Origin of the sequence: Pectobacterium carotovorum, assembly GCA_016415585.1 — a bacterium.
Classification (GTDB): domain Bacteria; phylum Pseudomonadota; class Gammaproteobacteria; order Enterobacterales; family Enterobacteriaceae; genus Pectobacterium; species Pectobacterium carotovorum_K.
Genome location: CP066552.1, coordinates 57,672 through 288,357, shown reverse-complemented (window position 1 = coordinate 288,357; position 230,686 = coordinate 57,672). Strand labels below are relative to the sequence as shown.

Annotated in this window: 203 protein-coding genes, 6 tRNA genes, 3 rRNA genes and 3 pseudogenes (2 of these 215 only partly in view); 94 read left to right on the top strand and 121 right to left on the bottom strand. The window is 50.6% G+C overall.

Going from position 1 to position 230,686, the window contains the following annotated elements; genetic code table 11:
* The 12 genes from rpoB to JFY74_01260 all read right to left on the bottom strand — a co-directional run.
* Window positions 1-817 carry the 5' portion of a DNA-directed RNA polymerase subunit beta gene (gene rpoB / locus JFY74_01315; protein ID QQG28740.1) on the bottom strand. It extends 3,212 nt beyond the left edge of the window, so 817 of the gene's 4,029 nt are visible here — the first part of the coding sequence; it begins with the start codon at window positions 815-817; the stop codon falls past the left edge of the window.
* Window positions 818-1,144: 327 nt separating this feature from the next.
* On the bottom strand, window positions 1,145-1,510 hold the full coding sequence (gene rplL, locus JFY74_01310) for a 50S ribosomal protein L7/L12 (GenBank protein QQG28739.1): 366 nt from the start codon (window positions 1,508-1,510) through the stop codon (window positions 1,145-1,147).
* Window positions 1,511-1,576: 66 nt separating this feature from the next.
* Complete coding sequence (rplJ, locus tag JFY74_01305) at window positions 1,577-2,074, bottom strand: 50S ribosomal protein L10 (protein QQG28738.1); 498 nt, start codon at window positions 2,072-2,074, stop codon at window positions 1,577-1,579.
* A 317-nt stretch (window positions 2,075-2,391) separates the two neighbouring features.
* Window positions 2,392-3,096 (bottom strand): 50S ribosomal protein L1, encoded by a 705-nt coding sequence (gene rplA, locus JFY74_01300; GenBank protein QQG28737.1) that lies wholly within the window; start codon window positions 3,094-3,096, stop codon window positions 2,392-2,394.
* Between the two features lie 3 nt (window positions 3,097-3,099).
* Window positions 3,100-3,528, bottom strand: a complete 429-nt coding sequence (rplK, locus tag JFY74_01295; protein QQG28736.1) for a 50S ribosomal protein L11 — start codon at window positions 3,526-3,528, stop codon at window positions 3,100-3,102.
* A gap of 162 nt (window positions 3,529-3,690) precedes the next feature.
* On the bottom strand, window positions 3,691-4,236 hold the full coding sequence (gene nusG / locus JFY74_01290) for a transcription termination/antitermination protein NusG (protein QQG28735.1): 546 nt from the start codon (window positions 4,234-4,236) through the stop codon (window positions 3,691-3,693).
* Between the two features lie 3 nt (window positions 4,237-4,239).
* Window positions 4,240-4,623: a preprotein translocase subunit SecE gene (gene secE, locus JFY74_01285; protein QQG28734.1), complete on the bottom strand. Its 384-nt coding sequence runs from the start codon at window positions 4,621-4,623 to the stop codon at window positions 4,240-4,242.
* 237 nt (window positions 4,624-4,860) lie between these two features.
* Complete coding sequence (gene tuf / locus JFY74_01280) at window positions 4,861-6,045, bottom strand: elongation factor Tu (GenBank protein ID QQG28733.1); 1,185 nt, start codon at window positions 6,043-6,045, stop codon at window positions 4,861-4,863.
* Window positions 6,046-6,152: 107 nt separating this feature from the next.
* Window positions 6,153-6,228: transfer RNA gene (locus JFY74_01275), tRNA-Thr, on the bottom strand.
* A 6-nt stretch (window positions 6,229-6,234) separates the two neighbouring features.
* Window positions 6,235-6,309 (bottom strand) — tRNA-Gly (locus tag JFY74_01270).
* 130 nt (window positions 6,310-6,439) lie between these two features.
* Window positions 6,440-6,524: transfer RNA gene (locus tag JFY74_01265), tRNA-Tyr, on the bottom strand.
* Window positions 6,525-6,539: 15 nt separating this feature from the next.
* Window positions 6,540-6,615: transfer RNA gene (locus JFY74_01260), tRNA-Thr, on the bottom strand.
* A 331-nt stretch (window positions 6,616-6,946) separates the two neighbouring features.
* On the opposite strand from JFY74_01260, the gene JFY74_01255 reads away from it, so the two are divergent.
* From JFY74_01255 to JFY74_01245, 3 genes and pseudogenes are all read left to right on the top strand, one after another.
* A complete protein-coding gene (locus tag JFY74_01255; GenBank protein ID QQG28732.1) occupies window positions 6,947-7,495 on the top strand; it encodes a GNAT family N-acetyltransferase in 549 nt (182 codons plus the stop codon).
* A gap of 211 nt (window positions 7,496-7,706) precedes the next feature.
* Entirely contained in the window at window positions 7,707-8,657 is a 951-nt protein-coding gene (coaA, locus tag JFY74_01250) for a type I pantothenate kinase (protein QQG28731.1), read from the top strand.
* Between the two features lie 103 nt (window positions 8,658-8,760).
* Window positions 8,761-9,779: pseudogene (locus tag JFY74_01245) on the top strand (transposase domain-containing protein).
* 24 nt (window positions 9,780-9,803) lie between these two features.
* Here JFY74_01245 and birA read toward each other — a convergent pair.
* The 11 genes from birA to pepQ all read right to left on the bottom strand — a co-directional run bounded on the left by birA (window position 9,804) and on the right by pepQ (window position 21,526).
* Entirely contained in the window at window positions 9,804-10,763 is a 960-nt protein-coding gene (gene birA, locus JFY74_01240; GenBank protein QQG28730.1) for a bifunctional biotin--[acetyl-CoA-carboxylase] ligase/biotin operon repressor BirA, read from the bottom strand.
* Complete coding sequence (murB, locus tag JFY74_01235) at window positions 10,760-11,797, bottom strand: UDP-N-acetylmuramate dehydrogenase (protein ID QQG28729.1); 1,038 nt, start codon at window positions 11,795-11,797, stop codon at window positions 10,760-10,762. Before murB ends, birA begins: the two co-directional genes overlap by 4 nt.
* A gap of 157 nt (window positions 11,798-11,954) precedes the next feature.
* Window positions 11,955-12,070, bottom strand: a 5S ribosomal RNA gene (rrf, locus tag JFY74_01230).
* A 125-nt stretch (window positions 12,071-12,195) separates the two neighbouring features.
* Window positions 12,196-15,102 (bottom strand): 23S ribosomal RNA (locus JFY74_01225).
* Between the two features lie 223 nt (window positions 15,103-15,325).
* A tRNA-Ala gene (locus tag JFY74_01220) sits at window positions 15,326-15,401 on the bottom strand.
* 42 nt (window positions 15,402-15,443) lie between these two features.
* A tRNA-Ile gene (locus tag JFY74_01215) sits at window positions 15,444-15,520 on the bottom strand.
* Window positions 15,521-15,593: 73 nt separating this feature from the next.
* Window positions 15,594-17,135: ribosomal RNA gene (locus JFY74_01210) — 16S ribosomal RNA — on the bottom strand.
* The 16S, 23S and 5S rRNA genes sit together here with 2 tRNA genes alongside, the layout of an rRNA operon.
* Window positions 17,136-17,527: 392 nt before the next feature.
* The gene (gene hemG / locus JFY74_01205) at window positions 17,528-18,067 is read right to left on the bottom strand and encodes a menaquinone-dependent protoporphyrinogen IX dehydrogenase (GenBank protein ID QQG28728.1); all 540 of its coding nucleotides are present in this window, start codon (window positions 18,065-18,067) and stop codon (window positions 17,528-17,530) included.
* Window positions 18,068-18,088: 21 nt separating this feature from the next.
* Window positions 18,089-19,540, bottom strand: a complete 1,452-nt coding sequence (gene trkH, locus JFY74_01200; GenBank protein ID QQG28727.1) for a Trk system potassium transporter TrkH — start codon at window positions 19,538-19,540, stop codon at window positions 18,089-18,091.
* A gap of 43 nt (window positions 19,541-19,583) precedes the next feature.
* Window positions 19,584-20,195 (bottom strand): IMPACT family protein, encoded by a 612-nt coding sequence (locus JFY74_01195; protein ID QQG28726.1) that lies wholly within the window; start codon window positions 20,193-20,195, stop codon window positions 19,584-19,586.
* The gene (gene pepQ / locus JFY74_01190; protein ID QQG28725.1) at window positions 20,195-21,526 is read right to left on the bottom strand and encodes a Xaa-Pro dipeptidase; all 1,332 of its coding nucleotides are present in this window, start codon (window positions 21,524-21,526) and stop codon (window positions 20,195-20,197) included. The genes JFY74_01195 and pepQ overlap by 1 nt, the downstream gene beginning before the upstream one ends.
* 185 nt (window positions 21,527-21,711) lie before the next feature.
* Between pepQ and fadB the strand changes: the two genes are divergently transcribed.
* Both fadB and fadA read left to right on the top strand, forming a co-directional pair.
* On the top strand, window positions 21,712-23,901 hold the full coding sequence (gene fadB / locus JFY74_01185; protein ID QQG28724.1) for a fatty acid oxidation complex subunit alpha FadB: 2,190 nt from the start codon (window positions 21,712-21,714) through the stop codon (window positions 23,899-23,901).
* Between the two features lie 11 nt (window positions 23,902-23,912).
* Window positions 23,913-25,076, top strand: coding sequence for an acetyl-CoA C-acyltransferase FadA (gene fadA / locus JFY74_01180; GenBank protein ID QQG28723.1), 1,164 nt, complete (start codon window positions 23,913-23,915; stop codon window positions 25,074-25,076).
* A gap of 90 nt (window positions 25,077-25,166) precedes the next feature.
* On the opposite strand, the gene fre is transcribed toward fadA, so the two are convergent.
* Both fre and ubiD read right to left on the bottom strand, forming a co-directional pair.
* Window positions 25,167-25,868 carry an NAD(P)H-flavin reductase gene (gene fre, locus JFY74_01175; protein QQG28722.1) on the bottom strand — a complete coding sequence of 234 codons (702 nt, stop codon included), beginning with the start codon at window positions 25,866-25,868 and terminating at the stop codon, window positions 25,167-25,169.
* A gap of 52 nt (window positions 25,869-25,920) precedes the next feature.
* The gene (gene ubiD, locus JFY74_01170) at window positions 25,921-27,417 is read right to left on the bottom strand and encodes a 4-hydroxy-3-polyprenylbenzoate decarboxylase (GenBank protein QQG28721.1); all 1,497 of its coding nucleotides are present in this window, start codon (window positions 27,415-27,417) and stop codon (window positions 25,921-25,923) included.
* A 200-nt stretch (window positions 27,418-27,617) separates the two neighbouring features.
* Between ubiD and rfaH the strand changes: the two genes are divergently transcribed.
* Complete coding sequence (rfaH, locus tag JFY74_01165; protein ID QQG28720.1) at window positions 27,618-28,106, top strand: transcription/translation regulatory transformer protein RfaH; 489 nt, start codon at window positions 27,618-27,620, stop codon at window positions 28,104-28,106.
* 95 nt (window positions 28,107-28,201) lie between these two features.
* Here rfaH and hemB read toward each other — a convergent pair whose 3' ends face one another.
* From hemB to argC, 12 genes are all read right to left on the bottom strand, one after another.
* Complete coding sequence (gene hemB, locus JFY74_01160; GenBank protein ID QQG28719.1) at window positions 28,202-29,224, bottom strand: porphobilinogen synthase; 1,023 nt, start codon at window positions 29,222-29,224, stop codon at window positions 28,202-28,204.
* Between the two features lie 17 nt (window positions 29,225-29,241).
* A complete protein-coding gene (tatD, locus tag JFY74_01155; GenBank protein ID QQG28718.1) occupies window positions 29,242-30,024 on the bottom strand; it encodes a 3'-5' ssDNA/RNA exonuclease TatD in 783 nt (260 codons plus the stop codon).
* A 78-nt stretch (window positions 30,025-30,102) separates the two neighbouring features.
* The gene (tatC, locus tag JFY74_01150; GenBank protein ID QQG28717.1) at window positions 30,103-30,855 is read right to left on the bottom strand and encodes a Sec-independent protein translocase subunit TatC; all 753 of its coding nucleotides are present in this window, start codon (window positions 30,853-30,855) and stop codon (window positions 30,103-30,105) included.
* A 3-nt stretch (window positions 30,856-30,858) separates the two neighbouring features.
* Complete coding sequence (gene tatB, locus JFY74_01145; GenBank protein QQG28716.1) at window positions 30,859-31,470, bottom strand: Sec-independent protein translocase subunit TatB; 612 nt, start codon at window positions 31,468-31,470, stop codon at window positions 30,859-30,861.
* Window positions 31,471-31,473: 3 nt separating this feature from the next.
* A complete protein-coding gene (gene tatA, locus JFY74_01140) occupies window positions 31,474-31,731 on the bottom strand; it encodes a twin-arginine translocase TatA/TatE family subunit (GenBank protein QQG28715.1) in 258 nt (85 codons plus the stop codon).
* A gap of 82 nt (window positions 31,732-31,813) precedes the next feature.
* Window positions 31,814-33,454: a ubiquinone biosynthesis regulatory protein kinase UbiB gene (gene ubiB / locus JFY74_01135; protein QQG28714.1), complete on the bottom strand. Its 1,641-nt coding sequence runs from the start codon at window positions 33,452-33,454 to the stop codon at window positions 31,814-31,816.
* The gene (locus tag JFY74_01130) at window positions 33,451-34,074 is read right to left on the bottom strand and encodes an SCP2 domain-containing protein (protein QQG28713.1); all 624 of its coding nucleotides are present in this window, start codon (window positions 34,072-34,074) and stop codon (window positions 33,451-33,453) included. The genes ubiB and JFY74_01130 overlap by 4 nt, the downstream gene beginning before the upstream one ends.
* 12 nt (window positions 34,075-34,086) lie before the next feature.
* On the bottom strand, window positions 34,087-34,842 hold the full coding sequence (gene ubiE / locus JFY74_01125; GenBank protein ID QQG28712.1) for a bifunctional demethylmenaquinone methyltransferase/2-methoxy-6-polyprenyl-1,4-benzoquinol methylase UbiE: 756 nt from the start codon (window positions 34,840-34,842) through the stop codon (window positions 34,087-34,089).
* 319 nt (window positions 34,843-35,161) lie between these two features.
* Entirely contained in the window at window positions 35,162-36,721 is a 1,560-nt protein-coding gene (rmuC, locus tag JFY74_01120) for a DNA recombination protein RmuC (protein ID QQG28711.1), read from the bottom strand.
* Window positions 36,722-36,941: 220 nt separating this feature from the next.
* Complete coding sequence (gene argH / locus JFY74_01115; protein QQG28710.1) at window positions 36,942-38,315, bottom strand: argininosuccinate lyase; 1,374 nt, start codon at window positions 38,313-38,315, stop codon at window positions 36,942-36,944.
* A 62-nt stretch (window positions 38,316-38,377) separates the two neighbouring features.
* Entirely contained in the window at window positions 38,378-39,154 is a 777-nt protein-coding gene (gene argB, locus JFY74_01110) for an acetylglutamate kinase (protein QQG30420.1), read from the bottom strand.
* A 34-nt stretch (window positions 39,155-39,188) separates the two neighbouring features.
* Window positions 39,189-40,193 carry an N-acetyl-gamma-glutamyl-phosphate reductase gene (gene argC, locus JFY74_01105; GenBank protein QQG28709.1) on the bottom strand — a complete coding sequence of 335 codons (1,005 nt, stop codon included), beginning with the start codon at window positions 40,191-40,193 and terminating at the stop codon, window positions 39,189-39,191.
* Window positions 40,194-40,395: 202 nt separating this feature from the next.
* On the opposite strand from argC, the gene argE reads away from it, so the two are divergent.
* The gene (gene argE / locus JFY74_01100) at window positions 40,396-41,547 is read left to right on the top strand and encodes an acetylornithine deacetylase (GenBank protein ID QQG28708.1); all 1,152 of its coding nucleotides are present in this window, start codon (window positions 40,396-40,398) and stop codon (window positions 41,545-41,547) included.
* Window positions 41,548-41,601: 54 nt separating this feature from the next.
* A complete protein-coding gene (locus JFY74_01095) occupies window positions 41,602-42,315 on the top strand; it encodes a GntR family transcriptional regulator (GenBank protein QQG28707.1) in 714 nt (237 codons plus the stop codon).
* Between the two features lie 8 nt (window positions 42,316-42,323).
* Here JFY74_01095 and JFY74_01090 read toward each other — a convergent pair whose 3' ends face one another.
* Entirely contained in the window at window positions 42,324-43,523 is a 1,200-nt protein-coding gene (locus tag JFY74_01090) for a starvation-sensing protein RspA (protein QQG28706.1), read from the bottom strand.
* A 321-nt stretch (window positions 43,524-43,844) separates the two neighbouring features.
* Here JFY74_01090 and JFY74_01085 point away from each other — a divergent pair, with 321 nt between their 5' ends.
* The 3 genes from JFY74_01085 (at window position 43,845) to JFY74_01075 (ending at window position 49,410) form a co-directional block, all read left to right on the top strand.
* Window positions 43,845-45,233: a PTS transporter subunit EIIC gene (locus JFY74_01085; GenBank protein ID QQG28705.1), complete on the top strand. Its 1,389-nt coding sequence runs from the start codon at window positions 43,845-43,847 to the stop codon at window positions 45,231-45,233.
* Between the two features lie 243 nt (window positions 45,234-45,476).
* Window positions 45,477-48,116 (top strand): phosphoenolpyruvate carboxylase, encoded by a 2,640-nt coding sequence (gene ppc, locus JFY74_01080; protein QQG28704.1) that lies wholly within the window; start codon window positions 45,477-45,479, stop codon window positions 48,114-48,116.
* 364 nt (window positions 48,117-48,480) lie between these two features.
* The gene (locus JFY74_01075; protein ID QQG28703.1) at window positions 48,481-49,410 is read left to right on the top strand and encodes a hypothetical protein; all 930 of its coding nucleotides are present in this window, start codon (window positions 48,481-48,483) and stop codon (window positions 49,408-49,410) included.
* Window positions 49,411-49,581: 171 nt separating this feature from the next.
* On the opposite strand, the gene JFY74_01070 is transcribed toward JFY74_01075, so the two are convergent.
* Window positions 49,582-50,364 (bottom strand): tyrosine-protein phosphatase, encoded by a 783-nt coding sequence (locus tag JFY74_01070; GenBank protein ID QQG28702.1) that lies wholly within the window; start codon window positions 50,362-50,364, stop codon window positions 49,582-49,584.
* A 149-nt stretch (window positions 50,365-50,513) separates the two neighbouring features.
* Entirely contained in the window at window positions 50,514-51,284 is a 771-nt protein-coding gene (gene udp, locus JFY74_01065; GenBank protein ID QQG28701.1) for a uridine phosphorylase, read from the bottom strand.
* Between the two features lie 330 nt (window positions 51,285-51,614).
* Here udp and JFY74_01060 point away from each other — a divergent pair, with 330 nt between their 5' ends.
* Window positions 51,615-52,442, top strand: coding sequence for a dienelactone hydrolase family protein (locus JFY74_01060; protein QQG28700.1), 828 nt, complete (start codon window positions 51,615-51,617; stop codon window positions 52,440-52,442).
* Window positions 52,443-53,314: 872 nt separating this feature from the next.
* Here the strand turns inward: JFY74_01060 and JFY74_01055 are convergent.
* The 3 genes from JFY74_01055 to metE all read right to left on the bottom strand — a co-directional run bounded on the left by JFY74_01055 (window position 53,315) and on the right by metE (window position 60,105).
* Window positions 53,315-54,976 carry an MCP four helix bundle domain-containing protein gene (locus tag JFY74_01055; GenBank protein ID QQG28699.1) on the bottom strand — a complete coding sequence of 554 codons (1,662 nt, stop codon included), beginning with the start codon at window positions 54,974-54,976 and terminating at the stop codon, window positions 53,315-53,317.
* 684 nt (window positions 54,977-55,660) lie between these two features.
* Window positions 55,661-57,295, bottom strand: a complete 1,635-nt coding sequence (locus JFY74_01050; protein ID QQG28698.1) for an MCP four helix bundle domain-containing protein — start codon at window positions 57,293-57,295, stop codon at window positions 55,661-55,663.
* Window positions 57,296-57,840: 545 nt separating this feature from the next.
* Window positions 57,841-60,105 (bottom strand): 5-methyltetrahydropteroyltriglutamate--homocysteine S-methyltransferase, encoded by a 2,265-nt coding sequence (gene metE / locus JFY74_01045; GenBank protein QQG28697.1) that lies wholly within the window; start codon window positions 60,103-60,105, stop codon window positions 57,841-57,843.
* A 104-nt stretch (window positions 60,106-60,209) separates the two neighbouring features.
* Between metE and metR the strand changes: the two genes are divergently transcribed.
* A complete protein-coding gene (metR, locus tag JFY74_01040) occupies window positions 60,210-61,145 on the top strand; it encodes an HTH-type transcriptional regulator MetR (GenBank protein QQG28696.1) in 936 nt (311 codons plus the stop codon).
* Here metR and JFY74_01035 read toward each other — a convergent pair.
* The 6 genes from JFY74_01035 to JFY74_01010 form a co-directional block, all read right to left on the bottom strand.
* Entirely contained in the window at window positions 61,051-61,950 is a 900-nt protein-coding gene (locus JFY74_01035) for a DMT family transporter (GenBank protein ID QQG28695.1), read from the bottom strand. The genes metR and JFY74_01035 overlap by 95 nt on opposite strands.
* 248 nt (window positions 61,951-62,198) lie before the next feature.
* Window positions 62,199-62,852 (bottom strand): lipid IV(A) palmitoyltransferase PagP, encoded by a 654-nt coding sequence (gene pagP / locus JFY74_01030; protein QQG28694.1) that lies wholly within the window; start codon window positions 62,850-62,852, stop codon window positions 62,199-62,201.
* A 303-nt stretch (window positions 62,853-63,155) separates the two neighbouring features.
* Complete coding sequence (cysE, locus tag JFY74_01025) at window positions 63,156-63,977, bottom strand: serine O-acetyltransferase (GenBank protein QQG28693.1); 822 nt, start codon at window positions 63,975-63,977, stop codon at window positions 63,156-63,158.
* 142 nt (window positions 63,978-64,119) lie between these two features.
* A complete protein-coding gene (gpsA, locus tag JFY74_01020) occupies window positions 64,120-65,139 on the bottom strand; it encodes an NAD(P)H-dependent glycerol-3-phosphate dehydrogenase (GenBank protein QQG28692.1) in 1,020 nt (339 codons plus the stop codon).
* A complete protein-coding gene (secB, locus tag JFY74_01015) occupies window positions 65,139-65,609 on the bottom strand; it encodes a protein-export chaperone SecB (GenBank protein QQG28691.1) in 471 nt (156 codons plus the stop codon). Before secB ends, gpsA begins: the two co-directional genes overlap by 1 nt.
* Before the next feature lie 222 nt (window positions 65,610-65,831).
* A complete protein-coding gene (locus JFY74_01010; GenBank protein ID QQG28690.1) occupies window positions 65,832-66,263 on the bottom strand; it encodes a rhodanese-like domain-containing protein in 432 nt (143 codons plus the stop codon).
* A gap of 296 nt (window positions 66,264-66,559) precedes the next feature.
* Between JFY74_01010 and envC the strand changes: the two genes are divergently transcribed.
* Window positions 66,560-67,861 carry a murein hydrolase activator EnvC gene (gene envC / locus JFY74_01005; protein ID QQG28689.1) on the top strand — a complete coding sequence of 434 codons (1,302 nt, stop codon included), beginning with the start codon at window positions 66,560-66,562 and terminating at the stop codon, window positions 67,859-67,861.
* A gap of 2 nt (window positions 67,862-67,863) precedes the next feature.
* Window positions 67,864-68,811: a divergent polysaccharide deacetylase family protein gene (locus JFY74_01000; protein QQG28688.1), complete on the top strand. Its 948-nt coding sequence runs from the start codon at window positions 67,864-67,866 to the stop codon at window positions 68,809-68,811.
* Window positions 68,812-68,855: 44 nt separating this feature from the next.
* Here the strand turns inward: JFY74_01000 and tdh are convergent, their stop codons facing one another.
* Entirely contained in the window at window positions 68,856-69,887 is a 1,032-nt protein-coding gene (gene tdh / locus JFY74_00995; GenBank protein ID QQG28687.1) for an L-threonine 3-dehydrogenase, read from the bottom strand.
* 10 nt (window positions 69,888-69,897) lie between these two features.
* A complete protein-coding gene (locus tag JFY74_00990) occupies window positions 69,898-71,094 on the bottom strand; it encodes a glycine C-acetyltransferase (GenBank protein QQG28686.1) in 1,197 nt (398 codons plus the stop codon).
* Window positions 71,095-71,336: 242 nt separating this feature from the next.
* Between JFY74_00990 and rfaD the strand changes: the two genes are divergently transcribed.
* The 4 genes from rfaD to JFY74_00970 all read left to right on the top strand — a co-directional run bounded on the left by rfaD (window position 71,337) and on the right by JFY74_00970 (window position 75,873).
* Window positions 71,337-72,269, top strand: coding sequence for an ADP-glyceromanno-heptose 6-epimerase (gene rfaD, locus JFY74_00985; GenBank protein QQG28685.1), 933 nt, complete (start codon window positions 71,337-71,339; stop codon window positions 72,267-72,269).
* Window positions 72,270-72,293: 24 nt separating this feature from the next.
* Window positions 72,294-73,415: an ADP-heptose--LPS heptosyltransferase RfaF gene (gene rfaF / locus JFY74_00980; GenBank protein ID QQG28684.1), complete on the top strand. Its 1,122-nt coding sequence runs from the start codon at window positions 72,294-72,296 to the stop codon at window positions 73,413-73,415.
* A complete protein-coding gene (gene rfaC / locus JFY74_00975) occupies window positions 73,412-74,383 on the top strand; it encodes a lipopolysaccharide heptosyltransferase RfaC (GenBank protein ID QQG28683.1) in 972 nt (323 codons plus the stop codon). Before rfaF ends, rfaC begins: the two co-directional genes overlap by 4 nt.
* Window positions 74,384-74,586: 203 nt before the next feature.
* Window positions 74,587-75,873: an O-antigen ligase domain-containing protein gene (locus JFY74_00970; protein QQG30419.1), complete on the top strand. Its 1,287-nt coding sequence runs from the start codon at window positions 74,587-74,589 to the stop codon at window positions 75,871-75,873.
* A gap of 2 nt (window positions 75,874-75,875) precedes the next feature.
* Here the strand turns inward: JFY74_00970 and JFY74_00965 are convergent, their stop codons facing one another.
* A complete protein-coding gene (locus JFY74_00965) occupies window positions 75,876-76,250 on the bottom strand; it encodes a type II toxin-antitoxin system death-on-curing family toxin (protein QQG28682.1) in 375 nt (124 codons plus the stop codon).
* Window positions 76,247-76,471 carry a type II toxin-antitoxin system prevent-host-death family antitoxin gene (locus tag JFY74_00960; GenBank protein QQG28681.1) on the bottom strand — a complete coding sequence of 75 codons (225 nt, stop codon included), beginning with the start codon at window positions 76,469-76,471 and terminating at the stop codon, window positions 76,247-76,249. Before JFY74_00960 ends, JFY74_00965 begins: the two co-directional genes overlap by 4 nt.
* 358 nt (window positions 76,472-76,829) lie before the next feature.
* Here JFY74_00960 and rfaQ point away from each other — a divergent pair, with 358 nt between their 5' ends.
* The 16 genes and pseudogenes from rfaQ (at window position 76,830) to coaD (ending at window position 92,821) form a co-directional block, all read left to right on the top strand.
* Entirely contained in the window at window positions 76,830-77,900 is a 1,071-nt protein-coding gene (gene rfaQ / locus JFY74_00955) for a lipopolysaccharide core heptosyltransferase RfaQ (GenBank protein QQG28680.1), read from the top strand.
* On the top strand, window positions 77,897-79,012 hold the full coding sequence (locus tag JFY74_00950; protein QQG28679.1) for a glycosyltransferase family 4 protein: 1,116 nt from the start codon (window positions 77,897-77,899) through the stop codon (window positions 79,010-79,012). The genes rfaQ and JFY74_00950 overlap by 4 nt, the downstream gene beginning before the upstream one ends.
* A 77-nt stretch (window positions 79,013-79,089) precedes the next feature.
* Window positions 79,090-80,109 (top strand): lipopolysaccharide 3-alpha-galactosyltransferase, encoded by a 1,020-nt coding sequence (waaO, locus tag JFY74_00945; GenBank protein ID QQG28678.1) that lies wholly within the window; start codon window positions 79,090-79,092, stop codon window positions 80,107-80,109.
* 2 nt (window positions 80,110-80,111) lie between these two features.
* On the top strand, window positions 80,112-80,906 hold the full coding sequence (locus JFY74_00940) for a glycosyltransferase family 25 protein (protein QQG28677.1): 795 nt from the start codon (window positions 80,112-80,114) through the stop codon (window positions 80,904-80,906).
* 112 nt (window positions 80,907-81,018) lie between these two features.
* The gene (locus JFY74_00935; protein QQG28676.1) at window positions 81,019-81,798 is read left to right on the top strand and encodes a glycosyltransferase family 2 protein; all 780 of its coding nucleotides are present in this window, start codon (window positions 81,019-81,021) and stop codon (window positions 81,796-81,798) included.
* Window positions 81,799-81,937: 139 nt separating this feature from the next.
* Window positions 81,938-82,714, top strand: coding sequence for a hypothetical protein (locus JFY74_00930; protein QQG28675.1), 777 nt, complete (start codon window positions 81,938-81,940; stop codon window positions 82,712-82,714).
* A 47-nt stretch (window positions 82,715-82,761) separates the two neighbouring features.
* Window positions 82,762-83,124 carry a GtrA family protein gene (locus tag JFY74_00925; protein QQG28674.1) on the top strand — a complete coding sequence of 121 codons (363 nt, stop codon included), beginning with the start codon at window positions 82,762-82,764 and terminating at the stop codon, window positions 83,122-83,124.
* Window positions 83,121-84,038, top strand: coding sequence for a glycosyltransferase family 2 protein (locus JFY74_00920; protein ID QQG28673.1), 918 nt, complete (start codon window positions 83,121-83,123; stop codon window positions 84,036-84,038). Before JFY74_00925 ends, JFY74_00920 begins: the two co-directional genes overlap by 4 nt.
* The gene (locus JFY74_00915; GenBank protein ID QQG28672.1) at window positions 84,038-85,513 is read left to right on the top strand and encodes a glucosyltransferase domain-containing protein; all 1,476 of its coding nucleotides are present in this window, start codon (window positions 84,038-84,040) and stop codon (window positions 85,511-85,513) included. The genes JFY74_00920 and JFY74_00915 overlap by 1 nt, the downstream gene beginning before the upstream one ends.
* 169 nt (window positions 85,514-85,682) lie before the next feature.
* On the top strand, window positions 85,683-87,170 hold the full coding sequence (locus tag JFY74_00910) for a hypothetical protein (GenBank protein QQG28671.1): 1,488 nt from the start codon (window positions 85,683-85,685) through the stop codon (window positions 87,168-87,170).
* 249 nt (window positions 87,171-87,419) lie between these two features.
* A complete protein-coding gene (locus JFY74_00905; GenBank protein QQG28670.1) occupies window positions 87,420-87,827 on the top strand; it encodes a WxcM-like domain-containing protein in 408 nt (135 codons plus the stop codon).
* Window positions 87,817-88,350: a GNAT family N-acetyltransferase gene (locus tag JFY74_00900; protein ID QQG28669.1), complete on the top strand. Its 534-nt coding sequence runs from the start codon at window positions 87,817-87,819 to the stop codon at window positions 88,348-88,350. The genes JFY74_00905 and JFY74_00900 overlap by 11 nt, the downstream gene beginning before the upstream one ends.
* Before the next feature lie 17 nt (window positions 88,351-88,367).
* The gene (locus JFY74_00895) at window positions 88,368-89,480 is read left to right on the top strand and encodes a DegT/DnrJ/EryC1/StrS family aminotransferase (GenBank protein QQG28668.1); all 1,113 of its coding nucleotides are present in this window, start codon (window positions 88,368-88,370) and stop codon (window positions 89,478-89,480) included.
* 457 nt (window positions 89,481-89,937) lie between these two features.
* Window positions 89,938-90,819 (top strand): annotated as a pseudogene (locus JFY74_00890) (glycosyl transferase).
* Between the two features lie 205 nt (window positions 90,820-91,024).
* Window positions 91,025-92,302, top strand: coding sequence for a lipid IV(A) 3-deoxy-D-manno-octulosonic acid transferase (gene waaA, locus JFY74_00885; protein ID QQG28667.1), 1,278 nt, complete (start codon window positions 91,025-91,027; stop codon window positions 92,300-92,302).
* A gap of 39 nt (window positions 92,303-92,341) precedes the next feature.
* Window positions 92,342-92,821 carry a pantetheine-phosphate adenylyltransferase gene (coaD, locus tag JFY74_00880; GenBank protein ID QQG30418.1) on the top strand — a complete coding sequence of 160 codons (480 nt, stop codon included), beginning with the start codon at window positions 92,342-92,344 and terminating at the stop codon, window positions 92,819-92,821.
* Window positions 92,822-92,829: 8 nt separating this feature from the next.
* Here the strand turns inward: coaD and JFY74_00875 are convergent, their stop codons facing one another.
* From JFY74_00875 to radC, 5 genes are all read right to left on the bottom strand, one after another.
* Window positions 92,830-93,804 (bottom strand): glycosyltransferase family 9 protein, encoded by a 975-nt coding sequence (locus JFY74_00875; protein ID QQG28666.1) that lies wholly within the window; start codon window positions 93,802-93,804, stop codon window positions 92,830-92,832.
* Window positions 93,805-93,869: 65 nt separating this feature from the next.
* The gene (gene mutM / locus JFY74_00870; GenBank protein QQG28665.1) at window positions 93,870-94,679 is read right to left on the bottom strand and encodes a bifunctional DNA-formamidopyrimidine glycosylase/DNA-(apurinic or apyrimidinic site) lyase; all 810 of its coding nucleotides are present in this window, start codon (window positions 94,677-94,679) and stop codon (window positions 93,870-93,872) included.
* A 219-nt stretch (window positions 94,680-94,898) separates the two neighbouring features.
* Entirely contained in the window at window positions 94,899-95,066 is a 168-nt protein-coding gene (gene rpmG, locus JFY74_00865; protein ID QQG28664.1) for a 50S ribosomal protein L33, read from the bottom strand.
* Window positions 95,067-95,077: 11 nt separating this feature from the next.
* Window positions 95,078-95,314, bottom strand: coding sequence for a 50S ribosomal protein L28 (gene rpmB, locus JFY74_00860; GenBank protein QQG28663.1), 237 nt, complete (start codon window positions 95,312-95,314; stop codon window positions 95,078-95,080).
* A 237-nt stretch (window positions 95,315-95,551) separates the two neighbouring features.
* Window positions 95,552-96,217 (bottom strand): DNA repair protein RadC, encoded by a 666-nt coding sequence (gene radC / locus JFY74_00855; protein ID QQG28662.1) that lies wholly within the window; start codon window positions 96,215-96,217, stop codon window positions 95,552-95,554.
* Window positions 96,218-96,403: 186 nt separating this feature from the next.
* Here radC and coaBC point away from each other — a divergent pair, with 186 nt between their 5' ends.
* From coaBC to slmA, 3 genes are all read left to right on the top strand, one after another.
* Window positions 96,404-97,648 (top strand): bifunctional phosphopantothenoylcysteine decarboxylase/phosphopantothenate--cysteine ligase CoaBC, encoded by a 1,245-nt coding sequence (gene coaBC, locus JFY74_00850; GenBank protein ID QQG30417.1) that lies wholly within the window; start codon window positions 96,404-96,406, stop codon window positions 97,646-97,648.
* A complete protein-coding gene (dut, locus tag JFY74_00845) occupies window positions 97,626-98,084 on the top strand; it encodes a dUTP diphosphatase (protein QQG28661.1) in 459 nt (152 codons plus the stop codon). The genes coaBC and dut overlap by 23 nt, the downstream gene beginning before the upstream one ends.
* A gap of 128 nt (window positions 98,085-98,212) precedes the next feature.
* The gene (gene slmA / locus JFY74_00840) at window positions 98,213-98,809 is read left to right on the top strand and encodes a nucleoid occlusion factor SlmA (GenBank protein ID QQG28660.1); all 597 of its coding nucleotides are present in this window, start codon (window positions 98,213-98,215) and stop codon (window positions 98,807-98,809) included.
* 64 nt (window positions 98,810-98,873) lie between these two features.
* On the opposite strand, the gene pyrE is transcribed toward slmA, so the two are convergent.
* Window positions 98,874-99,515, bottom strand: a complete 642-nt coding sequence (gene pyrE / locus JFY74_00835) for an orotate phosphoribosyltransferase (protein ID QQG28659.1) — start codon at window positions 99,513-99,515, stop codon at window positions 98,874-98,876.
* 293 nt (window positions 99,516-99,808) lie between these two features.
* Window positions 99,809-100,525 carry a ribonuclease PH gene (rph, locus tag JFY74_00830; protein ID QQG28658.1) on the bottom strand — a complete coding sequence of 239 codons (717 nt, stop codon included), beginning with the start codon at window positions 100,523-100,525 and terminating at the stop codon, window positions 99,809-99,811.
* 201 nt (window positions 100,526-100,726) lie between these two features.
* Between rph and ycjG the strand changes: the two genes are divergently transcribed.
* The 10 genes from ycjG to JFY74_00780 all read left to right on the top strand — a co-directional run bounded on the left by ycjG (window position 100,727) and on the right by JFY74_00780 (window position 112,131).
* Window positions 100,727-101,695: an L-Ala-D/L-Glu epimerase gene (gene ycjG / locus JFY74_00825; GenBank protein ID QQG28657.1), complete on the top strand. Its 969-nt coding sequence runs from the start codon at window positions 100,727-100,729 to the stop codon at window positions 101,693-101,695.
* Window positions 101,696-101,739: 44 nt separating this feature from the next.
* A complete protein-coding gene (locus JFY74_00820) occupies window positions 101,740-103,611 on the top strand; it encodes an ABC transporter ATP-binding protein (GenBank protein ID QQG30416.1) in 1,872 nt (623 codons plus the stop codon).
* 106 nt (window positions 103,612-103,717) lie between these two features.
* On the top strand, window positions 103,718-105,259 hold the full coding sequence (locus JFY74_00815; GenBank protein QQG28656.1) for a glutathione ABC transporter substrate-binding protein: 1,542 nt from the start codon (window positions 103,718-103,720) through the stop codon (window positions 105,257-105,259).
* Between the two features lie 18 nt (window positions 105,260-105,277).
* Window positions 105,278-106,198 carry an ABC transporter permease subunit gene (locus JFY74_00810; protein QQG28655.1) on the top strand — a complete coding sequence of 307 codons (921 nt, stop codon included), beginning with the start codon at window positions 105,278-105,280 and terminating at the stop codon, window positions 106,196-106,198.
* Window positions 106,199-106,206: 8 nt separating this feature from the next.
* Window positions 106,207-107,106 (top strand): ABC transporter permease subunit, encoded by a 900-nt coding sequence (locus JFY74_00805; protein ID QQG28654.1) that lies wholly within the window; start codon window positions 106,207-106,209, stop codon window positions 107,104-107,106.
* Window positions 107,107-107,132: 26 nt separating this feature from the next.
* Window positions 107,133-108,191: a P1 family peptidase gene (locus tag JFY74_00800; protein ID QQG30415.1), complete on the top strand. Its 1,059-nt coding sequence runs from the start codon at window positions 107,133-107,135 to the stop codon at window positions 108,189-108,191.
* Between the two features lie 26 nt (window positions 108,192-108,217).
* Window positions 108,218-109,039, top strand: coding sequence for a M55 family metallopeptidase (locus JFY74_00795; protein QQG28653.1), 822 nt, complete (start codon window positions 108,218-108,220; stop codon window positions 109,037-109,039).
* A 60-nt stretch (window positions 109,040-109,099) separates the two neighbouring features.
* A complete protein-coding gene (locus JFY74_00790) occupies window positions 109,100-110,047 on the top strand; it encodes an isoaspartyl peptidase/L-asparaginase (protein QQG28652.1) in 948 nt (315 codons plus the stop codon).
* Between the two features lie 213 nt (window positions 110,048-110,260).
* On the top strand, window positions 110,261-111,169 hold the full coding sequence (locus JFY74_00785; protein QQG28651.1) for a LysR family transcriptional regulator: 909 nt from the start codon (window positions 110,261-110,263) through the stop codon (window positions 111,167-111,169).
* Between the two features lie 98 nt (window positions 111,170-111,267).
* The gene (locus JFY74_00780) at window positions 111,268-112,131 is read left to right on the top strand and encodes a YicC family protein (protein QQG28650.1); all 864 of its coding nucleotides are present in this window, start codon (window positions 111,268-111,270) and stop codon (window positions 112,129-112,131) included.
* A 93-nt stretch (window positions 112,132-112,224) separates the two neighbouring features.
* On the opposite strand, the gene JFY74_00775 is transcribed toward JFY74_00780, so the two are convergent.
* The 6 genes from JFY74_00775 to JFY74_00750 form a co-directional block, all read right to left on the bottom strand.
* The gene (locus tag JFY74_00775; GenBank protein ID QQG28649.1) at window positions 112,225-113,112 is read right to left on the bottom strand and encodes a nucleotidyl transferase AbiEii/AbiGii toxin family protein; all 888 of its coding nucleotides are present in this window, start codon (window positions 113,110-113,112) and stop codon (window positions 112,225-112,227) included.
* Between the two features lie 28 nt (window positions 113,113-113,140).
* Window positions 113,141-113,665, bottom strand: a complete 525-nt coding sequence (locus JFY74_00770) for a hypothetical protein (GenBank protein ID QQG28648.1) — start codon at window positions 113,663-113,665, stop codon at window positions 113,141-113,143.
* A gap of 318 nt (window positions 113,666-113,983) precedes the next feature.
* Window positions 113,984-116,464: a restriction endonuclease-like protein gene (locus tag JFY74_00765; GenBank protein ID QQG28647.1), complete on the bottom strand. Its 2,481-nt coding sequence runs from the start codon at window positions 116,462-116,464 to the stop codon at window positions 113,984-113,986.
* Between the two features lie 18 nt (window positions 116,465-116,482).
* Window positions 116,483-118,375, bottom strand: coding sequence for a hypothetical protein (locus tag JFY74_00760; protein ID QQG28646.1), 1,893 nt, complete (start codon window positions 118,373-118,375; stop codon window positions 116,483-116,485).
* 11 nt (window positions 118,376-118,386) lie between these two features.
* Complete coding sequence (gene dcm, locus JFY74_00755; protein QQG28645.1) at window positions 118,387-119,637, bottom strand: DNA (cytosine-5-)-methyltransferase; 1,251 nt, start codon at window positions 119,635-119,637, stop codon at window positions 118,387-118,389.
* Window positions 119,627-119,986, bottom strand: a complete 360-nt coding sequence (locus tag JFY74_00750) for a helix-turn-helix domain-containing protein (protein QQG28644.1) — start codon at window positions 119,984-119,986, stop codon at window positions 119,627-119,629. The genes dcm and JFY74_00750 overlap by 11 nt, the downstream gene beginning before the upstream one ends.
* A 222-nt stretch (window positions 119,987-120,208) precedes the next feature.
* Here JFY74_00750 and JFY74_00745 point away from each other — a divergent pair, with 222 nt between their 5' ends.
* The 5 genes from JFY74_00745 (at window position 120,209) to JFY74_00725 (ending at window position 123,773) form a co-directional block, all read left to right on the top strand.
* Complete coding sequence (locus tag JFY74_00745; protein ID QQG28643.1) at window positions 120,209-120,535, top strand: hypothetical protein; 327 nt, start codon at window positions 120,209-120,211, stop codon at window positions 120,533-120,535.
* 137 nt (window positions 120,536-120,672) lie between these two features.
* Window positions 120,673-122,049, top strand: a complete 1,377-nt coding sequence (locus JFY74_00740) for a Fic family protein (protein ID QQG28642.1) — start codon at window positions 120,673-120,675, stop codon at window positions 122,047-122,049.
* 452 nt (window positions 122,050-122,501) lie between these two features.
* Window positions 122,502-122,741 carry a type II toxin-antitoxin system prevent-host-death family antitoxin gene (locus JFY74_00735; protein QQG28641.1) on the top strand — a complete coding sequence of 80 codons (240 nt, stop codon included), beginning with the start codon at window positions 122,502-122,504 and terminating at the stop codon, window positions 122,739-122,741.
* Window positions 122,742-122,743: 2 nt separating this feature from the next.
* On the top strand, window positions 122,744-123,181 hold the full coding sequence (locus JFY74_00730) for a type II toxin-antitoxin system VapC family toxin (GenBank protein QQG28640.1): 438 nt from the start codon (window positions 122,744-122,746) through the stop codon (window positions 123,179-123,181).
* A 34-nt stretch (window positions 123,182-123,215) separates the two neighbouring features.
* Window positions 123,216-123,773, top strand: a complete 558-nt coding sequence (locus JFY74_00725) for a hypothetical protein (GenBank protein QQG28639.1) — start codon at window positions 123,216-123,218, stop codon at window positions 123,771-123,773.
* A 47-nt stretch (window positions 123,774-123,820) separates the two neighbouring features.
* Here JFY74_00725 and JFY74_00720 read toward each other — a convergent pair whose 3' ends face one another.
* Window positions 123,821-124,366, bottom strand: coding sequence for a hypothetical protein (locus tag JFY74_00720; protein QQG28638.1), 546 nt, complete (start codon window positions 124,364-124,366; stop codon window positions 123,821-123,823).
* A 113-nt stretch (window positions 124,367-124,479) separates the two neighbouring features.
* Here JFY74_00720 and JFY74_00715 point away from each other — a divergent pair, with 113 nt between their 5' ends.
* Both JFY74_00715 and JFY74_00710 read left to right on the top strand, forming a co-directional pair.
* The gene (locus tag JFY74_00715) at window positions 124,480-124,866 is read left to right on the top strand and encodes a hypothetical protein (protein QQG28637.1); all 387 of its coding nucleotides are present in this window, start codon (window positions 124,480-124,482) and stop codon (window positions 124,864-124,866) included.
* Between the two features lie 42 nt (window positions 124,867-124,908).
* A complete protein-coding gene (locus JFY74_00710) occupies window positions 124,909-125,271 on the top strand; it encodes a DUF596 domain-containing protein (protein ID QQG28636.1) in 363 nt (120 codons plus the stop codon).
* Between the two features lie 10 nt (window positions 125,272-125,281).
* Here JFY74_00710 and JFY74_00705 read toward each other — a convergent pair whose 3' ends face one another.
* The 13 genes from JFY74_00705 to JFY74_00645 all read right to left on the bottom strand — a co-directional run bounded on the left by JFY74_00705 (window position 125,282) and on the right by JFY74_00645 (window position 139,422).
* The gene (locus JFY74_00705) at window positions 125,282-126,496 is read right to left on the bottom strand and encodes an AI-2E family transporter (GenBank protein ID QQG28635.1); all 1,215 of its coding nucleotides are present in this window, start codon (window positions 126,494-126,496) and stop codon (window positions 125,282-125,284) included.
* A gap of 93 nt (window positions 126,497-126,589) precedes the next feature.
* Window positions 126,590-127,090, bottom strand: a complete 501-nt coding sequence (locus JFY74_00700) for a GrpB family protein (GenBank protein ID QQG28634.1) — start codon at window positions 127,088-127,090, stop codon at window positions 126,590-126,592.
* 103 nt (window positions 127,091-127,193) lie between these two features.
* Complete coding sequence (lldD, locus tag JFY74_00695; GenBank protein QQG28633.1) at window positions 127,194-128,354, bottom strand: FMN-dependent L-lactate dehydrogenase LldD; 1,161 nt, start codon at window positions 128,352-128,354, stop codon at window positions 127,194-127,196.
* Window positions 128,355-128,581: 227 nt separating this feature from the next.
* Window positions 128,582-130,021: an aldehyde dehydrogenase gene (gene aldA, locus JFY74_00690; GenBank protein ID QQG28632.1), complete on the bottom strand. Its 1,440-nt coding sequence runs from the start codon at window positions 130,019-130,021 to the stop codon at window positions 128,582-128,584.
* Window positions 130,022-130,310: 289 nt separating this feature from the next.
* Window positions 130,311-131,240 (bottom strand): DUF1311 domain-containing protein, encoded by a 930-nt coding sequence (locus JFY74_00685; protein ID QQG28631.1) that lies wholly within the window; start codon window positions 131,238-131,240, stop codon window positions 130,311-130,313.
* 59 nt (window positions 131,241-131,299) lie between these two features.
* Entirely contained in the window at window positions 131,300-132,397 is a 1,098-nt protein-coding gene (locus JFY74_00680; protein ID QQG28630.1) for an acyl-CoA desaturase, read from the bottom strand.
* Window positions 132,397-133,524, bottom strand: a complete 1,128-nt coding sequence (locus JFY74_00675; protein QQG28629.1) for an acyl-CoA desaturase — start codon at window positions 133,522-133,524, stop codon at window positions 132,397-132,399. The genes JFY74_00680 and JFY74_00675 overlap by 1 nt, the downstream gene beginning before the upstream one ends.
* Complete coding sequence (locus JFY74_00670) at window positions 133,517-134,641, bottom strand: sterol desaturase family protein (protein QQG28628.1); 1,125 nt, start codon at window positions 134,639-134,641, stop codon at window positions 133,517-133,519. Before JFY74_00670 ends, JFY74_00675 begins: the two co-directional genes overlap by 8 nt.
* A gap of 4 nt (window positions 134,642-134,645) precedes the next feature.
* Window positions 134,646-135,299, bottom strand: a complete 654-nt coding sequence (locus JFY74_00665; GenBank protein ID QQG30414.1) for an inositol phosphorylceramide synthase — start codon at window positions 135,297-135,299, stop codon at window positions 134,646-134,648.
* Window positions 135,299-136,585: a CoF synthetase gene (locus tag JFY74_00660; protein ID QQG28627.1), complete on the bottom strand. Its 1,287-nt coding sequence runs from the start codon at window positions 136,583-136,585 to the stop codon at window positions 135,299-135,301. The genes JFY74_00665 and JFY74_00660 overlap by 1 nt, the downstream gene beginning before the upstream one ends.
* Window positions 136,582-137,388: an MBL fold metallo-hydrolase gene (locus tag JFY74_00655; protein ID QQG28626.1), complete on the bottom strand. Its 807-nt coding sequence runs from the start codon at window positions 137,386-137,388 to the stop codon at window positions 136,582-136,584. Before JFY74_00655 ends, JFY74_00660 begins: the two co-directional genes overlap by 4 nt.
* The gene (locus JFY74_00650; protein ID QQG28625.1) at window positions 137,381-138,409 is read right to left on the bottom strand and encodes an NAD(P)-dependent oxidoreductase; all 1,029 of its coding nucleotides are present in this window, start codon (window positions 138,407-138,409) and stop codon (window positions 137,381-137,383) included. The genes JFY74_00655 and JFY74_00650 overlap by 8 nt, the downstream gene beginning before the upstream one ends.
* Window positions 138,406-139,422, bottom strand: a complete 1,017-nt coding sequence (locus JFY74_00645; protein QQG28624.1) for a ketoacyl-ACP synthase III — start codon at window positions 139,420-139,422, stop codon at window positions 138,406-138,408. Before JFY74_00645 ends, JFY74_00650 begins: the two co-directional genes overlap by 4 nt.
* Before the next feature lie 331 nt (window positions 139,423-139,753).
* On the opposite strand from JFY74_00645, the gene JFY74_00640 reads away from it, so the two are divergent.
* The 3 genes from JFY74_00640 (at window position 139,754) to JFY74_00630 (ending at window position 142,396) form a co-directional block, all read left to right on the top strand.
* Window positions 139,754-140,095, top strand: a complete 342-nt coding sequence (locus JFY74_00640) for a GlpM family protein (protein QQG28623.1) — start codon at window positions 139,754-139,756, stop codon at window positions 140,093-140,095.
* Between the two features lie 21 nt (window positions 140,096-140,116).
* A complete protein-coding gene (locus JFY74_00635; protein QQG28622.1) occupies window positions 140,117-141,319 on the top strand; it encodes a putative acyl-CoA thioester hydrolase in 1,203 nt (400 codons plus the stop codon).
* Window positions 141,320-141,667: 348 nt separating this feature from the next.
* Entirely contained in the window at window positions 141,668-142,396 is a 729-nt protein-coding gene (locus tag JFY74_00630) for a LuxR family transcriptional regulator (protein ID QQG28621.1), read from the top strand.
* Here the strand turns inward: JFY74_00630 and JFY74_00625 are convergent.
* Window positions 142,380-143,030, bottom strand: coding sequence for an acyl-homoserine-lactone synthase (locus JFY74_00625; GenBank protein ID QQG28620.1), 651 nt, complete (start codon window positions 143,028-143,030; stop codon window positions 142,380-142,382). The genes JFY74_00630 and JFY74_00625 overlap by 17 nt on opposite strands.
* Before the next feature lie 272 nt (window positions 143,031-143,302).
* Window positions 143,303-144,649 (bottom strand): argininosuccinate synthase, encoded by a 1,347-nt coding sequence (gene argG, locus JFY74_00620; protein QQG28619.1) that lies wholly within the window; start codon window positions 144,647-144,649, stop codon window positions 143,303-143,305.
* Between the two features lie 412 nt (window positions 144,650-145,061).
* On the opposite strand from argG, the gene JFY74_00615 reads away from it, so the two are divergent.
* The gene (locus tag JFY74_00615; protein ID QQG28618.1) at window positions 145,062-145,637 is read left to right on the top strand and encodes a DJ-1/PfpI family protein; all 576 of its coding nucleotides are present in this window, start codon (window positions 145,062-145,064) and stop codon (window positions 145,635-145,637) included.
* Window positions 145,638-145,703: 66 nt separating this feature from the next.
* On the opposite strand, the gene JFY74_00610 is transcribed toward JFY74_00615, so the two are convergent.
* From JFY74_00610 to xylF, 4 genes are all read right to left on the bottom strand, one after another.
* The gene (locus JFY74_00610; GenBank protein ID QQG28617.1) at window positions 145,704-146,882 is read right to left on the bottom strand and encodes a XylR family transcriptional regulator; all 1,179 of its coding nucleotides are present in this window, start codon (window positions 146,880-146,882) and stop codon (window positions 145,704-145,706) included.
* 136 nt (window positions 146,883-147,018) lie between these two features.
* A complete protein-coding gene (locus tag JFY74_00605; protein ID QQG28616.1) occupies window positions 147,019-148,200 on the bottom strand; it encodes a sugar ABC transporter permease in 1,182 nt (393 codons plus the stop codon).
* A complete protein-coding gene (locus JFY74_00600) occupies window positions 148,178-149,719 on the bottom strand; it encodes a xylose ABC transporter ATP-binding protein (GenBank protein QQG28615.1) in 1,542 nt (513 codons plus the stop codon). Before JFY74_00600 ends, JFY74_00605 begins: the two co-directional genes overlap by 23 nt.
* Before the next feature lie 116 nt (window positions 149,720-149,835).
* Complete coding sequence (gene xylF / locus JFY74_00595; GenBank protein QQG30413.1) at window positions 149,836-150,831, bottom strand: D-xylose ABC transporter substrate-binding protein; 996 nt, start codon at window positions 150,829-150,831, stop codon at window positions 149,836-149,838.
* 474 nt (window positions 150,832-151,305) lie between these two features.
* Here xylF and xylA point away from each other — a divergent pair, with 474 nt between their 5' ends.
* Both xylA and xylB read left to right on the top strand, forming a co-directional pair.
* On the top strand, window positions 151,306-152,625 hold the full coding sequence (gene xylA, locus JFY74_00590; protein QQG28614.1) for a xylose isomerase: 1,320 nt from the start codon (window positions 151,306-151,308) through the stop codon (window positions 152,623-152,625).
* 72 nt (window positions 152,626-152,697) lie between these two features.
* Complete coding sequence (gene xylB / locus JFY74_00585; protein QQG28613.1) at window positions 152,698-154,155, top strand: xylulokinase; 1,458 nt, start codon at window positions 152,698-152,700, stop codon at window positions 154,153-154,155.
* Window positions 154,156-154,185: 30 nt separating this feature from the next.
* On the opposite strand, the gene JFY74_00580 is transcribed toward xylB, so the two are convergent.
* Window positions 154,186-155,178: an acyltransferase gene (locus JFY74_00580; protein ID QQG28612.1), complete on the bottom strand. Its 993-nt coding sequence runs from the start codon at window positions 155,176-155,178 to the stop codon at window positions 154,186-154,188.
* Window positions 155,179-155,390: 212 nt separating this feature from the next.
* Window positions 155,391-156,926: an aldehyde dehydrogenase gene (locus tag JFY74_00575; GenBank protein ID QQG28611.1), complete on the bottom strand. Its 1,536-nt coding sequence runs from the start codon at window positions 156,924-156,926 to the stop codon at window positions 155,391-155,393.
* Between the two features lie 220 nt (window positions 156,927-157,146).
* On the opposite strand from JFY74_00575, the gene fdhD reads away from it, so the two are divergent.
* From fdhD to JFY74_00560, 3 genes are all read left to right on the top strand, one after another.
* Window positions 157,147-157,980 carry a formate dehydrogenase accessory sulfurtransferase FdhD gene (fdhD, locus tag JFY74_00570; protein QQG28610.1) on the top strand — a complete coding sequence of 278 codons (834 nt, stop codon included), beginning with the start codon at window positions 157,147-157,149 and terminating at the stop codon, window positions 157,978-157,980.
* A 235-nt stretch (window positions 157,981-158,215) separates the two neighbouring features.
* On the top strand, window positions 158,216-158,842 hold the full coding sequence (gene sodA / locus JFY74_00565) for a superoxide dismutase [Mn] (GenBank protein QQG28609.1): 627 nt from the start codon (window positions 158,216-158,218) through the stop codon (window positions 158,840-158,842).
* 299 nt (window positions 158,843-159,141) lie between these two features.
* A complete protein-coding gene (locus tag JFY74_00560; protein QQG28608.1) occupies window positions 159,142-161,034 on the top strand; it encodes a methyl-accepting chemotaxis protein in 1,893 nt (630 codons plus the stop codon).
* 98 nt (window positions 161,035-161,132) lie between these two features.
* Here JFY74_00560 and JFY74_00555 read toward each other — a convergent pair whose 3' ends face one another.
* The 8 genes from JFY74_00555 to JFY74_00520 form a co-directional block, all read right to left on the bottom strand.
* Window positions 161,133-161,495, bottom strand: coding sequence for a YibL family ribosome-associated protein (locus tag JFY74_00555; protein QQG28607.1), 363 nt, complete (start codon window positions 161,493-161,495; stop codon window positions 161,133-161,135).
* Between the two features lie 213 nt (window positions 161,496-161,708).
* The gene (locus JFY74_00550; GenBank protein QQG30412.1) at window positions 161,709-162,293 is read right to left on the bottom strand and encodes an MltR family transcriptional regulator; all 585 of its coding nucleotides are present in this window, start codon (window positions 162,291-162,293) and stop codon (window positions 161,709-161,711) included.
* A gap of 99 nt (window positions 162,294-162,392) precedes the next feature.
* Window positions 162,393-163,541, bottom strand: coding sequence for a mannitol-1-phosphate 5-dehydrogenase (locus JFY74_00545; GenBank protein ID QQG28606.1), 1,149 nt, complete (start codon window positions 163,539-163,541; stop codon window positions 162,393-162,395).
* A gap of 61 nt (window positions 163,542-163,602) precedes the next feature.
* On the bottom strand, window positions 163,603-165,510 hold the full coding sequence (locus JFY74_00540) for a PTS mannitol transporter subunit IICBA (GenBank protein QQG28605.1): 1,908 nt from the start codon (window positions 165,508-165,510) through the stop codon (window positions 163,603-163,605).
* A gap of 436 nt (window positions 165,511-165,946) precedes the next feature.
* Complete coding sequence (locus JFY74_00535) at window positions 165,947-166,651, bottom strand: DUF3053 domain-containing protein (GenBank protein QQG28604.1); 705 nt, start codon at window positions 166,649-166,651, stop codon at window positions 165,947-165,949.
* Between the two features lie 294 nt (window positions 166,652-166,945).
* On the bottom strand, window positions 166,946-169,015 hold the full coding sequence (gene glyS, locus JFY74_00530; protein QQG28603.1) for a glycine--tRNA ligase subunit beta: 2,070 nt from the start codon (window positions 169,013-169,015) through the stop codon (window positions 166,946-166,948).
* 9 nt (window positions 169,016-169,024) lie between these two features.
* Window positions 169,025-169,954 (bottom strand): glycine--tRNA ligase subunit alpha, encoded by a 930-nt coding sequence (glyQ, locus tag JFY74_00525; GenBank protein ID QQG28602.1) that lies wholly within the window; start codon window positions 169,952-169,954, stop codon window positions 169,025-169,027.
* 127 nt (window positions 169,955-170,081) lie between these two features.
* Entirely contained in the window at window positions 170,082-170,888 is an 807-nt protein-coding gene (locus JFY74_00520; GenBank protein QQG28601.1) for a sulfite exporter TauE/SafE family protein, read from the bottom strand.
* 296 nt (window positions 170,889-171,184) lie between these two features.
* Between JFY74_00520 and JFY74_00515 the strand changes: the two genes are divergently transcribed.
* Window positions 171,185-171,748 carry a DNA-3-methyladenine glycosylase I gene (locus JFY74_00515; GenBank protein ID QQG28600.1) on the top strand — a complete coding sequence of 188 codons (564 nt, stop codon included), beginning with the start codon at window positions 171,185-171,187 and terminating at the stop codon, window positions 171,746-171,748.
* Entirely contained in the window at window positions 171,745-172,173 is a 429-nt protein-coding gene (locus tag JFY74_00510) for an N-acetyltransferase (GenBank protein QQG28599.1), read from the top strand. Before JFY74_00515 ends, JFY74_00510 begins: the two co-directional genes overlap by 4 nt.
* A gap of 71 nt (window positions 172,174-172,244) precedes the next feature.
* On the opposite strand, the gene JFY74_00505 is transcribed toward JFY74_00510, so the two are convergent.
* Complete coding sequence (locus tag JFY74_00505; GenBank protein ID QQG28598.1) at window positions 172,245-174,206, bottom strand: HAMP domain-containing protein; 1,962 nt, start codon at window positions 174,204-174,206, stop codon at window positions 172,245-172,247.
* 374 nt (window positions 174,207-174,580) lie between these two features.
* Here JFY74_00505 and ghrB point away from each other — a divergent pair, with 374 nt between their 5' ends.
* The 11 genes from ghrB to JFY74_00450 all read left to right on the top strand — a co-directional run bounded on the left by ghrB (window position 174,581) and on the right by JFY74_00450 (window position 185,716).
* A complete protein-coding gene (ghrB, locus tag JFY74_00500) occupies window positions 174,581-175,543 on the top strand; it encodes a glyoxylate/hydroxypyruvate reductase GhrB (protein QQG30411.1) in 963 nt (320 codons plus the stop codon).
* Between the two features lie 104 nt (window positions 175,544-175,647).
* On the top strand, window positions 175,648-176,007 hold the full coding sequence (locus tag JFY74_00495) for a hypothetical protein (GenBank protein ID QQG28597.1): 360 nt from the start codon (window positions 175,648-175,650) through the stop codon (window positions 176,005-176,007).
* Between the two features lie 527 nt (window positions 176,008-176,534).
* On the top strand, window positions 176,535-178,172 hold the full coding sequence (locus JFY74_00490) for a TIGR04028 family ABC transporter substrate-binding protein (GenBank protein QQG28596.1): 1,638 nt from the start codon (window positions 176,535-176,537) through the stop codon (window positions 178,170-178,172).
* A 27-nt stretch (window positions 178,173-178,199) separates the two neighbouring features.
* Window positions 178,200-179,144 carry an ABC transporter permease gene (locus tag JFY74_00485; GenBank protein ID QQG28595.1) on the top strand — a complete coding sequence of 315 codons (945 nt, stop codon included), beginning with the start codon at window positions 178,200-178,202 and terminating at the stop codon, window positions 179,142-179,144.
* The gene (locus JFY74_00480; protein ID QQG28594.1) at window positions 179,141-180,001 is read left to right on the top strand and encodes an ABC transporter permease; all 861 of its coding nucleotides are present in this window, start codon (window positions 179,141-179,143) and stop codon (window positions 179,999-180,001) included. Before JFY74_00485 ends, JFY74_00480 begins: the two co-directional genes overlap by 4 nt.
* Complete coding sequence (locus JFY74_00475; protein QQG28593.1) at window positions 179,998-181,701, top strand: ABC transporter ATP-binding protein; 1,704 nt, start codon at window positions 179,998-180,000, stop codon at window positions 181,699-181,701. The genes JFY74_00480 and JFY74_00475 overlap by 4 nt, the downstream gene beginning before the upstream one ends.
* 1 nt (window position 181,702) lies before the next feature.
* Window positions 181,703-182,737 (top strand): putative FMN-dependent luciferase-like monooxygenase, encoded by a 1,035-nt coding sequence (locus tag JFY74_00470; protein QQG28592.1) that lies wholly within the window; start codon window positions 181,703-181,705, stop codon window positions 182,735-182,737.
* Window positions 182,734-183,867, top strand: coding sequence for an alkylhydroperoxidase domain protein (locus JFY74_00465; GenBank protein ID QQG28591.1), 1,134 nt, complete (start codon window positions 182,734-182,736; stop codon window positions 183,865-183,867). The genes JFY74_00470 and JFY74_00465 overlap by 4 nt, the downstream gene beginning before the upstream one ends.
* Window positions 183,868-184,053: 186 nt before the next feature.
* The gene (locus JFY74_00460) at window positions 184,054-184,380 is read left to right on the top strand and encodes a helix-turn-helix domain-containing protein (GenBank protein QQG28590.1); all 327 of its coding nucleotides are present in this window, start codon (window positions 184,054-184,056) and stop codon (window positions 184,378-184,380) included.
* Window positions 184,365-184,679: a HipA N-terminal domain-containing protein gene (locus tag JFY74_00455; GenBank protein QQG28589.1), complete on the top strand. Its 315-nt coding sequence runs from the start codon at window positions 184,365-184,367 to the stop codon at window positions 184,677-184,679. The genes JFY74_00460 and JFY74_00455 overlap by 16 nt, the downstream gene beginning before the upstream one ends.
* On the top strand, window positions 184,676-185,716 hold the full coding sequence (locus JFY74_00450; GenBank protein ID QQG28588.1) for a HipA domain-containing protein: 1,041 nt from the start codon (window positions 184,676-184,678) through the stop codon (window positions 185,714-185,716). Before JFY74_00455 ends, JFY74_00450 begins: the two co-directional genes overlap by 4 nt.
* 60 nt (window positions 185,717-185,776) lie before the next feature.
* On the opposite strand, the gene JFY74_00445 is transcribed toward JFY74_00450, so the two are convergent.
* Window positions 185,777-186,094 (bottom strand): LysE family transporter, encoded by a 318-nt coding sequence (locus tag JFY74_00445; protein QQG30410.1) that lies wholly within the window; start codon window positions 186,092-186,094, stop codon window positions 185,777-185,779.
* A 124-nt stretch (window positions 186,095-186,218) separates the two neighbouring features.
* On the opposite strand from JFY74_00445, the gene dsbG reads away from it, so the two are divergent.
* Window positions 186,219-186,974 carry a thiol:disulfide interchange protein DsbG gene (gene dsbG, locus JFY74_00440; protein QQG28587.1) on the top strand — a complete coding sequence of 252 codons (756 nt, stop codon included), beginning with the start codon at window positions 186,219-186,221 and terminating at the stop codon, window positions 186,972-186,974.
* Between the two features lie 34 nt (window positions 186,975-187,008).
* Here dsbG and JFY74_00435 read toward each other — a convergent pair whose 3' ends face one another.
* The gene (locus JFY74_00435; protein QQG28586.1) at window positions 187,009-187,914 is read right to left on the bottom strand and encodes a siderophore-interacting protein; all 906 of its coding nucleotides are present in this window, start codon (window positions 187,912-187,914) and stop codon (window positions 187,009-187,011) included.
* A gap of 452 nt (window positions 187,915-188,366) precedes the next feature.
* Here JFY74_00435 and JFY74_00430 point away from each other — a divergent pair, with 452 nt between their 5' ends.
* Both JFY74_00430 and JFY74_00425 read left to right on the top strand, forming a co-directional pair.
* Complete coding sequence (locus tag JFY74_00430; GenBank protein ID QQG28585.1) at window positions 188,367-188,969, top strand: RhiA; 603 nt, start codon at window positions 188,367-188,369, stop codon at window positions 188,967-188,969.
* A 63-nt stretch (window positions 188,970-189,032) separates the two neighbouring features.
* The gene (locus tag JFY74_00425) at window positions 189,033-189,392 is read left to right on the top strand and encodes a hypothetical protein (protein QQG28584.1); all 360 of its coding nucleotides are present in this window, start codon (window positions 189,033-189,035) and stop codon (window positions 189,390-189,392) included.
* Between the two features lie 72 nt (window positions 189,393-189,464).
* Here JFY74_00425 and JFY74_00420 read toward each other — a convergent pair whose 3' ends face one another.
* From JFY74_00420 to JFY74_00410, 3 genes are all read right to left on the bottom strand, one after another.
* Window positions 189,465-189,854: a hypothetical protein gene (locus tag JFY74_00420; protein ID QQG28583.1), complete on the bottom strand. Its 390-nt coding sequence runs from the start codon at window positions 189,852-189,854 to the stop codon at window positions 189,465-189,467.
* 461 nt (window positions 189,855-190,315) lie between these two features.
* A complete protein-coding gene (gorA, locus tag JFY74_00415) occupies window positions 190,316-191,668 on the bottom strand; it encodes a glutathione-disulfide reductase (GenBank protein ID QQG28582.1) in 1,353 nt (450 codons plus the stop codon).
* Between the two features lie 128 nt (window positions 191,669-191,796).
* Window positions 191,797-192,639 carry a 23S rRNA (adenine(2030)-N(6))-methyltransferase RlmJ gene (locus JFY74_00410; GenBank protein QQG28581.1) on the bottom strand — a complete coding sequence of 281 codons (843 nt, stop codon included), beginning with the start codon at window positions 192,637-192,639 and terminating at the stop codon, window positions 191,797-191,799.
* A 218-nt stretch (window positions 192,640-192,857) separates the two neighbouring features.
* On the opposite strand from JFY74_00410, the gene JFY74_00405 reads away from it, so the two are divergent.
* Complete coding sequence (locus tag JFY74_00405; GenBank protein QQG28580.1) at window positions 192,858-193,586, top strand: DUF1266 domain-containing protein; 729 nt, start codon at window positions 192,858-192,860, stop codon at window positions 193,584-193,586.
* On the top strand, window positions 193,586-196,315 hold the full coding sequence (locus JFY74_00400; protein ID QQG28579.1) for a J domain-containing protein: 2,730 nt from the start codon (window positions 193,586-193,588) through the stop codon (window positions 196,313-196,315). The genes JFY74_00405 and JFY74_00400 overlap by 1 nt, the downstream gene beginning before the upstream one ends.
* A 44-nt stretch (window positions 196,316-196,359) precedes the next feature.
* On the opposite strand, the gene JFY74_00395 is transcribed toward JFY74_00400, so the two are convergent.
* Complete coding sequence (locus JFY74_00395; protein ID QQG28578.1) at window positions 196,360-198,051, bottom strand: molecular chaperone HscC; 1,692 nt, start codon at window positions 198,049-198,051, stop codon at window positions 196,360-196,362.
* A gap of 219 nt (window positions 198,052-198,270) precedes the next feature.
* On the opposite strand from JFY74_00395, the gene JFY74_00390 reads away from it, so the two are divergent.
* Window positions 198,271-198,564, top strand: coding sequence for a DUF2623 domain-containing protein (locus tag JFY74_00390; GenBank protein ID QQG28577.1), 294 nt, complete (start codon window positions 198,271-198,273; stop codon window positions 198,562-198,564).
* 10 nt (window positions 198,565-198,574) lie between these two features.
* Here JFY74_00390 and JFY74_00385 read toward each other — a convergent pair whose 3' ends face one another.
* The 4 genes from JFY74_00385 to JFY74_00370 form a co-directional block, all read right to left on the bottom strand.
* Window positions 198,575-199,396: an energy transducer TonB gene (locus tag JFY74_00385; protein ID QQG28576.1), complete on the bottom strand. Its 822-nt coding sequence runs from the start codon at window positions 199,394-199,396 to the stop codon at window positions 198,575-198,577.
* 203 nt (window positions 199,397-199,599) lie between these two features.
* The gene (locus JFY74_00380) at window positions 199,600-200,589 is read right to left on the bottom strand and encodes a FecR domain-containing protein (protein ID QQG28575.1); all 990 of its coding nucleotides are present in this window, start codon (window positions 200,587-200,589) and stop codon (window positions 199,600-199,602) included.
* On the bottom strand, window positions 200,586-201,098 hold the full coding sequence (locus JFY74_00375) for a sigma-70 family RNA polymerase sigma factor (protein QQG28574.1): 513 nt from the start codon (window positions 201,096-201,098) through the stop codon (window positions 200,586-200,588). Before JFY74_00375 ends, JFY74_00380 begins: the two co-directional genes overlap by 4 nt.
* Window positions 201,099-201,279: 181 nt before the next feature.
* A complete protein-coding gene (locus tag JFY74_00370; GenBank protein QQG28573.1) occupies window positions 201,280-203,829 on the bottom strand; it encodes a TonB-dependent hemoglobin/transferrin/lactoferrin family receptor in 2,550 nt (849 codons plus the stop codon).
* Window positions 203,830-204,151: 322 nt separating this feature from the next.
* Here JFY74_00370 and prlC point away from each other — a divergent pair, with 322 nt between their 5' ends.
* From prlC to JFY74_00355, 3 genes and pseudogenes are all read left to right on the top strand, one after another.
* Window positions 204,152-206,194, top strand: coding sequence for an oligopeptidase A (prlC, locus tag JFY74_00365; protein QQG28572.1), 2,043 nt, complete (start codon window positions 204,152-204,154; stop codon window positions 206,192-206,194).
* Window positions 206,191-206,937 (top strand): 16S rRNA (guanine(1516)-N(2))-methyltransferase RsmJ, encoded by a 747-nt coding sequence (rsmJ, locus tag JFY74_00360; GenBank protein ID QQG28571.1) that lies wholly within the window; start codon window positions 206,191-206,193, stop codon window positions 206,935-206,937. Before prlC ends, rsmJ begins: the two co-directional genes overlap by 4 nt.
* Window positions 206,927-207,166: pseudogene (locus JFY74_00355) on the top strand (transposase). The gene rsmJ and the pseudogene JFY74_00355 overlap by 11 nt, the downstream one beginning before the upstream one ends.
* Window positions 207,167-207,191: 25 nt before the next feature.
* Here the strand turns inward: JFY74_00355 and JFY74_00350 are convergent.
* From JFY74_00350 to uspA, 4 genes are all read right to left on the bottom strand, one after another.
* The gene (locus JFY74_00350; protein ID QQG28570.1) at window positions 207,192-208,568 is read right to left on the bottom strand and encodes a hypothetical protein; all 1,377 of its coding nucleotides are present in this window, start codon (window positions 208,566-208,568) and stop codon (window positions 207,192-207,194) included.
* Between the two features lie 878 nt (window positions 208,569-209,446).
* Window positions 209,447-210,760 (bottom strand): FAD-dependent oxidoreductase, encoded by a 1,314-nt coding sequence (locus tag JFY74_00345; GenBank protein ID QQG28569.1) that lies wholly within the window; start codon window positions 210,758-210,760, stop codon window positions 209,447-209,449.
* 190 nt (window positions 210,761-210,950) lie between these two features.
* Window positions 210,951-212,294, bottom strand: coding sequence for an NADP-specific glutamate dehydrogenase (gene gdhA, locus JFY74_00340; protein ID QQG28568.1), 1,344 nt, complete (start codon window positions 212,292-212,294; stop codon window positions 210,951-210,953).
* A 291-nt stretch (window positions 212,295-212,585) separates the two neighbouring features.
* Window positions 212,586-213,023, bottom strand: coding sequence for a universal stress protein UspA (uspA, locus tag JFY74_00335; protein ID QQG28567.1), 438 nt, complete (start codon window positions 213,021-213,023; stop codon window positions 212,586-212,588).
* Window positions 213,024-213,597: 574 nt separating this feature from the next.
* On the opposite strand from uspA, the gene uspB reads away from it, so the two are divergent.
* On the top strand, window positions 213,598-213,933 hold the full coding sequence (uspB, locus tag JFY74_00330; GenBank protein QQG28566.1) for a universal stress protein UspB: 336 nt from the start codon (window positions 213,598-213,600) through the stop codon (window positions 213,931-213,933).
* 217 nt (window positions 213,934-214,150) lie between these two features.
* Here the strand turns inward: uspB and pitA are convergent, their stop codons facing one another.
* Entirely contained in the window at window positions 214,151-215,656 is a 1,506-nt protein-coding gene (pitA, locus tag JFY74_00325) for an inorganic phosphate transporter PitA (GenBank protein ID QQG28565.1), read from the bottom strand.
* Between the two features lie 276 nt (window positions 215,657-215,932).
* Here pitA and JFY74_00320 point away from each other — a divergent pair, with 276 nt between their 5' ends.
* A complete protein-coding gene (locus tag JFY74_00320; protein ID QQG28564.1) occupies window positions 215,933-217,132 on the top strand; it encodes an NAD(P)/FAD-dependent oxidoreductase in 1,200 nt (399 codons plus the stop codon).
* A 91-nt stretch (window positions 217,133-217,223) separates the two neighbouring features.
* The gene (locus JFY74_00315; GenBank protein ID QQG28563.1) at window positions 217,224-218,825 is read left to right on the top strand and encodes an EAL domain-containing protein; all 1,602 of its coding nucleotides are present in this window, start codon (window positions 217,224-217,226) and stop codon (window positions 218,823-218,825) included.
* Window positions 218,826-219,390: 565 nt separating this feature from the next.
* Here JFY74_00315 and JFY74_00310 read toward each other — a convergent pair.
* The 7 genes from JFY74_00310 to JFY74_00280 form a co-directional block, all read right to left on the bottom strand.
* Window positions 219,391-220,509 carry an MBL fold metallo-hydrolase gene (locus JFY74_00310; GenBank protein QQG28562.1) on the bottom strand — a complete coding sequence of 373 codons (1,119 nt, stop codon included), beginning with the start codon at window positions 220,507-220,509 and terminating at the stop codon, window positions 219,391-219,393.
* A 16-nt stretch (window positions 220,510-220,525) separates the two neighbouring features.
* Entirely contained in the window at window positions 220,526-221,101 is a 576-nt protein-coding gene (locus tag JFY74_00305; GenBank protein ID QQG28561.1) for a YbhB/YbcL family Raf kinase inhibitor-like protein, read from the bottom strand.
* A gap of 29 nt (window positions 221,102-221,130) precedes the next feature.
* A complete protein-coding gene (locus JFY74_00300; GenBank protein QQG28560.1) occupies window positions 221,131-221,766 on the bottom strand; it encodes an NADPH-dependent F420 reductase in 636 nt (211 codons plus the stop codon).
* A gap of 91 nt (window positions 221,767-221,857) precedes the next feature.
* Window positions 221,858-222,913, bottom strand: coding sequence for an NAD(P)-dependent alcohol dehydrogenase (locus tag JFY74_00295; GenBank protein QQG28559.1), 1,056 nt, complete (start codon window positions 222,911-222,913; stop codon window positions 221,858-221,860).
* Window positions 222,914-222,973: 60 nt separating this feature from the next.
* The gene (locus JFY74_00290; GenBank protein QQG28558.1) at window positions 222,974-224,002 is read right to left on the bottom strand and encodes an alpha/beta hydrolase; all 1,029 of its coding nucleotides are present in this window, start codon (window positions 224,000-224,002) and stop codon (window positions 222,974-222,976) included.
* A gap of 113 nt (window positions 224,003-224,115) precedes the next feature.
* Window positions 224,116-224,556, bottom strand: coding sequence for a VOC family protein (locus JFY74_00285; protein ID QQG28557.1), 441 nt, complete (start codon window positions 224,554-224,556; stop codon window positions 224,116-224,118).
* A gap of 66 nt (window positions 224,557-224,622) precedes the next feature.
* Entirely contained in the window at window positions 224,623-225,390 is a 768-nt protein-coding gene (locus JFY74_00280; GenBank protein QQG28556.1) for a glucose 1-dehydrogenase, read from the bottom strand.
* 258 nt (window positions 225,391-225,648) lie between these two features.
* Between JFY74_00280 and JFY74_00275 the strand changes: the two genes are divergently transcribed.
* Window positions 225,649-226,587: an AraC family transcriptional regulator gene (locus tag JFY74_00275; protein QQG28555.1), complete on the top strand. Its 939-nt coding sequence runs from the start codon at window positions 225,649-225,651 to the stop codon at window positions 226,585-226,587.
* A 61-nt stretch (window positions 226,588-226,648) separates the two neighbouring features.
* Here the strand turns inward: JFY74_00275 and JFY74_00270 are convergent, their stop codons facing one another.
* Window positions 226,649-227,041: a helix-turn-helix transcriptional regulator gene (locus JFY74_00270; GenBank protein QQG28554.1), complete on the bottom strand. Its 393-nt coding sequence runs from the start codon at window positions 227,039-227,041 to the stop codon at window positions 226,649-226,651.
* A gap of 81 nt (window positions 227,042-227,122) precedes the next feature.
* Here JFY74_00270 and JFY74_00265 point away from each other — a divergent pair, with 81 nt between their 5' ends.
* From JFY74_00265 to JFY74_00255, 3 genes are read left to right on the top strand one after another with little or no spacing between them, the layout of a single operon-like run.
* The gene (locus JFY74_00265) at window positions 227,123-227,533 is read left to right on the top strand and encodes a DoxX family protein (GenBank protein ID QQG28553.1); all 411 of its coding nucleotides are present in this window, start codon (window positions 227,123-227,125) and stop codon (window positions 227,531-227,533) included.
* A 10-nt stretch (window positions 227,534-227,543) separates the two neighbouring features.
* Window positions 227,544-228,287 carry an SDR family oxidoreductase gene (locus tag JFY74_00260; protein QQG28552.1) on the top strand — a complete coding sequence of 248 codons (744 nt, stop codon included), beginning with the start codon at window positions 227,544-227,546 and terminating at the stop codon, window positions 228,285-228,287.
* A 47-nt stretch (window positions 228,288-228,334) separates the two neighbouring features.
* A complete protein-coding gene (locus JFY74_00255; GenBank protein QQG28551.1) occupies window positions 228,335-228,718 on the top strand; it encodes a VOC family protein in 384 nt (127 codons plus the stop codon).
* Between the two features lie 170 nt (window positions 228,719-228,888).
* On the opposite strand, the gene JFY74_00250 is transcribed toward JFY74_00255, so the two are convergent.
* On the bottom strand, window positions 228,889-229,467 hold the full coding sequence (locus tag JFY74_00250; protein ID QQG28550.1) for a recombinase family protein: 579 nt from the start codon (window positions 229,465-229,467) through the stop codon (window positions 228,889-228,891).
* A 160-nt stretch (window positions 229,468-229,627) separates the two neighbouring features.
* Between JFY74_00250 and JFY74_00245 the strand changes: the two genes are divergently transcribed.
* Window positions 229,628-230,686, top strand: partial view of a Tn3 family transposase gene (locus tag JFY74_00245; protein ID QQG28549.1) — the 5' portion only. It continues 1,926 nt past the right edge of the window; 1,059 of the gene's 2,985 nt are visible here — the first part of the coding sequence; the start codon lies at window positions 229,628-229,630; its stop codon lies off the right edge, out of view.

Genomic DNA, 230,686 nt, shown 5'->3' with positions numbered 1-230,686 from the left:
GACGCGCAGTGATGCGGCGACCTTTTTCGATATAAACTTTACCGTTCGCTTCAATATCAAACGATGCGGTTTCACCACGCAGACGCTCAGGAACCAGATCCATCTGCAATTTATTGCCATTGATTTCATAGACAATTTTATCGAAGAAAAGATCGAGAATCTGTTCGGTGGAATAACCCAGCGCGCGCAGGATAATGGTCGCAGGCAATTTGCGACGACGGTCGATACGGACAAACAGATTATCCTTCGGATCAAACTCGAAATCCAGCCAGGAACCACGGTAAGGAATAATACGTGCGTTATACAGCACCTTACCTGAAGAGTGGGTTTTACCTTTGTCGCTATCGAAGAACACACCTGGACTACGGTGCAACTGAGACACGATTACGCGCTCAGTACCGTTGATCACAAAGGTACCGTTATCGGTCATGAGCGGAATTTCGCCCATGTAAACTTCTTGTTCTTTGATGTCTTTAACGGTGCCTTCAGGCGCTTCGCGCTCGTAGATCACCAGGCGCAGTTTTACGCGTAGCGGCGCAGAGTACGTCACACCACGGATCTGACATTCTTTAACGTCAAATACTGGCTCGCCCAAGCGATAGCTAACGTATTGCAGCTCTGAATTACCGCTATAGCTTTTTATAGGGAAAACAGAACGGAATGCAGCTTCCAAACCGTACTGACCTTCCGGGTCTTGCTCGATAAACTTCTGGAACGAGTCAAGTTGGATAGAAAGGAGATAAGGTATGTCCAAAACCTGTGGACGTTTACCAAAATCCTTACGAATGCGTTTTTTCTCGGTATAGGAGTAAACCATAGGGTTCCTCAGCTAGCTGACAAGTCGAACCACTCTGTCTGCCCTAACAAGGACAGTTCATGCAACACTATTTATGTTGGTCGGAAAATAGAGAACTTTCCGTAATACGTCTTTCTATTACTCTTAAACCATTTCGTTGCTCTTGCTTAGGCATGGAGCCCATGCAGGAAAGCAGTATATTAAGTCGTCAATAGAAAAAAATATTGGGAGAAATCAATGGCTAAACAGTGTGAAATCCCATTGATGCCCTACAGCGCAAAAAGGCTGGTGACTAAAAAGTCACCAGCCATCAGCCTAATAAATCAGGCTGCAACCTGAAAGGTTGGCTTATTTAACTTCAACTTCTGCGCCAGCTTCTTCCAGTGATTTTTTCAGTGCTTCAGCGTCATCTTTGCTCACGCCTTCTTTCAGAACTGCAGGTGCAGATTCAACCAGATCTTTGGCTTCTTTCAGGCCCAGACCAGTTGCGCCGCGAACAGCTTTGATTACAGCAACTTTGTTAGCGCCGATAGCTTTCAGCACAACGTCGAACTCAGTTTTTTCTTCAGCAACTTCAGCTGGGCCAGCAGCAACAGCTACAGCAGCAGCAGCAGAAACACCGAATTTTTCTTCCATAGCAGAAACAAGCTCAACAACATCCATTACAGACATAGCTGCTACTGCTTCCAGAATTTGATCTTTAGTGATAGACATAACAATTGTTCCTAAGAATCAGAAATAGTTTATACGTTAGCAAGTACGTTAGAAAAGAAAGTGCTATTACGCAGCTTCTTTTGCATCGCGAACAGCAGCCAAAGTGCGGACCAGTTTGCCTGCAGCGGCTTCTTTCATGGTCGACATCAGACGTGCCAGTGCTTCTTCGTAAGTCGGCAGCGTTGCCAGACGGTCAATTTGAGCCGCCGGGATCAGCTCACCTTCAAAGGCTGCAGCTTTGACCTCGAATTTTGCATTCGCTTTCGCGAACTCTTTGAACAAACGAGCAGCAGCGCCCGGATGTTCCAGAGAATATGCAATCAGGGTCGGACCGACAAACGTGTCTTTCAGGCACTCAAATTGAGTACCTTCAACAACGCGGCGCAGCAAGGTGTTACGAACAACACGCATGTAAACGCCAGCTTCACGCGCTGCTTTACGCAGTTCGGTCATTTTATCAACGGTAACGCCACGGGAATCCGCAACAACCGCAGACAGCGCACCTTTGGCTACTTCGCTGACTTCAGCAACAATCGCTTGTTTGTCTTGAAGATTTAATGCCATTAGCTTTTGCTCCTGGATTTAGCCGGAGAAACTCTCCGGAACTCACTTCACTTATCGCCAAAATTAGAGATAAGCGTTGAAACACGGTGAGCAGAATCCAGTAAAAAATTATTCTTTATAAAAAAGAAAAACGTTATTTAGGCTCTGTCACCGTCTACGCAGGAGAATTAAGTTTCTTACGAAACACCTGCGGTCTTGGACGGAGGCCTGGATAGGCCAGGCTCCAACCGAAAAATTCTTGCGTCATTCCACTTGAGGAACAACGGGCGTAAGATTATAGGTAAATCTCACACCCGAGTAAAGCGGAACAAAAGCTATTAGTTAGCAGCAGCGTTCAGACCGCTTTGGTCGATGGCAACGCCAGCGCCCATAGTGGTAGACAAGCTAACTTTCTTGATGTACACGCCTTTCGCCTGAGATGGTTTTGCTTTTTTCAGCGCAATCAACAAAGACTCTAGGTTTTCTTTCAATTTGTTAGAATCGAAATCAACCTTACCGATAGTGGTATGAATGATACCGTTCTTGTCGTTACGGTAACGAACCTGACCAGCTTTAGCATTATTAACTGCTTCAACAACGTTAGGAGTTACAGTACCCACTTTCGGGTTTGGCATCAGGCCACGTGGACCCAGAACCTGGCCCAATTGGCCAACAACGCGCATTGCATCTGGAGATGCAATAACAACGTCAAAGCCCATTTCGCCTTTCTTGATCTGATCAGCCAGATCTTCCATGCCCACGAATTCAGCGCCAGCTGCTTTAGCAGCTTCAGCGTTTGCACCTTGGGTGAAGACAGCTACGCGAACAGAACGACCGGTGCCGTGAGGCAGAACGGTTGCGCCGCGAACGTTTTGGTCAGATTTACGTGCATCGATGCCGAGGTTAACAGCTACGTCTACACTTTCTACGAACTTAGCAGTGGCCAGCTCTTTGAGCAGAGCAACAGCTTCGTTGATGTCATACTGTTTAGTTACATCAACTTTGTCACGGATCACGCGCATGCGCTTGGTCAGCTTAGCCATTTATTAATCCTCCACTACCAGGCCCATGGAACGAGCGGTACCTGCGATAGAGCGCGCCATGGCGTCTACATCAGAACCAGTCATGTCCGCAGCTTTAGTTTCTGCGATTTCACGAACCTGAGCGCTCGTTACTTTACCTACTTTGTCTTTGTTCGGCTTGCCAGAACCAGACTTGATACCAGCCGCTTTCTTCAGCAGAACAGCTGCTGGAGGCGTTTTGGTAACGAAGGTGAAAGAACGGTCAGAATAAACGGTAATAACAACCGGAGTCGGCAGACCCTTCTCAAGGCTTTCAGTTTTAGCATTGAACGCCTTACAGAATTCCATGATGTTAACACCTTGCTGACCCAGAGCCGGACCTACCGGTGGGCTCGGGTTAGCCATACCAGCTGCAACTTGCAGCTTGACGTAGGCTTGTACTTTCTTGGCCATTTAACTTTCCTCGATTGGGTAATAGCGCCTAGTAAAAGGCTCCCCGTGGTTTGTATTACGTTTCAGACGCCGTTAAGGCCACTGAAAAACAAAAGGCGCGAAATTATAGGTTAATTTCGCGCCATAGGCAAGTCGCTATTTTCAGCAAGTCTTGTCAGGCAATTAGCCTTTTTCGACCTGAGCAAAGTCCAGTTCAACAGGTGTCGCACGACCAAATATAGAGACAGACACCTTCAGGCGGCTCTTCTCGTAGTCAACTTCTTCAACAACGCCGTTAAAGTCGGCAAATGGACCATCGTTGACGCGAACCATTTCACCCGGTTCAAACAACGTTTTCGGACGAGGCTTGTCACCAACCTGCTGGAGACGATTCATAATCGCATCCACTTCTTTATCACTGATTGGAGCAGGACGGTCAGATGTGCCGCCAATGAACCCCATAACACGAGGTACACTGCGCACAAGATGCCAACTCGCATCTTCCATAACCATCTGCACTAAAACATAACCAGGGAAAAATTTGCGTTCGCTCTTGCGACGTTGACCACCACGGATCTCAACGACTTCTTCAGTAGGAACCATGACTTCGCCAAACAGCTCTTCCATATTATGGAGTTTGATATGCTCGCGCAGAGACTGTGCTACGCGACCTTCAAAACCAGAAAACGCCTGAACGACGTACCAACGTTTTTTTGGAGCTTCAGACATCTTTTAGAACCTCAGTCCAGTGATAAACGATACCAGACGGACCAGAATACCATCCAGTCCCCACAAAATCAGTGACATCACGGCAGTAACCGCGGCAACGATTAACGTGGTGTGTAACGTTTCCTGACGAGTCGGCCAAATTACTTTGCGTACTTCAGTACGCGCTTCGCGAGCAAACGTTACGGTTGCTTTGCCTTTTGTGGTCAGCAGGGCCACACCACCGGCTGCGGCGATCAGAATAACAACAGCCAATGCGCGCAGAGGAAGACTAAATTCGCGGTAATAATAATTGCCAACAATCGCAACGACCAGCAAGGCACCTACTACTAGCCACTTAATCACTTCCAGGCTACGCCCACTATCCTGAGCTTCGGTATTCGCACTCATAAACCAACCTGTCACAATGATTCAGACAAATAACTTTGCCCCGTAACCACGGAGCAACCAAACCGAAAGATGTTCTGTAAAACGAATAATTCGGTATTTACGCAGTATCTACAGAGCCTATCTCACCAATGATTATATCTCACAATCGCTGATGAGATAGGTTCTACCATGACAGCGTAGAAAAAGGGCATCAAATGATGCCCTTTTATCGCGTGTCGCGTCAAACGTTATCAGCGATTAAGCGATAACTTTAGCAACAACACCCGCGCCTACTGTACGGCCGCCTTCACGGATTGCGAAACGCAAACCATCGTCCATCGCGATTGGGTGGATCAGGGTAACAACCATTTTGATGTTGTCGCCCGGCATGACCATCTCTACGCCTTCTGGCAGTTCGATGGTGCCCGTTACGTCAGTCGTACGGAAGTAGAACTGAGGACGGTAGCCTTTGAAGAACGGAGTATGACGGCCGCCTTCATCTTTGCTCAGGATATACACTTCTGATTCGAACTGAGTGTGTGGCTTGATTGAACCCGGCTTAGCCAGTACCTGACCACGCTCGATTTCTTCACGCTTGATACCACGCAGCAGAACACCAACGTTCTCGCCTGCACGACCTTCGTCCAGCAGTTTGCGGAACATTTCTACGCCAGTACAGGTAGATTTCGCAGTATCTTTGATACCTACGATTTCAACTTCTTCACCCACTTTAACGATACCGCGCTCTACACGACCGGTAACAACGGTACCACGACCGGAGATGGAGAATACGTCTTCGATTGGCAGCAGGAACGGCTTGTCAATCGCACGCTCTGGTTCTGGAATATAAGAATCCAGGTAGCCTGCCAGTTCGATGATTTTGGCTTCCCACTCAGCTTCGCCTTCCAGCGCTTTCAGAGCAGAACCACGAACCACTGGGGTGTCGTCGCCTGGGAAGTCGTACTGAGACAGCAGCTCACGCACTTCCATCTCAACCAGTTCCAGCAGCTCTTCATCATCAACCATGTCACATTTGTTCAGGAACACGATGATGAAAGGAACGCCAACCTGACGACCCAGCAGGATGTGCTCACGGGTCTGAGGCATTGGGCCGTCAGTCGCAGCAACAACCAGGATCGCGCCGTCCATCTGAGCAGCACCGGTGATCATGTTTTTCACATAGTCGGCGTGTCCTGGGCAGTCAACGTGCGCATAGTGGCGAGACGGGGTATCGTATTCAACGTGAGAGGTGTTGATGGTGATACCACGTGCTTTTTCTTCCGGTGCGTTATCGATCTGGTCGAATGCACGCGCGTTACCACCGTAGGTTTTAGCCAGAACGGTAGTGATTGCAGCGGTCAGAGTAGTTTTGCCATGGTCAACGTGGCCGATAGTACCGACGTTAACGTGCGGTTTTGTACGTTCAAATTTTTCTTTAGACATCGATTGTCCCTCTAAGACACGGATAAATCGGTGGTATCACCACATCAACCAAGCGATAGCTTGCTGAATTTATTCACAGAAAGAAAATCAGGAGGAGGAAAAGGAAGTGGTGCTGATAGGCAGATTCGAACTGCCGACCTCACCCTTACCAAGGGTGCGCTCTACCAACTGAGCTATATCAGCACATCTTGGAGCGGGCAGTGGGAATCGAACCCACATCATCAGCTTGGAAGGCTGAGGTAATAGCCATTATACGATGCCCGCATCCTGGAACTCGGCTACCTAATTTTTCTGTAGATTTTGAAATTGGGGAATAAAATTTTATAGACCCCGCCTTCGTCGATCCGGCTTACTCTTACTACCGTATCGAGTATCCTGTCGCCAGGATTGAATTTGGTGGTGGGGGAAGGATTCGAACCTTCGAAGTCTGTGACGGCAGATTTACAGTCTGCTCCCTTTGGCCGCTCGGGAACCCCACCTGATTGTGTACTTGATGGTGCCGGCTACCGGAATCGAACTGGTGACCTACTGATTACAAGTCAGTTGCTCTACCTACTGAGCTAAGCCGGCTTCAAGTGCTGCGCATTTTAGGTAGACAGAACGCTCGATGCAACAAAAAAATTGCGTAAAATGCGCTATCGCTTAGATTTTATCCAAATCCGGCTATAAATCCAGAGTAACAGTAAGAATTAGCGCAAAGAACCACCAATTCCATCCAGCAAAGTGGGGGTTTCGCCATCAAATTTCCGCCTATGCCTCTTGCACCTAAAATACGGTTTTGCTCTTTAGAAGAGCACACACTGCACTGACCGATGCTATTTTGCTCGCTTTTCTAAGGGAATGAACCTGGAATGAATTTTGCTTGGTTAGAAATAAATTTCTGTCGAAGAGGAAAAATACGATGAAAACCGTTCAACTCAATGCTGCAACCTTACCTGTCTATCGTGAGGAACTGGCTAGCCTACTGATAGATGCTGTAGAAAAAGGTGCTTCTGTTGGGTACCACTCGCCACTGTCCCACAAAGAAGCCACAGAATATTTTCATAGTTTGCAAACATCTGTCGCCAGCGGTGAACGCATGTTATGGGTAGCGCGCGATGAGGATGGCGTCGTCGGAAGCGTACAGCTTGAGTTATGTCAAAAGCCAAATGGGAAAAACAGAGCTGAAATTCAAAAATTATTGGTTCACAGTCGCACAAGAAGAGCAGGAATAGGCCGACTGCTCATTCAACTATTGGAACAGAGCGCGCTTTCACAACAGAGGGGATTACTCTACTTAGATACTCAAGCAGGTTCCCCCGCAGAAGCGTTCTACCGTGCATTGGGCTATCGCCATCTGGGAGAATTACCAGACTACGCTTGCACACCCGATGGCTATTATCACCCAACGGCCATTTATTATAAGCGCCTCTTTGCCGTGAATGGTTTAGGTAAAGCCATCGCTAGTTAGCAAGCGCCCGATGCGTAAACATAGAAGCATCGGGTACAGCACCGATTTTCTCTTCTTCTTTCTAGCAGCAAAGTGTTAACCTGCCCATTATCAAAAATTTATTACATAAGAGAAGGTGCCGCGATCATCGCGTTGGCTAAACTAATAGCCCGTTTTCTTCGCTGGGCTGAGAGTCCCTTTTCTTACCTGTGAAGCAGGCAGAACACGACTTATGAGCAATAGAGAGCAATCCTTGGCCACGCCATACCTACAATTTAACCGCAGCCAATGGGCCGCCTTGCGCGATTCCGTCCCGTTAACGCTGACAGAGGAAGAAATCGTTAAGCTCAAAGGGATTAACGAAGACCTTTCATTAGACGAAGTCGCGGAAATTTATCTGCCGCTATCTCGCCTGCTCAATTTCTATATCAGCTCTAATTTACGACGTCAGGCTGTGCTTGAGCAGTTCTTAGGAACTGATGGCCAAAAGATACCTTACATAATCGGTATTGCAGGCAGTGTCGCTGTAGGGAAAAGTACTACAGCTCGTGTGCTTCAGGCGTTATTAAGCCGCTGGCCGGAACACCGCAGTGTAGAACTTATTACAACCGATGGGTTTCTTCATCCAAATAAAGTGCTAAAAGAACGCGACTTGATGAAGAAAAAAGGCTTTCCGCAGTCATACGATATGCATAGTTTGGTGAAGTTTGTTTCTGATATAAAATCAGGGACACAAAAAGTCACTGCTCCAACGTATTCCCATCTGACATATGACATCGTCCCTAATAACAATAAAGTGCTGGAGCAACCTGACATTTTAATATTAGAAGGCTTGAATGTCTTACAAAGTGGAATGGATTATCCACATGATCCACATAGAGTTTTTGTTTCTGATTTTGTGGATTTCTCTATTTATGTGGATGCACCTGAAACACTGTTACAGACATGGTATATAAATAGATTTTTAAAATTCAGGCAAGGTGCATTCTCAAACCCAAATTCATATTTTCATAATTATGCAAAATTGACGGAAGAAGAAGCTGTCGGTATTGCATCTCAATTATGGAAGGAAATTAACGGACTTAATCTAAAAGAAAATATCCTCCCTACCCGAGAGAGAGCTAGTCTTATTATGACTAAAAGCGCTAACCATGCCGTTGAATGTGTTAGATTAAGAAAATGAATATGTAAAAGGGGGCATCCCCTAATGCCGATCGTTTAAGGATCAGTTAAACGATCCAGCCGTTGGTGTAAAAAAGGTTCATGACATTCATGGACCTTTTTTTATGCAACTTTCTCAGGCTCTTGGCATTATCAATCTTACTGCCCCGGAACAGACTCACACACTCGCGGCTCTCCTGCTCGTTAGCATGATTGAACAGGCATTAACGCTCACTGATACCGTCACTCTGCGCAAGCGAAAACTCCCACTTGAGTCCGTGGTGTGGCTGGTTATCGGCATGGCCGTATTCAATCAGCGTCCTCTCCCACATCGTTAATCTCATGGATATCGCTGATCGCTCCGGCACCCCGTTCATCGCCCCCAGTTCTGTCATACAGCGGCGACAGACGCTCGGTGAGGCTGCTGTCAGAGAACTGTTTGATATCACACAACGACACTGGAAAATGAGGCGGCCTTCGGCAAGGCCTCCAATCAGCACGGCGACAAGGGTTACCCGCAGGTAAGAATGGCCTGCCTGATGGAACTGAGCAGTCATCTCCGCCAGTGCGTTCGGCCGCTACAATGTCAACGAAATGCGACTGGCAGCAGAGCTGACCGAAAAAACACCAGACAACAGCATTACCCTGTTCGATAAAGGGTTTTACTCCGTAGGCTTATTACACCACTGGCAGAGTGTGGGAGAAAACCGGCACTGGTTGTTGCCCCTGAAGAAAAATACGCAATATGGAGTAATAGGCAAGCTGGGCAAGCAAGACAGACTGGTGCGGATTAAGACATCGCTGCAGGCGCGTAAACAATGGACGACGCTGCCGGAGAGCATCACAGCGCAGTTGTTAACGAAGACGATAGAGGGAAAAACGCGAGAGGTGCTTACGTCACTGACGGACCCAATGCGTTATCCGGCGGCGGAGGTGCTTCAGCGGTGCCCTGACGGAAATCTGGCGATTACTTATCGGTCTGCCGGGTTCATCGCCGGGTGCGATACCGGGACATCTGAAGCATTTTTATGAGCAGGCAATCTATCTGGTATTGCCGTTACGACGGGAGCGAAGTTCCCCCCGAGAAATCAGGGGAAGACGGGCGAAATATCCGTTAAAAAACAATGCCGGTCACCTTAAGTGATCGGCATTAGGGTACCCCCCTTTATTATGCACCGCGCAGAGAAATTTCCCCACCAATATACGGAGTTATCAGACCATCGTTTTCTAATAACAATGCACCCTGGCGATCTATTCCTCGGTCTATCCCATGTATTTCGCGATTACCGATAATCAAACGGACTGGGCGATTAAAATAGTTATCCAATTTTTCCCATCTGGAAATGAATGGTTCAAGACCTTGTAGTTCAAAGATAACCAAAGCACTTCTTAATTCAGAAATAAGAGTCGAAGCAAGAGTATTACGATTAATCTCTATACCTGCCTCTTGTAAATTTATCCAGCCTTGATTAATCGTATCTGGAGCAGGTTCTCTCATTTGTAAATTAATGCCTGCACCAATTACCAAATTAGCAGCATCTCCCGTTTTTCCGGTAAGTTCGACAAGAATGCCAGCCAACTTTCTATCCTTCAGATACAAATCATTCGGCCACTTAACTCGAACACCATCAGCACCAAGCTTATGTAGCACTTCGGCCATTACGATACCGATAACCAGACTCACCCCAACAGCTGCAGCTGGCCCCTGTTCTAGACGCCAATATAATGATAAATACAAATTTGCACCAAAGGGTGAAAACCATTGCCGCCCCCGACGACCACGCCCAGATTGCTGATACTCAGCAAGGCATACATCACCGGATGACAGCGTATCCAATCGTTCTAAAATGTACTGATTCGTAGAATCAACGACAGGTAAAACCGTCACGCCACCTTCTGGTAGGTGCTTAAGAATAACTTCTGCATCTAATAACTGCATAGGCGCTGGCAAAGAATAGCCTTTACCCGTTACAGTAAAAACATCAATTCCCCAATCACGTATAGTTTGAATATGTTTATTAATCGCAGCTCGGCTCATCCCCATCATTTCGCCAAGTAGCTCACCAGAGTAAAACTCACCATCAAAGAGGATTTTAATTAATTTAAGAGGAACCGTAATATCTTTCATGATAATACCTCGATGGCATTGACCTCTCCACACGCAGCAATAAAGCGAACTTCAGGCTCCAGCTGTATGGAGAATTTTTCAGCAACCTGATTGCGGACGTAACGAGCTAATTCAACAATATCTGAGCTTTTTGCATTATTCTTATTAATCAGAACTAATGCCTGTTTCTCGTGAACAGCGGCACCACCAAGCTGGAATCCTTTAAGCTTGCACTGATCAATTAACCATCCAGCGGCCAATTTAACGTTACCATCTGCTTGTAAATACTGGGGAGCATTCGGATACGCTCGTAAAATACGTTCGGCATGCTGTTGTGTAATTATTGGATTTTTGAAGAAGCTACCAGCATTACCTGTCACTACAGGATCTGGGAGTTTACTTCGACGCATATGACAGACAGAATCAAATACCTGCTGTGGCGTCACAGTTTCAGGATTCAGTTTTGCCAAATCGCCGTAGTTAAGTACTGGATGCCACTCTTTCTTTAAAAAAAGCCCTACAGCGGTAATCGCAAACCCAGAGCGGTATTGATGCTTAAATATGCTTTCACGGTAACCGAACTGGCATTCCTCAGTGCTAAGACGCATGACCTTACCTTCAGTCAGATCCAGCAATTCCACATAATCACAGACATTTTTTAATTCAATACCATACGCACCAATATTTTGTATCGGTGCAGACCCCACACATCCAGGAATTAACGCAAGATTTTCTAATCCAGTAATGCCGTATTTAAGCGTATATTCGACTAATTGATGCCAATTCTCACCTGCACCAATATGAAGATGCCAGCCATCGCTCTCTTCTCGAACATCTATACCTTTGAGCCGATTTAGCAGAATAGTACCTAAAAAATCTTCCAGAAAAAGGACATTACTTCCTTCTCCTAGCAATAAAACGGGCTCTTGTGATGCGCGGGCGACGCGCCATTCTTCGATCAATTTCTCTTGAGTATCCGCTACCGTAATGCGAGACGCAGACACAGATAATGAGAAGGAGTTATGAGACTTCAATGAAATAATGCTCGACACCATGCGGAAATACCTACTAATTCAGATATCACATAGTCTACCTGATCTACGCAAGATACCGACTGCCTTTTACCACTGGTAAGGTATAAACAACATACACCAAAAATTTCCCATAGCAAAAAGCCCCTGTCTTTCGACAGGGGCTTTCCACGTAGTTGATGCCTGGCAGTTCCCTACTCTCACATGGGGAAGCCCCACACTACCATCGGCGCTACGGCGTTTCACTTCTGAGTTCGGCATGGGGTCAGGTGGGACCACCGCGCTATCGCCGCCAGGCAAATTCTGTTTCATTCCAACCGCCATGCTTTGCTCTCGCTCTCGCATAACCATCAGAACCAATCCTAAAACAAGCTGATTATCAAAATCTCTTTGAGTCCATCTCAAAACACCTTCGGTGTTGTAAGGTTAAGCCTCTCGGGTCATTAGTACTGGTTAGCTCAACGTATCGCTACGCTTACACACCCAGCCTATCTACGTCGTCGTCTTCAACGGCCCTTCAGGGGCATCTAGTGCCCAGGGAAGACTCATCTCGAGGCAAGTTTCCCGCTTAGATGCTTTCAGCGGTTATCTCTTCCGCACTTAGCTACCGGGCAATGCAATTGGCATCACAACCCGTACACCAGTGGTGCGTTCACTCCGGTCCTCTCGTACTAGGAGCAACCCCTCTCAATCTTCCAACGCCCACGGCAGATAGGGACCGAACTGTCTCACGACGTTCTAAACCCAGCTCGCGTACCACTTTAAATGGCGAACAGCCATACCCTTGGGACCTACTTCAGCCCCAGGATGTGATGAGCCGACATCGAGGTGCCAAACACCGCCGTCGATATGAACTCTTGGGCGGTATCAGCCTGTTATCCCCGGAGTACCTTTTATCCGTTGAGCGATGGCCCTTCCATTCAGAACCACCGGATCACTAAGACCTGCTTTCGCACCTGCTCGAGCTGTCACTCTCGCAGTCAAGCTAGCTTATGCCTTTGCACTAACCTCCTGATGTCCGACCAGGATTAGCTAACCTTCGTGCTCCTCCGTTACGCTTTGGGAGGAGACCGCCCCAGTCAAACTACCCACCAGACACTGTCCGCAACCCGGATTACGGGTCTACGTTAGAACATCAAACATTAAAGGGTGGTATTTCAAGGTTGGCTCCACGCAGACTGGCGTCCACGCTTCAAAGCCTCCCACCTATCCTACACATCAAGGCTCAAGGTTCAGTGTCAAGCTATAGTAAAGGTTCACGGGGTCTTTCCGTCTTGCCGCGGGTACACTGCATCTTCACAGCGAGTTCAATTTCACTGAGTCTCGGGTGGAGACAGCCTGGCCATCATTACGCCATTCGTGCAGGTCGGAACTTACCCGACAAGGAATTTCGCTACCTTAGGACCGTTATAGTTACGGCCGCCGTTTACCGGGGCTTCGATCAAGAGCTTCGCCTTGCGGCTGACCCCATCAATTAACCTTCCGGCACCGGGCAGGCGTCACACCGTATACGTCCACTTTCGTGTTTGCACAGTGCTGTGTTTTTATTAAACAGTTGCAGCCAGCTGGTATCTTCGACTGATTTCAGCTCCATGAGCAAGTCACTTCACCTACCATCAGCGTGCCTTCTCCCGAAGTTACGGCACCATTTTGCCTAGTTCCTTCACCCGAGTTCTCTCAAGCGCCTGAGTATTCTCTACCTGACCACCTGTGTCGGTTTGGGGTACGATTTGATGTTACCTGGAGCTTAGAGGCTTTTCCTGGAAGCGTAGCATTGGTTACTTCATCACCGTAGTGACTCGTCATCACGCCTCAGTGTTAATAATGACCCGGATTTACCAAAGTCATCCACCTTCACGCTTAAACCGGGACAACCGTCGCCCGGATAACCTAGCTTTCTCCGTCCCCCCTTCGCAGTAACACCGAGTACAGGAATATTAACCTGTTTCCCATCGACTACGCTTTTCAGCCTCGCCTTAGGGGTCGACTCACCCTGCCCCGATTAACGTTGGACAGGAACCCTTGGTCTTCCGGCGTGCGGGTTTTTCACCCGCATTATCGTTACTTATGTCAGCATTCGCACTTCTGATACCTCCAGCAACCCTCACAGGCCACCTTCGACGGCTTACAGAACGCTCCCCTACCCAACAACACCTGAGTGTCGCTGCCGCAGCTTCGGTGCATGGTTTAGCCCCGTTACATCTTCCGCGCAGGCCGACTCGACCAGTGAGCTATTACGCTTTCTTTAAATGATGGCTGCTTCTAAGCCAACATCCTGGCTGTCTGTGCCTTCCCACATCGTTTCCCACTTAACCATGACTTTGGGACCTTAGCTGGCGGTCTGGGTTGTTTCCCTCTTCACGACGAACGTTAGCACCCGCCGTGTGTCTCCCGTGATAACATTCTTCGGTATTCGTAGTTTGCATCGGGTTGGTAAGTCGGGATGACCCCCTAGCCGAAACAGTGCTCTACCCCCGAAGATGAGTTCACGAGGCGCTACCTAAATAGCTTTCGGGGAGAACCAGCTATCTCCCGGTTTGATTGGCCTTTCACCCCCAGCCACAAGTCATCCGCTAATTTTTCAACATTAGTCGGTTCGGTCCTCCAGTTAGTGTTACCCAACCTTCAACCTGCCCATGGCTAGATCACCGGGTTTCGGGTCTATACCCTGCAACTTAACGCCCAGTTAAGACTCGGTTTCCCTGCGGCTCCCCTATTCGGTTAACCTTGCTACAGAATATAAGTCGCTGACCCATTATACAAAAGGTACGCAGTCACCTAACAAGTAGGCTCCCACTGCTTGTACGTACACGGTTTCAGGTTCTATTTCACTCCCCTCGCCGGGGTTCTTTTCGCCTTTCCCTCACGGTACTGGTTCACTATCGGTCAGTCAGGAGTATTTAGCCTTGGAGGATGGTCCCCCCATATTCAGACAGGATGTCACGTGTCCCGCCCTACTCATCGAACTCACAGCTTGTGCATTTTTGTGTACGGGACTATCACCCTTTACTGTGCGACTTTCCAGACGCTTCCACTAACACACAAACTGATTCAGGTTCTGGGCTCCTCCCCGTTCGCTCGCCGCTACTGGGGGAATCTCGGTTGATTTCTTTTCCTCGGGGTACTGAGATGTTTCAGTTCCCCCGGTTCGCCTCATGACACTATGTATTCATGTCATGATAGTGTGTCGAAACACACTGGGTTTCCCCATTCGGGTATCGTCGGGTATAACGCTTCATATCAGCTTACCGACGCTTATCGCAGATTAGCACGCCCTTCATCGCCTCTGACTGCCTAGGCATCCACCGTGTACGCTTAGTCGCTTAACCTCACAACCCGAAGGTGTCTTTAATAAATAAAGCCAACATCGCGCTGTGATTATTTGAGAGACTCATTGACAGACTGATGCATCACTCACACCACATTACTGTTGTGTCAGTATGTTCAGCTGTCATGTTTCAATTTTCAGCTTGTTCCAGATTGTTAAAGAGCAAAACGTCGCAGTGCACCCAAGCAGGTACACTCTGAAGTTTTCTATGCAGCGAGTAGTGATGGTGGAGCTATGCGGGATCGAACCGCAGACCTCCTGCGTGCAAGGCAGGCGCTCTCCCAGCTGAGCTATAACCCCATCGTTGCTTACAGATACCTTAGATACCACTCACGGAAGAGTTGGTAGGCCTGAGTGGACTTGAACCACCGACCTCACCCTTATCAGGGGTGCGCTCTAACCACCTGAGCTACAAGCCTATTAAGGTATTTCTGCTCGTTATTTTCATCAGACAATCTGTGTGAGCACTTCACTTAACACACATCTTCTTGGTAAGGAGGTGATCCAACCGCAGGTTCCCCTACGGTTACCTTGTTACGACTTCACCCCAGTCATGAATCACAAAGTGGTAAGCGCCCTCCCGAAGGTTAAGCTACCTACTTCTTTTGCAACCCACTCCCATGGTGTGACGGGCGGTGTGTACAAGGCCCGGGAACGTATTCACCGTAGCATTCTGATCTACGATTACTAGCGATTCCGACTTCATGGAGTCGAGTTGCAGACTCCAATCCGGACTACGACGTACTTTATGAGGTCCGCTTGCTCTCGCGAGGTCGCTTCTCTTTGTATACGCCATTGTAGCACGTGTGTAGCCCTACTCGTAAGGGCCATGATGACTTGACGTCATCCCCACCTTCCTCCGGTTTATCACCGGCAGTCTCCTTTGAGTTCCCGACCGAATCACTGGCAACAAAGGATAAGGGTTGCGCTCGTTGCGGGACTTAACCCAACATTTCACAACACGAGCTGACGACAGCCATGCAGCACCTGTCTCACAGTTCCCGAAGGCACTAAGGTATCTCTACCAAATTCTGTGGATGTCAAGAGTAGGTAAGGTTCTTCGCGTTGCATCGAATTAAACCACATGCTCCACCGCTTGTGCGGGCCCCCGTCAATTCATTTGAGTTTTAACCTTGCGGCCGTACTCCCCAGGCGGTCGATTTAACGCGTTAGCTCCGGAAGCCACGCCTCAAGGGCACAACCTCCAAATCGACATCGTTTACAGCGTGGACTACCAGGGTATCTAATCCTGTTTGCTCCCCACGCTTTCGCACCTGAGCGTCAGTCTTTGTCCAGGGGGCCGCCTTCGCCACCGGTATTCCTCCAGATCTCTACGCATTTCACCGCTACACCTGGAATTCTACCCCCCTCTACAAGACTCTAGCCTGTCAGTTTTGAATGCAGTTCCCAGGTTAAGCCCGGGGATTTCACATCCAACTTAACAGACCGCCTGCGTGCGCTTTACGCCCAGTCATTCCGATTAACGCTTGCACCCTCCGTATTACCGCGGCTGCTGGCACGGAGTTAGCCGGTGCTTCTTCTGCGAGTAACGTCAATCGATAAGGTTATTAACCTCACCGCCTTCCTCCCCGCTGAAAGTGCTTTACAACCCGAAGGCCTTCTTCACACACGCGGCATGGCTGCATCAGGCTTGCGCCCATTGTGCAATATTCCCCACTGCTGCCTCCCGTAGGAGTCTGGACCGTGTCTCAGTTCCAGTGTGGCTGGTCATCCTCTCAGACCAGCTAGGGATCGTCGCCTAGGTGAGCCATTACCTCACCTACTAGCTAATCCCATCTGGGCACATCTGATGGCGAGAGGCCCGAAGGTCCCCCTCTTTGCTCTTGCGAGGTTATGCGGTATTAGCTACCGTTTCCAGTAGTTATCCCCCTCCATCAGGCAGTTTCCCAGACATTACTCACCCGTCCGCCGCTCGTCACCCAGAGAGCAAGCTCTCTTGTGCTACCGCTCGACTTGCATGTGTTAGGCCTGCCGCCAGCGTTCAATCTGAGCCATGATCAAACTCTTCAATTTAAGATTTGTTTGATTTGCTGAACTCGTCAGCGATGCTCAAAGAATTAAAACTGTTTATTCGTAATGAATTTACTGTTGTTCACTCTTCAAGACTTTTTTATATCGTTAAGATACGGTCTTGTGAGTGCCCACACAGATTGTCTGATTAAATTGTTAAAGAGCAGTGCCACATCTTCCGTGGCGCGGGCCGCATATATTATGCTTTTCCGCTGTGAAGTCAAGTCATTACTGACTGCCTTCGTTGAATCTTTTTTCCTGTCACCACAACCGCGTGTCGCTGTTGCCGTGTCAGTGGAGGCGCATTATAGGGACTTCTCGCACGCTGACAAGCGCTAAATGCAAAAAAGTTACCGAGTGGTTTTTTTTTCAGCAAAGCGAAGTAAAAGACGCCGTTATGCCGGATTTTTCGCCGCTAATTGGGCGAAATCCTGAGCGAAACGGGCAACCTGCTGCCAGTCAGTGTATTCAATCTCTTTAGTGCTATCCGTTTCGCCCCCAGTTATACGCATAATGAGTTGAATCATTATCCGATCAAACCAGCGGTAGCGTGGATAACGCAGGGCACCAGCGAACACGCAGCACAAATCCGGCTGCCAAGGTGAATTCAGCAGGAACTTACGCGTATAGGCATTGGTTTGTATTGTGCGCTTTTCTGGCTTACGCGCAGTGAGGTTCACAGAGAAGAATGCGCTGGGTAGCTGTTGCAGAGAAGTCAGATGCTTATGGATAAATTGATTTACCGCAGGATGAAAGCGCCCGTACCGAATTGACGCCCCAATCAGGACCCGATCGTATTGACTCAGATCGATATCATTCGCATTGAGTACGTTAACAACATCGCACTCCAGAGTTCCTTTCAGCGTATTCGCAATAGAGGAGGCAATCGCTCTTGTTTGCCCATCCCGACTCGAAAACACGATCAAAGCTTTCATTGTTCTTTATCCTTATGGGGACTATTCCCGCCAGAAGGTTGGCGTAAACAGCACTAAAAGCGTGAAGACCTCTAAACGACCAAACAGCATTGTCAGTATCAGAATCCATTTCGCCGTATCATTCATCGACGTAAAATTCTCCGCGACGACACCCAAACCCGGCCCCAGATTATTCAATGTGGCGGCGACCGCCGCAAACGCGGAGAAATCATCAACGCCTGTCGCAATGACGGCCAGCATGCTGACAATAAAAACCAGCGCATACGCGGAAAAGAATCCCCATACGGCTTCAAGGATGCGTTCTGGCAGCGCCCGATGACCCAGCTTAATGGTGTAAACCGCATTCGGATGTACTAAACGCTTAAGCTCACGCGATCCTTGCAGGAAAAGCAGCAGGATACGAATCACTTTCAAGCCACCCCCGGTTGAGCCTGCACACCCGCCAATGAATGCGGAGCACAGAAGCAAAACCGGCAGGAAAAGCGGCCACGATGCAATGCTATCCGTGGTAAACCCTGCCGTTGTCGCCATAGAGACAACCTGGAAGAACGCCTGATTGATCGTCTGCATCCCGCTGTCATACACGTGATGGAACCACAGGACAATCGTACACACGGCCACCAGCGACAGCTGAACAAAAATGAACATGCGGAATTCTGGGTCACGCCAGTATACCTTCAGGCTGCGACCACTCAGCAGAGCAAAGTGCAAACCAAAGTTACAGCCAGAAATCAGCAGGAATATCGCGATGATGGTGTTGATCGTTGGGCTATTAAAGTAGCCGATACTCGCATCATGAGTAGAGAACCCGCCGACAGACACCGTAGAGAAGCTGTGGCCAATTGCATCAAATATCGGCATGCCAGCCAGCCACAGTGCGACAGCACAGGCAATCGTGAGTAAGAGATAAATCAGCCACAGCGTTTTCGCTGTATCAGCGATACGCGGGCGCATTTTGTTTTCCTTCAGCGGCCCCGGCATTTCTGCACGATAAAGCTGCATCCCACCGACACCAAGAATCGGCAGGATAGCAACGGCGAGTACGATGATCCCCATCCCGCCAAACCATTGCAGCATTTGTCGATAAAACAGAATGGCTTTAGGCAGTGAATCCAACCCGACAAGCGTAGTAGCGCCCGTTGTCGTTAACCCAGAGAACGATTCGAAAAAAGCATCCGTTACGCCCAAATTAGGATGTTCAGCAAACAGGAAAGGCAGCGCACCGACGCTGCCCAGCACCGTCCAGAAGAGGACTACGATCAGGAACCCTTCTCGAGATTTCAGCTCATGCTTCTGTTTTCGGTTTGGTAGCCACAGCATGATGCCAATTGCCAGCGCGACAATAAATGTCTGCGTAAACGCCCGGCCTGCGCCATCGCGGTAAATTAACGCTACCAGCCCGGGAATAACCATCGTTCCGGAAAAAAGGATAACCAACTGGCCGACAATACGGGTTATGGCGCGCAAGTGCATCGCAGGGAATTCCTTAATGATTCATAAAAAAGCGCTGGGATTATTATGGAATCGGCAATAAATGCAACGCGCCACGGCTTAAATCACGCAATTTCATTGCCGCTTCCTCAGTTCCCCTGACGGGGATAGAGAACCGCAATACGACTTCCACGCCATACTCGCTATGCAGCACTTTTCCGCCAAACTGGAAGATCAGTGATTCCACCTGCGGCAACAGTGCATAGTCACAGTGTAAGCCATACTCTTTTTGCAAGACTTTCTCTTGCAGCGATACCCGTTTCAGCGCTTGCTGAACGCCGCCGCCATAAGCCTTCACCAACCCACCAGTACCCAGCGGGATTCCGCCATAGTAACGTACCACCACAGCCGTAATCTCACCGATACCGCTTCCCATCAGTTGCGACAGCATCGGTTTGCCCGCCGTGCCGGATGGCTCGCCATCGTCAGAAAAACCAAGCTGCTGGGAATCGTCGGGCGCACCTGCAACAAACGCCCAGCAGTGATGACCCGCCGAGACATGTTCTTCCCGGACGTGCTGGATAAACGCCTTGGCCGCATCGATTCCCGGCGTTGCCGCCAGGATCGTCGTAAAGCGGCTTTTCTTGATTTCCTCGCTGAAGCTCACTGGCGCAGCAGGAACGGGATACGCCTGCATCAGGCCAGATTCAGGTCGCGCGTCATGTTCTCCACGCGCCCTTCATGAATGACAATATTATCCTCGATACGGATACCGCCAAACGGTTTCAACGCCTCGATTTTTTGCCAGTCAAAGTGCTGACTCCATTCGCCCTCACGCCACGGAGCAAGCAAGGATTCGATGAAATAGATTCCCGGCTCGATCGTCATGACCATTCCGGGTTCAAGCACGCGGGTACAACGCAGGTAAGGATGCTGCGACGGCGCCGCCAGATGTGTGCCGCGGTCGTCTTGCATAAATCCGGCGACATCATGCACCTGCAAGCCCAACGGGTGGCCAAGACCGTGCGGCAGGAAAGGCGACGTGAGCCCCTGCTCCACCATGGCTTCTTCGCTGATATCCCGCACCAGTTGATGCGATTTCAGCAGCTTCGCAATCCGCTGATGCATCTGAATATGGTAATCGGTATAACGCACTCCCGCCTGAACGGTATCAATCAATGAAAGCATTTCCTGATTGAGATCTTTAATCAGCAGGGCAAACGCGCCATCGCTCTGTGCGGAATAGGTACGCGTAAGATCGGCGGCATAGCCGTTATATTCCGCCCCTGCATCAATCAGGAAGCTGCGGACATCGGAAGGCACCTGATGATCGAGCTGGGTATAGTGCAACACCGCCGCATGTTCATTGAGCGCGATGATATTGCTGTAAGGCACATCGATATCCCGATGTCCGGTGGCCGTCAGATACGCCAGATTAATATCAAACTCGCTCATGCCAGAGAGAAACGCTTCATGCGCCGCACGATGACCGATCACCGCCGTCTTTTGTGCTTCACGCATACAGACCAGCTCGTAATCGGTTTTGTAAGCGCGATGATAGTGCAGATAATCCAGCACACCCTGAGGATTGATATTATCCGCACGAATGCCCAAATCCTGCGCACGCTGCGGAGCGTAGCCGATATAGGCAACACGCTCGCGCTGCGATGGAAGCAACTGCCCGATATCATCGGCATTCCGTAGCACGGTAATTTCAATCTCTTCAGTCCAGAAGCTCTCGGGGACCGGCGCAACGTTATGCCAGTAATCGACTGGCGAATAGAACCACAGCTTCGGCGGGTTCACGCCGTCAACCCAGAGCCAGCAGTTCGGCACCTGCGTGACGGGCACCCACGCTTTAAACTGCGGGTTAACTTTGAAAGGATAGTCGTGATCGTCCAGAAAAACGGTCAACAGCTCACCAGAATGAATCAGCAATGCGTCAAGCTGATGGCGTGCTAAAACCGCCTGAGCACGCGTTTGCAGCGTAGCCAGATGGTGATGATATAAAGAAGCCAGCTTTTCCATGAGTATCCTTGTACGTCACGACATCATCCCTCCATTTTAACACAGGCATTCTCCAAGGGCAGCGTCCGGTGCTTTGTGATCGATTCGGCAAAAAATTAATCTATCGTTTGCAAAAAATTAACATTAAAACCACAATTCGATTATCTGGTCATACCAGATCACTCACACAAACAGCGGAGATGAACATGCTTTATCAAGGTGAATCCCTCTACCTTAACTGGCTTGAGGACGGCATTGTCGAGCTGGTATTTTCTGCCCCTGGCTCCGTAAACAAGCTAGATACCCGCACGGTTGCCAGCCTGGGTAAGGCGCTGGACGTTCTGGCGGAACAGCCGAATTTGAAGGGCTTACTGCTACGTTCTGACAAACCTGCATTTATTGTCGGTGCCGATATCACGGAATTCCTTTCTCTTTTTGCCGCGCCAGCAGAAAAGCTGCATGAATGGCTTGTCTTCGCCAACCGCATTTTCAGCCGCCTTGAAGATTTACCCGTTCCCACACTGTCCGCAATCAATAGCTATGCGTTGGGCGGCGGGTGTGAATGTGTGCTGGCGACCGATTTTCGTTTAGCGACGACGGATGCACGCATCGGGCTGCCTGAGACCAAACTGGGGATTATGCCAGGCTTTGGCGGCACGGTTAGGCTACCACGCCTGTTGGGCGCCGACAGCGCACTGGAGATCATCGCCGCAGGCAAAGATATCAGCGCAGCCGATGCCTTAAAAGTGGGACTCGTGCAGGCCGTTGTCGCCAATGACAAGCTGGTTCCCGCTGCCATCAAGATGTTAAAACAGGCGATTAACGGCTCACTGGACTGGCAGGCTTACCGACGTCCGAAACTTGACCCGCTGAAGCTCAATAAGATTGAAGCCATGATGAGCTTTACCACCGCCAAAGCGATGGTGCTGCAAACCGCTGGCAAGCACTATCCCGCACCGATGCTAGCGGTAAAAACCATCGAAGCCGCCGCAACTATGACGCGCGATGACGCATTGCAGCTCGAAACGCAGCATTTCGTTCAACTGGCGCGTTCAAATGAAGCTCGCGCACTCGTCGGCATTTTCCTCAACGATCAGTATGTTAAAGGCAAGGCAAAGAAACTGATTGGCGAGACATCCGTGCCGCAGCAGGCCGCCGTGCTAGGAGCAGGCATTATGGGCGGCGGCATTGCCTATCAATCCGCGTTCAAAGGCGTGCCGATTCGGATGAAAGATATCAATGAGAAGCCGCTCGCGCTGGGGATGAATGAAGCAGCCAAGCTCCTGAATAAACAAATGGAACGCGGCAAGTTGGACGGAATGAAAATGGCGACGATTCTGGCGAGTATTCAGCCAACGCTGGATTACGCCGGGTTCGAGCGCACCGACATCGTCGTTGAGGCCGTGGTTGAGAACCCGAAAATCAAAGCCAGCGTGTTGGCAGAAACCGAATCGCACGTGAGCGAGAATACGATTCTGGCGTCGAACACCTCAACGATCCCGATTGCTTTACTGGCTGCATCGCTAAAACGGCCGCAAAATTTCTGCGGCATGCACTTCTTTAACCCGGTACACCGCATGCCGCTGGTCGAAATTATTCGCGGCCCTCAAACCAGCGACAGCACTATCGCCAGCGTGGTGGCTTACGCCAGCAAGATGGGCAAAACGCCGATTGTCGTGAACGACTGCCCCGGATTCTTCGTGAATCGGGTGCTGTTCCCCTATTTTGCGGCGTTCAGCTTATTGCTCAGAGACGGTGCCGATTTCCGCGATATTGATAGCGTCATGGAGAAAAAATTCGGTTGGCCGATGGGCCCAGCCTATCTGCTGGACGTTGTCGGTATTGATACCGCTCACCACGCTCAGGCCGTGATGGCTGAAGGCTTCCCACAACGCATGGCGAAAGACTATCGCGATGCGATTGATGCGCTGTTTGAACACCAGCGCTTCGGGCAGAAGAATGGTCACGGCTTCTACCGTTATCAAACCGACGGCAAGGGGAAGCTGCGTAAAGAACAGGATGAGGCTGTCGAAACACTGCTTAAGGACATCAGCCAGCCGAAAAAAACGTTCAGCGCAGAAGAGATTATCGCGCGCATGATGATCCCGATGATTAATGAAGTCGCGCGCTGCCTGGAAGAAGGTATCGTCGCCAGCCCCGCCGAAGCGGACATGGCGCTGGTATATGGGTTAGGTTTCCCTCCCTTCCACGGCGGAGCCTGCCGCTATCTGGATACACTAGGCAGCGAACACTACGTCGAGATGGCGCAACAGTTGGCGCACCTCGGCGCCATTTATCAGGTGCCTGACGGCTTGCAGCAAAAAGCCAAAAATAATGAAGGCTATTATCCATCGGTCGCGCCACACGCGGACGTTTCTTACGGTCAACCGGCATGAGGACAGGAAATATGGAAAAGGTAGTGATTGTTGATGCCGTACGCACGCCGATGGGACGTTCCAAAGGCGGAGCCTTCCGTCAGGTGAGAGCCGAAGACCTGTCAGCACACCTGATGCGTAGCCTATTGAGCCGTAACGCAGCGCTGGATGCCCGTGAGATCGACGATATCTATTGGGGATGTGTGCAACAGACGCTGGAGCAAGGCTTCAACGTCGCCCGCAATGCTGCTTTGCTGGCAGAAATCCCGATGAATGTCCCCGCGACCACGGTTAACCGACTGTGCGGCTCCTCCATGCAGGCGCTCCACGATGCGGCCCGTGCCATTATGGTTGGCGACGCGAATGTCTGCTTAATTGGCGGCGTCGAGCATATGGGACATGTGCCGATGAATCATGGCGTCGATTTTCATCCGGGGCTGAGCCGCACCATAGCTAAAGCTGCGGGTATGATGGGGCTCACGGCCGAGATGCTGGGGCGTATGCACAATATTAGCCGTGAGATGCAGGATCAGTTCGCCGCACGTTCGCACCAGCGCGCCCACAGCGCCACCCAGTCAGGAGCGTTTCGTCGTGAAATCATCCCCACGGCGGGCCATGATGCAGACGGCATGCTGCAACGCTTCGATTATGATGAGGTCATTCGCCCAGACACCACCGTCGATAGCCTTGCCACACTCAAACCCGCGTTCGATCCGGTTAACGGTACGGTGACAGCCGCATCATCCTCGGCGCTATCCGATGGTGCCGCAGCCATGTTGATCATGAGCGAATCCCGCGCGGCATCATTAGGTTTACCGGTACGAGCCCGCATTCGGGCAATGGCCGTGGTTGGCTGCGATCCTTCGATTATGGGTTACGGCCCCGTCCCCGCGACCAAATTGGCGTTGAAACGAGCAGGGCTCAGTCTGGCCGATATCGGCATCTTTGAACTGAATGAAGCATTCGCCGCTCAGACGCTACCCTGCATTAAAGATCTGGGGCTGCTGGAACAGTTGGATGAAAAGGTCAATCTCAATGGCGGCGCGATTGCGCTAGGTCACCCGCTCGGCTGCTCAGGCGCACGCATCTCTACCACGTTGATTAATCTGATGGAAAGTCGCGATGCTCAGTTTGGCGTGGCGACGATGTGCATCGGGCTGGGACAGGGTATTGCGACCGTGTTTGAGCGCGTCTAAACACAGGAAAGCTCTGTCAGAGAACAGCTAGAAACCAAAAATCCCACAGCCGTGGGATTTTTATTTTTACTTGCTTATGCCTTAACTGCTTTAAATAAACGAAAATGCGTCGCTGAACATATGGGCTGCCAGCGCACCGCGCTCGTTACAAAAACGTTCACGGGCAATCTTCGCCATTTCAAAGCGACCAGCAATATAGATATCCTGCTCTGCCAATGAGCCGTAGTCCTGCAATACCGCGCTCAGAACGGTGCCCGTTCTGCCATCCCATCCTGCTTCCGGCTGCTCGACTACTGGCACCACCCGCAGATTGGGGTGCTTAGCCGCAAAGCCTTCAAGCTCGGTTAAGTCATACAGATGCTGGGATTCACGTCCCCCCCAGTAAATAGCGATATCGCGCTCGGGTTGCTGCGACAGCGCGGTCAGCAGGATAGAACGCACATACGAAAATCCGGTTCCACCCGCAATCAACACCAGCGGACGCGTACTCTCTTCCCGCAGCCAGGCTTCACCGTGCGGGATATCGACCGTCAGGGATTTTTCCTTATGAATGCGCTCCATCACGGCCATCGCGTAAAGATTCAGTTCGGACGCCCCGATGTGCAACTCAATAAAGTTTTTATCCATCGGGGTCGATGCCAGTGAAAAAGGACGTTTATCTCGATCGCCCATCACTACCATCAAATACTGGCCAGCCCGAAAGGAAAACGGCGCTTCAGGTAACAAACGAACGCGATAAACCGTATCGGTTATGGCTTCGACCGAAGTCACTTTACAGCTCAATGTTGTCATGCATTCCCTCTATAGGGTCATAAAAGCAAAACTGAGAACAGGGCAGCAGCCGTTAACGCCGGGGCTCTCTGTCACTAAAAATGGCCAATTCGTCCCATATTTCATCAATGCGGGCACAAACCTGTGGGTCTTTCTTGATGGGGCGACCCCACTCGCGCTGCGTCTCGCCAGGCCATTTATTGGTGGCGTCCAGACCCATTTTGGAGCCAAGGCCAGAAACTGGCGAGGCAAAATCAAGGTAATCTATCGGCGTATTTTCTACTAATACCGTATCGCGCGCCGGATCCATACGCGTCGTGATCGCCCATATCACGTCGTTCCAGTCACGCGCATTAACGTCATCATCGCAGACAATGACAAATTTCGTATACATGAACTGGCGTAAAAAAGACCACACACCCATCATGACGCGTTTAGCATGGCCCGCGTACTGTTTCTTCATGGTAACGACCGCCAGACGGTAAGAGCAACCCTCCGGTGGCAAATAAAAATCGACAATCTCAGGAAACTGCTTTTGCAGGATCGGCACGAAAACTTCGTTCAACGCCACACCCAAAACAGCAGGCTCATCCGGTGGTCGTCCGGTGTAAGTCGAGTGATAAATCGCATTCTGGCGCTGAGTAATGTGCGTAACGGTGAAAACCGGGAAGTGATCGACCTCATTGTAATAGCCGGTATGGTCGCCATACGGCCCTTCCGCCGCCATTTCTCCCGGTTCAATATAGCCTTCCAGAACAATTTCTGCACTGGCAGGCACTTCCAAATCGTTCGACAGGCACTTCACCACTTCAGTCTTATGCCCACGCAGCAACCCCGCAAAGGCATATTCCGATAGCGTATCAGGGACAGGCGTCACCGCACCAAGGATCGTCGCAGGGTCAGCGCCCAATGCGACAGACACCGGAAAACGCTGCCCGGGATTTTCCTGACACCATTCCTGAAAATCCAGCGCGCCGCCGCGATGAGATAACCAGCGCATGATCAGCTTGTTTCTACCCAGCACCTGCTGACGATAGATCCCCAGATTCTGCCGCTCTTTAAGCGGCCCGCGCGTCACGGTAAGCCCCCAGGTAATCAGCGGCGCGGCATCTTCCGGCCAGCACTGCATCACCGGAATCCGGCGCAGGTCAACGTCATCCCCCTGCCAAATCTGTTCCTGACACGGCGCAGAAGACAGGCGCTTCGTCGGCATATTCAATACCTGACGAAACTTTGGCATTTTATCCACCAGATCGCGGAACCCTTTGGGTGGTTCCGGCTCTTTCAAAAACGCCAACAGCTTGCCCACCTCGCGCAGTGCGCTGACCTCTTCCTGTCCCATGCCCAACGCAACACGTTTCGGCGTGCCAAATAAATTGCACAGCACCGGCATGTCATAGCCTTTGGGGTTCTCAAACAGGAGAGCAGGGCCTTCCGCACGCAGCGTTCGGTCAGCAATTTCCGTCATTTCAAGGTAGGGATCGATGGGCTGGGTAATGCGTTTTAACTCCCCTCTCTCTTCCAGCAGCGAGAGGAACTCGCGTAAGTCACGGTATTTCATGCTATTCATCGGGGGCAGTCTATCGTTCTGGCTATTATAAAGTCTCTTCGCCAACCTGTCGCTTCCCGAAACGCCTATTTATGGTAAGAATCTGCTCACTATCAAGAACCCGAACGCCAAAATGTGGTAACAAAAATATCTGCCGAAAATTTTTTATCCGTGCTCGCTTTTGTTATGCTTGCTCGTCGGAATCATAAGTCTGCGAAATTATGGAAGCCTGGTACTTACTGTATTGTAAACGTGGTCAACTACTGCGAGCGAAAGAGCATCTGGAACGTCAGGATGTCAACTGCGTGAGCCCGATGATCACGCTGGATAAGATCGTTCGTGGTAAACGGACCGAAGTGTGTGAGCCGCTGTTCCCGAACTACCTGTTTGTGGAGTTCGATCCCGAACGCATCCACACCACCACCATCAGCGCGACGCGTGGGGTGAGTAACTTTGTGCGATTCGGTGCGCTGCCCGCGACCATTCCGCAGCAGGTTATCGATGAATTGTCACTTCGCCCGATTCAGGGAATCATTGACCCACTGACGCCACAGCCTGGCGATAGCGTCGTCATTACCGACGGTATTTTCTCTGGTCTTCAGGCTATTTACACCGAGCCTGACGGCGAAGCTCGCTCAATGCTGTTGCTGAATATGCTGAACAAACAGGTCAGGCAGAGCATTGATAACCGCGAGTTTCGCAAAGCCTAATCCTTTGAAAACATAGCCCTTTGAAAAAATAGCCCGACGCTCCTTGCATCTTTGCCCTATCCGGCGCGTTTATCCCGCGCCGGATAAGAACAGACTTAGCGTTGCATATGCTGATCGTGCAGCCACTGTGCGACACGCTTGGCAAAATAGGTCAGCACACCATCCGCACCCGCGCGTTTAAAGCACAGCAGAGACTCCATCACTACCGGTTGTTCTTGCAACCAGCCGTTCTGAATCGCCGCCATGTGCATCGCATATTCGCCAGATACCTGATAAGCAAAGGTCGGCACGCCGAACGACTCTTTGACGCGACGCACCACGTCCAGATAAGGCATCCCCGGTTTGACCATCACCATATCCGCGCCTTCCTGCAAGTCCTGCGCGATTTCCTGCAAGGCTTCATCACTGTTAGCTGGGTCCATCTGGTAGGTTTTCTTGTTGCCACCTTTCAGGTTACCCGCTGAGCCCACGGCGTCACGGAAAGGCCCGTAGTAGCACGATGCATATTTAGCCGAGTACGCCATGATCTGGGTATTGATCAGGTTTTGTGCTTCTAGGGTGTCACGAATAGCGCCGATGCGACCGTCCATCATGTCGCTAGGCGCAATAATTTCTGCGCCAGCTTCTGCATGGGACAGCGCCTGACGTACCAAAATCTCCTTGGTGACGTCGTTAATCACATAACCATCCGCATCGATAATCCCGTCCTGCCCGTGTGTGGTATAGGGATCGAGCGCCACATCCGTCAGCAAACCCAGCTCAGGGACGGCGTCTTTCAGCGCGCGGATCGTGCGAGGAACCAAACCATCCGGGTTATAGGCTTCTTCGGCATAGAGTGATTTTTTATCCGCTTCAATGACGGGGAACAGCGACAGTACCGGAACGCCGAGCTTAGCAATCTCTTCGGCTTCTTTCAGAAGCACGTCGATAGTCATCCGGTATACCCCCGGCATGGAGGGAACTTCCTGACGATGATTTGTCCCTTCCATCACGAAAACGGGATAAATCAAATCATTCACCGTCAGTTGATTTTCAGCAACCAGGCGACGACTGAAATCATGGCGGCGAATGCGACGCATACGTCGGCCAGGGAAAGTGCCGGGAAAAGCAGTGCTCATGTCATTATTCTCCTGAATCAGGCCAGCCGGAAAACCCGGCGAGCATTTTCATCTGTTGTCTGTCCCAACCATGTGGCATCTTCTCCACGCCACTCCGCAATCTGGCGAATAATATGAGGCAGATAACAGGGTTCGTTACGGCGGGAGGCCGGTTTAGGGCGTAAATCCCGGGGTAACAGATAAGGTGCATCGGTTTCCACCAACAGCCGATCGGCAGGAATATGCGGCAATAAGGCACGCAGCTCAAGTCCGCGACGCTCATCGCAAACCCAGCCGGTAATGCCAATCATCAGCCCCGCAGCCAGACACTCATCCAACTCATGACGATTGCCAGTAAAGCAGTGAACCACGGCGGCAGGTAACTGACTCAACCACGGCGTCAGCAGAGAGATAAAGCGGGAATGGGCATCACGGCAATGAAGGAAAACGGGCATGGACCGTTCGGCCGCTATCGCTAGCTGCGCACTGAATGCCCGTTCCTGCTCTTCTGGCGTTGAAAAGTTACGGTTGAAATCCAACCCACATTCGCCAATAGCAACCACGCAGGCGGCGCTTGCCATGTGATGAAGCTGTTCAGCAGTGGCGTCATTCCACTGGCTGGCATCATGCGGATGAACGCCCGCCGTTGACCAACAGTAATCGGGATAGGCTTGCGCCAGTAACATGGCCTGATGGCTTTCCTGGGTGTTGGTTCCGGTGATCAAGATGCCACTGACACCCGCTTGCTTTGCCCGGATGACGACCTGCTCCTGGTCTTTTTCAAACTGAGAACTGGTTAGATTGACACCGATATCAAACATGACTCTCACTCTGGCGAATAAAAAATAAGACCTCTCAAAGAGAGGTCATTTTACCGTCCTGCCGCAGGGAACCGTTCGTTACTGCGATGGCTCTTCCGTTTCAGCCCGTCGGCCTTTGCCAACATAAAACCGTGCGAAGAATACACCGATTTCAAACAGCAGATACATCGGAATCGCCAGTAGCGTCTGTGAGAAAACGTCCGGCGGCGTCAGCAGCATCCCGACAACGAATGCGCCCACCAAAATATAAGGGCGTTTTTTCTTCAGATCTTCTGGCGTCACCACACCACTCCAGCAGAGCAGCACGATGGCAACGGGCACCTCAAACGATACGCCGAACGCCATGAATAGCGCCATAACAAAATCGAGGTAGTTATTGATGTCTGTCGCAATCAGCACGCCAACGGGTGCGGTTTTCGCAAAAAAACCAAACGCCAGCGGGAACACCACAAAGTACGCAAACGCCATGCCCGAATAAAACAGCAGGCTGCTGGATACCAGCAACGGCATCATTAAGCGACGTTCGTGCTTATACAGAGCAGGGGCCACAAACGCCCACACCTGATACAGCACCAGTGGCGCAGCGACAAACACTGAGACAATCATCGTCAGCTTTATCGGTGTAAAGAAAGGCGAGGCGACATCAGTCGCGATCATGCTGGCACCCGCAGGCAATTGCTTGATGAGCGGCGCAGAAACCACTTGGTAAATGTCATTGGCAAAGTACACCAGCACAACAAATACCGCCAGCACACAGATGATGCTGTTCAATAGCCGCTTGCGTAGCTCAATCAGGTGGCTAATTAACGGTTGAGTATCTTCATCGGCCATAAACTAACGACTATCGCTCGGTTGACGGGCAGAAACAGCAGAAGACTGGGACTGCTCAGGTTTGACATTATCGTTGCCGACAGCTTTATCACTCGTGGCATTGTGATCATCATGGTGATGTTCAGCAACAGTAGCGCTTTCAGGTTTAGGCTGACTAACTGCCGGACGTACTGCGGTTTCCGCTTCGATCACCCCATCGTAGGCCGCTTCCGGATCGTTTAGCGGGGTGTTGCGCTGCGGTTCCACCGTCGCACTATGGCCATCTGACGTGCTATGATCATCTGACTTTTGGTGATCATCTGATTTCTGCGGTGACAATGGCTCGGTATAGCCGCGTTTCATCGCTTCCGCCGCTTCTTTGAGTTCATCCATTGAGGCTTTCAACTCAGGCGACAGATTCTGCAAACTGGCTTTTTCGACTTTCTTCAGGCTTTCCTGAAACTCCTGGAGTTTCAGTTCCTGCGACAGTTCATTCTGAACCGTAGACGCCAGCGAACGCAGCGTCCTGATCCAGCTTGCAACCGTTCTGACTGCCACAGGCAAACGCTCCGGCCCGAGAACAATCAGGCCGAGAACCATCACCAATAACAATTCACCAAAACCGATATCGAACACAGATTACACCTGCTCTTTATGCTGGCTCTTCGTTTCGCCCGGCTTGGCGTCTGATTGGTTGTCAGCGATAGACTTGGTAGAGAAATCGGCATCTGGCTGCGTTTTGTCTGCGCCAGTAGACGGCTGATCGTCACCCATCGCTTTCTTAAAACCTTTGATGGAGGCACCCAGATCCGAACCCAGCGTTCTGAGTTTTTTGGTGCCAAATAACAGTACAACAATTACGGCGATAATCACCAAATTCATTGGACTAATACTCATAACATTTACCTCTTTTCAAAAAGGGGAACGACAGAATTCTCGTTATTATATCGGGTAATTCTGACGTGCATCATGATCTGCTTCAACGAGTTCGACGCCAACCGATAATCCAGACGACGATTCCTGCCGCCATCAACCCCGCGGGAACCATATCGGCTTCAACACGGCTGACCAGTAACAACGTACCACTGATTAGCAGCGTTGCGCCAATACCCAAAAGATATCGTGATTGCCCTTGGCGCGCCTGCTGCGTTCTCAGCTCATGAGTCAGCTTATCGACGCTTTGTTTTAACATCTTATTCTGACGCAATCCGTCATAAAACAGCTCAGGGATTTCCGGCAATTTCTCAGCCCAGAACGGTGCCTTTTCTTTGAGTGCACGGAATACAGCAGGTAAACCGACCTGTTGCTTCAACCAGTTCTCCAGAAACGGCTTGGCCGTTTTCCACAGGTCAAGCTGCGGATAAAGCTGCCGACCAACCCCTTCAATATACAACAGCGTTTTTTGCAGCAACACCAATTGAGGCTGTACTTCCATATTGAAGCGACGCGCCGTATTAAACAAATTCAATAACACATGGCCGAACGAAATTTCCGCCAACGGCTTCTCGAAGATCGGCTCACAAACCGTACGAATAGCAAACTCAAAATCTGCAACATTGGTGTCTGGAGGCACCCAGCCCGAATCCACATGCAGTTCGGCAACTTTGCGATAATCACGGTTGAAGAAGGCGATGAAATTCTCAGCCAGATAGCGCTTATCTTCTTTATTCAACGAACCGACGATACCGCAATCAATACCGATGTATTGCGGGTCCTCCGGGTGCTCGTAGCTGATAAAGATATTGCCGGGATGCATATCTGCATGGAAGAAGCTATCGCGGAACACCTGCGTGAAGAAAACCTGAACGCCGCGTTCTGCCAGTAACTTCATATCCGTGCCATTGGCTTTCAGCGTGTCGACATCAGAAACAGGAATACCGTAGATTCGCTCCATCACCAACATGCTTTCGCTGCAATAATCCGAATAAACTTCCGGCACATACAGCATCGGGCTGTTCTCAAAATTACGCCGCAGTTGAATAGCGTTTGCCGCTTCTCGCAGCAAGTTCAGCTCATCAAGCAGCGTTTTTTCATATTCCAGCACCACTTCGCGCGGACGCAGGCGGCGACCATCCGGCAACAGGTGAGGCAACCACCCCGCCAGACGTTTCATCAGGCGCATATCCGCCTTGATGACAGGCAAAATATCCGGGCGAATGACCTTGATAACGATCTCTTTTCCGTTGCTTTTCAGGCAGGCGGTATGCACTTGCGCAATCGAGGCAGAGGCCAGCGGCTTAATATCAAAATCGTCAAACCACTCTTCAAGAGGGATTCCGCCCATCGACAGCTCAATCTGTTCGCGCGCCAGTTTGCCATCAAACGGCTCAACCTTATCCTGCAACATCGCCAGTTGATCGGCGATAGCCGGTGGGAACAGATCGCGGCGTGTAGACATCATTTGTCCGAACTTAATCCACACAGGCCCCAGTTCCTGAAGCGCCAAACGTAGACGTTCCCCTAAAGGCTTGTTGCGGTGGCAATTGGGTAACCAGAACAGCAGACGACGACCCACACGTAACGGAAACGTCAGTCGCATTTTAGGAATAAGCTCGTCCAGACCATAGCTCAACAGCACACGCACAATGCTGTAAAGGCGGCGTAATTCACTGGGCGTCATCGTAAAGCCTCCAGCTTCGCCAGCCGTTCGGACAACGTATCGGCGGATTTATCCAACGCAACAATTTCCTCATGGAACCAGGCATTTTCCAGTTTTCCCGGAGCCAGTCGCCACTCTTCCGTTAACGTCTCGGACAGGAAATGTTGCTGCTGATGTAGAGATCGTTTCAGGAAGCTCAGGGTTTTCTGTACCGTCTGGGTAAGACCCTGAGCAACAATATCGCCCAGATAAGGGGACAACCACTCCGCCGGATCGAACTCCGCCAGATCAAACAGCACGATGAACTGTTGAACGACTTGAATATCGCCTTCTATCATCAGCTCGCCACTGCGCATCAGCGACGATAGCTGTTGACGATCGCGTAATTTCATCAGAACCGGAACGCGTGTTTTCAGGCAGCAATCCGCAGGCTCGCCCCATTGGCTGATCACGTCCAGCCGCTGTTCGTTAAACACCAGCACCAAGGGCACATCCAGTTCAGCCAACTCGATCTGAAGTGTTTTCCCCTGCAAGCGCTGGCGTGCAGACTTCATGCTGCGATCGCAAGAAACCGTATCGTGAAAAAGCAGCTGATTCAGCGCGGTTTCCAGCGTAGCAGTCAGAAAAGACGTTATCAGCATTGGCGTTTCCAATCAGAATTTAAACCCACGATGCAGCGCAACGATTCCACCGGTGAGGTTGAAATAGTTAACACTGTCAAAACCGGCATCGATCATCATCCCTTTCAGCGTTTCCTGATCGGGGTGCATGCGGATAGATTCCGCCAGATAGCGGTAGCTCCCAGCATCACTTGCTACGGCTTCGCCAATCTTCGGCAGGATATGAAATGAATAAGCGTCATAAACTTTGCTCAGCTGTTTAATCACCGGTTTGGAAAACTCCAACACCAGTAAGCGACCACCGGGCTTCAGAACACGGTACATCGAACGCAGCGCTTTGTTTTTGTCCGTCACGTTGCGAAGACCAAAGGAGATAGTAATGCAGTCGAAGAAGTCATCAGGGAACGGCAGCGCTTCAGCATTGGCCTGCACGTAGTTGATGTTGTCGATAATGCCTTTATTACGCAGTTTTTCGCGGCCCACTTTCAGCATTGATGCGTTGATGTCCGCCAGAATGACTTCACCACCTTCGCCAACCATACGGGAGAACTTGGCAGTTAGATCCCCTGTTCCTCCGGCAAGATCCAGAACTCGCTGATTACGTCTTACCCCACTGCATTCGATAGTGAAACGCTTCCAGATACGGTGGATACCAAAGGACATCAGGTCATTCATCAAGTCATACTTTGCTGCTACAGAATGAAAAACCTCAGCCACCATGACTTCTTTTTCATCTCTGGCGACAGTCCGAAAACCAAAGTCGGCCGTTTTCTCCTGCTCACTTGCCATCTTATCCGCCTACTATTTCAGTCAAATTTCGGGTCTACCCATTTATGGTGAGAGTGTACCAGACCCGTATAAAAACCCCACTGCACTAATTTCGCATAGCCTAGTGCCAAGCCCGCGAAATCCATACCTATTTATATCCGTCATACTTCAAGCTGCTTGTGCGTTGGCTTCACTTACTCACCTCAGTCACTTACTTGAGTAAGCTCCTGAGGACTCGTGCGCTTGCCGCGCTACGAGGTGTATAAATGAGCCTCGCCCTAACGGGCCAACGCCTTGCGTTGTTCAAAACGCTAACGTTTTGTCACGCAACTCGAATTATTTAGGATAGGTTACGGGTCGCTAAGGGGGATTCCCCTTCTTCGCCCTCCGTTTTCACGGTTGGTGAAACAGCGTCGGGTGCTACGGAATCCGGTAATTCATCGCGTTCAGCGTGCTCATGGGTCGTTGCTTTTTCTGCTAATGACGGACTGATCGTGCGTTTAATTTCTACGCCCAGCGCACGGAACCCCTCAGCCTGGCCAATAAGGTTACCACGCCCAGAGGAAAGTTTATTCATCGCCTGACGATAAGTGCCCTGCGCTTTATCCAGACTTTGCCCCAGTGTTTCCATATCATCCACAAACAGCCGCAACTTATCATATAACCGTGAAGCTTTTTCGGCGATCTGCTGTGCGTTGCGGCTCTGTTGTTCATAGCGCCATAAATTGTTGATGGTGCGTAATGCCACCAACAGCGTGGTCGGGCTGACCAGCATAATATTGTGTTTTAACGCCTCGTTGATCAATTCGGGCTGGCGATCGATAGCGACCAGAAAAGCAGGTTCAACGGGAATAAACATGAGCACATAGTCTAGCGAACGCAGACCCGGAAGCTGCTGATAATCTTTGCTGCTCAACTGCCGAATATGGCTGCGAACCGAGAGCAAATGTTCGTTCAACGCCACACTCCGCTCTGCGTCATCGTCACTATTGAAATAGCGCTCGTAGGCCACCAGCGACATCTTGGCATCGATCACGACATCTTTGCCCTGCGGTAAACGCACGATGACATCCGGTTGCAGGCGGCTATTTGTGCCTGTTTGCACGCTGACCTGTGTTTGATACTCGTAGCCTTCGCGCAGGCCGGAGGCTTCGAGCACGCGGCTTAACACCACTTCCCCCCAGTTACCCTGCGTCTTATTGTCGCCCTTCAGGGCTTTCGTCAGGTTGATGGCTTCATGTGCCATCTGCGCGTTCAGCTGTTGCAGATTGCGGATTTCATGCGCCAACGTGTGACGCTCACGCGCTTCCGCACCAAAGCTGTCCTGCACCTGACGGCGGAACCCATCAAGCTGCTCACGCAGCGGCATCAGCAGCTTATCCAGACTCTGTTTATTTTGTTCATCCACCTTACGACCGCTGTGTTCAAAAATCCGGTTCGCCAGATTCTCAAACTGCGTAGTCAACCGCTGTTCACTGTTTGCCAGCAGTCGCTGCTTCTCTTCCGCCGCCATACGGGTTTCTTCCAACCGAATGGTGACTTCCCGCAGCTCCGCTTCCTGCGCGCTGTTGATTTCACGCAGCGTTCGCAGTTCCTGATTTAACTGCACGCACTCTTCACGGAGTTCAGTAAGCTGTTGCAGCTTTTCATGGCTGGCAGAGAGCTGAGCGTGAACCGTGCGCAGTTCCAGCTCGTTTTGCCGCAGCCGCTGTTCGTCCTGCTGCTTTACCTGCTGCTGTTCGCTGAGCGACTGTTGAGCCTGCTGCAATGTCTGCGCCAGCAACCGCTGTTCGGTGTCATGCTGCGACAGCTTCTGCTGATGAATCAAGCTGGCAACCAACCACCCGACCAGTAGCCCGACCGCACTGCCGCCTAGACCATAAAATATGCTGATATCCACTTTGCCTCCGCAGGCCTTTCACGCTGCTGGTCAAGGTAAAATGATACTGTATGGATGTCCAGAAACAATTCCGGTGGGGAAGACGCTGAGCAGAAAAATGCGAGCCGCATTCCATATGAACATGGATAGATAATAATTTGCAGAAGAATCAGATCGGTAACGCAGAAATCCCCCCAACGCGAAACACCACGTTGGGGGAACTGAAACAGAAGAGGGCAACTTAGGCTAGGCGCTGCTTCGCATCGCCAATCGCTTTAGCAACCTGCTGTGGTGATACGCCACCTTGTGCCGCACGCTTATCCAGGCAGGATTGCAGCGCCAGAATCGGGTACACATCCTCGCCAATCACGGCGCTGAATTTTTGCAGATCGGCCAGCGGCAACGCTTCCAATGCTTTGCCCTGACGAATGGCTTCAACTACCGCTTCGCCCACGATATGGTGCGCTTCACGGAACGGCACGCCTTTAGCGACCAGATAATCCGCCAGCTCTGTCGAGTTCGCATAGCCTTGCTCGGCCGCTTCTTTACAGCGCGGACGTTTAACCTGAATGCCTTCCAGCACCAGACCCGCCATCATCAGGCAGTCGTGCCAGGTATCCAGCGCGTCAAACAGCCCTTCTTTGTCTTCCTGCATGTCTTTGTTATACGCCAGCGGCAGGCCTTTAAGCGTCATCATCATGCCGGTCAACGCGCCCTGTACACGACCGCATTTACCGCGAATCAGCTCTAGCGCATCTGGGTTTTTCTTCTGTGGCATCAGGGAAGAACCGGATGTCACACGGTCAGACAGCTCAACGAACGCCGCTTCACCGCTGTTGAAGAAGATCAGATCTTCGGCAAAGCGCGACAGGTGGATCATGCCGATCGAAGCATCGGACAGCAGTTCCAGTACATGATCGCGATCGGAAACCGTATCCAGACTGTTACGCGTGGCCGAGGCAAATCCCAGCCAGCCCGCCAGTTGCTCACGGTCGATTGGATAAGCCGTTCCTGCCAGCGCACCGCAGCCCAGCGGGCTGACATCCAGACGCTTCAGCGTATCTTCCAGACGGCTTTCATCACGCGCCAGCATTTCATGGTAGGCCAGACACCAGTGGGCAAACGTCACCGGCTGTGCGCGCTGTAGGTGGGTGTAACCCGGCATCACCGCATCCTGATTGGCTTCCGCTGTCGTAACCAGCGCCTGACGCAGCTGGCGTACCGACAGCAGCAGCTCGGCAATCTGCGCCTTGCACCACAGTTTCAGATCCGTCGCGACCTGATCGTTACGGCTACGACCGGTATGCAGCTTTTTACCTAAATCGCCGACTTTCTCAATCAGACGCAGTTCAACCCAGCTATGAATGTCTTCTGCATCGCTTTGCAGGATCATCTCAGGATCAGCCTGTACCTCAACCAGCAGCGCATTCAGCGCCTGTTCCAGCTGTTGCTGTTCCTGCTCGCTGAGCACATTGACCGTCACCAGTGCTTTCGACCAGCCGATCGAGCCAACGATGTCCTGTTCCGCCAGACGGTAATCAAACCGCAGTGAGTCATTAAATTGTTTAAAACGCTGATCTGCTGCCTGACTAAACCGACCGCCCCACAAAGCCATAACCCTTACTCCCAAAAATATAATTCACGTTGGTATCGCATCATGCCATACCCAGAAACGACTTACGCCAGAATACGCGTGCCAATCGCCACGCCATTGAACAGCGCAGGTAGCTGCTCAGCATGACGCCAGCTGGCGATATCAACCGGACGGCCCAGCGCACGCGCGGCATCCAGCGCGGCGTTAACCTTAACAATCATGCCGTCGGTGATGATGCCCTGAGCGATCAGCTGCTCGGCTTTCTCTGCCGTCATTTCGGCAATACGCTGGCCTTTACCATCCAGAATGCCGCTCACGTCAGACAGCAGGATTAAATCCGCACCCAGCGTTTGCGCAAGTGCCGTCGCTGCCTGATCGGCGTTGACGTTCATCAGGTCGCCCTGTGCCGTAATACCGATGGAGCTAACAACAGGCAGATAGCCCGCAGACAACAGCGTGTTCAGCAGCGCAGGCGACCCCGCTTCTGCCTTACCCACAAAGCCCAAAGACTCATCTAACTGCGTGACCGTCGTGCTGCCGCCATCGCCCAGACACAAGCCGACGGCATTGATGTCATGCTTCTTCGCCCATGACAGCAGCGTCTTGTTGGCGGAACCCGCCAGCGCACCGGTGATGATATCGATCTGATCGGCAGGCGTGACGCGTAGGCCGTTTTTCTTCACGACGGGCAGCGACAGTTTCTTCATCAGGTCATCCACCAGACAGCCGCCGCCGTGCACAATCACCAGCGGACGCTGGTGTTCCTGACGGTAAGCCACCAGCGCGGTGAACAGACGCTCCAGCGCTTCTTCGCTATCCAGTAAAACGCCACCTAATTTGATAATTAACGGATTCATTATGCTTCGCGCCTCGAAATGTCGGGACCAGTAGTCATTAAATTAACGATTGGGTTTCAGGGAAACCAAAACGAATGTTCATGCATTGCACAGCTTGTGCCGCCGCGCCTTTCAGCAGGTTATCTTCGGTTGCCACCACGATCAGGTGTTCACCGTCGACAGAGAAACCGATATCGCAGAACGGCAGGCCGACAACGGATTTCAGCGCCGGAACGCCCTTATCGTACAGGCGAACCAGCGGCTTATCGTGATAAGCGTTGTGATAGGCCTCAGCGACATCCTGCTGGGTTACGCCCGGTTGCAGGCGACAGGCGATAGTTTCCAGAATACCACGAGCGAAGTTGCCCAAATGCGGAGTGAAGATCACTGGCGTGCCGAGGTGCGTTGAAATTTCAGGTTCATGGCGGTGATTGAAAATACCGTACGGTTGCAGGCTGACTTCACAGAAGCTGCTGGTCATAGACGCTTTACGCCCCGCCCCGCTCACGCCGCTCACGGCATTAATCACCGGCCACTGAGCCGGGTTCAGCAGTTGGGCATCCAGCAGCGGCTTCAGCGCCAGCTGCGCAGCCGTTGGATAACAGCCTGGCACGGCAACCAGCTGTGCGTGTTTTACGCTTTCCGCACGCCATTCGGCCAGCCCGTAAACCGCTTTTGCCAGCCAGTCAGGGTGTTGATGCTCAAAACCATAATAGCGACGATAAAATTCAGCGCCCTGTACGCGGAACGCGCCGGACAAATCAAAAACAGTACAGCCTGCCGCCAGAAAAACAGGGGCCAGATCGTGGCTGACTTTGTGGTCGGTCGCCAGAAAAACGACATCCACGCCTTTCGCCGCTTCTTCCGCATCGGTCAGCGGTTTTACCGGTACATCAATGATGCCTTTGAGCTGCGGATGTAAATCAGAAATCAATTTTCCTGCATCGACACTTTGCGCAGAAACCATCAAAGCGGTTATGTTCATCTGTGGGTGACGGTTCAGGTAGAGCGCAAGCTCAGCGCCGGTATAACCACTTGCACCAACAATCAGCGTATTCAGCATGGGATCCGTATACCTTCTTACTTATCTATGGAACAGGTAACAGGGCTCACCAGCGTCGGTACGCTGTTCACCCGCGAAACTCAGTGAAAGTGACGAATCGCCATCGCCGTACCTTTGGGTTTCCTTTCGCCGAGCATTATTGTATTTTTATTCAAAATAAATGCATGAATATTGATACTATCCTAACCAGAGGCTGTCAACAGTGAAGATGAATTTACCCCCTTTTATTGAGCTATATCGGGCATTGATCGCCACACCGTCCATCAGTGCCACCGACAGCGCGCTCGATCAAAGTAATCATACCTTAATCAACCTGCTGGCAGGCTGGTTCGGCGATCTCGGCTTCCATGTGGAAGTCCAGCCAGTTCCCGGCACCCTCAATAAATTTAATATGCTGGCGCGGATTGGTGAAGGAAAAGGTGGCTTATTGTTGGCAGGCCACACCGACACCGTCCCGTTCGACGATGGCCGCTGGACGCGCGACCCGTTCACGCTGACCGAACATGACAACAAGCTATACGGTCTGGGGACGGCGGATATGAAAGGCTTCTTTGCCTTTATTCTGGATGCGTTGCGCGATATCGATCCGACCAAGCTGACGAAACCGCTCTACGTGCTGGCAACGGCGGATGAAGAGACGACGATGGCCGGTGCCAAGTATTTCTCCGAATCTACGCAGATTCGCCCGGACTGCGCCATCATCGGCGAACCGACCTCACTGCAACCGGTGCGTGCCCACAAGGGCCATATGTCCAACGCGATCCGCATTCAGGGGCAGTCTGGCCACTCCAGCGATCCGTCGCGCGGCGTGAACGCGATCGAGCTGATGCACGAAGCCATTTCTCACCTGCTGGTGCTGCGTAATACCCTACAGGAACGCTACCACAATCCGATTTTCCACATTCCTCACCCGACCATGAACCTCGGGCACATTCACGGCGGCGACGCCGCTAACCGTATCTGCGGCTGCTGTGAACTGCATATGGATATTCGCCCGCTGCCGGGTATTACGCTCAACGATCTGGACGGACTACTGTCAGAAGCGCTTGAGCCTGTCAGCCAGCGCTGGCCGGGCAGGTTGACCATCAGCGAACTGCATCCGCCGATTCCTGGCTATGAATGCCCACCAGACCACCGTCTGGTGTCCGTCGTGGAGAATCTGCTGGGGACGAAAACGGAAATCGTGAACTACTGTACCGAAGCACCGTTTATTCAGACGCTGTGCCCGACGCTGGTTCTGGGGCCGGGATCAATCGAGCAGGCGCACCAGCCGGATGAATATATTGATATCAAGTTTATTAAACCAACGCGGGATCTGATCTCGCAGGTGATTCATCACTTCTGTCACCATTGATCCGATGCAAGCGGCCTTGTCAGCCACGCTGGCAGGGCTACTTTGAGACAGCTCATGAAAAAGAAAGACTTCATCGCGCAGGATTTACTGAGCAAAATCTATCAGCACACCGATCCGCTGCCGGAAAAGCTGCCGCCGGAACGCCAACTGGCGGAAGAATATGGCGTGTCGCGCTTTACCATCCGTCAGGCGCTGGAAAAACTCGCCAGCATCGGCGCGATCCATATGGTGCAAGGCTCCGGTAACTTCATCAATCAGGGCGTACGCAGCAACCCGCTGGTGTATAACTCGATTACCGAAAAGAAATTTAATCAGATTTCATTCCGCCTGCTTAGCCTGCATAAGCGGCTGCCGACTCGGGAAGAGCAGCAGGTTTTTGCTATCAGCGAAAATACGTTCATCTGGGAATTCAGTCGATTACGTTATGTCGATAACCGTAAGGTGCAGATTGAGATATCGAAGATGCCCGCTGCAGATTTCCCAGACATGAGCCAGAAGATTATTGAAAGCTCTATTCAGCAGTATGTGCTCAGCAAGGGCTATGCGATTTCACACTACCTGACGCATTATCAGGCGGTGAACGTCACTAAAGCACAGGCTGAGCTGCTGGGTTGTAAGAAAGGCACGGCGGCGATGCATATTCTTAGTCGCGGTATTTTACAGGGCGGTCGCGTGTACGAATCGAGCGATATCATCGACATTAACTACGCCTGCACCTACGTCATCCCCTTCAACCGCGATAACCTGAATTTCCGCCAGTCGCCATAATAGTTCACTCAGGGCGTATGCATCGTGCCATCTGGCAGGCGGCTCTGCGTCCACTCGTGCGGACGATAGACAACGGGGAACTGCCGCGCCGCATCCAGATCGATACTCACCCCAATACCGGGGCGCTCAATCGGATACAGATAGCCCTTCTCCGGCTCTACCGCCTGCGGGAAGACCTTGCGGGTATTTTCCGGGTAAGCGACAAATTCCTGAATCGCGGCATTATGCAGGTGGATATTCAGGTGAATGTTGACCGCCGCACCGATAGGCGTCATATCCGGCGGGCAATGCCACGCGAGACGAACGCCAAAGTTCTGACAGAACGCGCCCAGCTTCAGCGCTGGCGTAATCCCGCCAATCTGTGAGACATGGCAGCGAATAAAATCAACCTGTCGATTAATCACCAGACTCTGCCACTCGGCGGGGTTATTAAACAGCTCTCCGGTCGCGAGCGGCACCGCGCTCTGGCTGCGGATCTGCGCCAGCCACTCATTTTGCGCAGGCGGCAAAATGTCTTCGATGAAATAGGGACGATACACTTCTACCGCTTTGGCGAACTGCACTGCCTGATTCGGGAACAGACGCTCATGAACATCATGCAAGATGTGGAAACGATCGCCGTATTTCTCGCGCAGCGCACGGAACATGGCGAGCGTGTTGGCCATGTACTGATCCTGATCGTAATAGGCTCCCTCTGTTGGCTGCCGCGTGCTGTGCTGTGCATCGGGATTACCGCCATAGAATCCTAGCTGGCAGCGGATATGACGATAACCCTGCGCATACAGCCGATCCACTTCCTGATACAGCCCGTCCAGCGTATCGCTGGCAGCATGGCTGTATGCGGCAATGGCATCACGGGATTTCCCACCAAACAGGTGATAAAGCGGCATATCCGCCAGCTTGCCTTTGATATCCCACAGCGCCATATCAACGCCCGCCACCGCATTGTTGATAACCGGACCGTTACGCCAATAAGCGTTGACCATCATCATGTGCCACAGATCTTCAATGTGGTTAGCATCTCGTCCTAGCAGCAGCGGTTTGAGGTACTCGTCCACCATCGCTTTGACAGCCAGCGGGCGCTGCTGGAAGGTCGCACATCCATAACCCGTCACGCCTTTATCCGTGTGAACCACCACCGTCACTAAATTATGGCGGTCGGGGCGGGTAACAAGACATTCAATGTCAGTAATGATTGTCGGCAACACAAAAATATCCTCCAGAGCATTTACCGGAATAGCTATACCCGGCAAAAACACAGTCTAAAATCAGTTTCTTTTTTGTTTTCTACTTATTTTTTCTTTTATTGTAAACCTCTTATTTAAAAGATTTATTTTGGTTTGAAAAAGCCATCTAATTGATTAAAAAACCAGACCAATTATCGAATAATGGCAATAAAAAGCCCCTTACAGACTAACCATGTGACGAGCTTCATGTTTTATTGGTTTGTTTTTTCTTCTTTAAGTTTTTACTATCGGTGGAAATAATTCGGCCAAAAATAACATAAGGCTATGCGGGGAGTTTATTTCATGGGAAAAAATGACGTTATTCAGTCAATCATTAAACTGGTTGGCGGAAGCGAAAATATTAATAAAGCCTGGCACTGCATGACGCGGCTTCGGTTTGATTTAATTGATGAAAGTAAAGTGCAAACCGAGGCGATCAAAAATCTGCCCGGTATATTAGGTGCGCAACACCAGAGTGAGCAATTCCAGATTATTATCGGACCACAGGTCAATGAATATTACGAACTGCTGAACGCCCAGCTTTCCTCCACAACGCTTTCGCCTACAGCGACATCGCAGCCAGACGTGCAGAAGCAGAAGAAGGGGCTGATTTCGCTGTTCATGGATACCGTTTCCGGCGTATTTGGTCCGATCGTCCCTGCTATCGCGGGTGCCGGGATGATCAAAGGGCTGCTGGCAGGGCTGATCGCCTTGAAAGTGGTCTCTGCCAAAACCGATACCGTGATCGTCCTCGACCTGATCGCCAGCGGTGTGTTCTATTTCTTACCTTTCTTCCTCGCCATCTCCGCAGCCAGAATATTTAAAACAAGCGAATATCTGGCAGCGGCTGTTGCAGCCTGCCTGATGTACCCGTCGTTGATAGAAGCGGCGAAGGCTCTAGCCAGCAATAGCCCTAATGCGGTCAGCGCCTTTTACTTCATGGGTGCGCTGCCCATTCCAGTGTTCAACTATGCCGCCAGCGTCATTCCAGTGATTTTCTCTGTGTTGGCACTGAGCTATATCCACCGCTGGGTCGACCGCATCATGCCTTCGGTGCTGAAAACCGTGTTTACCCCAACGCTGACGCTGTTTATCGCCGCACTGGTGTCGCTCACCATTATCGGGCCATTCGGGATCTACCTCGGTAAACTGCTGGCACTGTTTATTCAGAGCCTGTTCGATGTGTCGTCTATCTTTGCTGGTTTCGTGGTCGGTGCGATTCGGCCTGTCGCTATCCTGACTGGCATGCATCACGCGATGACGCCCATTGCACTGCAAAATTTCAGCAATCAGGGCTTTGATATGCTGATGCCAATGATGTGTATGGCTAATATGGCGATTGCGGGTTCCACGTTTGCCATCTACTTCCATGCCAAAACCCGTCAGGACAAATCTGTCGTGCTGTCTGCTGGGGTTTCTGCGCTGCTCGGTATTACCGAACCTGCACTCTTCGGCGTACTGACCAAGTATAAAAAAGCGTTTATCTCCGCAACTATTGCCAGCTCCATCGCCTCAGCCTTTATCGCGTACTTCGGTGTCCGGCTGTATGGCTACATCTTGTCGAGTATTTTCAGCCTGCCAGCCTATATCGGTCCCTACTTTAGCTACGCAGTATCCGGCATGACCATCGCCATCGTGCTTTCTTTCACGCTGACTTATATTCTGGTCGTCAGAGCGTCCAAACAGGCGTAACCGCGCTCGCGGGGCCGCTGCGCCCCGCGACGTTCCCCTGCTAATAAGTCCCTCTAATATCCGCGCCTCTGTAATTAAATTTCACAAATTGCCAAGCCCGCCTCAATGCAAGTACAAAGAATAAGGAGAAGAAAGAATCGTCAATTGACGAACCCGCCTTATCGTGGCTAGATGGAGGCAGTGCGTCAAAATATGTCAAGTGAAATAAACTTACAAAAATGGTAGGGATGGGTCAGGGTAACTATGAACGAACAATATTCCGCAATGCGCAGTAACGTCAGTATGCTCGGCAAGCTTCTCGGCGATACCATCAAGGAAGCACTGGGTGAAAACATCCTTGATAAAGTCGAAACAATCCGCAAGTTGTCAAAGTCTTCCCGCGCAGGTAATGAAAAACATCGTCAGGAGTTGCTGACTACGCTGCAAAACCTGTCTAACGATGAACTGTTGCCCGTTGCCCGCGCATTCAGCCAGTTCCTTAACCTGACCAATACCGCTGAGCAATATCATACGATTTCACCGCACGGTGAAGCCGCGAGTAACCCGGCACAGCTTTCCCACGCGTTTGAGCGCCTGAAGGAAAGCAAAGATCTGACCGAACGCGATATCCGTGACGCCGTAGAATCCTTGTCGATCGAGCTGGTGCTGACCGCACACCCGACAGAAATTACCCGCCGGACACTGATCCACAAGCTGGTAGAAGTGAATACCTGCCTCAAGCAGCTCGACCACAACGATCTGGCTGATTATGAACGCAATCAGATCATGCGCCGCCTGCGCCAGTTGATTGCGCAGTCCTGGCATACCGATGAAATCCGTAAAATTCGTCCTACCCCGGTAGATGAAGCCAAATGGGGCTTCGCCGTGGTGGAAAACAGCCTGTGGGAAGGCGTACCTGCATTCTTACGCGAACTGGATGAACAGCTGGAACAGGCTTTCGGCTATCGTCTGCCCGTTGATGCGGTTCCGGTGCGCTTTACGTCCTGGATGGGTGGCGACCGCGACGGTAACCCGAACGTCACGGCGGAAGTTACTCGCCACGTGCTGTTACTCAGCCGCTGGAAAGCCGCCGATCTTTTCCTGCGTGATATTCAGGTGCTGGTTTCCGAGCTGTCGATGTCCGAGTGTACACCGGAGCTGCTGGAGCTGGCCGGTGGCAGCGAGGTACAAGAACCGTACCGCGCCATCATGAAGTCACTGCGTTCGCAGTTGAGCAGTACGCTGAGCTATCTGGAAGCGCGCCTGACAGGTGAAGAGCGCCTGCCGCCTAAAGATCTGCTGATTACCAACGAACAGCTGTGGGAACCGCTCCACGCCTGCTACCAATCGCTGAAAACCTGCGGCATGGGCATCATCGCTGATGGTCGCCTGCTGGATACGCTGCGTCGCGTACGTTGCTTCGGTGTGCCTTTAGTACGCATCGATGTCCGTCAGGAAAGCACCCGCCACACCGAAGCGCTGGCCGAGATTACCCGCTATCTGGGTCTGGGCGACTACGAAAGCTGGTCAGAGTCCGATAAGCAGGCCTTCCTGATCCGTGAACTCAGCTCTAAGCGCCCGCTCCTGCCACGCTACTGGGAGCCGAGCGCGGATACCAAAGAAGTGCTGGATACCTGTCGTGTCGTCGCCAAAGCGCCCATCGGTTCAGTCGCAGCCTATGTCATTTCAATGGCGCGCACACCTTCCGACGTGCTGGCCGTTCACCTGCTGCTCAAGGAAGCGGGTTGCCCGTTTGCATTGCCGGTCGCGCCGCTGTTTGAAACGCTGGACGACCTGAACAACGCTGATGATGTCATGACGCAATTGCTGAGCATCGACTGGTATCGAGGCTTTATTCAGGGCAAGCAGATGGTCATGATCGGCTATTCCGACTCTGCGAAAGACGCGGGCGTGATGGCTGCCTCTTGGGCGCAGTACCGTGCACAGGACGCGCTGATCAAAACCTGTGAGAAAGCGGGTATCGCACTGACGCTGTTCCACGGACGCGGCGGTTCTATCGGTCGCGGTGGCGCACCGGCTCATGCTGCGCTGCTGTCACAACCGCCGGGTAGCCTGAAAGGTGGCCTGCGCGTGACGGAACAGGGCGAGATGATCCGCTTTAAATACGGTCTGCCGGAAGTCACCATCAGCAGCCTGGCGCTGTATACCGGTGCGATTCTGGAAGCGAACCTACTGCCACCGCCGGAACCAAAACAGGAATGGCACGAGGTGATGGACGATCTTTCTCGCGTGTCCTGCGAGATGTACCGTGGCTACGTGCGTGAGAATCCGGATTTCGTCCCTTACTTCCGCGCCGCGACGCCGGAGTTGGAGCTGGGTAAACTGCCGCTGGGGTCACGTCCGGCCAAGCGTCGTCCGAACGGCGGCGTGGAAAGCCTGCGCGCTATCCCGTGGATTTTCGCCTGGACGCAGAACCGTCTGATGCTGCCAGCGTGGCTGGGCGCAGGTGCCGCATTGCAGAAAGTGGTGGATGACGGCAAGCAGGAACAGTTGGAAGCCATGTGCCGCGACTGGCCGTTCTTCTCGACGCGTATCGGCATGCTGGAGATGGTGTTCGCCAAAGCCGACCTGTGGCTGGCGGAGTATTACGATCAGCGTCTGGTAGAAGAGAAACTGTGGCCGTTAGGGAAACAGCTGCGCGATCAGTTAGCCGCCGATATTAACGTTGTGCTGGCGATCTCCAACGACGATCACTTGATGGCGGATCTGCCGTGGATCGCCGAGTCGATCGCACTGCGTAACGTCTATACCGATCCCCTGAACGTGCTGCAGGCTGAGTTGCTACATCGTTCACGTCAGCAGGAACAGCCAGATGCCGATCTGGAACTGGCGCTGATGGTGACTATCGCCGGTGTCGCAGCAGGCATGCGTAATACGGGTTAATCGCGCAAGCAGCAAAAGCCGATCATACAAGGCTTTACGCTATGCGACCACGAAGCGAGAGCGCCTACAGAATCTCGCTTCGTGTCTCTCTGACCAATCACACTTTTGCAACCAATCAATCTGAAATAAGTGGCTAATACGTGGGCAAGTATCACGAAAAATGCCTCCGATTCTTTTATTATTCATTGTTATCCAATAATTAATCTTTATCGCCTCATCTTTCCGAAAAAAGAATTACAAAAAATCGCTTTTCCAACCGATAGCAACTCGTTTATTTAATATATCCTTCTATACTCTAAATTAGAGTTTATTAGATGTTAGAATAAATAATACTTCCGAAGAAAAAATTGAACGGTGACCAAAAATGAAAATTAATGACGCTAATTATTCGATTAAAGAAACAAGTACTGCATGGGGTGTGGATTTTAACAATTCAAATTCATTAAATGAAATATTAAAAAAAATAAAAAAAACATCAACTGAAACTGTGGAAACAACAACACCAGGATCTAATAACAACTCTCTTCTTCGCGTTATAGGAAAAATAACCCAGCCAACGGCCAATGGGCATTTACTTCTAAATCCAAAAGGAATTGACTTAAGAATTATCCCTGGAAAAATAAAAGGAATTTCTATAGAAAAAAAATCGGCAGATAACTACGATATAAATTTCCTAAATAAAAATAAGGATAACGTACTTAAAATTAATTTAACATCAAAAGAGAATATTAGGGAAGAGTCCCTTGAAGTAACATCAAAGCAAGGCAAGCTAAAAGAGATTGACAAAGGTAAAAGCATTGAATTCTTATGGCGTAGCTTGGCTGATATTCATCATTTTTACCCAATGCTAGAGCAATTGGGAATGAGTAAACTTGAAGCATTCAAGGCGGTACCTGACGACTTGGCCTGTCAGGTAGATCCAAGCAGCCTGTGGTCTGTTTTAGCCTCGTTACAGAGGGAAAAAGAGCGATCTATGATTTTTGTCGGTAACGACTCCGTCGTTCAGATCTATACTGGCACCATTAATAAAATCGTCGAGCTTAAAAATAAAGGTAAACTCGTCGTGCATGGAGAAACAGAGGAAGGCCAACGTGCAATATTTAAAATAACGACCAGTAATCTTGGGGAGGCATGGATCGTTAATAAAATGTCAGAGCAAGGTTATATCACTAGCTTAGAGATTTTCGATAAAAATGAGAGCCATATCGCTCAGTTTTATGGCATGAGAACTGAAGGTTCAAAGCAGAGCGATAAATGGGTTGAGTTAATAAAAAGGTTACCTAAAATTATCTAGCAACTTATGAGAAAAAATATGCAGAAGCACTCATAATAATAGTCCTGTTGCTCGTTCTCACTAAGCGATAATCAGAGAGAAACCTGCGGTAAAAGACCACCTCCCTGAACTGCCCCAAGGAGGTGGTTTATAAGGCTGGCAATTAAACTATCCCTATACGAGGTAGCAGCCTTACGCCAGATATTTATCCTGCAAATAGTTCCGTGCACGATTATCCAGACCGTATTCCACTTCAAGCCAGCTATCGATCGAACCGTGTCGTTCGTAGATGGCCTGCAATGCCGTCACAATGAACTCTTCCTGCACCGACAGCACATAAGAGAACTGTCCCAGCGCTTTCTCATTCAGCGTTGCCGACAGATGTGTCAGTAGCTGCTGGCGGAAGGGCGTCAGCGTCGTCTCGGTGAGCAGGTAATCTTCCATCACCGTCTGTTCATCCGCACCCAGCGCAAACATCACCAGTGCAGAACCGATACCCGTGCGATCTTTGCCCACGGCGCAGTGCTGCACTAGCCCGCCCTCATCAGGCCGTAATAACAACGACACCAGTTGTGTATAGGCCGAGTTATTGAAAGGCAAACGGCGGTAGAGCTCCAACATGAATGCCCGAGAATCAAACGCCGCCAGCACATCGGACCCCAGTGAATCCAGATTAGCCGTCACTTCGTGGCGTAATGGGTTGGCCGGATAGGCGTGATAATTAGCCCCCGTCCACAATATGTCAGGCTTCTGCGCAATTTCATCAGCATCCCGATAGTCCACCACATGGGAAATAGGTACGCCAGCAAGATGCTCACAGTCAGCCTGACTCAGCAGATCCAGCGAGCCAGAGCGAAAAAGTTTACCGTGTCGAATAAGCCGCCCGTCAGCAGCGCGGTTACCACCTAAATCGCGGAAGTTGATTCCGCCGTCCAGCGGCAATAAAGAGGGATGAAGCAACGTTGGTTCGGTCATACATCTCCTTGCGAGGTTGAAAGGCGAGCAAGGCAACCGTATTACACACGCAGAGCATGTCGCAGGTTAACCCAATAAACCAGAACAGGTTATTAGAATAAGGGCTGGCCTCTGCGATGACCAGCCCAAAATACCATCAATTTTTGTGCTTATTCAGCCGCTAACAAACGGCGAGTCGCGTCCAGCAACACCTTGATGACGGTGGTTTCGGCCAGTTTCATGGTCGCCGCATCCGGGGTTTCCTGCTGGGTACGGTTCACGATCACGCCCGCGATCATGCCCGCTTTCAGCCCCTGGCTGGCGCACATGGTCAGCAGCGTGGCGGATTCCATTTCATAGTTCAGCACGCCCATGCTCTGCCATTCTTCCATCGAGCCGCGGAAGCGACGGACAACGCGTCCAGAGAAGGTGTCATAGCGTTCCTGACCGGGGTAGAACGTATCGGAAGACGCCGTGATGCCTACGTGCAACGCCGCACCCGAGGCCTTCGCCGCTTCCACCAGCGCGGTGGTACAGCCGAAATCAGCAACGGCTGGGAATTCCATTGGCGCGAAGTGCAGGCTAGCCCCGTCCAGACGGACGGCGGCTGTGGTCACTAGCACATCGCCGACGTTGATGCCGGACTGAATCGCCCCCGTCGTGCCGACGCGCAGGAAAGTCCGGATGCCGAGCTGTGCCAATTCTTCTACCGCGATTGACGTTGACGGGCCGCCAATACCGGTCGAGCAAACAATCACTGCCTTGCCGTCCAACTCTGCACGCCAGGACGTAAATTCACGGTGTGATGCCAGATGTACCGGGTTATCCATCAGGCGAGCAATTTTTTCAACACGCTCAGGATCGCCGGGGACAATAGCCAGCGTCGCGCCCTGTAAATCGTTCTTGACCAGACCAAGATGGAACACATCAGATGTAGACATAACTGCCTCCCGGGCAATCAATTGGGTATTCAGAGAAATCGCGCCGGACGCTCATCTATGCTGCCTTTCGCAGCCAGTCGGCGTCCGTTCAATAAAAAGACTCTAGCGCATCATTACGTTTTTTTAAGTGACGGCAGTCACCGATGAAAAAGAAACAAACATCAACATACATAAAAAATGTGATCAAAATCACTAACTGTCAGATAAGGACGTCATTTTTGCCGATTAATTGTCTTCTAGTGTAGATTCTTTAATCATTGATAGTATTTATCATGGATATTCTGAAATCCCTCTTTCCATGAAAATCGGCCGATAACAGGAGATCGCGTAATGAAGACTGATGAACAGACGACCTTCACACATCTTCCCCAAGGGCTATCCCCAGCGGTGGAACCGCAGACCTCCTCCATCATTACGACAGATTCTGTCGGTATCGTTGCCAGTGAAACCACCATTACTTCTCAGGGTGAGCAGCTACCCGCGTATATCGCCAGACCGGCAAACCACGACGGGCCGCTCCCTATCGTTCTGGTGGTGCAGGAGATTTTCGGCGTTCATCAACACATTCAGGATGTTTGCCGCAGGCTGGCCAAGCAGGGCTACATGGCCATTGCGCCAGAGCTGTATTTTCGTCAGGGCGACCCTAGCCACTATAACGACATTCAGCAAATCCTGACCGAGTTGGTTTACAAGGTGCCTGATACGCAGGTGCTGTCCGATCTCGATCGCGCCGCCAACTGGGCGATTAAACAGGGTGGCGATGCCAGTAAGCTGGCGATAACGGGTTTCTGTTGGGGCGGACGCATCACCTGGCTCTACGCCGCGCACAACCCACAGCTCAAGGCGGCCGTTGCCTGGTACGGCAAATGTACGGGTGAGAAAACGCTGAATAGCCCCAAGCATCCGGTGGATATCGCCACGGAATTAGCAGCACCCGTGTTGGGATTATATGGCGCGAAAGACGAGAGTATTCCTCTGGAGCGAGTGGATATCATGAGGCAGGCACTGCGTGCGGCCAATGCGGCGGCAGATATTATCGTTTACCCCGACGCTGGGCATGCTTTCCATGCTGATTACCGCCCTAGTTACCATGAAGAATCCGCACAAGACGGCTGGCAACGTATGCTGGCGTGGTTCGAACGTTATGATGTCAAATAATGAAGAATTGACGAGAGTAACGCTATATTTAGCCAAATGCCGACTCATTACATAATTCAAGCTTACTCAATCAAACAGGACCAAATAGGCCCTGTTTGATATTTATTCAATACATCTTCAGGATATTGCTACTACATCGTGTAGCCCACCTCAGTATCCTGATCACCGTTGTTAGTGACATCAACCTTAAAGTGATAGAATGGGTTATTAGCCACATTAAGGTCCTGGGCACCTCCCGCAGGGATAGTACAAGCACCAATCACATGCCACCCACCGTCCAAATAAGGTGCACCCCAGTACGTTGTTACGGTTACTTCACTAGGTCCGTAATTTTGAGCGGTTAATAGAGGCGCATCAGTTGGTACTGATTGGGCTATCATAAGAATAAATCGTTGCGGTAGCTCCGCCATGGACTACGATTGTTTGTGACATAATGATTTCCTCATAATAAGTTGTTTATACTATTTTTATCACCTTGAACATTACATTACGACAAAGATAAAATTAATAAACATCGCTGCAGTTAAATATATTAAAAATTAAAAACATTATTAAATTCACCCCTTCGTATTTTATAATATAGGGTGTTTGTTTTAAAAAAAACATCATCCAAATATCCTAGTCTATTTTACGGAATAGACTAGGAATCATTATCTCAGATTGAATTTACTAAAAAATTACGGAGGGAGTTAAATGAATAAAAAATGGTTGTAAAAATGTAAAGAGTTAAAAAATTTTCATATGGTGTAATTAAATAATCTCTGCTGTATAAGTAAAAAATCTGGATGAGGCCAAACGCCAAATCCAGATTGGGTAAATCTTTTCACTTACCAGTGCAACGGTGGTAAGAGAGGGCTACGACAGCCTGCTCGTTAGAACGTCGTCCAGTCGCCGTTATTTCCCTTATTCTTCGCCGCCGCAGGCGCTAAAGACAATGCTGGCGTGCGTATTGGCGTCGATGCGTAAGAAACCGTTTTTCCGTTGCCATACGGCAGAAGCTTAAATGCACTGACCGCTTCTGCCAGAACAGAGGCCTGCGCTTGCAAGGAAAGTGCTGCAGAGGCAGATTCTTCAACCAGCGCCGCATTCTGTTGGGTCGTGGTATCAATTTGCCCAACCGCTAGGTTCATTTGGTTAATTCCGTCGCTCTGTTCACGGCTGGCCTGAGAGATCTCGCTGATAATCTCATTCACATCCCGCACATAGCCCGTTAGCCCACCCATCGTTTCTTCGGCAGTATCCACCAGCGACATCCCTTCCTGAATCTTGCTCACGGAGTCGTCGATCAAATCCTTAATCTCACGTGCGGCGGTCGCACTGCGTTGTGCCAGAGAACGCACTTCCCCCGCCACCACAGCAAAGCCTCGACCCTGTTCACCCGCACGCGCCGCTTCAACTGCGGCGTTCAACGCCAGAATGTTGGTCTGGAACGCAATGCCGTCAATCACGCCGATGATTTCCGCCATACGCTGGGATGAATCACGAATACCGCGCATTTTCTGCGTCACGGAAACCATAACGTCGCCGCTTTGCTTCGCCGCACCAGAGGCTTTGTTCGCGATGTCTGTTGCCTGCTGGGTGTTTTCCGCCGTGTTTTTAATCGTGGACGTCAGTTGTTCCATCGACGCTGCGGTTTCTTCCAGCGAGCTGGCCTGTTCTTCGGTACGCGCTGACAGATCCTGATTGCCTGCGGCGATTTGCGAGGCTGCTGTTGAGATAGTTTCTGCCCCATCACGTACCTGCCCGACAATCGTGCTCAGGCTGGTGTTCATGTGATCCAACGATTGCAGCAGCAATCCGGTTTCATCTTTGCTGGTAACAGTGATACGTGAGGTCAGGTCGCCCTGTGCCACTCTGTCTGCCACTTGCAAAGCCTGCTGTATCGGTCGGGTTACGCTGCGCGTAATTGACCAGGCAATCAGTGCTCCAAATACGGCACCCAGCGCTAAAATAAGCAACAAAATCATGCGGGTGTTGCTGTATACCTCAGCCATCGCTTCAATGGAGGTATCCATTGCATCATCTTGATAATTCACCAATTGTCTTACCGCGTCGCGGTACTGACGTTGGGTAACATTCAAGTTGTTGTTGAACTCCTCAATCGCCGCTTCCCGATTACCCGCCACCACTTCGCTGATAATCTTGTCACCGGATTTCAAAAATTCGTTACGGATTGCGCGGATAGCACGCAGCTGGGAAATCGAACGCTCTTCAACCGTCTGGCTTTCCAGCTTGTCCAGCAAACGGCCAATCTCCTGACGGAACCCATTCACACGGTCGACGTTTTCCTTGATTTTATCCTCACCCGAAACCAGCATCAGCCGCTGATAGGCCACCAGGATGCTGTTTACATTATCAATGAGGCTATTGGCATCCACTGTCTGTGGATAAACCTCTTTCACAATACTTCTGGCACTACCCTGAAAGCTGGATAGCTTAGACAAAGAAAAAATGCTCACAACAAACAGCATCAAAATCAGGATGGCAAACCCTGCACCCAGTCGATAACCAATACGCCAATTCGCTAAATTCATGTCTCACTCCTTTTAGGTAATGCATAGCAATGTCAATTGCGCACATGTCGCAATTTGATGGAACCACAGGGCGGAGAATGGCTGGCTATCCGAAGGAAAAAGGTTCCCCCTGACACACCAGAGATACCTTGAGGCAGGCATTTTACGCACGCTCTCAGCATGAGAGGCGCTATCAAAAACCAAATAGTTCCTCGGGTGTTGAGGTGTAAAAGTGGAAATAAATCTAACAATGATACCAATACAACTGATAAGACCGCCGAGACGGGATTGAGATGATAATGATGGTCTTCCCTCTCCGAACTCATACAACCATAGCCGCTCCTGTGTTATCCATTTTATCGGCACACAGCCCATGACCTTTATTATTTGATCGTTTAAATCATTCAAAAGTAAATAATAAATAGATAGTGGCTATCAAAGAGTCGATTTCGATCGGAAAAATCACACATTAATCTACGAATTATTAACAGAAATAACGACTAAGTTACATAAACGGATAGCCAGATATATTTGATATTAAAAACAAAGAGATGGAAATATTTAAAAAAAAAGGATAACAAGCTGAATAAGAAGAGAAAATCCCGTATTTGCTCTATATAGAGTATGAAAGGAATAAGGGAGGTTATGGCCTCCCTGATGGAATAAACGTCGCGTTAGCAACTCTGTCAAATTATTGCGCTAAGTTTACGCTTTTTTTGCCCCGACCAGTGCCAGAGACAGCGTTGGGGTACTCATTGGCATCGGTGCATAAGAACCGATGTCACCACGGCTATACGACCGTATTTTAAACGCGCTTACCGCCTCTGCCAGAGCAGAGGCTTGTGATTCCAGAGATAGTGCCGCAGAGGCAGACTCTTCAACCAAGGCCGCATTCTGCTGGGTCGTAGTATCAATCTGCCCAACCGCCAGATTCATCTGGTTAATTCCGTCGCTCTGCTCACGGCTGGCCTGTGAAATCTCGCTGATAATGCCGTGTACGTCTTTCACGTGAGCCGTTAATCCGCCCATCGTTTCTTCAGCGGTATCAACCAGTTCCATGCCTTCACGAATTTTGCTCACGGAATCGTCGATCAAGTCCTTAATCTCCCGTGCGGCAGTCGCACTGCGCTGTGCCAGCGAACGGACTTCTCCCGCTACCACGGCAAAACCACGCCCTTGCTCACCCGCACGTGCGGCTTCAACGGCAGCGTTCAGCGCCAGAATGTTGGTCTGGAAAGCGATACCATCAATCACGCCGATGATCTCCGCCATACGCTGGGATGAATCACGAATGCCGCGCATTTTTTGCGTCACGGAAAGCATAACATCACCGCTTTGTTTCGCCGCACCGGTCGCCTTATTGGCAATCTCCGTCGCCTGTTGGGTGTTTTCCGCGGTGTTTTTAATGGTGGATGCCAACTGCTCCATTGAGGCTGCGGTTTCTTCCAGCGAGCTGGCCTGTTCTTCAGTACGCGATGACAGATCCTGGTTACCTGCCGTGATTTGTGACGCCGCCGTCGAGATCGTTTCCGCGCCATCACGCACCTGACCAACAATCGTGCTCAGGCTGGTGTTCATGCGATCCAATGATTGCAGCAGCAGCCCAGTTTCATCCTTGCTGGTCACCGTAATACGTGAGGTCAGATCGCCCTGCGCCACTCTGTCTGCTACTTGCAAAGCCTGCTCTATTGGGCGGGTTACGCTGCGCGTGATAGCCCAGGCAATCAGCGCCCCAAATACGGCACCTAGCACCAAAATAAGCAGCAAAATCATGCGAGTATCGTTGTATACCTCTGCCATGGTCTCGACAGAATTATCCATTGCATCATTTTGGTAATTCACCAACTGCTTCACCGAGTCACGGTAATTGCGCTGAATTACGTTCAGGGTGTTGTTGAATTCGGCGACGGCGACGTCGTTATTACCCGCCAGCGCATCACTAATAATTTTATCGCCAGACTTGATGAATTCGGCACGAAACCCGCGGACAACCCCCACTTGCTTGCGGGCAAGCTCCCCTGAGGCATTGTTTTCCAGATTGTCGAGCAGACGACTAATTTCCTTGCGGTACGCCATAATCCGATCGACATATCCCTGACGCTGTTCCTGACCGGATACCAGCATCATCTGTAAATAAGCGACAAAATGCCCATTCACGTTATCGATGAGGTCATTAGCATCTACCGTTTGCGGATAAACCTCTTTGACGATATCTCTGGCACCATCCTGAAAAGAGGACAATTTAGACAAAGAAAAAATACTCACGGTAAACAACATCAGAATCAAGATGGCAAACCCGCCTCCTAATCGATAGCCAATACGCCAATTCGCTAAACTCATGTCTCACTCCTTTTAGGTAATACATAATAATGACTACTGCGCACAGCTATCGTCTAATAACGCCGCAGAGTGGGAAATAATCTTTTTTTCGGAAAAATAAATATGCTTTATGGGTATTTTAAATATACCCATAAGAGAGTAATTGCAGGTGCACTTTCAACATAATTAAAACGTTAAAAAATACAAACAACCTCGCTCTATTGGTACATCCAGAGCCGCTTCCATGCCGTCTACCTTATCGGCAAAATATTCCTTAGCTTTATGACAGCGTCGATTAACCACGCCGAAGAATAAATATCTTGATAGCGGATAAATAATCCTTTTCGAGAAATAACCTACCAGTCGATGCAGAAAAACAAGGGGGATAGCGCGGCGATTTTATTAAAGGAAAGACAATATAGTTAATTTTCGGGAAGGAAGAAAAACTTGCAGGAGGAAATAATAAACAATCGGAAGGTTGGGGAAATAGTGCGTATTTTATAGGTGTAAAAAATCAGGGAGGCCATAGCCTCCCTGATGTCATCAGTGTCATCAGCCATTAGCTATTACTGGGTTTCACGCAGACGTTGCGCTGCCTGCACCATATTCGCCAGCGCCTGACGCGTTTCCGGCCAGCCACGAGTTTTCAGACCGCAATCCGGGTTCACCCACAGGCGTTCCGCTGGGATACGTTGCGCCGCTTTCTTCAGCAGATCTTCCATCCATTCCACGCTCGGTACGTTCGGAGAGTGGATATCATAAACGCCTGGGCCGATTTCATTCGGGTACTCAAACTCTTCAAACGACTCCAGCAATTCCATATCGGAACGAGAGGTTTCAATCGTAATCACGTCTGCATCCAGCGCGGCGATAGAATCCATGATGTCGTTAAACTCGCAATAACACATGTGGGTATGGATTTGCGTATCATCTTTCGCCACAGCGGCATTCAGACGGAAGGCATCCACCGCCCATGCCAGATAAGCATCCCAGTCAGAGCGGTGCAGCGGCAGACCTTCACGCAGTGCCGGTTCGTCAATCTGGATGATACCAATGCCTGCGGCTTCCAAATCTGCCACTTCATCACGCAGCGCCAGCGCAATCTGCTTAGCGATGGTTTCACGCGTAACGTCTTCACGCGGGAAAGACCAGCACAGGATTGTCACCGGACCTGTCAGCATGCCTTTCATCGGCTTGTCGGTCAGAGACTGTGCGTATTTCGCCCACTCAACGGTGATCGCTTCTGGACGGCTCACATCACCAATGATAACAGGCGGCTTCACACAGCGAGAACCGTAGCTCTGCACCCAGCCGTTCTGGGTAAAGATAAATCCATCCAGATGCTCACCGAAGTATTCCACCATGTCATTACGCTCGGCTTCACCGTGCACCAGCACGTCCAGACCCAGACGCTCTTGCTCAACCACGGCTTGCTTGATGTGCTCAGCAATACCGGTGCGGTAGTTATTGCCATCCAGACGACCCTGTTTGAAATCCAGACGCAGGCCGCGAATTTCGGTGGTTTGCGGGAAAGAACCGATTGTGGTGGTCGGCCACGCAGGCAGATTAAAGCGCTCACGCTGAGCATCCGCACGAACTGAATACACGTTCTGACGCTGGCTGTCCTGTGCGGTGATGGCCGCCAGACGCTGTGTCACAGCGGCGTTATTCACACGCGTTGAGGTACGGCGAGCACGAATCGGTGCGCTATAGGCTTCCAGAGCCTGACTGTTGCCGCTGTTCAGTGCCTGAGACAGCAGTGACAGCTCCGCACATTTCTGAATCGCAAAGGCAAACCAGCTCTTCACTTCATCATCCAGACGTACTTCCACGCTCAGATCGATAGGGCTATGCAGCAGTGAACATGAGCTTCCCAGCCACAGATCGCGCGTTCCCACCAGCGGTTGCAGACGCTCGAACCAGCTGCTCAGGTCAGCACGCCAGACGTTACGGCCGTTAACCACCCCCAGAGACAGAACCCAGTTAGCAGGTAATTGGGCGCTCAGCGTTGCGGCATCATCCTTACCGTAAACCAGATCGATATGCAGCCCCTGAACCGGCAGCGCTTTGATTGTTTCCAGATTCTGGCTAACGCTATCGAAATAAGTCGTCAGCAGCAGTTTCACCTGACCTTGCAGTGCGTCATAAGCCGGTTTAAACGCGGCCAGCCACTCTTGCGGCAGTTCCAGTGCCAGTGCAGGTTCATCAATCTGCACCCACTCAATGCCGCGCTTCGCCAACTCAGCCAGCACCTGCTGGTAAACGGGTAGAATGTCCTGCAGCAGCGACAGACGGTCAAACTGCTCACCCTTCACTTTGCCCAGCCACAGGTAGGTAACCGGACCTAACAGAACAGGCTTCACGTTATGGCCCAGCGCCAGCGCTTCATCGACTTCATCCAGCAGCTGTGTCCAGGTCAGCTTGAACTGCTGCCCTTTGGTGAATTCCGGCACCATGTAGTGATAGTTAGTGTTAAACCACTTGGTCATTTCTGCCGCAGCAGCGGGTTGACCGGTTGGCGCGCGTCCACGACCAATACGGAACAGCGTATCTAGATCGACCGAGCCATCTTCATTCTGATGGCGCGCAGGCACGTTACCCAACAGCAGACTCGTGGTCAGCACATGGTCGTACCAGGCGAAATCACCCACTGGCAGCAGATCAACGCCAGCATCCTTCTGTTGTTGCCAATGACGCGCACGTAGCTCACGTCCAACGGTCAGCAACTCTTCCTGTGTCGCGTTACCTGCCCAGTAGTTTTCCTGCGCTTTTTTCAGTTCACGGCGTAGTCCAACGCGCGGAAAACCCAGTGTATGATTCACAATCGCCATCGTTAACTCCTCATTTAGCCGTCCAGATGTTTACACATCCATAATCCGCAGGTACTGTAGTAATCACAAGCGCAATTTATTCACTGTCACTGTGAAGGACTCTCATGATCGAATTTAAACACCTGCGAACGCTGCAAGCACTGCGCAATACCGGATCGTTAGCCGCCGCTGCCGCTGCACTTCACCAAACTCAATCGGCGTTATCCCACCAGTTCAGCGATCTGGAACAGCGCCTTGGGTTCAGGTTATTCGTGCGTAAAAGCCAGCCGCTGCGCTTTACACCTCAGGGAGAAATTCTGTTGCAGTTGGCAGAGCAGGTGTTACCGCAAATCCAGCAGGCGTTACAGTCGTGCCACGAGCCACACCAAACCACGCTGCGTTTGGCAATTGAGTGCCATAGCTGTATTCAGTGGCTGACGCCTGCGCTAGACGAATTCCATCAGCACTGGCCGCAGGTGGTGATGGACTTTAAATCAGGCGTGACGTTCGATCCTCAACCAGCACTTCAACAAGGCGAACTGGATCTGGTTATGACCTCCGACATCATGCCGCGCAGTGGCCTACACTATTCGCCTCTGTTTGATTTTGAAGTCAGACTGGTGCTGGCTCCCGACCATCCGCTGGCAGGAAAAGAGAAAATCGAACCGGAGGATTTCACCGCCGAGACCCTGATGATTTATCCGGTACAGCGGCAACGGCTGGACGTCTGGCGTCACTTTTTACAACCTGCAGGCGTCAGTCCTACGCTGAAAAGCGTGGACAATACGCTGCTGCTGATTCAGATGGTCGCCGCCCGTATGGGCATCGCCGCGCTACCGCACTGGGTGGTGGAGAGTTTCGAGCGTCAGGGGCTAATTGTAACTAAATCGCTAGGTGAGGGACTTTGGAGCCGGTTGTACGCCGCCGTCCGTGACGGAGAGCAGCGCCAACCGGTGATTGATGCGTTTATTCGTTCGGCGCGTCAGCACGCTTGTGAGCACTTACCATTTGTGAAGGACGCTTCACGACCCAACGCTGGTGTACCCACAGTGAGGACGTAATAATTATCGTCCCCACGATAAAGCTCAGCCAGTCTGGCGTTTTATGCCAGATAGCGAAGTTGACCAGTAGACCAGCCGGCACGTGAAAGTTATTCATTATGCTAAGCGTTCCGGCATCCACCTGGGTTGCGCCGTAGTTCCACATAAAATAACCCAAGCCAGAAGCGCCAATCCCCAGCCATGCCAGCACGCCCCACTGCAAGGTTGTGGTAGGTAATTTATCCAGATTACCGAAGAGCAGCCACGCGGCTATCGTCACGATCGCAGCCCCCAGATAAAACCAGGAAAACGCACAGTGCTGTGGCACGGGATAGAGCTCCATCAGGCGCTTATAACCCACCTGACCTGCGGCAAAACACACGTTCGCCGACTGAACCAGCAGGAATCCCCACCAGAAATGTTCACTCACGCCGTGATAGTGGATCACCGCCGCCCCGAATACTGCCAGCAGAGCGCTCATCACGTAACCCCAGCGCAGGCGCTGTCGGGCAAGCAGATCGTAAATCAGCGTAACGTACAGCGGCGTCATCACCGTAAAGAGTAAAAACTCAGGTACGGTCAGGTACAGGTAAGCCTGGAACACGAACAGGTACATGATACCAAGTTGGCAAGCACCCACTAACATATACAAGAAAATGACACGCGGCGTGTAACCCCGCAGGCGTAAGAACGGTAAAAACACCACGGCTGCGGCCGTCAGACGGAACATCGCAGAAAACCAGCTATCAACCTGACCCGCCAGATATTCGCCAATCAGGCTAAATGAAAATGCCCACAAAATAGTGGTGATAGTGAGTAATGGCACGACAACATCCGCTTAGGAAAAAAGTATCGCCATTGTAACGGAGATGGCTGAATGAATTTCAGTCAATGTGGTTTACATTAGGGTGAATAACGAACAAACAGAAAATAAGCTTAACAACGGAGAGAGGCGGCGTTAAATAACCTTTATCAGGTAGCATCCACGTCATTAAATATATTTAATCAGTGCTACTTTTTTATCAAAAAATAGGGCCTCTATTTATAAAATAAAGAGGCCCTGTGACCGAGGAATTAAATCTGCCATCTAAACCAGGCAAAGAAAACATTACCGTTGTTGTATGTTCCAGGAATATACGTCGCCTGAAAAGACAGTTTGCTATAACTTATTGATGCCAGAGGCAGCAGTACAGGGATTGGGATATAGTTCCAGTTATCACGCATCGTTACGCCGGCCGTAAAACCCAGACCCAGTTGGAAATCCTGATCGCTAGTTGGTCGCCAACGCTTTTCATAACCGTAGCCGCCGATAGGTTCCCATTTATTAAATGAGTCTTTAAAAGCCATAATATAAAGCCCGTGCCAATCCCCATCCTTATCCAGACGGGAAACACCGTAGCCCGCCCCCCACGGCCTTTCGTTATATTTATCAGTCTTCTCTTTATCGTACGTCCAGCGATTATGCCAGGTGATAGCTGGGATATAGATATCGTGGCTCTGCGGAGCGTTCCAGGTCGTAGATAGATTATTTTTACTCCTCTGCCACCAGCTTTCCTCGTGCTTATCCGACGCAGAATCATTGGAATCAGCCGTAGCGGGCACGAGATTTACCGTACTGCTCATATTATTACCCCCCACATTATTTATGCTTGCTGCCGCATAGCTCAAAAAAGGGATAACAGATAGGGTAATCAAACTTAGCGTGATTAAAATTCGCTTTAAATACATATAAGGTTCTCTGTAACAGCGTCACGATCCCATGCAAACAAAGGTAATCCAGACAAAGCTATTCTTGATTGTTACCAAAATATATAGTTCAGTTTACGTAATCTGCCTATATAAACGGGAAGCTAAAGCAGCCTATTATGAAGGGATAGACAGTAATTATGCCTAAATAGATAGTGAATTCCGTGCCGATTTCAGACGTTTCTTAGCCAAAATAACAAAAAACCACCTTATTTATCGGTGGCTTATATTCTGATTGAGACATGTTCGAGATAGATAAAATAGTGAATCGCCTACGCAGCGGGATTAGATACCATCACCGTATTCAAAGCCGCGATTGATCCCGTTGAAATATTGATCCATATCCATAGCGGGTTTATCGCTTTCCGGACGACCGACGATACGAGCCGGAACCCCTGCCGCCGTCGTATGTGGAGGAACGGATTGCAATACGACAGACCCGGCGCCAATTTTCGCGCCACAGCCGACCTCAATGTTCCCCAAAATTTTAGCGCCCGCACCAATCATCACGCCTTCACGAATTTTAGGGTGGCGATCGCCGCTGGTTTTACCCGTACCGCCCAGCGTCACGGATTGCAGAATGGAGACGTCGTTTTCAACGACAGCCGTTTCTCCGATCACAATGCCTGTTGCGTGATCGAGCATGATCCCGCAGCCGATTCTCGCTGCCGGGTGAATATCGACACCGAAAGAAACCGATATTTGATTCTGAAAATAGACCGCTAGCGCTTTACGATCCTGCGACCAAAGCCAGTGCCCGATACGATACGCCTGTAATGCATGGAACCCTTTCAGATAGAGCAGCGGCGTCGAGTATTTATCCACCGCCGGATCACGCAGGCAGACGGCCTGAATATCGCGCGCAGCAGATACGATCATTTGTGGATCGGCGCGGTAGGCTTCTTCCACCACCTCTCGAATGGCGATCGCAGGCATGATCGAGTTTGCCAGCTTGTTCGCCAGCATATAGCTCAGTGCGCTACCCAGATTCTCGTGCTTCAGCAACGTGGCATGAAAAAAGCTGGCTAGCATCGGTTCGCAGTCCGCGAGACTACGCGCTTCTGCCTTGATATTGGTCCAGACCAGTTCCAGTTCTTCTGTTGACATTGCCTTACTCTCCGAGATACCACACACCACAACGTATATCTGTTCTCAAGCGACAGGCTTATCGGCACCACCGCTCGTATACAAGAAAATGAAGATACTATGAGCCTCCCAGATTAGGAAGCCCAGCATGGAACGACGTGTTTTATAACTTGGCGGTTTCGTCTTTACGCGTGCGCCCTAATAGGCTCAGCGCCGCCTCTCGGGCATCTTTCCCACAATACAGCACCTGCCAGAGTTGCTCAGTAATCGGCATCTCAACGCCGTAGCGCTGCGCTAATGCCAGCACCTCTTTCGTATTGCGGTACCCTTCAACAACCTGACCAATGCTATCCTGCGCGCTCTGTACATCCATTCCCTGCCCCAGCATCATGCCAAAGCGCCGGTTACGGGACTGATTATCAGTACAGGTCAATACCAGATCGCCAAGCCCTGCCATCCCCATAAAGGTGGTAGGATCCGCGCCCAGCGCTGCGCCAAGACGGGTCATTTCCGCCAGTCCGCGGGTGATCAGAGCCGTTCGTGCATTGGCACCAAACCCAATACCGTCAGACATCCCAGCACCGATAGCAATGACGTTTTTTACCGCGCCGCCCAGTTGCACGCCGATAAAATCGGGGTTGCTGTAAACGCGGAAGCTCTTCCCACAGTGCAGCAGCCGTTGCAAGTCGTCAGCAAATTCACTGTCCGTTGATGCCAGCGCAATCGCCGTCGGCATGCCTGCCGCTAATTCTTTGGCAAATGTCGGGCCGGATACCACCGCAAGCGGGATAGTTTCGCCCAGCGCTTCGCGTGCGACATCTTGCAACAAGCGCCCCGTTTCCGCTTCCAGCCCTTTAGTCGCCCACACGATACGCGCATCGGCACGCAAATGAGGTTTCAACTGGCGCAGAACATCACCAAACACATGGCTCGGCACAACGACCAGCACGTTTCTGCTGGCAGCAAGCGCCTGCGCCAGATTGGTTTCCAGCTGTAGCGAATCGGGGAAAGGCACATCCGGCAGGAATGCCTGATTACAGCGAGCGGCCTGTAACGCCTGAATGTGCGTAGGGTTGTGGCCCCACAGCACGACTCGATGGCCATTACGCGCCAGCGTAATGGCCAACGCGGTGCCGTACGAACCAGCACCGATGACGGTCATTGAAGCGTCAGACGCGTTCATCAGGCATCCTGATGCTGCGCAGCGCCTTCACCTTCAGTCTGCTGCTGCAAGTAATTCATGAACAGCGCATCAAAGTTAACTGGCGCCAGATTCAGTTGCGGGAAGGTACCGCGAGAAACCAGGCTGGTGATGCACTCACGCGCATAAGGGAACAGAATGTTCGGGCAGTATGCGCCCAGGCAGTGCGCCAGCTGAGTTCCTTCGATGCCGCCAACGGTAAAGATACCACCTTGCTGAACTTCACACAGAAATGCAGTTTCTTCACCCAGAGAAGCCGTTACGGTCACACGCAGTACGACTTCATAGATGTCATCAGCCAGTTGGCTAGAAGCCGTATCCAGATCCAGTTTTACTTCCGGCTGCCATTCCTGCTGGAACACCTGAGGCGCATTCGGCGCTTCAAAAGAGATATCTTTGGTGTAGATACGCTGGATTTGGAAAGCCATTTCTGTGTTGTTTTGTTCAGACATGTTAAGTAATACCCTTTTGTTAGATTTTCTTGACGTCTTCCGTCGTCATGATTAGGCGGACGTCAGCACATTTCTGTCATCGTCGTACTGCAATCACTGTAGTACTTGCCATCAATTTAGTACTGCAATCAGCCTGTCGGTTATCCTGCAAAATCGCCGCCATTTTCGCTGTGTATGATTTGCACGCATGGCACGATGCGGATAGTTTTACCACAAACTATTTTATTTGCCGCGGACTAAAGGCAGATTCTCACCACTCCAGCCAGCCAGACCGTCTTTCAGTACCTGTACACGCTCAAAACCAGCCTTGTGCAAATTCTCGGCCGCTTCGCGTGAAGAGAGACCGTTAGCGCACACCACGATAATCGGCTGCGACTTGTGTTTTTCAAGTTCACCTACGCTGCCGTTTTTAATGTCGTTCGGCAACAGGTTAAATGCGCTGGCAATATGGCCACGGCGATAGTCGTCACGGTTACGGATATCAACGACGACGGCATCTTCTTTATTAATCAGTCGGATCGCTTCACCGCGAACCACTTCTTTTACGTTCGACAGTTTACTCTTCACAGTAAGTACAATTACCGCAACCAACAGCGCAACCCAGGCGATGCTCAAAATAGGGTGCTTGCTAACGAATGGCATAATCTCTTGCATGGGGTGTAACGACTCCCGGATCAGTTAAGCAACAAAAAATATAAGGTCACTGAGTATACCTGCGCGATACGGCAATTACAGCCCGTAAGCCGACATAGCGTATCGAATCTGCGGCGTGATACAAGAAATGACATGCCAAATAATGCAATTCAACCATTTTATGCGCAGAGCTTTCCATTTATCGGTTATTGATGTCACGCCTCCCCGCCTTTGTGCCATGCTTGTCACGTCTGGAAATAGAAATCAGACAAGAGACAACTGGTAAGCCGCTGTTCATCGTGGAATAATTCACCGCTATGAGTAAAAACGCGTTATTTGTACAGAGTCGAGTGGCATGTAGCGCCGATCGCCATTTATCCGCATTACAAAGGCTACTCACCCGCTGCGTCAGCGCACTCTGCGTTGGCGTTTTGCTGTTGCCTGCGCTCAGCCAGGCTGAAGATAATCAGGCACAGCTTAAGACCCTGCAACAAGATATCGCCGCGAAAGAAAAAAGCGTTCAAGAACAACAAAAGCAGCGTGGTGCCTTAGTCCAGCAGTTGAAAAAGCAGGAGCAGTCCATCTCTCAGGCCAGTCGTCAACTGCATGAAACGCGCAATACGCTGTCTACGCTCAATAAAGAATTAACCAGCCTCAGCGCCTCTATCGCAAAACTGCAATCTCAGCAGGATAAGCAACAAACGCTACTTTCCCGTCAGCTTGATGCCGCCTTCCGGCAAGGTCAGCACAGCGCACTGCAATTAATGCTGAGTGGAGAAGAAAGCCAGCGCAACGAGCGCATCCTCGCCTACTTCGGCTACCTGAATGAAGCGCGGCAGAAATCTATCAATGAATTGCAGCAAACGCGCGTAGAGCTGGCTGACCAAAAACGTCAGTTGGAACAAAAACAGACGCAGCAAAAAACGCTGCTGAGCGACCAACAGCAGCAACAGCAGACGCTGGAGCAGGCACAGTCCGATCGGAAGAAAACGCTGTCGACGCTGGAAAGCTCGCTGGAAAAAGATCAGCAGCAGTTGACTGAACTGCGCCAGAATGAAACTCGGTTGCGCGATCAAATCGCCCGTGCTGAGCGAGAAGCGAAAGCCCGCGCTGAACGGGAAGCGCGTGAGGCCGCCAAGGTTCGCGCTAAAGAAGAACAGGCCAAACGCAGCGGCAGCAGCTACAAACCCACTGAAGGTGAACGTTCACTTATGGCCCGAACCGGCGGTTTAGGACGGCCTTCTGGTCAAGCCATCTGGCCGGTTAACGGCCGCATCGAGCACCGCTTCGGTGAACCGTTACAGGGCGAGTTACGCTGGAAGGGCATGGTGATTACCGCACCGGAAGGGACGGAAGTGAAGGCGATCGCCGACGGAACCGTACTAATGGCCGACTGGCTACAGGGCTACGGGTTGGTCGTTGTTGTGCAGCATGGTAAAGGCGATATGAGCCTGTACGGCTATAACCAGAGCGCCTTGGTTTCCGTTGGCGCTCAAGTCAAAGCCGGACAATCTATTGCGCTGGTCGGCACCAGCGGCGGGCAGAGCCAGCCTGGACTGTATTTTGAAATCCGTCGCCAGGGTCAGGCGGTCAATCCACAACCTTGGCTGGGAAGATAGTCTTGTCTTATTTAACCAAAACACCGCTATTGGCGTTGAGTCTGCTCGCCCTGTCTCCTTTGGCGCTGGCCGGAAAACTCTCCATCGTCATCGATGACTTCGGCTATCGCCCGCACAATGAGAACCAGATTCTGGCGATGCCAACAGCGATTTCCGTCGCGGTATTACCCAACGCGCCGTACGCCCGTGAAATGGCAACCAAGGCCCACCAGCAAGGGCGAGAAGTGCTGATCCACCTACCGATGGCACCGATGAGCAAGCAGCCGCTGGAGCGCGATACGCTACGCCCAGACATGAGCAGCGACGAAATTCAGCGCATTATTCGCCAATCGGTCAATAACGTGCCTTACGCCGTGGGGTTGAACAACCATATGGGCAGCGCGATGACCGCCAGCCTGCCCGGCATGCAAAAAGTCATGCAGGCACTGAGCGCCTACCCGCTCTATTTCCTCGATAGCATGACCATTGGCAGCAGCCAATCGAGCCAGGCCGCGGCAGGAACGAACGTCAAAGTCATCAAACGCAAAGTCTTTCTGGATGATTCGCAAAACGAAGCCGAGATTCGCAAACAGTTTACCCGCGCGGTGCAAATCGCCCGCCGCAGCGGTTCCGCCATCGCTATCGGGCATCCACATCCTTCAACCATCCGCGTCTTACAGCAGATGTTGCCCACGCTGGATGCCGATATTGTCTTAGTCCGCCCCAGCCAGTTGCTTAATGAGCCGACGCGGCAGTATGAGCCTCAGCCGCAGCAGCCAGTCAAACCGCGTAATCCGTTCCGCGGTATACAGCAGTGTCAGGTCAAACAACCGCCGGAACCGGTGAAGAACGATGTGTTCTTCAAGCTGGTGAGTAGCAGCATTCGGGAAAGCGCACCGGTAATGTTTATCAAGCACCGCTGGCAGACCTGGATTGAGCCAACCGAGACCGAAACACACAAACAGCCGTAATATCAGAGGCGTGTTCCCCTTTGCCATCGCGCGCCACGGCAAGGTTATGACTCATCCCAATTGAGAATAACCTTGCCCGACTGACCCGAACGCATGGCATCGAACCCTTTCTGAAACTCATCAATGTGGAAGCGGTGGGTGATAATCGGTGACAAATCTAATCCAGACTGAATCAGCGCCGACATTTTGTACCAGGTTTCGAACATTTCCCGTCCATAGATACCTTTGATAAACAGTCCTTTAAAAATCACGTCCCCCCAGTCAATCGACATCGGTTCGTGCGAAATGCCCAGCATGGCGATACGCCCACCGTGATTCATCGCTTTCAGCATGGCGCGAAAGGCTGATGGCGCACCCGACATCTCCAGCCCAATATCAAACCCCTCGGTCATGCCCAGATCTATCATCACGTCAGCCAGATTTTCCTGTGCCACATTGACGGCGCGCGTTGCCCCCATTTTACTGGCGAGATCCAGACGGTACGCATTCACATCGGTAATCACGACATTCCTTGCCCCCACGTGACGGCACACCGCCGCTGCCATCATGCCTATCGGCCCTGCTCCGGCAATCAAGACATCCTCTCCCACTAAATCGAAGGACAGTGCGGTGTGCACCGCGTTACCTAAGGGATCGAAAATGGCGGCCAGTTCGTCAGAAATATTGTCGGGAATGCGAAACGCGTTGTAGGCAGGAATTACCAGATACTCCGCGAACGAACCGGGACGATTTACCCCGACGCCAATGGCATTACGGCATAAATGACGCCGTCCGGCACGACAGTTGCGGCAGTAACCGCAGGTAATATGCCCTTCGCCAGAAACCCGATCGCCAATATGAAAACCGTTAACCTCCTGGCCGATAGCGACAATTTCACCCACGTATTCATGCCCGACGACCATCGGAACGGGAATCGTCTTCTGCGACCATTCGTCCCAGTTATAGATATGCACATCTGTTCCGCAGATCGCGCTTTTGCGGATTTTAATCATGATGTCGTTATGCCCGAGCTCCGGCGTGGGCGAGTCCACCATCCAGATGCCTTCTTCCGGCCGCAGTTTTGCCAATGCTTTCATGATGGTTTCCTCAGATGATCACACCCAGACGTTTGCCCACGCGGACAAAAGCCTCGACGGCGAATTGGATTTGCTGCGGCGTATGGGCGGCTGACATTTGAGTACGAATACGCGCCTGACCGAGAGGGACAACGGGATAAAAAAAGCCGGCGACATAAACACCTTCACGCTGTAGCGCCTGCGCAAAGTCCTGTGCCAGCTGCGCCTCACCCAGCATAACGGGAATAATGGCGTGGTCGGCCCCCGCCAGCGTGAACCCTGCGGCCGTCATCTTTTCACGGAATAGACGGGCATTTGCCCACAGACGTTCACGCCGCTCTCCACCCTGTTCCAGCAGATCCAGTACCCTGAGCGACGCGGTGACAATGGCTGGTGCGAGCGAGTTGGAAAAAAGATAGGGTCGAGAGCGTTGTCGCAGCCAGTCGATCGCTTCATGCTTGCCCGCCGTATAGCCGCCCGACGCGCCCCCTAACGCCTTGCCTAACGTCCCAGTGATGATGTCGACGCGATTCATCACCCCGCAGCGTTCGTGCGTTCCACGCCCTTGTTCACCGACAAATCCCACCGCATGCGAATCATCCACCATCACTAACGCATCATAACGATCCGCCAGATCGCAAATCCCCTGCAAATCGGCAATCACACCATCCATCGAGAACACGCCGTCGGTGGCGATCATCACGTGTCTTGCCCCTTCCGCTCTGGCCAGTTGCAATTGTGCTTCCAACTGGCTCATATCGTTATTGGCATAGCGATAGCGTCGCGCCTTCGATAGCCGAATACCGTCGATGATCGAAGCATGATTGAGCGCATCGGAAATAATGGCATCCTCCGGTCCCATCAGCGTTTCAAACAGCCCACCGTTGGCATCAAAACAGGAGGAATAGAGAATCGCGTCGTCCATTCCCAGAAAATCCGCCAACTTACGCTCCAGCTGTTTGTGGATATCCTGCGTTCCACAGATGAAGCGCACCGAAGCCATACCAAAACCGTGGCTGTCCAATCCAGCTTTTGCAGCGGCAATCAGCTCGGGGCTGTCCGCCAGACCAAGATAATTATTGGCACAGAAATTGAGCAGGCGGTCGCTGTCCATCACCTCGATTTCAGCCTGCTGCGCAGAGGTGATGATGCGTTCCTCCTTGAACACGCCTTCGGTACGTGCGGCCATGATTTGTGTAGTAAGTTGTTGATAAAACGCGGCAGGCATAGCGTCACTCTCCCATAGAAAGATTGCGTTATGGTTTTTAAGCTAGCGGATGTGGGCAGAAATGCGGGGTAAACAGTCTGAAAATGCTGGCTTCGTCACGGCCTGAATCATCTTAAAAACACGGGAGCAACACGGGATAAATTAAGCTCCGGCTGCTTGCGGTAAAATGAAATGCTATTATAGCGGTCATAAACAGTGTGGGGCGCGGTGCCTCACCGGCAAGATTAATAAAGGTCGCGCCCATGATTATCGTTACTGGCGGTGCCGGTTTTATCGGCAGCAATATCGTAAAATCTCTGAATGACATCGGCTATCGGGACATTCTGGTTGTCGATAACCTGAAAGACGGCACCAAGTTCGCCAATCTGGTCGATCTGGACATCGCAGATTACGTGGATAAAGAAGATTTCGTCGCCAGCATCGTTGCAGGCGACGATCTGGGCGATATCGATGCCGTATTCCATGAAGGTGCCTGCTCTTCCACCACCGAGTGGGATGGCAAATACATGATGGATAACAACTATCAGTATTCTAAAGACGTGCTGCACTATTGCCTCGATCGCAACATTCCGTTCCTGTATGCCTCGTCTGCCGCCACCTACGGCGGTCGTAACGATAACTTTATCGAAGCGCGCCAATACGAACAGCCGCTGAACGTCTATGGCTACTCCAAATTCCTGTTCGACCAGTACGTGCGTGAAATTCTTCCAGAAGCTGAATCACAGATCTGCGGCTTCCGCTATTTCAACGTCTACGGACCACGCGAAGGCCACAAAGGCAGCATGGCGAGTGTCGCGTTCCATCTGAACAACCAGATTAATCAGGGTGAAAATCCGAAGCTGTTCTCCGGTAGCGAGAACTTCCAACGTGACTTCATCTACGTCGGTGATGTCGCCGCCGTCAACCTGTGGTTCTGGCAAAACGGTGTTTCCGGCATCTTCAACTGCGGTACCGGTCGCGCCGAATCCTTCCAGGCTGTTGCCGATGCCACCCTCGCCTTCCATCAGAAAGGCAGTGTGGAATACATCGAGTTTCCTGAGAAACTGAAAGGCCGCTATCAAGCTTATACACAAGCCGACCTCACCAATTTGCGAGCCGCAGGCTATGACAAGCCGTTCAAAACCGTCGCCGAAGGCGTGGCGGAATATATGGCCTGGCTGAACCGTACCGTTTAATCGGATTAAGGATTCATAAGCGGTATGAAAATTTTGGTCATCGGCCCTTCCTGGGTCGGCGATATGATGATGTCGCACAGCCTTTATCGCACGTTGAAGGCTGAACACCCGGAAGCGGTCATTGACGTGATGGCGCCAGCCTGGTGCCGTCCGCTGCTGGCACGGATGCCGGAAGTCAATCAGGCGTTAGCCATGCCGCTAGGTCACGGCGCACTTGAGCTGGGCGAACGTCGCCGTCTTGGCGTATCGCTGCGCGATGCGGGCTATGACCGCGCTTACGTGCTGCCCAACTCCTTTAAATCCGCGCTGGTCCCTTTCTTTGCTAATATTCCGCAGCGTACAGGCTGGCGTGGCGAAATGCGTTACGGGCTGCTGAACGACGTACGCGTGCTGGATAAAACCGCATTTCCGCTGATGGTGCAGCGCTATACCGCGTTAGCCTACGATCGTAGCCGCATCCACCGTGCTGAGGATCTGCCGCAGCCGTTACTGTGGCCGCAGTTACAGGTCAATCAGACCGAAATTGCGGACATGACGCAAGCGTTTAACCTCAGCGATGCGCGCCCCATCATCGGTTTTTGCCCCGGTGCCGAATTCGGCCCTGCTAAACGCTGGCCGCATTATCACTATGCGGCGCTGGCACAATCACTGATTGGACGCGGCTACCAAATAGCGCTGTTCGGCTCGGCCAATGACCGTTCGGCCTGCGACGATATCCTTCAAGGATTGACGGAAGACGCGCGGCAGCATTGCGCTAATCTGGCAGGGAAAACCTCGCTGGAACAAGCGGTGGTGCTCATTGCCGCCTGTCACGCCGTCGTCAGCAACGACTCTGGGCTCATGCACGTTGCTGCGGCACTTCATCGTCCGCTGGTCGCACTTTACGGTCCGAGCAGCCCTGACTTTACCCCGCCGCTGTCCCATCAGGCGGAAGTGATTCGCCTGATTACCGGCTATCACCGGGTGCGCAAAGGGGATGCAGAACAGGGTTATCACCAGAGTTTGATCGACATTCAACCCGAACGCGTGCTCAGCGCACTGGATAACTATCTCATTTCAAAAGAAAGTCTCATTTCAAAAGAAAGTCTCATTCCAAAAGAAAGTCTCGTTCCAGGAGAAAACCGGGTGCCGGGAGCAGATGCATGAGAGTGCTGATCGTGAAAACGTCGTCGATGGGCGATGTGCTGCACACCTTGCCAGCCTTAACTGATGCAATGCAGGCTATTCCCGGTATCCAATTCGATTGGGCGGTTGAAGAAGGTTTCGCACAAATCCCCAGTTGGCACCCGGCGGTTTCCCGCGTCATTCCAGTGGCGATACGCCGCTGGCGCAAAAGTTGGTTCAGTGCCCCGATACGTCAGGAACGTGCAGAATTTACGCGACAGCTACGCCAGTACCGCTATGATGCGGTTATTGATGCACAAGGGCTGATAAAAAGCGCGCTGCTGGTTACGCGACTCGCCAACGGAAAAAAACACGGATTGGATTGCAAAAGCGCGCGCGAGCCGCTGGCAAGCTGGTTTTATAACTATCGCCACCCAATAAGCCGCCGACAACATGCTGTCGAGCGCGTGCGGGCGCTGTTTGCCGCCAGCCTGAACTATCGGAAACCCACCGAGCGTGGCGATTATGCGATTGCCTCACGCTTCCTCTCTCAGTCGCCCGCAGACGCCAACCGCTATCTGGTGTTTCTCCACGCCACGACGCGTGATGAAAAACACTGGCCGGAAGCGCAATGGCGTGAACTGATTTCCCTATTAGCACCGAGTGGGCTACACATCAAACTCCCTTGGGGAGCGGAGCATGAGCACCAGCGTGCATTGCGACTGGCGGAAGGCTTTCCACACGTTGAAGTCTTACCACGCCTTACGCTGCAACAGGTTGCCGAGGTACTCGCGGGCGCCAGCGCGGTTGTCTCCGTCGATACCGGGCTTAGCCACCTGACAGCAGCGCTGGATCGTCCGAATATCACCCTATACGGACCAACCGACCCAGGGCTGATTGGCGGCTACGGGATGAATCAAGTGGTGGAAATGTCTGAAAGCCAGAAAATGGAGACTATTCCCGCTAGCCTCGTCCATCAGAAATTAGAGAAGCTGATATACACTAAATAATTCGAGTTTCAGGACAAAAACGGCAAGGCGTTTTTGAACAGCGCTTGCGCTGACCCCGAAGGGGTGAGGCCATAAGGCCGAATAACGCGGCAAGAGAAGGAATCACGATGAGCTTACTCAGGTAAGTGATTCGGGTGAGTGAACGCAGCCAACGCACATGCAACTTGAAGTATGACGGGTATAGAATTACCTGCATCAGACGAGTGATATCGCTCCCGACTGTGAACAAATACATGCTCAATGAATTAAGGTACGAACTGGGAAAAACGCCCAGCATCAGTTCGGCTGTCGCGCTTAAAGCGGTTTTCCCCGGCTGTTTACTCACATTAGCCATTATGCCATTTAGTAGCATTATTGCTGGGTGGCTTTTTTATCTCACGGGCTCGCTATCTGTTTTTTATGTGGCGACACACTTAAGAACCGTCATCGCGGCTAAGCGGCTGTTACTGATTCCACTTTGCCTGCTGGCTATCGGCTTAACCAATCTCATTTGGTATCACCACTATTATCAACCCGATAGCCTTTTCCCTTATGTGTACAACGCCTATAAAACATCTGCACATGCTGGTATTTTGGGCGCATTTATCCTTCTGACAGTCCTGCATATCTCGCAAAAAAATCAGCGTCAGTCCCTTTCCTACATCATTGCAATCAGTGTATTCGCGCTGGGCTATGCGTTCTACCAGTCACTGTTCAGTGGAATGCACCGTATTGGATTAGTATTTGGTACCGCAACGAGCGCGGCCTATTTTCTTACCTTCATCGGTGCCTTAAGCGCACAGGCACTGCTTAAGCTCGATTCAACCTATAAGTATTATCTCTATCTGGGGCATTTCCTGTTAGTGACTGTCGCCATTCTGTTGACAGAAACTCGGGCAGCCATATTTGTTTATCCCCTTGTTGGCGCGACCATTTTACTGTCAGAAGTCAGACACAGTAAGCCGCTATTTATAAAAGCGCTAGTCGGCTCATCGGCCACGCTTCTCCTGTGTTTATTCCTTTTCCAGGAAACGATTCATCAGCGCCTCAACGATCTGATTACTGACGTACACAGCTATAGCATGAATAACAGCAGAACCTCGGTGGGTGCACGAATCGCGATGTATCACTCAGGTATCGAAGCAGGGGAAGAAGCCTTATTGGGACAATCTGCCGAACAGCGTGCAGAGCGAATCATTGCACAAGCAGAACAAAAGCCGAATTTAGCGGGTGCCGTTGAATTTTTGAATGTCCATCTGCATAACGAAGTGATTGATGCTTTCTCCCTTAAGGGGTTGCCGGGAGCAATATTGCTCGTGTTGCTCTATGCCTCCTTATTTTATTTTTCATTTTTTGTTCTACGCAGTCACCTCTCCGCCGCATTGCTTTTTGCCCTGCTGATGTATGGACTTAGCGATGTCATTCTCTATTCACGAGACATGCTTATTGCGTGGCTTATGGCGTTTTGCCTCGGCACCACGCTGACCGGAAAATGGCTAAAGCCGCGATGATCCTAATCGGCGAGTTTTTTCAACGCTTCCGCTACGGTATGCACATCGTAAAACCCTTGCGCTGCCATTACCACGAAATCAGCAAAGTCTTCTGATGGCGTGATTGATGAACCATTCATATCGAGAAACACCATAGCTGATGCGACTGAGGTTCTTTTGTTGGCATCATTAAAGCCATGCCCGCGTGCTATAGAAAGCAACAGAGATGCGGCAAGCACATACAGGTCATTCTCATTCTGATATATGTGAAGGTTCTCAACGCGGGCAACCATGCCTTCCACCAAGCCAATATCCCTAAACCCTGCCAAACCACCATACGTTTCTAACTGACTGTCGTGAATGGCGATGACCTGATCAACGGTTAAGAAGAAGATCATTTATCAGCAAGATCCTTAAACAGCGCCTGATTCTTTGGCTTACTCATTACCTTGGCAAGAGAAGCCTCAAATTTAGCTTGCTGCAACTCTGCAAACTGTGCCGCGGTGATGACCACCATATCTGGCGCTGAACGACGGGTAATGGTCACTGGCTGCGTAATAGCCGTATCCAGTACTTTGGCAAATTTCTGGCGAACATCAGAGAAGGTCAGGGTCAACATAGAATGTTCCTTTTAAACTGCCTCGGGTTAATATCAATTAAGTTGTACAATTAAGTTGATCTTACTGTCAATGCAATGCGCGAAACATCTTTCAGACAAACGAGAGAGACCATGACAACAAAAAACCAGCAGTGGCAGGAAACCTGCTCGTGCAGGCAACCTCTGCGCAGCTTTCAAGATCACGGGTATAATATTAATTACCTCTGTGAGAGGGATGTGGGTTTTAGTACCATAGCGGGAAAATTAGCTATCCATACTGTCGCGCCACATGGATAAGATCAGTCTTTTGGTAGCTGTTGAGCCAAAGGCGGTAGCGTGCCTGTAAAATAATAACCTTTGATTACATGAAGGAAAACGAGTGAGTCAACGCATCATCTCTTATCACCGGATTCTCGTGGTGAAGCTCAGATATCATGGCGATATGCTGCTGACCACTCCGCTCATCAGTACGCTGAAAGCCAACTACCCTGATGCCAAAATCGACGTATTGCTGTACCAGGATACGATGCCGATTCTCTCTGCAAACCCAGAGATACATCAGCTCTATGGGCTCAAAAGAAAAACGGGCACGCTTTTGGAAAAGATCCGTAATTTCCAAGAAGTCAGGCAAAAGCTTAAACAAAACAATTACGATCTGATCGTCAATTTAGCTGACCAGTGGCCCATTGCCCTATTAGTAAAATCATTGGGATGTCACAGCATTGCTCTCGATCGGGGCGATAATCTGAAAGGAAAGATTTGGCGTTCATTTTTCAGCGTCTGCGTTCCGCCAATGGGCGCGCATATTGTTGAGCAAAATCTTCATCTCCTCACCCCGCTCAACCTGCCGACGTCAAATATATGCTCGACATTATCACTGCATTATCGTCAGGAAGACGCCCAAAGTATCGCGGATCAACACCCTACACTTTTAACGCAACGCTACGTCGTCATCCAACCCACGACTCGCCAATACTACAAATACTGGGACAACGACAAGTTCGCTCAGGTCATTGACTATCTTAAAACCAAAAATCTGGAAGTCGTTTTGACCTGTGGTCCTTCAGAAGATGATTTAAACGTGGTGCGCGATATTCACTCACAGTGCACGCATAAACCCGAAATGACCTTTGCGGGTAAAACGAGCTTTCTGGAACTGGCTGCGCTAATTGACAACGCCGTGTTGTATATCGGCGTGGATTCCGCCCCAATGCATATGGCCGCCGCATTGAATACGCCACTAGTGTGTCTGTTCGGCCCAACGGACTATAAATTATGGCGTCCATGGTGCAAACACTATAAACAGATTTGGGCAGGTGAATATCAACAAATGCCAGCCCAACAGAATTACGATCAGACGGTCAAATATTTGTCCTGCATTCCAGCACAAGCGGTCATCCAGGCATCAGAACACATGCTGCAAGAGGCGCAGGAAGAGAACACCAAATGAAAATCGCATTCTGCGTCTATAAATACTTCCCTTTCGGCGGGCTACAGCGAGATTTTCTGAGCATTGCAAAAGTCTGCCAGAAACAAGGTCACGATATTCGTGTTTATACCAGCGAATGGCAAGGCGACAAACCTGAAGGGTTCGACATCGTTCTCGTGCCCATCTCTGGACTGGGTAATCATACGCGCCATCGCCATTTTTCCGACTGGATACAACGCCATTTACAACAGCACCCTGTCGCTCGCGTTGTCGGATTTAGCAAAATGCCAGGGCTAGACTTCTACTATGCCGCAGAAGGATGTACGGCAGAAAAGGCCGTTCAGGAAAAAGGTTTCTTTTATCGACTCACACCTCGCTACCGCGGATATACAGCACTTGAACGAGACGTGTTCGATAAAGATAGCCACACGCGCATGCTGATGCTGACGCCGCGGCAAATCGCCCATTTCCAGAAGCATTACGGTACACAAGATGAACGCTTTTTTATGCTACCGCCGGGTATTTCACTGGATAGAAAGTACAGCACGCGTTCTCCAGATACGCGTTCACAGTTCCGTCAACAGCATCATCTGGATGAAAACGGATTTGTTCTATTACAGGTCGGTTCCGACTTCAAACGCAAAGGTGTTGGCCGCAGCCTGAGCGCTATCGCTAGCCTGCCACAGGAACTGCGTCAACACGTAACGCTGCTGGTTGTCGGCCAGGACGATCCAAAACCGTTTCAACAACAGGCAGAGCAGCTCGGCATCGGTAAACAAATACAGTTCTTCTCTGGCCGAGACGACATTCCTGACTTCATGGCAGCCGCAGATTTGTTACTTCATCCGGCGCATCAGGAAGCTGCTGGCATCGTTTTGCTTGAGGCTATCGCGGCTGGACTGCCAATACTCGTTACCGATGCGTGCGGTTATGCTTTTTACATTGAGCGCTCGCAGGCCGGACAGGTCATCCCAGAACCCTTTAGTCAGACAGCACTGAACCACGCGTTGTCACACGCACTTATTCAGCCAGAAACGCTGAAACAGTGGGCAGAAAATGCCCGCCATTTTGCCGATACAGAAGATATTTATAGTTTGCCAGAAAAAGCGGCACAGTTGATTATCGAATCATAATGATAAATAAAGACATATTCTAACCTGTTTCTTACAACACGTTATTCTTTCCGCTATTTATCCAACACGGTAAGCACATGTACTTTGACAAAGAAAAAGTCATAAAAACTGTACACTCATTCTCCTATTCTAAAAAAGATGCCGAGTTAGACATAGCCTTTGGCACGGATGAAAAATTCATTTATGGCTGCGCCATCGCTATCGCATCTATTTTATTAAAGAATCCGGATTACTGTTTATCCTTTCACGTGTTTACCGACAAACTCAGTGATGGTGATAAAGCCAGATTTCAAGAGATGGCAGAGCAATACAATACAACTATTAACATTTATATCGTTGATTGCACTTGGTTAAAAACGTTACCAGAAACCAAACTCTGGAGCTATGCCATTTATTTCCGCTTTATTATTGCCGACTATTTCTATCAGATACTCGATAGAGTTCTCTACCTTGATGCAGACATTATATGTAATGGCTCATTGCAAGAATTAATAAAATTAGATATTAGTAGCCATATTGCCGCTGCTGTTTTAGATGGTGATAGCAGTTGGTGGGAAAACCGTGCACAAAAACTTCAGCAGCCTGAACTCAGCAATGGCTACTTTAATTCTGGCGTTTTGTTAATTGAAATCAATAACTGGCATCAAGCCTCTGTAACAGAAAATAGCATGCGTTTTTTGATCGATTCAGAGATGAAGAAAGTCATTACTCATCCTGATCAGGATGTTTTAAATATACTGTTGGCAGGGAAAGCCAATCAACTGGGTTATAAATACAACACCCAGTTTAGCATTAACTATGAATTAAAATATAGCAATGGTGAATCAGCGCCAACACCTATCTCCACAGAGACTGTTTTTATTCATTATATCGGCCCAACTAAGCCATGGCATAAATGGGCAGCCAATTACAGTTGTACAAAATATTTTTTAAAAGCCAAAGATAATTCTCCATGGAGAAATGAGCCTCTATTAGACGCCGTGACCGCAAGTAATATGCGGTATTGTGCTAAGCATCAGTTTCACAATAGAAAATATATAAAAGGCGTAAAAAGTTATGCCAAGTATTTTTTCATTAAAGCATTCTTTGGAAAGTAAAAATGGAAAAGAATAAAGTTCCAGTATTCATTGTATCTTTAGCTAAAGACACCAACAGAAGAAAATCCATCGCTGATACTCTAAAAAAAGAGAGTATTGATTTTGAGTTTATTGACGCGATACTAGGTTCTGATCTACCAAGAGAGGAGCTAGACAGGATTAAGGCTAGTTCGCCAAAAGAGTTTAATCCAACAGCATCGGAAATAGGATGCTCTTTAAGCCATCAAAAAATATATTCCAAAATAATTAATGAAAAAATAGAATGGGCTATTATTCTTGAAGATGATGCAATTATTAACTCCTCATTGAAGCATCTTATAAACGGATTATCTGAGGAGTCAACTCTCAAAATGTGCGAAGAGAATCTTTATATACTGGGCGGGCAAGATGGCCTTAGCCAGAGAAGAAAAATATCCTTGTCATTTTTTAACAAAATAAATATAAATGGTATTATTTTAAAAAAGCTAACCTATAAGCCAATATATATAACAAGAACATGTTGTTACCTTGTAAGTAGAAAGTTAGCAATAAATTTGCATGAAGAATTCAACAATAACTATTACATTGCTGATAAGTGGGACTATCTATACAAAAAAAAATGTTTTAAAAAAATATATCTAACAGAAATAATATCTCACCCCATCGTAGATATATCCAACAGTAATATTGAGAAAGAACGATTAGAGAAATTAGATCAAGAGATAAAAAAAGAGAGTAGAAAGAAAGGGAATATTGAAAAAGGTATTAATGATTTTTTCTTTATTATAAAAAAATTCTTACGTTCATTAAAATGGTAAATCTTGATCTACGAGATGCTAGAAAATGAAGTCGTTCACTATATCACTTCCAAGATATAAATTTGTAAAAAACAAAAAAATTTAAATATAAAAATCATAAAGGCAATAAATAATGGAAACCCGAAATAAATTATCTATTGTTATGATTGCAAAAAATGCATCCGAACTTCTTGACGAATGCTTGCGCTCAGTAGAATGGGCTGATGAAATAATTATTGTTGACTCAGGAAGTACCGATAATACTGTAGAGATCGCTGAAAATTATGGTGCTCGAGTCTATCATACAAATCAATGGCCAGGATATGGAAAACAGAGGCAGAAAGCTCAACGTTATGCCAACGGCGATTATATTTTCGTGATAGATACAGATGAAAGAGTAACACCTGAATTACGCAATTCTATTGAAAAGATACTAGCAAAACCTGATATTGATAATAGAAATGTATATTTCTGTGCTAGAAGGAATCTCTTCCTTGGCCGATTTATGCGCCACAGCGGATGGTACCCAGATAATGTCATTCGCTTCTATGCCAATAACTGTTTTGCTTATAATGATAATACTGTACATGAATCTCTAAATTATGGTAGTGCATCTCTTAAAAAATTATCAGGTGACTTATTGCATTTAACATGCCGTGAGTTCTCAAGCTTCCAGAAAAAACAACTACATTACGCTTTGGCATGGGCAGAGGAACGGCACAGTCGAGGGAAACGGTGCCGCTATTCAGACATATTCATTCATACAGTCTTTGCATTTCTTAAAACATGGATATTTAGGGCTGGTTTTTTAGATGGAAAACAAGGATTGCTACTAGCCATAGTGAATTCTCAGTATACTTTTAATAAATATACAGAATTGTGGTCTCTACAAAAAAAGAACATATCGAATTAATAAAAAACCATTCATCCTACGAATATAGAAGAATGGAGTTGTAAATTAATTCTTATAATAACGTTGATGGAATATATTATTTAATTAGATTTCTAGAAAGTGAAATATTCCCATTTAAATTTAACATAGGGCTGTAGGTATGGATGAGTTCAATTCTTTCGATAATTCTAATGTTCGGATATTTACTCTTTATTGGAACAATGTCGATTTACAGCTAGTTAATGCCCAGCGAAAGGTTTTTGAAAAATTTGGCTTCAAAATTGAGCAACACAATCGCCATGGAATGGATCATGGAACATGGATGAGGGAAATTCTTAATGCAGCAGAAGATGAAGATGTTATTATCATTGTTGATATTGACTGTATCCCACTAAACTCGAATGCGATTAAAAAAGCCATAATATCTGCACGTAATGGAAAAGTGTTTGGATGTGCCCAATCAGCGAATCATATTGATTACCATTATGTCTATGTAGGACCAATGTTTATTGCTCTAACAGGAGAAACTTGGAGAAATGCAGGGGCACCGTTATTACAAGCGGATGATAAATTTGATGTTGGAGGCCGTCTAACAGACGCTGCAATACAAGCAGGGCACCAACCTGAATTCGTTTACCCCTCAGATGTCGCAGTCCCAAAATGGTTGATAGGGGAAAACCACATCTGTGGTTTATTTACTATTTACGAACATAGCTATCTTCATCTTTTTGAGTCGAGAAATAAAGATCTCATAGACTGCTTCATTCAAATATCTAATGATATAACCTCAAGTGAAGGAGAAATTGATTACAGAAAATACATTATCAGGGCATCTAGTGAAAGTCACGATAGCTATGTAGCTAATTATTTAAATAAAAAAAGCATTTTGGGAAAAATATCACGCGAACTTAAAAGATTTAAAAAAAGATTAAAATAAAAAAATTAAAATGACAATTAACTGACATATCATACATCCATAAAAATATGATTAGATTATTTTATAAATATATGACAATTGGTGTAATAAATACAATAATTCATTGGGTTACATTTTCTATAATGTTTTATTTAAGCTCTCTTAATCAAGCATCAAGCAATTTAATTTCATTTTCAACAGCAGTGACTTTTTCTTTTTTTGCAAATGCTAAGTTCACGTTCAAAGCCAGACCAACAACAAAAAAATACATAGCTTTTGTCATTTTTACTGGCATGGTAAGTTTTATTTGTGGAAGTATTTCAGATTACTATAACATTAATCCTTTGGTGACATTAATTGAGTTCTCTGGAATAAGTTTAGTGCTAGGTTTTCTATTTTCAAAATATGTGATATTTAGGGACGTAAGATGAAAATATCGCTAGTTGTACCTGTCTTTAATGAAGAAGATACTATCCCAATTTTCTATAAAACAGTACGTGAATTCGAAGAGCTTAAAAAATATGATGTTGAAATGATCTTTGTAAATGATGGCAGTAAAGATTCTACTGAATATATAATAAACACACTCTCTCTATCTGACCCTTTAGTTATATCGCTATCTTTTACTAGAAATTTCGGTAAAGAATCTGCATTGTTTGCAGGGTTAGAACATGCAACAGGTGATGCCATCATCCCAATTGATGTAGACTTACAGGATCCAATCGAAATTATTCCTCTGATGATTGAAAAGTGGAAATCAGGTTCAGACGTTGTATTAGCAAAACGTTCAGACCGTTCCATTGATGGATACTTTAAACGGAGAACAGCAGAATTATTTTATAAACTTCAAAACAAAATCAGCACTCCTCAAATAGAAGAGAATGTTGGCGATTTTCGTTTAATGTCAAAGGAAATTGTTGAACATATAAAAGAAATGCCAGAGAGAAATCTTTTCATGAAAGGAGTCCTTTCGTGGGTAGGTGGTAAAACGGAAATTGTTGAATACTTTAGAGCTGAACGAGTAGCAGGAAAAACAAAATTTAATGGATGGAAACTTTGGAATCTTGCTCTCGAAGGGATTACGAGTTTCTCAACGCTTCCTCTACGCATATGGACTTACATTGGCTCAGTGATTGCTCTTTTATCTTTCACTTATGGTATATGGATGATTATTGATACTATAATTCGAGGTAACCCAGTCCCTGGCTATCCCTCCTTACTCGTATCTATTTTATTTTTTGGCGGTGTTCAATTAATTGGAATCGGTGTCCTTGGTGAATATATAGGACGAGTATACATTGAAACAAAAAGACGGCCTCGGTATTTTTTAAGGAAGAAAGACTAATGGAAAAAGAAACGAAAAATATAAATATATTTATATGGGTTTCATGCATAATTTTCTCATTGCCAATAATGCTAACAGGCGTTTATTATAGAGATGATGCGTTTCGAGTTGTCACTGGAGATGGTCCCTGGGGATGGGCAGGCAGGCAAGGTGCTGACCTGATAGCTCATATCTTTTACTTGAGCAGAGCAAACATTGATTCTTATCCATTAGGATATATAGTATCTATTGCAATAATTTGCTACACACTTACATTTATAGCAAACAAAAATCTATCTATAGATGCTATATATGCAAAAGTAACATTACCTTTATTATTTGCTAGCCCTTTATTTCTCCAGAACCTTGCCTATCGTTTTGATAGTGCAGGAATGGTTATTTCGTTAGCATTATCAGTGCTCGCATTTTATTTATCGAAAAATAAAGAAAATAAATACAGATTAAAACCTATACTTTTATTATTTTTATCTCTTACTATATATCAACCCTGCGTTAATATATTTTTGGGATTAATCGCCACGCACATTGCTTTTAATATCAAAAAAACAGATGAATCTAAATTTCAGTCTTTATTAAAAGATAGCTCAGTTTTCATCACATCTTATGTTATTTACTATATATTTGAAAAAATAAAGCTGGGGAATATAGGTGGCGGGCGGGCAAATATTATTCCTTTATCAGACGTTATACCATCCCTTGAAATAATTTTTTATCAAACATGGGAAATACTAAAACTACTTTATACTGGTTATATAAAATGGATAGCCAGCATATTACTGGTTTTATTCTTATTTTTGTCCATGCAGAATACATATAAAATTTATATTTTTAGTAAAAAAGATAAAGTTTATATTATTAAAATAATTGCATGCTTAGTGTCTATACCGTTCCTTTTATTTTTTTCAACAACAGGTGTATCATTTTTATTAGTAGAAAAAATTACTGATGTCAGAGTGTTAGTTGGATTTTCAGCAGTTCCTTTCTTTTTTGTCGTGGGCATAACAAAATATATCCATCAAAGAGGAAGATTTGTTCCAACAGGAATTTTTATTTTCATAGCATGCGTAATTTCATTTCAATTCGCAAACGCTTTAAAAGCGCAACGCGAGTATGAAAAAGAAATCATATCATATATATCTTATGATTTAAGTAACTTAAACATTACCTCGCAACCAATCTATGTTGCAGGAAGCGCAGGCTTATCTCCAATATCTGAAGTAATTAGCTCTCATCAACCAATTATAGGTAAGATTCTTAGTCCTCTTGAACCTTGGATTGCTCGTCCGCTTCTCCTTGCTTATGGACATAAAAATACAGTTCAGCTTTGGGACGGTGATCCTAAAGAAATAATAGAGCTTTTGTGCCAGAAAAACCCAATGCCTTTACGAGATAATTATTTTTATTCGATCTATAAAAGTGATGATTATTATTTGGTTTTTTTTAAAGAAAAAAATAACCTCTGTGCTCATTTTTAACAAACCTCCCTAATAATAGACCATCTAAAAAACTTAACATCATCGTATTAATTTATAGAAAATAATGAAGAGGCATTCATCCACTCTTTGTTGAGTACGGTGTTACACATATAAAATAATTATCAGTATTTCATCTCAGAATAAGTATATCACCAAAGAGAAAATGGCTATGTTAAAGAACAGCAAACGTCAGTTAAAAGAATTGATAGATACTGTTATAAATGGTAGATCCTTAAATGAATCTCTAATTGACGCGAAAATTCTCGGTGAAATTTTATCTAATAACAACATTGGAGTTTATAGCTTAACCGAGATTGAGAATTCACTATTCAACAGGTATATTAACGAAATAGATACAGTAGTAATGAAAGAAATTTCACCAGTAAGTACTCATGAAAATTTATTTGTTATTTCCCAACCTTATCTCAGTGGTGGTCACACGAGGTTAATGGAGCGTATTTCGTCATATCTAGATGACAAACCAGATTTGATTATTACAAGAAAATCTGGCTATGATGAAAAAATTAGAATGAAGCAATATTTCAAAAATGTAATTTCATATACAGAGGATGAATTTCCTGATGGTATTAATCGTATTTTTGAGGTTGCTAAATCGCTTAGTCAATATAAAAAATTAATACTAAATATTCACCCAGACGATATTCACACTGTTATCTCCTGTGCTTTAGCGAAAAAAATAAACGATAATTTAACAATTTATTTTGTAAACCATTCAGATCATACGTTCAGTTATGGGGTGAGTGTCGCAGATGTTTGGTTTGAAATTAGTTCGCTCGGCCAAAGAATAGACGATAAAAGAGAGTTACATGCTAAAAAATCATTCCTTGGCATACCACTAGACATGGGGAATGCATCAAAAAGCATACTCAATAAATCTAAAAGAATACAGGATGGTGATAGTTTTTTCACTTCAGGCACGTCTTATAAATTTAATAAAAATAAAGAAATCTCATTTAAAGAAATAATATCATTCGTAATGAAAAACTATCCTCAATCTACATTTTATGTAATAGGATGCGATATTGTTAATGATCCTTGGTGGATAGTAGAAAAAATAAAATATACAAAACGCTTGAAACTGATGGCAAGTATTCCACATGATATTTTTTTGCAGATAACAGAAAATGCATCCGTCTATATAGATAGCCACCCACTCCCCGGAGCTACGGCTTTTCCTGAACAATTTATTTATGGGAAAAAATGCATCGGTCTGACTAGCCCTCTGCAAGGGTACTCTCCTGTAGAACGCCTTAAGAAAAAAAACATAAAAGATATGTTTGAATACATGAGCACATCAGAAGAAATAGATGAAACATATCAAGTACTGAAAGAAATAAACGCTCAAGAGTCTATAAAAAATAGATTTATTGATGCCCTAACAAATAATATCTATGCTGAAAACCTTTGTAATAAGCATCTTTCATGGTCAGGCGATATCAGTTTCCTTGAGAAGGAAAAAATAATGGACTTTCCTATATCAATACGTAGTAAAAACAATATAGCACCAATTTGCTTTAAATATCTTACATTCAAAGAGAAAGCCAATAAGATTTCATATTTAATTTATAAAAAAACCGTAAAAAAAACCTTTGATAAATTAATAAAATCCTGTTTAGAATATAAACACTCTCGCTAAAGTGAATACCATTAAAGTAAATGTAAGCCAACTTCATATAGCTTTATATTAATATTTATAAAAATAAAAGAGTAGACAGACTGAACGAATCGCTTTCATCGAAAGTTAGTTTATGATGAAAAGGCTCGAGGACTATGAAGCGTGCTTCCCCTGCGCTATAGACTCATTGCCATAAAAAATCCTATTAAGATAAGTTTTAAGTATGCACAATATTTAAAACATGTTATTAAATAATATTGGAATAAGTTTATGCAAGTAAAAATAATACAGTTACAAACACACGGTGACGATCGTGGTGCATTAGTTGCACTAGAACAAGGTAAAAATATTCCATTTGAAATTAAACGTGTATATTATTTATTTAAAACTAAAGAGGGTGTCAGAAGAGGATTTCATGCCCATAAATCATTAAAACAAATAGCAATTGCCGTTCGTGGCTCTTGTCGTTTCTTACTTGATGATGGCACTGAAAAGGTAGAGTTATTATTAGATAACCCAGCTCAAGGACTTCTTATTGATTCATGTACTTGGCGAGAAATGTATGATTTTACCGATGACTGCGTATTAATGGTGCTAGCCGATCAGATTTATGATGAGTCCGATTATATCAGAGAATATAGCAAATTCAAGTCAGGAGTAACAACACATGGTGTCTGATATATCAAGCAAGACAATTTCCTTAAGGTTAGCTACAACTAGTGATGCTGAATTTATATTTCAACTCCGCGTTAATGATAAATTAAATAAATATATATCATTAGTTGATGGGGATATAGAAAGCCAAAAAAAATGGTTAACCAACTATAAAATAAAAGAAAATAACAATCTCGAATATTATTATATTATTATGAGAAATGATTCCAAACTGCCTATTGGGACAGTTAGGCTGTATGATTTTATAAATCATAAGGAGTCTTTTTGTTGGGGAAGCTGGATTTTGAACGAAAATAAAACACGATCTGCTGCAATAGAAAGTGCTTTATTGGTCTATGAAGTTGGATTTATGCATCTTGGTTTTAAAAAATGTCATTTTGATGTCAGAAAAAACAATATTCGCGTTATTGATTTTCATAAAAAAAGTGGTGCGCAGTTAGTAACTGAAAACGACATAGATTTATTTTTTGTTTATACACACGAAGCTTTTTTGAAATTAAAAGAAAAATATAAAAATTTTTTATGAATTTTTTGGAGACTAAAATGATTGATTTTTTAAATCTTAAAGAGGTTAATTCCCCGCATGAAACAGAGTTAACTGAAAATTTCTTGAGAGTATTAAAATCCGGGTGGTATATTGCAGGTCAAGAGCTTTATAATTTCGAAGAAAAATTCTCAGAATACTGTGAAACAAAGCATTGTATTGGAGTAGCGAATGGGTTAGATGCTCTTATATTAACAATCAGAGCATGGAAGGAATTAGGGTGGTTAAGAAAAGGCGATGAAATCATTGTTCAAGCAAATACTTACATTGCATCTGTACTTGCCATTACTGAGAATGATTTAGTCCCTGTATTAGTTGAACCCAGTCCTGTAACCTACAATCTCTTACCTGATACGATAAAAGCAGCAATTACGCCAAAGACCAAAGCTATTTTGCCTGTGCATCTTTATGGTCAAATCAGCCCTATGGATGAAATTATGGCCATTGCCAAAGAACACAATCTTCTTGTTCTTGAAGATTGTGCCCAAGCTCATGGTGCAGTGCTCAATGGTAAGAAGGCAGGATCATGGGGAGATGCAGCTGGCTTCAGTTTTTATCCAGGGAAGAATCTTGGTGCACTAGGTGATGCTGGTGCTATTACAACCAATAATGATGAATTGGCAGATGCGTTAAAAGCACTGAGAAACTACGGTTCACATAAAAAATATGAAAATCTTTATCAAGGTGTAAATAGCAGACTTGATGAACTTCAAGCCGCTTTTTTAACTATAAAATTAAAATACTTGGATGAGAACAATAGCAGAAGACAGCAAATAGCTAAAAAGTATTGTACTGACATTGTGAACAACTTAATTTCATTACCTCATTTACCAGATTTTTCCAGTGAACATGTATGGCACCTTTTTGTGATCCAATGTGATAACCGAGATAAATTACAAGAATTTCTTTCCGATAAAGCGATTCAGACATTAATTCATTACCCCACGCCTCCACATCTTCAACAAGCTTATCGTGAATTAGGTCTAAAAGAAGGGACTTTACCGATTACAGAGTCCATTCATAATAAAGTATTAAGTTTACCTATAGGGCCAACACTGTCTGATATAGAAGTAAAAACTATTATTACGGCAATAAATGAGTATCAGGGGTAAAATTACTCTCACAACTATCCATAGCAGGTCACTGACAAAAAAATGTGGCTTTGTCAGTGCCAAAATTTATTTCCCCCTATGATCCATCATTAAGCACTTATCCTGAAATGCAAACTAATATTAACACCATTTGATAAAAAATTGGGACAATAACAGAAAAGAAATTTATCAATCGATAAAAAACATGAATGATAGAAAAACCTAGCAGCCTTACCGATAATAATTTTCTAATGAAAATAAATCTGGCTATAGAAAGCCGTGTATAGTTTTCATCACTGTTTTTCAAGAGTTTTTACACCAATTATCATACTTAGTCAGGAAGAAATAAAATGAGAAACTATACCTTGATCTGAGTGTGATTTTTAATTTTATATGAAAATGTGATTTTTCATTTAACCATAAAAATAAACAATCTACTATTAGAAATACTCCCAGTTTCACCAAGGACGACACAGTGATGAAAGTACCTAAAAAAATTCATCAGATATACACTAAAGGCGTACATAATCTGCCTGAAGAAATTTTAGAATCCATCGAAAAATTAAAAGAGATCAACCCGGGTTGGGAATATTATTTCTACGATGAAACTCGCATAATTTAATATATAGATAAGCATTACGGAAAAGAGATGCTGAGTATCTATTCAAGCATAGACCCGAAATATGGTGCAGCCAGAGCTGATTTATTTCGCTATCTGTTGATTTACATCGAGGGTGGCGTTTATCTGGATATTAAAAGTTCATGTTCGATTCCCTTTGACGAAGCTATTAAAGAAAATTGTGAGATACTGCTATGCAGTTGGGATAATAAAGAATGCGGCTGTGATAGAAACATGGGTTTGCACAAAGCGTTAGGTTTCTTAACGTGTGGAGAATACCAACAATGGAACATAATCTCAGTACCAAAATCTCCTTACATTAAATCCGCTATAGACGAAGTTGTGCATAAATTAAAACGCTACAAACCTTGGATTTATGGTGTAGGGATGAAAGGTGTATTAAATACTACAGGCCCAATACCATTTTCTGTTGGTATTGAAAAAATCAATAAAACTGAATTTTTTCATCATGAAGAAAACCATCGTAATATAGGGTTAACATACCGCAATGTTGCCGAAGAGACGCTAAGAGAGCTTAACAGAAATCACTACAGTAAGCTCAAAGACTCCATTGTTATTCTGGAAGGAAAAGATAGGTTATATTATCGATTATGGTTGTTTTTTATTTACCCTTTACAACGATTAAAGAAAAATATTATTAATGAAAGCAAGGGTTTCATAAGAAAAATAAAACGCATCTTACGCAACAAATCAAAACAGATACAAGCGTCTCATAAGTAAGGTGCATGTGAGTATAGTTGGATTTTCTGGATTGTTCGGTTGTCTTTCTATCCCGTACCAAACTCAACGATTGCGGTCATGTGCGCATCTACCAGCGATTTTTAGGAAAATCGGCCGAGGAATAAACGACATCCGTTTTACAAATAGCCTTATCCTCACTAACCCGATAAAATCACCCCAGCGATAACTGATAACAGTAAACCTTATGCTACAAACTCTCTACACCATCATCCTGTACCTCATCCAACCGTTGATTTGGCTTCGCCTGTGGCTTCGTGGCCGTAAGGCTCCGGCCTATCGTCGACGCTGGGGTGAACGCTACGGTTTTTGTGCAGAGAAGGTCAAGCCAGACGGCATCATGCTGCATTCGGTGTCGGTGGGTGAAACGCTGGCCGCCATTCCCTTAGTGAGAGCACTGCGCCATCGTTATCCCAATCTGCCGATCACGGTAACAACCATGACGCCAACCGGCTCCGAGCGCGTGCGTTCGGCTTTTGGCGACACGGTCTATCACGTTTACCTGCCTTATGATTTACCCTCTGCCCTGAAGCGTTTTTTTGATCAGGTTCGCCCGAAAATCGTCATCATTATGGAAACTGAGCTGTGGCCAAATCTGATCGCAGAGCTGCATAAACGCGACATTCCGCTGGTCATTGCCAATGCACGACTGTCAGAACGCTCTGCGGCAGGTTACAAAAAAATTGGAAAGCTCATGCGCCATATCTTGCAGCGCATTACCCTCGTCGCCGCACAGAATCAGGAAGATGGGAATCGATTTATCGAGCTTGGTCTGAAGCGCTCCAGCCTGAAAGTCACTGGCAGCCTCAAATTTGATATCTCCGTGACGCCGGAACTGGCAGCACGAGCGATTACATTACGTCGACAATGGGCGCCACACCGTCCAGTATGGATAGCCACCAGTACGCACGAAGGTGAAGAAGCGATCGTTCTAGCCGCTCACCGACAGCTGCTTGCCACCTACCCTGACTTACTACTCATTCTTGTGCCTCGCCACCCAGAACGTTTCTCCACCACGCAGGCGCTGACAGAGAATCTGGGATTCACCTACACGCTGCGCAGCAGTGGCGAACAGCCTCCTGCAAACACGCAGGTCGTCATTGGGGACACTATGGGCGAGCTGATGCTGTTATACGGCATCGCCGATCTGGCTTTTGTCGGTGGAAGCTTAGTTGAACGAGGCGGACATAATCCGCTAGAAGCGGCAGCGCATGCTATTCCGGTATTGATGGGGCCACACACGTTCAATTTCAAAGACATCTGCAACAAACTCGATCAGGCCGACGGACTGATCACCGTGACCGATGCAGACTCACTTGGAAAAGAAGTCGGGAAACTGCTCGCTGACGAAGACTATCGTCTTTACTATGGTCGACACGCCGTGGAAGTGTTACACCAAAACCAGGGCGCACTACAGATGCTGCTTACGCTACTGGAACCTTATTTGCCCCAGCGGACACAGTAAAGCAGTAGCTACCCAGACAGTGAATGAAGGGCTGACGTGATGACAACCAAAGCGATTTATCCTGGAACGTTCGATCCATTAACCAATGGTCATTTGGATCTGCTGACACGTGCATCACGCCTGTTCGACCATGTGGTGCTGGCCATCGCTGCCAGCCCGAGTAAGCGTACGCTTTTCACTCTGGATGAACGCGTGGGGCTGGCAAAAGGTGCGACACAGCATTTATCGAACGTCGAAGTAGTCGGTTTCAGCGATCTTATGGTGCACTTCGCACAACAGCAAAAAGCCAATATTCTTGTGCGTGGTTTGCGAGCCGTTGCCGATTTTGAATATGAACTCCAACTCGCAAAGATGAACCACCACTTGATGCCTACGCTCGAAAGCGTTTTTCTGATGCCATCAGAAGAGTGGTCGTTTATTTCATCTTCTTTGGTTAAGGAAGTGGCTCGCCACGGCGGTGACGTATCGCATTTCTTGCCCGATGCCATCGTTAGTGCCTTAATGGAAAAGCTCCGCTGATAATCCGTTTACGGGATAAGAGAAATGACGGCCTCTTTGACATCAGCCACACTAATGCTGTCGATGCATTTGCCTGAATGCAGCAAGACGTGATTGACACCAATCGGATACCAACGCAAATATTTCTCTGGTCTTGCTTCGAATAGACCGACAACCGGTATCTGCAATGCCGCACCAAGGTGAACGGGTGCACTATCAGCCGAAACAACCAGATCTAATCGGCTCATCGCTGCGATAAGATCAGGCACTGTTTCAGTATCGATACACTGAACCGTAATGCCATTAAGCGCATCTTGTTCCGGCCTCTCGCCAGGATTAGAGAAAATAATAATATTGAAATCATTGCCAAGTAACTTAGCGAGCGAATACCAATTTCCCCACGGCCAACGGCGCTCATGTGCTTTATTTGATATAAAAAATCCGATATTCGCTTTACCGTTATTTTCTAACGTTTCTGACCATTTATTTTTTAATCCCAGAGAAGGATAAACATAAAGACGTAAATCATCTGTGCTCGTCACACCAAGCTCTGGCACTAAGTCATACCCCGCTAATACTTCATGTTTTATTGGCCGATTAGCAACATGTTCGATCTTGCGATCGTCAAACTCTGTCTCGGCCGTGTGCCAACGTTTATCAGGAATATTCATCCATCTGGCGAACTGAATTGCATTCTTATTCATCCCACCATTAGGAATAATCAGCAAATCAAAATCCAAACGTTTTAAATGCATAATCAAAAGAAACTTATCGATTAATGAACTGATTAAACCACTACGATTATTTCTCTCTCGGCTTTTGCTGTAAACGTAACGATGCACTTCTTTTACGTCTGGATTATCTTCAAGCGCGTATGAATTATACTTATTCGCCAATACATGAATGTCGGCAGTTGGCCATTTTCTTTTCAAAGAGTGAATCAACGCTGTGGTACATACCATGTCACCCAGAAAATCTATTCTTATCAACAAAATGCGCCGCATGCTTTTTTCCCTTAAAAAGAATTTTCGTCATTGTTATTTGTTTGAGATTTTATCTGTAACGCCGATTACTTCTGGCAGCGGCGACAGAAAAACGTGCTGCGCTGCCCATGCTTCGCGATTTCTATCGGCGTTCCGCATGTCCGACAAGGTTCACCGTTGCGGCCATAGACGCGTAACTCCTGCGCGAAATAACCGGGTTTGCCATCTGATTGCAAGAAGTCACGCAGCGTCGTGCCACCCTGCTCAATCGAAAGCTGTAGCACCTGTTTAATCACGCTCACCAATATGGCTGCATCGTTTTCATTTAACGATCCAGCCGTTCTATCAGGATGGATACCCGCAGCAAACAGCGATTCGCTCGCGTAGATATTGCCTACGCCGACGACGACTTTGTTATCCATAATCCACTGTTTAATGGCCGTTTTTTTACCGCGCGAAGCCTGATAAAGATAATCTGCAGAGAATTCCGCCTCTAACGGTTCTGGCCCGAGATGCGCCAATACCGAGCAGGTTTCCAGATTATCCGTCCACAGCCAGGCACCAAAACGCCGAGGGTCGGTGTAACGTAGCACCTTACCGCTGTCCATCACCAAATCAACATGGTCGTGCTTCTCCGGCTCGCTATATTCCGGCAACACCCGCAGGCTGCCAGACATGCCAAGATGCACAATAAGCCAGCCACGCGCGAGTTCAATTAGCAGATATTTTGCCCGCCGACGCACGCTGATGACTGGCTCATCGCTCAGAGAAAGAATCTCCGCCGATACCGGCCAGCGCAGGCGTGAGTTTCTCACTTCAGCATAAAGAATGGTGTGGCCGATAAGATACGGTGAAATCCCACGACGGCTGGTTTCAACCTCAGGTAATTCAGGCATGTGCGTCTCCTGATAAAGGTGGTTACATTAGCATAAACAGCAGGATACCATCAGTGACAGCCCGCAAGACAGGGGATGCAGCGGGAAACAAGGCAACGGCTAGCCTATTCTATTTTACCCGCAGTATTTAACACAAAGCAGTTAAAAAAAATCGACATCTGGCTGGCATATGGCGAAAAAAAACCCGACCAAGGCCGGGTTTTTATCAAGAAGCAGAAATTACTTAATTTTAGCTTCTTTGTAGAGTACGTGCTGACGGACAACGGGATCGAATTTCTTCAGTTCCAATTTTTCCGGCTTAGTACGCTTGTTCTTCGTAGTGGTATAGAAGTGACCAGTACCAGCAGAAGAAACCAGCTTGATCTTCTCGCGAACACCTTTAGCCATGATTCAGTTCCTTAATACTTTTCACCACGGGCACGTAGATCGGCCAAAACCGTCTCAATACCCTTCTTGTCGATAACACGCATACCTTTCGCAGATACACGCAGCGTTACAAAGCGTTTTTCACCTTCAACCCAAAAACGGTGTGAGTGCAGGTTCGGCAGAAAACGGCGTTTGGTCGCATTCATTGCGTGGGAACGGTTATTACCGGCCACCGGACGCTTGCCAGTAACTTGGCAGACTCGGGACATGTCTATTCTCCAAAAATCAAATCAGCTCGAGCTTCGTATAGGGTTTGGCCGCCTCGTCAGGCTTTAGAGCCCATCTCAGCAACTTCACTGAAAAGACTCTGTCATCAGGATAAACCTGCTGAGATAGGCTCTTAACGCCACACCCAAGATTCTCAAAGGTGGCGTAGTATACGCTCTGAAGCGTAAGTGCTCAAGTCCCGAACAGCTAAAGATCCCATTGGATTGCGGAAATATCTGTCAAATCCAGCCGCGCTCGGCAAAAGAAACGTATTCGCCATGCCCAATGACTAAATGATCGAGCACGCGGATCTCCAATAACAGGCACGCTTTGACAATCTGTTCGGTTATCGCGCGGTCAGCCTGACTCGGCTCCGCTTTTCCCGACGGGTGATTATGCGCCAGAATCAGCGCGGCAGCATTCGCTTTTAGCGCTTCACGCACAATCTCACGCGGGTGGACTTCCACGCTGTTAATCGTACCAACAAACATCTCTTGATGGCGAATAACGTGATGCTGATTGTCTAAAAATAGGACTAAAAAAACCTCGCGTTCGCGTCGAGACAAGAGAAATTGCAAATATTGCCCCGTCGCTTCTGGGTTTAGCATGACATCTTCTTTCGCCAGACGAGAGAAAAACAGCCGCCGCGACAGCTCTGAGATCGCCTTGATCTGCGTATATTTTGATATCCCCACGCCTTTGGCATTCTGAAACGCTGACTGATCGGCCATCATCAGTTGATAGAGTGACCCGAAGTGCGCCAACAAGCCCTCTGCCAACTGCATCACATGCACGCCGGGTAACCCTGTGCGTAAAAAAATCGCCAACAGTTCGGCATCCGTCAGCGATTCCGCCCCTAAGCGCACCAGTTTTTCACGCGGTGCCAATCCCTTTTCCCAGCCCATCACCTTCTCCCTATACCGCTCGACGGCATCATGTCACGCCAGAAAAAACAGGACGATATCTGCGATAAAAAGCTGCGAAGCGCTTCGCAATCTTCTTCGGGAAACCGCAGCAGCAACCTTAAGATTCCTATCTGGCCGCAAGATTATGGTAAAATGGCGCATCTTCTGACTTTCAATCGGACCATGATGATGACGGAATTTTCCAGCCTGAATGCCCTCTCCGGCAAACGAATCGTGCTGGGTATCAGCGGCGGCATCGCCGCGTATAAGTGCCCAGAACTGGTGCGACGCCTGCGCGATAGCGGAGCCGATGTAAGAGTTGTCATGACCCCTGCCGCTAAAGCCTTCATCACTCCGCTGACGCTGCAAGCCGTCTCCGGCTACCCGGTATCAGACGACCTGCTCGACCCCGCGGCGGAAGCCTCAATGGGCCACATCGAGTTAGGAAAATGGGCTGATTTAGTCATTCTCGCCCCAGCGACTGCCGATCTGATCGCACGAGTCGCTGCTGGCATGGCGAATGACCTGCTGACCACGATCTGTCTGGCGACATCCGCCCCTATCACCGTTGTCCCTGCGATGAATCAGCAGATGTATCGCGCAGAGCCCACGCAGGACAACCTGCGCACGCTGGCCGCGCGCGGTTTACCGATCTGGGGGCCGGATAGCGGCAGCCAGGCATGTGGCGACGTTGGGCCGGGTCGCATGATCGACCCAATGGAGATTGTCGGGCTGGCGCAGCGTCATTTTTCTGCCATCAACGATCTGCAACATCTGAACATTCTGGTCACCGCTGGGCCGACGAGGGAAGCGCTGGATCCCGTTCGCTTTGTCACCAACCACAGCTCTGGGAAAATGGGCTTTGCTATCGCACAGGCCGCTGCCGCCCGTGGTGCGAATGTCACACTGGTAAGCGGCCCGGTTTCGCTCGCCACACCGCAGGGCGTCACACGCATTGACGTCGGCAGCGCATTGGAGATGGAGCACACGGTGATGGAGCATGCGGCTCAGCAGCATATTGTGATCGGTTGTGCTGCGGTTGCAGATTATCGTGCTAAACACATCGCCGATGAGAAGATTAAAAAACAGAACCAACAGGGCGATGAAATGACTCTCACTCTGGTCAAAAATCCAGATATTATCGCCGGTGTCGCAGCCATGACGAAAAATCGTCCTTATGTTGTCGGGTTTGCTGCCGAAACCCAGAATGTGGAAGAATACGCCCGACAAAAACTGGCGCGTAAAAAGCTGGATCTGATTTGCGCGAACAACGTCTCTCTTTCCGGGCATGGTTTTAACAGTGAAACCAATGCGTTACACCTTTTTTGGCAAGGTGGTGACACGCCGTTGCCGCAATGCGACAAGCGTCTGCTTGGCCAAAAATTAATCGACGAGATTATCAGCCGTTATGATGAAAAAAATCGACGTTAAGATTGTTGACCCGCGCGTTGGGAAGCAATTTCCGTTACCGACCTATGCCACGCCAGGTTCTGCTGGGCTCGATCTGCGTGCCTGTCTGGATCAGGCAATTGAACTCAAAGCAGGGGAAACGACCCTGATTCCAACTGGGCTGGCGATTCACATTGCCGATACTGGGCTGGCGGCGGTTATCCTGCCCCGTTCGGGGTTGGGCCATAAACACGGTGTGGTGCTGGGGAATCTGGTGGGGCTAATTGATTCGGACTATCAGGGGCAACTGATGGTTTCCGTCTGGAACCGTGGTCAGCAGACGTTTACGGTTGAACCGGGCGAGCGCATCGCACAGATGGTTTTTGTGCCCGTTGTTCAGGCCGAATTCAATCTGGTCGAAGATTTTGTCGGCAGCGAACGTGGAGAAGGCGGCTTCGGCCACTCTGGCCGTAGCTAACGCGATCCAGCCACCCATAGTGTAAAAAATTCCTATAAGCCACAGCGCCTATCTATCCAAAAAGAAATGGCTACTGTGGCGCTAACGGGTGCTTGTCAGTCAAATATTTAGCAAGGGTCTTTTCAGACATGGCAGAAAAAGAAAATACGAAAAGGAATCGCCGCGAGGAAATTTTGCAGGCGCTGGCACAGATGCTGGAATCCAGCGACGGTAGCCAACGCATCACCACGGCAAAACTGGCTGCGAACGTCGGCGTGTCCGAAGCGGCGCTCTACCGGCATTTCCCCAGTAAAACGCGGATGTTTGATAGCCTGATTGAATTTATTGAGGATAGCCTGACCACCCGCATTAACCTGATTCTGCAAGACGAAAAAGAAACGTTTAATCGTCTTCGTCTGATTTTGCTGCTTATTTTAGGGTTTGCGGAACGGAACCCGGGCCTGACTCGCATCATGACCGGCCACGCGCTGATGTTTGAACAGGATCGCTTGCAGGGGCGTATTAACCAGCTGTTTGAGCGTATTGAATCGCAGCTGCGTCAGGTGTTACGCGAGCACAAGCTACGCGATGGCAAAGGTTTCCAGCATGATGAAACGCTGCTGGCTAGCCATCTGTTAGCGTTTTGCGAAGGGATGCTGTCGCGCTTCATTCGCTCTGAATTCCGCTATCGTCCGACGCAGGAATTCGACACCCGCTGGCCGCTGTTGGCGGCACAGTTGAACTAAACACCGCTCTTAGAGATTAAAACCCGCCAGATATTCTCTTCCGGCGGGTTCCTGACTCACTACGTTAAATCCCGTACTGCTCACGATAGGCTTTCACCGCATCCAGATGCGCTGCCATCTCTGGTTTTTCCGCCAGATAAGCAATTAAATCCGTCAGCGTAATAATCGAAATCACCGTGCACTGATAGTCGCGTTCCACTTCCTGAATCGCGGACAGCTCGGCACGGCCGCGTTCCTGACGATCCAGCGCAATCATCACTCCAGCCAGTGTCGCCCCGTGCGCACCGATGATCTCCATCGATTCGCGAATCGCCGTACCCGCCGTAATCACGTCATCCACCAGCATCACTCGGCCCTGTAACGGGCTACCGACCAGACTGCCGCCCTCACCGTGGTCTTTCGCTTCTTTACGGTTGAAACAGTACGGCAGGTCACGATCGTGGTGTTCTGCCAGCGCCACCGCAGTGGTAGTGGCTATCGGAATGCCTTTGTAAGCCGGTCCGAACAGCAAATCAAACGCTACGCCGGAATCAACCAAGGCTTCCGCATAAAAACGCCCCAGTAAGGCCAGATCGCGCCCGGTATTAAACAGCCCGGCGTTGAAGAAATAGGGACTGATACGCCCGGATTTCAGAGTGAACTCGCCGAACTTCAATACCTGCTTGCTGAGTGCAAACTCAATAAACTGGCGCTGGTAGGCTTTCATACTGCATCTCCTCGTCTTACAGATATCCTCGTCATACTTCGAGTTGCATGTGCGTTGGCTGCGTTTAGTCACCCGAATCACTTACTTGAGTAAGCTCATCGGGATTCCTTCTCTTGCCGCCTTCCTGAAACTCGAATTATTTAGAGTATAATTAAGTTATTAATTAGAAATAAAATTGGTCAGACATAAAAAATTTCCGGGAGAAATTTTCAACGTCGCTTGCGACGGCCCGTAAGGGTGGCGGCCAGGGATGGCACGCCATAAAAAAAGCGACCCATTGGTCGCTTTAAAAATCAATCGATTAAGGCGGCTTTCTGCGCCTGAACGATGGTATCAATTCCCCCTCGGGCTAGCGCCAGCAGGGTGAGCAATTCTTCGTGGCTGAACGGTTCGCCTTCGGCCGTCCCTTGCACTTCAATCATGCGGCCGTCTTCGGTCATGACCACATTCATGTCGGTTTCCGCAGCGGAATCTTCCACGTATTCCAGATCGCACAGCGCTTCGCCGTTCACGATACCGACGGAAACGGCGGCGATCATGCCTTTCATCGGGTTCTTTTTCAGCTTACCCTTGGCAACCATCTGGTTCAGCGCATCGGCCAGCGCCACGCAGGCACCAGTGATGGACGCCGTACGCGTGCCGCCATCCGCCTGCAAGACATCGCAGTCGAGCGTAATGGTGTATTCGCCGAGCACTTTCAGGTCGATTGCCGCACGCAGGGAACGTGCAATCAGGCGCTGAATCTCCAGCGTCCGCCCGCCCTGCTTACCTTTGGCGGCTTCACGCGAGTTACGGCTGTGCGTCGCACGCGGCAGCATGCCGTATTCGGCGGTGACCCATCCTTGTCCCTGGCCTTTCAGAAAGCGCGGAACACCCTCTTCTACCGTGGCATTGCATAACACTTTGGTATCGCCAAATTCGACTAAAACGGAACCTTCAGCGTGTTTCGTGTAATGACGGGTGAATGTAAGGGGGCGTACTTGCTGTGCACTTCGGCCTGTTGGGCGCATGGCTCATCTCCGGTGGGTCAATGAAAACTGGCACGTATTATACACGAAATCCTTCGCGTTGCGGGAAAGCGCAACCAGAAAGCCATACCTTGAACTTAGGGTATAACCTGAGGTTATACCCTACTGATGAACAAGTATTCGTCAGTGATGATGCATCATGAAATAGTCCGTTCATCCCCTGAGCGTTGATGAGAAAAAATCATGATGCGGCATATGCAAATTGAAACGGTCAATCTGCCCCTAGCCCGTCCTATGGCGGTTGATAACGGGACGCGTCGCGCGGTTACCGTTATCCGCGTCGCGTTGGAAGAAAAAGGATTTATTGGACAAGGCGAATGTACGCCAGTCGCCCATTATGGCGAGTCCGCCGACAGCGTATGTCGCCAGCTCTCTGCGGTCCGTGAGGCAATAGAACACGGCCTGACCATCGAACAGCTCCAGAAAGATTTATCGCCGGGTGCGGCCAGAAATGCGCTGGACTGCGCCCTGTGGCGGCTCAACACCGCATTGGAAAAACAGACGCTGTGGCAGCGTATCGGCATTCATCCCCCCACGTCCGTGGTCTGTGCGCAAACGTTGGCGCTCGACAGCGTGGAGAAAATGGCCGCCGCCGCATCCAATGCCGTTTCCCACGGCGCCCTGTTGCTGAAAATCAAACTGGATCGCGAGCTGATTCTGGAGAAGGTCGCCGCCATTCGTGCCGCCGCGCCTAACGCCAGATTGATTATCGACGCGAGAGCAAGCTGGAGCGGACTCGATTTACATAGCCTGTCCACGGCCCTGCTGCCTTATCAGGTCGCCATGATTGAGCAACCGCTTCCTGTCGGTAAAGACGAGGATTTACAGCGGTTCTCTCACCCGATTCCGATCTGCGCGGACGAAAGCTGCCGCCACAGCGGAGACATCGTCGGGCTGCGCCGTCGTTACGACATGATCAACATCAAGCTGGACAAGTGTGGCGGGCTGACCGAAGCACTGGCGATGGTGCGCGAAGCCCACTTTCACGGCCTGCGCATTATGGTCGGCTGCACGCTGGGCTCGTCAATGGCAATGGAAGCCGCCCTGCCCGTCGCCGCAGATGCCGAGCACGTCGATCTCGATGGCCCTATTTGGCTAGCCGCCGACAGTTCGCCTTATCTGACCTATAACCTCGGCCGAATCTGGCTATGACGCTATCAATCGAAGCAACCATGAAACCATCCACCGGAGTGACCATGACGGATATCATGCACGCGGGTGCCGCCACAGCACCCGGTAACGCCCCCAGACCTGTACTGGAAATCGACGATCTGAGCGTCAGCTTTAGCGGCCGTTCCGGTACGCATCAGGCGCTAAAAGGCATTTCCTTTACAGTGAATAAAGGGGAAGTGGTCGCCGTGGTCGGCGAAAGTGGTTCAGGCAAGTCCGTGACGTCACTCGCCGTGATGGGGCTGCTGGCGGATTCTGCCAACATCGAACGCGGCGCGCTCCGTTTCACCGCACGCGACGGCAAACAGCATGACCTGCTGAGCATGAAAGCAGAAGCGCGTCGTAAGCTGCGTGGTCGCGATCTCGCGATGATTTTTCAGGAACCGATGACCTCGCTTAATCCGGTGCTGAAAGTCGGCGATCAGCTCACCGAAGCCCTGCTTGACCACAAAATCTGCGATGCCGCCAGCGCGGACAAAAAAGCCCGTGAGCTGCTGCACAAGGTGCGTATCGCAGATGTCGATCGCGTGATGAAAAGCTATCCGCACTCACTGTCTGGCGGGATGCGTCAGCGCGTAATGATTGCACAGGCGCTGGCCTGCGATCCGCAGCTGTTGATTGCCGATGAACCGACCACCGCGCTGGACGTCACCGTGCAGGCACGCATTCTGCAAATCCTGCGCGACCTGCAACGGCAGAGTGACATGGCGGTGCTGTTTATCACGCACGACATGGGCGTGGTAGCGGAAATCGCCGATCGCGTGGTCGTGATGTATCGCGGCGAGATCGTGGAGCAAGGCACCGTCGAACAGATTTTTTCCGCACCACAACACCCTTATACCCAGTCGCTGCTGGCCGCCGTACCGAAGCTGGGCGACATGCGCGATAGCCTCTGGCCGAAGCGTTTTCCTTTACTGGGACAGGCTGCCGATCCGGAAAATAGTGAACAGGTCACCGCCCGCTATGACGCTGAGCCGCTGTTGGATATTCGCGGACTGAGCGTGTATTACCCCATGCGCAGTGGGATTTTATCCACTATCACCCACCACGTTCACGCGGTAGAACAGATCGATTTCAATGTCTGGCCGGGCGAAACGCTGGCTATCGTGGGGGAAAGTGGCTGTGGCAAATCCACCACCGGACGTGCCTTGCTGCGTCTGGTACAGAGCCAAGCCGAAAGCATTCATTTTCAGGGTAACGAAATTTCCCAGATGAAAGAGCGGGATTTCCAGCCGCTGCGTCAGGAAATGCAGATGGTGTTTCAAGACCCGTACGCCTCGCTCAATCCGCGCCTGACGGTCGGCTTCACCATTGCGGAACCGCTGCTGCTGCACGGGCTGGTGAAATCGCTGGAAGAAGCCACACCACAGGTGCAGGCGCTGTTAAAAAGCGTCGGCCTACTGCCTGAGCACGCGCGTCGTTATCCGCACGAGTTTTCCGGCGGACAGCGTCAGCGTATCGCGATTGCCCGCGCGATGGCGCTACAGCCGCAGGTCATCATTGCTGACGAAGCCGTTTCGGCGCTCGATGTGTCGATTCAGGCGCAGGTCGTCAACCTGATGATGGATCTCCAGAAGAAAACCGGCGTGTCGTGGATTTTCATCTCGCACGATATGGCCGTAGTCGAGCGCATCGCCAACCGCGTCGCGGTGATGTACCTCGGCCAGATTGTGGAGATCGGCCCGCGCCAGTCGGTGTTTAACGACCCGCAGCACCCGTATACCCGCCGCCTGTTGGCCTCGGTTCCGATTGCCGATCCAACCCGTCGCGGCGCACGCCAGTTTGACGACAGCGAAATCCCCTCACCCTTGCGTAAAGCAGGCGAGGCCGTCGCCAAAACGCGCTACCGAGAGGTCGCGCCGCAGCACTGGGTCGCCGACAACGAATCGGCTGCCTGAAACACGACGTCATGACAAGAAAATAGCCATAAAACACAATTTATTTATAAAAAACAACGTTTTTATAAAACACAACACACGTTCATTGCTGACCAGGAGAGAAACCATGAAGCCATTCGTTCGTCGCTCTGCCGTTGCCCTCGGGCTCTCACTGTGTCTGGCGGCTGTTGCCCAGGCGCAAGACCTTCGTATTTCCATCTATGCCGATATCACCGGGCTCGACCCGCACGACACCTCGGATACGCTGAGCTACTCCATTCAGAGCGGCATCTTCGAGCGTCTGTTCCAGTTCGATAATAAAATGAAGCTGGTGCCGCGTCTGGCGACGGGCTACACCAGTAATGACACCGCCACCGAGTTCGTCGTTACGCTGCGCGAAGGCATCACCTTCCAGGACGGCGCCCCCTTCAACGCCGACGCCGTTAAAGCTAACCTCGACCGTCTGGCCGATCAGAGCAAAGGCTTAAAACGCAACAGCCTGTTTAACATGGTACAAACCGTCACGGTTCTGTCGCCCACGCAGGTTAAAATCGAGCTGAACAAATCCTTCGGTGCCTTTGTCAACACGCTGGCGCACCCGTCTGCCGTTATGCACAGCCCGGAAGCGCTGAAGAAATACCCAGACGAAGCACAGCTGCGCGTGAACCCAGTCGGTACTGGCCCGTTCAAGTTCACCGAATGGCAGCAGGGTAAAGACGTGAAGCTGGTGAAATTCGACAACTACTGGCAGAAAGGCTGGCCGAAAGTCGACAGCGTGACCTTCTACCCGACGCCGGAAGATTCCACCCGCGTGGCGTCACTGAAATCCGGCCAGGTTGATGCGGTGTATCCGCTGCCTTCCGACCTGATCGGCACCGTACAAAACGACAGCAAGCTGGCGATTCAGCGCGACCCGAGTATTTATCAATTCTGGCTGGCGATGAACAACCTGCGTCCGCCGCTTAACGATATCCGCGTGCGTCAGGCGCTTAACTACGCCATCAACCGCGACATCTGGCTGAAAGTCGGCTTTGCTGGCATGGGTGTTCCTGCCTCTTCTGCGATGGCACCAGACGTGCAGTTCTTCGCACGCCAAAGCTCACCGAACTACACCTATAACCCGGAAAAAGCCAAGGCGCTGCTGAAAGAAGCAGGCTACGCCAACGGCCTGAGCCTAAAACTGTGGACGACGAACCGCACCGACTACATCCGTAGCGCACAGTTCTTCAAACAGCAGTTAGAGCAGGTCGGCATCAAGGTCACCGTCACCCCGATGGATTCAGGGATGCGTAACGCCAAGCTGTTTGGCGTAAAAGATCCGAAAGACGCCGAATTTGACCTGTTCTACAACGGCTGGTCTCCGTCTACCGGTGATGCTGACTGGGCGCTGCGTCCGCTGTTCGCGACAGAGTCCTGGGTTCCGGTTGCGTATAACGTTTCCTACTACAGCAATCCGGTAACGGATAAAGCGATTACCGCTGGGTTGGCCACTGCCGATGCAGACAAACGTGCCGCGGCTTACGCTGATGCACAACGTCAGATTTGGCAGGATGCGCCTGTGGTCTTCCTGGGCTCGCCGGACAACGTTGTCGGCAAAACCAAGAACCTCGACGGCGTGTACATGCTGGCGGATGGCTCACTGATCTTCGATCAGGCTGAATTTAAGTAATCGGTCAGGGAGAACGCCATGTTTGCTTATATCGTCCGACGTTTGCTGGAAATGATCCCGGTTCTGCTGGTGGTCTCCCTGTTAGTGTTCGGTTTTATAAAACTGTTGCCGGGCGATCCGGCACGTATTTACGCTGGCGCTGACGCGACCATTGAGGCGGTGGAAGCCGCCCGTCAGCAGCTAGGATTGAACGACCCGCTGCCGCAGCAGTATGTCCACTGGCTCGGCGGCCTGTTCAGCGGCGATCTGGGTGTGACGTACCGCACTCAGCAACCCGTCATCGACGTCATCAGCAAGAGCTTTATGCCCACCATGTGGCTGGCGCTGGCAGGCTTTGTCTGGTCGGTGCTGCTTGGCCTGCTGATTGGCGTGGTGTCCGCGCTCAAGCGGGGGAAATGGCAAGACTGGACGCTGATGAGCTTTGCAGTCGGCGGGATTTCCATGCCGCCGTTCTGGCTCGGCCTGTTGCTGATTCAGTTTGTCGCCATGCCGTTCGGCGTCTTTTCCGTCAGCGGCTTTAATCAGCCCAGCGACATCATTCTGCCCGCGCTGACGCTCGGGGCATCGGTAGCTGCCGTTATGGCACGCTTTACCCGCTCCGCATTTCTGGAAGTTGCGCAGGAAGACTACGTCCGCACCGCGCGATCCAAGGGGCTGCGCAATCGGCTAGTCACCTGGAAGCACGTGATGCGTAACGCGCTGATTCCAGTCATCACCATGCTTGGGCTGCAATTCGGCTTCCTGCTCGGTGGCTCCATCGTGGTTGAAAGCGTGTTTAGCTGGCCGGGTCTGGGCTGGCTGCTGATTGAATCAATCAAAACGCAGGATCAGCCGGTCATTCAAGCGCTGGTGATGCTGTTCGTGTTTGAATTTATTGTCATTAATCTGTTGGTGGACCTGCTGTACGCGGTGGTCAATCCGGCGATTCGCCTACGTTAGGAGACACGATGAACCTTCCTCCAGAACCCGTCGTGGCTGTTGCCACGCTTGATGAAGAGACGATACGTTCGCCGTGGCGCGACTTCGTTCAGGTCTTTATCCGTAACCCGATGGCGCTGGTTTCCAGCGGCTTCGTCCTGCTGCTGGTACTGGTCGCCATTTTCGCCCCCTGGCTGGCACCGTGGAACCCCATGGAGCCTGACTGGGCATCGCTGGCCTCACCGCCTTCAGCAGCGCACTGGATGGGTACCGACGATCTCGGGCGCGATGTGATGAGCCGTATCATCTACGGTGCACGCATCTCGTTATATATCGGCATCTTTTCCGTCACGCTGGGCATGCTGGCCGGCATCGTGCTCGGTCTGTTAGCAGGCTACTACGGTCGCTGGGTGGATACGCTGATCATGCGCGGTTCTGACGTGCTGTTCGCCTTCCCCGGCATGTTGTTGGCGATTGCGGTCGTCGCGATCCTCGGCCCCGGCCTGAATAATGTGATTATCGCCGTCGCGGTCTTCAGCGTGCCGGTCTTCGCCCGCATCGTGCGTGCTTCTACGCTGTCGCTAAAACAGGCGGCCTATGTGGAAGCGGTACGCTGCGCTGGTGCGCCGGATCGCATCGTGCTGATGCGCCACATCCTGCCCGGCACGCTGCCTAACGTGATCGTTTATTTCACCATGCGTATCGGCACCAGCATCCTGACCGCAGCCGGCTTGAGCTTCATCGGCCTCGGGCCGGAGCCGGACGTACCGGAATGGGGCAACATTCTCGCCATGAGCCGCAGCCTGATGATGGCAGGCGCCTGGCACGTCAGCGTGTTCCCCGGTCTGGCGATTTTCTTCACCGTGCTGGCGTTTAACCTGCTCGGGGATGCGCTGCGTGATACGCTCGATCCCAAACTGAAAAGCTGAGGAAGGCGATGCACGGCGATCACCAGATGAACGACTATCGCCAGCAGCAGCAGGCGCTGTTGCTACAACGCTGGAAAACGACGCGGCAGTTGGGTACGCCGCGCTCGGCCAGCGGGCCGCATAACCGCCTCAGCGACGTAGCGGGCGTGCGCGTCGGCCACTGCACGCTGGCAGCGGGTGAAGTACAAACCGGCGTCACGGCGATTGTGCCGCCCGGTGAGAACCTGTTCACCCAGCCCCTGCCCTGCGGCGCGGCCGTGTTGAACGGTTTCGCTAAACCCGTCGGACTGGTACAGATTGAGGAATTAGGGTTGTTGCAAACGCCCATTTTACTCAGCAACACGCTGGCAACCGGCACGCTGTTTACCGCGCTGGTGCGCGATGCCATTTCCCGTAATCCAGAACTGGGCCGCACGCTACCGACGGTTAACCCGCTGGCGTTGGAGTGCAACGACGGCTGGCTGAACGACATTCAGGCGCTGGCGGTGACGGAGCACATGGCGCGGCACGCGCTGGCTAGTGCAACGGACAGCTTTGCACGCGGCAGCATCGGTGCTGGACGCGGCATGAGCTGTTTTAGCCTGAAAGGCGGCATCGGCACTGCATCGCGCCTGATTCCCGAATTGAATGCCACGCTCGGCGTGCTGGTGCTGGCAAACTTCGGCACACTTTCTTCACTGACGCTGGACGGTGTGCAGATGGGAGACGCCCTCACCCCTATCCTGCCTGGGCTCGCGCCGCAGCAGGACGCCGGATCGATCATCATTATCATGGCGACGGATGCCCCGCTCGATGCCCGACAGCTCAAGCGCATCGCCAAGCGTGCCGGTGCAGGATTAGGTCGGCTCGGCAGCTACTGGGGACACGGCTCCGGCGATATCGCCGTTGCGTTTTCCACCTGCCCACAGCCGCAACCGCCGGAGGATGCGCAGCTTGAATCGCTGTTAAGCGCCGCCGCCGACGCGACCGAACACGCGGTGCTCGACGCCATGCTTCAGGCAGACGCCGTGACTGGTTTTCGCGGCCATCATCGCCCGACGCTGCCACAGGCGTTGGATCGGCTGGCTGCGACTCTTTATCCATAAGCAAATTCTCCCGTAGGAAACTGATGATGAAAGTGTTTATCTCTGCTGATATCGAAGGGATCGCTGGCGTGATGCGCCCCGAACAGTGCAGCCCCGGCACCGCAGAATATCAACTGGCACGCGGCCTGATGGAACAGGAAGTCAACGCCGCGATTGACGGTGCGTTCACGGGTGGCGCAACAGAGGTGGTGGTCGCCGACAGCCATGCGGCAATGGTCAATCTGCGTGCGGAGAACATCGACGCCCGCGCCCGACTGGTACAAGGCAAACCGCGCGGCTATTCGATGGTAGAGGGGCTGGAGCAACAGCAGTTCGACGGCCTGATGTTCATCGGTTATCACAGCGCGGCAGGCGAGTTTGGCGTGCTGTCACATACCATCAATGGTCGTGCGTTCTACCGCGTGCGCATCAACGGTGAAATCATGGGCGAGAGCGACATCTACGCTGCCGCCGGTGTGGAACAGAAGACGCCACTCTGGCTGGTCAGCGGTGACGACACACTCCAAAGCTGGATCGCCCGCTACTACCCTGCCACCGATTACGCCTGCGTCAAACGTGCCATTTCACAGCATGCAGCGGAATCCCTCAGCACCGAGCAGGCCCGTCAGGTGATTCGTGACGCGGCAAAAGCGGCGGTGGAAAAAGCGCACCGGACGCTGAACTCGCGGATTCAGGCGCCCTACCATCTCGAACTGATGGTGGCAAAACCAGTACTGGCCGATCTATTCTGTCTGCTGCCAAGCGTTGAACGTTTGGATGCCATAACCGTAGGTTATACGGCGCAGAGCATGCGGGAAATCACCAGCCTGCTGGGTGCCTTTTCCTATCTGGCGACGACGCAAAACTGATTCCGGTCTCTCCGCCCCTGATTTCGGGGGCGTAAACCGCTTGAAAAGAGAATTTATAGCATGACGAAACCCGTGATTGTGATCCACGGTGGCGCAGGTGCGCTGACCCGCTCGGCCATGAGCGCTGAAAAAGAGCAACGCTATCTGGCGGCGCTATCCGAGATTGTCGCCAGCGGACAACGCATTCTGGCTGAAAACGGTAGCGCGTTGGATGCCGTAACGGAAGCCGTCCGTCTGTTGGAAGAGTGCCCGTTATTCAACGCCGGACACGGTTCAGTCTTCACCCACGCAGAAACTCACGAACTGGACGCCAGCATCATGGACGGACGGTCGCTGGATGCTGGCGCGGTGAGCTGTGTCAGCCATATCCGTAACCCGATTCTGGCCGCGCGTACCGTACTCGAAGCCAGCCCGCATGTGATGTTTACCGCCGACGGAGCGGAAGCCTTTGCACAACAGCACGGTCTGGAAATGGTCGAACCTGCGTTTTTCTCCACCGACGAACGCCGTCAGCAACTGCATAACGCACAGGCAGGCTCAGGCCGCGTCATCCTCGATCATGACGGTCAGAACGACCCTATCGATCCCGACCGCAAATTCGGCACCGTGGGCGCGGTAGCACTCGACAGCGCAGGTAACCTCGCGGCGGCAACCTCGACGGGCGGCATGACCAACAAACAGGCCGGACGCGTGGGCGATAGCCCCATCATCGGTGCTGGCTGCTACGCCAATAACCAGACAGTGGCCGTTTCCTGCACCGGTACAGGAGAAGTTTTTATGCGCGCCGTCGCGGCCTATGATGTCTCAGCGCTGATGGAATACGCCGGGCTCACGCTACAGCAGGCCAGCGATCGCGTAGTCATGGAGAAACTCGTGCAAATGGACGGCAGCGGCGGGATGATTGCCGTCGATAAAGCCGGCAACATCGCCTTGCCATTTAACAGCGAAGGCATGTATCGCGGCTATGGCTACGTGGGAGAAGCTCCCGTCGCCGATATCTATCGCTAAGTCTGTCGCGCTACCATACATAGGTCGAATTGCACCATTTTCGATCATGACGCCCAATTATGGGGCATTGCGCCCCGTAATTGGGCAACCCGATCATGAGGAAACGCCGCGGGCCGCGCAGGAACAAAATTAGAAACTGGCGTAATAATTGCAGACTTTTTGGTTATTACTCATACGATGCTCATCAGAAAGCGTCAGCCGGAGCCTGCAACCATGCGATTACGCCATATTGAAATCTTCCAGGCCATTGTTCAGGCAGGTACCATCAGCGGCGCCGCCCGTTTACTCAATGTCTCGCAACCGAACGTCAGCCGGGTACTGAACCACGCAGAGCAGCAGCTCGGTTTTTCCCTGTTTGAACGTCGCACACAGGGAATGATCGCCACCGAAGAAGGGCTACGCCTGATACCGAAAGTGCAGGAGCTTTTCAACCATCTGCAAAGCATCAGTTCGCTCACCGAACAAATCAAAACCAGCAAGGCCCACTCCGTACGGCTGGGTGCAGCGCACGCATTCGGGCAAATGATCGTAGCCCCAACGCTGGTGGAGTTTCATAAGCAGGCGGCCTTGGTTAACGTTGAACTCGTCACCGAACACTTCAGCACGCTGTGCCAGAACATCCTGCAAAACCAGCTCGATTTCGCGCTGATCTTTGGTCAGCAGGTGCCGTCCGAGTTGCTGGCAGAACCGCTGTTCCAGTCCACGATGGTTGCCCTGTTGCCGAAAGACAGCCCGATAAACGGCCCTGTCTCGCTGGAATGGCTGTGCAACAACAATCTGCTGATGATGCAGCATAAGGATCCGCTCGGTCAGGTGCTACACCGTGCGCTGCGCGACAGAGCGCTACAGCCAGCCGCTTCGCTCTACATCAAAACCTACTCGGTCATTGCCGACATGGTGCTGGCGGGCGGCGGTACGGGCATCGTCGATCTCTTTACCGCCTGTCGCTACGCCGACCAGCTCAAAATCGTCCCTATCGACCAGCCGCTGCCTTTTGAAGTCACGCTGATCAGCCGCCGTGACAACCCACAGTCACAGGCGACACTCCAACTGAAACAGATGATGAAAAATCGCTGTCGCGACATCGCCAGACAGAACGAGACGCTGCTTTACGCCGCCTGATTCACGACAGACGCTACGCCACGGACGGTTTTTCCTATCCCCTGCGCGGGACTCAACGCTATAATCCTTCTCATCATTTGCTTTACAGGTATGCACCAATGATTCGCAGCATGACCGCTTACGCCCGCCGAGAGATCAAGGGCAACTGGGGAAGCGCAGCCTGGGAACTGCGTTCCGTTAACCAGCGCTATCTGGAAACCTATCTTCGTTTACCGGAACAATTCCGCAGCCTCGAACCCGTCGCTCGTGAGCGCATCCGCGCCCGCTTGACCCGTGGAAAAATCGAATGCAACCTGCGTTTTGAGCTCGACCCGAGTGCACAAAGTGCGCTGATCTTGAACGAAAAACTGGCGAAACAGCTGGTTAATGCCGCCAACTGGGTCAAAATGCAGAGCGACGAAGGGGAAATCAACCCGGTTGATATCCTGCGCTGGCCCGGCGTGATGTCGGCGGAAGAACAGGATCTGGACGCCATCAGCGCCGAACTGCTGACAGCACTGGAAGGCGCGCTGGATGATTTCATCGCCGCCCGTGAAAGCGAAGGTGATGCGCTGAAAGGGATGATCGAACAACGTCTGGCTGGCGTCAGCGCCGAAGTCGTCAAAGTGCGCGCCCAGATGCCGAACATCCTTCTATGGCAGCGTGAGCGCCTGCAAAGCAAGCTGGAAGATGCGCAGGTACAGCTGGAAAATAACCGTCTGGAACAGGAACTGGTTCTGATGGCGCAGCGCGTCGACGTCGCCGAAGAACTCGACCGCCTCGACGCTCACGTCAAAGAAACCTACAAAATCCTGAAAAAAGAAGAAGCCGTCGGCCGCCGCCTCGACTTCATGATGCAGGAATTCAACCGCGAATCGAACACGCTGGCCTCGAAATCCATCAACGCCGACGTCACCGCTTCCGCTATTGAACTGAAAGTGCTGATCGAGCAAATGCGGGAACAGATTCAGAATATCGAGTAACGTTTCACGCGATCTCATAGAGTCTCACCAATCAAAAAGGCCATTGTAAATACTGGCCTTTTTGTTTTATGACAGTGGAAGAAAAACATGGGGCTAACCCATATCAAATGGATTTTTTGGTGTTCCGTCATTCAGTAACTCAGACGCGATGGTATGTACCTCGCCCTGAACATAAGCCCAATATTCAGGATTATCGAGGGTTCTCTCTTTAATTTGCTTAGGAATAAAGCGGCTCATTTCCATATTGAAGTCGTCACGGACTTCATCTTCCGACATCAGCTTGGCTAACTGAATAGACAGCGCCTGTCGAAAGTCTTCTGTTTGCTTCTGTCTGGCGGTGAGCTTCTTTTCAACCAGTGTTTTGGATAAATCAATACCACGCTGCTTAATCCAAACAATATCCCAGATATCACGAGGTTTAATACGTCTTGCCCGATACGCTAACGCGATCAACTTATCGGCCAATGTTTCTTGTAACGACTGTACCGGAACCAAGATCCCTTCAGTCGGTACAACGATGTCGTAATGATTGATTAGCGGGCGCTTTTCAATATCAAATGACGGAATAGCACAGACGTCAATATGCATTTTTTGCCGTGGCAAATCAGGATGATTAGCTTCTTTTACGATACTAATTTTCCAAGAAACGGTATCCCCTTGCTGCGCGCCAGAAGGTTTGTTTACCCAAACTTCGGTTTCATACTTGTTCTGAATATAGGTTTGAATTTCGGACTCCAGCCCCTCAAACGCTGAGGGCTGGAAATCATGACCGCCATTGAAATCAAGATCTTCTGATAGCCTGCTGCTGTTGTAACACATTCGTAATGAGGTACCGCCAATAAACGTTAACCGCTGCATGACGCCCTGTTTGATCAGCACATCCATAATGTCATGATGCAAGATCTCTTTTTCTATGACGGGTGTCACTGCGGCATAGTCAGGGTTTGACTGGACGATTTGGCGAATTTGTTGCTTCAGCATACGTTATCTCCCACACACTTCCCCATACTTAGCTCTCCAACATATGTAGATTGCGCTGGCAGTGCTTTAGATCTGCAATCGCTTGTTCCTTGTATGCGCGATACATTTTGATGTCGGGGTCATAGTACAAATTAGGTGCAATTTGCTCGACTGGCTTTTTAGTATGGGTAAGCTCGATCACGCCATAAGGCGTATCAAAACAACCGCTTCGACCTTTAGTCACCACCGTGACTCTACCCATCACAACTTGTGAAATATCACCGGTATGACTGAGCTGACTTTCTAAACTGATGTAGTTCAATACGCCACTGCGCAACTTTTTGATGATTTTATAAATGGCAGTCTCAGGCTCAGGTGGTGTAATAACACTTTCATAGAAGCCTTTCACCACTCGTCTTAGCAACCCCTTCTTTACGCAATCTGCCAGGAACTTTCTAAAGGCTGGGTCACAAGGCACCCCCTGCATAAAAGCCAGCTCTGTTACACTGTGAATGCCACCGCCAGCGTTCACTGATTTAGCCAACGCGTTTAATAGCTCATCAGATTTAGCCATAGGTCTACACTACATTACCAAATAAGTAATGTAGTGTAGACCTACGCAAGAAAAAGGTCTACAGATTGTTACGTGACAAGTAACTTAGTGTAGACCTATTAGACCTGAGTAACCTTCGCTCTCGACTCTTGTATATCGCCAGCCAGGGACACCAATATGCCCATATTGAGCATTTTTATAAAATTTGGACACGGTGATACCCATTTTGAATGGGCAAGGCATGCTTTTGGATGCTTACTTTGAAGAGCGTAAGGTGGCTCACACCTTACTTGATAAGTGGCCAGTATTAGATACAACACTCAGAGCGTTTTTGTCGCGTTATTTCCCTTCCCCCTCTCCTGTATGTGATACCGTCAAGGCTTCCTTATAGACGTCTTTCACCGAATTAAATTGCTGAGCCGCCTCCAGCGCACTTAATGTTGTCAACTTCATCGAATGACGAATCGGCCGATGAGGAACGTTTTCAATCGGTGTGTTTAACGTCAGTGGTTTACCTAATTCAAACAAAATACACTCGTATGCATCGGTACTGAGTTTCCCTGCGTGCTCCACCGTTAATTCATTCCTTTTAACGATTCTCTGGCTTTTAATCGGCCATATTTTCTTAATCGATTTCCAGTGGTGATCAAGGTCACTCGTTGAAGCGATAGCGAGGTAGCGTATTTCTGCGACAATGTGGCTTCTGGCATTCTTCATCGCCTGATTAAATGTCTCAACTCTGGTGTGATACCATGCTGATGTGCCGTTTTCAAAATTATCAAAATACGTGCTGGCTCGCCCTTTAGTACCCCCCAAGGATGCCGTCATCACTAAATCGGGATAAAGCGTTTGCTCCATACCGTAATAAGGGATTCGTGCGGCTTCTTGCAAATATAAACGCTCTTGCAATTTTTGCGTGCTGTAATCACTTCCCGCAACGCCAAGTTGACGCTTTAAAAAATCAACCATCCAGCGGCACCCAACTTGCTCCTTGTCGTTTGGAAGAAGCGCAAATGCCCCAATCCCCACCTCAGAAATCATATCAAGGTAAGGGTTGTCGTCCACGTGTTGGTTAAAAAAGCCGGGATAGAGGGCAAAGGCCCCAAACACTGGACGACTTTTATGGCCTATCGTGGACGATTTATCTTGCGTAATACGGATCAATGCATCGCGGTAACGATGCATTTGGTTAATAGCATCGTCCGGCACCAAATCGATTTTATCAATATCGTATTTATGCGCATCGCTACCATCCACTTGGCTCGGTTTGGTTTGAATACGGTACTTTGCATCGAACAGCCAAATAAAGCGTTTGTCGCTCGGCGTAGGGAATTCGACCTTCAAGACAATATCAGGACAATGAGAGACGAAGTAAGAACGAATATCCTTGCTGTTTGGGGTAAAAATAGGTTCGTGTGCTAATCTCGCCACTAAACCATCATCGCGTTCAAAAACAAAAGCGCCCGCAAAACCATTCTTTAATTGATATTCAACGTCATTTTTTAATACTAAGGTTTGGCGATTCGGCGTGACATCCTTAAAGCCAAGATCGTCGACTAAAATGTTGCGCAATGCCAGGAAACACCACACTTCATAAATCTCGGCAACCGACTTCATCGAGATACTGGTTTGATTGGCAAAAACATCCAAGTAGCATTTAAGTTCCTGCCAAATACGGTATACCGCGCTGTATCCTGTTTTTTGTTGCAGCACAAGAGATGACTTAGCCAAGCCATTAAATACACCAACGTCACGTAAAAAACTGTGATTCAGCATTTCGCTTAATGGTTTTTGCCAACTGCCAATTTCGTTGAGGAACGCATCGGAAAGGCGTTGATTCTCTGGGGCTTGATTATTTTTTCGCAGCTTACGTTCAAACTCAGCTAATCGATTTTTGCACTGGGTGACCACCATCTTGATAAAACGATTTTCTGGCGTATCAACACTTAAGTGCTTTTTTTCAACGCGATAGCGTTTATCGAACTGACCCTTTTCAAGGTCTTTGATTACGTTTTCGGCTAAGCGATGAGGCAACCGGCCTTTTAAACGATCCGCACGCACAAATGAAACGTTGGGCTGTAGGCGGCTATGAGGCGCCTGACAGATAATTTTTAAACTTTGTTCGAAACGCTGCCTCAGTGCCGTGAAATTAGCTAACCAGAGTAACGGAAAATCACCACGCTGTTTGCTTTGCTCTGCCTCTTGCTCGGTTTTTTCGGCAAGGCTAAAACGCCATAGCGGATAGTTATCGTCAAGTACGCGATACATCTCGGGCAAATCACGGTGTAAATCCATTTTGGTCGGCAACACTTCAAAGGCTAGGGTAAACCGATAATCCTGACCTGCAAGGCGATAGCTGAGAGGCAGGCGCATCCAGCCGACATCATTACCTGTATTGACGGTGCCCGTTAAGCGAGCGGGAATATCACGCTTCTTTGCCGCAAAACGAAAACCTTCATTCACTAACCTAACGCGATGAGTTAAGTCGGCTTGCTCCACCTCATTAAAAAATACCCACTCAAACTGATATTGCGCATTTTCAAAAAACAAAGGTTCCCGCAAATTGATCGACTCACTCTGCACACTAGGGGCATTACCCAACGTGTCAGAGATCAGCGTGTCATCCAAAACCGCCACTTCTTGTAAATCCATCGCAGGGGAAAAACGCACCGTCGAGCCCACGATAGAAGGATTATTCGCGTCAGTGTACTGGATTCGTTTAGCCAACGTATTACGATAAACCTGTTGCCGTTTAGCGATATCATTGCACCAAATCGACAGTTCAAAATGCTCAGTTTGTAGTCGCAATAATTCGGGCATTTCGTACCGCCTTGTGGGTTATGGCCAGAAACTGGTGAAGCCGGATTGAGCAAGCTTATTTTGCATCCACTCAATTTTAGCGCGACTGCGGCAAGCAATCATTATTGTCGCGCCATCCTGTTGCTTTTCACGATAAAAATCTGGTCTTACATTATTTTTATCCCAAATAGCAGACAGGTTTTCTTTTAACGTATCAGATAACTTTATGAGCAATGACTGTTCAATATCAAATTGTGCTAATTTATCACTATCACCTTCAATACGCGGCAGCACTTTGCACATTAAAAAATCATCCCAAACGGCTTGTAGCGCTTCGTCGTTTTCGGGCTGTAGGCTTATCACACTCAGCAGCAATTCATTTAAGGCACGATAGGCCAATTTAAAGGACGTGTTATCCAGCTCGATATTGAGCGATTGTAAAAAGGCAATACTCTTTTTGCCATCTGCATCAATTACAGGCAAACGTGCTTTATTCTTCACAGCACTTGAATAAATGGGATAGGACAGCTTTTTCGGGATGATGGTGGGTGAAAAATATTCGTCGAAATCGTTAGGGAAGAAATCACCAAAATCAAAACTCAGTGCGCGGTCAATCACCTTACGGGAAAAGCCGTGCGTGGTCTCATCCATATTTACCGTGCCGGCAACCAGTAAGTTAAAAGGAATACCGATGCCATTCTCAAAAAATTCAAGCCATAATGCAGAAGCTGGGTCTAACCCCAAACTCTTGCACAATTCATCCTGCTTAACAGGGGAAAGTGACTGAATCACCGAGGCTTTTAATAGTGGATCGCACTGGTAGGTAAACTCATCATCTTCCCATTCCCATTCCCATTCACGGGTTTCCAGTATAGATAAATAATCCGCAAAATACTGCTCAACAGGGGCAAGATTCATTTCATCCAAGCATAACCAATACGGCGGTATTGCCTGCAAATCATTACGGTGCCCTGAGGTTATTTTTCCAGTAATTTGCGCATCTGACTTAGCAATGGCCTTCCACGCTTTAACGATAAATGTCAGCACGTCAGTAATCACATATTCAACGTTGCCATTTAAGCGGGAGGAATAACCCAACAAATCACTGGGTTCATGCCAATCTGGGCGAACAGAAACTAAGCAATATGTTTCGTCAATATGCCCTGTCGCTTTCGCCTGTTCACGAACAAAACGTGATTTCCCCGTACCGGAGATGCCGGCGAGGAGTAGGAAAGGTTTGGGGAGGGGAATAAATTCTTTGGCATCATTTTTATCGGATTGTATGGCAAGAGTAACATCCATTGACTTATGATGTTCAAATAATGAACGATAAAGGTCTTGATTTTGGCATAAATCATAAACTAACTCACCAAAAACACTAGAAGAAGCATCTGGAAGATTAATCTCTTTCAGAATAACAGAGCCAAAACAATCTTTTGCACCTCTAGGTTTCCCCTCATCGTTAATAAGCTTCTTTGAACCCATTCTGAATTTATCATCTTCATTATCTATGAATTTTGAAAAAAGAGTAATGTCGGTATCATTATCAAAAAAACACCTCATAGATTGATTTGATTTTATAGTATTTTCAATACTAACTGCATCGCCAGATAATTCTTTTGAAAAGCCTCTGATTTTATCGAAAATAGAGAGATATTTAAACAATTCCATTGCGAAATCATACATTTCACAAGCATAATTAAAATATTGGTTAGGGATTAATGCATAATTTCTAACTTTATCATTATTTGCTTTATCTATACTTCTTTTATCTGTAGCAGAAAAAGAAGTATAGAAATCAAAACCATAACCAAATGGTCCCAGATCTTGTGAAAGTTTATCTTTTAGGGCTTTAGGGATCCTATAATCGGAGAACTCACGTTCATTGACGATAGGTTTTTTTATTTCAATATCTCTTAGATTTTTAAGCATGAGAAGTCCTTTTAAAAGTAAGATATTAACTTTCTAGAAATAGCTTCAATAACCGAAACAGTTACGCTATTACCAAATTGCTTGTACGCTTGCATTTTTGACTTACTCGGTTCAAAGTCATCCGGAAAACCTTGTAATCTCGCCGCTTCTCTCAAGCTGATTTTTCTAGGGTTATCGTGTCCTTGATCAATTAATATTTCACTACCGTCTTTATAGTAACGAGCCGATATCGTGTTGGTATAAGATGACTCACTTGATACCAAACCAAATCCAAATCCTTTACCATTCTTCTTATTTTCAACTTTTCTACGCTGGTGCCCAGCCCATAAACGATCAGAAATTGTTAAATCAGGGTCGGGTGACGTTTCCAAAATATCACCAACACAAACACTTTTATCACATGCACTAGGATATTCAAATTTATCTAGTTCACCATCTTTCCATAAAATTATGTATATTCTTTGTCTATTTTGTGGAACACCAAAGTCTGTCGACTTTAGAACCATCTCTTTTGCTAACTCTTGAATTTTCCTTGTAGATCCATTCTCAATAATATCTTTAGGTATATTGCAGCTATAACCAATTCTAGTGAGAGTTTTTAGTATAACTTTTAATGTAAAGCCTTTATCGTGGCTTATTAAGCCTTTAACATTTTCTAATAAAGCAAATTTAGGTTTTTTCTTATCAATTATATTAGCAATATCGTGAAATAGCGTCCCTCTGGTGTCATCAATACCTAATTTCAACCCAGCATGAGAAAATGGTTGGCAAGGAAAACCCGCTAACAAAATATCATGATCAGGAATATAATCAGGATCAATCAATGTAATATCACCAAATGGATACTCCCCATGATTTCTCATATATGTTTGTTGTGCATGTTTATCATATTCAGACGAAAAAACACATGCTCCACCTGCATTTTGAAAACCAAGTCTTACACCGCCAATACCAGCAAATAAATCAATAAATTTAAACTTAGCATCTTTAGCAGGCTTTAATTTTAGATCGCCAAATACACAATCAAAAAAGTGATCCCTATCCACATAGATGCCTTGATCTTTTAACAATGACAATACTTGTTCTTTCAGTATTGCAGGCGAAGAAATACTTGAATTACAGAAAAACTGGCTATCAGTTGCTATTGCATGCAACCACTGGTCAACCAACGCCTTTGGTTCAGTCCCCTCGGGAACGTGAGAAATCACAAGCGGTTCGATTAATTTCTCTGCTTTATTGATTATTTCTAAACTATTTTTCATTGTTTATAACTACCACGAATTCTTGATGATTAATACGCGCACTTAGCGTGTTTTTTGAACGACTCAGGGTTACCAAATCGTACTTTTTTAGCGTTTTCAGCGTACGCGACACATTACTCACAGCCCTTCCGGTGAGAGCAGCCAGCTCGGTAATGGTTTTAGGTTCATGCTCAGCTATAATTTTGAGCAATTGCTGATTCTCTATGGAAAGCACATTCGCCACCGATTTCAGAGAATCAAACCAAATATCAATGGGATACGCTGGATCTTCCGTCTGCCCCCGAATGCCGACGACGCAGCGTTTTCGGCCATCAACTTCTGGCATGGTTTTATAAAAACCTGTTGACATAGGCACTCAATCCGTAATCTATAACTGTGTATTTATACATGGATATTCATATTATCATCTGATGATACTTAGGCAAGTATTGTATTCTTCATGTCATCTAATCGGAATATGTTTAGGCCATCTATTTCTACTACGAGAGAAAGTGAGTTACGAAACTCGTAGTATCTGAACCCGTAAAAAGCATCGACAATTGGCGACACTGACTTTCAAGGAGGATCGCCAATGACTACCATAAATGCTGTCGCTACCGAGAGTTCCATCACTATTTTCCGAGATCTAATCGCTTCGCTACCCGTTGATCACCTTAGTCATGCTCAGCGTGACGATCTCAGCGCAATTGCCGCAGAGTCGATTGAAGGGTTATGCCACGGTTTACAGTATCTAAGCGAATCGCTGGTCGCAGAAACCACCACAGAACACCTTCAACAAATCAGCACTTACCTCAACACCTGCGCACATTTGATTCCGGCATTGATGGCAATCAGCGAACAGGCTTCATCAATTCACACGGTAAACCCCACCGAAACTGTCCCTATCAAAGCCCAATAAGGACAATTTCCCTATAAACTGTCCTTATTGGTTTGCATTTTGTCCTTATCTCTACTACGTTTAGAGACACCTACTACCATTCTGTCCTTATAAAAATGAGCCAAGACAATCGTATACAGAAAGAGAAAACATCAATTTTGAAAGCAATGCTTCAGTTCGATGAAGCAAAAAGCCTGGGCGAAATTGAAGAATTTCTATTTTTTTCAATAAATAAGAAAACACTACAGCGCCGACTTAAAGAGCTGTACGACGACGGACAGATCGTGACGGTAGGGGAAAAACGCAATACTAAATATTATGCAAATAAGGACAATTCACCTTCATTGCATGTCCTTAAGTCATTCGATAAGGACACTAGCGATAACAACATAGGGACAATACGGGCAGATGAGGACAATCACCCCATCTTTTCCAAAGAGGCTATCTCACAGCTCGCCTATTTAGATACGCCTTCATACGCGCGTAAAAAATCCAGCTATCAATTTGATATGTTGAATAATTATTTACCCAACGTAACCCAGTACCTGCCGGTTCAGATACAAACGACGCTGGCGAAAATAGGGAAACGATTTGATGACACACTTGCAGCCGGTACTTACGCGAGGAATATTAGTCAACGCCTACTCATTGATTTGTCTTATAACTCTAGTCGACTAGAAGGTAATACCTACTCCAAGCTTGATACACAAAAACTTATAGAACAGGGACTTACAGCCGATGGTAAAGTTCATGAAGAAACTATCATGATCATGAACCACAAAGAAGCGATTGAATTTTTAATTGAAAATGCTGAAGAGATAATAATTAATGCCTTCACGATCAGAAACATTCACGCCCTACTTTCGCAAGATTTACTCGCCAATCCCAACGCATGCGGTAATATCAGGCAGATAGACGTCTCTATTGGAAGATCGGCCTATTTTCCGCTAAACAACCCCCATCAACTCGAGGAATACTTCTCTCTATTGCTACGCAAAGCAGAACAAATCCACAACCCCTTTGAACAAAGCTTTTTCTTATTCATTCATTTATCTTATCTACAAGCCTTTGAAGACGTAAACAAGCGAACCGCTCGATTATCCTGCAATATCCCTTTTATTAAGCACAATTTTTGCCCGTTAAGTTTTATTGATGTACCGCAAGAGGATTACTTTAAAGCATTGCTGTATTTCTATGAAACCAATGAGCTCCTGCCCGCTTTGGAGCTGTTCAAATGGGCCTATACGAGATCTTGCGAGCAATATGATGTAGTAAAAGAGTCGATTGGCGAAATTGATATTTATCGCATACAACATCGCGCGGTACGAAAAGTGGCGATGGGAAGTATTATCCGGGAAAATCTTAATGAACAGCTTGCAGAACAATATCTTAAGAAATATTGTGCAGAAAATGATATTCCTTCTGCCGATAAATTTATTGCCATGACACTCAGTGATTTAGCTCAACTTCATGTTGGATCAATCGTTGGACTTGGCATTACAGAAAAAATGTTTATTGAGTGGAAAAATAATTGAATGAACTAAAGGGCACGGCAGCACCAGCGAAACGCTGATTAATAGAGAAACCGACCTGCCCTACACATTAAACGCCTCTTGTTTGCCAAGTTGCTCGCTGCGGTTGATACCCAATCGGTTTGCAACAGTTTGCCAACCTTTCACTGCGCCAAGTACCTCGTCATAGATACGAGTTGCGTCCTCGCGGCTTAAACGGAAGAAATCGATCACCTCGAAGGCTAGTGATAACTTTCAGCCTCTATCGGTGAGCAAAAAATAATCAAATCGGGACTATATTCCCATAATATTGCCAAAGATGGGAATACAGTCCTATTTTCTCGGTCGATGAAAGCGACACAAAAAATCTTTCCACACTTTAATAGGTCATAGATTGACCAATTCTCATATGACCAGTAGACTCATTCATATAGACCAACTTTTTTGAAGAATTTGACCAACTCTTCGGAGGACCTGTGCAGAAAATCAATCTCTACGAGGCAAAGACCAATTTCTCTAAAATTATCAACCATGTGTCTGAAACGGGAGAATCCTATGTTATCGCCCGCAACGGTAAACCTGTAGCTAAGATCGTTCCTCTTACCGTTACCGAGAAAACGCCACGCATTGGTTTCATGAAGGGCCAAATTTCAGCCCCAGAGAATTTTAATGATTTGAATAAAGAAGAAATTATCGACATGTTTAATGGGAAATAATGATGGCAATCAACAAGGACGATGTACCAAAACGACGTTCTACTAGCTACTTGTTAGATACGCACGCGTTGATTTGGTTAGCAGGTGAGCCGGAAAAACTTAGCAGCGACACAATCGCCATTCTTTCCGATGACAATAACCGTTTTTACTTCTCTTCCGTCAGCATACAAGAGATAGCAATCAAAACTGCGTTGAACAAACCCAGCTTTAGCATTGATGCTGAGGCTATGACGAAAGGTTTATTATCAGCGGGTTATCTGGAGCTTCCGATGAATGCAACTCACGCCTATAACCTCGCTGCCTTACCCGAAATGCACCAAGACCCGTTTGACCGAATGTTAGTCTCTCAGGCGAAAATAGAAGGTCTGGCGTTGATAACGAACGATGGAAATATCATCAAGTATTGTTCAGGGTATATCAACGTGATCGAGTGCTGTTAGTACACCAGCAGCAAAACAGGGAAAAACAACCGTCATGCGTTATCTCGTCCTCCCGCTCATCCTTTTTGCCTTAACCGGCTGTCAGGCGGTTACCACCTTCGATAAATATGCCACGATGCGGCTTTATGAAGTGTATGAAGCGAAGAATCTTTCCGCCTGTGAGTACAAGCCGCAGTTTCGCGACTGTACCGTAGAAAAGCGTTCTTTTAACGTCAGGATTACGGACGATAAAAGCAAAATTGCATTAGTGGTAGGAAAACGCTATGCCTATTTCGGCTTCACGCGTGATGATTTTTCCCGCCAGACGCAGCCGCTGCGTGATTTCCTGATTTGGGCAGACGATCCGAACGCGCAAGATAAACAGATCAAGCAGCTACGTAAGGCCGGAAACGTAGGCGGAAGCCTGTTTTACAATAGCGAAGTGGAATATCAGTTCGATTATCTGCATACGCGTGCCGATGTTGCACTGCTCGTCGTTAAACCTCATCAAACGGCTGATTCTTATGGCTTGACCGTCGAGGAAGTGAAAAATCTGCTGTCGGTGATGGATGCCTGGTATGCCGGTACGTTTACCGGGAAACAGCTGACGTAAAACTCAGTTGAGGCGGCCAGACTGGTCACGTCTGGCCAAGAGCGGCATTAGAATTTCTGCATTCTGGAAGTAAACTGGCCGCAGTTTTTCAGCATCAAATCTTTAACGGGGCGGCGGTCGTAGTAGCCTTTCTCTGTCTTGAACACTTCGTAGACTTCAATGCGTCGGGGCGAATAAGGTCCATCAAACTTGCCAGTGACATAATAGTAATTCCCGACCACGGGTTTAAACGTCACGGTGCTAAATCCACCATTGGCAGCAATCATTCTGACCGCAATATTGTGTTGCGCACTGACCCAAAATTCACGGATCATCGTTGGCGTTTCTGGAATAGCTGGGAAGCCGAGTTCTTTATTATTGAGTTTAGTTTGGAACCCAATCGCGTTATTGGTGTAGCCATTTTCTGGCGCATCAAGATTAATGCATCTATCGGTATTCGGATAAACGCGAATATAGTCGAGGTTACGATTATCGAACGTGATACCCACGCGGTCAGTCCCCTGATAATCCTCCAATTTATGACTGTAGGTTGCTACCGAGCATCCGCTAAGTAATACCGCACTTATTCCTATCAGAAGCATTTTCCCAAACATAACCGTCCCTTACCTTTATAAAATCAGAACTTCCTGATTATTTTATGCCGTTTTTTATTCGAAAATTTATGCTCTATTACCTCACCTTAAACACTATTAATAAACGAGGCAACGTGGCAATTTCTCTCTATTACACCGCACGACGTAAAAAATCCCTGAGCCAGACAGAGATATCTGCCGTGAAGGAGATCGTCCAACGCCATTCCGTTAATGACCAAATTGAGAAATATCTGACGACCGGTGAAGGCCTGAATTGGGAATCCTTTGATTTCGCCCTGAACGTGAAAATCGGTAACGTATTCAGGAAGGGGATTGTACTCTCCGGTTCAACCAAACTTCCCGATAACGATGAAGAAGCCACCTGGGTTGGCGTACAGCACTGGTGCCAGTGTTTATCCGAAATACGCGGCGTTTTGACACACTGTGAATGGCACGTCGCGGTCGACGATCGTGCTATTCCGTGGAGCCATGAGGTCAATGCCTATGACCCTGCGCGTTAGAAACGTGAGCCTATGACAAAAACAGGAAACAGGGAGAGCGAGATGGACGACAACGACATTTACGATGCTGTCGCAACCAGCGCATACGGGCTATCGATGGGTGCGATATGGCAACATATTGCGGTGGAGTGTCGGAGCAATCCCAGAACCTACGCCCAACGTCAGGTTCTGTTTTTTACGCTGCTGGAACGGTTCATCGCAGAGGGCAGAATCCGGCTTGCCAGTCAGGGAGGTTACCAGCCAGGCGACCCGAAACATCAGGTCGATCGGCTCCGCCATGCCTTTCCACCTGAAATATCCGATGATGAATTTGATGATGTCGACGAATTTGGCCTGTGGTTCTTAGCCAAAGCCCCCGCAGGCGTCGTGTGGATCACGCCCGAGGGTCAAGATAGTTGGACTTAGCGTAGGCGGCTCACTCTACCTTCTTCTTTCCCGAATCCTGACTTTCCGCCGTTGGCTCAGCTACCGCCTTGCTGTCCGACGATTGGCTCACCGCCGCACCAGCGTCTTCGGGATTTACCGAACTCGCGTACAGACGACCTTCCTCGATAAAATCTTCGTCGATGCCTTCAATATTCCCCTGATTATCACGACCAGAGAGGATGTTCCAGCAGGCGATGAACAGCGCAGCAATCAGCGGGCCAATCACAAAACCGTTGATACCGTAGATTTCCATGCCGCCCAGCGTGGTGATCAGAATCAGGTAATCCGGCATTTTGGTGTCTTTCCCCACCAGCAGCGGACGCAAAATGTTGTCCACCAGCCCAATCACCAGCACGAAGAAAGCGACAATGAAGATGGCTTGCCAGAGCATATCCGTCGCAAACAGGAAGACGGCAGCAGGCACCCAGATAATAGCCGAGCCCACGGCGGGGATTAGCGACAGGAACGCCATCAGCGAGCCCCACAGCAGGCTGCCTTCTATTCCTGCGATGGAGAATGCAATCCCGCCCAATGTCCCCTGCACAATCGCCACAACCACGGTGCCTTTCACGGTCGCCCGAGATACAGCAGCAAACTTCACCAGCAGATGATGCTTAACATGGGTGGACAGCGGTAGCGATTCCAAAATCAGGTTCACCAGATAGGAACCATCTTTCAGGAGGAAAAAGAGCAGGTAGAGCATCACCCCGAACCCGATAAAGAAGGTGAACGTCCCTTTGCCGATCAGCAGCACGCTTCCCGCCAGATATTGCCCACCTTTCAGCACAACCTGAGAAAGCTCTTGCTGTATTTTGGCGGCGTTATCCAGATTGTGTTCCGCCAGGAAATGTCGCGCCCACTTCGGCAGATGCTGAATCAGCTCCGCCAGCACCACCGGGAATTGCGTATTGCTGTCCTGCAATCGGGTGTAAACCCCGTTAATCTCAACCACCAGCGAGGAAACAATGATCCCCAATGGAATGAACACGATCAGGAAGATGATCAGGACCGTCAACAACGAGGCAACGCCGTTGCGATCGTTCAATTTTTGCCGAATTTTGCTTTTCAGCGGATGGAAGATCACGGCCAACACCGCCGCCCACAGGATGGCGGAATAATACGGCGCCAATATGTCAAAAAACGCCAGCGTGACGACAAATAAGATAAGGATGAAGAATCCCTTCGTAAGCCCTTTAATATTCACAACGATTTCCCCTTCGTTCAATCTGCTCTCGAAATATAGAACGAAGTGGGGCGTTTGCAATACAGGAAAAAACACCGGATTCGGCGGAAATGGCTACGCAAGCGCCTCATGCATCGCGATAAAGTCATCTTTTAACTGACTATATCGTGCGGCATCGTTGTCACAAGCCCGTGCGGCAGCACGCTTTATTTCCGCATATTCTGTACATACAGAAGGGTTTGCACGCAGATAATCACGAAAAGCCAAGTGCCGTTGAATATGCCCGTCACCCACCACGAAGGCGTGCAGGTGATGCGTACGATCATCGCCGCCCTTAGTATAGTAACGACGCCCCGCGATCCCATTTTCTCCACGGGGACGATAGCCCAAATCGACCATGACGTGATCCAACCTATCCAAATCGGACAGCGAAACCACTTCCAGCAGCATATCAATCACCGGTTTAGCGGGTAACCCCGGCACGGCCGTGCTACCAATATGGTGGATTCTCACCGCAACGTCACCGAGCGCCTGCGCTATCGCACGCGCCTCTGTTGCGTAATTCGTCACCCATTGTGGATCGTAATCGACCACGGTAATTATGCGCCCACCCATTCACCTCTCCCCCAACGCAGCGTTATTGCATAAAGGCTACCAACGTTCAGGGAAAGGTTCAAAGCCATCACGCGGCGAGAGACGCTCACCACGTGATTCGTGCTTATAGACCATCCAGTCGCCGCTGGGTGGCCTGCACCAGCGAGTCGGTGGTGATGTCGGCAATGGATTTGGCACCGGTAAGCGTCATCGCCACACGCATCTCTTTTTCGATCAGGTTCAGCAGGTTAACCACGCCCGCTTCGCCCGCTGCCGCGAGTGCGTAGACAAACGCGCGCCCGAGCATCACACCATCCGCTCCCAGCGCGATCATGCGCACCACATCCAGCCCGGTACGAATACCGGAATCCGCCAGAATGGTGATCTCACCTTTCACCGCATCGGCGATGGCAGGCAGCGCATGTGCCGTCGAGAGCACGCCGTCCAGTTGACGGCCGCCGTGATTGGAGACCACGATGCCGTCTGCGCCGAATTTCACGGCCTCTTTGGCATCTTCCGGGTCGAGGATACCTTTGATGATCATCGGCCCTTTCCACATCTCGCGAATCCACGCCAAATCCTGCCACGAAATAGAGGCATCGAAATTCTCCGCCAGCCAGCCGATATAGTTCTCCAGCGTCGTCGGCGTGCCGCGATAGGCGGAAACGTTGCCCAGATCATGAGGCTTACCGTTCAGCCCGACATCCCACGCCCATTGTGGATGAGTAACCGCCTGTAAAATGCGACGTATCGCCGCATTCGGGCCGCTCATGCCGGAATGGGCATCACGATAGCGCGCGCCCGGCGTCGGCATATCCACGGTAAAGACCAGCGTCTTGATGCCCGCCGCCTGCGCACGTTCCAACACGTTGCGCATAAAACCGCGGTCTTTTAACACGTAGAGCTGGAACCACAGCGGCCGATCGATAGTGGGTGCGACCTCCTCAATCGGGCAGACGGAAACGGTAGACAGCGTAAAGGGAATACCCTTCTGCGCCGCCGCACGGGCAGCCTGAACCTCGCCGCGTCGGGCGTACATTCCGGTCAGGCCAACGGGTGCCAGCACCACCGGCATCGCCAGTTTTTCGCCGAACAGTTGGGTTTCCAGGCTCAGATCGGAGACATTTTTCAGGATACGCTGACGCAGCGCGATATCCGCCAGATCGGCGGTATTACGCCTGAGCGTGTGCTCGCCATATGCACCGCCATCGACGTAGTGGAAAAGAAACGGCGGCAGCTTACGCTGCGCCGCCGCCCGGTAGTCCGTTGAAGCAGAGATGATCATCGTCCTTTCCCATCCTTCTTCTTGTTTGTGCCACTGTTACGGTAAGTGGCATGACCGTGAGTGAAGCTGCCTTTAGTGAAATTCATGCTGTTCACTTAAGCCTGTTTTTAGGGGAAACACAGGGGGAGGTTCCCGCAGGGAGGCCTCACCCCTGTGGTCGCCCCGTGTATCTCGATACTTAAGCGATCGGCATGACTTTATTGAGATTGCCTTTAGTGAAACTGCTTTTAGTGAAATTGAAGGTACGCGACATGCGTTTGCAGATATTCCTGCAAGCCATGCTTGCCGTCCGCCCCACCCACACCGGATTTACGCCAGCCCGCATGGAAGCCCTGCATCGCCTCGAAGTTTTCACGGTTGATGTAAGTTTCGCCGAACTTCAACCCTTTCAACGCCTTCATCGCGGTGTTGATATTCTGAGTATAGATCGACGACGTCAGGCCATATTCGCTGTCGTTCGCCATCGTAATCGCCTCTTCCAACGTGTCGAAGGTCGCAACGGGCAGCACCGGCCCAAACACTTCTTCGTGCATGATCGGCATGTCTTGTTTCACGTCTACCAGCAGCGTAGGCGGGTAGAAATAGCCTGTACCACTTTCGCGCTGGCCACCGAGCAACACTTTCGCGCCCTGCGATACCGCTTTCACCACTTTGTCTTCTACACGCTTTAGCGCCGCTGCGCTGATCAACGGCCCCATATCCAGCGCTTTTTTCTCCGCCGTGTTGCCGAAGGTCACCTGCTCCATCGCAGTTTTAATACGGGAGATAAACTCGTCGTAAATGCCTTTCTGCACGTAAACGCGCTCGGCGCAGTTACACACCTGCCCGCTGTTGATCACGCGGGAGCTGACAATCGCTTTCACCGCCAGATCGAGATCGGCGTCGTCCATCACGATAGCCGGAGCTTTGCCGCCCAATTCCAGCGACACCTTCGTGACGTTCTGCGCCGCCGCCGTCATGGTGGCGATCCCTGCCGCCACGCTGCCGGTCAGGCTGACCATGCCGACTTTCGGGTTAGCAGCCAGCTCTTGCCCTACCGTTGGGCCATAGCCGGTAACGAAATTGATGACGCCTTTCGGCAGGCCAATTTTGTGAATGATTTCGGCGAAAATCACCGCATTATTCGGTGTAATCTCGCTCGGTTTGATGACGATGGTATTTCCGGTAATCAGCGCTGGAGCCGCTTTACGCGCGATCAGGAAGAAGGGGAAGTTCCACGGTAGAATACCGGTCGTGACGCCAATGGCTTTACGGAAGACGAAGATATTTTCATTCGGGCGGTCGCTCTGAATGATTTCGCCTTCATAACGGCGCGCCCACTCTGCCATGTAGTCGAGATAGTCAGCGGTGAACAGCACTTCCGTCTGCGCCAGACCGTGCGTTTTGCCGCCTTCTGCGATGATAGTGTCGGTCAGTTCGGCTTCGCGTTCGCGAATACCATCGGCAATCTTGTGCAGCCAGACGCCGCGCTCAACCGCAGGCAGCGCTTCCCAGCCCGGCTGCGCAGCTTCTGCCGCCTCTATCGCTCTCTTTGCGTCGTCAGCGGAGCCTTCCGGGATCTGTGAAATAACCTGCTCTGTGGCTGGGTTCACCACATCAATCCACTTCCCGCTTCTGTTTTCAACAAACTCACCGTTGATGTACATACGTTTTTGGGTGGTGCTCATGTCAGGCATCTCCAAAGTAGGGTTAGAGAATACAACGCATAAACGAGTTGTTAATAAAACACGTCTTTTTTGTGAAGTTTTGCCATGCTGCGCGATCTGCACTGCATTTACCTTTTCATGGCTGCCATCTCGATCTGGCAAGTGGCAAAAAAGTCATACAGAGAACGTCTGACGTAACACTTTTGCAAAGTATCGGAGAATGCAGGGGAATAACGGCAGAGTGGGAATGAACGGGGCGGTGACAGACGCCGCATTCAGCTACGGCGTCTGTCTGTGAAGCAGGGGAATATTACTGTTCGTCGACTTTTACTATCTCTTCCTTCACCTTCCACTGGCCGCCCACCAGTTCGCGGGTGGTGGCGACCATCGCCTGCTTCTCTTCGGAGTAAGCTTCTGTGGTTTCGACAATCAGGACAGGCTTATTATTGGCTATCTGATAGGTAGACCATTGGTGCCAGCAGCAGCCGCTTTTGGTAAACGTCGTGATGGTCTTACTTTTCTCATCAATCTCGAACAGGCCGAGGTTGGAACTGGCTAACTCGGTCAGCGGCGCATTCTGGGTAAACTGCTGCCTTTCTACATCAAACAGGTACACATCGTAAGACGGCCCGCCGTAAGCGCCGTTATTGCCATTACGCAGCATGATATCCGCGTGGTGATCGAAGTTAGCGTCATCAATCACCAGCCCGCTGTTGTTCTCACCGTAGACCTCAACCAGATTCGCGGTGACTTCACCCTTATTGTTCAGCTCGATGAACATATTTTCCATGTTGATACGCTGGAACAGGTCACCACGCCCTTTCTTAAAGATATCCAGCGTGCCGGGGCCTTCGCAGGTTGAGTAAGAAGAGTCGAGATTGCACGTCGCCACGCTGAGAACGAAGTCCCACTGGTCTGATGCCTGAGTAATCAGAGAGATATTTTCACTACCGGAAAGCGCCTGAATACGGGAAACCATCTCATTCCCCAAACAAACGTCATCCTTACAGCGGTCACGCTCGGCCAGCCACGCGCGCTGCGTCAGGAGCGCCTGCGCTTTGCCCTCTTTTTTCGCGTAACCCTGATAGGCCTTGTTTAATACCGTATCAAGTTGCTGTAAACGGCTACTGGCGCAAATCATTTTCTCAGTGTCTGTACTGGCCTTACTGCAATCTATTGCCCAGACGGACGAGGTGCAAAAGAACAGCAGGGATGAAGCGGCCAGAGATAAATAACGCATGAAGTATCGCTCCTTGAAAAACAGATGAGACCTAACTGATTGATAAAACGGATAACGGGCTATTTCTTGCTGCCATTTCCCATCTTTTTAAGAAAACGCTGCTGCTCAACCAAAATCGCTTTCAACGTAATACATTGATAATCAATGCCGTAACGTGGGGCGACGTCTGCAATAATTTTCGATAACGCAGGGTAGTGTCGATGATTCCAGTTGGGGAAAATATGGTGAGTCAGGTGCATATTAAGCTGCCCCAGCCAGTAGCCAAGCCAGGCGGGACGTGTAGCCCAGTCCACCGTGGTGGAAAAGACGTGCTGATAGCGGCCATGCCTGAATAGGCCATCGTCCGGTGCCTGATAGAACGTCCCTTTTGCCCAGTGCGAGCCCAGAATCAGGACGACAAAAATCAGCGATGACAGCATCTGGCTCAGCAGATAAACCAGCAACAGCGCACCGGCGCTGACGGGTGTCGGCGACAACAGCCAATAGGGGATCGCCAATGCCAGCAGTGCATGCAGCGCTTTTGATAACAGAAAAATACCCCAGCCCTTACCGCCTTGAAGCGTCATATTACGCGTCACCTGCGTTTTCCCCACGCGATCGAGCCAGTCAAAAAACCAGATGATGCAGGGGAATGTCAGCGACGCCACCATCGGCCAGTAGTAGCGCTGGGCACGCATAAAAAAGCGAAACCGGTGGTAGGGCGATTGCCGCAAGACGCCGTTCTCTTCGATGTCCAGATCGTAGTGCTGCACGTTGACGTGCGCATGATGAAAAATCACATGCCGCACTCGCCAGCAATCGGAATCCATACCGAGCGGAATACTCACCACAATATTGAGCAAACGGTTCGCCCACGGCCGCCGGAAAAAGACGTTATGCGAGGCGTCATGCACCACGTTCACCGCCAGAAACATGGCGGTAAAAATAAAGCCAAAGTAGCAACCAGCAAACCCCCACGGCGTTGTCTGCCAGAGGCTGAAACCATAAAACGTCAGGCACAGCGCCACCAGAAACAGCATCTTGCCGATAAACCCAGCGTTGGCAAAACGGTGATCGCCCGTTGCTGCCAGATAGTCATTCGCGGCCTTCATCAGCGCCCGATGCAACGCCAGATCGCGACCTTGTTCATAGCGCAGCGGCTTCAGCGGTGCGAGCATCATCCTTCCTCTGAACCATGTTGCACAGTACGCCGATCGTTCCCCTCACCCATCGATTTTAAAAACCGTCGCTGGCTAGCCAGTAGCTCACGATAGGTAATGCAGCGATAGTTCATGCCATGCTCGGCGGCCACGCGCCGTAAAATAGCGGCTAGCGCAGGGTAATGGCGATGGTGCCAGCCAGGGAAAAGATGGTGTGTCAGGTGCAGGTTTAACCCTCCCGTACAGCATTCAAGCCAGCGCGGCGTCGGCAGCCAGTCACAGGCGGTCGCAAAGTTGTGCTGATACCAGCCTTGAGGCATCGCTTCTGTATCGGCAACGGCATAGAACTCAGCTTCAGCCCAGTGCGTACCCAGCAGTAAAAACACCACCAGCAACGAGGCCAGCATTTGACCCAGCAAATAGCTTAACAGCACGATGCCCGGGCTAATGCCGTGTGCCGCCCCCACCATGATGGGAATAACCAATAACAGCAGAACATGGCCGATTTTACTGCCGATAAAAATCATCCATCCACGGTAGCCTAACTGTACTGAACGAGCATTAACGGGGGTTTTACCCAAGCGATCGGCCCAATCAAAAATCCAGGCAATATAAGGGAGCGAGAACGCGGCCACCAGCGGCCAGTAAAGATGCTGATAGCGCATGTAGGAACGGTGGCGCTGAAAAGGCGTTTGGCGGAAAACTCCATTTTCTTCCGTATCCAGATCGTAATGTTCCACATTCGGATAAAGATGGTGGAAGTCCACATGGCGCAAACGCCAGTAATCGGGATCGATGCCTAATGGCAACGTGACGATGCGCCCGACCACGCGGTTCAGTGTCTGATTGCGGAAAAAGGTATTATGGGAGGCGTCATGATTAACGATGATATTCAATAACATCGACAGCATGATAAAAGAGAAATAGCTCAGGAAGAACGTCCACGCCGCCTGCTGCACTAAACAAAGGGCATAACAGGCGATGCAGCATAAAAAGAGTAATCCGGCCTTAATAAACTGCCCGCTATCGGCAAAGCGATGATCGTGATTAGCGCGGAGATAGGCCGACGTTTCCCGCTGTAATGCACGATGGAAAGCCTGTTCGCCCTTCGCAGGATACAGTTTGGCGGGAAGCACACTAGACATTTTCATGCTCCTCAGTCAGGGGACGTCGGCCCCAGCCGACCGCCATCGCCATCCCGTGCAGCGCCAGCATCAGCATCGCCATCTTCCAGTAGAGCGCTTCCCAGCCCAGATAGACAAGAAACACGGCAGGGAATAGCAGCCCCACCAGCAGCCAAACGTAAATACCCCAGCGTCTTCCTTCGGAAATGCCGCCCAGCGCAACCGCCCCCGCCACCAGCAATAGGAAGAGCGCCGCCTGCGACAGATCGGCGGAATCATAGCCGTAGCCATACAGGTAGACATAGCCCACCACCAGCGCAAACAGCAGCATCGCACCGGCAATCAACGCCATCGGCGTACAGTGAAACGTCGCCTGACGCGTACGGCGCACCGACAGTTTCAGGTACGACATAAACGGCAGGTTACTGGCCCAAAACGGGTTTTTCGAGGGTATTTCCCGACCCGCGCCATAGCGGAAAGGCGTGTCAGGCAGCTGTGGGCAAAAACTGCCGAACAGCTTGTCCCAAAAAATAAAGGTACCGCCGAAGTTCTTATCGGCGTACGCCCGGTCGTTCACGTGGTGTACGCGATGGTGTGCCGGTGTCACCAGCACCTTCTCCAGCCAGCCCAGTTTGGGCGTCATGGCATTATGGTTAAACAGTTGAACGCTGTAATGCAGGATGGAAACGGTGACGAACACGTATAGCGGAATGCCGAGCAGCGCCAGAATCAGGAAGAACGGAATTGAAGTCAGCGAGGAATACCAGGAGTTACGCACGCCCAGCGACAGATTGAAATGTTCTCCCTGATGGTGAACCACATGCACCGCCCACAGCACGCCGAAGGTGTGGTGCAGGCGATGTAGCCAATAGAAACCGAAATCCCAGGCAAGTAGCGCGAACAGCCACATCAGCACCGGCGGCCAGGTTTCCACCCAGCCGAAACTGAAATGCGCCGCGACATAGCCGTAGCAAAAAATTTCCACGCTGCGAAAAAGCCACAGCATGATATGCCCTGAATTCAGGTTGAAAACCACGTCATGCCAGTTCACCGTTTCACGCTGCATCCACTGTAAAACCAACGCTTCGCCAATCACCACAACCAGCATGAAGACAATGGGTAGTGCCAAATCGATCATGATGTCATTCCTGATGGCGCTTATCGTTGGGTAACGGAACCGATGGGCGTAAGGCTATCACTGTCTCTCGGTTGCACAGAAAGATCCATCCGGCGATTACCGCAAGTATCGCGCCAGTCACCAGATCGATGAACAGGTGGCGGCGCAGTTGCAGGATGGAAAAGGCTATCGCCGCTCCCCACAGAAGATACAAGCCGGTCCTCACTTTCTGCTGGCCATCGCTCATCGCCCACACCGCCAGCACCGTTAGCGCAATATGCAGCGACGGCAGGCAATTCTGTGGCGAGTCGATAAGCAGCAAAAGCTGTAGCACACGCGTGGAAAAATCGTCCCCGACGACCAGCGGATACACCATCGTGGTCGGAAAAATCAGGTACACCGCGCCCGCAATCAAGGCGGTGAGCTGCGTTGCACGACGTAACCCTGCCAGACGCGATATTGGGCAGGATAAATAGGACAGCGGCACAATGATGAAAAAGGAGAGATACAGCCAGATAGCCGAAGCGCTAAAGGGAATCCACTCATCAACCAGCGACGTCGGCAGCACTGTTCCCTGCCCCTGAAACTGCGCACTCAGTTGATACACCACGCCGACCGTTCCCCAGCCGAAGAGCAGCGCTTTCAGCCGCAATAGCAGCGTGTGTTGAGGAAATCGCATCATGCTTCCCCCTTCAGGTGAGTAATCCGTCTGCGCTTTTGCGTAAATTCCGGCGCGATCTCCCCGGCGGTGAGATGCCACCGCAGGCGCGACGCATCAATGCCCTGCAACGCAAACTGCTGCACCAGACTGTCCCGACAGGCTTCCAGCTCCGGCAGGCTACACGCGGCAGATAAATGCAGCGTCGCGTCGCCCTGCTGCACCAGCCGATAGTCGGCATGCAGCGGCAGCGCGTTAGCAATCACTCTGCTACAGAGATCGGCAAACACGGTCTGAGTTTCACCGCTGCGGTTCGGCAACCTCAGGCTGTCATCGCTGCGCCCTTCAATACGGGCTATTGCCATCGTCACGCGGCCACACGCACAGGGATCCCGCTGTTTGACCAGCACATCATCCAGCCGATAGCGCACAATCGGCTGCGTGCTGCGGGTGAAATCGGTAATGATGGGCGTAAAGCGTTCGTCATCCAGCCACTGCGGCTCAATGTGAATAAATTCTTCGTTAAGATGCAGCGTGCCATGTTCACAGGTCGATGCCAGAAAGCCTTCCGTTGCCTGATACACTTCCCCTACTTGCCCGAAGACCTGCTGCAACAGTTGCTTATCCTGTGGCTCCAGTACCTCAGCCACGGAAATCACCTTTTTGACCGACAGGCGCAGTTCACCACGCTGTACCGCCAACGCCAGCTCGCGCAGCACCTGTGCGGGGGCAACGATAATCGACGGTGACCACGCTTCCAGCCGCGAAAAATGGCTGGGAAATGGCGCGAAGAGATCGTAAAACGACAGGCTGAGCCAGCGGTTATCGACGCTGTGATACAGGTTGTTATCCGCCCGCAGAAACAGCGCCACCCGTTCACCGGCGCGTAAACCGTCCGGCAGCATTTTCGCCAGCATGCCTCCAGCCCAAATCTGCTGTTCGCGCGGGCTGACAACAAACAGACCGCGCTGGCCAGACGTACCGGACGACAGCCCGACGCTAAACCCGTTCACATTCGGCGTGAAGTCGCGATCCACTTCGCTGCGGCGCGCGCAGGCAAGCAGGTCATCTTTCTTAAGCCCAGCGGTGTTCATGCGATCGAATTCAGCCATCATTACGGCTTTATCCATCGTCGGCCACGACATTATAGGAAGCTGGCAGTAAGGACGAAAATAGGGACTACGCGCCAGCACCCGTCGCGCGAAGCGGGCGAGCTGATTCTGCTGATGGCGTTCAAGCGCCTGACGGGTAGTAAAACTCAGGCGTTTGGCGCGGAAATAGTGCCAGATCGTCATCAGCGGAATCATAGGTCACCCTCGTGGCACAGACGAATCTCGACCTGTCCGTTCAGGTGTAACTGATGCAGTTGGTCCAGCGTGTGGTAATAGGCTTTTGGATCGTCCATCACCAGATTCGCCAACCGCGACGGCCCACGACCTTCACGATAGCTGTGCGGCGACCAGGCGGCATCACTTGCTAGCAGCACCCAGCCGTTTTCGGTCAGCACAAACGCGCCAAGGTGTCCGGCGGCATGGCCGGGCAACGGCACCAGCACGATCTCTTTGTCGCTACCGGGCAACGCATAGCCTTGCGTAAACGGTGCCAACTCCGCAGGCAGATCGGTGAGCGGGAAGCTCTCAACAAACTGGAGCGCTTGCTCGAAATGTTCAGGAATCAACGCAGGCACAAATGCCCGCTTCAACGCGGCGAAACCGCGCAGGTTCCGCGTCTGCTGCCAGCCCAGCGCCGAACAAATAAACGGCACGGAGGGGAAGTCCCGCAGCCCCGCGATATGGTCGCCGTGAAAATGGGAGATGATCAGGCCGTCGATATCGGCAGGCTGAATGCCCTGCGCATGTAGCTGGTGAATCAGCGCATTTTTCGTTTCGAAATGCACTGGCGTCATTCTACGGTACAGTTGGAACAGGCCGGAACGCGTGGCATCGGTAAAATGCTGAGCATAGCCGGTATCCCACAGCCAGCGCTTACCCTGACTTTCCAGCATCCAGACCCGCGCCGGAAAACGGCACACTTTCCATCCCGCACCACGCAGCGCCATACAACCCGGATGCAGGCAGTATCCTACTTCAAACGTCGAAATATTAGCCATGTCCGTCAGTGCTCCGCTGCGCAAGGTGTGTTTTGAACCAGCTACCGGTTAACTCGATACCCTGCTGGAGGGAAAAACGCGGCTGATAGCCCAGCTCTTGCTGCGCTTTCTCCGCGCTGAGCGTCATATCAAAATTCACCGCTCCCGCGCTGTAGCGCGTCAGCAGAGGCTCTTTTCGGCTAAACCACGAGAACAGCTCCATACCACCGGCCACCGCGTGCAGTAACGGATACGGCACCGCCTTAACGCGATAATTCATGCCCAACTGACTGACCAGCAGTTGCTGAAGCATGTCTGCAAGGCGTGCGGGCTCACGATTGGTAATGTTGTATGCCGAACCTGAAACCAATCCCGTGCGCTGGCTGGCAAGCGCCATCGCCTCTACCACGTTGCCGACAAACGTCAGATCCAGCAGCGCTTCACCACCTCGCGGGAGACGCAGCACGCCGCCGCCCACCGCGATCTGCTCCAGAACACGCGGCAGAATCACACGGTCATGTGGGCCAAACAGGCCACGCGGACGCAGGATGACATAGGTGGTTTGCGGGTAGCGTGACGTCAGCGCCTGAAGCCGTTCTTCCGCCAGAAATTTGGTCTGTGCATAGTGATTGGCAAAACGCACCGCGCGGTAGCTTTCATTAATATTCAGGTGGTGCTGATAATCAAAGTAAATCGCAGGCGTGGAGATGTGCACAAAACGCGGGATGCCCAACTGACCCGCGGCTTCAGCCAGTCGCGCCGTTACCTCGGTATTATTCTGATAAAAATCATTATATTGACCCCACGGTGATGATTTTGCGGCACAGTGCCAGACCACATCACAGCCCGCCATCAGCGTTCGAAACTGCTCTACCGACGTTTCCACCAAATCAATGCGGGCGAACTGCGCACCCTGCGCTTCAAGCTGTTGCCCCACCGTGCGATCGCGCCCGCAAGCCAGCACCTGATGCCCAGCCTGGAGCAGCCATTCCACCGCGTTACGCCCCAACCCGCTGGTTGCACCCGTGACGAAGACTCTCATGGGATCAGTACCATCCCGCCCAGCGTCAACCCGGCGGCCGTACCGACCAGCATCGCGGGTTCACCTTCAGGCAGGCGTTGCGTCACGATGGCATGGTGCAGCGCCGTCGGAATCGAGGCCGCCACCTGATTGCCATGATAGCGGTAAATATCAATCAGCCTTTCCGTCGGAATCGCCAGCCGCTTGCGCATATGTTCCAGCGACAGGTGGCTGGCCTGATGCGGAACCACCGCCGCCATCTGATCCAGTGAGTAGCCGCTGGCATCCAGCAGACGTTGCAGATAGCCCTCAATCAAGGCAGAAGCCTGCCTGAATAGCCGTTTTCCCTGCATATGGAACAGAAAATCATGTAGTTCCATCCCCGCACGCGGGTTGCGCAAGGTGCCGCCTGCGCGGATTTGGCACAGTTCGTTGCCCTTCGGATAAGTTTCCAGCAAACACGCCGTAATACCGCTGCGCCCATCGCCGCGTTCAACAATGGCGCACGCGGCACCATCGCCAAAAATCAGCGACGACTCTTCGTCATCCCAGTCAATGCCGCGTGAGGCCAGTTCGGTAGAGACAATGGCAATGCGCCGATAAGCGCCAGTATTCAGCAAACCAGCTGCCACCTGAAGCGCGGAAATAAAGCTGACGCAGCTGCTGTTAATATCAAAACAGGCCGTCCCTTTTGGCAGAGACGACACTTTTAATAAATGGCTGGCGCTATAAGGCAGCGCCTGAATCGGAATGGCAGAAGCAAACAGCAGCAGATCGATTGACGCAGGCGGAATAACTCCCCGCGCCAGCGCGTCATTTAATGCCGCCACACCGAGCTCGGCCTGACTAGCATGATTATCCGCATGGTAGCGATAGATAATGCCTGAACGGCTTTCGACATAACCAGCAGGTTTATTGAGCCGCACATCCAATTCAGCCGAGGTCACCCGCTGTGCGGGGAGCGCGCAGCCGGTAGAAATAATCTTGAGCGGAATCAATCCCTGAGTAAATGCATAGCTTTGCGTCTTCAACATCCATCCTTTTCAGATTTATTATCGTTTTACCTGCACCTACGGTGCCATATACCCTAAATAATTCGAGTTGCGTGACAAAAACGCCAAGGCGTTTTTGAACAGCGTTTATGCTGACTCCGAAGGAGTGAGGCCGTAAGGCCGAATAACGCGGCCAACACACAAGCAGCTCGAAGTATGGCGGGTATCACGTACGGTATTCATTCTGCTGCTAAGAATAACGAAATCACCACGAATTGAAATCTTAAGCTGTGCGATCGCACTATTCTATCCTGACACTTTTTCGCTATTCTCTGTTCATCCGCGATGCTGAATTAAGCCAGAAGTTATACTTATGTCATTGTTTATCAAATCGGTTATTGGTGCGCTGATCGTATTGCTCATCAGCGTACTGGCGAAAAGCCGAAACTATTATATTGCCGGACTCGTACCGCTATTTCCCACGTTCGCGCTGATCGCACATTACATCGTTGGCACCGAACGCGGACTGGAAGCGCTGCGCGCCACCATCCTTTTTGGCATCTGGTCTGTTATTCCTTATCTGGTTTATCTCATTTCACTTTATTACTTTACCGCGTGGATGAAATTGCCACAGGCACTGCTCGCGGCGGTCGTGTGTTGGAGTGTGTCAGCGGCACTGTTGGTCAAAATCTGGACGTGGTATCAGGGGAATTAACTTCTTTATTAGGATAACACGATGACAAAAACGACGTACCCCGGCACCGTTTATCGCCCTATTCTCTCCGCGCAAGAAGCAGAACGTTTCACGCTCCCGCACTATTTCACGCTGCGTGGGAACGATGGCCAGACGGAGGCTGATATCTGGCTGCCCGCACCAATTGAGGTCGATCCGGCGACGCCGTGGGTTGTTGGGCCACAGGTGGGGGTGGATGGTGCAACACATACCCATATTCAACAGGCGGTGAACGCCGCGCTGCGGGCGCAGCAGGATCGGGCGCACATTGAGATTACATTGCTGCCGGGCACCTATACCGGCACGGTCTACATCCCCGCCGATGCGCCACCGCTCACGCTATGTGGGGCGGGAGAACAACCGGATGACGTAGTGATTCAACTCGCGCTTGATTCGATGTTTTCACCAGCAACCTACCGGGAAACAGTGAACTCACACGGCGAATACCAGCCCGGAGACCCTGCCTGGTACCTGTACGACCTCTGTGCGTCAAAGCAGAACGCGACGATTGATACCATTTGTGCCGCCGTGGTCTGGTCGCAAAGCGACAATTTCCAGATGAAAAACCTGACGGTAATGAATACCTTGCTGGATTCAGTGGATGGTCGTGCGCATCAGGCCGTCGCGCTGCGCACCGACGGCGACAAGATACAGCTTGAAAAGGTTCATCTCATCGGTCGTCAGGATACGTTTTTCGTCAATACCAGCAACCTCCGCAATGAGTACGTCACGGATCGCTATAGCCGCGCCTACATTAAAGACTGTTACATTGAGGGTGATGTCGATTACGTTTTTGGACGTGCGACCGCCGTATTCGAGCATGTCCACTTTCATACGGTTTCCAGCCGTGAGGCAAAAGATATTCATGTCTTTGCGCCCGATAGCATGCCGTGGGTGCAATACGGTTTTCTGGCAGTAAATTGCCGTTTTACAGGTGACGAAGGCTTCAGCGGAGAAAGAAAGGCCAAATTAGGGCGCGCCTGGGATCAGGGGGCAAGAAAAACGGGATACCAGCGAGGGCAGACAGCAAACGGTCAGTTAGTGATTCGCGACAGCACGATTGACGCCAGCTATGACAAAGAGCAACCGTGGGGAGCCGCCGCCACTACCGCGCGCGCCTTTACGGGTAATGTGGATTCAGGCCGCAATCTGGATGATGTGCATTTCAACCGACTATGGGAATACAACAATATCTATGAGGTATGAGATGCTGCGCAGGACAACATAATAAACAAGCGAATACGGCTAGCGAAAAAACCACTCTGATACAACTGATGTAACCGATACCCATGAGCCTGTAAAATGACACAGGCCATTAGAGAGGAAAAAATTATTTTACTATACTATTGATAAATCTTGATTAATTAGCATTCCCTGATGTTAGCCAACCATCACGCTTATCCTGAGCGGTGTTTATTTTTTTGCTTTTCACATTAAGCTTTGTTGTACTATTGTATGTTTTCTCACTCACACATAACAATTAGACTTAGGTACAGGTGTAGGTATATACTTTTCCATTACAGGGATGTTGATTCTTCAGACTGAGGTCATGAGATGTCGCCATTATTTACCGATAGTGAAATAATAAGCAGGGTAATTAAAAAACACTTCAATAAAAACTTGGATCACTACAACGGCGTAAAATTCTCATTTATGGTTCTCAATAAAAAGAATCCGTCTCAAATGATTATCATTTCCAGTTATCCTGATGAATGGGTAGATCTCTATAAAAAAAACAAATACCAGCACATTGATCCTGTGGTTCTTGCTTCATTTAATAAAATATCTCCCTTTTCCTGGGAGAAAAGTCTGGTTATTAATACGCAATTACAGCTTGCCAAGATATTTGACCTCTCTAAGAAATACAATGTTATCAATGGATATACCTTCGTACTTCACGATCATGGCGATAATCTCGCCATGCTATCTATTATTGTGGATAGCTCATATCCAGACGATGTCGAAACATTTATCGAAGAGAGGAAAGACACCTTTCAGATGCTATTAATCGATGCATATGAAAAAATCATCTCTCTTTGCAGAGAGATGATTGAAAGTAAAAAACAATCAAACAATAAAGATATATTCTCTCAACGAGAAAATGAAATTCTTTACTGGGCCAGTATGGGTAAAACCTATCTGGAAGTTGCCATTATCCTCGGTATCAAAACCAGCACGGTAAAATTTCATATCGGCAACGTTGTAAAAAAACTTGGTGTTCTGAATGCCAAGCATGCCATAAGGCTCGGCGTTGAGTTGCAGCTCATTAAGCCTGTGCAATAGCGGCTGGTACCCGTAGAGGCCACTGCTTCAATTCATTGCTCATGAATGTACCACTGCGATTAATACGACGAGCCAACGCTTCCTGATTTTCATCATCAACGGGAAGGAAAACTAAATACACTCTCTCCTGCTTTTCTGATAAGCCTTGCTCGACCACACTAATTCCCCAGCCAGAACGTTTTAATATTGTCAGCATAGGATGACTCACTATCGTATATATTCCCTCATAACCCTTATCCCTTGAATAATTAATCATTGAAAGAAACAGCATAGAACTAATTGGGTATTCATTGCCGAGAATATCTTTCGCTCGTGATTTATCCACAAAGAACCGACTAGATTCCAGGTAATTCCCTTCAGGGATATTTACCTCCTTGAAATAAGGGAAAAATGTTCCAGTAATCATGTTAGGGTATTTTGTTTCGATAAATCTCAGACTACAAATAACCGTGTTATCCTTTATACCAAAAAGATAAGTCGTATTATTATTATCATATTGATCAAACTCCATTCCATCAGTACATTGCACAGCCCAGTTCAGTCGATCTTTAAACGTCTCTTTTCTGAGGATAAATAGCTCTTCTGATTTTGTTTCTGACAACAAGGTGTGACTTACATCAAATATCTCTAACATTTTTCCTCCATTGAAAAGTTAATACATAACCCCAAAAACGACACCCCATCCCATCCCGCAGCTCTTTCGCCTTCAGATATTATCCTAGTTGCTTATTTATAGGTATTTTGTCTCTTTCTACGGCAGTTGTACAGATGCAACCTGCATTGTCAGCAAGAGTTCATACAGGAAAAAACATCGGGAGAGAATCAAACATAAACAGATGATAAACAGATAAAAAAAATCCGGAAACGCGAAACGATTCCGGATTTTTATATCACTCAATCTGTGAGTTATTTCTCTGTTTTATCCTGGTGTTGGCCTACCTGCGGCAAACCCGTGCTAGCGGAGGAAGAGAGCAAGCCCGTTTCAGCATAGTTAAACAGTTTTTCACGCGTATCTGTGATATCCAGATTACGCATGGTCAGTTGGCCGATACGGTCATCCGGCGAGAAGACTGAGTCACCTTTCTCCATGGTCAGACGTTCTGGTTTATAGGTCAGATTATCAGACACGGTGTTCATAATGGAGTAATCATTGCCACGACGCAGCTCCAGCGTCACTTCGCCGGTGATGGCGCTGGCGATCCAACGCTGAGAAGAATCACGCAGCATCAGCGCCTGGGAATCAAACCAGCGTCCCTGATACAGGAAACGACCCAGCTGACGGCCATTGGCGTGGTATTGCTCGATAGTGTCTTCGTTGTGGATACCGGTAACCAGACGCTCATAAGCAATGTGCAACAGTGCCATTCCCGGCGCTTCATAAATGCCGCGGCTTTTCGCCTCAATGATACGGTTTTCAATCTGATCGCTCATGCCCAGACCGTGACGGCCACCGATGCGATTCGCTTCCAGCATCAGTTCAACGTCATCGGTAAAGGTCTTGCCGTTCAGCGCAACCGGGTGACCGCGTTCAAAACGGATGGTCACTTCTTCTGCTGGTACTTTGACGTTCTCGTCCCAGAACTTCACGCCCATAATCGGGTTAACGATTTTGACGCTGGAATTCAGGAATTCCAGATCCTTCGCTTCATGCGTCGCACCCAGAATATTGGAATCGGTAGAATAGGCTTTCTCGGCCGACATTTTATAGCCGAACCCTGCCTGTGACATAAACTCGGACATCTCCTGACGGCCACCCAGCTCATCAATGAAATCGGTATCCAGCCACGGCTTGTAAATCTTCAGTTCAGCATTGGTCAGCAGGCCGTAACGATAGAAGCGCTCAATATCGTTACCTTTATAGGTGCTGCCGTCGCCCCAGATGTTTACGCCGTCTTCTTTCATTGCGGCAACCAGCATCGTACCGGTAACCGCACGGCCCAGCGGCGTGGTGTTGAAATAGGTTACGCCCGCTGTCGTGTTGTGGAATGCGCCACATTGAATCGCAGCGATACCTTCAGCGACTAATTGCTTACGGCAATCGATAAGGCGCGCATTTTCGGCGCCGTATTCCATCGCCCGACGTGGGATTTCCTCGTAGTCATCCTCGTCTGGCTGCCCCAGATTTGCGGTATACGCATAAGGAACCGCGCCTTTTTGACGCATCCAAAGCAGCGCAGCGCTGGTATCCAGACCACCCGAGAACGCAATACCAATACGCTGACCAACCGGAAGATGCTTGAGAATCGTTGTCATAAATGTAATCCCTGCTCGAAAGATCTCTGGATATAAGCTCAGTCGCCCACACCATTATGTTACGCCATACATTCGTGAGTGTTCGCACCCTGTGCACATCCTGCATCAAGCGGGCTGGCCGATGACCAACATCGACACACTCACAAATGCATATTTATGCAAAATAAGTGAGTGATAATTTAAACATCTTTTTGGCAGGACAGGAAGAGAAGAGTCATACTTTCATGCAAAAAAATTCGCGGCCAATTCACGACCAAGTTAGCAAGTATAGCGCTATCTTCTCTTCAGGCTAAGCAGCAAAAATCGTTTACGCGACCCACTCGACATTAATAAAACATCGTTTCATTTTTTCGATATTTCTTTGCTATCCTCTTGCGGTTAACACCTTCCCTTGCATATTGCTGGAGATGCTATGTCTAAGAAAGTCGCCGTTCTGCTGGCTCCTGGGTTTGAAGAAGCAGAAGCGATTATGGTGATTGATGTTCTGCACCGTATGAAGATAGAAGTCACCATGCTGTCATGCTATGACAGACTGGAGCTGCACAGTTATCACAATATTCGCATGTTTGCCGATGCTCTGCTGGAAAGAAACCAGAACACGCTGTTTGATGCCGTGGTCATTCCTGGCGGCCCACAGGGGACGGTAAATCTGGCCGCAAACCCGATGGTCGTCGAGTTTATCCGTCGCCACGATGACGCGGGAAAACTGATTTGCCCGCTGTGCTCCGCAGCCGCGCGCGTGCTGGGTGGTAACAAACTGCTGAAAGGCCGCCGCTACGTTTGCTCCGGGAATTTATGGCAGGACGTGACTGATGGCGTTTACGTTGACGAGAAAGTCGTGGAAGACGGCAATCTGATCAGCGGCAAAGGTTTGGGCGTGACATTCGATTTTGCCTTTACCCTCGCCAACCGCCTGACCGGTGACAAAGAAAACGCCAACTTCCAGGTTGAGCACATCGATTACGATTACTGGCGCGTGCCAGCGTAACCGTTCACCAACCTAATGATAAGGCGCGCACCCTCGCGCCTTCCTGCCTTTCCCGTATCAATAACCTTAATAGCCTTCCCCATAACGCTCGCGGTACTCTTTCGGCGTGATGTCATACCCTTTCTTAAAGACGGCATAAAAATAGGGCAGTGAAGGATAGCCGCACATCAGCGAGATCTCGCCAATCGAGAGCGAAGTCGATATCAGCAAGTTACGCGCCCGATCCAGCTTTTCCTCATGAATCATGCCGTGAATGGTCTGGCCGACTTCGTCTTTGAAGCGTTTTTCCAGATTAGAGCGGGAAATCCCTACCGCATCCAGCACCTGCTCGACCTTAATCCCTTTACAGGCGTGATAGCGAATAAAGTGCATCGCCTGAATCACAGCAGGATCGTGCACAGAGCGATAATCCGTTGAGCGACGTTCAACCACCCGAAGCGGCGGCACCAAAATACGTTGCAGCGGTACATCAGCCTGATTCAACAGCAGCTGATGCAGCAGTTTCGCTGCGCGATATCCCATTTGGCGCGTACCCTGCGCTACCGACGAGAGCGCGACGCGTGAAAGGTAGCGAATCAGATCTTCGTTATCGATTCCGATGACGCACAGCTTTTCCGGTACGGCAATATTCAGGTGTTCGCAGACCTGCAGCAGATGGCGTGCGCGGGAATCTGTCACCGCGATAATCCCCGTCTGAGGCGGTAACCCCTGCACCCAGTCAGCCAGCCGATTTTGCGCGTATTGCCAGTTATCCGGCGACGTTTCCATTCCCTGATACACCACGCCCTGATATTTTTCTGCCGCAACCAGTTGTCGGAAAGCGTGCTCCCGTTCCTGCGCCCACCTTTTCCCGCCTGATGCGGGCAAACCATAGAAAGCAAAGCGGTTCAGCCCTTTCTCTTTGAGGTGCATAAACGCGCTTTCCACCAGCGCATAATTATCTGTCGCGATATAATGCACGGGCGGATAATCCTCGGGCTGATGGTAAGAACCGCCCACCCCCACCAGCGGAACATTCACATCCTGGAGTAGCCGTTTAATCTCACCATCGTCAAAATCGGCAATCACGCCGTCACCCAGCCATTCTTTGATGTTATCAATGCGGCAACGGAAATCCTCTTCAATGAAGATGTCCCAGTCGCACTGGGAAGCCTGTAAATACTCGCCAACGCCTTCAACCACCTGACGGTCATACACTTTGTTGGCGTTGAACAGCAGCGTGATGCGATAACGTTTTTCAAACATGGCAGTTGGCGCTCATTAATCGCAAGTTCCTTGAATAAAGTCTTCTTCCTTGAATAGCACAGCGCCCCCAGAGGCCAAAATAATTTGCTGATTATTGCGAGCCGCCGCGTATTTCCTCCGCAGACCCTGCATCACGTCATACACGCCGCTTTGTTGCGGTATCCATCCACACCGCCAATAGCAGGATTCCGCCTTTTACGACGTATTGCCAGAACGTCGGCACATCGAGCATGCTCATCCCGTTATCCAGCGACGCCATGATAAATGCCCCCATCACCGCACCCGCTACGCTGCCAATCCCGCCAGCCAGACTGGTGCCACCAATCACGCAGGCGGCAATCGCATCCAGCTCGGCAATATTCCCGGCGGATGGCGAACCAGCGCCCAAGCGTGAACTGAGAATCAGCCCGGCGACCGCGACCATCAGGCCGTTAATCGCGAATACCACCATTTTGGTGCGCTCGACATTCACGCCCGATAGGCGAGCGGCATCGATATTCCCCCCCACGGCATAGATGCGGCGGCCAAATGCGGTTCGCGTCGCCAGAAAAATACCGCCCAGCATCAACAGCGTCAGCACCAGCACTGGCGTTGGCACACCGCGATAGTCATTCAGCAGATAAATCGCACCCAGCACCACCAGTGCCGTCACGGTCTGACGGCCAATATCGCCTGCGGGTGGATTTACCGGTAACCCTAATCGGGCGCGGCTACTGCGCCGACGCCACTGCCAGGCAATAAACACCATTAGCCCGATGGCACCGAACATAAAACCGATGCCGGAAGGCAGATAACTTTGCCCAATCTGCGACATCGCCTCGCTGGTCGGGGAAACCGTGGTCCCGTTGGTGATACCGATCAGAATGCCGCGAAAAGCCAGCATCCCCGCCAGCGTCACGATAAACGAAGGGACTTTCCGGTAGGCGACCCACCAGCCATTCCACGCGCCAAGCAATAATCCCAGCGCGAGCGTCACAACGATGGTCAACGGCAGGGGCCAGCCAAGCCAGACATCAAAAATAGCCGCCGCACCGCCCAATAGCCCCATCATCGAACCAACCGACAGATCGATTTCGGCGGAGATAATGACAAACACCATACCGACCGCCAGAATGCCAGTGATCGCCGTTTGCCTCAGCAGGTTAGAAAGATTACGCGCGCTGAGATACGCCCCGTCGGTCATGTAGGTGAAAAAAAGCATGATGGCGATGATGGCGGCAATCATCACGTAGACCTGAAGATTGATGCTTTTCAACCGTTGCAGCATCGAGGCAGAGCCCGCGACATGTTGTTGTTCAGACTGCGATGTTTTCAGCACGATGTTCACTCCTCAATGCAGCTTCCATAACCTGTTCCTGGGTTAAATCACGATTGATCAAATCCGCTTTGATCTGCCCCTGATGCATCACCAATACCCGATCGCTCAACCCCAGCACTTCGGGCAATTCAGAAGAAATGACAATGACGGCAATGTGCTGTTTTACCAGCGCATTAATCAGCTTATAGATTTCGTATTTGGCACCGATATCGATGCCGCGCGTGGGTTCATCGAGAATCAGAATTCGGGGGTTCAACAATAGGCATTTCGCCAGCACCGCTTTTTGCTGGTTACCGCCGCTTAACCGGGCAATAGCCAGTTCCGGGCTGGAGGTTTTCACTTTCAGGTTCGCCAGCGACTGCCGGATGATGTCCTGCTCACGGGCATCATCCAGCATGGAAAATGCCCCCGTGAATTGGTCGAGTGCCGCCAGCGTCATGTTCTGCGCCACGCTCATCACCGGGACGATGCCGTCCTTCTTACGATCCTCAGGCACCATCACAATGCCCTGTGCCATCGCCTGTTGGCAGTTGCTGATAGTCACTGGCTTACCATCAATAAAAATGTCGCCCTGCCAATGGCCGTGGTAGGAACCAAACAGGCACTGCACCGTCTCCGTACGCCCCGACCCAACCAGCCCGGCGATACCGAGAATTTCGCCTCGGTGTAGCGCAAACGAGACATCATCCACCCGGCGAATATGGCGATTGACGGGATGCCAGGCGGTCAGGTGTTCTACGCGTAATACTTCTTCACCAATGACATGCGGTTCATTGGGATAAAGCTCCGTCAGCTCTCGCCCCACCATCATGGCAATGATCTGATCCTCGCTCAGCTCAGCCGCCGGACGCGTGCCAATCGGCTTCCCATCGCGAATCACGCAAATCACATCGGAAATGGCTTTAACTTCGTTGAGCTTGTGCGAGATATAGATGCAGGCGATACCGTGATCGCGCAGATCCTGAATGATCTCAAGCAGGATAGCGGTTTCCCGTTCGGTCAGTGAGGCCGTTGGCTCATCCAGCACCAGCAGACGCACCTGCTTGTTCAGCGCTTTGGCGATTTCCACCAGTTGCTGCTGACCTAATCCAAGTTCACCCACTTTGGTATTCGGATCGACGGCCAGCTTGACCTGCTCCAGCATGCGCTGGCAGCGTAGATACATATTGTCGTAATCCATCACACCAAAACGCGTCCACTCGTTGCCCAAAAAGAGGTTCTCCAGCACCGTCATCTCTTTCACAAGCGCCAATTCCTGATGAATGATCGCGATGCCTTTTTGCTCCGTATCGCGAATATGGTTGGCGCGTAACTCGTCACCCGAGAACACGATCTGCCCGTCATAGCTGCCATGAGGGTAAATGCCACACAGCACCTTCATTAAGGTGGATTTGCCAGAGCCATTCTCGCCACACAGCGACAAGACCTGACCCGCGTCCAGCATCAGGCTAACGTTATCTACGGCTTTCACCGCGCCAAACGCCTTGGTGATGTTTTTCATTTCCAACAGATGCGGCATCGTGGCCCCCGTGATTCAGGTGTCTCAGACCTCGTCAGCGACAGTGGCGAGCCACAACGGCATATCGTGGCTCGGTAAATTTCCTACATCCTGAAATCTATTGGCTGCGACGTGCGTTAATACACATCCGCTTTTTTGTGGAAGCCATCGGCAATGACGGTGGAATCGATATTGGATTTATCGACAGGAATCGGAGTCAGTAAGAAGGAAGGTATATCTTTCAAGCCATTGTTTAATTTAGCGTTAGATTCCGGAGCTTTATCAGAGCCGAGCACCACGGCGATATCTGCGGCATCTTTCGCCAGCTTGCTGATCGGTTTATAGACCGTCATAGTTTGTGTGCCTGCCACAATCCGTTTGATAGCCGCCAGATCGGCATCCTGACCGGAAATCGCGACTTTCCCAGCCAATCCCTGTGCGGCAAGCGCCTGAATCGCCCCACCCGCCGTGGCATCATTCGACGCCACAACAGCATCGATCTTATTACTGTTTGCCGTTAGCGCATTTTCCATAATTTTCAGCGCGTTCTCTGGTAGCCAGGCATCAACCCACTGATCGCCGACCACTTTTATTTTCCCACTCTCGATCAACGGCGTGAGCACTTTCATTTGCCCCTGACGAAACAGCTTCGCATTATTATCGACCGGTGAGCCACCCATTAAGAAATAATTCCCGCCAGGCACCTTATCGACGAGATATTTCGCCTGTAGCTCTCCAACCTTTTCATTATCAAATGAAATATAAAAATCCACGTCCGCATTATTAATCATGCGATCGTAAGCAAGCACTTTTATTCCCTCACGTTTTGCTTCCGCAATAACATTACCAAGTACCTGACCGTTATAAGGAATAATAACTAATACATCGACACCGCGATTGATCATGTTTTCTATTTGAGAAATTTGCGTCGCTTCATTGCCGTTTGCTGATTGAACAAAAACATCAGCGCCCTGCTTTTTGGCTTGCTCAACAAAAAGATCGCGATCTTTCTGCCAGCGTTCAAGACGCAAGTCATCAATCGCCATGCCTATTTTAACGTCCTTCGCGAATCCGGGCTGACAAGCTAAAGTGAATACGGCACAAGCTGAGAGTAAAAAATGGTTAACTTTCATCATAGCGTACCTTTTTTATTTAAGATGCAGGGCGATACCCTAAATAATTCGAGTTACAGGAAGGCGGCAAGAGAGGGAATCCCGATGAGCTTACACAAGTAAGTGATTCGGGTGACTGAACGCTGCCAACGCACATGTAACTTGAAGTATGACGGGTAAGACTCCAATAGCCAGATGAGTATTGTCGCTAAACATCCCCCCATCAATTACAGATTTTTATCCTCCAATTATGTTTTTTGGTTTAATTTCCATTTTTTGATACGGGTCATATTTTATTGTCGAGTCACATTTTCATTTTGTTACCTATTGCGAAGCGTATTCAGAGTAAAACGCCGTTATTTTTGCGACACAGCGCACATTTAATAATTCTCTGAATTTCAGTGTGAAATAACGTAATTGAGGAAACACTCATCCACTCCGAAAATTAATCACATTTCCGTCTCTTCCGTCTGGGTGGTTTCTAAGGAGTTAACGATGCAAGCCTATTTTGAACAGATCGAAAAAGTCCGTTATGAAGGTAGCCAAAGCAACAACCCCTTTGCCTTTCGTCACTACAATCCCGATCAGGAAATACTCGGTAAACGTATGGCGGACCATTTGCGTTTTGCCGTCGCGTATTGGCACACGTTCTGCTGGAACGGCGCGGATATGTTTGGCGTCGGCTCCTTTGCCCGCCCGTGGCAGCAGTCAGGCGATGCACTGGAGTTGGCAAAGCGCAAAGCGGATATTGCATTCGAATTCTTTCAAAAGCTCAGCGTGCCTTACTACTGCTTTCATGATGTCGATGTCGCGCCAGAAGGGAATTCACTGAAAGAGTATCTGCATAACTTTGCGGTCATTACCGATGTGCTGGCGGAAAAGCAGCAGGATAGCGGCGTGAAGCTACTGTGGGGCACCGCGAACTGCTTTACCCATCCTCGCTACGGCGCAGGTGCGGCCACCAGTCCTGACCCAGACGTCTTTGCCTGGGCAGCCACACAGGTGTTCACTGCCATGAACGCGACCCAAAAACTGGGTGGCGAAAACTATGTGCTGTGGGGCGGGCGCGAGGGGTATGAAACCCTGCTCAATACCGACCTGCGTCAGGAGCGTGAACAGATCGGCCGCTTCATGCAGATGGTCGTCGAGCATAAACACAAAATCGGTTTTCAGGGCACGCTGCTCATCGAACCGAAGCCGCAGGAACCGACTAAACACCAGTACGATTACGATGTCGCCACCGTTTATGGCTTTCTGAAGCAGTTTGGGCTGGAAAAAGAGATTAAAGTCAACGTGGAAGCCAACCACGCTACGCTGGCAGGCCATTCCTTCCATCATGAAATCGCCACCGCTGTCGCGCTGGGCATTTTCGGATCTGTCGATGCGAACCGCGGCGATCCGCAGCTCGGCTGGGACACCGATCAGTTCCCTAACAGCGTGGAAGAGAACGCGCTGATCATGTACGAAATTCTCAAAGCGGGTGGCTTCACGACGGGTGGCCTGAACTTTGATGCCAAAGTTCGCCGCCAGAGCACCGATCGCTATGACCTTTTCCATGCGCATATCGGCGCGATGGATACGATGGCACTAGCGCTCAAAGCCGCCGCCAGAATGATTGAGGATGATAAGCTCAATCAGTTGGTCGCTAAACGCTATGCGGGCTGGAACGGGGAACTGGGTCAGCAAATCCTGCAAGGTAACGCATCGCTGGAATCGCTTGCCCGCTATGCGGAAAGCCATCAACTGGCACCACAGCACCAGAGTGGCCAGCAGGAATTGCTGGAAAATCTGGTTAACCGCCACCTATTTGGCTAAAACGGTACGCTCACTACGTCACACCTACTGCGACAGACTAAATCCTGTCGCAGAGGCTTATCAGGAGCCATTATGTATATCGGTATTGATCTGGGTACTTCGGGTGTTAAAGCCATCCTGCTGGATGAAGCTGGCGAGGTGGTTGCCAGCCATAGCGCTGCGCTGAGCATTTCTCGTCCGCACCCGCTCTGGTCGGAACAGGCGCCTGAAGACTGGTGGCAGGCAACCGAGAAGGCGCTACAGGCGTTGGCAGCCACGCACAATCTTCGCGCAGTGAAAGCACTGGGGCTGACCGGGCAAATGCACGGCGCCACGTTGCTGGATGCTCGCCAGAACGTGCTGCGACCCGCGATTCTCTGGAATGACGGACGCAGCGCGGCTCAATGCCGAATGCTGGAACAGCAGGTGCCCACATCGCGTCAGATTACCGGCAACCTGATGATGCCGGGATTTACCGCGCCCAAGCTGAAATGGGTGCAGGAAAACGAAAGCGATATCTTCCGCCAAATCGACAAGGTTCTGTTGCCGAAAGACTATCTCCGCTGGCGTCTGACGGGAGAATTTGCCAGCGACATGTCCGATGCGGCGGGAACGCTTTGGCTGGATGTCGCAAAACGAGATTGGAGCGACACTTTGCTGGAAGCCTGTGCGCTGAGCCGCAAGCACATGCCCACGCTGTATGAAGGCAGCCAGATTACCGGTTATCTGCGACCTGACATCGCCAGCCGTTGGGGTATGGATCCCGTCCCCGTTATTGCTGGCGGTGGAGATAACGCAGCAGGCGCGATTGGCGTCGGGCTGTATCAAACGGGTCAGGCGATGCTGTCTCTCGGCACATCCGGCGTTTACTTCGCCGTCAGCGACGGCTTTCTCAGCAATCCGCAACATGCCGTCCACAGCTTCTGCCACGCGCTGCCGAATACCTGGCACCTGATGTCCGTGATGTTAAGCGCCGCGTCCTGCCTCGACTGGGTCGCCCACCTGACGCACGCGGAGAGCGTGCCTACACTGTTGCAGGAAATCGCTTCGACGCCAGCCGACGACACGATAACGCCAGTGTGGTTCTTGCCCTATCTTTCCGGCGAGCGCACACCGCACAATAATCCCGATGCCAAAGGCGCATTCTGGGGGCTCACCCATCAACACGGCCGCGCAGAACTGGCAAAAGCCGTACTGGAAGGCGTGGGATTTGCGCTGGCCGACGGCATGGACGCGCTGCATATGACCGGGCTCAAGCCCGATAGTATTACGCTGATTGGCGGTGGTGCACGTAGCGCCTACTGGCGGCAAATGCTGGCGGATATCAGCGGTCAAACGCTGGAGTACCGCACGGGAGGGGATGTCGGCCCTGCGCTGGGTGCCGCCCGTCTGGCGCAAATCGCCATGCATCCGCATACGCCACTGGCAGAGCTCCTGCCGCCGCTACCGCTGGAACAGGTTCATCAACCGGCCCCCCAGCGTCACGCCGACTATGCAGAGCGGAGGCGTACATTTAAGGCTCTCTACCAGCAGCTTAGTCCGCTGATGTAGAACCGTTTGTCCGGTACGCCGGACGGACTATCAACTAACCCAGCGTCGCACATCGATTTTCTGTAGCGCCATCGAAAGCAGCAGGCTGGCCCCCAGCGCGATGGCGAAAACAGAGAAGATGTCGAGAACCGGATGAGTGGGCAGCATCACGTCATGCGTACGCAGATAGTGAATGATCAACGCGTGGAAACCGTAAATCGCCAGCGAATGGCGCGAAATGGTGGCAAAGCCCGGTAAAATCCGCTGGCTACCGTAATGCTTAAACACCACCAGAAGGCTGACTGCAGCCAGAAACACCAGCGGGCCACAGTAGATGTAAAATGTCTGGGTGAACGTATCGTTCAATAATGTGTGGTGCTTCGTTCCCATCGCAATCAACGCGACACACGCAATGAAAAAGGGGATAGCGGCTAGCACGACTTTCTTTGGTACGTCCAGCATGCCCAGCGCGCGCCCCAGCGCGGCATACAGCACATAGTAAAACGTATCGCCGTAAATATAGAGATTCACGGGCAGTAATTTAAACCCTTCAAATTCCACCCGCCCCGTATTGGGATTGGCGACAACGGCCAGCAAGATAATCAAGACGGCTAAATATTTACCTGATACAGGCGTGATGGTAATAAGTGGAGAAAGCAGATAAATCACGATAATGGCGTAGAAAAACCATAGGTGATAAAAGATCGGTTTTTGCAGCGCATGATGTAATGAATTCAGGCCATTAATTGGCGTGAGCGTCGCAATATAGATCAGCGCGACCGTACTGTAGAAAAGCAGGCATAAGCCGATACGCAGGAAATGTTTCTTTCCCGCACTGCGCTCACCAAAGAATAGGTAACCCGAGATCATGAAAAACAGCGGAACGCAGACGCGCGAGGCAGAGTTCAGGATATTTGCTACATCCCAGTGCCCGTCGCCCGGCGTGCCACCCGCGGTAATATAGTACGTTGTGCTATGAATCAGAACGACCATCATGCAGGCCAGCGCCCGCAGGTTATCAATCCAGCCGATCTTATCCGTCATGCACAACCTCTTGAAAGCAAAGCGCTATTCAAAACAGCGTAGCCGTTGTTAAGCGCTGACACAATCGATTATTAACAACCAGCAACTATCCACAACCCGCGGTCAACAATCGGGCAAATCTGAGTGATAGGGACGGATTCATACGGGAAACCCGCATCAATTTACGCGCTCACCCCGGTGGCAAGCGCGCAGAGCCTAAAGGAAGTATGGTGCTAGAACAGCCCCATCGGCTTATCAGAGTAGCTCACCAACAGGCACTTGGTTTGCTGATAGTGTTCCAGCATCATTTTATGATTTTCACGCCCGATGCCGGACTGCTTGTAGCCCCCAAACGCCGCATGCGCCGGATAGGCGTGATAACAGTTGGTCCAGACGCGTCCGGCCTGAATACCGCGCCCCATGCGGTAGGCGATATTACCGTTACGGCTCCACACGCCAGCTCCCAGGCCGTATTCCGTATCGTTGGCAATCTCCAGTGCGTCATCCATCGTTTTGAAGGTCGTCACCGCCAGCACCGGACCGAAAATCTCCTCCTGGAAGACGCGCATACTGTTTTTACCAAACAATATCGTCGGCTCCAGATAGTAGCCTTCCGCCAGCCCACCCGGCATCGCCTTGCGCTGACCGCCCGTGAGCACGCGTGCGCCCTCTTTCTTACCGATATCAATGTAGTTAAGGATGGTGTCGAGCTGGCCTGCCGACACCTGCGCGCCCATCATGGTTTTGCTATCCAGCGGGTTACCGATGCGGATAGCCTCAACGCGCTTGATTGCCCGTTCCATAAAGCGATCGTAGATAGATTCCTGCACCAGCGCGCGGCTCGGACAGGTGCAGACCTCTCCCTGATTGAAGGCAAACAGCGTGAAACCTTCGAGCACTTTGTCAAAGAAGCTGTCTTCCTTGTCCATCACATCGGCAAAGAAGATGTTCGGCGATTTGCCACCCAATTCCAGCGTCACCGGCGTCACGTTCTGCGCCGCATAGCTCATGATCTGTTGACCCACCTCGGTCGAACCGGTGAATGCCACTTTCGCAACGCGTTTCGACGTTGCCAGATATTCACCAATTTCGCTGCCCGACCCATTAACGACATTGATGACACCTGGCGGCAGCAGATCCTGAATCAGTTCCATCAAAATCAATACTGACATCGGCGTCAGTTTGGCGGGTTTCAGCACAATACAGTTACCGGCGGCCAGCGCTGGTGCCATCTTCCAACAGGCCATTAGCAGCGGGAAATTCCAGGGAATGATTTGCCCAACAACGCCGAGAGGCTCATGAAAATGATAGGCCACGGTATCGCCATCAATTTCGCTAATCCCCCCTTCTTGCGCGCGGATACAAGCCGCAAAATAGCGAAAGTGGTCAATCGCCAGCGGTACGTCTGCCCCGCTAGTTTCGCGTATCGGTTTACCGTTATCCCAGGTTTCCACCTGTGCCAGCAGCTCAAGATTTTGCTCCATCCGGTCGGCGATTCGGTTAAGCACCAACGCGCGTTCCTGCACCGACAGACCACCCCATTCCGCTTTTGCCTTGTGAGCAGCATCCAGCGCGTGGTCAATGTCTCGCGTTGACGAACTGGCCACTTCACACAGCGGTTGGCCCGTTACTGGCGTCAAATTGACAAAATACTGACCAGCATCAGGTGGAACCCAGGCTCCGCCGATAAAATTGTCATAGCGTTTTTTCAGATTGAGAGCGCCGTATTCGCCAGATGCGGATCGGCCTTCGAGATTATCGTGCGCCATTTCAGTCTCCTTTTCATTTCCGGGTGAGCGGCCATGCCGCAGTGAAAAAAGAAGCAAACAGTAAGCAGTTAAATTAAGCCTATACGGGGTATGGGGTTAGCGACAGGATTCGGCCAGAGAAGAAGGCAACTCTTCGAGTTGACGCACAGTTTCTTGCGAGAAAAAGTCGCATCCCTTCAGGCGCGGTGAAATAATACTTTTAATTTCCAGGGTTACTAACATGCAGGTATTTCAGGTGGAAGGGGTTCATTTACCAGCGGATGCCGCCCTTGAAGGCGCAACGCAACATTTAGTCTATCATCCCGATTCGCTGCAACAGCCACAGTCTGACTGGCTGGCGGAAGAAGTGCCCGTTGCGTTGGTTTATAACGGCATATCGCATGTCGTCATGATGGCCTCACCGAAGGAATTGGAGCAATTCGCACTCGGGTTTTCCTTATCTGAAGGCATTATTCAATCATCGGCTGATATCTACGGCATTGATGTACAGACCGCCTGTAACGGTATCGAAGTACAGATTGAGCTTTCGAGCCGACGCTTCGCTGGACTAAAAGAGCGACGCCGGGCGATGGATGGTCGCACAGGCTGCGGCGTATGTGGCGTAGAGCAGCTCGCGGAAATCGGCAAACCGCTCGCACCGCTGCCCTTCACGCAGACATTTTCCCTTAGCAAACTTGAAAACGCGCTGGTGCGGTTGCGCGATGTGCAGAAGATCGGCCAAGTGACAGGCTGTACTCACGCCGCAAGCTGGGTCGCGCCAGACGGCACGCTGTCCGGGGGAAGTGAAGACGTCGGCCGCCATGTTGCACTGGATAAACTGCTGGGCACCCGAGCGAAGCAGGAATGGCAGCAAGGCGCTGTCCTAGTTTCCAGCCGGGCCAGCTATGAGATGGTCCAAAAATCCGCCATGTGCGGCGTGGAAATCCTGTTTGCTGTCTCAGCGGCCACTTCACTGGCCGTAGAGGTCGCACAGCGCTGCAACCTGACGCTGGTCGGTTTTTGTCGGCCGGGACATGCGACTATCTACACGCATCCGCAGCGTCTGAGCGTGTAAGAGACACCACCAATATCGCAGCATTTTGCAGGCGACGGGTATAGATTAATTTGTTTTTACATAGCGTAATAACGATATAAGCGTTTGTTATCATGAAGTAAAGCAATCTGACTCATGCTACCCGCTCGAGAATAATCATTTTCAATATCATTTAATTAACTATAATGAAGGTATTGCTTACGCGGTACTAACAATACAGTGCCGTAACATTTTTATTACCATGGAGATGCTAAACATGAGTTATTCACTGCCATCGCTGCCTTATGCTTATGACGCACTGGAACCGCATTTCGACAAAGAAACGATGGAAATTCACCATTCCAAACACCATCAGGCTTACGTCAATAATGCTAACGCCGCGCTGGAATCTCTGCCTGAACTGGCTACATTGTCTGCTGAAGAGCTGATCGCTCAACTGGATAAAGTTCCTGCGGAGAAAAGAACAGCACTGCGTAACAACGCAGGTGGCCACGTTAACCACAGCCTGTTCTGGAAAGGCCTGAAACTAGGTACGACGCTGACTGGCGATCTGAAAGCCGCCATCGAGCGTGATTTCGGCAGCGTTGATGCGTTTAAAGAGAAATTTGAGCAAGCAGCAGCAACCCGCTTTGGTTCTGGCTGGGCGTGGCTGGTACTGAAAGACGACGGCAAACTGGCCGTAGTGTCTACTGCCAACCAAGACAGCCCGCTGATGGGTGAAGCCGTTTCTGGTGCGTCTGGCTACCCAATCGTCGGTCTGGACGTATGGGAGCACGCTTACTACCTGAAATATCAGAACCTTCGTCCAGCTTATGCTAAAGCATTCTGGAACGTGTTGAACTGGGACGAAGCTGCTGCTCGTTTCGCTAGCGCGCAAAAATAAAACCGTTGAGTGCCTGATATCATCAGGCCTCTTCTGCGTTTGAATATAAACTGGAATAACAGTCTGTTATTCCAGTTTTTTATTATCCCTCTCTAAACGTCGAGCAGCATGTACGCTGGCATTCCTCTCTCACTAACGCATAAAGTTTCGGAGTAGCGTGCCGATATCTACTGCGGGTTTTTATCATGTTGTTGTGCAGGGATAAGCTTGGTAAGCGGTAATCCGAGATGCTAACACCGCTAAGCAAGTGTGCATCAGGATAGTGAATTCGACTCAATACGATATAGTGGTGGGATGTGATGGCTATGAATTTTGACAATCTAAAAGTCGGTAAAAAATTAGGATTAGGCTTTTTCCTGATTCTGCTGATGACCATGGCGATTGCTGGTGCGGGCATTATGCATATTGGCTCGCTGAAAGACAGTATTGATAAAGTGAATTTAAGCAACGATATTAATGATGAAATTAATCAGGCTAAATATTACCGCGCATTATACGGCACCACCTACAATCCTGATGATATAAAAAAGAACGTTGAGCACATTGCCAATGTCAGTAAACTCGCTGAAAAGGCAAAAGAATTTAACTGGCCAGAAAGCGACGCCAAGAAAATAGCCAGTATCCCAACATTAATTACCAGCTATCAGGAAAAACAAAGTAATTATATTAATGCAGTGGGAAAAAAGGATGCCGTCAGAAAAAGTTGGAATATATCAACAACGGAAAAACCACTGGAACAGCTTAACGATCAATTAAAAATAGACAACAACAGCGCTAACCTTCAATTATTACTTTCAGACCTGAACCAAAAACTTATTTCCGTCCGCTACCACGTTCGTGGATTATTACTGTCTACCAATAAAGAATCTGAAGAAAAGCTGACGGATGCCATCAACGCAGCACAAACGTCATTGACCTTCCTGTATCAGAGCCTGTCTGCCGAACAACGTGAAACGCTGGCACCGGTTCTGACGATCGTGAATAATTATGAAGAGCAGGTGTTGGCCTATATGCCAGCCTATCAAGAAGAAATCGCGCAGGCAGGGCAAATGCGCGTGGTGGCCGAACAGCTGAATACCGTCGTTAAATCACTCCTCAGCGATCAGCTAGCTGCTTCACAGGCAGACATTCGCAGTGCCACGCTGCAAATGAGTATCACAGCGCTGATTACGCTACTGCTTGGTCTGCTGATTTCCTGGTTCATTTCACGCCAGATCACCACACCGCTCGGCAGCACGTTGAGCATGGCTGAAAAAATCGCGACGGGCGATCTCACCATGTCCATCAACACGACGCGTAAGGATGAGTTGGGTCAGTTGATGAGTGCGATGTCGAAAATGAACGACAACCTGCACAATATGATCGATGACATTCGCGTCGGCGTCAGCCAGATTTCTAACGCGTCCAGCGAGATCGTCGCGGGTAACACGGACCTGTCGTCACGTACCGAGCAGCAGGCCGCTGCCGTTGAGCAAACCGCCGCCAGCATGGAGCAGCTCACCGCGACGGTTAAGCAAAACGCAGATAACGCACACCACGCTAACAAACTGGCAATCAGCGCATCTCAAACCGCAAAACAAGGCGGCGAGCAGGTGAATAACGTGGTGCAAACCATGACGGCGATTGAGAGCAGTTCTAAACGTATCGCGGAAATCACGTCCGTCATCAACAGCATTGCCTTCCAGACCAACATTCTGGCATTGAACGCCGCGGTAGAAGCCGCCCGTGCCGGTGAGCAAGGTCGCGGTTTTGCCGTTGTCGCCAGCGAAGTTCGTAGCCTTGCCCAGCGCAGCTCTCAGGCCGCGAAAGAAATCGAAGGCCTGATCTCTGAATCGGTTACTCAGGTATCACGCGGGGCGACGCTGGTTGGCAATGCCGGTAAGACGATGAATGATATCGTCACCTCTATCACGCAGGTGCATGACATCATGGGTGAAATTGCCACCGCATCGGATGAGCAAAGCCGGGGAATTAGCCAGGTTAGCCAGGCGATTGTTGAGATGGACAGCACCACGCAGCAGAACGCCGCACTGGTGGAACAATCCTCTGCTGCTGCCGACTCGCTGGAAGAGCAGGCGAGACTGCTGAAGCAGGCGGTTTCCGTCTTCCGTCTGGCAAACGCACAGCATGATGACACCCCAGCGGGTATCGCGTTTGCCGACCAAACGCATCGTCTGCACGCACCACGCTAATATCAATACCGCAACGTACCAAAACGACAAAGCCCCTGTTAAACAGGGGCTTCATCAACGAATCTATCACCAGCATCGGTCTGCGCAGAGAAGAAACCTCAGAACGGTTTCGGCGCGAAGCCTGTCATCTCTTTTAAATCCATCTCGCGCCCCAGTGCCGTCATCGGGTGCACTACCACCAAACCGCGAACGCTTTTCTTCAACGTCCCCATATCAGCTTGCTCTTTTTTAGTAATCGCACGTTTGAAAGGCAGGTTCGCCAGTTTCTGCGCTTCTTTGCTGAGTTTCTGTTCTCTCACGTTACGCAGGCGCTCGATTTCAGCCGTTAGCTTCTCGCAGGCCTCCAGATTGAGGGCGATTGCTTCAGCATCACCTTGTTCCAGCAGCGTGGTCTGCTTACGCGTCAGCTTATCCAATTGGTCGCTAAGGCGTTTGATCTCTGCTTTTTCCTGCTCTTTCATAAAAGATAACCTATATAACGGGAGAATAATGCGGGGCACAGCATACACTATACGCTAAATAATTCGAGTGGCGTGAAGGCGGGAACCGCACGCCCCCGGAGCTTACTCGGGTAAGTGACTGAGTTGAGTAAGACCAGCCACACACATGCCGCTTGAAGGATGACGAGTATAAACGCCAGGCATGACGCAGTGGCGTAATAAAGCGGAATGGGATTAAAACGCCTTTTTCAGACTGATTTGCGCAATCAATGTGGTCAGGGATAGCACCAGCGTGGAACGCACCATCTGCTGATAACGCTGCCGCTGCATACTCACCAGAAGCGGATCGGCGGCATCTGCCCCCAGCGGCAAGGCGGGTTCTGTAGGCAACGCCGCCACGCAGTGCAGTTCGCCGATAGGCCCCAGAATTTCATCATCGGTAAAACGGTAATGCCGATCGTCATGTGCCAGCTCTTCGCCCAGCGCCATTAACAGTTCCGCATCTTCGTACTCTTTACGACTGATCATTCCCAGGCCATAAATCAGTTTCAGGCGCACGGAAAGGTCGCCCAGCGGGCCCGTTCCCGTCATCAGGGGTTCAACGGCATATTTCACTGCGTAGTCGTCTTTACGGAAAACCTGCAACATCAGGATACTGACCGCTTCCGCCAACAATTCAACGGCGCAGAGCATAAAGTCGCGCACGGTCTTCCCTGAGTTCAGCGCTTCCAGAACCCGGTTTTCAAACGCCTGTGTTTCTTCCATCGTCACTTCTCGACCCTTTAACCCCGCCCACAGCCTACCCCATCTCGGCAGCATGCTTACCGGCAGGTGTGGCAACATCCTATCCCCGACGTCGCCCGTATACCTTACACCGTGTCGAAAAGACCACACCTGCCTGATGACGAGAGACGCCGATTACTGCATGGCGTTATACACATTCACTGCTTGCGCGACAACCTCGCTGTCAGCATCCAGACCAGAAATCTGCACCAGCGCCGCCTGCGGCCCCTGAGTGCGGATTAACTCAGCCAGTTCCAGCGCCTGCGGATCCTGTTCACTGCGATAATGCATCGCGGCGGCAATACCGGTAATCAGGTTGTCATGCGGCAACTGGTATTCCAACGTGCCGAGCAGCGGCTTGATCAAACGATCGCCTGCGCTCAGCTTGCGCAGCGGCTGACGGCCAACGCGCTCTACATCATCGTGCAGATGCGGGTTTTCAAAGCGGCTGAGAATCTTGTTGATGTAGGCGGCGTGCTTCTCCGCATCAAAACCGTAGCGCTTGATGAGTACTGCACCACTCTCTTCCATTGCGCCTTTGACCACGGCTCTGACTTTCGGGTCGAGAATCGCATCACGGATCGTTTGATGACGCGCCTGTTGGCCGAGGTAGGCCGTAATCGCATGGCCGGTGTTCAGCGTGAAGAGCTTACGCTCAACAAACGCCATCAGATTGTCGGTCAGTTCCATACCGGGAATCGCTGGCGGTTCACCGCAGAACTGGGTTTTATCGACAATCCATTCGCTGAAGGTTTCTACCGTCACCGCCAGTACATCGTCGCTACCGGCTTCGGAAGGCGGCACGATGCGATCCACAGCGGAATCCACGAATCCCACATGCTCGACAACCCATTCCTGATGGCCTTCCGGCAGCAGTTTCAACACATGCTGTTTTAACTGGCTGGTGCCGCGCACCATATTTTCACAGGCAATAATGTTCAACGGCCGGGTATTGCCGTCGTTATGACGCTTAACCAGCCCCTGAGCGATAGTTCCGGCGATTTTTTCCAGAATCTGCGGCCCCACAGCGGTCGTCACCAGATCGGCCACGGCAATCAGCGCGACGGCATCCTGGCTGCCGCTGTGAACGGCACTCACGTTGCTGACGGTATCAACCTGCGTGTTATCACCGACAATCCGCACCGTGTAGCTTGTACGGCTGTTCAGGGCATCCAACAGCGGCTGATTGACGTCAGCGAATGTCAGTTCGACGTTGGCATCAGCCAACAATTTCCCAATAAACCCACGGCCAATATTACCCGCGCCAAAGTGTAATGCTTTCATGAGACATAACCTTAAAAAAACATAAAAAGAGGCCGCCCGCAGGCGGCCCTAGCCACATCAATTAGGCACTCTTTTTACCGGAGAGTAAGTCGAGCACTTCCTGAATATCCTGGGTATGTGCCAGACGTTCAATGACGGCATCATCATCCAGCGCGTTGGTCAGACTGGTGATGACCTGAATATGTTCGTTGTTGCGAGCGGCAATACCGATAACCAGACGCGCAACCTCATCGTCTTCATCACCAAAGCGAACGCCTTCAGGATATTGGCAGAAGACAACGCCCGTTTTCAGCACGCGGTCTTTCGCTTCAATCGTACCGTGCGGCACGGCAATCGATTCGCCCAGATAGGTAGAAGTCAGCTTTTCACGTTCCAGCATCGCTTCAACATACGCAGGCTCAACATAGCCGCCTTTCACCAGTTGTTCACCGGCGAAACGGATTGCCTGCTCTTTGTCTGTCGCATGCTGATTCAGGAACACATTGCCTGCGCCCAGTTGGAACAGGTTAGTCTGTGCGTCGGCGACAGCGGGTGCTGGCGTCGCGACGGCTTCAGACTTCACGGCACCCTGTGCTGCGGTAAGACGTGCCACCAGATCGCTATACAGACCGCTATCAAGGAAGTTAGTCAGCGAAATGTGCTGTGCCTGCGGCGCATGACGCATCGCACGTTCGGTCAGGTCACGGTGCGTAATCACCAGGTCGACATCGTCCGGCAGACTATTGATCGCGCTGTTAGTCACCGAAATGCTGGTCAGCCCGGCATCCTGAACTTTCTTACGCAGTACACCAGCCCCCATCGCACTGGAACCCATACCGGCGTCACACGCCACGATGATTTTACGCACGGTGCTCATATCACCGCTGACACCGACGTTAGTCGCCGTACCTTTAGAAGACGCTTTCATTTCCTGCATGCGGCGCGTTGCGTCGCTCAGGTCTTCTTCTTTTTGCTTGGTGCTTTTCAGCAGAATCGCCGACACGATGAAAGACACCGCGAAAGCCGCTGCAATGGCCGCAAGGTTAGCGAAGTAAGCGCCTTTTGGCGTCATCGCCAACACCGCCAGAATGGAGCCTGGAGACGCAGGAGAAACCAAACCGCCGCCCAGTACGCTCAGCGTAAACACGCCCGTCATCCCACCCAGAATCACCGCAATAATCAGACGCGGATTCATCAGCACGTAAGGGAAGTAGATTTCGTGAATCCCGCCCAGGAAGTGGATAATCGCCGCACCTGGAGCTGACTCTTTCGCGTTACCACGGCCGAAGAACATGTAAGCCATCAGCACGCCCATACCCGGGCCTGGGTTCGCTTCGATCAGGAAGAAAATAGATTTGCCGGTTTCCGTCGCCTGCTGAATGCCCAGCGGTGAGAAGATACCGTGGTTAATGGCGTTGTTCAGGAACAGAATTTTCGCCGGTTCAACGAAGATGGACGTAAGCGGCAGCAGGTTGTTCTGTACCATCAGGTTAACGCCGGAAGCCAGCACCTGAGAGAAGACTTCAACCAGCGGACCAATTGCCAAAAATGACAGGATTGCCAACAACATACCGATGATACCGGCAGAGAAGTTGTTGACCAGCATTTCAAAGCCGCTTTTGATTTTACCGTCGACCATGTGGTCAAAACGCTTGATCGCCCAGCCGCCCAACGGGCCCACAATCATGGCGCCGAGGAACATCGGGATATCAGTCCCGACGATCACACCCATCGTCGTAATGGCACCCACGACACCACCACGCTCACCGAATACCAGACGTCCACCGGTATAACCAATCAGCAATGGCAGCAAATAGGTAATCATCGGACCGACGAGCTTCGCCAACGTTTCATTGGGGAACCAGCCGGTAGGGATAAACAGCGCGGTAATAATACCCCAGGCGATAAATGCGCCAATATTGGGCATCACCATATTGCTGAGGAAGCGACCAAAGTTTTGCACTTTGATCTTAATATCTGGTGAAAGCATAAAAACACACCCCTATTGAAACGCGCTGACAATAAGAGCGCGTGGTAATTATCGTGAGACGGCGTGGCAATAAAAACACCGATTACCACAAGACTACTTCCGTCATTATTACTGTATGCAGCGCGGACTCTAACACGCTGTTTTCATACCGCAACTCCATGGCGGTAACGTGACAAAAATCACACAACCACCCTACATCAACGATACAAATAGGTGATTTACTTCACAAAAAACCGTTAAAAATGAAAAACTAAACAGATTTTTAGACAAACACCGCGCCTTATATGTGATTTAAGTCACACTTTAATGGCCTGTATTTGTTTTATTTATGTGATGTTAATCACAATTTATTTTTACCCTCTCACCAGCCAAACACATCTTATCCAGAATACCTCTCTGCCCTATCGCATCGCTAAAGCGTCGGGGCACGACGTGGTTAGGGATAATTCACGCCAGTTATTCCTCTGAGCGCATTCATTAAATTCTGCTGCTGTAGAGGTAGCGCTGCCACCAGGCTGTTATATTGCGCCACCTGTTGCGGCGTACGGAATTGCACAGACGAGCCATTAAACACAGCCTGATCGCCCTGAGCCTGAAGGAAATCGCCGATCTGGATCAGGCTCTGTGCGAAGGCAATCGCATTCGGAATGGCGGGTAACAGCGCGTTGGTGGGCTGTATAACCGTGCGTGCATACAACCGCTCATAGGGTATTTGCACTTCTTCAGGCTGTTTTAGCAGCCGATGGGCGTTGTCCGCCTGCACTTTCGCCGCCTGCACATGCTGGCTCAACAGGTTCATTGCCCCGATGGATTGGCGAAGGTCATCACGCTGCGTCAGATAGTCTTTAGGAACACGAATTCGGGAAATTTGCCCCAGCATCGGCGTTAAACTGCCGGATACCGCCTGATTAAACTGCTGAGAAAAAGTAGTTAAAATCGCGTAATCGTTGGTGAAATTGCCAAAATTCTTTTTCTGCTCTTCCGTCAATGTCGGCAGCTTCCCATCCTGCTGCGACTGCACGCTTTGCAGGAACGCAATGAACGCCTTCCGCTGCTCAGCTTCACTGTCACCACAGGCAGCCAGCTGCAATGCCGCCAGAATAACCAGAACTGGCAGCAGCCAGCGTGAACGGTACGTCATTAGCCTTCTCATTCCCTACTCCCGTTATGCTTACTGCCCCGCCAATCGTGCTTTTTTCAAACCAAAACACGCTGACGACGGATTTTCCATGACAAGATTTTCTACGACATAAGCATAGTCGAATCAGGCTGGCTGTGCAGGAAAGGTCAGATCTGACAACGAATACCGATTGCTTAAGCATCGAGATGTACGGGCGACCACAGAGGTAAGGCGGGACGTTTTGCGATGCGGGAAAAAATAACCCCCGAACGGGTGAACCGACTCGGGGGTTGGGATTACGTAACGCTGTCGCCGTTATTGCAGGACGGAAATATCCGCAACCTGCAAGAACAGTTCACGCAGTTGGCTCAGCAGCGTCAGGCGGTTCACACGCACCTGCTCATCTTCCGCCATGACCATCACCTGATCGAAGAATGCATCGACAGGTTCACGCAGTGAGGCCAGCTCAACCAGCGCTTCCTGATAGCGACCTTCAGCGAACAGCGGCGTCAGTTTGTCGCGCAGCACGACAAGGTGCGTTGCCAGCGTAATTTCCGCCGCGTCTTTCAATACGGCAGCATTGACGCTCTCATTCAGCGTATCGGTAGACTTCGCCAGAATGTTGGAAACGCGCTTGTTAGCCGCTGCCAGCGCCGCTGCGGCATCCAGCGAACGGAAGTGGCTGACGGCTTTGACGCGGGCATCGAAATCAGCCGGACGGGTAGGACGACGCGCCAATACCGCCTGAATGGTATCCACACTGTGGCCTTCTTCCTGATACCAAGCGCGGAAGCGGCCGAGCATGAACTCAATCACGTCATCCACAACTTTGGCGTTAGACAGCTTATCACCATACAAACGCACTGCTTCTTCGGTCAGCGTCTGCAAATCGAGCGGCAGACGTTTCTCGACGATGATGCGCAGCACACCGAGAGCGGCACGACGTAGCGCAAATGGGTCTTTGTCGCCTTTCGGGTGTTGACCGATGCCAAAAATCCCTGCCAGCGAATCCATCTTGTCGGCAATTGCCAGCGCGCACGCCACCGCAGAAGACGGCAGTTCGTCACCCGCAAAGCGCGGCTGATATTGCTCATTCAACGCAACGGCAACATCTTCCGCCTCGCCATCATGACGCGCATAGTGCATCCCCATCACGCCCTGCGTGTCGGTGAATTCAAACACCATGTTGGTCATCAGGTCACACTTCGACAGCAACCCGGCACGCTTTGCGTGATCCACATCGGCACCAATCTGGCCAGCAACCCAGCCAGCCAACGCCTGAATACGGTCGGTTTTGTCGCGCAATGAACCTAACTGCTGCTGGAACAAGACGGTTTCCAGACGCGGCAGGTGATCTTCCAAACGCTTCTTACGGTCGGTATTGAAGAAGAATTCGGCGTCAGCCAGACGCGGGCGCACCACTTTTTCGTTACCGGAAATAATCTGCTGTGGATCTTTGGACTCGATATTGGCAACAAAGATGAAGTGTGGCAGCAGATTGCCGCTGTTGTCGTAAACCGGGAAATACTTCTGGTCACCTTTCATGGTGTAAACCAGCGCTTCGGACGGCACAGCGAGGAATTTTTCTTCAAATTTCGCGGTCAGCACCACTGGCCATTCCACCAGCGAGGTGACTTCTTCCAGCAGGCTGTCGCTCAGATCGGCATTACCGCCAATCTTGCGTGCGGCTTCTTCTGCATCGGCTTTGATTTTAGCTTTACGCGCATCGTAGTCGGCAACGACTTTACCGCGCTCCAGCAGAATCTGCGGATACTGTTCGGCAGTATCGATCGTAAATTCAGCTTCACCCATAAAGCGGTGGCCGCGAATAGTACGGGCTGAGTCGATACCCAATACCTGGCCGGGGATCAGTTCTTCACCCAGCAGCATGGTTACAGTGTGTACCGGACGCACAAACTGCGTTTCTTTGTCGCTCCAGCGCATCAATTTTGGAATCGGCAACTTCGATAATGCGGTGCTTACCATGCCAGCCAGCAGCGCCTGCGCCTGCTCGCCTTTCGCGTGGGCGCGATACAGTAGCCACTCGCCCTTGTCGGTCGTAAAACGTTCAGCTTGCTCAACGGTGATGCCACAGCCACGCGCCCAGCCTTCTGCTGCTTTGGTCGGTTTGCCTTCCGCATCAAACGCTTGTGAAATCGCCGGACCACGTTTTTCTACTTCACGATCGGGCTGAGACGCGCTTAAGCGTGCCACTTTCAGCGCCAAACGGCGCGGCGCGGCAAACCAGCTTACGTCACCGTGTGTCAGATTGGCGGCATCCAGCTCCGCCGTGAAATTCGCGGCAAAGGATTCTGCCAGATTACGGAGAGCCTTCGGCGGCAGCTCTTCCGTGCCAATTTCCACCAGAAAAGTCTTGTCAGTCATCGCTGCCTCTTAGCTCTCTTTCTTATTACACACGTTTTTGTGACACATGGGGAAACCCAGCGCCTCACGCGAGGCATAATAGGCTTCCGCAACCGCTTTGGTCAGGGTACGAATACGCAGAATGTAGCGTTGGCGTTCGGTAACCGAGATCGCTTTACGCGCATCCAGCAGGTTAAAGCTGTGCGCCGCTTTCAGAATGCGTTCGTAAGCCGGTAAAGGCAGCGGTTTTTCCAGCGCCAGCAGATGCTGCGCTTCTTTCTCATATTGTTCGAAGCAGCTGAACAGGAAATCGACATCAGCGTGTTCAAAGTTGTAGGTCGATTGCTCGACTTCGTTTTGATGGAACACGTCGCCGTAGGTGGTTTTCCCTAACGGACCATCGCTCCAGACCAGATCGTAAACGCTATCGACGCCCTGAATGTACATCGCCAGACGTTCCAGACCGTAGGTGATCTCGCCAGTCACGGGTTTACATTCCAAACCGCCAACCTGCTGGAAGTAGGTAAACTGCGTGACTTCCATACCGTTCAACCAGACTTCCCAGCCCAGGCCCCATGCGCCCAGCGTCGGGTTTTCCCAGTTGTCTTCCACGAAGCGGATATCGTGAATGGTCGGATCCATGCCCAGCTCTTTCAGAGAACCGAGATACAGCTCCTGAATATTTTCCGGTGATGGCTTAATGACGACCTGAAACTGGTAATAGTGCTGTAAGCGGTTCGGGTTTTCACCGTAGCGCCCATCAGTCGGACGACGAGAAGGCTGCACATAGGCAGCGGCCATCGGTTCTGGCCCCAGTGCCCGCAGGCAGGTCATTGGATGTGAAGTGCCTGCGCCGACTTCCATGTCCAATGGTTGAACAATGGTGCAGCCCTGGCGAGCCCAATAATCCTGTAACGTCAGGATCAGGCCCTGGAAGGTCTTGGTATCAAACTTTTGCATGTTGGATTCGCGCGCGATACAAGTGGATTTATAAGGAATGCGCCAGTATACCCTCTGACCGCAAGATATACAGCCAGAATGCGGCAACAAGTGCAAATCCCCCGTCATCATCTTTCAAATTTCAGGATCAGCCTGAAAAAACGGTCTGCAACATCTTCAGGCTCAGCAGCAACAACAGCGCGGCAAAGGCCTTCTTCAGCGTCGCGACAGGCAGACGGTGCGCCAGACGAGCACCAACGGGTGCGGTGAAGAAGCTGACGGCAGAAATCAAGAGAACAGCGGGCAGAGACACATAGCCGACGCTGTAGTCAGGTAATCCCGTCGTCGACCAGCCGTTAATCATGTAGCCCAGCGCGCCGGACAGGGCGATCGGTAGCCCTACTGCTGCGGAGGTGCCAATCGCCTGCTGAATACGGACGTTACACCACGTCAGGAATGGCACGGTGAGCGACCCGCCGCCGATAGCCACCAGCGCCGAAATGCTGCCAATCACCAATCCCGCCAGCGAAACGCCTGCTGTACCGGGCAACTGGCGCTGCGGCTTTGGCTTGATATTCAGCACCATTTGCAGCGAAACGTAGGCCATAAAGCAGGAAAAAAAGATCGCCAGCGCCCGCGTCGGTAACAGCGTCGCCAGCCAGGTGGCCGCGAATGTCCCGATCAGGATGGCAGGCGTAATCCGCACCACCACAGGCCAAAGCACCGCCTGATGCTGATGATGCGTACGCAGACTGGAAATTGCCGTGACGACGATGGCCGCCATTGACGTTCCCAACGCCAGATGAACCAGATGCGTATTCTCCACGCCCTGTGCAGCAAACAGCGCCGTTAGCACTGGCACCATAATGCCGCCGCCGCCAATGCCCAATAACCCCGCCATAAAACCTACTACCGCGCCTAATGCCAGATAGGCTGCTATCCACTCTACTGCCATTCCCTGTACCCCTGTCTCTGTCTATGCTTTTCTTATGATCGATTGAACCGCTTTGAACTAATAAACAGCCCTGAGCGAATAAATAGCCCTGAGCGAATAAATAACCCTAAGCTGTTGGCAAAGCATTATTCACGATTCCGCGACGACTTTCCGCCCCATCCGTAAATGACTTTTCATATCTGCGAGCACGCCCGCAAAACACTGGTTGCCTATACAGCACCGTAAATGCCATGATCGAAGCCTATTTGTAACAGACTGCCTTACAATGAAAAGCTCACCATAATCAGGAGAAAGGTATGCAACGCTGCGGCTGGGTGACACAAGACACCTTATATCAGGATTACCACGATAACGAGTGGGGGAAGCCCTGCACCGACAGCCAGAAGCTGTTTGAGTTACTGTGTCTGGAGGGCCAGCAGGCCGGTCTTTCCTGGATCACCGTCCTGAAAAAACGCGAAGGCTATCGTCGTTGCTTCCACCAGTTCGATCCTGAGCAAGTGGCGCAGATGACGCAAGATGACGTGGATCGGTTGGTGCAGGACAGCGGCATTATCCGCCATCGCGGGAAAATCGAGGCGATTATCACCAATGCAAAAGCATGGGTGGAGATGGAAAGTCAGGGAGAGAGCTTCTCGCACTTCATTTGGTCTTTTGTCGAGCACCAACCGCGTCTCAATCACCCCGCTTCACTCGCCGAGGTTCCCGCCAAAACGGACGTTTCGGATGCCATGTCAAAAGCCCTTAAGAAACGCGGCTTCAAATTTATCGGTTCAACCATCTGTTATGCCTTCATGCAGGCGGGTGGATTGGTCAACGACCATGTGACTGAGTGCTTTTGTCATCAGGAAAGCACGTCATGATTCGCCCTTACCGCGACCTCGATCTTGCACCGCTGATGCAGCTTTGGCTAAAGAGCACCACGCTGGCGCATCCGTTTATTCGTGAAGATTACTGGCGAGAAAGCGCCAGCGCGGTGCGTGAGATCTATATTCCCGAGTCGCAAACCTGGGTTTATGAAGAGCAAGGAAGCCTCATCGGCTTTATCAGCGTGCTGGAGGAACGGTTCATTGGCGCGCTGTTTGTGGAGCAAGCCTATTATGGCAAGCAGATTGGTACAGCGCTGATCCAGCATGTTCAGGCACAGTACTCCTTACTCAGTCTGGAAGTGTATCAGCAGAATACGCGCGCCTGCCGATTCTACCATAAGCAGGGGTTTGTCGTTGTTGAGGAAAACCTCAATCAGGATACACAGGCCACGACGCTGATCATGCAGTGGACGAAATAGGGAATAGGGAGCAGCCAACGCCACTCCCTCCAGTTCAATAGATCACCTCTGAGTCATCGCTCAACGGGAGATCAGAACGTTGTCCAGTTATCGCTCCCGTTATCCCGCGATGCGAGCGTCGGCAGGCGAGGCGCAGCCTTGTTGCCCGAATTCCTGTTACCGGTGTTCGACCCTTGCAGCCTTGGCAGACCGGCAACATCCGAATCAGAGATGCGGAAAACCGACATCAGTTTTGCCAACTTCGAGGCCTGTTCCTGCAACGAATTCGCTGCGGCAGAGGATTCGCTCACCATAGAGGCATTCTGCTGGATAGTGGTATCCATTTCAGCCACTGCACTGCCGATTTGTGCAATACCGCGGCTCTGCTCATCCGATGCTGAGGAAATTTCTCCCATGATGTCATTCACACGGCTCACAGAAGCCACAATGTCATCCATCGTCGTTCCCGCCTGAGAAACCAGCGCAGTTCCCGTATCTACGCGCGAAACCGATTCTGAGATCAGGCTTTCGATCTCTTTTGCCGCCTGTGAACTGCGCTGCGCAAGACTACGAACTTCACTGGCGACCACCGCGAAGCCTCGCCCTTGTTCACCGGCTCGAGCCGCTTCCACCGCGGCGTTCAATGCCAGAATATTGGTTTGGAACGCAATGCTATTAATCACCGTCGTGATATCAGAGATCTTCTTCGAACTCCCTGAAATATCGCTCATGGTGTTAATCACGCGGTTAATAATATCCCCGCCACGATTGGCATTGGTTGAGGCTTCTCCGGCAATCTGGCTGGCATGTCGGGCATTATCGGCGTTGTTCTTCACGGTAGCCGTTAACTCTTCCATGCTGGCTGCCGTTTCTACAATCGCCGCTGATTGCTGCTCAGTACGCGATGATAAATCATTATTGCCCGATGCGATGTCAGAAGAAGCGCTCTCAACGCTGTACACACTTTGACGAATATCAGTCATTAAATGACGTAATTTCTCCGTCATCACCATCATGGCCGTCGTTAATTGTCCCAGCTCATCATGCCGTTCAACCGTGACAGTCGCTGAAAGATCGCCACCAGCAATCCGTTCCGCCAGCTTCAGGTTGGTGATAATAGGTCGGGTAATTTGTCGCGTGACAGACCATGCGATCAGTAAACCGAATACGATGGCAATCGCTCCTAGAATCAGCGTTTGCAGTACGGAGCTATTGATAATGTCATCATTCTTCGCGCCGAGCTTTTGCAGAATACTGCCGATATCGCTCGTCATTCTGTCTCCGGTTGCCCGGAATTTAACATCTGTGGTTTTTAACTGCCCCAGCCGCGCGTAATACTGCTCTGCCGTTTGATGATAGTTTTCAAATGCTTGCCAAAATGCGTCGACTACGCGACGGCGATCGCCACTGACAGACGATGCCAATGCATCGTAGGCTACCTTAGATTCGGCATAGACCTGCTTCTGCGCGTTAAACGCGGCTTCGCTATTCTCTCGTTGTAAGGTGTAGGTGCTGTTGACCAATTTCAGAAACAACAGCGAGAGAGCGTCCTTCTGCGTAGACAACGCATTTTCATCCGCACCGACAGAGAGAGTAGTCATAAATGCCGTTAACGCATCAGAGGCATTCATCTGGCTGATTTTCTTTGCCGTCTCAACCACCGCATTTGCGGCAGTTTTCATGGTATTCAGATCGGTATCATAATCTGCAAAGTCTTGATCAAGCTTATTAAAATCAGACAGATATTCTGCTTCCCACGTGAGTGCTTTCACTTTTTCTTTTTGCTGGCTTGCCTGACTAATGTAGGTATTGAGATTCTTGATATTGTCATCTGCAAAGGTGAATGAATATTTGACCCTCGCCATTTTTGACTGATCGAGATAGTGATTCATTTCATTCAAAATTGTCGTTTTAACATACAAATCGTGGATGATAAAAAATCGTACAGCGCCAACGCCAGACGCGATCATGACCAACAACAGGACAATCCCGAAACCGCCATACAGCTTATGAGAAACCTTGAGGTTACTCATAATCCTGGTAAAAAAATGCATTTCCGTCCCCCATTAATAAATCATATCTAAAACATGGTCATGTCTAAAAATCACCATGCCTAAAACATCCCGGTAGATAGGGTTATCGGTTTTTCACGGTAATGCTTTACCTAAAAATGAGTGATAATAATCACAAAGGAAATATATTAATCAATTAACCACAAAGAGATTTCATACCTATCGTGGAGCACCCTGTATGCGGCGGTGACGCGTCGGTATGCGATCGTTCATCATACCCATCGTGCAACCCCCCCATTAATCGCGGTTAACCTTGGGCAGATGCGGGGGCGGTATCGCTTGCAGTCTCTCGCCAGCTACGCGATTATTCGATGAGCTACTTCTACGTTAACTTCCTTAATCTGCTGGAGTTTGTGATGAAACCTAGCGTTATCCTGTATAAAAAAGTTTCTGACGATCTACGCGCTCGTTTAGACCAACACTTCACCGTCACTGAACTTGACGCCTTTCCCTCACTCGATCATCCAGCCCTGGCAACGGCCGAAGGCATCATTGGTTCCGGCGGCAAGGTCGATAAAGACTTCCTGCAACACGCACCGCGTTTACGCGCGGCATCCACCATTTCTGTTGGTTACGACACCTTTAACGTCGACGCGCTGAATGAAAAAGGGGTGATTCTCATGCACACCCCAACCGTACTGACAGAAACCGTGGCGGATACGGTTCTGGCACTGATGCTCGCCAGCGCACGCCGGGTCGTGGAAGTGGCTGAGCGGGTTAAAGCGGGTGAATGGAAAGGGGGCGTCGGCAGCGACTGGTTTGGCACTGACGTTCACCATAAAACTATCGGTATTTTGGGGATGGGCCGCATTGGTTTGGCCGTCGCGCAACGCGCCCACTTTGGTTTCAGCATGCCGGTTCTGTACAACGCACGCCGCCATCACGCCGAAGCGGAGCAGCGTTTTAATGCCTGTCACTGCGATCTCGATACGCTATTAGCCGAATCTGATTTCCTCTGTATCACGCTGCCGCTAACGGCAGAAACGCACCATCTCATTGGCCGCGAACAGCTGGCAAAAATGAAACCCAGCGCCATTTTGATTAATATTGGTCGTGGTGCCGTCGTGGATGAAGAAGCGCTGACGGAAGCCTTGGTGAAAGGAACCATTCAGGGCGCGGGTCTGGATGTTTTTGTCAAAGAACCGCTGCCCGTCGATTCTCCGCTGCTGGATTTACCTAACGTGGTGGCGCTGCCGCACATCGGTTCTGCCACGCACGAAACCCGTTACGACATGGCCGCCTGTGCCGTTGACAACCTGATTGCTGCCCTGAGCGGTCAGGTCAAAGAAAACTGCGTGAATCCGCAGGTTTTGAAATAAAAAGCGAATATGGTGTAACGCTCAACAGTGGCTGGTCATCATATTGACCAATCACTGTTCTTCATCAGTGATGATGCAGTATTCCTCTAACTCTGGAGAAAAACATGGATACTTTTTATATTATTAATGAGGGTAATAAAAGCGGCCCCTTTAATCAAGTTGAAGCAGAAGGAATCCTTGCAGAATATCTTGAAAAAAATACCCATGCCAATCTAAGACAAGCAATGAATACGATTACTTCGGGAAGAGCCAGAGCTACAGGTAACTACAGCTATGACGACAACTTCGTTTTGCATGTTTCTTCCGGCTGTATGTATAAAAGCGTCAGTATTTTTTTCTTCATTAAAGATGATGCGTTTTATTTGATTGCCATGGGGGAATGTCTTGCCCCTGCCGTTTACCTTTTAAGCCATGTGGGACAAAAAGAAGGTAATTTCAAATTAGGAAAAAAAATCCTTCTTTGAGCATTAATAATGAATATATTCTAAATAATTCAAGTTTCAGGACAAACCTGCTTTTGGCAGGTTTGAACGCTACTTGCCGAGACCTCAGGCTCAGGTAAGTGTGCTGAGTCGCGCAGCAACACACATGCAATTTGAAGTATGACGCGTATAAAAAACACTCAGCAAACTCTATAGGCTTTTCCCGATTAATCCATTCACTAGTTATTATTTATCGATTAATTTTAATATTACAAACGTTCCCTATAACAAGATTATATATTCTGGAAATGCCTTCCGCAGTTTCTCCATATCACGATATGGCCCTCACAAGAAATGCATTACAACCCCCCCCGCTTTTTCCTAACTAAAAACTGGATAACCAATACCGGTATTGTTCTTTGCTGTTTCCTATCGCCTATGGAAGTATCGGCTGTAACGAGCGGTTAACGTCTTCTGCTGTATTCCCCGTTTCAGGACGTAATCGATACGCATATTCACCTGATAAAAAACAAATTTAATAAAAACCATCACATGTAGGGAAAACCATCGTGGCGACTTTTTTGCATCCTCATCAGAAACTCACTATTTTTGCCTCATTGCTCCTTCTGGGTGGTGCGCTGGGCGCACAGGCAGCGAACGACGCGCCGAAAATCGGCGGCACGCTAATTTATCTAGAGCAGCAGGCGCATACCAATCTCTATACGCCAGCGGGCGGGTTTTATCCGAACGGCGGCATCCTCAACCAGATTACCGATAAACTGACGTACCAGAACCCAGAAACGCTGGAGGTCGAACCGTGGATTGCGGAATCCTGGACCATTAACGCGGATAACACCGAATACACGTTCAAGATTCGTCCCGGCGTCAGTTTCTCTGACGGCACCCCGCTGGATGCCAACGCGGTAGCGAAAAATTTTGATACCTATGGATTAGGAAATACAGCACTCAACCAGCCGATTTCCGAGGTCATCAATAACTACCTGCGCAGTGAAGTCATCGATCCGCTCACGGTGAAGTTTTACTTTAAGAAGCCGTCTCCGGGCTTTCTGCAAGGTACTGCGACCATCGGTTCCGGTCTGGTGTCCCTCAGTACGCTGGAGCGCAATTTCAATCAGTTAGGCAATGCCAAAAACATTATTGGCTCCGGCCCGTTCGTGGTGAGCAGCGAGAAACTGGGACGCGAACTGAAACTGACCGCCCGCAAGGATTACAACTGGGCTCCGGTTAAATCGAAGCATCAGGGGCGTGCCTATCTGGACGGCATTACCTATCTGGTGACCCCGGAAGACAGCGTGCGTATTGGCGCGCTGGTATCGGGTCAGGCGGACTTCATTCGTCAGATCCAAGCCTATGATGAGAAGCGGGTGCAGAGTCAGGGCTTCAATCTTTATGCCCCACCGACACGCGGCGTCAATAACAGCGTCGTATTCCGCCCGGATAACCCACTGGTCGCCGATATCCGCGTGCGTAAAGCACTGCTGCACGCCACCAACACCAAAGAGATCATTGATACGCTGTTCTCGGACAACTACCCACAGGCCACGTCACCGCTGGCTAAAACCGCCGCAGGCTATGTCGATCTCTCCAGCAAGCTCACGTTCGATCCCGCGCAGGCCAACAAACTGTTAGATGAAGCAGGCTGGAAAACCGGTTCGCAGGGATTGCGGCAGAAAGACGGCAAAACGCTGGAGCTAACCGCCTATGAATCCCTGCCGCAGCCGCAGAACAAAGAAACCTTACAGCTGGTTTCTCAGCAGTGGGCAAAAGTCGGCGTGAAGCTGAATGTGCTGGCCGGTGATGCAGGCAGTAAGACCGTCGATAGCCTCGATCCGCTGAAAACGGGCGTTGCTCCAGCGATGGTAGGCCGTGCCGACCCGGATGTACTGAAAAGCCAATATTACCCGACGGTGCGCAACGTCCTGCTGCAAAAAGGCGGTTCCAGCGACAAGGTGAACACCTTTGTCGATACGCACCTAAATACGCTGCTGGATGGCATCGCCGCTGAAACTGACCGCAGCAAGCGACTGGCGCTGGTCGGGGAGGTGCAGAGCTACCTGATCGATCAGGCCTACGTCATTCCTATTTTTGAAGAGCCGCAGGTGTTTGCGGGCGCGCCCACCACAAAAGGCATCGCATTTGAAGCCGTTGGTCGCCCCAGCTTTTACAACACCTGGCTGGATAAGTAACACAGAAGAAAGAGGGAGGAGATCATCATGAACCGATATCTGGCACTGCGCATCGGTCAGGCACTGCTCGTCCTGTGGGCGGCATTCACCCTGTCTTTTATCCTGCTTCAGGCGATGCCGGGTGATGCCGTACTGATCAAGTTTCAAAACCCAGAGCTCGGCCTGAGCGCCGAGCAGATCGCGCAGCTGCGTTTATCCTACGGTGCCGATACGCCGGTGCTCACGCAATATTTCCATGCGATAGCCCAGATACTGCGTGGCGATCTCGGCCTCTCTCTTCAGGCTGGCGTGCCGGTCACCGAACTGATTGCCGCAAATCTGCCACCCACGCTACTGCTCGCGGTGCTGGGTTTCATCGCCGCCGGGCTGTTGGCGTTCGCCCTCGCGTTCTTATCAACACTGACGCCGTTTCAGTGGCTGCGAACCGCACTGCAATCGCTGCCATCACTGTTTATTTCCGTGCCGACCTTCTGGCTTGGCATTGTGTTAATTCAGATCTTTTCTTTTCGTCTGGGGCTGATTCCCGTCATTAACCCCGGCGAATGGGAAGGGCTGATTTTGCCGGTTCTGACGCTGGCGCTGCCGATCTCCGCCCCGCTCGCTCAAGTGCTGATGCGCAGCATCGATCAGGTACAAACCCAGCCGTTTGTTGCGGTAGCCCGTGCGAAAGGAGCCAGCCGCAGCGGCGTGCTCTGGCGACATATCGCCCGTAACGCGATGCTGCCCACGCTGACCATCGCCGGTTTGCTGCTGGGCGAGCTGATTGCGGGGGCGCTGATTACCGAAACCGTGTTTGGACGTAACGGGCTCGGTCAGTTGACGCAAGAAGCCGTGAACTATCAGGACAGCAGCGTGTTACAGGCCATCGTACTGATTTCTGCCGCCGCCTTTGTCGTCGTCAATTTGGTCGTCGACCTGCTTTATCCCCTTCTCGATCCGCGCCTGAAAAGAACGCCAGGAGCCACGCTATGACTACCGTACAACTGGAAAAAATCACGTTTCCTCTTCTGCGCAAGCGACCGCTTCTGCGTCGCTACGCCTTTCAGCCGGGGCTGGTGCTGGCCTGGCTGGTCATGCTGACCGTCGTACTCTGGGCGCTGTTTCCCGGCTGGTTTACCGGCTATAGCCCGACGGAAGGCATCGCGGGTGCACAGCGGCTGGCACCTGACGCCGACTACTGGCTCGGCACCGACCAACTGGGGCGCGATCTCTACGCGCGCATCGTTTACGGCGCGGTGCACTCACTTTCCGGCGCGTTTATTGCCGTCGGGCTAGGTCTGGTGCTCGGCAGCCTGTTCGGCCTGTTGGCAGGTGCCGTTGGCGGCTGGCTGGATAGCGTCGTGATGCGCAGTATCGATGTCTTGCTGGCCATTCCCGGCCTGTTACTGGCACTGAGCGTCATCATCCTGTTGGGTTTCGGCACAGTTAACGCCGCGATTGCCGTGGGCGTCACCTCCGTTGCCAGCTTCACCCGACTGGTGCGTTCAGAAGTGCTGCGCGTGCGCCACAGCGACTACGTCGAAGCCGCCTATGGCAGCGGCGGTACCTTTTTCAGCGTGCTGTGGCGACATATTCTGCCGAATTCACTGACCACCGTTTTCGCCTTTGCCGCTCTGCAATTCGGCAGCGCGATTCTGGCCATCTCCACACTGAGCTTCCTCGGCTATGGCGCACCACCGCCCACGCCGGAATGGGGGCTGCTGATTGCCGAAGGCCGCAACTACATCGCAACCGCCTGGTGGCTAACCACCTTCCCCGGCCTGATTGTCGTGTTAGTTGTGCTGTCCGCTAACCGTATCAGCCAGTCGATCAGGAGGACGGAACGATGAGCCTGTCAGCCAGCTTACAAACCAGCGCAGCCGTGCCTGTGTTGGCTCTGGAGAATGTCACGATTGCCTATCGCAGTGACGATCGCGAGCAGACGGTGGTCGAAGGCGTCTCTTTCCATATTCAGCCCGGTGAAGTGGTGGCGCTGGTAGGGGAATCCGGTTCAGGGAAAACGACTACCGCTCAGGCCGTCATCGGTTTACTCGCCGAGAACGGCAGGTTAACGCGCGGCGCCATTCGGCTAAACGGCGTGGATATCAGCGGCTGGTCGCAAAAACGATTGGATAGCGTGCGCGGTGCGCAGATCAGCCTGATCCCGCAGGATCCCACCAGTTCACTGAATCCGGTGCAAACCATCGGCGAGCAGGTGGATGAGATTCTGCGGATTCACCAACGGGAAGATCGCCAGACTACCCGCCAGAAAACGCTGGCGCTGCTGGAACGCGTGGGGCTAAACCAGCCGGAACTGCGGGCGAAACAGTATCCGCACGAACTGTCCGGCGGTATGAAACAGCGCGTCCTGATCGCCATTGCGATTGCGTTGAAGCCCGCACTGATTATTGCTGACGAACCTACCAGCGCGCTGGATGTCACGGTGCAGAAACGTATTCTCGATCTGCTTGATGAACTGCGGCGCGAAAATGGCACGGCGGTGCTGTTCGTGACTCACGATCTGGGCGTCGCCGCCGAACGTGCCGATCGCCTGCTGGTTTTCCAGAACGGCTACATTCAGGAACAAGGCCCAACGCTTGAGGTACTAAGTGCGCCGTCAAGCCACTATGCCCGCACGCTGCTGGCGAATGTTCCGTCGCTAAACCCAAACCCACGTCCACAACGTGCCCCTACATCTGCATCTGACATTATTGTCTCGGTCGAAAATTTGGTGCAGACCTTTCCCCTGTCGGGCCGTAAAGGGGAACATTTTCGGGCGGTCGATGACGTCTCTTTCAGCGTGGCGCGCGGCACAACGCACGCCATTGTGGGCGAATCCGGTTCCGGTAAAACCACCACGGCGCGCAGTTTGCTCGGATTCCATCATCCCAGCGCCGGGCGCATTCTGATCGATGGCACCGACATCACTCACCTGAAAGGTGAAGCGCTGCGTCAGTTCCGGCAGAAAATTCAGCTGGTCTATCAAAACCCTTTTGGCTCACTCGATCCGTCACAACGGTTATATGACATCGTCGAGGAACCGCTGCGCAATTTTAATCGCCATACCGCCGCGCAGCGGGAGCGAAAAATTCATGAGATGTTCGAGCGCGTTGCCCTACCCGTCGCGCTGCTATCACGCAAGCCGCGTGAACTGTCCGGCGGACAGCGCCAACGTGTCGCCATCGCCCGGGCGCTGGTGCTGGAACCACAGGTACTGGTGCTGGACGAAGCGGTTTCGGCACTGGATGTCACCGTGCAGGCGCAGATTCTGCGTTTACTGACCGAGCTACAGGAATCACTGGGGCTGACGTACCTGTTCATTTCGCACGATTTGGCGGTAGTACGCCAGATCGCCGACACCGTTTCCGTGCTGTACCACGGCAAGCAGCTTGAATCCGGCCCGGTGGAACAGATCTTCGCCCAGCCCGAACATCGCTATACCCGTGAACTCATCGAGGCCATCCCCGGACAGCAACACCCGGCTTTTGCCCGTTTTCACCCTCCCCATATTCACACTGAACCCACATTCGCACTAAACCAAGGACTGTAGAATGGCAACGAAACGTCTGGGATTTTTCACGCGATTACTGGATGACGTCTCCGCCCAGCAGCGCTATCGGCTGGCGACGGAACAGATCGTCAAAGCCGAACAATTAGGCTTCGACAGCGCCTGGGTCGCACAGCACCACTTTCACGCGGATGAAGGCGGGTTGCCTTCACCGCTGGTGTTTCTGGCGCTGGTCGCAGCACGCACCCAACGCATCCTGCTCGGCACTGGCGTGATTACGCTGCCGATGGAAGAGCCGCTGCGCGTAGCGGAAGACACCGCCGTGCTCGATTTACTCAGCAACGGCAGGCTGGAAGTCGGCGTGGGTTCTGGCGGTACACCGTCCTCATTCGCCGCATTTGGTCACGACAGCGCACAGCGCGGACAGATCCTCGGGCGCTATCTGGAAAAACTGCGCGCCGCGTGGCGAGGGGAAGCCTTGAGCGAAGACGGTAATCAGCTCTACCCTGCCGCGCCGCATTTGGATAAGCGCGTCTGGCAGGCCACGTTTTCCATCGAAGGTGCCGAGCGTGCCGGTAAAGCAGGCGATGGCCTGATGCTTTCCCGTACCCAGCCGCGCCCGGAGCATTTCCCAGACGCCACGCTCGCCGATCTACAAAACACAATGATCGACGCCTATTTGGCCGCGCTGCCCACTGGTGTCGCACCGCGCATCCTCAGCTCGCGCAGCGTTTTCGTGGCTGACGATCGTCAATTAGCACTAAGTCTGGCAGAGAAAGGACTTAATCGTTCCGCCGCCCGTTCCGGCACGTTCCGCCCGATCCCTCACGACTCGGTGGAGGCGCTGATCGCCTCCTTCGATAGCCATGTTGGCACTGCGCAAGATGTGATTGCGTCACTGCGGGCAGACAGCTCGCTGGAGCGCGCGACCGATGTGACATTCCAGGTGCATTCCATCGATCCGCCGCACGCACTGATTCTGCGTTCACTTGAACTGATAGCGACTCAGGTCGCCCCCGCTTTGGGCTGGAAGCCCGCCGTCAAACAGAAAAGCCCAATCGGGCAGGAGATTGCATGACGCACGCTAACACGTTACACACCCATGACGTACTGGATGCGCTGGCTGAAATCAGCTCGGATTCGGCCCTCGCCGCCGCCAGAAAAACCCGCGATGCGGCAACTCGCCACACCCAAGGCAGCTACGACGCGCTGTTTAACGCCGACGCCGCAGACAATGCGACATTACCGCTATCGCTACGCTTCTGGTTTGCGACAAAAATCAGCGGCTGGCAGCAGGATGAGCAGCTACAGCATTTTTATGCCGAGCGGCTAGCGGACTTCCCTGACCCCTCGCTGACACCCGCGCTACAGCTGGCGCTGGATCATGCTGAACGCCTGACAAAAACGCCCGTGCAAGCCTCGGCGTCCCACGTCAATGCGCTGGAGCAGGCAGGCTGGTCGGTAGATGACATCGTGACGCTGTCGCAGCTCATTGCGTTTGTAAATTTTCAAAGCCGGCTGCTGCGCGGCTATCGCCTGATTGCCGGTCATCGCATTAGCCAGCCGCATTCGCAGGCCGCCGTTGCAGGCCAGTGGCATACCCAAGCACAGACGCACAGCGGTAAGTCTGCACCGCAGGCATTCACTCAGGCGGAACTGGATTGGGAACCGTGGATCGCGCCCAAACCGCTGGCAGCATTTAATGCGGATGAGCAGGCGATTCTGGCGCGCTTCGGCCACACCAATTCCGACTATTTCCGTTTGCTAGGCCGCAACCTTCCGGTGCTGGAACAGCGCACGCTGACGGATAAAGGGATTTTCTATACCGCTGGCGGCCTGCCGCGTAAAGAGCGCGAACTGATCGCCGCCGTCACCAGCAAGGTCAACGGTTGCATCTACTGCGCCTCAGTACATGCACGTAAAGCCAGCCAGCTCTCCAAGCAGGACAGTGACGTGCAGCGACTGCTGGACGTCGTCCCCGGCGGCGATTTGAGCATCGGCCAAAGTCCACGCTGGCAGGCGATTATCGATTTCTCGGCACGTCTTTCCGCCACGCCCGCACAGGTCAACGCCAACGACCTGAAGCAGTTGCAAGAACAGGGGTTAGATGCACTGGAGATTGCCGATGTGGTGCAGTCAGCCGCCTTCTTCTCATGGGCCAACCGACTGATGCTCACGCTAGGTGAACCGTTCTGGCCGGAGCATTAATCCAGTTCATGCAATAACTAATCAGGCGGTACGATATTCGCGCCGCCTGATGTTATTTATTTTTAGTGTCATAAATGAGCCAAATTAAGTAAAAAACAAAAAATAAGTATTACACATGGACATTAAGAAAATTTACGGACTACACTTAACCCATTAACGGGTTAGATTCAAAAGTAGAGTCCATTTATGAACACACCCACTACTGCACCAACATTACTCAAGCTCGACGCCATTAGCGAAGCTATCGACGAACTCCGGCATGAACTCGCGCGTAGCGATGCCTCCAGCAAAGAGGTTATGCTGGAAGACCACATTCATTCTCTGGATGTATTTGGCGTTCAGCTAAATACGCGACGTAAAGCGTTGGGCATCGAACTCGCTACGCTGGAGCTACAGACTGGCGTATCCCTATCCACGTTAAAACGTTTATTCAAAGATCCCGCTCAGGTGAAATTTGCCACGGTTTATAGCGTCTGCTCTGCGTTAGGGATAAAACTGTGCGCCGTCAAGTAAAGGTCTACCTTTACGGTGTCCACATCGGCCAGTTAAGTCAGGACGATAAAGGCTATTTGTTTGAATATAAAAAGTCCTACATCGGCCCGCCATTATCCTTGAGCCTACCGATACAGACCGGAATATTTCGCAGCAAAACATTGCCGCCCTATTTCGCCTCGTTAGCCCCCGAAGGCTGGCTCCGGCGCCAGTACAGCCAGCTACAACATCTGGATGAGAAAGACCTATTTGGTATCCTCATTCAAAACGGTAAGAATCTGATCGGCGCCGTACAACTGATTGCAGAGGATAAAGCATGACAACATGTCGAATTTTGCTGACACCGCTGACGCATGAAGAAGAGATGGCCACAGGTTATAGCCGTAAAGGTTTGAAGCATCTGGCCGGGTCAATGCATACCTCTCCAGACTTACGTTTCACCCGCCAGCAATTCATGCACGACCTGCCACAAACACAGAAAGGCATGAGTATTTCTGGCTATCAGCCCAAGATTCAGATGGTGTTACAAGATCGGGCATTTATCGTCGTTGATCATCAAGGGCTGTACATTCTCAAACCCTCTCCGATTGAATTTCCCCATTTGGCAGAAAACGAACATGCCACGATGACGCTAATGGCACGCCTGGGATTTGCCGTCCCACCACACGGGTTGCTTCGTTTTAAACCGGAGCAGGCTGATGACGAACCTGAGTTTGCTTTCGTTATTAAGCGCTTCGACCGCGACGAAAAAACGGGCCACCCTATCCATCAGGAACAGTTGGACGGTGCGATGGGGATCGGGGAAAAATTCGGTAAAATACGAGCAGATGGCAGACAATACGTCAGTTATGAGCGGTTGGCTTTATTCCTTAGCGAGCACGTAAATGACAATATCGTCTTCAAAATAGATCTGTTCCGCCGCATCGCTTACGCCTACATGCTGGGTAACAACGACATGCACCTGCGTAATTTTGGGCTGATACATTCGCGCTCAGGCCAATTAATGCTGTCCCCTATTTATGACTTTGTTTCCGTCGCCCCCTATCCCACCTATTTTTCTTCCTGCTTCATGGCACTACCGCTGCTGATTCAAGAAGAGGGGGATGAAGCGCTCGCACCCGGCTTTGAAACCGCGGACGGAGAGTATCTGGGTATGGATTTCATTCTGTTCGGACAGCGTATCGGGCTGAGTGAAAAGCTTACCAAAAAGCTACTGGCAGACTTCATCAAAGAAGCTGAATGCGTTGAATCAACCTATCGGGATTCCTTTATGCCTGCGGAGGCGATTGATACGACGCTGCGGTGCTATCGACACCGCCTGAATCTTATGAGCATTCTCGATGCAGAACGGATTTAGTGCTTCATAATCAAGTTTTCACACCGCACCACTGCGGATAATCAGTGCAGTGGCGCTAACTTACCGCCGAGACAAAACCAGACGCGCGGCAAATGCCAGAAAAATAACGCCTGTCGTTCGGTCCATCCACTTCACTACAGAACCGCGACGCAAAAAACGCGACAGCGGACGCGTGGCAGCAATCAGCGTTCCCAGACCAAACGCCACCATCGCGCCCCAAATCAGGCAACCAACGTTAATACCAAACGCGGCATGGAAGGCCTTTTTACTGCCTTCAACAGTAGCGGTGCGTAGAATCAGCGCGGTATCCAGACCCGGCGTCAGGGTCAGCAGCGTCGCGGCAAACGTAAAAGCAATCAGCGATTCGGTCAAGGTCACGGCAGATTGCATAACGACAGGCCACAATCCGGTTCTGATTCAGGAAGCGTAAATAAACTCCCCTTATTGGCACCTCTCCACTAGGCTATCCGGCAAGCATGACCCATGATACAGGCACAACACCATGATAAAACGCGGCTTCCTTATACTCACCTTATTAACGCTTTCCGCATCGTCACTGGCGCAAGATACTCTTCCAGACGCGGTGAAGAGTATCGAAAAACAGGGCATTACGATCATCAAACCCTTCACTGCACCCGGCGGCGTGCAAGGCTGGTTGGGCAGCTATCAGGGCGTAGGGGTGACCATCTACTTAACGCCGGATGGTAAGCATGCTATTTCGGGCTATATGTATGATGAACACGGCAACAACCTGAGTGAAACGCTGATTCAGCAGGAAGTGTATGTGCCTGCTGGTCGGGAGATGTGGCAGAAATTGCAGCAGGCGCCGTTTATCACCGAAGGGGTGAAGGACGCGCCGCGTAAAATCATCGTCTTCGCCGACCCATTCTGCCCGTACTGCAAACAGTTCTGGCAGCAGGCACAGCCGTGGGTGAAAGCAGGAAAAGTCCAACTGCAAACGCTGCTGGTCGGCGTCATTAAACCAGAAAGCGGGCGTTATGCCGCCGCGATTCTCGCCGCCAGCGATCCGGCCAAAGCCTGGCATGAGTATGAGCTATCGAACGGCAAAACGGTGCCTCCGTTCCCCGAAGCATCATCCCGTGATATCTGGAATAACATTCAGCATAATCAGCGGCTAATGGATGAATTAGGCGCAAACGTCACGCCTGCCATCTATTACCTGAATGATAAGAATGAACTACAGCAAGTGGTCGGGCTGCCGGATGAACAGCAGTTGGCGGAGATGATGGGGAAATAAGCGCAGGAGGGAATATCCCTCCTGACGTTGTCTCTTAGCGATGCGACCAATACGCCATAAAGTTGATCGTCTCTTTATCGAGATGCCGCTCGTCGAGCAGATAGCGGCGCAGTCGTTTGATTGCGGAAGACTCTCCCGCCGCCCAGGCGTAAAACGGACGATGCGCCGTTGCCCGTTCCCACAGTAGCTCATCTTCCGGCGTTTCCTGTGCGATTTCATCACGATTTGTACAAGCGCTGGCGGGAATCTTCACATCCTGTTGCACCGCAGCCAGCAGGCGTTCGCCCCATACTGTGCTGCCCGTTTCCTCACGAGGCAGCCAGTGAATCTGGGCAAAAGGGAAATCGCTCGGTGTCACGCAGTCAGTCGCTTTTGGTACTTCAAAAAAAGCCTGTACCGACGGTGGAGAAGGCTGAGTAGCCAGCTGTTCAAGAATCCCCATTGCCGCAGGCAGCGCCGTTTCATCCGCAATCAACAGCACTTGCTCAACGCCCTCGTGCGGTGCCCACTCATAGCCGCCGCTGTCGCCATCGGCCTCTGCGTTGGGGGCAACGATCTGTAGCGCATCGCCCGGCTTAGCGTGATTTGCCCAGCTTGAAGCAGGCCCGGTGTCACCGTGCAGCACAAAATCGACCGTTGCCTGCTGTGACTCGTGTGAGACAGAACGCAGCGTATAGGTGCGCAAAATCGGACGGCGCTCACGCGGCAGCGCCAGATAATCCTGATACCAGGTGTCGCTCACGGACATTGGCGTCAGCTCCCCGCTTTCGCTGGCGAACAACAGTTTGATGCGCTGATCCGGCGCGTCCAGTTTCATCTGGCGCACTTCCGAGCCAGTGAACACACAGCGAGCCAATGAAGGCGAGAGCAGCGTCTTGCTCTCTAAACGTAAATTGAACAGCCGATAGGCTGAAGGCGTTGTACGGGTAGCTAAAGACATAGTGAGAAACCGTATGTTTTGTAAGGAAAAATCAATCTGCGGGATCGAACCCATTCACCGCAACTTACCATAAACAAAACACTAACGATAATCATTATCAATCTGTTATCTCAAAATGCTAAGATATACACAGATAGGAAGCCAAGTTAGCCTCATTGTATCAGCCTAATCTCATCCTCTGATTTCTGCTTTTAACTCCCTATGCTTTTTTATATGCAGGAGGGCGTGGGAATTAATATTAGGCTACATCATTTCTAATAAACATCCGTAGTATATCGTTTCTTACTGAGTTACCAATCACCATAATTATTTCAATTAAAATAAATTATTTTTAGCATCAAAAAAATGAAATCTATAATTCACAGGACTTACTTCCCCGTTATGTTAAACATAATCGTATGGATAATAGAAATTGAGCCTAATCCTGGGTTCAGAATAAAGAGGAATACATTATGTCTAATCAATACAGCGTTGAATTTATCAACAAATCAAGTAATTCAGGCAATGTGGCAATCTTCCAAAAAGCGCCTGACCAGAAGGCACGGAATATTTTCTCACTGGCATGGTTCAGCAAATTCGTGAATCCAAATGTGCATGAAACATTTCGCTGGAGTATCGATTACTCTTTCGTCTGGTCAGATACTGGGGAAGTCAAACCTGGCGTTATTTTTGAAGGGGGTGAAGAAATTTCTGCCGACCTTCAATCAGCCAATACCATTCTATTGGATTACAACGGGGGATATCTCTTTGGCCCGACATCATTCACTGGCCAAGCAGGTTCACTCTATATTGATGAAAGTGGTAGTGTCCCACTCAAGCAGGCCGCTGTTGGCATCGGGATGAGCAACGCAGGGACGTTCGTGCAAGCAGCACAGCCAAATTTTCATCTTGAGTTTATTCCACATCCTTCCTACTGGATTGTATTTGGTAACTATGAAGAAGGTGAAATTCTGGATGTCGAGCAAATCAGCGATGCCGTTGAATTAGTGTTCGAACCCAATATTTACAACGTTGTCGCTACACTGCAACAAAACAATACCTGGGTTGTTTCCTGATCCAGCAATCGGAAGGCAGGTAGGTTCCTGCCTTCCTCATTCCCTATCTTTTGGAGAAGTAATATGTCTTATATTTATATCATTGATCAAGGTGTACAAAGCGGCCCTTTCAATCAGGCTCAGGCAGAAAAGGAATTAGAAGATTATCTTGAAAAGAACCGCTACGCCAATATGAAGCAAGCAATGAATGACATTACATCTGGAAAAGGAAAAGCGACGGGTAGCTACACTTATGATGTCCACCCCGTGCTACATGCCTCTTCTGGTAATAATCAGAAAAGCGTAAGTATCTTTTTTTACCATACCGGAACAGATGATTATCTGATCGCAATGGGAGAACATTCGACCGCAACGACCTATCTATTAAGTGATTTTGGACAAAAATCCGGATATTTCAAACTCGGTAAAACCATTAGTCTTTAACAATAAATGATAAATAAAAAGCATCCAACTCGGGTTGGATGCTTTTTATTTACCAACGATATTCATGGGATTTTATTTACACACTTTTTTCTTTATATTAGCCACTTGCCTTACACCAAGGTTGTATATTTTAGCAACTTCAGTCCTTGATTTACCTCTATCTAACAAATTGATAATTTCACGATTGCGTAACTGCCTGTCAATATTTTTGGCATGAGGAACATCGATACTTAAACCACCAAACTCCTGGCATAATTTTTCGACAGAACCCCCATTAATATCTACACAAAAACACTTAGGTGATTTTGGAATATATTTACACTGACCACCAAATAATTTAGAAAAGATATAAGCATCCTCCAAGCCCATGATATCAATTAATTCCTGAAATTGATCGGGTAGCTTCTTTATATCGAGTCCATAGAAAAAATCATTACGTGCTGTACTTTCTTTATAGCTCATAGAATCATTCCTTGTATTGTTCCTGTGATTGGGATGAAATCACATTTACAACAATCAAACGATGGGGAAACAATTCATGCTATAGATTATTTTTATCTTTAAGACAAGCGACCGCACGGTGCTCTTCATCAGCAACGAGAAAATGATAAAAAATCCTATTTCTGTAAAGAACGATGAGTGAGAAAAATAAGTATTTTGAGATAGAGAATTTCATTAGCAATAAATTACAATAAAACTATTAGATGAGTATTTATTCACACACCATCCAATTGTATTTAAAACGATGCATTATCTATTTATTGGCGAAAAATCAAGGATCAGCTCACATGACAAGTACCACTTGAACAAATCAACTAGGCCATGTGCTTTCCCGCATACAAAAAGGCTGGCCAAATAGTCCACTATTCAACCAGCCTATTTTCGTTTTCCAAAAAAGCAGTCAGGCCTGCTTCCCTATACCATCACCGCATCGTCACAAACTCTTCCGACGCAGTCGGGTGGATAGCGACGGTGTTGTCGAAATCTTTCTTGGTTGCGCCCATTTTGACAGCGACCGCGAAGCCTTGCAGCATTTCGTCCATACCAAAACCGATGCCGTGGATGCCGACGATTTTTTCTTCTTTGCCCACGCAGACCAGCTTCATGCGGCACGGCTGTCGGTGCTGCGTAACGGCAGTGTACATCGCGGTGAAGGCAGATTTGTACACTTTCACCTGATCGTCACCGTACTGCTCACGCGCCTGCGGCTCGGTCAGCCCGACCGTGCCAATCGGCGGGTGGCTGAAGACGACGGTCGGGATGTTGCTGTAATCCAGATGCTCGTCCGGCTTGTTATTAAACAAACGCTCGGACAAACGACGCCCCGCTGCGACAGCAACTGGCGTTAGCTCGACGGCACCGGTGTTATCACCTACGGCATAAATGCCAGGAACGTTGGTGTTCTGGAATTTATCGACGTTGATATAGCCTTTGTCGTTCAGTTCCACACCGGTGACGCTCAGGTTCAGGTTATCCGTCGCGGGTTCACGGCCAATCGCCCAAATCAGGCAGTCGACGGTTTGTGATTGACCGTTTTCCAGCTCCAGCGTCAGACTGCCATCGGCATTCTTCACAATCGCTTTCGGGATCGATTCGGTATGCAGCGTCGGCCCTTCGGTGTTCATCACTTCCACCAGCGTATCGACAATCAGCGGATCAAAGCTGCGCAGCGGTGCGTGTTTACGCACAAACAGGTGGGTTTCAGAGCCCAACCCATTCAGCACCCCAGCAATCTCCACCGCGATATAACCAGCACCGACAATCGCGGTGCGCTTCGGCAGCGCATCCAGCTCAAAGAAACCGTCGGAATCAATGCCGTATTCCGCACCGGGAATGTCAGGGTGAACCGGACGACCGCCCGTCGCAATCAGGATATGATCAGCCGTGATTTTCTCGCCGTTCACTTCCACCGTGTGCGCATCGACAAAGCGGGCAAAACCGTGGATAACATCGACCTTATTCTTACCCAGCACGTTGTCGTACGACTGGTGAATGCGATCGATGTAGGCGCTACGGTTCTTAACCAGCGTGCCCCAGTTAAACTGGTTCACCGTGGTATCGAACCCGTAATCCGGCCCGTACTGATGGATCGCTTCGGCAATCTGCGCCGCATGCCACATCACTTTCTTCGGCACACAGCCGACGTTGACGCAGGTGCCGCCCAGATATTTTGCTTCGATCAACGCACATTTTTGTCCATACATCGCCGCGCGGTTGATAGACGCGATACCGCCGCTGCCGCCGCCAATAGCAAGGTAGTCATAGTGTTTGGTCATCAGTGTATCCATGCTTAAGTGAATAAAATTTGCCTAGAGTGTAACGCCAGAGCCATACGCTGAATAAAGGTTATACCTATGGTTGCGATAGGAAAAACCGACCGCGTCGCCCACCGCAATCGCGTGCATTACTCCGGTACGATTTGCTCCACCAGTGTATGTCCAGTACCTTCCGGTACCAGCACGCCATGCAACCACGGCAGCACACTCTTCATCTGAGATGCCAGCTTCCATGGCGGGTTAATCACAATCATGCCAGACGCCGTCATGCCGTAGCGATCGCTGTCCGGCAGCACCGCCAGTTCAATTTGCAGAATGTTGCGAATGCCCGTGGCTTCCAGCTCTTTCAGCATGCGTTTGATGTGCTGACGCAGCACCACCGGATACCACAGCGCAAATACGCCTGTACCAAAGCGTTTATGCCCTTCCTGAATGCCTTTCACCACGGCTTGGTAGTCCGTTTTCAGCTCATACGGTGGATCGATCAGCACAAATCCCCGACGGGAAAGCGGCGGCAGCTGTGATTTCAACTGCTGATAGCCATCGTCACGCAGCACTTTGGTGCGCGAATCTTTCTGGAATTCATTGCGCAGCAGCGGGAAATCGCTGGGGTGAAGTTCGGTCAAGTGGAGCTTGTCCTGTTCACGCAGCAGCTGGCGGGCAATCAGCGGGGAGCCAGGATAATAGCGCAGCCGCCCATTGTGGTTATAGGTGTGCACGGCCTGCATGTAAGGGTCGAGTTCAGCCGGAATGTCGTCACGCTGCCAGATTTTCGCGATGCCATCCAGATACTCCCCCGTGCGCTCGGCGTGTTCGCCGCTGAGCTGATAGCGGCCAGCACCCGCATGGGTATCCAGATACAGGAAAGGTTTTTCTTTCTCTTTCAGGGCAGTGATGATCAGGCTCTGAACGGTGTGTTTCAGCACGTCGGCGTGATTGCCGGCATGGAAACTGTGGCGGTAACTTAGCATGCTTGCTTTCCGGTGAAGTTTTTATAAATAACGTCGATTAACCGACAGTATAACCGTCTGCGACGGAAAATATCCCGTCAAACGCTTCACCCTGCGAACCGCCCCGCAAACCAGCTATTTTTATCGTCTTAAATCAGTAAATTGTGAAACATGGCCGTTTTTCATTCGATTGAAAGCTACCGATATTCAGGCACATAAAGTACGATCGCACGCTAACCATGATGGAATTGGACGTTATTCTGATGGAACCTGAATATCAGCGCTGGCTGATGGCGCTTTCCGCCCCGATGGTCGCACTCAATATCAAGTACGACGCCCGCTTCTGCGCTCCGACCTTTTATGAACCCGGTGAAACCATCAGCCTGAGCAACAGTTGGGGTATTACGTCCCGCGAAGGACTGATCTCAATGATTAACGATATGACAGACGGCGGCCATGCCGAGCGTCTGGCGTATAACTATCATCTTTGGCACCATCTGACGGCATCCGAATGGCAGCAGCACTGCGCCAATCAATCTGAAGAAGCGCAAGGTGCACTCGCGCTGGTGAGCGACACAGCTGCGCTATGCGGTGAAGGCGGGATCCGTGCCTGGGATCTGGGTCGCATGAGTTTCCTGAGCCGTATCGGATTACTCAACGGCTGGATTAGCGAAAAAGAGAACCTGTGGATTCACACCCGGCTAGCCGACAGGGCGCGTTACTATTACCGCAGTTGGGAAAATTATTACGCCGCGTTCCTGATCGGCCGCACCTACTGGCTCGGCTCGGATGAGGAAGATCCAGAATGCCAGCGCTACATTTTCAGCAACTGTAGCCAGATTCCTGACTACATTGACCAGATCGGCACGCTCTATACCCACCCGGACTGCCCGATTCATGACCTCGACTGGGATGTTGATCCGATAGAAATGGATAAGCCCGAGTCCTTACCAGAAGCGGAAATATAATGGACACACTGTGCTGGCAGCGGCTAGGCATTGAACCGACTCAGGATCTGGATGTTATCCGCCAAGCTTATCGTCAAAAAGTGCCGCAGTTTCACCCGGAAACCGACCCCGAGGGCTTTAAACAGCTGCGCGAGGCGTACGATACCGCCTGCAAGCTGGCGAAAAATCCCGTACTGTTGGATGAAGAAGAGCAGACCCCTGCCGAATCACAAAATGCCTCATCGGCAACCGAGAATGACTCTGCCGAGCAGGCCGCTCCCCAGATAGAAGTGCTGGTTAACGCATTTGAGCTGCTGTTAAACAATCCAGCCGAACGCTTCGTTCCACTGTATTGGGAACGCTACATTCAGTTGTTGAATCAGCAGGCTTTTGAGGTAATCGATCGTATTCGCTGGCCGCTGCTTCAGCGACTGATGCGCGAGTCTTGCATCTCAATCCTCTGTGTCCGCGTGCTGGCCGAACGCCTGCGCTGGCAGCAGCGGCAAGGGGAGCTGTCCGGCGACGGAGTGGAAGATGTCCGCCACTTCCTCGACTCGCTCGGCTATGAGGATCTGTTTGATTTTTCCCTGCTATCGCACCTAAACCTGCCCGCACAGTTGGAAACCATCTTCTACTTCCAGCAGGCGAATGGGACGTACTGGAATCGACCAGCGTTTATATTGGGCACGTTGCTGCGCACTCCGACCGCGATTTATTGGCCCGACAGCCCGGCGCTGATGCAAAAGCTCGCGCGCTGGCACAGCCACGCCGGTGTTCCCAACGCCACCCTGCGCGATTACTGTCTGCAACAGTTGGATGCGGCCCAGAACGATGCGGAATGGCTCGAACTCAGCGCCAGCCTCTGTTCGCTTACCGGAGAGAACGAGCAGGCCTTCACGCTGTGGCTGACGCTTTACCAACAAACCCACCATGCGCAGGCGGAACAATGGCTGATTAATTGGTGCAAACAGCACCAGCCAGATGCCCTTCCCTTACTGATTCAGTCGTTCAACTCTACGCCAGCGCCAGATCTGACAGGGTTAGCGCTGGACGATCCACGCCAGCGTTTCTTCATTTCTCAGCACAACACCCAGATGCTGATACGCTGGGGAGAAGCGCTGAAACTGCCGCTGTCGCCGATGGCAGAAAGCTATGCCCGTTGGAAGCTGGGCAAACAAGATTTGCAGGACATCTACCGACACCTGCTGCTACACAGCGGGGACGCGATTCAGGATCGCCTGTATTGGCACGCCAGCATGTTAACCGTGGGTAATGAACGCCTGTTGCAGGACATTCTGGCGCAGCCGTTGCCCGAGGAACCGCTGTATGCGTTGATCTTACAGGGATTACAGTTTCAGGCGGCACAGCGCCTATCCTGGCTGGACACCTCCGGTGCGATTCATACCTTCACGGAATGGCTGTATTCGCCGTCAGAAGAGGCGCTGCCCAACGTGTTCGCCAACCAGAAATCATCCGCCTGGCTACAGGCGCAAACCTGGCTGCGACAATGGCGTCCGCTGTCGCTGAATCAGTTGAACAAGCTGTACAACAGCGGCATACATACAGAGGAAATCGACCCGATCAATGATTGTCTGGTCGAGCTGTCCGCACGCTACCGGTGCGATGTGTCTCTGGTGCCGCAAGGGGTGGAGAAACCGCAGGATCTCAGCGCTAAAGAGGAACTGAGGCAGGCTATTCTTATCGCATTAATGATGACCGATCCAGCCTCTTGTCTGGGTTTACCTCGTCAATCGGTGCTGCCCGAACTGGTCTTAACCCACCCTGCACATTCGCTCTCTCAACGCTTCCGCAAGGCGGAATGCCACGATGGTGATGCGATGACGCCGTTGAAAAAACAGCTGGAACTCACCGATCCGCTGCACTATCACTGCTGGATGAACTTCCCCGCTTCTATTGAGGAATATCTCGGCAGCAGGGAAACTTACAGCGAATCCGCTGCAAGCCATTTTTATCTTACCGATGAGCATTGGCAGGCGGAGCTGGCGAAATCGCCCATCATCTACCAGATCTTTTTCCACGCGTTTTATGCCCTTGTGGGAGAGGAAGGACAGGCCGAGCAACACCTTGAGCGGCTTGCCGCTATTCCTGTAGAAACGGAACAGGAAGAGGCGATCCGTACCGCCTTTACCGAAGGGTCGGATGAACTGGAGAAACAGCTAAAACAACTCTCCGATGACAAACGGGTCACGCTCATCGGCAAGCTTATTCAGAACTGTGCGAAGGATGACACGTCCTTATTCGATAACAGCGATCAGGGATTTTTAACTGAGCATCTGTCCTATCCGCACGAAGACGTTACGCTGAGATTGGTGTCGAAAGTGCTGCTGCAATGTGCCGATCGGCGTGAACGTCAGTTCCAGGCATCACAGGCTAAAAAGAGCTACTGGTGGCAGCTCTGGCGCACGAACGCTCGCATAGGCCGTCTCGGTTTTCTGATGCAGGCCGGGTTGGGAAGCTATTTTCTCTATCGCGCGAGTGACTGGATCGGGTCGCCACCGGCGTCTATTGAAGGGCTACTGATGGTGCTCATCGTGCTCAATCTGCTGAGTGCGACGCGTCGACGCTATAACGATATCGGCTCCAATATGCCGTGGGTGATGAGTTTCTTCACCCTACTCATACCGCTGTTTCTGCTGCTCCCCTTGCTGACACCGAGCCTTAACCGCTGGAACCAATTCGGGCCGCCGCCAACTGGCAAGAAAACCGAAACGGACACCATACCTAGCTGACAACAGCGAATCGGGCGGCGTAGCAATGACACGCCGCCCAAACATCACCGAAATACCTCATCCAGATACCGCTCAATACGCTGCCGCGCTTCGTCAATTGCCGGTGCATATTGCCCTGCCAGCGCCTGTTCAAAATCCCGTAGCCAGAAACCGATCTGCTCCCTCTCTTCCAGACGCGTTTGCGCCCAGGCTTTTTCCAGCCGTGCCAACAGGTTGCGGTTCATCAAGTTATCTCTAGGGTGAATCTTCAGCGCTTGCAGTTTCTGGTGGCTCTTCTGCTGTTGCTCGGCACTCAGCCCGGTCGGGCTGCGATCGATCACTTTCGTGAAGGTATCGCCGCTGTCCGGCAGGTTAACATCCACTTCCAGCAGCCCATTGATGTCATAGCTGAAACGCACCTCGATGGATTGCTTATAAGATTTCGCTTTTATCGGCATGGTGAATTCATCGATAAACACGTTGTTATCGACGTAAGGGCTTTCCCCCTGATAGATCGCGATGCAGATATTGTCCTGCCCGGCGGAACCCGTGGAAAACGTCTCGACCCGCGAGGTCGGCACCACCGTATTGCGTTCCAATATCGGGGAAAACAGGCCATTTTGCTTATCGTTGGCGGTCTTAATCCCGAGGGTATACGGGCAAACGTCAGTCAGGATCACTTCTTCGATATCCTGCTCGCGTAGTCGACAGGCAGCCTGCACCGCCGCGCCCTTGGCGACAACGGTATCCGCATCCAGATGCTGATAAGGTAATTTGCCGAACAGCCTGACCACCAGTTTCTGGATAATCGACATCTTTGATGCTCCGCCGACCAGCACCACGTGGTCTAGCTGCTCCGGTTTCAGGCGGGCATCGTGCAGCGCCTGTTCTATCGGCGCGCGAATGCGGTTCATCAACGGCAGCCAGGCCGCTTCGATTTCTTCATTATCCAGTACGATGCGCCAGTCTTCCTCGCGCCAGTGCCATACCAGTTCATTCGATTGAGAAGGAAAGCCGGGCTGACATTTCAGCGCTTCCGCATGGCTGTAAAGACGTGCCAGATCCGTTGCGGGAATCGCCGAATCCTCAAGTTTCCACGCTTTCAGACAGGTTTTCACCATCGCCTGCGTGAAATCTTCTCCCCCCAGATAGTTGTCGCCCGCCGAGCTATGCACTTCGATCAGCGGAAACGCATATTCCAGCACACTGACGTCGAAAGTGCCGCCGCCTAAGTCGAAGACCAGCGTACGTCCCAGTTCCTGCGTGTGTAAGCCATAAGCCATCGAGGCTGCGGTGGGTTCATTGATTAAGCGAACCGCATTCAGCTCTGCCAGTTCCGCTGCAAAACGCGTCTGCTTACGCTGTTCATCGCTGAAATAGGCTGGCACGGAGATCACCACGTCCTTGATGGGGTGCCCAAGGTAACTTTCCGCATCAGCTTTGAGTGATTTCAACACCATGGCCGACAGTTCGGCGGGAGAGAACGTTTTATCCCCGAGCCGGAAGGTTTTCTTGCTCCCCATGTAGCGCTTAAAGAGCGACGCCGACACCTGCGGGTGCGTCGTCAAACGAGAAATCGCAGGTTTGCCGACCAGAATACTGCCGTCTTCATCAATACTGATAGCCGAGGGGGTGAAGTTGTCATTCAGCGCATTCGGTATCAGGCGGGCCTCGCCATTTTGCCAAACGCTAATCAGGCTGTTCGTCGTGCCCAGATCGATACCAATCGCCAGAGAAGCGTCTTGCGGGTGCGTCATGCTGTTATTCCTTATTAACTATTCCGTACACTACCTATTCCCAGAGTGCCCATCAGGCGCAGATCAATAGCCCGTTCGGCGAGCAGGGCAATAGTATATACATCTTGCTCAGGAAAAGACCGCGCACGACGGATTCAGGAATATTTTTCAACAGATCTGGTGAGTGATAAATAAGCGTTATATTATTTGCTATATAACGATCATTTACGGAGCATTATCATGGGAAACCATTTTGAGCGGGGCGTCCTCGCGGGGTTGAGATCCGCCAATCCAAAATCCACCAACGACATTAATCCCTACTGCTACGACTATCGGCGCGGCTATATCTGTGGCTATGCTCACAATCTGGCAGAAACCAAAGGCGACCGCCAGCAGGCCGCCTTCGAGGCAGGATTGTTGTCACGCCGCTACGGGCTGGAGCGGGAGCGAGTCGCAGAGTTCTTTACTGAACAAGGCAACCCTTACGCGATTCGGTTTTTTTATGCGGGCTATGATGCGCACACGCCGCGTTAGTGGATACCCGCTAGCGGCGCACTTCCCGTAAATCGAAGCTAATGGGGATAGTGATGGTGAGCTGCGCGTTATCCCCAATCACCTCTGCTGGTGGAGCCGGAAGTGGCTGAGCACGCTGCGGCAAAGCGACAGACTCCTTATCCAGCGGCACCACACCGCTGCTGCTGGCTAACGAGACGGCCAGCACACTCCCCGTCCGATCCAACGTCACGCGAATCTGGGCGACACCCTGTAATCGCTGCCGCACCGCCTGCGCCGGATAACGTTTATAGCGGCTCAGGTGCGCCAGCAGCTGGCTGCTCCAGTCCGCAACCCCTTTGCGCATCTGCGCAGCATCGCTGTTATATGGCGCAGCGACTTGCTGGCTGCTGCCCGGCAGCGGCGCGCTGGTGACGGGGGCCGGCGGTTTTTCCGATGGTGCCACTTCTTCCTGTAGCGTCGTCTCCTGCACCGGTTTTTCCATTTTTTTCTGCACTTTTTTCTGCGGCTGCGGCTTTTCCTTTTGCGCTGCCGCCATCACTGGATTCGGCGCGGGCGCAAGCAACGGTACGTCCTGCGTCATTTTTTCCGGTTGAGCCGCGGCTTCTTGCGGTGTGGACAGCGTCTGCTGCGGGCCGACAGGCGCATCCTGAGGACTAGGCGTCGATTGCACGCTATCCGCCACCATTAACATCATGGCGGGCGGCGGCGCTTCAATGGAGGAATCAAGCGCATGGTAGCTAACCCAGACAATCAGCCCTGCGTGTAGCGCCAATGCCAGCAGCCAGCCGCTCCCCCAACGAACCGTCGTTGCGGGCTGAACCGTATTGTATTTCAGCGTCTGTGCAGCCATTAGCCTACAGCCCCTCGCCGTGGAGACAGGGGCAGAATTCCCAATGAATGGGGTTCCGAGGAGATCATCATGCGTTCTTCATCACATCGTTAGGTATAAAACAATCAACCGAGATAATAGTAGGTCGTTCAGTTGCGGGGATCGGGCAGAAAAAAAGTGAAAACAGCATAAAAAGTAATGTTATTACGTTTTAGCAGGATATTTTATCGCGCGGCAATCTGAACCCAGTAGCGAGAGAAATAACGCACTTGTACAGGAAGCGCCTCTACCAGCGCTGCTAAAATATTATCGGTGTCAGACAGCGGGAATACACCGGAAAACCGCAGGCTCTCCACCTCCGGCTGGCAACGAATGACACCGCTGCGATAACGGCTCAGTTCATCAACAAAATCCACCAGACGCTGATTATCCGCCAGCAGCTGTCCTTTCACCCAGGCAGGCTCAGCCTTCGCCGTCTCTATCTGGCCGCAGCGCTGCGTGGTGAACGTCGCCGTCTGCCCGCTTTTTACCACCTGTACATCCTGACCGTTCTGCTGCGGATGAAGCCTTACCGCACCGTCATACACCGCCACCTGCGTGTGTTCATCCTGCACTCGCAGGCTGAAACGGGTACCCAGCGCCTGCACTTTTCCCTGTGCCGTCGTCACAATGAAAGGACGCGGATACAACGCGGCCTTCTCCGCCTGACCGGTTTCGATCATAACTTCACCACGAATCAGCGCGATCTGGCGTAGATCGTCACCGTAGGCCACATTCAGCGCTGTCTGCGTATTCAGCAGCAGCGTCGTACCATCATCCAATACCGCATGGCGCTGTTCTCCCACCTGCGTCTGGTAATCCGCCGTCAACGACTGCCACAGGTCGGTGCGCGATCCGGCCACGCCAGCGCCCCCGGTCAGGCAGAGTATCGCCAGCGCTTTGAGTACGCTGCGGCGCTGCATACCGTTAAGCGTCGACAAACTTTGGTGTGCTGCCCGTGCATTAAGCTGACCCAGATTGGCACACACGGATTCAATATGCTGCCACGCCTGTTCGTTATCCGGCGAGGCTTCTCGCCAACGCTGCCACTCACGGCGATCCTGTTCCGTGACGCTGTCGGACATCAGTTGCGTCAGCCATGCCACCGCTTCACGCGCGCTGTCTGGCTGAATCGACTGACCCTGTCTGTCACGATAAAAAGTGCGATCGTTCATAGCGGCAGCGCAAAGAAACACTGGAGGTTGGCGCGTTGCAGATACTGTTTCACTGAACTGCTGGAAACCCGCAAGCGTTCGGCGATATCGCTGTAGCGCATGCCGTGGAGGTGCGCCAGCAAAAACGCTTCTCTAACCGGTGCTGGCAGGCCATCCAATGCGGCATCAAGCTGTTCAAGAATTTCGAGGGTAAGCAGACGCGTTTCCGGAGAGGGCATACAGGCATCCGGCTGCGTGCTCAAGACATCCAGATAGGCATCTTCAATCTTTTTACGACGATAATGATTGGCGACCAAACGGCGGGCCACGGTAGCCAGAAACGGGCGCGGCTGGCGAATCGTGAGCAGTTCCGGGTTCATCAGCACGCTAAGGAACGTATCTTGTGCCAGGTCTTCCGCATGCTGGGCGCAGTCCAGTTTATGGCGCAGCCAGTTACACAGCCAGCGGTGGTGATCGAAATAGAGCTGTTGGGCAAAGTCATTAACGCTGGCCGTCGCTTTCCTCACCATCGAACTTTACCCCAGAACGCTATTTAAACAATAAGAATGATAATCGTTCTTATTTATGTTTTTTCCCTCTGACTGTCAAGTTCCTAAGCGAAAATTATTCAAATTTGCTGAATTTGCATTACGCCCATGCAACATTCCCTCGCTAACGGGGCGGCAAGACTATCCGCCCCGAGCACCGCGATCAGAAACGCTGTAACACGCTGATTTTTACGTTACGTCCTACGCCGGATACAGATTCGCCCAGATACGGGTAATAATCGGTATTCAGCAGATTATCGACCGTCACACGCGCTTCGAATCCTTTTATCGTCTGCGGTTGCCAGCTGGCGAACAAACCATGCAGCACGTATCCCTTCGTCTTCGGTAACGCCCAACCAGAAGCGAGCGGGTCGCCATCTGTAGGTGAACGATCCTGCTTGCGCACAAAATCCCCCGTCCAACCTACGGCCATATCCAGACTCGGGATTTTGGTACCCAGCGTGGCGTGTGCTGTCGTCGGTGGGATTTCGGCAACCCAGGTTTTATTGCCCCACGGGTTACGCGGTGACGCATCGCGCTCGCCGCGAATGGAAGAGAAGGACAGGCTGCCAAACAGCCAGCGGCTGTCGTAGAAGGATTCAATCTCAACCCCTTCAATGGTATAGCCCGGCAGGTTGCGGTAAACCGACAACGGCCCAGCGCAGGAGGAATTGCTGCCCGTCTGGGAAGATGCCGCGCAATAAACACCGGTGCGTTTGAAAATTTCGTTTTTGCCACGGTTACGGAACAGCGTGGTGCGAATTTGCAGACTGTCTTCTTCCAGCACCAGGTGGTTGAAATCCAGAATCGCCCCTAGACGGATGCCTTTGATGCTTTCCACGTCCAGATTACGGCTACTTCCCGGCACACCCGAGGTAGCTGACTGCACTTCATACTGTTCATCAATGACGGGCGCACGCCAGGTACGGCTGGCATCGGCAAACAGCGACAGATTGTCCGTCGCCTTCCACAACGCCCCAATACGTGGCGACCAGCCGGTATAGGTCACGCTGTTGTAGTCATGCCCTGCGGACGGGCTACTGCTGTTATAACGCGGGGCAACGTTGGGCCGACCAGTGTTAGTCACATGGTCATAACGCACGCCCGGCGTGATTGTCACTCTGCCCAACGTCACCGCATCTTGTAGATACAGGCTGTGGGTTTCCTGTTCGCCAGCCGGCATATAGTGAGGCTGGAAATAGCCATAGTTATACTCAGCGCTATTCTTACCGGACGGATAATAGATCAGCGTATCGCGCTTATGCTGGTGCCAGCGCATCCCCACCAGCAGCTTATGATCGAGCGGGCCAGTGGTGAACTGACTTTCGTTACTGACCTCCGCCAGTTGATCTTTATAGCTCACCCAGCTTTCATTCCCAAGCGTTCCCAGAAAACTGTCTTGTGACGCCGAATCAGGGCGTTTATCATGCTGTTCGGTTTTTGAGGTGGCAAATGACGCCGTCAGATTCAGCCACGGCTTATCCTCCGGCGCGATATTCCATTTCAGCGAGTAGTTCTTATCCACCTGATCGCGATAAACCAGCTTGCGCAGCCAGGCTTCTTCCCAACCGTAGAGATCAATGTCCCTTTGTGAAGGTGCTGTCATATCGTCACGCTTCGCGGCAAACGGCTGCCAGCCGTCAGATTCAGAGCGCATCGCGGAGAGCGTCAGCGTCTGAGCATCCGTCAGGTAGATGTTGGTCTTCAGCAGGTAGGACGCCATATCGCTGGTGGAGTAGACAAAGCGCGTACCATCAGGGCGTTCGATGTTGTCGCCATCACGCTTGCTCATATAGAGCAGGCCGTCAGCCATCCCCTCTTCCGTGCGGCCATACAGCGCGCCGCTGTAGATATTTTGCCGATCGTTGGTGTGATAACTGTATTTGACCATCCCGCCGAAATTTTCTCCCGGCAGCAGCAGATCGCTGGCGTCTTTGGTATCAACGTGAATGGTGCCGCCGAAGCCGCCGTTACCGCTGCGAATATCATGCGGCCCTTTATCGACATCGATCCGCTTAATCAGCTCAGGCTCAATAAATACCGAGCCCTGGCGGTATTTCTCAAAGCCTTTTGGCGCGCCGTCGAGTACGACTTTGACGTCTTCCATATCGCCCATACCCCAGATATTCAGGCTCTGCCCACCCGGTCGGGGTGACCCTGCCATCGACACACCGGGGAGCTTATCGAGCAGGCTGGCAATATTATCGGCCTGCACGCGGTCAACATCGGCCTGATGCAGCACGGAACGTCCAGCAGCGGCGCTGTCCGATGTGCCGCCAACCACCGAGAGCGTTGGGATCATCAGGCTGCCGTCACTTCCCTCAGCGGCAAGCGCGGATTCCAGCCGATAGCCCGTGGCCGTCTGTACCGCACTCAGTCCCGTCCCGGCCAGCGCGGCCGCAAAAGCGGCCTGAACGGTGTAGGTTCCCTGTACGCTCCCGCTGGTTTTATTCTGTGTTTGATCGGGAGAAAACGTGAGAATGACATTGGCGCGGCTGGCGATGGCCTGCAACGTGGTCCCTAGCTGCCCAGCGGGGATAGAAAACGTCACTGTCGGCGCCGCGACAGCTGTCGGCATTTCCGCCGCCAGCGCCGAACTGACCGCTCCAGCACTCAAGATCAACACGCCGGACAGCGCCAGATGCACTGCCCGCGCCACCGTCAAGGTGGGTTTATGCGCGATGCACCCGCCATTATGATTATTTATCGCCATTGTCATTCCCCTGAAATATTGAAAAAAAAGACACATCAGGTAGGTCACATGAAAAACCAAATCGGGCAGAAAAAGTGCAAAAAATTTTCGGGGGAAAGCATTTAGCACCGCGTTAACGATGATGTTCAGGTAACGCATGGCGCTTATTTATGGCGGTAAAACGCACCTTTGGTCACGAGCGATAATCCCTCTGCCATTGATTTTCACGGCGCTTGACCTCATCTTAGTGATTAATCCGCAATAGATATCCGCCTTGCCGGCCTTTATTCAACAGATTCCACTTACCGGCAACGAGATCACCCACAATTATCAGGACGGCACCATGACGAATCCATTACTGACCTCATTTACCCTGCCCCCGTTCTCCAGTATCAAAACGGAAGATATTGTCCCTGCGGTGAAATCCGCGCTGGATGAATGCCGCGAGACGGTAGAGCGTGTGGTGGCGCAAGCGGGGCCTTTTACATGGGATAATCTGTGCCAACCGCTGGCTGACAGCGACGATCGTCTTGGCCGCATCTTCTCACCCATCAGCCACCTGAACGCGGTGAAGAACAGCCCAGAGCTGCGTGCGGTTTATGAAGAATGTCTGCCGCTGCTGTCCGAGCACAGCACCTGGGTCGGCCAACATGCTGGGCTGTATCAGGCTTATCGCAGCCTGCGTGACGGCGAACAGTACACCGCGCTGAGCGTAGCGCAGAAGAAATCCGTTGATAACGCGCTGCGCGATTTTGAGCTGTCCGGTATCGGTCTGTCGCCGGAAAAACAGAAACGCTACGGTGAAATCTCTGCTCGTCTGTCCGAACTCGGTTCGCAATATAGCAACAACGTGCTGGATGCCACCATGGGCTGGAGCAAGCTGATTACCGACGTCACCGAGCTGGATGGCATGCCGGAAAGCGCACTGGCAGCGGCCAAAGCGCAGGCAGAAGCAAAAGAGCAGGACGGCTGGCTGCTGACACTGGATATCCCAAGCTATCTGCCGGTGATGACTTACTGTACCAATCAAGCGCTGCGCGAAGAGATGTACCGCGCCTACGGCACGCGCGCATCCGATCAGGGGCCAAACGCGGGCAAGTGGGACAACAGCGACGTGATGGCGGAAAAGCTGGCACTGCGTCACGAGCTGGCACAGCTGCTGGGCTTCGATAGCTATGCGCACAAGTCGCTGGCGACCAAAATGGCGGAAAACCCGCAGCAGGTACTCGATTTCCTGACCGATCTGGCGAAACGCGCCCGTCCACAGGCTGAAGAAGAACTCGCGCAGTTGCGTGCCTTCGCCAAAGAACACTACGGCGTAGATGAATTGCAGGCCTGGGATATCACCTACTACAGCGAACAGCAGAAGCAGCATCGGTATTCCATCAGCGATGAGCAGCTTCGTCCGTACTTCCCGGAAGAACGCGCGGTGAACGGCCTGTTCGAGGTGGTTAAACGCATCTATGGCATCACAGCCAAAGAGCGTAAAGACGTCGATGTCTGGCACCCGGACGTTCGCTTCTTCGATCTGTTCGATGAAAGCGGTGAACTGCGCGGCAGCTTCTACCTCGATTTATACGCTCGTGAACACAAACGCGGCGGAGCCTGGATGGACGACTGCGCGGGTAAACTGCGTAAAGGCAACGGCGAACTGCAAAAACCGGTCGCCTATCTGGTCTGTAATTTCAACCGTCCGGTCAACGGCAAACCCGCGCTGTTCACCCACGACGAAGTCACCACGCTGTTCCACGAATTCGGTCACGGCCTGCACCACATGCTGACCCAGATCGATACCGCCGGTGTCGCGGGCATCAATGGCGTACCGTGGGATGCGGTCGAACTGCCAAGCCAGTTCATGGAAAACTGGTGCTGGGAACCTGAAGCACTGGCCTTTATCTCCGGCCACCACGAAACCGGTGAGCCGCTGCCACAGGAACTGCTGGAGAAGATGCTGGCGGCGAAGAACTATCAGGCTGCGCTGTTCATTCTGCGCCAGTTGGAATTCGGCCTGTTCGATTTCCGCCTGCATGCCGAGTTTGATCCTGCGAAAGGCGCGCAGATTCTGCCGACGCTGGCTGAAATCAAAGCGCAGGTGGCCGTGGTGCCAAGCCCAAGCTGGGGCCGCTTCCCACATGCCTTCAGCCACATCTTCGCAGGCGGTTATGCCGCAGGCTACTACAGCTATCTGTGGGCAGACGTGCTGGCAGCGGATGCTTACTCCCGCTTCGAGCAAGAAGGTATCTTCAACCGTGAAACCGGTCAGTCATTCCTGGATAACATCCTGACCCGCGGCGGTTCCGAAGAGCCGATGGAGCTGTTCAAACGCTTCCGTGGCCGTGAACCGCAGTTGGATGCCATGCTTGCGCATTACGGCATCAAAGGATGAGCATCTGCTTAATTGCAGAAGAAGGCGCCGATAGTGGCGCCTTATCTTCTCTGGCCGCACGCTGGGGGCTGGTTTCCGATCCCGATGCGGTCATGGCACTGGTGCTGACAGCAGAACGTCTGGAACTGCGCAAGCAGGATGAACCGAAGCTCGGCGCTATCTTCGTCGATTTCGTTGCCGGGACGATGGCACATCGCCGTCGCTTTGGCGGCGGGCGCGGCGAGGCTGTCGCTAAAGCCGTCGGTATCAAAAAAGATTACCTGCCGGATGTCGTGGATGCGACGGCCGGACTGGGACGCGATGCCTTTGTGCTGGCCGCATTAGGCTGCCACGTACGCATGGTGGAGCGCAATCCGGTGGTTGCAGCCCTGCTGGACGACGGATTGCAACGTGGTTATCAGGACGCGGAGATTGGCCCGTGGCTACGGGAGCGGCTGACGCTGCTGCACGCGTCGAGTATGACCGCGCTGCGCGATATCACGCCGCCACCGGATGTGGTTTATCTCGACCCGATGTTTCCACACAAACAAAAGAGCGCGCTGGTGAAGAAAGAGATGCGCGTGTTTCAGTCGCTGGTGGGGGCGGATGACGATGCCGATGCGCTGCTGGCACCCGCACGCGCGCTGGCGAAAAAACGCGTCGTGGTGAAGCGACCAGACTATGCGCCGCCGCTGGCTGGCGTACCGGCACAATCCATGCTGGAAACCAAAAGCCACCGCTTCGATTTCTATCTTCCCGCCTGACATCAGTAAAGCGATCTACACGACGGATGCCATCGAATCACTGAATAGCGTGTTCCGACGGACGATAAAGAGACACACAGTGTCCCTGACAGGCGACTCAGTACGGAAAGATATTTATCTGGCAATCCAGTCAACATCGAAAAAACAGAGTATGCCGCGCCATAACTGGCAGCAGGTGATGAGTCGTTTTATTATCAAGTTCAGTGACCGCCTGAGCGGCCACCTTTAACGGGATGGCAATTACACAGAATTATTTACAGAGTCCGGTATTTGATCGGTGGTGGTAAAGGAATACCATTCACATCCGTTTTGAGGACAACTGATGATTTTTTCGCCTTCTCTGCCTCAGCAGCTTTCTGTTTCGCTTTCTCCACAACTTCTGCGTTGATCACAGATGCCACTCTGGCCTCTTCTTTGGCCTCAGACGCTGCACGTGCATATGCCGCCTTCTGTTCAGCAAGCTCCTTCTGCCACGGTTTCAGCTCCTGGGGGGGCATTTTTTTATCCATTATGTTTTCTGCGCCCGCTCCTGCTCGCCTTGCCTGTTCGGCCAAGAGCTCTGCCATTACACTATTCATTTTGCGTTTAAAAGTGTCTGTATTATGCGAGGAAGCGGTTCGCTTGGATAATACTGGGGGACAACTCAAGGTCCGTGATGGCGGTGGCGGTGGCGGTAAAGGAATGCCCTTCGCGTCCATTTTGAGGGGAACCAGCAATTTGTTCACCCTCTCTACCTCAGCAGCTTTAGCAGCTTCCTGTTTCGCTTTTTCTGCTTTGATCGCAGATGCCACTCTGGCCTCTTCTTTGGCATCAGCCGCTTCCCTGCCAGACTTTCCACGTGCATATTCCGCCTTCTGTTCGGCAAGCTCCTTCTGCCACGGTTTCAGCTCCTGGATAGTTGTTTTTTTATCCATTATGTTTTCTGCACCCGCTCGCTTTTCCAGTTTGGCAGAGAGCTCGTCTATTAGACTATCCTGAGAACCTTTAACTTGTACCCCCTTATTTCCGAGTTTATTGGCGTTTATATTATTCGAGGCGGTTGTTTTGTTATCCATTATGTTTTCTTTGCCCGCACGCTGTGCCAGTTTGGCCGAAATCTCGTCTAATAGACCACCCTGAGAACCTTTAACTTGTACCCCCTTATTTCCAAGTTTATTGGCGTTTATATTATTCGAGGCGGTGGCTCGGTCGGATAATAACGAGGGTACACTCAAGGACGGTGGTGGTGGCGGTGATGGAATACCCTTCGCCTCCATTTTGAAGATAACCGGCGATTTGTTCGCTTTCTCTACCCCAGCAGTTTTCTGTTTCGCTTTATCTACAGACTCTGCGTTGGCCGCAGATTTCATTCTGGCCTCAGGCGCTGCATGCCTATATGCCGCCTTCCCCGATTTCGGCCCCGGACTGGTTAGTAATTTACTCAATACTCCTTTAACGTATTTTACAAATGTAACAAAGTAACAACTCGGTTTTAATCGGGCATCTTTTTGAGAAAAACCAGTAGAACTATTTTTAACTTGCTCCAAATTTCCCACTAATTTGTTGACACATTTACCCTTATTTGAATCAGGTATTACCTTATGCAAGGGTTGTACAGAAACACTTCTTGTTGAAGTATTTATAGTCGCCATTATTACTCGTTCCTAATTATAATCGTTAAATTTATAGATATATATCAACCATAATTTTTATTTCGCCAATTTCTTTTAATTATTTTTTCCCTAGTATCCAGTTGATACTACAAAAAACAATAACCCCTACCAATTACCAAAATATTTATCTTAAACATTCATTATTAACATTTAAAATGATATGAGATTGAAGCATATTTACATCGGAATGTATTTAATAAAACGCTCTAATCGAGGGCGTTCACATTACTAAATAGCTTCACACAATAGTAAGTAACTGTATGGATACACAGCCATCATTTTCAGGTTATCAAGATTAACGGCTAAGCCCCATCAGGCGGTCGTTTGTAGATGAAATATCTTTGACTCCTTGTGCCATGAGCCTTCGCCAAAGTGGAGCGGTAATATGCAAAGTTATTTAGTGTGACCGACCTGAAAGGCTTCTCGGATGCGATAAACAGCTTGTATCCGTAGACTCACATCCACTTATGAACTCATCCGCATGGTGCGCAAAAGCCTGAAACACGTAGTGGGGGATCTCCAACGGATTAAGCGATGTAGTTCCCACAGAGGAAGCTGCGCTGATGGTGCTAGTGCTGGACAAATTTTACGGAGTTTGGGGTAAAAAAATACCTGTAAATCAGAAAAATCTGGCGCACGTACTGGGAAAATCTCAACATGTTCTTCGGCTACCCGTCTGACATCCATAAATCGCGCTATATGACGAATTCCATCGAATCTCTGAATAATGTGCTCATAGCAGGTGATAAAGAAACGTAAAGTGTTCCCAACAGATGACCCAGTGTAGAAGATGGTTCATCTGGCAATACTCGTGTGATCGTAAAGACGCTGCACAGCCTGCCATTGCCAGGCTTTTATTATCTCTCGCTGCGGGCTTTCCAGCGTTCGCTCGTCAGGTAGCCGTTCACGCCTACATCCAGGAAAGGGCGTGGCGGCAAGTAATTTGCCTGTCCGAGCGAGTGCATATCGCCAATCAGCGGGTTGTCTTCACCTAACGCCAGGTCCGCCAGAATATGTCCGGCGGCGGTTTGCTTCGACAGCCCCGCCCCGTTACAGCCTGCGGACGCATACACATTGTCGCTTAGCTGCCCCCAAATTGGCGCACCGTTACGCGTTACGCTAATCAGCCCTGACCATGTATGCGCCATCTTCACGTCGCTCAATTGCGGGAACATTCGGGCAAAAATAGCGGCATGACGACGCGCGTGGCGTCCGGTTTCTACCGCACTATTGACCAGTCCTGGGGCAAATTTCACATGCTCCCGGATCAGGAAGCGATGGTCGCGCGTATAGCGCAGCGTCGCACTGGCCAGCGCATTGACCGGCGTCAGCCCCCAGTCAGGCATATCGCCAATGCGTGCTAGCTGTTCCGCATTCAGCGGCTCAGTCAGCGTCGCAAAGGTTGCCACGGCAAACACTCGGCCATTGAACAGCGGCAGGCCGCGTGCCGCGCCGTTAATCGCCATCATCAGCTTATCTGCCTGAATCTCGCCATACGGCGTTTCCACGCGAATGCGCGATCCGGTTTCGATATTCAGTGCGGGTGAATGGGCGTAAACCGTCACGTTCTTCGGCAGGTTCGCCACCAGCCCGACCACCAGCGCCGCTGGGTTTAGCAGAATACAATTGGGCGTATACACGGCACGATGATAGAAAGACGTGCCTAAGCGGCGCGCAAGTTCGTCTTTTTCCACCACCTGATGGGGTTCACCAAGATCGTTTAACTCACGGACATAGGTATCGATCAGGCAGTTAAACGTTGAACTCACAGCACAGTGATATTTCCCCGCCACGCTCCAGTCGCACGCAATCGCATGGCGATCCACCTTCTCCTTCAGATGCGCCACACCGGACTGCAACAGGCGGCGATAAGCCGCCGCTTTTTCCAGCTCGGCCGTCGAGCTGCCGATGTTGTGCGGTAAATCGATAACAAAACCGGAGTTACGCCCGGAGGCATTGTCGCCAATCTCGCCCGCATCCAGCAGGATAATATGTTTATCCGGGCGCTGTTCAGCCAGACGCTGTGCAAAGGCGATCCCCGCATAGCCAGCGCCGATCACCAGCCAGTCCGCCGTTGTTTTTCCACGCTGCTGCGGGTAATTCGGTTTATCGACAAGATCTGCCGACCAGCCATTACGATTCTGATCGAAAGGAAGATGTTTGATTTTCACAATGGTGTAAGCCTTGAAGAGAACGGGTTGTACCAGAAGACTGACGATACGCAATGCTGATTAAGATAAAGAAAGGCAGGAAGCGGTGTCCAGCAAGAAATGTCGCTAAAACTTAGAGAAATAAGTGAAAAATCAAGGCACCTGCGAATACAGGCACCTTGACTGCATATATGTGTTACACAATCATCCGTTACACAACGCCCTGCGCCAGCATCGCGTCGGCCACTTTTACAAAGCCCGCCACGTTGGCGCCGCGCACGTAGTTAGTCTGGCTGTTTTCACCGCCATACTGCACACACGCACTGTGAATATCCAGCATGATGTGGTGCAGACGCGCATCCACCTTCTCTGCTTTCCATCCCAAACGTGCCGCGTTCTGCGCCATTTCCAGCCCAGATGTCGCCACGCCGCCCGCATTGGCCGCTTTGCCCGGCGCAAACAGCACGCCTGCATCCAGGAACGCGTCGGTCGCAGGGATCGTGGTTGGCATGTTGGCACCTTCTGCCACGGCTTTCACGCCGTTAGCAATCAGCGTCTGCGCCGCAGGCAGATCCAGCTCATTCTGCGTCGCACACGGCAGCGCGATGTCTACCGGTACTTCCCACGGCGTTTTACCTGCAAGGTAGGTCAGTTTCGCTTCGCGCGCGTAATCTTCCACGCGGCCATAGCGTTTATTCTTGATCTCTTCCAGCAACGCCAGTTTCTCTGGGGTAAACCCGTTCTCATCCACTACCGTGCCGTTAGAATCCGATACAGTGACCACGCGGGCACCCAGTTCCATCGCTTTTTCAATCGCGTACTGCGCCACATTACCGGAACCGGATACCGCGACGCGCATGCCTTCAAAGCCCAGACCGTGGCGTTTCAGCATCGCTTCCGTGAAGTAGATCAGGCCGTAGCCCGTCGCTTCAGGGCGAATCAGACTACCGCCGAACGACAACCCTTTACCGGTGAAGACGCACGCGGTGTTGTTGGTCAGCTTCTTCATCATGCCAGTCATGAAACCGACTTCGCGGCCACCCACGCCAATATCGCCCGCCGGAACATCCGTATCCGCGCCCAGATGACGATACAGTTCCGTCATCAGCGCCTGACAGAAGCGCATGATTTCACTCTGGCTTTTCCCTTTCGGGTTAAAGTCCGAACCACCTTTACCGCCGCCCATTGGCAGCGTCGTCAGCGCATTTTTGAACGTCTGCTCGAACCCAAGGAATTTCAAAATCGACAGGTTAACGGACGGGTGGAAACGCATACCCCCTTTGTACGGGCCGATCGCGGAGCTGAACTGGACACGCCAGGCGCGGTTCACCTGTACCTGACCTTTGTCGTCCGTCCATGCGACGCGAAATTGAATCACACGCTCCGGTTCCACCAATCGCTCCAGCAAGCTGTAATCCGCATAGTGAGGGTTCTGCTCCAGAAAAGGCCACAGAGTGGAAAGGACTTCATTAACGGCCTGTAGAAACTCAGGCTGATGCGGATCGCGTTGTTGAACAGAATCAAGAAAACTTGCCAGAGATACGATTTGTGCCATGAACAGCTCCTGATTGAACGAATAAGTTCCCGTCTGCTTCTTTATTTTTAGACACGCAGAAGCTTGTGGGATCGGTGAAAATGATGTTGTGTCCTCTGGACTATAACACTGGCGGTGGATATTTAAGCAAGCGTTTTCTTTTCAGATAAACGTTATAATCCAATGGGATAGGAAGGGTTTTTTGGCGGTTTGAGAAGAGAAATTTGCTATAAGTTTTTGTTATATAACAAAAGGCACAGCTAAGAAGCCGTGCCTTTCGTCACTGAAAAAAAATGCAAAAAAAGCTAATTTTTATTCGTCTTCCTCATCGCGCAGCGGCACGATGAGCATGTCGACATGTACGGTATTAATCAGCTGGCGAGCAGAAGACATCAGTTTGCTCCAGAAGTCCTGATGGTGACCGCACAGCACGAGGTCGACGTCGTATTTCTTAATCGCATCAACCAGTACCTGCCCTAAATCGCCGCTGCCGCTCAGCGTCTCGCTGATAGGGTAACCTGCGTTCTGGGACAGTTCAGTCAACGCGTTCTGGGTTTCTTCGGAGATACGCTGTTGCATGTCACCCAGATTGACGTCAATCAGCCCTGTGTAGAGATCGGAGTAGTTCACATCGACGTGGATTAACGACACTTTCGCATTGTACGGTCTTGCCATTGAAACAGCTTTTTCCACTAACACTTTGCTTTCTGGAGAAAGGTCAACAGCAATAAGGATGTGTTTGTAAGCCATAATAAGACTCCTTCCGTAAAGACTAATTAAGGGTTAGCAGATATTTCTCCTGCCGCTCTAATACTTAACAGCGGATTACAGGATAGCACTCGTCTGCGCTATCGGACTGTTCAGTCGATCACAACCCGTTTTCAAACCTGTTAATTCTATTGATAAGTGTAGTAGAAACTGCTCCTTTTCACAGTTAAATCACGCAGCTTCTCCTTTCGGAAAGGGCATTATCTCGTCGAAAATCGTCCTTCATGCTGATTGCGCCTGCCTCTCTGGCACAAACGAACATTCTTCTTCTACACTACAAGTAGGGGGCGGTGAGCCTGTCCGCTGCACCCTGGGATGGGAAACAAGAATGGGGCTAGCCGTGATGCCGTTGGCTATCCAAAATGACAATAAAATCGTGCGCAAGCGCGTGGCATAACTATTCGTTCATAGAAAAACATTCGTTCGTAGAAAAACATCGCAAACAAATGTCGTAGATCTGCGTCGCGGATAATCGTAACGCTTGTCATCTGCCACGGGTGGGCAACGGGAATAGATGGCCATCTTATCTGACGAATAGAACGACCGGGAGGGAAGCATGATTAGTACATTTGCGCTTTTCTGGGCTTTATGTATCGTCTGCATCATTAATATGGCGAGGTACTACTCTTCATTACGCGTGTTACTGCTGATTTTGCGTGATTGTGACCCGCTGCTTTACCAATACGTTGACGGAGGGGGTTTCTTTACATCGCACGGTCAGCCAAGTAAACAAATCCGGCTGGTACGCTATATCTACGCGCAACGCTATCTTGATCATCACGACCCTGAGTTTATTCGCCGTTGCGAGCGAGTGCGGGGACAGTTTCTGCTTACAACCGCCCTGTGTGGCCTTATCGTCATAAGTCTGTTTGCGATGACAATATGGTATTAAATGCGGTACTTACACAATTCTCTGGTATTAACATAATTGTTGTTATTAACACCATCATTGGTATGACAACCATGAACGTCGATAAAAAGTAAAAAGGCGATTCCCCACAGAATCGCCTTTTTTATGACGGACATCCTTGTCCGTAACCCTTCGGGCCGTCGCAAGCGACGTTGAAAAACGTTCCCTACGTTTTTTTATACGCTATGAATTGCCGTGATTAGATCAGCTTCAACGCCAGCCAGTACAGCGTACCGGACATCAGCATTGAGACAGGCAGCGTTAACACCCAAGCAAGCAGAATACTTCTTATCGTTTTGCCCTGTACGCCCCCACCGTCCGCAATCATCGTCCCGGCAACCGCCGAGGACAATACATGCGTGGTGGAAACCGGCATACCGGTGTAACTGGCAACGCCAATCGACAGGGCCGCCGTCACCTGCGCCGAAACGCCCTGTGCGTAGGTCATGCCTTTCTTACCAATCTTCTCACCGATGGTCACAGCTACGCGTTTCCAGCCCACCATGGTGCCCAGAGACAGCGCCAATGCGACAGCGACGATAATCCAAAGAGGTGCATACTCAACCGTCTGCAGCATGTCTTTACGCAGGTTGCTCAGGTAGCGCTTATCTTCGCCCGACGTTTCTGGCAGCTTGATCACCTGATCCATTGTGTCAGAAATACACATCAGCAAACGACGCACTCTGCTGCGATCGTCAGGGTTCAACTGATCGTAACTTTTCAGGTTATTCAGCAGGCCCTGTGTACGGTCAATCGCAATCATCACGCGTGAGCTGTCACAGTGGAACTCTTTCTGACCGTTGCCAGGAATCGTGCTTTCTGGCGTAGAAATCACTGGCGGAGACAGGTCGATAACGTGCGTCAACGCATCGCCGTGCTGCTTGTAGTATTCCTGCAAATTGACAACGGCATCACGGGTACGGCTGATGTCATAGCCAGACGCGTTCATGTTGACAATAAACCCGGCTGGCGCGACGCCAATCAGCACCAGCATAATCAAGCCGATACCTTTCTGACCGTCGTTTGCACCGTGAGAGAAGCTCACACCAATCGCCGATAAAATCAGCGCGGTACGCGTCCAGAACGGCGGCTTACGTTTGCCGTCCTGCTTTTCACGATCGACAGGCGTCAGATGCACGCGCTTGCGTTTTTTACTGTTGTTCCAGAAGCGGCGCAGAACCAGCAGCATCAGGCCTGCAACCACCATCCCCACAATCGGCGAGAGCAACAGCGACAGGAAAATGCTGATCATTTTCGGCACGTTCAACGCATCCACGACGGAAGTATCCGTCAACAGCGCGTTGGTCAAACCAATACCGATAATAGAGCCGATCAGCGTATGAGAACTGGAGGCAGGAATACCGAAATACCAAGTACCCAGATTCCAGATAATGGCAGCCAGCAGCATGGAAAAGACCATCGCCAGACCGTGCGCCGAACTCACGTTCAGCAGTAAATCCGTGGGGAGAAGGTGAACAATCGCATAGGCTACGCTCAGGCCGCCCAGCAGTACACCGAAGAAATTAAAGACACCCGCCATAACAACGGCAAACTCTGCGCGCATGGCTCGGGTATAAATAACAGTGGCAACGGCATTCGCAGTATCGTGAAAACCGTTAATGGCTTCATACATCAGTACAAACAACAAAGCCAATATCAACATCAGGCCGGTGTAGTAATCCAAACCGGCAAATAAATGTAGCATAAACGTTAGGCCATTTAGTGGTCATGAACGCGGCGCATTATCGGTGACAAGCAGGGGTTGGGAAAAGAGAAATATGACATTTTTTTGACTTAATCTGTGATGGGGATCGGTGGAAAAATCACTTAATCAATAAAAATCAAATAATTATATATTTTTACTAAAATACGCAAATTGTTACGCTGGTATCGAACAAAAACCGACACTACAATTTGCCGCCCTACGGCTTATGCCTGCGGTCATCCAAGAAGATAAAATCACTCATCGGAGAAATGCATTGTGGAACAGTTTGACGCTGTCATCATCGGTGCCGGTGCAGCAGGCATGTTTTGTGCAGCACAGGCAGGACAACGCGGACTGCGTGTTCTACTGCTCGATAACGGCAAGAAGGCTGGCCGGAAAATATTGATGTCCGGCGGCGGTCGCTGCAACTTTACCAATATGTATGCAGAGTCGACCGCGTACCTATCCCACAATCCTCACTTTTGTAAATCGGCACTGGCGCGTTATACCCAATGGGATTTCATTAGTCTGGTCAACAGCCACCGCATCGCATACCACGAGAAAACGCTCGGCCAGCTGTTCTGCGATGATTCCGCACAGCAGATCGTGGACATGCTGGTCACAGAGTGCGAACGGGCTAACGTCACCCTCCGTCTACGCAGTGAAGTCACGTCGGTGGAGAAGTCAGACGACCAGTTCACGATCCACCTAAGCAACGGCACATCATTCCAAAGTACGTCGCTGGTTGTTGCCTGCGGCGGCCTGTCGATGCCCAGACTCGGCGCGACGCCATTCGGTTACCAGCTCGCCGCACAGTTTGGCATCAACGTGCTCCCAACCCGTGCCGCGCTGGTGCCTTTTACGCTGCACAAACCGCTGCTCGAACAGTTGCAAACGCTCTCCGGTGTTTCCGTGCCCACCGTTGTCACCGCAGAAAATGGAGTAACGTTCCGTGAAAACATTCTGTTCACGCACCGTGGGCTATCTGGCCCTGCCATTTTGCAGATTTCCAGCTACTGGCAAGCCGGCGAATTCGTCACCATCAATCTGCTGCCTGACCGTGATCTCACCCAGCTCATCAATGACGAGCGTACGACTCATCCGAACCAGAGCCTGAAAAACACGCTGGCACAGTGGTTGCCTAAACGACTAGTCGAATGCCTGCAAGCTTTGGGGCAACTGCCAGATATCACATTGAAGCAGCTCAACAGCACACAGCAAACGCAGATTGAACAGAGCCTGCAAGAGTGGCGCGTGCAGCCAAACGGTACGGAAGGCTATCGTACCGCCGAAGTGACCATCGGTGGCGTTGACACCCGCACGCTGTCCTCCAAAACCATGGAAGCCAGCACGGTGCCGGGCCTGTATTTCATCGGTGAAGTGGTCGATGTAACCGGCTGGCTCGGCGGCTATAACTTCCAATGGGCGTGGAGTTCAGCATGGGCGTGCGCGCAGTCGCTGCCTTTCTGCAAATAGGCACTATAATAACCTCTATTCAGCGCTCTCCTTTACTTACGGAGAAAAGGACGTCTCTACATAGGTCTCTGCTGCCAGAAAGGAGATGTGGATGAGCCCCAGACGTAGTGAACATAAGATCAACATGTTGCAGTTACTGGTTGCAGGTATGCTGCCATTGCTGCTTGGATTGCTATTCACTTTTGTTGAATCCAGATTAATGGTAAAGCGCGATTTGGAATCCACTGCGCACATTGCAATGAATCATGCCGAGAATATTTCGACACAAGCATGGGAAATGGTGGATCGCCTACAGCACTTTCATGGTCAGCCCTGCGACATCATCGGCGATGAACTGCAACGTCTCGGTTCGGTTTTTTCTTATTTTCGCGCTATCGGCGTTGTCCATAACACCGACGTCTATTGCTCTTCAACGTTTGGCAGCACGCTGACGCCAATAAGCCGCATCATTCAACAACCGCTGCCGGAGACCTATTCTGAACGCTGGAGCCTGTCAATTGCCGGCTCAGACAACGTGAAAGAACGCCCGGCACTAATCTTCGTCCAGATGCCTCTTGCGGGTTACGGCGCTTACGCCATGGTTGATGCGCAATATCTGATTGATCTTATGATTGCGATTAGCCAGATTCGGGGCTACCAACTCATCCTGCAAATGGATAACGGCCACCCGATTCAAACAGGCCCGACGATTACACCGCGCACGGGTCTATTTTCTACCTCCGCGCTTGAAATCAAGTCGAACCTCTTCCCGATTACCATCAACGTCACCGCTCCTGCTTCTCAAGAAATAACGAACTGGAAGCAGGCATTCTTCACGTTTCTACCACTGGCAATTATTCTCTCTCTGCTTTTCACGACGGCGATGTGGTACTGGCAAAAACGTAAGCTATTATTCCGCGACGAAATCCGTAAAGGCATCGCTAACGGCGAATTTTCCGTCTATTACCAGCCTATCTATGACACGGAATTGCGAGCCTGCACTGGCGTTGAAACGTTACTGCGTTGGCGGCGCAGCAATGGGCAGTGGATTAGACCCGATATATTTATCTCTGCCGCAGAAGCAGAAAGTATGATTATTCCCATAACCCGGCATTTATTTGATCTGGTGGCGTCAGACATCGCCAGTTGGCAGGTAAAACCCGGATTTCATCTGGGGCTCAACGTTGCCGCCGAGCATTTGCATCATCCAAGTTTTGTTGCAGACGTACACCGCTTCGCAGATAAAGTCGCCTCTCATTCACTAAGCATTACGCTGGAACTGACAGAACGTAACCTCATTAGCAACGGTCTTGAAATCATACAGCGCCTGCATCAGTTGCGTGACGATGGCTTTATGATAGCGATTGATGATTTTGGCACCGGACACTGTTCTCTCTCTTACCTGCAAAATTTTCCGCTGGATTGCCTGAAAATAGATCAGGGATTCGTCAGCGCGATTTCATCACCGGATGAAGAAGCCCCTATTCTTGATGCCATTATTAATTTGAGCCATCGCATCAACCTTCAGTCCGTAGCAGAAGGCGTGGAAACCGAACAACAGCTCTTGTATTTACAACGGCACGGCGTCAAATATATACAGGGATTCCTTTACGCTAAGCCGATGGACAATGAATCGCTGCTGGTCTGGCTTCACTATAATGGTAATAAATCGATCGAGAGCTTTATGAATAAGAAAGAAGAAGGGGAAAAATAGTTATAACCGGCAGAAACTTGTCCACCGGTATTCTATAATTGGCAAATCAGAAACGGTAACCGACGCCAATATTAAAGCTATCTATGCGCGTTTCATAAATTTTCGTGCCTTCATAGCCAATATGGGGCCCGCTTGGAAAACGGAAAATATCCTACGCTAAGCCTGTTTTTAAGCAGGCATGACAGGCAGCTTTGAGCGAAAAGCGGTCTTTGAATATTTAAAAGTAAAAGCCTGTAATGTCTAACCCTTAGAATCCTCATTGCAGCAAACCTGTAGAGGAAAGTATTTCAGATAGGGTTAATGCAGCTCTAGCCGGTTTGAAGCCGTCATTAAGGTGATTGCTTAGCCAGAGGTTAAAAAAAGGTCGTGTTTTACGAGCAATGACAAGACACAGGTACAACTTTAAAGTGCTCCACGACCAACAAGTTACATTAATTTAAAAATCTATTGTCATTCTTAACGGATATAGCAGTTAATCTAAATGGCTGTTTTATTTGCCTGATACAATGCTAATAAGGTCGAAAAGGGTTCTTTTCTCATTTTGACATGCAACTCATGGCAAAAATTATGGTGTCGACTTCCACCATTTTTTGAAAGTCTGATCTTGATCGCTCAGGTCTACAGCTTCGCCTATTTCTGGAGTCAACAATTTCCAGGTCCGCTGCCTGCTGGTTTGCTGAATCCGGTTGAAAGGCTCATCCCAGTCGTGAGCAGCAATGCTAAAGCGCCCCACATGTGCTGGCATCAGCGCGCGCGCACCTAATTCATCGGCCGCCTGAGCCGCCTCTTCAGGAAACATATGGATGTTAGCCCATCGGTGGTCGTACTGGCCCATATCAAGAGCAACCAAGTCGAATCCATTAAACTTCTTCCCGATTTCACGGAAATGAGGGCCGTAGCCGCTGTCTCCGCTGAAATAAAGACGCCGTTCAGGACTTTCCAAGGCGAAGGATACCCATAGCGTCTGGTTCCTCTTAAGCCATCTGCCCGAAAAATGCCGTGCTGGAAGAACAAAAATTTTAAGCCCATCAGCTATGCTTACTTCATCGTTCCAGTCAGCTTCATGTATGCGGCTTTCCTTATATCCCCAACGGACAAGATGCGCACCAACGCCAAGTCCGGTAACCACCTCGCTCACCTTAGTTCTGAGCGAGCAGATAGAGGCGTAGTCGAGATGGTCCCAGTGGTCGTGGGTTATCAGTAATACATCGATATCCGGCATATCCTGAGCGGTGTAAAGCATGCTCCCCTTGAACGCAGAATTGGTGTGCGGCACGGGACTGGCGTTTGTGCTGAAAACAGGATCAATCAGTATTCGCTTTCCATTTAACTGAATGTAAAACGACGAGTGGCCGAGCCAGATAACCAAATCCTGCTGTAGCGACAGCGATTTCAAATCAGTTTGCACAGAGGGTAGTGGTGTGGCGGGCTTTAGCCGGGGATTACGGTCGAGAACAAAGGACAGCAAATTAGAGAAGAAGCTGCTGTTGCCTGTATCAACCTGAGTTTCAACAAGATTCATGAATTCACCATTCTGATAATGGGGAGATCGTTTAATCTCCTGTAAGCGTAATCCCGTAGGTGAAGCCCCGAAGTCAGCCCTGGCCAGCCAGGCATAAGCGCTGGCTGCCATGATTACAATGCTCAGGATGGCGATCAGCATGGCTATTTTCTTTTTTTTCATGTGATCTTACTTCCGGTTACTTAGAACCAGCGCTCCCCTGTGCTGGCCGTAAGGAAATCGGAGTAAGCTCTGCGCTTGCGATGCTGTTGGAATTCAGCATATAGCCAACGAGCGCACCGCCTGAGTCGCTAGTCACAGGAAGGGAAGCAACTTTCAGCGCCCATACTTTGAAATGGTAGTGGTGTACTCCATCTCCTGCTGGCGGGCAAGGGCCACCGTAGCCCGGACCGCCAAAATCTGTGCGCCCCTGGATGGCTCCATCAGGAAGGTTTTTACCGTCAGCATTTCCGGCACCACGTGGGAGCGACTGAATGTTTGGGGGAATATTAACCAATGTCCAGTGCCACCATCCACTGCCTGTTGGCGCATCAGAATCAAACATGGTAATGGCAAAGCTTTTCGTACCCGCTGGTACACCAGACCATGATAGTTGAGGGGATATATTTTCCCCCGTGCAGCCGGAGCCATTAAGGACGTAAATATTATTTACCTGCTCCCCCTGCTTAATGTCCGAACTGTGGAGCTGAAATGACTGCGCGTGCAATGAAGGTATACATGACAGTAGAGACAAACCCAGAATGATTTTTTTCATATTTTTTGTCCTGTAAAAATAAGCATAAATTAGTTGTAACGTCCAAAACGGTAAACCCATCTCGGATCACGGTCTTCGCCATAGGCCAGTGCTGTTGCCAGCATGGCGAATGGCTCAATGTAACGAGCCATTCTCAAGGGGCCGGCATCTACAGGCTCAAAACCAGCAAGAGAGAGCAGGCTCTGCACTGTATTGTTACTTTGCCTGTCATCTCCGCAATACAGCATGTCTGGGCGGGGGTGCTTATTCCTGCCATTAAATACGTCCATCAGCACTTCACTTGGCGTTGCCTGGAATGCGGCCACAATATTTGCTCCAGGTAGTTTACGTGCAATGGTTTCCGCACCGGAATCGGTATGGGCAATGACAAGTTCACTGTCTGAAGCGTTCAGCGGATTAGTGCAACTGAGAACCGTTTTTCCGCTTAAACTGCCTGCCTGAGCCAGCACGTCGTCAAGACGCGTCCAGTGGACTGCCAGAACGATAATGTCTGAATCCTTTGCCGTCTCAAAAGGGGAACTGTAGGTGCCCCCGGTTGACTCTGCAAGGCGCTTCAACTTCTGTGGGCTGCGGGAATAGCTGAAGATAACCTGGTGGCCTAGTTTCGCAAAAATCGTGCCAATAGTTGCCCCCATACGTCCTGCGCCGAGAATACCTATTTTCATCATATGCCCTTTTATGTCAGTGCCGCTGCTGCTGTGCTAATACCACGTGGCGGCGATGTTTCGTTTTCTTGGATAATGGTATTGAAGTTTTTTAAGCCTGAGGCTGCTCCAGCGTGGACATATCAATAACAAAGCGATAGCGAACGTCAGCGCGCTCCAGCCGGTCGTAGGCTTCATTAATCTGGTCCATACGGATCATTTCTACCTCAGGTAAAACGTTCTTACGCGCACAGAAATCAAGCATTTCCTGCGTCTGCGCTATACCGGCAATCGCAGAACCAGCAATACGACGACGTCCGAGAAGTAAAGGAATGCTGCTCATTTCAGCCAGTGGTCCGATTTGTCCCACTATACAAAGCGTGCCGTCCACATCAAGGAGAGGCAGGTAAGGATCCAGCTCATGTTTTGCTGGAACGGTATCAATGATCAGGTCGAAGGATGAGACTGCCTTTTCCATTGCTGTAACATCGCTGGAGACAATAAATGCATCTGCACCGAGAGATTTTGCATCGGACTCTTTGGACTGTGAACGGCTCAGCACCGTGACTCTAGCACCCATTGCCTCAGCCAGTTTTATGGCCATGTGGCCCAGCCCCCCCATGCCAATAACCCCAACTCGGCTTCCTGGTCCGATATTCCAGGTACGCAGCGGCGAATAGGTCGTTGCGCCTGCACATAACAGGGGGGCGGTTTTGGCCAAATCGAGACTTGCCGGAACGCTTAAAACAAATTCCTCACGCACAACGATATGTTTTGCGTAGCCGCCCATAGTGGGTTCACCAGTAATACGATCAACTCCTGCAAAGGTCTGTGTGTTCCCTTCACGGCACAGCTGTTCTTCGCCACCGTGACACTGATCGCAGTGCTGACAGCTGTCTACCATCGTACCTACAGCTACATGGTCGCCTACCTTGTGTCTGGTCACGTCAGTTCCTGTGCTGATGACCTGTCCTACAATCTCGTGACCTACAACAATAGGGTAGTGGGTCCATCCCCAGTCATTACGTGCGGTATGCAAATCGGAATGGCAAACTCCGCAGTAGAGAATCTCGATGACAACATCATCAGGGCGAGGCTCGCGACGCTCAAAAGAGAAAGGAACCAGCGGCTTGTCAGCAGAAAGAGCGGCAAATGCAAATGTTTTCATAAAGGAAACTCCTGTATGTATACAGAGGCCCTGGCCATCAGATGGTCAGGGCCGTGATAGCTATTTAAGGTTGGTTTTAAAGAATTCGGTCAGCTTAGCGAATGGAATAAGGTCAGTACGATCGTACAGGTCCACGTGACCCGCTCCCGGAATGACCAGCAAGTCTTTAGGCAGGCCAGCACGCTTGTAAGCATCTTCGCTGAACTCTCTGGAGTGAGCCTCTGAGCCAGTGATAAACAACATAGGACGTGGTGAGATAGTTTCGATATCTTCAAACGGATAGAAGTTGTTGAATTTAGCTTCACTCGAAATTGGACGGTTTTGAGACTGCTCTACAGTCATGTCTTTCGCGACTACCTGACCGCGTGGAGTACGGTAAAAATCATAAAATTCACGACGAGTTTCATCAGCATCCGCAGGAAGTTTTACTGGCAGATAATCGACCCACTTAGTTTCTCCGCCAGTAAATTCCACGTAACGCTGTTCTGCAGCAGCGGCAATCATGGATTTACGCTGGTCGAGAGACAGTCCGTTTTGCAAACCGTGACGGGTAACTGCGCCCATGTCATACATGCTGACGGTGGCAATAGCCTTCAGGCGTGGGTCTATTTTTGCAGCGCTGATTGCAAAGCTGCCGCTGCCGCAGATGCCGATGACGCCAATACGGTTACGATCCACAAATGGTCGGGTACCCAGATAGTCAACCGCAGCATTGAATGCCTCGGTAAACATTTCAGGCGCTACGGCATTGCGGGGCTGCCCGGCACTTTCACCAAAGAAGGGCAAGTCAATTGCGAGAGTAACAAAACCCTGCTCTGCCATTTTCTGTGCGTAGAGAGTACCGGTCTGTTCCTTCACCGCTCCCATAGGATGACCCACGATGATGGCCGGACTTTTTGCTGTTGGATCGACGTCTTGGGGTCTATAGAGCATACCCGTGATGTCCATTTTATACTGATTCTGAAAGGTGACCTTCTGCGCGATGACCTTGTCGCTCTTAAAAAAATTATCCGCACCTTTAGACATATCAGCAGCGAAGGATGCAAAAGAGGACACGAGTAGCCCGCAGGCCAGCAATATGTTTTTCATTGGCTTTACCTTTAATCATTTTAGTTAATTCTGCTGGTTGCAAGTCGTTGCCAGCTCAGCAGACCCGGAGGGAGGTACTTCATTTTTATGTTTATGCAAACCCTGAGGTGTGCTTATGGGAGCTCTATTAACTGAATAAAGATCCCATCAGGATCGGTTATGACGATACAACGTATGCCACCACCGAATGCTTCAGCCTCTTTCGTCAGAAAAACCATTCCTTTTTCCTGCAGAGAAAGTACGGTTGCATCCAGGTCAGAAACCCTCAGTGCAAAGCGGTTAATTCCGATGTGGTTTGCTACGGGATAGGCAGCGCCGGGAGAAGGCGGTTCAACCCATTCGACCAGATCGATAAAGATGCCTGACTTTCCGCCTGGCGGGGCCAGATACACGACCTTAAGATGACTGGAAGGCAGGCAGAATGCCGTAGCAATCCCCTTTTCCATTACGTCACCAAAACGCCGGGTAACCTCAAGGCCTAGCGTCTCGTAGAACTTAATGCTGCGCTCAAGATCACGGGTGGTAATACTCAGATGAAAAAAATCCTGAATCATGGGAAGCTCCTGTTAATGCGTCCTGCGCCGTTTCTGTCGGGCGATACATTTGATAATGATTCCGGATTAGTTCGCCGTAAAACCGCCATCGACCGGAAGCCCTACTCCCACAACAAAACTTGCACCGGGGCTGCAGAGCCACAGAACGGCAGCGGCTATCTCTTCCGGTTCCCCCAGGCGATTGATAACCTGTCGGATCATAATGTCGTCCATGGCCTCTTTCTGGGTTTCCATCATTGCCGAAACCATAGGCGTATTGATTGTGCCCGGACATACCGCATTAATGCGAATGCCGCGTGCGGCATACTCCAGCGCTGCGCCTTTGGTCATCCCGACTACAGCGTGTTTTGTACCGTTATAAGGGGCCAGATTGGGCTGACCAACTAAGCCGCCAACTGATGCGCAGTTGACGATGGCTCCACGGCCCTGAGCGCGCATTTGCCTGAGCTCATGCTTCATGCATGCCCACATGCCTCGCTGATTTACTGAAACAAGGCGATCAAATTCTTCGGACGGAAGATCTGCAAAATCACTGGAAGGTGCCTGTATGCCTGCATTGTTATAGGCAAAATCGAGAGCACCATAAATTTCCACCGTTTTATCCACGACCGCAGCAATCTGGGCCTCATCTGCAACGTCACACCTGAGCCCCGTTGCAATGTATCCTTCTTTAGTAAGCTGATCGGCAACACCGGTTACGGCCGTGAAATCAACATCTGCGAGTACCACTTTTGCTCCAGACTGCGCAAAAGCACGCGCCGTTGCGGCACCGATTCCGGTACTCGCGCCAACAACGAGCGCTACGCGGCCGCTAAAATCGTAAACAGGGTTCATATTTTCATCTCTATTAAATGCATGAATGAGGTTCAGGTCTAATGACCCCGAGACTTATAGTGAATGAATGTCTCCGGGTTAATGAAATTGATAGGTGGTTACTTTTTCCTCAGGGTTCATTCTCCATAGTTCTTCCAGGATGAGGTACAATGATTCGCTGCATTTTTTGCCTATTCCTATGGGGCGGGTGACATTCTGTGGTTTTAATGCTGATAAGGGGAGTAAAGTAGCACCACGATAATTTGGTGAACGGCCGCAATGACACAGTCTATTAAGAATGAAAATGAAGCCCTGCTTGCCGGTCTCGTGCAGAGGATCGCTGCACGGACGGATGGAACAGGTGATTTTGATACGATGGTTGAAGGACTGACTTTCTTTCGGCGAGAAGCTCCCACTAAACCTACCATGTGCATGATCGAGCCGAGTATCGTGCTAGTTGCCCATGGCATTAAGCAGATGTGGATTGGAGGAATGAATTATCGTTATGACACGTCAAACTTTCTGTTGACGTCTCTGGATCTGCCTGCTTATTCAGAAGTGTTGGCGGCAAGCAGCGAAGAGCTCTGCCTGGGTTTGACGATGAAGCTAAATATGCGGACGGTGGCCGAGCTTATTTCGCAGGGCGAGCTCCCCCCGCATCGTGCTAGGGGCATCAGTTCCGGCGTCGGTATCGGAACGGCATCACGGTCTGTACTTCGGTCTTTTGAACGATTGCTGGAACTGCTGGATGAGCCGGAAGCTATTCCGGTTCTGGCACCGCTCGTACAACGGGAAATCCATTTTCGGCTGCTGTTGAGTGATCAGGCTACACGGCTGAGACAAATTGCATCGGTTGACAGTCAGGGGCACCGTGTTGCCCGAGCAATTGACTGGCTCAAGAAGAATTATTCTGCGCCTCTGCGCGTTGAAGAACTGGCTGCGCGGGTGCAGATGAGCGCTCCCACCTTTCACCAGCATTTCCGGCAGCTGACTTCAATGAGCCCCCTGCAGTACCAGAAATGGCTGCGGCTGAATGAAGCCCGCCGCCTTATGCTTAATGAACATCTCGACGTTTCAAGCGCGTCTTATCAGGTTGGCTATGAGAGCCCATCGCAGTTCAGCAGAGAATACAGCCGCGTGTTCGGCATGCCGCCCAAAAAAGACATTAAAAAGCTTCGAGAGGCGAATATGTCCATAACTTCAGGCTTCCAAATTTAAATCAGGCAGCCGGTTTAAATAAACGCCGGAGCTCTGGTTGGCTGTTTAACTATTAAAAATTTTAGCCTGAAGTTGCGATGCGACCACGTCCTGCAGGTCTGGCGGGTACGGTTTCACCGTGCTCAAGCCACCATGCAGTCAGTGCTTCCATTGCTGGGCCAAGTCCCCTTGCTTTCAGGGTGATTTCATACTCCACCCGGGGTGGCACTTCTGCAAAAACCGTTCTGGATATAAGTCCGTCACTTTCCAGCTCCCGCAGTTGGGCTGTCAGCATATGCTGCGTTATGCCGGGTATAGCTTTTCTCAGTTCGCCGAATCTGTATATGCGCTGGTTCAGAAGCCACATAATTTCCAGCTTCCATTTTCCGGATAGCAGGCTGAATGCCCGCCGCATTTCATCATGCATATTAACTTCAGAGCCTCTATTAGTATGCTTTTCCATACTTACCCTCATTATTTCATCCTACTTGTTTTAAATCATATTAGGCGACATTCTTGCCCCGGTCGATAACTGATACACGTCAGAAGGGGTGATATGACTGGTTTTTACGTTTACTGGATTTGTACGGGCCTGCTTTGCCTGCTTTACATTACTTCTGCCACCCTGTACGTGGTTAAGTGGGAATGGGTTCGCCAGACACTGGTTAGCCTGGGCTATCCGGCCTATCTGCAGCCTCTACTCATTTCTGTAAAGATTCTGGCTGTACTGGCCATCCTGTCACGGGAGAGCGTGTTTCTGAGCGATCTGGCCTATGCGGGTATGTTTTATCACCTTTTGCTATCTGGCCTGGCTCATGTTGGCAAACACAAACCAACCGGGGCAGTGCCTGCAGTTGCTGGGCTAATCCTGATGATTATTTCTTTCAGCATGCAGAACGTTGCCAGAGATATACCATCACCTTACGCCCTTACTACCGAAAATCTCACACATGCACAGGTCTATTAGAGGAGAGTCTATGAACATACTAAGTGAAAAGGTTGCGATCGTTACCGGGGCAAGTCGGGGAATTGGCCGGGCAACGGCGATGCTTCTTGCCAAAGAAGGTGCAAAGGTTGCGGTCGTTGCGCGTACGCCAGGCGCCATTGATGAAGTTGTGCATCAGATTCAGGCACAGGGCGGGCTTGCCATAGGTATCAAATGTGATTTAAGTAATTCGGAACAAATCACTTCGATGGTCAATACAGTCATTAGCGCCTATGGACAAATCGACATTCTCGTTAACAACGCGTTTGATCCGGGTGCGCCTCTGTCATCCATTTTGGATCTCTCAGTGGAACAGCTTCAGCGCAATTTTGACATGGGGCCCGTGGCCTATCTGCGAACCATGCAGGCCTGCTATCCGTGGCTCAAAAAGAGCAGCGGCGGGCGCGTCATCAATTTCGGCTCAATGGCGGGTATTGTAGGGCTCGCTGGATATGGGCCATACAACATGGCCAAAGAAGCGGTGCGTGCACTTACCCGCACCGCTGCGCGTGAGTGGGGGGGCGATAAAATTACGGTTAACAACGTTCTTCCTGTCGCCAAAACCTGGGGCGATGACGTGAGTGTCCCTCCGCCAGGAAATGCGCTTGGCCGCTTCGGATCACCGGAGGAAGACATTGCGCCTGTAGTTCTATTTCTTGCGAGTAAAGACGCACAGTTTTTGACGGGCTACAGCCTCACGCCCGACGGCGGAGCAATTATTGACAGCTCGCGTTAACGTCCAGGAAGGGCAGTCTTCCACTCAATTATGAGAGATCTAGAGAAATGATTGACCACATTTTGTTTTATTCATCCGATTATGAAAAAGCCATTTCATTCTATGATGCCGTTCTGCCAGCGCTTGGTCATACCCGCCTGTTTCAGATGTCTGATGCTGATAGTCGGAAGTCAGGTTACGGTAAATCCAGCCCACAGGTCTGGATCGCTGAAGGTGAGACCGGGAGTGCAAGGCTGCATATCGCCTTCCGAGCCGACAGTGAGGATGCCGTAAAAAAATTCTATGAAAACGCTCTCGCAGCAGGAGGCTCGGACAACGGTAAACCTGGCTACAGGCCTGAATACTATGCCGGCTACTTTGCAGCATTTGTAACGGACACAGATGGACATAATATTGAAGCTGTATTTCATGCTCCTTTGTTCCCGCATTGATAATGGAAGCATTATCCAGGATAAATGAGAGCAACTTTTAATTGTTTATTCAGGCATGAATGTACTTTGACTCATAAAATGAACCAGCCATTTCACCTTTGATTAAAAAATTCAATTTACTTCATGTCCGCTTTTGGCCCATAGCAGACCGTCCAGCTGAGGACTCAGGGTCATTGATGTTCTGCCTTTACTCTGAGTATGGTTTGCCTGGTGGTATTAAATTCCCGCGCGATGGCGCTGATACTGATCCCGGCGTTAATCCGTGCAATCACCGTAGTTTTCTGTTCTTCATTCAGTACTGAAGGACGTCCAAACCGCTTCCCGGCTGCTTTTGCCCGCGCAATACCAGAATGCGTACGCTCTAGCAGCAAATCCCGCTCAAACTCAGCCACGGCTGAAATCACCTGCATGGTCATCTTTCCGGCAGGACTGGTCAGGTCCACTCCCCCCAGTGCCAGACAATGCACCCGGATATCAGATGCGACCAGTTGCTCAACGGTTTTTCTTATATCCATCGCATTACGGCCAAGACGGTCAAGTTTGGTGACAATCAGTACATCACCATTTTCCATGCGATCAAGCAGTCTGATAAATCCCGGTCTTTTGCTGGCCGCGACTGACCCACTGATGTGTTCCTCAATTATTCGCTGGGGTCTGACAGCAAAACCGGCAGTTTCGATTTCTCTGCGCTGGTTCTCTGTTGTTTGCTCCAGAGTTGAGACCCGGCAGTAAGCAAAAACCCGTGACATAGTGCAAATTTCCGTACGAAATGGATGTACGAATTATAATGCATGTACGAAATTAATTTCGCTCACTTTCGGACACATTGTCCGATCGGTGTACGAAACCGACCGGTTTCGGTCAGTGTGAAGTGATAACTCAAATCAACTATATGCAGAGGAAGCATCTATGCCACGGAGACAAATACTCAGTAGTGAAGAAAAAGAACGCTTGCTGGTTGTGCCGGATGATGACGTTCTTCTAACGCGCATGTGCTTTTTGAGTGAAAATGACCTCGCGCTTATTAATAAACACCGGAGGCCCGCTAATCGCCTGGGATTTGCTGTTTTACTCTGCTATTTGCGGGGACCGGGGTTTCCTCCTGACAAAAGTATGTCACCTCACGACGGTGTTGTTTCCCGGTTGGCAGCGCATTTGAAACTTCAGCCTGATTTGTGGGCCGAGTATGCATCAAGAGAGGTCACCCGCTGGGAGCATCTGACTGAACTCTACCGCTACCTGGAATTATCCCCATTCAACCGGGCACTGCAAAAAACCTGCATTCGCCACCTTTATCCCCACGCCATGCGGACAGACAGAGGTTTTTTGCTTGCGGAAGAAATGCTCTCCTGGCTCCACAATAATAAGGTGATTTTCCCCTCTGTTGAGGTCATCGAGCGAACTCTGGCCGAAGCAACAACGCTTGCTGACAGGGCGGTATTTTCTGCGCTAACCGCGCAGCTTGAACCGGGACATAAAGCGGCGCTGGACCGTCTGCTGGTATCTGAGGGTGAACAGCCTTCACGACTGGCCTGGATGCTCCAGCCTCCGGGCAAAATTAATGGTAAGAATGTCCTGCAACATATCGACCGGTTAAATGCAATAGAGTCGCTGGCACTGCCTGTCGGTATTGCGCTATCCGTTCATCAGAACCGGCTCCTGAAACTCGCACGCGAAGGCAGGAAAATGAGTAGCCGGGATCTGGCAAAATTTACGGATGTTCGCCGTTATGCCTCGCTGGTTTGTGTCATATCAGAAGCCAGGGCCACCCTGACTGACGAAGTTATTGATCTGCACGAGCGTATTCTGGGCAGTCTGTTCAGCAGGGCAAAACGCACGCAGGCCGAACGACTCCAGCAAACGGGAAAGCTGATTCAGAGTAAGCTGAAGCAATATGCTACCGTCGGGCAGGCATTACTTAACGCCAGAGAATCTGGCGAAGATCCCTGGGCTGCAATAGAAGACGTC

Bases quoted from the DNA above. Each gene is read 5' to 3' on its own strand.
- rplL (QQG28739.1), bottom strand. From the start codon at position 1,510: ATGTCTATCACTAAAGATCAAATTCTGGAAGCAGTAGCAGCTATGTCT.
- rplJ (QQG28738.1), bottom strand. From the start codon at position 2,074: ATGGCATTAAATCTTCAAGACAAACAAGCGATTGTTGCTGAAGTCAGC.
- rplA (QQG28737.1), bottom strand. From the start codon at position 3,096: ATGGCTAAGCTGACCAAGCGCATGCGCGTGATCCGTGACAAAGTTGAT.
- rplK (QQG28736.1), bottom strand. From the start codon at position 3,528: ATGGCCAAGAAAGTACAAGCCTACGTCAAGCTGCAAGTTGCAGCTGGT.
- nusG (QQG28735.1), bottom strand. From the start codon at position 4,236: ATGTCTGAAGCTCCAAAAAAACGTTGGTACGTCGTTCAGGCGTTTTCT.
- secE (QQG28734.1), bottom strand. From the start codon at position 4,623: ATGAGTGCGAATACCGAAGCTCAGGATAGTGGGCGTAGCCTGGAAGTG.
- tuf (QQG28733.1), bottom strand. From the start codon at position 6,045: ATGTCTAAAGAAAAATTTGAACGTACAAAACCGCACGTTAACGTCGGT.
- JFY74_01255 (QQG28732.1), top strand. From the start codon at position 6,947: ATGAAAACCGTTCAACTCAATGCTGCAACCTTACCTGTCTATCGTGAG.
- coaA (QQG28731.1), top strand. From the start codon at position 7,707: ATGAGCAATAGAGAGCAATCCTTGGCCACGCCATACCTACAATTTAAC.
- birA (QQG28730.1), bottom strand. From the start codon at position 10,763: ATGAAAGATATTACGGTTCCTCTTAAATTAATTAAAATCCTCTTTGAT.
- murB (QQG28729.1), bottom strand. From the start codon at position 11,797: ATGGTGTCGAGCATTATTTCATTGAAGTCTCATAACTCCTTCTCATTA.
- hemG (QQG28728.1), bottom strand. From the start codon at position 18,067: ATGAAAGCTTTGATCGTGTTTTCGAGTCGGGATGGGCAAACAAGAGCG.
- trkH (QQG28727.1), bottom strand. From the start codon at position 19,540: ATGCACTTGCGCGCCATAACCCGTATTGTCGGCCAGTTGGTTATCCTT.
- JFY74_01195 (QQG28726.1), bottom strand. From the start codon at position 20,195: ATGCAGGCGTATCCCGTTCCTGCTGCGCCAGTGAGCTTCAGCGAGGAA.
- pepQ (QQG28725.1), bottom strand. From the start codon at position 21,526: ATGGAAAAGCTGGCTTCTTTATATCATCACCATCTGGCTACGCTGCAA.
- fadB (QQG28724.1), top strand. From the start codon at position 21,712: ATGCTTTATCAAGGTGAATCCCTCTACCTTAACTGGCTTGAGGACGGC.
- fadA (QQG28723.1), top strand. From the start codon at position 23,913: ATGGAAAAGGTAGTGATTGTTGATGCCGTACGCACGCCGATGGGACGT.
- fre (QQG28722.1), bottom strand. From the start codon at position 25,868: ATGACAACATTGAGCTGTAAAGTGACTTCGGTCGAAGCCATAACCGAT.
- ubiD (QQG28721.1), bottom strand. From the start codon at position 27,417: ATGAATAGCATGAAATACCGTGACTTACGCGAGTTCCTCTCGCTGCTG.
- rfaH (QQG28720.1), top strand. From the start codon at position 27,618: ATGGAAGCCTGGTACTTACTGTATTGTAAACGTGGTCAACTACTGCGA.
- hemB (QQG28719.1), bottom strand. From the start codon at position 29,224: ATGAGCACTGCTTTTCCCGGCACTTTCCCTGGCCGACGTATGCGTCGC.
- tatD (QQG28718.1), bottom strand. From the start codon at position 30,024: ATGTTTGATATCGGTGTCAATCTAACCAGTTCTCAGTTTGAAAAAGAC.
- tatC (QQG28717.1), bottom strand. From the start codon at position 30,855: ATGGCCGATGAAGATACTCAACCGTTAATTAGCCACCTGATTGAGCTA.
- tatA (QQG28715.1), bottom strand. From the start codon at position 31,731: ATGAGTATTAGTCCAATGAATTTGGTGATTATCGCCGTAATTGTTGTA.
- ubiB (QQG28714.1), bottom strand. From the start codon at position 33,454: ATGACGCCCAGTGAATTACGCCGCCTTTACAGCATTGTGCGTGTGCTG.
- JFY74_01130 (QQG28713.1), bottom strand. From the start codon at position 34,074: ATGCTGATAACGTCTTTTCTGACTGCTACGCTGGAAACCGCGCTGAAT.
- ubiE (QQG28712.1), bottom strand. From the start codon at position 34,842: ATGGCAAGTGAGCAGGAGAAAACGGCCGACTTTGGTTTTCGGACTGTC.
- argH (QQG28710.1), bottom strand. From the start codon at position 38,315: ATGGCTTTGTGGGGCGGTCGGTTTAGTCAGGCAGCAGATCAGCGTTTT.
- argC (QQG28709.1), bottom strand. From the start codon at position 40,193: ATGCTGAATACGCTGATTGTTGGTGCAAGTGGTTATACCGGCGCTGAG.
- JFY74_01095 (QQG28707.1), top strand. From the start codon at position 41,602: ATGAAAAAGAAAGACTTCATCGCGCAGGATTTACTGAGCAAAATCTAT.
- JFY74_01085 (QQG28705.1), top strand. From the start codon at position 43,845: ATGGGAAAAAATGACGTTATTCAGTCAATCATTAAACTGGTTGGCGGA.
- ppc (QQG28704.1), top strand. From the start codon at position 45,477: ATGAACGAACAATATTCCGCAATGCGCAGTAACGTCAGTATGCTCGGC.
- JFY74_01075 (QQG28703.1), top strand. From the start codon at position 48,481: ATGAAAATTAATGACGCTAATTATTCGATTAAAGAAACAAGTACTGCA.
- JFY74_01070 (QQG28702.1), bottom strand. From the start codon at position 50,364: ATGACCGAACCAACGTTGCTTCATCCCTCTTTATTGCCGCTGGACGGC.
- udp (QQG28701.1), bottom strand. From the start codon at position 51,284: ATGTCTACATCTGATGTGTTCCATCTTGGTCTGGTCAAGAACGATTTA.
- JFY74_01060 (QQG28700.1), top strand. From the start codon at position 51,615: ATGAAGACTGATGAACAGACGACCTTCACACATCTTCCCCAAGGGCTA.
- JFY74_01055 (QQG28699.1), bottom strand. From the start codon at position 54,976: ATGAATTTAGCGAATTGGCGTATTGGTTATCGACTGGGTGCAGGGTTT.
- JFY74_01050 (QQG28698.1), bottom strand. From the start codon at position 57,295: ATGAGTTTAGCGAATTGGCGTATTGGCTATCGATTAGGAGGCGGGTTT.
- metE (QQG28697.1), bottom strand. From the start codon at position 60,105: ATGGCGATTGTGAATCATACACTGGGTTTTCCGCGCGTTGGACTACGC.
- metR (QQG28696.1), top strand. From the start codon at position 60,210: ATGATCGAATTTAAACACCTGCGAACGCTGCAAGCACTGCGCAATACC.
- pagP (QQG28694.1), bottom strand. From the start codon at position 62,852: ATGTATTTAAAGCGAATTTTAATCACGCTAAGTTTGATTACCCTATCT.
- cysE (QQG28693.1), bottom strand. From the start codon at position 63,977: ATGTCAACAGAAGAACTGGAACTGGTCTGGACCAATATCAAGGCAGAA.
- gpsA (QQG28692.1), bottom strand. From the start codon at position 65,139: ATGAACGCGTCTGACGCTTCAATGACCGTCATCGGTGCTGGTTCGTAC.
- secB (QQG28691.1), bottom strand. From the start codon at position 65,609: ATGTCTGAACAAAACAACACAGAAATGGCTTTCCAAATCCAGCGTATC.
- JFY74_01010 (QQG28690.1), bottom strand. From the start codon at position 66,263: ATGCAAGAGATTATGCCATTCGTTAGCAAGCACCCTATTTTGAGCATC.
- envC (QQG28689.1), top strand. From the start codon at position 66,560: ATGAGTAAAAACGCGTTATTTGTACAGAGTCGAGTGGCATGTAGCGCC.
- tdh (QQG28687.1), bottom strand. From the start codon at position 69,887: ATGAAAGCATTGGCAAAACTGCGGCCGGAAGAAGGCATCTGGATGGTG.
- JFY74_00990 (QQG28686.1), bottom strand. From the start codon at position 71,094: ATGCCTGCCGCGTTTTATCAACAACTTACTACACAAATCATGGCCGCA.
- rfaD (QQG28685.1), top strand. From the start codon at position 71,337: ATGATTATCGTTACTGGCGGTGCCGGTTTTATCGGCAGCAATATCGTA.
- rfaF (QQG28684.1), top strand. From the start codon at position 72,294: ATGAAAATTTTGGTCATCGGCCCTTCCTGGGTCGGCGATATGATGATG.
- rfaC (QQG28683.1), top strand. From the start codon at position 73,412: ATGAGAGTGCTGATCGTGAAAACGTCGTCGATGGGCGATGTGCTGCAC.
- JFY74_00965 (QQG28682.1), bottom strand. From the start codon at position 76,250: ATGATCTTCTTCTTAACCGTTGATCAGGTCATCGCCATTCACGACAGT.
- JFY74_00960 (QQG28681.1), bottom strand. From the start codon at position 76,471: ATGTTGACCCTGACCTTCTCTGATGTTCGCCAGAAATTTGCCAAAGTA.
- JFY74_00950 (QQG28679.1), top strand. From the start codon at position 77,897: ATGAAAATCGCATTCTGCGTCTATAAATACTTCCCTTTCGGCGGGCTA.
- waaO (QQG28678.1), top strand. From the start codon at position 79,090: ATGTACTTTGACAAAGAAAAAGTCATAAAAACTGTACACTCATTCTCC.
- JFY74_00940 (QQG28677.1), top strand. From the start codon at position 80,112: ATGGAAAAGAATAAAGTTCCAGTATTCATTGTATCTTTAGCTAAAGAC.
- JFY74_00935 (QQG28676.1), top strand. From the start codon at position 81,019: ATGGAAACCCGAAATAAATTATCTATTGTTATGATTGCAAAAAATGCA.
- JFY74_00930 (QQG28675.1), top strand. From the start codon at position 81,938: ATGGATGAGTTCAATTCTTTCGATAATTCTAATGTTCGGATATTTACT.
- JFY74_00925 (QQG28674.1), top strand. From the start codon at position 82,762: ATGATTAGATTATTTTATAAATATATGACAATTGGTGTAATAAATACA.
- JFY74_00920 (QQG28673.1), top strand. From the start codon at position 83,121: ATGAAAATATCGCTAGTTGTACCTGTCTTTAATGAAGAAGATACTATC.
- JFY74_00915 (QQG28672.1), top strand. From the start codon at position 84,038: ATGGAAAAAGAAACGAAAAATATAAATATATTTATATGGGTTTCATGC.
- JFY74_00910 (QQG28671.1), top strand. From the start codon at position 85,683: ATGTTAAAGAACAGCAAACGTCAGTTAAAAGAATTGATAGATACTGTT.
- JFY74_00905 (QQG28670.1), top strand. From the start codon at position 87,420: ATGCAAGTAAAAATAATACAGTTACAAACACACGGTGACGATCGTGGT.
- JFY74_00900 (QQG28669.1), top strand. From the start codon at position 87,817: ATGGTGTCTGATATATCAAGCAAGACAATTTCCTTAAGGTTAGCTACA.
- JFY74_00895 (QQG28668.1), top strand. From the start codon at position 88,368: ATGATTGATTTTTTAAATCTTAAAGAGGTTAATTCCCCGCATGAAACA.
- waaA (QQG28667.1), top strand. From the start codon at position 91,025: ATGCTACAAACTCTCTACACCATCATCCTGTACCTCATCCAACCGTTG.
- coaD (QQG30418.1), top strand. From the start codon at position 92,342: ATGACAACCAAAGCGATTTATCCTGGAACGTTCGATCCATTAACCAAT.
- JFY74_00875 (QQG28666.1), bottom strand. From the start codon at position 93,804: ATGCGGCGCATTTTGTTGATAAGAATAGATTTTCTGGGTGACATGGTA.
- mutM (QQG28665.1), bottom strand. From the start codon at position 94,679: ATGCCTGAATTACCTGAGGTTGAAACCAGCCGTCGTGGGATTTCACCG.
- rpmG (QQG28664.1), bottom strand. From the start codon at position 95,066: ATGGCTAAAGGTGTTCGCGAGAAGATCAAGCTGGTTTCTTCTGCTGGT.
- rpmB (QQG28663.1), bottom strand. From the start codon at position 95,314: ATGTCCCGAGTCTGCCAAGTTACTGGCAAGCGTCCGGTGGCCGGTAAT.
- radC (QQG28662.1), bottom strand. From the start codon at position 96,217: ATGGGCTGGGAAAAGGGATTGGCACCGCGTGAAAAACTGGTGCGCTTA.
- coaBC (QQG30417.1), top strand. From the start codon at position 96,404: ATGATGACGGAATTTTCCAGCCTGAATGCCCTCTCCGGCAAACGAATC.
- dut (QQG28661.1), top strand. From the start codon at position 97,626: ATGATGAAAAAAATCGACGTTAAGATTGTTGACCCGCGCGTTGGGAAG.
- slmA (QQG28660.1), top strand. From the start codon at position 98,213: ATGGCAGAAAAAGAAAATACGAAAAGGAATCGCCGCGAGGAAATTTTG.
- pyrE (QQG28659.1), bottom strand. From the start codon at position 99,515: ATGAAAGCCTACCAGCGCCAGTTTATTGAGTTTGCACTCAGCAAGCAG.
- rph (QQG28658.1), bottom strand. From the start codon at position 100,525: ATGCGCCCAACAGGCCGAAGTGCACAGCAAGTACGCCCCCTTACATTC.
- ycjG (QQG28657.1), top strand. From the start codon at position 100,727: ATGATGCGGCATATGCAAATTGAAACGGTCAATCTGCCCCTAGCCCGT.
- JFY74_00820 (QQG30416.1), top strand. From the start codon at position 101,740: ATGACGGATATCATGCACGCGGGTGCCGCCACAGCACCCGGTAACGCC.
- JFY74_00815 (QQG28656.1), top strand. From the start codon at position 103,718: ATGAAGCCATTCGTTCGTCGCTCTGCCGTTGCCCTCGGGCTCTCACTG.
- JFY74_00810 (QQG28655.1), top strand. From the start codon at position 105,278: ATGTTTGCTTATATCGTCCGACGTTTGCTGGAAATGATCCCGGTTCTG.
- JFY74_00805 (QQG28654.1), top strand. From the start codon at position 106,207: ATGAACCTTCCTCCAGAACCCGTCGTGGCTGTTGCCACGCTTGATGAA.
- JFY74_00800 (QQG30415.1), top strand. From the start codon at position 107,133: ATGAACGACTATCGCCAGCAGCAGCAGGCGCTGTTGCTACAACGCTGG.
- JFY74_00795 (QQG28653.1), top strand. From the start codon at position 108,218: ATGAAAGTGTTTATCTCTGCTGATATCGAAGGGATCGCTGGCGTGATG.
- JFY74_00790 (QQG28652.1), top strand. From the start codon at position 109,100: ATGACGAAACCCGTGATTGTGATCCACGGTGGCGCAGGTGCGCTGACC.
- JFY74_00785 (QQG28651.1), top strand. From the start codon at position 110,261: ATGCGATTACGCCATATTGAAATCTTCCAGGCCATTGTTCAGGCAGGT.
- JFY74_00780 (QQG28650.1), top strand. From the start codon at position 111,268: ATGATTCGCAGCATGACCGCTTACGCCCGCCGAGAGATCAAGGGCAAC.
- JFY74_00775 (QQG28649.1), bottom strand. From the start codon at position 113,112: ATGCTGAAGCAACAAATTCGCCAAATCGTCCAGTCAAACCCTGACTAT.
- JFY74_00770 (QQG28648.1), bottom strand. From the start codon at position 113,665: ATGGCTAAATCTGATGAGCTATTAAACGCGTTGGCTAAATCAGTGAAC.
- JFY74_00765 (QQG28647.1), bottom strand. From the start codon at position 116,464: ATGCCCGAATTATTGCGACTACAAACTGAGCATTTTGAACTGTCGATT.
- JFY74_00760 (QQG28646.1), bottom strand. From the start codon at position 118,375: ATGCTTAAAAATCTAAGAGATATTGAAATAAAAAAACCTATCGTCAAT.
- dcm (QQG28645.1), bottom strand. From the start codon at position 119,637: ATGAAAAATAGTTTAGAAATAATCAATAAAGCAGAGAAATTAATCGAA.
- JFY74_00750 (QQG28644.1), bottom strand. From the start codon at position 119,986: ATGTCAACAGGTTTTTATAAAACCATGCCAGAAGTTGATGGCCGAAAA.
- JFY74_00745 (QQG28643.1), top strand. From the start codon at position 120,209: ATGACTACCATAAATGCTGTCGCTACCGAGAGTTCCATCACTATTTTC.
- JFY74_00730 (QQG28640.1), top strand. From the start codon at position 122,744: ATGGCAATCAACAAGGACGATGTACCAAAACGACGTTCTACTAGCTAC.
- JFY74_00725 (QQG28639.1), top strand. From the start codon at position 123,216: ATGCGTTATCTCGTCCTCCCGCTCATCCTTTTTGCCTTAACCGGCTGT.
- JFY74_00720 (QQG28638.1), bottom strand. From the start codon at position 124,366: ATGTTTGGGAAAATGCTTCTGATAGGAATAAGTGCGGTATTACTTAGC.
- JFY74_00710 (QQG28636.1), top strand. From the start codon at position 124,909: ATGGACGACAACGACATTTACGATGCTGTCGCAACCAGCGCATACGGG.
- JFY74_00700 (QQG28634.1), bottom strand. From the start codon at position 127,090: ATGGGTGGGCGCATAATTACCGTGGTCGATTACGATCCACAATGGGTG.
- lldD (QQG28633.1), bottom strand. From the start codon at position 128,354: ATGATCATCTCTGCTTCAACGGACTACCGGGCGGCGGCGCAGCGTAAG.
- aldA (QQG28632.1), bottom strand. From the start codon at position 130,021: ATGAGCACCACCCAAAAACGTATGTACATCAACGGTGAGTTTGTTGAA.
- JFY74_00685 (QQG28631.1), bottom strand. From the start codon at position 131,240: ATGCGTTATTTATCTCTGGCCGCTTCATCCCTGCTGTTCTTTTGCACC.
- JFY74_00680 (QQG28630.1), bottom strand. From the start codon at position 132,397: ATGCTCGCACCGCTGAAGCCGCTGCGCTATGAACAAGGTCGCGATCTG.
- JFY74_00675 (QQG28629.1), bottom strand. From the start codon at position 133,524: ATGTCTAGTGTGCTTCCCGCCAAACTGTATCCTGCGAAGGGCGAACAG.
- JFY74_00670 (QQG28628.1), bottom strand. From the start codon at position 134,641: ATGATCGATTTGGCACTACCCATTGTCTTCATGCTGGTTGTGGTGATT.
- JFY74_00665 (QQG30414.1), bottom strand. From the start codon at position 135,299: ATGCGATTTCCTCAACACACGCTGCTATTGCGGCTGAAAGCGCTGCTC.
- JFY74_00660 (QQG28627.1), bottom strand. From the start codon at position 136,585: ATGATTCCGCTGATGACGATCTGGCACTATTTCCGCGCCAAACGCCTG.
- JFY74_00655 (QQG28626.1), bottom strand. From the start codon at position 137,388: ATGGCTAATATTTCGACGTTTGAAGTAGGATACTGCCTGCATCCGGGT.
- JFY74_00650 (QQG28625.1), bottom strand. From the start codon at position 138,409: ATGAGAGTCTTCGTCACGGGTGCAACCAGCGGGTTGGGGCGTAACGCG.
- JFY74_00645 (QQG28624.1), bottom strand. From the start codon at position 139,422: ATGTTGAAGACGCAAAGCTATGCATTTACTCAGGGATTGATTCCGCTC.
- JFY74_00640 (QQG28623.1), top strand. From the start codon at position 139,754: ATGTCATTGTTTATCAAATCGGTTATTGGTGCGCTGATCGTATTGCTC.
- JFY74_00635 (QQG28622.1), top strand. From the start codon at position 140,117: ATGACAAAAACGACGTACCCCGGCACCGTTTATCGCCCTATTCTCTCC.
- JFY74_00630 (QQG28621.1), top strand. From the start codon at position 141,668: ATGTCGCCATTATTTACCGATAGTGAAATAATAAGCAGGGTAATTAAA.
- JFY74_00625 (QQG28620.1), bottom strand. From the start codon at position 143,030: ATGTTAGAGATATTTGATGTAAGTCACACCTTGTTGTCAGAAACAAAA.
- argG (QQG28619.1), bottom strand. From the start codon at position 144,649: ATGACAACGATTCTCAAGCATCTTCCGGTTGGTCAGCGTATTGGTATT.
- JFY74_00615 (QQG28618.1), top strand. From the start codon at position 145,062: ATGTCTAAGAAAGTCGCCGTTCTGCTGGCTCCTGGGTTTGAAGAAGCA.
- JFY74_00610 (QQG28617.1), bottom strand. From the start codon at position 146,882: ATGTTTGAAAAACGTTATCGCATCACGCTGCTGTTCAACGCCAACAAA.
- JFY74_00600 (QQG28615.1), bottom strand. From the start codon at position 149,719: ATGCCGCATCTGTTGGAAATGAAAAACATCACCAAGGCGTTTGGCGCG.
- xylF (QQG30413.1), bottom strand. From the start codon at position 150,831: ATGAAAGTTAACCATTTTTTACTCTCAGCTTGTGCCGTATTCACTTTA.
- xylA (QQG28614.1), top strand. From the start codon at position 151,306: ATGCAAGCCTATTTTGAACAGATCGAAAAAGTCCGTTATGAAGGTAGC.
- xylB (QQG28613.1), top strand. From the start codon at position 152,698: ATGTATATCGGTATTGATCTGGGTACTTCGGGTGTTAAAGCCATCCTG.
- JFY74_00580 (QQG28612.1), bottom strand. From the start codon at position 155,178: ATGACGGATAAGATCGGCTGGATTGATAACCTGCGGGCGCTGGCCTGC.
- JFY74_00575 (QQG28611.1), bottom strand. From the start codon at position 156,926: ATGGCGCACGATAATCTCGAAGGCCGATCCGCATCTGGCGAATACGGC.
- fdhD (QQG28610.1), top strand. From the start codon at position 157,147: ATGCAGGTATTTCAGGTGGAAGGGGTTCATTTACCAGCGGATGCCGCC.
- sodA (QQG28609.1), top strand. From the start codon at position 158,216: ATGAGTTATTCACTGCCATCGCTGCCTTATGCTTATGACGCACTGGAA.
- JFY74_00560 (QQG28608.1), top strand. From the start codon at position 159,142: ATGGCTATGAATTTTGACAATCTAAAAGTCGGTAAAAAATTAGGATTA.
- JFY74_00555 (QQG28607.1), bottom strand. From the start codon at position 161,495: ATGAAAGAGCAGGAAAAAGCAGAGATCAAACGCCTTAGCGACCAATTG.
- JFY74_00550 (QQG30412.1), bottom strand. From the start codon at position 162,293: ATGCTGCCGAGATGGGGTAGGCTGTGGGCGGGGTTAAAGGGTCGAGAA.
- JFY74_00545 (QQG28606.1), bottom strand. From the start codon at position 163,541: ATGAAAGCATTACACTTTGGCGCGGGTAATATTGGCCGTGGGTTTATT.
- JFY74_00540 (QQG28605.1), bottom strand. From the start codon at position 165,510: ATGCTTTCACCAGATATTAAGATCAAAGTGCAAAACTTTGGTCGCTTC.
- JFY74_00535 (QQG28604.1), bottom strand. From the start codon at position 166,651: ATGACGTACCGTTCACGCTGGCTGCTGCCAGTTCTGGTTATTCTGGCG.
- glyS (QQG28603.1), bottom strand. From the start codon at position 169,015: ATGACTGACAAGACTTTTCTGGTGGAAATTGGCACGGAAGAGCTGCCG.
- glyQ (QQG28602.1), bottom strand. From the start codon at position 169,954: ATGCAAAAGTTTGATACCAAGACCTTCCAGGGCCTGATCCTGACGTTA.
- JFY74_00520 (QQG28601.1), bottom strand. From the start codon at position 170,888: ATGGCAGTAGAGTGGATAGCAGCCTATCTGGCATTAGGCGCGGTAGTA.
- JFY74_00515 (QQG28600.1), top strand. From the start codon at position 171,185: ATGCAACGCTGCGGCTGGGTGACACAAGACACCTTATATCAGGATTAC.
- JFY74_00510 (QQG28599.1), top strand. From the start codon at position 171,745: ATGATTCGCCCTTACCGCGACCTCGATCTTGCACCGCTGATGCAGCTT.
- JFY74_00505 (QQG28598.1), bottom strand. From the start codon at position 174,206: ATGCATTTTTTTACCAGGATTATGAGTAACCTCAAGGTTTCTCATAAG.
- ghrB (QQG30411.1), top strand. From the start codon at position 174,581: ATGAAACCTAGCGTTATCCTGTATAAAAAAGTTTCTGACGATCTACGC.
- JFY74_00495 (QQG28597.1), top strand. From the start codon at position 175,648: ATGGATACTTTTTATATTATTAATGAGGGTAATAAAAGCGGCCCCTTT.
- JFY74_00485 (QQG28595.1), top strand. From the start codon at position 178,200: ATGAACCGATATCTGGCACTGCGCATCGGTCAGGCACTGCTCGTCCTG.
- JFY74_00480 (QQG28594.1), top strand. From the start codon at position 179,141: ATGACTACCGTACAACTGGAAAAAATCACGTTTCCTCTTCTGCGCAAG.
- JFY74_00475 (QQG28593.1), top strand. From the start codon at position 179,998: ATGAGCCTGTCAGCCAGCTTACAAACCAGCGCAGCCGTGCCTGTGTTG.
- JFY74_00470 (QQG28592.1), top strand. From the start codon at position 181,703: ATGGCAACGAAACGTCTGGGATTTTTCACGCGATTACTGGATGACGTC.
- JFY74_00465 (QQG28591.1), top strand. From the start codon at position 182,734: ATGACGCACGCTAACACGTTACACACCCATGACGTACTGGATGCGCTG.
- JFY74_00460 (QQG28590.1), top strand. From the start codon at position 184,054: ATGAACACACCCACTACTGCACCAACATTACTCAAGCTCGACGCCATT.
- JFY74_00450 (QQG28588.1), top strand. From the start codon at position 184,676: ATGACAACATGTCGAATTTTGCTGACACCGCTGACGCATGAAGAAGAG.
- dsbG (QQG28587.1), top strand. From the start codon at position 186,219: ATGATAAAACGCGGCTTCCTTATACTCACCTTATTAACGCTTTCCGCA.
- JFY74_00435 (QQG28586.1), bottom strand. From the start codon at position 187,914: ATGTCTTTAGCTACCCGTACAACGCCTTCAGCCTATCGGCTGTTCAAT.
- JFY74_00430 (QQG28585.1), top strand. From the start codon at position 188,367: ATGTCTAATCAATACAGCGTTGAATTTATCAACAAATCAAGTAATTCA.
- JFY74_00425 (QQG28584.1), top strand. From the start codon at position 189,033: ATGTCTTATATTTATATCATTGATCAAGGTGTACAAAGCGGCCCTTTC.
- JFY74_00420 (QQG28583.1), bottom strand. From the start codon at position 189,854: ATGAGCTATAAAGAAAGTACAGCACGTAATGATTTTTTCTATGGACTC.
- gorA (QQG28582.1), bottom strand. From the start codon at position 191,668: ATGACCAAACACTATGACTACCTTGCTATTGGCGGCGGCAGCGGCGGT.
- JFY74_00410 (QQG28581.1), bottom strand. From the start codon at position 192,639: ATGCTAAGTTACCGCCACAGTTTCCATGCCGGCAATCACGCCGACGTG.
- JFY74_00405 (QQG28580.1), top strand. From the start codon at position 192,858: ATGATGGAATTGGACGTTATTCTGATGGAACCTGAATATCAGCGCTGG.
- JFY74_00400 (QQG28579.1), top strand. From the start codon at position 193,586: ATGGACACACTGTGCTGGCAGCGGCTAGGCATTGAACCGACTCAGGAT.
- JFY74_00395 (QQG28578.1), bottom strand. From the start codon at position 198,051: ATGACGCACCCGCAAGACGCTTCTCTGGCGATTGGTATCGATCTGGGC.
- JFY74_00390 (QQG28577.1), top strand. From the start codon at position 198,271: ATGGGAAACCATTTTGAGCGGGGCGTCCTCGCGGGGTTGAGATCCGCC.
- JFY74_00385 (QQG28576.1), bottom strand. From the start codon at position 199,396: ATGGCTGCACAGACGCTGAAATACAATACGGTTCAGCCCGCAACGACG.
- JFY74_00380 (QQG28575.1), bottom strand. From the start codon at position 200,589: ATGAACGATCGCACTTTTTATCGTGACAGACAGGGTCAGTCGATTCAG.
- JFY74_00375 (QQG28574.1), bottom strand. From the start codon at position 201,098: ATGGTGAGGAAAGCGACGGCCAGCGTTAATGACTTTGCCCAACAGCTC.
- JFY74_00370 (QQG28573.1), bottom strand. From the start codon at position 203,829: ATGGCGATAAATAATCATAATGGCGGGTGCATCGCGCATAAACCCACC.
- prlC (QQG28572.1), top strand. From the start codon at position 204,152: ATGACGAATCCATTACTGACCTCATTTACCCTGCCCCCGTTCTCCAGT.
- rsmJ (QQG28571.1), top strand. From the start codon at position 206,191: ATGAGCATCTGCTTAATTGCAGAAGAAGGCGCCGATAGTGGCGCCTTA.
- JFY74_00350 (QQG28570.1), bottom strand. From the start codon at position 208,568: ATGGCGACTATAAATACTTCAACAAGAAGTGTTTCTGTACAACCCTTG.
- gdhA (QQG28568.1), bottom strand. From the start codon at position 212,294: ATGGCACAAATCGTATCTCTGGCAAGTTTTCTTGATTCTGTTCAACAA.
- uspA (QQG28567.1), bottom strand. From the start codon at position 213,023: ATGGCTTACAAACACATCCTTATTGCTGTTGACCTTTCTCCAGAAAGC.
- uspB (QQG28566.1), top strand. From the start codon at position 213,598: ATGATTAGTACATTTGCGCTTTTCTGGGCTTTATGTATCGTCTGCATC.
- pitA (QQG28565.1), bottom strand. From the start codon at position 215,656: ATGCTACATTTATTTGCCGGTTTGGATTACTACACCGGCCTGATGTTG.
- JFY74_00315 (QQG28563.1), top strand. From the start codon at position 217,224: ATGAGCCCCAGACGTAGTGAACATAAGATCAACATGTTGCAGTTACTG.
- JFY74_00310 (QQG28562.1), bottom strand. From the start codon at position 220,509: ATGAAAAAAAAGAAAATAGCCATGCTGATCGCCATCCTGAGCATTGTA.
- JFY74_00305 (QQG28561.1), bottom strand. From the start codon at position 221,101: ATGAAAAAAATCATTCTGGGTTTGTCTCTACTGTCATGTATACCTTCA.
- JFY74_00300 (QQG28560.1), bottom strand. From the start codon at position 221,766: ATGAAAATAGGTATTCTCGGCGCAGGACGTATGGGGGCAACTATTGGC.
- JFY74_00295 (QQG28559.1), bottom strand. From the start codon at position 222,913: ATGAAAACATTTGCATTTGCCGCTCTTTCTGCTGACAAGCCGCTGGTT.
- JFY74_00290 (QQG28558.1), bottom strand. From the start codon at position 224,002: ATGAAAAACATATTGCTGGCCTGCGGGCTACTCGTGTCCTCTTTTGCA.
- JFY74_00285 (QQG28557.1), bottom strand. From the start codon at position 224,556: ATGATTCAGGATTTTTTTCATCTGAGTATTACCACCCGTGATCTTGAG.
- JFY74_00280 (QQG28556.1), bottom strand. From the start codon at position 225,390: ATGAACCCTGTTTACGATTTTAGCGGCCGCGTAGCGCTCGTTGTTGGC.
- JFY74_00275 (QQG28555.1), top strand. From the start codon at position 225,649: ATGACACAGTCTATTAAGAATGAAAATGAAGCCCTGCTTGCCGGTCTC.
- JFY74_00270 (QQG28554.1), bottom strand. From the start codon at position 227,041: ATGAGGGTAAGTATGGAAAAGCATACTAATAGAGGCTCTGAAGTTAAT.
- JFY74_00265 (QQG28553.1), top strand. From the start codon at position 227,123: ATGACTGGTTTTTACGTTTACTGGATTTGTACGGGCCTGCTTTGCCTG.
- JFY74_00260 (QQG28552.1), top strand. From the start codon at position 227,544: ATGAACATACTAAGTGAAAAGGTTGCGATCGTTACCGGGGCAAGTCGG.
- JFY74_00255 (QQG28551.1), top strand. From the start codon at position 228,335: ATGATTGACCACATTTTGTTTTATTCATCCGATTATGAAAAAGCCATT.
- JFY74_00250 (QQG28550.1), bottom strand. From the start codon at position 229,467: ATGTCACGGGTTTTTGCTTACTGCCGGGTCTCAACTCTGGAGCAAACA.